The sequence below is a fragment of the Paraburkholderia sp. PAMB 6770 genome, from assembly GCF_057748135.1.
On record NZ_CM173238.1, the window covers coordinates 1,310,585 to 1,541,270 of the forward strand.

Here is a 230,686-nt window from a genome sequence, read left to right on the forward strand (position 1 = left end):
GGAAGTGAAGGACGTCGGTCCGGTGGTGGCGGAGTCGATCCAGCGCTTTTTCGCCGAGGAACACAACCGCACGGTGATCGAGCAGTTGCGTGCGCCCGGCCGGGTCACGTGGCCCGAGGGACCGCCCGCGCCGAGAGCCCCGCAAGGCGTGCTGGCCGGCAAGACGGTGGTGCTGACGGGCACGCTGCCGACGCTCAGCCGCGAGGAAGCGAAGGAAATGCTGGAAGCGGCCGGCGCGAAAGTGGCCGGCTCGGTGTCGAAAAAGACGGATTACGTAGTGGCCGGCGCCGAGGCGGGCAGCAAGCTCGCGAAGGCGGAGGAACTGGGTATCGCCGTGCTCGACGAAGACGGAATGCGCAAGTTGCTGGAGGGTGAAACGTCATGATCCGAGAAATCCTGAAGATGGGCGATCCGCGCCTGCTGCGCATCGCGGCACCGGTCGACCGGTTCGACACGCCCGAGCTTCATGCGCTCGTGCAGGACCTGTTCGACACGATGCATCACGCGAACGGCGCGGGGCTTGCCGCGCCTCAGATCGGCGTCGACCTGCAGGTGGTGATCTTCGGTTTCGGCCATAACGAGCGATACCCGGATGCGCCGCCAGTGCCGGAAACGGTGCTGATCAATCCGACGATCACACCGGTGTCCCAGGACATGGAAGAGGGATGGGAGGGCTGCCTGTCGGTGCCGGGTCTGCGCGGCATCGTGGGCCGCTTCTCGATGATCCGCTACCAGGGCTTCGATCAGCGCGGCACGCCGATCGACCGGGTTGCCGAGGGCTTTCATGCACGCGTCGTGCAGCACGAATGCGATCATCTGATCGGCAAGCTGTACCCGATGCGCATTACCGACTTCTCGAAGTTCGGCTTCACCGAGGTCCTGTTTCCGGGCCTCGATCCGAACGGCGACGACTAGGCGCACCTCACAAACAACACGGCCCGCGCCTCGCGCGCAGGCCCTGTCATGACGGACCGCCGGTGCTTCAGAAGCTCTCGTGTGCGGCGAGATAGCGCCACTGTCCCGGCGGCAGTGCGCCGAGCGGCACGCTGCCCATGCGGACCCGTTTCAGGCCGACCACCTGCAGGCCTACCAGCTCGCACATGCGGCGAATCTGCCGTTTCTTGCCTTCACGCAGCACGAAGCGCAGCTGCTCGCCGTTCTGCCAGCTCACCTTGGCAGGCTTGAGCGGCACGTCGTCGAGGGCGAGGCCGTGGCGCAGCCGCGCGAGCTGCTCGGCCGGGAAATGCTGGTCGATGCCGTTTTCGATATCGCCGTAGGTAACGCGGACCAGGTACTCCTTCTCGACCTCGGAGTGGCCGCCGATCAGCCGCTTGGCGATCCGGCCATCCTGCGTCAGCACCAGCAGGCCGGTGGAATCGATGTCGAGCCGCCCCGCGGGTGCGAGCCGGCGCAGGTGCGAAGCGGAGAAGCGGATACCCGAACGGTCGCCTTCCCACTGGTTCGCGGGCGTGATCAGCGTCGCAGCCGGCTGATAGCCGTCCTCGGCCTGACCCGACACATAACCCACCGGCTTGTGCAGCAGAATCGTCACCTGGCGCAGCTGCATGGCCTGCGCCGCGGGATCGATGTCGATGTGCTGATCCGGACGGACCTTGGTGCCGAGCGTGTCGATGATCTCGCCGTCCACCCGCACCCAGCCGTTCTCTATCCATTCGTCAGCTTCGCGGCGCGAGCACAGGCCCAGCTCCGACATCAGCTTCGACAGACGCAGCGTGCCCGCGACGTCGCCGCGTTCGCGACGCGCGTGATTCGCGTGACTTTCATCGCGCGTGCGGCGCGCGTCGGCGGTATGCGCGGCCGACGTGGCAGCCGCCGGACGCGGACGCTCGGGCAACGCGCGGCGCCCACGCGGCACGGCATCGGCGCGGCCAGCGTTGCCGACGTCGCTGGCGTCGCGGATGGGGCGTGCAGGGCGTGCGCCCGAACCGGACTTTGCCGCGGCGCGCGGCGCGTCCGATGCGCTGTCGACGCCTGGACGGGCCGATGTGCGTGCCGGGGCCCGTCCGGGCGCGGCCTCACGCGGTGCCGAGGTCGCGCGATCGCGATATCCACCCTTCACCGGCGTCGCGAATCCGCGCTCGCCGCGCGGACCGGCTTCGCCCGGTTTGCCTGATGTACCCGGGCGCCGTGCGTTCGGTGTTTCGGCGGCAGAGTGCCGCGTGCGTTCAGCGGCCGCGGGCCGTTCGCCGCGCCCCGGCTCCGCCGGACCGCGCGCCGGGAGTGCGCGTCGCGGCGACGTGGCCGACGTGCCCTCGCGCGGGGGGCGTTGTGTCCAGGGGCCCTGCTGAGGTGAGCGCTGTGGCGGCGCGTCGCCGCGGGGCGCGCGTCGCGCAGGCCTATCCTCGCGGGAGGGCCGTTGCGCCGAGGCTTCCCCGCGAGAGGGCCGTTGCGCTGAGGCTTCCCCGCGAGAGGGCCGTTGCGCCGAGGCTTCCCCGCGAGAGGGCCGTTGCGCTGAGGCTTCCCCGCGAGAGGGCCGCTGCGCCGAGGCTTCCCCGCGAGGCGGCCGCTGCGCGAAGGCTTCGCCGCGAGGCGAACGTGGCGGTGCCGGCGCATCGTCGCGAGAGGGCCGCTGTGCGGGCGCGGGCCGCCTGCCGGCCGGGCCTGAGGCGCCGGCCGGGGTAGCAGGCCGAGCGCGCGCGGGGCCATCGGCGCGAGGCGCGCGTGCCCCCGTGCCCGCGGGGTTCTTGCCGGCGGCCGCCGGCGCAGGCCGGGTCGCCGGCTTCTGCTTCGGACTACTCGCGGCGGCGCCGGGTCGGCCACCCGTGGCGGACGCAGCCGCAGGCGGTCCCACAGGACGTACCGGCTTGCGCGCGGTGGTGCTGCCCCGGCGTACCGGGGCGCGCTCGGGCGATGCCGGGCGCGGCGCTTTGACTGTCAGTTTGGCTCGCATGAACTCTCACACTGCGATCGCGCGCAGCAGCTCGGTTTCGACCTGGATTTGCAGGCGGTTGTCCGAAAGACCGTGCCCGTCGAGCAGGAACAGATCCTCGACGCGCTCGCCGAGCGTGTTGATCCGCGCCGACTGCACGCCGACCCGGTGCTCGGCCAGCACGCGCGCGATCGAATAAAGAAGGCCTGGCCGGTCGTTGGCGGACACGGACAGGATGTAATACTGGCCGCGATCGTCGGCCCGCAGGTCGACGCGCGGCGTGATCGGGAAAGTGCGCGACAGGCGCGACAGGCGTCCCTTCGACGGCTCAGGCAGCAGCGTGCCCTCGGCCGTGAGGCGCGCACCGAGTTCCTGCTCGACGAGATTCGCGATGTCGCGGTAGTGCACGTCGTCTTCGGTGTGCTGCACGATGAAGTTGTCGAGCGCATATCCGTGACGCGTCGTGCTCACGCGCGCGTCGAGCACCGATAGCGCGTTCTTGTCGAAGTACGCACAGATGCCCGCGAACAGGTCGGGCCGGTCTTTCACGTAGACGAGCACCTGCAGCGCATCGCCGACCGGCGCCGGCCGTGCGCGCACGATCGGCAGCGCGGTTTCGACATGGCGGTACAGCACGCGGGTCTGCCACGCGATGTCGGCTGCGTCGTGACGCAGGAAGTAGCCGACGTCGAGCTTGTCCCACAGCACCTTGTGCGCGTACTCCGGGACCGTTTCGAGCCGCAGCAGCGCGAGCGCTTCCTCCTGGCGGGACTTCAGCTCCGAGTGCGTATCGGGACTCGCGCCGCCCAGCACCGCGAGCGTGGTGCGGTAGAGATCCTCGAGCAGCTTGCCTTTCCATGCATTCCAGACTTTCGGGCTGGTGCCGCGAATGTCGGCCACGGTCAGCAGGTAGAGCGCCGTCAGATGCCGCTCGTCGCCCACCAGTTCGGCAAAGCGCCGGATCACCACAGGGTCGCTCGTGTCCTGCTTCTGGGCGACCTGGCTCATCGTCAGATGGTGCTGGACCAGCCAGACGATCAGTTCGCCGTCGCCGTGCTCGATGCCGTGCTCGCGGCAAAAGCGCCGCGCGTCGGCCATGCCGAGCGTCGAATGATCGCCGCCGCGGCCCTTGGCGATGTCATGGAACAGCGCCGCCACATACAGCACCCAGGGACGCTCGAATTCGGTGATCAGCTGGCTGCAGAACGGATATTCGTGCGCGTGTTCGGCGACCGCGAAGCGGCGCAGGTTGCGCAGCACCATCAGGATGTGCTGGTCGACCGTGTAGACGTGATACAGGTCGTGCTGCATCTGGCCGACGATGCGCCGGAAATTCAGCAGGTAGCGCCCGAGCACGCTGGTCTGGTTCATCAGCCGCACCGCGTGCGTGATCCCCGCCGGCTGCTTCAGGATCTCCATGAACAGGCGCCGGTTTTCCGGATCGCGGCGCCAGCGCTGGTCCATCGCGTCGCGCGCGTTGTACAGCGCGCGCAGCGTGCGGGCCGACAGGCCCTTCACGCCGGGCGTCAGCTCGTACAGCAGGAACGCTTCGAGAATCGCATTGGGTTCGCGCTCGAATACGTCGTCGCTCACGATTTCGATCATGCCCTGCTTCTCGACGTAGCGCTCCGACAGCACCCGCGTGATGCCGCTCGTGTTCGGAAAGAGCTGCGCCTCGATGTTCTGGATCAGGATCGTCGCCAGCTGCGTGACGGCCTTCGCCGCCCAGTAATAGCGGCGCATCAGCTGTTCGCTCGCGCGCTTGGTGGCGGTGGGCTTGTAGCCGAAACTCTCCGCGACCGCGGTTTGCAGGTCGAACACGAAGATGTCCTGGCGGCGTCCGGCGACCACATGCAGCCGTGCGCGCAGCGCTTTCAGGAAGCCCTCGTTGCGTTCCAGTTCGCGCGCTTCGCGTTCGGTCACGAGGCCGCGCGTCTGCAGTTCCTGCCAGCTGTTGCCGAAGCCGGCGGCCCGCGTGATCCACAGGATCAGCTGCAGGTCGCGCAGCCCGCCGGGGCTTTCCTTGACGTTCGGTTCGAGCGCGTAAGGCGTGTCCTGGAACTTCGCGTGCCGCTGGCGCATTTCGAGCACCTTGGCCTGGAAGAACGCGCGAGGATCGAGCACCGCGCGATAGCGGCGCGCGAACTCGTCGAACAGCACGTGGCTGCCGGTGATGCAGCGTGCTTCGAGCAGCGAGGTGAGCACCGTCACGTCGTGCGCCGCTTCCTCGAGGCACTGCGACACCGTGCGCACGCTGCTGCCGAGTTCGAGGCCGAGATCCCACGCGAGCCCGATGAAACGTTCGATGCGCGTTTCGAGCGGCGCGATCGGCGCGTCGTCGGGCAGCAGCACGAGGATGTCGATGTCGGAGTGGGGCGCGAGCTCGCCGCGCCCGAAGCCGCCCACCGCGACGAGCGCGAGCGACGGCGGCAGCTCGCACGCGTGCCACGCGCCGCACAGCGCGTCGTCCGTGGTGCGCGCAAGGCTCGCCATGAGCGACTCGACGGTGCTCGCCTGACGGAAGCGCTCGAGGAGCCGCGTCTTCGCCAACTTGTAATCCGCCTTCAGCGCCGTGGCGCAGGAAAGATCGACGTCCGGAACACTGCTCATGGGCTCGCGCGCGGGTAGGAGGGGCGGGGGGCTCAGGCGGCTGCCGCGATGATCGGCGGACGGGCCGGCGTACCCGCCGACACGGTCAGCACGTCGTAACCGGTGTCCGTGACGAGCACCGTGTGCTCCCACTGCGCGGACAGGCTGCGGTCGCGCGTCTTCACGGTCCACTGGTCGGGCATCGTGCGGATGTCGCGGCGCCCGGCGTTGATCATCGGCTCGACCGTGAAGATCATGCCGGTCTGCAGCTCGATGCCGGTACCCGGGCGGCCGTAGTGCAGGATCTGCGGCTCCTCGTGGAACACGGTGCCGATGCCGTGGCCGCAATATTCGCGCACGACGCTGTACCCCTGGCTTTCCGCATGCCGCTGGATCGCGTGGCCGATGTCCCCGAGGTGCGCGCCGGGGCGCACCTGGTCGATGCCGAGCCACATGCACTCGTAGGTGACCTGCACGAGGCGCTTCGCGAGAATCGAGCCTTCGCCGACGATGAACATGCGGCTCGTGTCGCCGAAATAGCCGTCCTTGATCACCGTCACGTCGATATTGAGCGCGTCGCCGTTCTTCAGCGTCTTGTCGCCGGGAATGCCGTGACAGATCACGTCGTTGACCGAAATGCAGGTGGCCTTCGGATAAGGCGGGTAGCCGGGCGGCTGGTAGTTCAGCGGCGCCGGAACCGTGCCCTGGTCTTTCACCATGTATTCGTGACACAGCCGGTCGAGTTCGCCGGTCGTGATGCCGGCGGCGACGAAGGGCGTGATGTAGTCGAGCACCTCGCTCGCGAGGCGGCAAGCCACGCGCATTTGAGCGATATCGTGTTCGTTTTTGATCGTAATAGCCATGAGTCGGGCCTGAAATGCGGATTATCGAAAGATTATCTCACCATATTTCCGCTGCCGCAGCGTTTTGCGGCGAGAGCGGGATGCGGCCGGCGGCCGGAACGGCGGGTGCGGCGGGTGCGGGCGGCGCGGGTGCGGGGGGGCGAGTGGGCGAGTGCGGCCGCTTGCGCCTACGTGCGTGCGCCGGGGCCTGCCGGATCCCGGCGCCGCATAAGCCGCGTGGGCTGCGGCTGCCGCCGCGGCCATCCGCATGGCACATGGGCAGACACGATGCGCCCGCGGTGGCCGTCGGGCGGCGCATCGGCGCACGGGCGCGCCGGCTTACCGGCTTACCGGGTCGCCGAGGCACCGACCCACCGACCCACCGACCCACCGACCCACCGACCCACCGACCCACCGACCCACCGACCCACCGACCCACCGACCCACCGACCCACCGACCCACCGACCCCGCGCCCGATGCGCATACTCGCCGCCGGCATGGTCCCGTGCGATCCGGCGCGCAACGGGTGCAACCCGCCGCAGGCGCGGGACAACCCGCCGGTTGAGCCGGTTTGTTCTCGCGTGCTATAATGCCCGGCTAAGTCGATTCGCATTATTTTCTTTTTGGGCATAATGCTTTCGACTGTCCCGTGGCATTGCCTGCCGGGTCACGGGGCGGGCAGCGGCGTCAGCCGCCGTTCGGGAGGCTGCCCGCGTATGCGCTGCAAGCGAGCGGTCTGCAGCATGTTCGCAAGCTACAGGCTACAGGCCAGCAGGCGGCGGTATGGGCGCGATATCAGCGCGATACCCGGCGGCACAGGCAGGCAGCAGCAGTAACAGAAAGAAGCAGAAGTAACGTAACACAGGCAGCACACTCGCAAGCCGGCGCACCCAGGGTGCCGGCCGCGGCCGGGCTTCGCAGCAGGCGAAGGCGGCGCGGACGGTACGGCAGCCGGCTTAAGTCCCAACCCTCGCGGAGAATTTCATGGCAGTTACCATGCGTCAGATGCTGGAAGCCGGTGTCCACTTTGGTCACCAGACGCGCTTCTGGAACCCGAAGATGGCCCCCTTCATTTTCGGTCATCGCAACAAGATTCACATCATCAACCTCGAAAAGACGCTGCCGATGTACAACGACGCGCTGAAGTACGTGCGTCAGCTGGCAGCCAATCGCGGCACCATCCTGTTCGTCGGCACGAAGCGCCAGTCGCGCGACACGATCGCCCTGGAAGCGCAGCGCGCCGGCATGCCGTACGTCAACGCGCGCTGGCTCGGCGGCATGCTGACCAACTTCAAGACGCTGAAGGTCTCGATCAAGCGCCTGAAGGACATGGAAGCGGCTGTCGAAGCGGGCGAACTCGAACGCATGAGCAAGAAGGAAGCGCTGCTGTTCGAACGCGAGATCGCCAAGCTGCAGAAGTCGATCGGCGGCGTGAAGGACATGGGCGGCATTCCTGACGCAATCTTCGTCGTCGACGTCGGCTATCACAAGATTGCCGTGACCGAAGCGAACAAGCTCGGCGTGCCGGTTATCGCCGTGGTGGACACGAACCACTCGCCGGAAGGCATCGACTACGTGATCCCGGGCAACGACGACGCCAGCAAGGCCGTCGCGCTGTACGCGCAAGGCGTGGCGGACGCGATCCTCGAAGGCCGCGCGAACGCGGTCAACGAAGTCGTTCAGGCCGTGCGCGGCGACGACGGCGACGAGTTCGTCGAGGTCAGCCCGGAAGCGTAACGCTGCCCCGTGGCCAGCAAAAAAGGGGGCTTCGACAGGCCCCCTTTTTTTAAGTCACGACCTCTGAATACGCGCCGGCACGCTGCGCGGCGTTGAACCGAAGGGTTGCCGCGGCTATCGAATGGCGGGCGGCATACGAAAGACAGACTCAAGGAGCGAATGATGGCGGCAATTACCGCAAGCATGGTGGCAGAACTGCGCGCGAAGACCGATGCGCCGATGATGGAATGCAAGAAGGCGCTGACGGAAGCCGACGGCGACATGGCCCGCGCGGAAGAGCTGCTGCGCGTGAAGCTCGGCAACAAGGCGAGCAAGGCGGCCTCGCGCGTGACGGCTGAAGGCGTGATCGCCTCGCACATCGAAGGCGGCGTCGGCGCGATCGTCGAATTGAACTGCGAAACCGATTTCGTCTCGAAGAACGACGACTTCAACGCGTTCGCGAAGCAGGTGGCCGCGCTCGTCGTGAAGCAGAATCCGGCGGATGTCGCCGCGCTGTCGGCGCTGCCGCTCGACGGCTCGACGGTCGACGCGGTGCGCACCGCGCTCGTCGGCAAGATTGGCGAAAACCTGTCGATCCGCCGCTTTGCCCGCTTCGAAACGGCCAACCGGCTCGCTGCGTACCTGCACGGCACCCGCATCGGCGTGCTGGTCGAGTACTCGGGCGCGGAAGAGCAGGTCGGCAAGGATGTCGCGATGCACATCGCGGCGATGAAGCCGGTCTCGCTGTCGTCCGACGACGTGCCCGCCGAGCTGATCGCGAAGGAGCGCAGCATCGCCGAGCAGAAGGCGGCCGAATCGGGCAAGCCGGCCGAGATCGTCGCGAAGATGGTCGAGGGCAGCGTCCAGAAGTACCTGAAGGAAGTGTCGCTGCTGAACCAGCCGTTCGTGAAGAACGACAAGCAGACGATCGAGCAGATGCTGAAGGCGGCCGGCGCGGGCGTGCAGAAGTTCGCGCTGTTCGTGGTCGGCGAAGGCATCGAGAAGAAGCAGGACGACTTCGCCGCCGAAGTGGCCGCGCAAGTGGCTGCTGCAAAGCAGCAATAAGCTTGTCTTCAGCATGGCAAGGCGATACTGGCAGTTTGCGGTAGCGCCGCAGTACCCGCGGCCGGACATGATCCGGCCGCGCGCAGCAGCGTCGCAAGGCGGCGCGCGGGCCGACCCCCGCCGCGCCGCCGCCGGCCGGCGGCGGGCGGATCGCCCGGCACGGCCCGCGGATCCCGCAGGGCGGCGCTTGCTCGAACCCGTAATTCACCCCTACAGTTAGCTTCTTGTCGTTGTCCTGTTCTGCGCGATCTGGATACCCCTATGCCCATTGCCTACAAACGCGTCCTCCTCAAACTTTCCGGCGAAGCTCTGATGGGCGATGATGCCTTCGGCATCAACCGCGCAACGATCGAACGAATGGTGGCGGACGTGGCCGAAGTGGTAAGGCTCGGCACGCAGCTCGCTGTCGTGATCGGCGGCGGCAACATCTTTCGCGGCGTCGCGGGCGGCGCGGCCGGCATGGACCGGGCGACCGCCGACTACATGGGGATGCTCGCGACGATGATGAACGCGCTTGCGCTGCAGGACGCGATGCGCCACGCCGGCATCGAGGCGCGCGTGCAGTCGGCCCTGCGCATGGACCAGGTGGTCGAGCCGTACATCCGGCCCCGCGCGATCCGCCAGCTCGAAGAGGGCAAGGTCGTGATCTTCGCGGCCGGCACCGGCAATCCGTTTTTCACGACCGACACCGCGGCGGCGCTGCGCGGCTCGGAAGTCGGCGCGGAAGTGGTGCTGAAGGCGACCAAGGTCGACGGCGTCTATTCGGCCGACCCGAAGAAGGATCCCGACGCGACGCGCTACACGACGATCAGCTTCGACGAGGCGATCGGCCGCAATCTGCAGGTGATGGACGCCACCGCGTTCGCGCTGTGCCGCGACCAGAAACTGCCGATCCGCGTGTTTTCGATTGTCAAGCCGGGTGCGCTCAAGCGTATCGTGCAGGGCGAGGACGAGGGGACGCTCGTCCACGTGTAAACTCTCGTTCACATCAGGTGGGCTTTGACGCGGGCCCGGGCCGGCGCGGCGCGCCGGCCGGCCCGTACCGTTTTGAAGGTTCGGAGGTTTGAAAATGTCTGTGGCAGATATCAGGAAGGGCACCGAGCAGAAGATGCAGCGCTCGATCGACGCGTTCAGGAACGATCTGTCGAAGATCCGCACCGGGCGCGCACACACGGGTCTGCTCGATCACATCCAGGTCGATTACTACGGCTCTCCGGTACCGATCTCGCAGGTCGCGAATCTGACGCTGGTCGATGCGCGCACGATCGGTGTCCAGCCGTGGGAAAAGAAGATGGTGCCGGTCGTCGAGAAGGCGATCCGCGAGTCGGATCTCGGTCTGAACCCGGCGACGCACGGCGACGTGATCCGCGTGCCGATGCCCGCGCTGACCGAGGAGCGTCGCCGCGAGCTCACGAAAGTGGCGCGCAGCGAAGCCGAAACGGCGCGCGTGTCGGTGCGCAACCTGCGGCGCGACGCGAACGAGCAGTTGAAGAAGCTCGTCAAGGACAAGGAAATTTCGGAAGACGACGAGCGCCGCGCGGCGGACGAGGTCCAGAAGCTCACGGACAAGTTCGTGGCCGAGATCGACAAGCTCGTGTCCACCAAGGAAGCCGAGATCATGACGGTCTGAGGCCCGCGCGGCCTCGGCACGTCACGTTTTCCTTCCTTTTTTGCAGTTAGAGTTCCCACGGCCATGACCTATACCAGCTCAACCGTTCGCGTGCCGGATGTCGCGGCGGTGCCGCGACATATCGCGATCATCATGGACGGCAACGGCCGTTGGGCAACGCAGCGCCGCCTGCCGCGCGTGGCGGGCCATACGCGCGGCGTCGACGCGGTGCGCGCGGTCGTCGAGGCCTGCGCGCGCAGCGGCGTCGAGTATCTGACGCTGTTCGCGTTCAGCTCCGAAAACTGGCGCCGTCCGAACGACGAAGTGTCGTTCCTGATGCGCCTGTTCGTCACCGCGCTCGAACGCGAGGTCGGCAAGCTTCACGCGAACGGGATCCGGCTGCGCGTGGTCGGCGACCTGGCGATGTTCGATCAGCGCATTCAGGACCTGATCCGCCGCGCGGAGACGAAAACCGCCCGCAATACCCGTCTCACGCTGACGATCGCCGCGAATTACGGCGGGCGCTGGGACATCATGCAGGCGACCCGGCGGCTCGTCGAAGCGGCCGCGGCGGCAGGCCAGCCGGTCGAGGTGAGCGAGGAGCGCTTCGCCGAACATCTCGCGATGGCCTACGCGCCGGAACCGGATCTCTTCATCCGCACCGGCGGCGAGCAGCGCATCAGCAACTTCCTGCTGTGGCAGCTCGCGTACACCGAGTTTTACTTCACCGATACCTACTGGCCGGATTTCGACGCGCAGGCGCTGCATCTCGCGCTCGCTTCGTACACCGACCGCGAGCGCCGCTTCGGCCGCACCAGCGCCCAGCTCGAGCCGCAATCGCAAAAGGTCGATCCGCTTCCATGCTAAAAACCCGGGTTGTCACGGCGCTCGCGCTGCTGGCGGTGTTCCTGCCCGTCACGCTGTTCGCGCCGCTCGCCGGGTTCGGCGCGCTGATCGCGCTGGTGCTGGTGCTTGCCGCGTGGGAGTGGGCGCGCCTGCTCAAGCTCGGCGGCGCGGGCCCCGTCATCTACGCGCTCGTGGCGGGCGCGGCGCTCGCGGCCAGCACGCGTATCGGCACCGACCTGCGGCCGCCGCGCTCGCTGTTCCAGGCCGCGGCGATCTTCTGGGTGTTCGCCGGGCCCTACGTGCTGCTGCGCAAGCCGACGCTCGCGAAGGCTGCCTGGCGGCCCTTCCTGTTCCTCGCGGGGCTCGTCGTATTCGTCGCCTGCTGGCATGCGCTCGTCTGGGCGCGCGCGCAGGGCGTCGCGTTCGTGCTCTCGCTGCTGCTGGTGGTCTGGCTCGCGGATATCGGCGCATACTTCGCAGGCAAGGCGTTCGGGCGCCACAAGCTCGCGCCCGCGATCAGCCCGGGCAAGACCTGGGAGGGTGCGCTGGGCGGCTGGCTGGCCGTGCTGCTCGTCGCGGCGGGCGCGCTCGCGTTGCATGCTTTCGAACCGACCCTGTATTCGACGCTGCTCGCGCGGCTCGGCACGGTCCGCACGCTGCTGGCGCTCACCGTGCTCGTCGGGTTCAGCGTGGTCGGCGACCTGTTCGAGTCGATGCTCAAGCGCCAGGCCGGCGTAAAAGACTCCAGTGCGCTGCTGCCGGGCCACGGCGGCGTGCTGGACCGTATCGACGCGCTACTGCCGGTGCTGCCGCTCGCCATGCTGCTGCTGCATTTCGGCCAGAGATAGAGACATGCAAAAACGTTTGACACTGCTCGGTTCCACGGGCTCGATCGGAGACAGCACGCTCGACGTGGTCGCGCGGCATCCCGAGCGCTTCTCGGTGTATGCGCTGAGCGCGCATCGCAACGGCGACAAGCTCGTCGAGCAATGCCTGCGGTTTCGCCCGGAAGTCGCCGTGGTCGGCGACGCCGCCACGGCCGCGAGCGTCGCGGCGCGGCTGCGCGAGGCCGGCTGCCGGACCGAGGTGGCCTGGGGCCCGCAGGCGCTCGTCGACATTTCGGGCAGCAGCGGCTGCGATACGGTGGTCGCCGCGATCGTCGGCGCGGCGGGGCTCGCGCCGAGCCTGGCCGCCGCGCGCGCCGGCAAGCGCATCCTGCTCGCCAACAAGGAAGCGCTCGTGATGTCCGGTGCGCTTTTCATGAATGCGGTGCGCGATCACGAGGCCGTGCTGCTGCCGGTCGACAGCGAGCACAACGCGGTGTTCCAGTGCCTGCCGCGCGAAGCGGCGGCGCACGGCGGCGTCTCGAAGATCATCCTGACCGCGTCGGGCGGGCCGTTTCGCACGCGCGAGCCGGCAACCCTCGCCGACGTGACGCCGGACGAGGCGTGCAAGCACCCGAACTGGGTGATGGGCCGCAAGATTTCGGTCGACTCCGCGACGATGATGAACAAGGGCCTCGAAGTCATCGAGGCGCACTGGCTGTTCGACCTGCCGGGCGAGCGCATCGACGTGCTGATTCATCCGCAGAGCGTGATCCATTCGATGGTGTCGTACGCGGACGGCTCGGTGCTCGCGCAGCTCGGCAATCCGGACATGCGCACGCCGATTGCGCACGCGCTGGCGTTTCCGGAGCGCGTCGAATCCGGCGTGGCGCCGCTCGATCTCGCGCAGGTCGCGTCGCTGTCGTTCGAGAAGCCCGACTACACGCGCTTTCCATGCCTTGCACTCGCGATGAAGGCGCTCGCCGCGGGCGGCATTGCGAGCGCGGCGCTCAATGCGGCGAACGAGGTCGCAGTCGAAGCGTTTCTCGCGCGCCGGATCGGTTTCATGGCGATCGCGCAGGTGGTCGACACGGTGCTCAACGCGCTGCCCAACCGCAGCGCGGCCCGGCTCGACGACGTGATCGCCGCGGATGCCGAGGCGCGCCGTCTCGGCGCGGCCGCCATCGCGCGGCTGCCGGAGCCCGCGCTGCGCGCGGTGCAGTGAGACGTCGATGAACCTGCTGATCGAAGTGCTCGCCTTCGTCGTGGCGATCGGCGTGCTCGTGGTCGTGCACGAGTACGGCCATTACAGCGTCGCACGGCTGTGCGGCGTGAAGGTGCTGCGCTTTTCGATCGGTTTCGGCAGGCCGCTGCTGCGCCGGGTCAGCCGCAAGACCGGCACCGAATGGACGATCGCCACGCTGCCGCTCGGCGGCTACGTGAAAATGCTCGACGAGCGCGAAGCGAGCGAGCCGATCCCCGCCGCACTGTTGCCGCAGGCGTTCAACCGCCAGTCGGTCGCGAGGCGGTTCGCGATCGTTGCCGCGGGGCCGATGGCGAACTTCGTGCTTGCCATCGTGCTGTTTGCGCTCGTGTTCGCGACCGGCGTGCACGAGCCGCCGGCCATCGTGGCCACACCGCTGTCCAATACCGCCGCCGCGCTCGCCGGCTTCGACGGCGGCGAGACGGTGGTGGCGGTGCGCAATGCGGGCGCGGGCGAATCGGAGCCGGTGCGCTCGTGGGCGGATCTGCGCTGGAAGCTGCTCGGTGCGGCGTTCGACCATCGCCGCGTGATTCTGACCGCGAAGAACGCGCACGGCACCTTCGATTTCCCGCTCGATCTGCGCGACGTGCCGCAGTCCGACGTCGACGGCGAATTCATGTCGCGGCTCGGCTTCGAGCCGGGCGGCGGCCAGCTGGTGGTGGCGGGCGTGCAGCCGGGCAGCGCCGCGCAGCGCGCGGGCCTCGAAGCGGGCGACCGCCTGCTGTCGTTCGACGGCACGCGGGCCGACAACGCGAGCGCCTTCATTGCGTACGTGAAGTCGCACGCGGGCAAGCCGGTCGCGCTCGACGTCGAGCGCGGCAGCCAGATCGTCGATCTGCACGTGGTGCCGCTGCTGCAGCGCGACGGCGCATCCGGCCAGCCGGTCGCGCGTATCGGCGCGGAGCTGGCTACCCAGGTGCCGTCGATCGAGGTGCGCTACGGGCCGCTCGAGAGCGTCGAACTCGGTGCGCGCCGGACCTGGGATCTGGCGGCGTACTCGGTGCGGATGTTCGGCCGGATGGTGGTGGGCGAGGCGTCGCTGAAGAACCTGTCCGGTCCGGTGACGATTGCGGACTATGCGGGCAAGAGCGCGCGGCTCGGTCCGTCGGCGTTCATGTCGTTTCTGGCGCTTGTCAGCATCAGCCTCGGCGTGCTGAACCTGCTGCCGATTCCGGTATTGGACGGGGGCCATCTGTTATATTATCTGGTCGAAGCCGCAACCGGCAAAGCCGTCTCGGACCGCTGGCAGCTGGTGCTCCAGCGCGCGGGCCTCGCCTGTATCGTTGCATTGTCCGCGATCGCGCTATTCAACGATCTGGCTCGCCTGATCCATTTTTGACGGCGCGGGTGGCGGTTCTGCTCGACATGGGGGACGCACGTTGCTGAAGCCTCACCGTTCTACGCCTGCGACGGCCGCTGCCGCAGGGCCGGCCGCCGCGGCGCCGGCCGCGCGCGCAACGGGGCCGTTCGCGGGAACAGACGGCGGGGCGAGCCGGCAGCGCGATCTGGCGGCGATCGAAACCGGCGGCCCGTATCGCAGGCCGCCGCGCTCCGGTGCCACGGCCTGTCGCGAGCGTCGGGCCGTGCGTTCGCCGGTGTCGCCCCGGGCGCTGCGCGGCCCGGGCGGCTTGCCGACTCATGGACTCCCGTATCACGAAACCGGCGCGAATGCGCGGTGCCGCACGCGAGCGTGCGCCCCGCGTCGTGGCGGATGGGTATTCAGACGCGGCGGCCCGGCATGCATCCGGGTCTCTTTTACAGTAGCGAGAGGATGACTTTGCGAACCGGTATGTTTTCCAAACGGGTGGCGTGTGTGCTGGCGCTGGCTTTGACTTTGGGCGTGGGCGCCGCGCAGGCGCAGGAAGCACGGATTGCGGCAGTCAATTCGGATCGCATTCTGCGCGAATCGGCGCCGGCGAAGGCTGCACAACTGAAGCTCGAGGCCGAGTTCGCCAAGCGCGACAAGGATCTGCAGAACATGGCGCAGAAGCTGAAGTCGATGTCCGATGCGCTCGACAAGAACGGCGCGTCGATGTCGGCAGCCGACCGCGCGCAGAAGCAGCAGGAACTGTCACAGCTCGACAGCGACTTCCAGCGCAAGCAGCGCGAATTCCGCGAAGACCTGAACCAGCGCCGCAACGAGGAGCTCGCCTCGGTGCTCGACCGCGCGAACAAGGTGATCAAGCAGATTGCGGAGCAGCAGCATTACGACCTGATCGTGCAGGAAGCGGTGTATGTGAGCCCGCGCATCGATATCACGGACCAGGTGCTGAAGGCACTGGCAGCCACGCAGGCAAGCGGCGCGGCCGCCACCGGCAATTGAACAGCAGGAGCAGTACAGGCATGGCATTTACGCTCGAGGAGATCGTCCAGCGCTTCGGCGGCGAAATCGCGGGGGACGGGTCGCAGCGCGTCGCGGGCCTCGCGCCGCTCGACCAGGCCGGTCCGGACCAGCTGGCTTTCCTCGCCAATCCGAAATACCTCGCGCAGGTAGAAACCACCCGGGCGGGCGCGGTGCTGATCAGCGCCGCCGATCTCGCGAAGGTGAACGGGCGCGACGGCCGTCACTTCATCGTCACCCCGAATCCGTATGCTTATTTCGCGCGGCTCGCGCAGGCCTTCATCGACATGGCCGCGCCGCGGGCCGTGCCCGGCGTGCATCCGGGCGCGCATATCGACGCGTCCGCACAGGTCGCGGCGAGCGCGGTGATCGGGCCGAACGTCACGGTCGAGGCCGGCGCGGTGATCGGCGAGCACGTGCGGCTCGATGCGAACGTCGTGGTCGGCCGCGGCACGCGGATCGGCGCGGGCGCGCACCTGTACCCGAACGTCTGCGTCTATCACGGCTGCACGCTCGGCGAGCGCGTGATCGTGCATGCCGGCGCGGTGATCGGCTCCGACGGCTTCGGCTTCGCGCCGGACTTCGTCGGCGAAGGCGACGCGCGCACCGGCAGCTGGGTCAAGATTCCGCAGGTCGGCGGAGTGACGGTCGGCGCGGATGTCGAAATCGGCGCGAACACGACGATCGACCGCGGCGCGATGGCCGACACCGTCATTGAGACCTGCGTGAAGATCGACAATCTCGTGCAGATCGGCCACAACTGCCGGATCGGCGCATACACGGTGATCGCGGGCTGCGCGGGCATCGCCGGCAGCACGACGATCGGCCGCCATTGCATGATCGGCGGCGCGGTGGGCATCGCGGGCCACGTGACGCTCGCCGACCACGTGATCGTGACCGCCAAGTCGGGCGTGTCGAAGTCGCTGCTGAAGCCGGGCATGTACACGAGCGCATTTCCGGCGGTCGAACACGCGGACTGGAATCGCAGCGCGGCGCTGATGCGCAACCTCGACAAGCTGCGCGACCGTATCAAGGCGCTCGAAGCGGCCGTCGCCGCGAGCGCGCCGGACAACGCATGAGCGCCCGCCGCGCCGCGCGCGGGCGGCGCGCGCCGGCTCCGCGCCGCATGCGGGATCAACCGAACGCAATCCGTATCCGCAGTCAACATCGCGCAGTCAATGCGTGAGCAGAAACACCATGAGCACCGAAAAAATCAATCTCGACATCCACAAGATTCTCACGCTGCTGCCGCATCGCTACCCGATCCTGCTCGTTGACCGCGTGCTCGAACTCGAACCGCACAAGAGCATCAAGGCGCTGAAGAACGTGTCGATCAACGAACCGTACTTCATGGGGCATTTCCCGAACCGTCCGGTGATGCCGGGCGTGCTCATTCTGGAGGCGCTCGCCCAGACCGCGGCGCTCCTGACGTTCTCGGAAGAACCCAGCGACCCGTCGAACACGCTGTACCTGTTCGTGGGCATCGACAATGCGCGCTTCAAGCGCGTCGTCGAGCCGGGCGACCAGCTGATCCTGAACGCGGTGTTCGAGCGCCATATGCGCGGCATCTGGAAGTTCAAGGCGCGCGCCGAGGTCGACGGCGTCGTGGCGGCGGAAGCGGACCTGATGTGCGCGGTCCGGCAAATGGACGCGGACGGCAAGTAAGCCGGGACACGGTCCGGGTCCACGCGCGCTTCGCACGGCCCCCGCCCTGGCGGCCCGGGGCGCGGCACCCGGGCAACGCAGGCCGGCCCGCGCGCACGCGCGCCGCGGCGGCCATCAGAACAGGCAATGGAACAGGAAGCGAGGGCGCATGAGCAGAATTCACCCCACCGCGGTCGTCGAGCCGGGTGCACAGCTCGATGAAACGGTCGAAGTCGGCCCGTATGCGATCATCGGGCCGCACGTCACGGTCGGCGCGGGCACGACCATCGGTTCGCACAGCGTGCTCGAAGGTCATACGACGATCGGCGCACAGAATACGATCGGCCACTACGCGTCGATCGGCGGCCGTCCGCAGGACATGAAGTACAAGGGCGAGCCGACCCGGCTCGAAATCGGCGAGCGCAACACGATCCGCGAATTCACGACGATCCACACCGGCACCGTGCAGGATGCGGGCGTCACGTCGCTTGGCGACGACAACTGGATCATGGCCTACGTGCACGTCGGCCACGACTGCCGCATCGGCAACAACGTGATCCTGTCGAGCAATGCGCAGATGGCGGGGCACGTGACGGTCGGCGATTACGCGATCGTCGGCGGCATGTCCGGCGTGCACCAGTTCGTGCGCATCGGCGCGCACGCGATGCTCGGCGGCGCGTCCGCGCTCGTGCAGGACGTCCCGCCGTTCGTGATCGCCGCCGGCAACAAGGCCGAGCCGCACGGGATCAACGTCGAAGGATTGCGCCGGCGCGATTTTTCGCCGGATGCGATCTCGGCGCTGCGTGCCGCATACCGGCTGCTGTACAAGAACGGCCTGTCGCTCGACGAAGCGATCGCGCAACTGCGCGAGCTGGCGAGCGCGGGCGGCGAGGGCGATGCGCCGGTGCAGGCGCTGATCGACTTCGTCGTTGCGTCGCAGCGCGGCATCATCCGCTAGCCGATGGTCCTGCAACCCAGTCCGCTGCGCATCGCCATGGCCGCCGGCGAGCCGTCCGGCGACCTGCTCGCCGCGTCGCTGCTGGCGGGCCTCGCAAGCCGGCTGCCGGCCGGCACGCAGTACTACGGGATCGGCGGTCCGCGGATGAGCGCGGCCGGCTTCGATGCGCACTGGCCGCTGGACAAGCTCACGGTGCGCGGCTATGTCGAAGCGCTGCGCCATATTCCCGAAATTCTCGGCATCCGCAATGAACTGAAGCGCCAGCTGCTCGCGGAGCCGCCGGCCGCCTTCGTCGGCGTCGATGCGCCGGACTTCAACTTCGGCCTGGAGCAGGCGCTGCGCGGCGCGGGCATTCCGACCGTGCATTTCGTCTGTCCGTCGATCTGGGCGTGGCGCGGCGGCCGCATCAGGAAGATCGCGCGGGCGGTCGACCATATGCTGTGCGTGTTCCCGTTCGAAACGGCGTTGCTGGAGAAGGCGGGGGTGGCGGCGTCCTACGTCGGTCATCCGCTGGCCGACGAGATTCCGCTCGAACCCGACACCGCGGGCGCGCGGCGCGCGCTCGGCCTGCCCGAGGGCGTGCCGCTGATCGCGGTGCTGCCGGGCAGCCGGCGCTCGGAAATCGCGCTCATCGGGCCGACGTTTTTCGCGGCGATGGAATTGATGCAGCAGCGCGAGCCGGGTGTGCAATTCGTGATGCCGGCCGCGACGCCGGCGCTGCGCGCGCTGCTGCAGCCGCTCGTGGATGCCCACCCGAACCTTGCGCTGACGGTGGTCGATGGCCAGTCGCAGGAGGCGATGACGGCGGCGGACGCGATCCTCGTGAAGAGCGGCACGGTGACGCTCGAAGCCGCGTTGCTGAAAAAGCCGATGGTGATCTCGTACAAGGTGCCCTGGCTGACCGGCGAGATCATGCGCCGTCAGGGCTATCTGCCCTATGTCGGACTGCCGAATATTCTGGCGGGGCGCTTCGTCGTGCCGGAAATCCTGCAGCAGTTCGCCACGCCCGACGCGCTGGCCGAGGCGACGCTCACGCAATTGCGCGACGACGCGAACCGCCGCACGCTGAGGGAGATCTTCACCGGGATGCATCATGTGCTGCGGCAGAATACCGCGCAGCGTGCGGCCGAAGTGGTCGCGCAGGTCGTCGAGGCGCGCCGGTGACCGGCGCGCGCGGGGCGCGGCGCGGGCTCGTCCTGCCGCAGGGACAGGGCGGCCTCGATTTCGACGCGCCCGACGAAATCGTCTGCGGCGTCGACGAGGCGGGGCGCGGGCCGCTCGCCGGCCCGGTGGTGGCGGCGGCGGTGATTCTCGATCCGTCGCGGCCGATGATCCGCGGCCTCGACGACTCGAAGGCGCTCAGCGCGAAAAAGCGCGAAGCGCTCTACGACAGGATCGTCGAGCGCGCGCTGGCGTATAGCGTCGCGTCCGCGTCGGTCGAGGAGATCGACACGCTGAACATTCTGCACGCGACGATGCTCGCGATGAAGCGCGCGGTCGAGGCGCTCGCGGTCGTGCCCACGCTCGTGAAAATCGACGGCAATCGCTGTCCGCCGCTGACGGTGCGCAGCGAGGCGGTGATCGGCGGCGACGCGCTCGTCAAGTCGATCTCGGCTGCGTCGATTCTCGCGAAGGTCACGCGCGACCGGATGCTGCTCGATCTGCACGCGCGCTTTCCGATGTATGGTTTCGACCAGCACGCCGGCTATGGCACGCCGCGGCATCTGGCCGCGCTGCGGGAGCACGGCCCGTGCGAGCATCACCGGCGCTCGTTCGCGCCGGTGCGCGAAGCGGCGCTGCGCGTCGCGAACGGGCCGGCCGCGACGGTTACGCTGGCCGTGCGCGGCGGCGCACCCGTGCGCGGTTGAGCAGCGTCCGCCCGCGCACCGGAATTCCTGTCACCCTGTCACTGTCTGCGCTGCCTGTGAAAGCCATTACGTCGCGGGACAATCCGCTCTACAAACGCCTGAAGGCGCTCGCCGGCTCGACGCATCAGCAGCGCCGCAGCGGCCACGCGCTGCTCGAAGGCTTTCATCTGGCGGGCGCGTATCTCGACGTCGCCGGTCAGCCCGAAACCTGCGTCGTGACCGAAGACGCGTTGCGCCACGCGGAAGCGCAGGCGCTCGTCGCGCGGATCGACGCGCGGCGCGTCGTTACGCTGCCGGATGCATTGTTCGGACAACTGTCGAATGTCGAGCACGGCGTCGGGATGCTGCTGCTGGTCGAGAAGCTGGCGGCGCCCTGGCCGGCGTCGGTCGAGCAGACCTGCGTGGTGCTCGACGGCGTGCAGGACGCCGGCAATGTTGGCTCGATCCTGCGCAGCGCGGCGGCGGCCGGCGTGCGCCAGGTGTTCTGCGCGCCGGGCACGGCCTATGCGTGGTCGTCCAAGGTGCTGCGCGCGGGGATGGGTGCGCACTTCATGCTGCAGATTCATGAGGACGTCGAACCGCAGGCGCTGCGCGAGCGGCTGCGGGTACCGGTGGCGCTCACCGACTCGCACGGCGCCGAGGCGCTCTACGACTGCGATCTCGCGCGTCCGCTTGCGTGGGTCTTCGGCAACGAGGGCGCGGGCGTCTCGCAGACCTGGCGCGACGCGGTCGCACTGCGCGTGACGATCCCGCAGCCGGGCGGGATGGAGTCGCTGAACGTGGCGGCCGCGGCCGCGGTCTGCCTGTTCGAGCAATGCCGGCAGCAGCGGCCGCGCTAGCCGCGGCGTGAGCGGCGCGCACGGTGGCGCCCGCCGCCGCGCGCGCCGTCAGTAAGCCGGGCGGTCGAGCCTGATTTCCTGCAGGATCGTCGTGGCGATTTCCTCGATCGACTTGTGCGTCGACGACAGCCACTTGATCCCTTCGCGCCGCATCATCGCCTCCGCTTCGTTGATCTCGTAGCGGCAGTTTTCGAGGGCGGCGTACTTGCTGCCCGGGCGCCGCTCGTTGCGGATCTCCGAGAGCCGCTGCGGGTCGATCGACAGCCCGAACAGCTTGCCGCGGTGTCCGAGCAGCGGCGTCGGCAGCTTGCCGCGTTCGAAGTCGTCCGGGATCAGCGGATAGTTCGCGGCCTTCACGCCGTACTGCATCGCGAGGTAGAGGCTCGTCGGCGTCTTGCCGCTGCGCGACACCCCGACGAGGATCACGTCCGCGTCCGCAAGATTGCGGTTCGACTGGCCGTCGTCGTGCGCGAGCGAGAAGTTGATCGCCTCGATCCGGTTCTTGTACTCCTCGGTGTCGGCGTTCTGGTGACCGCGGCCCATCGCATGGCTCGACTTCAGTTCGAGCTCCTGTTCGAGCGGCTCGATGAAGGTCTGGAACATGTCGAGCACCAGCGCATTCGCCCCCTTGACGATCTGGTTCGACGTGCTGTCGACCAGCGTCGTGAAGACGATCGGCCGCCGGCCGTCGTGCACGCTCGCTTCGGCGATCTTCTCGATGGTCGCGTAGGCCTTGTCCGGCGAATCGACGAACGGCACGCGCACGAGGCGGAATTTCTGGTCGAACTGCGACAGGATCGAATGCGCGAAGGTCTCGGCAGTGATCCCGGTACCGTCGGAGACGATGAATACGGTAGGCGGCATCGGAAGAGCAGGGGCTGAAGGGGGCTGATGGGGCTGAACGTGTTCGCCGCGGCTCCGGCAGGCACGTATCCTGCTGGATTCGGGCGGGGCGCGCGCCCCGCCCGCGCGGCGCCGCCTGGGTGTCCCGGACACGCGGGCTGGCCGCTTCCGGGGCGCTATTCGTGTGCGGGCGCCACATTTCGAGAGGCGGCACGGTAGAATAGCGGCAACCTGTCCGATAAGCAATTGCAGCCGATCCGCGCACGATCTGTTTCGAATCTGCGCCGATCGTTCGCCGAATGGGCGGTGTTTCGCTGTGCTCGCGCGACGAGTCACGGCAACTTCGCCAAATTTCCCGCTTCGTCGCGCTTTTGCGTGCTTCGTTGCGGGGGCCGCCCCGTGCCGCGATGGCTTATCCGACAGGTTGTGCAAGACGCGAACCCCAGCTGTCCAGGCGCCCCTGATGGGCGCGCGCGTCCAAGCCCACTTGCACAGCCGAGCATTTTTTTCACACTTAGGGGCTTGTATGACTAACGCAGTTAACGTCGCAAAGGACAAGGCGTATGTAATTCCGTTCGAGCAGTTGCGGATGACCGATGTGGAAATCGTGGGCGGCAAGAACGCGTCCCTCGGCGAGATGATCAGTCAGCTCGCCGAGGCCGGCGTCCGCGTGCCGACCGGTTTCGCCACGACCGCGCTTGCGTTTCGTGACTTCCTGCAGCACAACGGTCTGACCGAACGGATCGCCGGGCGTCTCGCGTCGCTCGACGTGGACGACGTGAAGGCGCTCGCCGACGCGGGCCGCGAAATCCGCCAGTGGATCGTCGACGCGCCGCTGCAGGCGCAACTCGAGTCCGAAATCCGCGCGGCCTTCGCGGTGCTCACCGCGAGCTCGCCGGCGGAGCTGTCGTTCGCGGTGCGCTCGTCGGCGACCGCCGAAGACCTGCCTGACGCGTCGTTCGCGGGCCAGCAGGAAAGCTACCTGAACGTGGTCGGCATCGACGACGTGCTCGACCGCATGAAGCACGTGTTCGCGTCGCTGTACAACGACCGCGCGATCTCCTACCGCGTCCACAAGGGCTTCACGCACGCCGAAGTGGCGCTGTCGGCCGGCGTGCAGCGCATGGTGCGCTCGGACGTCGGCGCGGCCGGCGTGATGTTCACGCTCGATACCGAATCCGGCTTCAAGGACGCGGTGTTCATCACGTCGAGCTACGGCCTCGGCGAAACGGTCGTCCAGGGCGCGGTCAATCCGGACGAGTTCTACGTCTTCAAGACGACGCTCGCCCAGGGCAAATACCCGATCATCCGCCGCTCGATCGGCTCGAAGCTGATCCGGATGGAGTTCACGAAGCCGGGCGAGCCGGGTCGCGTGAAGACCGTCGACGTGTCGCACGAGCAGCGCAACCGCTACTCGATCACGGACGAAGACGTGATCGAGCTCGCGAAGTACGCGGTCATCATCGAGCAGCATTACCAGCGCCCGATGGACATCGAGTGGGGCAAGGACGGCCGCGACGGCAAGCTGTTCATCCTGCAGGCGCGTCCGGAGACCGTGAAGAGCCAGGCATCCGGCAAGTCCGAGCAGCGCTTCAAGCTGAAGGGCCAGTCGCAGGTGATCGTCACCGGCCGCGCGATCGGCCAGAAGATCGGCGCGGGCCCGGTGCGCGTGATTCGCGATCCGTCGGAGATGGACCGCGTGCAGCCGGGCGACGTGCTGGTGGCCGACATGACCGACCCGAACTGGGAACCGGTGATGAAGCGCGCGTCGGCGATCGTCACGAACCGCGGCGGGCGCACCTGCCACGCGGCGATCATCGCGCGCGAGCTCGGCGTACCGGCCGTGGTGGGCTGCGGCGACGCCACCGACCTGCTGAAGGACGGCTCGCTCGTCACGGTGTCGTGCGCCGAGGGCGACGAGGGCAAGATCTACGACGGCCTGCTCGAAACCGAAGTCACCGAAGTGCAGCGCGGCGAACTGCCGGCGATTCCGGTGAAGATCATGATGAACGTCGGCAATCCGCAGCTCGCGTTCGACTTCTCGCAACTGCCCAACAGCGGCGTGGGGCTCGCGCGGCTCGAGTTCATCATCAACAACAACATCGGCGTGCACCCGAAGGCGATCCTCGAGTACCCGAACGTCGACGCCGACCTGAAGAAGGCCGTCGAGAGCGTGGCGCGCGGCCACGCGTCGCCGCGTGCGTTCTACGTCGACAAGCTGACCGAAGGCATCGCGACGATCGCCGCGGCGTTCTATCCGAAGCCCGTGATCGTGCGCCTGTCGGACTTCAAGTCGAACGAGTACAAGAAGCTGATCGGCGGCTCGCGCTACGAGCCGGACGAGGAAAATCCGATGCTCGGCTTCCGCGGCGCGTCGCGCTACATCGCGAGCGACTTCGCTGAGGCGTTCCAGATGGAGTGCGCGGCGCTGAAGAAGGTGCGCGAGGAGATGGGCCTCGACAACGTCGAGATCATGGTGCCGTTCGTGCGCACGCTGAAGCAGGCGGAGCGCGTGGTCGGCCTGCTGGAGAAGTTCGGCCTGAAGCGCGGCCAGAACGGCCTGCGCCTGATCATGATGTGCGAGGTGCCGTCCAACGCGATTCTCGCCGAGGAGTTCCTGCAGTTCTTCGACGGCTTCTCGATCGGTTCGAACGACCTTACGCAGCTCACGCTCGGCCTCGACCGCGACTCCGGCATGGAACTGCTCGCGGTCGATTTCGACGAGCGCGACGAAGCGGTCAAGTTCATGCTTCAGCGCGCGATCGAAACCTGCCTGCGGCTGAACAAGTATGTCGGCATCTGCGGCCAGGGCCCGTCGGATCATCCGGACTTCGCGCAGTGGCTGACCGAGCAGGGCATCGCGTCGATCTCGCTGAACCCGGACACGATCATCGGGACGTGGCAGGCGCTCGCGGGCAACGGATCGAAGTAAGGTCGGCTGCCGCTTCGATGCATCAGGCATCGAAGCGGCGCGCCGCTGTGCCGGGCGCGTGCGTACCCGCGAAACCGACCCCAATTCGTGCTATAAACACCCCGGTGGAGCCGGGGTGTTTTGCTTTGGGAGACCGCTGTGACGCCTGATGGACTGTTCTGGTGGATCGGGGCGGGCGTGCTCGTCGTGCTGGAGTTGATGAGCGGCACCTTTTATCTGTTGATGATCGCGCTGGGCTGCGTCGCGGGCGGCGTGGCGCGCGTGGCCGGCGCCGGGATCGACGCGCAGCTCGGGCTGGCGGCGGCGGTCGCGCTGGCGGCGGTGCTGATCCTGCGTCGCACGCGCTTTGCGCGCAAGCCGCGCGCCGACGCCGCGCGCAACCCCGACGTGAATCTCGATATCGGCCAGACGCTGGTCGTCACCGGCTGGCGCGACGGCCGCGCGCGCGCGAACTACCGCGGCGCCGCGTGGGACGTCGAACTCGCGCCGGGCGAGCCCGAGGACGCGCCGCTCTACGAGATCCGCGCGCTCGACGGCAGCCGGCTGGTCGTCATCGCGAGCCGGCACGCGCGGCACGGCTGACGCGAGCACGCCGCCCGTGGACCCGCTGTCCGGCGTTCTTTCCTTCCTGTCATCGAACGGAGTCACCATGGATTCGACTATCGCCGCACTCGTGCTGCTCATCATCGTGATCGTGCTGGCGGCGCAGACCATCAAGATCGTGCCGCAGCAGCACGCATGGGTGCTCGAGCGGCTCGGCCGCTACCACGCGACGCTCACGCCCGGCTTGAGCTTTGTCGTGCCGTTCGTCGACCGCGTCGCGTACCGGCACGTGCTGAAGGAGATTCCGCTCGACGTGCCGAGCCAGGTCTGCATCACGCGCGACAACACGCAACTGCAGGTCGACGGCGTGCTGTACTTTCAGGTCACCGATCCGATGAAGGCGTCGTATGGATCGAGCAATTTCGTGCTGGCGATCACGCAGTTGTCGCAGACCACGCTGCGCTCGGTGATCGGCAAGCTCGAACTCGACAAGACCTTCGAGGAGCGCGACTTCATCAATCACAGCATTGTGTCCGCGCTTGACGAGGCGGCGTCGAACTGGGGCGTGAAGGTGCTGCGCTACGAGATCAAGGACCTCACGCCGCCGAAGGAGATCCTGCACGCGATGCAGGCGCAGATCACCGCGGAGCGCGAGAAGCGCGCGTTGATCGCGGCCTCCGAAGGGCGTCGCCAGGAGCAGATCAACATCGCGTCCGGCGGGCGCGAGGCGGCGATCCAGAAGTCCGAGGGCGAGCGTCAGGCGGCGATCAACCAGGCCCAGGGCGAGGCCGCCGCGATTCTGGCGGTGGCCGAAGCGAACGCACAGGCGATCCAGAAGATCGCCGCGGCGATCCAGTCGACCGGCGGCATGGAGGCCGTCAACCTGAAGGTCGCCGAGCAGTATGTGAATGCGTTCGGCAATCTGGCCAAGCAGGGCAATACGCTGATCGTGCCGGGCGACCTGTCGAACCTGAGCAGCATGATCGCGTCGGCGCTCACCATCGTCACGCGCGGCAAGAGCGGCGCCGACGCGCGCTGAGCGCGGCGTTCGCATCACGCACGAGCGGAGGGGGCGAGCAGCGGGCGGCGGGTATGCGGGCGCCATGCGGGCACGACGGGGCCCGCCGGCGTCATGTGGGCGCGAGGGTGTACGCATGCGCCATGCACGCGCGAGGGCGGGGCGCATGGGCCGTGCAGGCGCGAGGCGGCGCGCACGCGCCCACGCAGGCACGTGATCGCGCGAAGCCGCGCTAGGCGGACGAGCGCATCAGACGCGCGCGTTCGCGCTCCCAGTCGCGCTTTTTCTCGGTCTCGCGCTTGTCGTGCAGTTTCTTGCCCTTCGCGAGGCCGATCTCGCACTTCACGCGGCCTTCCTTGTAGTGGAAATTCAGCGGCACCAGCGTGTAGCCGCGTTGCTCGACCTTGCCGATCAGCTTGCTGATCTCCGCGCGGTGCAGCAGCAGCTTGCGGGTGCGCACCGGATCCGGCTGGATGTGCGTGGACGCCTCGGGCAGCGGGCTGATGTGCGTGCCGATCAGGAACAGCTCGCCGTGTTTGATCACGACGTAGCCCTCCTTGATCTGGCCGCGCCCGGCGCGCAGTGCCTTGACCTCCCATCCTTCGAGCACGAGGCCGGCTTCGTAGCGTTCCTCGATCGAGTAGTCGAAGAATGCCTTGCGGTTGTCTATGATGCTCATGAATGCAAAAGGCCCAACTCGTTTAAAATCGGGATTTTAGCAAAGCGCGGCCGTGAAGGCCCGCTGCGCTCGTCCACTCTCGCCTGCGCCGGCCAATTTATGGCAGATGTCCAGAAAACCGTGTTGATACGCCATTCGGCGGAACAGATGTTCGACCTCGTCACCGACGTCGCGGACTACCCGAACTTCCTGCCCTGGTGCGGCGGCGTCGAGATCCGCCATCAGGACGACACCAGCATGGAAGCGCGGATCGACATCCACTTCAAGGGCATCCGGCAGCATTTCGCGACCCGCAACACGATGCAGCGGCCCACCCGCATCGACATGGAATTCGCAGACGGACCGTTTCGCCGCTTCACCGGCTACTGGCGCTTCACGTCGCTGCGCGCCGACGCGTGCAAGATCGAGTTTGCGCTGCATTACGAATTTGCGAGCGTGATCCTGGAGAAACTGATCGGCCCGGTGTTCAGCCATATCGCCAACACGTTCGTCGAATCGTTCGTGAAGCGCGCGGACCAGCGCTGGGGCAAGGCATGAGCACGATGCTGTCGGTCGAGCTTGCCTACGCGGAGCCCGGCGCACAGGTGCTGATGCCGCTGTCGCTGCCCGAGGGGGCGACGCTGCGCGACGCACTCGCGGCGAGCGGCATCCTGACCCGCTTTCCCCACCTCGATCCCGCCACGTTGAAGACCGGCGTGTTCGGCAAGCTCAAGCCGCTCGATGCGCCGCTTGCCGACCACGACCGGGTCGAGCTTTACCGGCCGCTTGTCGCCGACCCCAAGGCCGCGCGCCGGCGCCGGGTCGAGAAGGCGCGCCGCGACGGGTCGGTCGAAGGGCGCAAGTGGACGAATCGCGACGCGCGGTAGCGCCCGCGGATAGCGCGGGGCCGGCCGTCCATGCTTCAGTCTACGCTTCGGTCCATGCGTCGGTAAGCCGCGGTGCACGCGCCCTGTGGCGGGCGTCATGCGCCTTGCGTCGGGCGTGATGCGCCCTGTGGCGGGCGTCATGCGCCTTGCGTCGGGCGTGATGCGCCTTGCGCCGGGCGTCATGCACCCTGTGGCGGTCACGGCGCCGAAGCCGGCGTGCGGCCGGCGGGCGAGCGCGCGTCATGGTTCGCCGCATGGAGGCGGACCGACCCGCTGACGCCCGCGACCAGCAGTACGATCGCCGCGCATTCGAGCGGCCGCGGCAGCCGGTGGTCGTAAATGAACGCATACAGCAGCGCGAACAGCGTCTCGAATACGATCATCTGGCCGGACAGCGTGAGCGGCAGGCGTCTCGATGCCGCGTTCCACAGCCCGTTGCCGAGCCACGACGCGCCGATCGCGAGTCCGAGATTCAGCACCCAGAACGTATGCCAGCGCGCCGTGCTCGCCGGCGCGGCGAGACTGCCGGCGGGCAGCAGCGCGAGCGCGAGCCACAGCCCCGCGCCGAGCGCGCCGGTCACCACGCCCCATAGCAGCGACCATTCGTTGTCGCCGAAGCGTGTCTGGCTGCGCAGATAGCGCGCGTTGGCGACCGCGAAGTGGGTCCAGCACACGAGCGCGCCGAGCGCGCAGCCGAGCCCGAGCAGCTTCAGCGGGCCCGATACGGCAGGAACCGCGCCGGAAGCCGCACCATGAGCCGCGCCGTGCCCGCCCAGCACGTCGACGTTGATGCACACGATGCCGGCCGCGACCAGCGCCAGCGGCCAGACGAGGCGCGCAAGCCGCGGCGCGCCGTGGTCGCCGCGTCCGATCAGCGTCACCGTGAGCGGCAGCACGCCGACGATCAGCGAGGTGGGCGCGATGCCGATCAGATGGACTGCGGCGGTCAGCAGCAGGTAGTACAGCAGGTTGCCGACGAGCGCGAGTCTGACGAGGGCCGCCAGATCGGCGCGCGTCAGGCGCGCGAGCAGCGTACGCGCGAGCGGCAGCGCGGCGGCGAGCGAGACGGCGCCGTACATCGTGTAGCGTCCCGCGCTCAGCAGCAGCGGCGAAAAATCGGGCAGCATCCGCGGCACCAGAAACACCATTCCCCACAACGCACCCGCCATCACGCCATACGCTACGCCCTGCCGCATCGACTGCTCCCGCCTGAAAACGATCCGGGGCGAAGCTTAGCGGAGCGCGGCGCCGCGCGTCTTGTCTCATCCTGCACGGTGCGGTGCGGTGCGGTGCGGTGCGGTGCGAGCCGAGCCGAGCCGAGCCGAGCCGAGCCGAGCCGAGCCGAGCCGAGCCGAGCCGGCCGGCAGCCGGGTCCGCCGCGATGGGGGCCCCGGACACCCCCGGACACCCCCGGACACCCCCGGACACCCCCGGACACCCCCGGACACCCCCGGACACCCCCGGACACCCCCGGGCGGTCCCGAAACGCACAAACGAAACCGGTGCGAACCCCACGCGAACGCCGAAGCGAAACACGGGGGTGCGCGGGCGCTCGCGCGGCCGGGCAAAATTCGCTAACTTGCTGTTCGCGCGGTGAAAACCGGGGTGGTATCGCGTATAATTCGCTTTTGCGCCCATAGGATTTGCCATGCGTCTGATCCAAACAGCACTCACGTTCGATGACGTGCTTCTCGTCCCGGCCTACTCCGACGTTTTGCCGCGCGACACCAGCCTCAAGACCCGGCTCACCCGCAATATTTCGCTGAACATGCCGCTCGTGTCCGCCGCCATGGACACGGTCACCGAAGCACGCCTCGCGATCGCGATGGCGCAGCAGGGCGGCGTCGGCATCATTCACAAGAACCTGACCCCGGCTGACCAGGCGCGCGAAGTCGCGAAGGTGAAGCGTTTCGAATCCGGCGTGGTGCGCGATCCGATCACGGTTCCGCCGCAGATGAAAGTGCGCGACGTGATCGCGCTGTCCCGTCAGCATGGCATTTCGGGCTTTCCGGTGGTCGAGGGCGCGCAACTGATCGGCATCGTCACGAACCGCGACCTGCGCTTCGAGGAGCGTCTCGACGAACCCGTGCGCGCGATCATGACGCCGCGCGAGCGCCTCGTCACGGTCCGGGAGGGCACGCCGCTCGCCGCCGCGAAGGCGCTGATGCACAGCCACCGCCTCGAACGCGTGCTGGTGGTGAACGACGCGTTCGAGCTACGCGGCCTGATGACGGTCAAGGACATCACGAAGCAGACCGAGCACCCGGACGCCTGCAAGGACGAGCACGGCAAGCTGCGCGCGGGCGCGGCGGTCGGCGTCGGCGAGGACAACGAGGAGCGCGTCGAGCTGCTGGTGCAGGCGGGGGTCGACGTGATCGTCGTCGACACCGCGCACGGTCACAGCAAGGGCGTGCTCGAGCGCGTGCGCTGGGTCAAGCAGCGTTTCCCGCAGGTCGAGGTGATCGGCGGCAACATCGCGACCGCGGCCGCGGCGAAGGCGCTCGTCGAGTACGGCGCGGACGGCGTGAAGGTCGGCATCGGGCCGGGCTCGATCTGTACCACGCGCGTGGTCGCCGGCGTCGGCGTGCCGCAGGTCACGGCGATCGCCAATGTGTCCGAGGCGCTGCGCGGCACCGGCGTGCCGGTGATCGCGGACGGCGGCGTGCGCTTCTCCGGCGACGTGTCGAAGGCGCTGGCCGCCGGCGCGAACGCGGTGATGATGGGCAGCATGTTCGCCGGCACCGAGGAAGCGCCGGGCGAAGTGTTCCTGTACCAGGGCCGCCAGTACAAGTCGTATCGCGGCATGGGCTCGGTCGGTGCGATGAAGGACGGCGCCGCGGACCGCTACTTCCAGGACAACTCGGCGAATATCGACAAGCTGGTGCCGGAAGGCATCGAGGGACGCGTCGCGTACAAGGGCTCCGTCAACGCGATCCTGTTCCAGCTGATCGGCGGCGTGCGGGCGAGCATGGGGTACTGCGGCTGCCGCACGATCGCGGAGATGAACGAGAAGGCCGAGTTCGTGCAGATCACCGGTGCGGGCCTGCGCGAATCGCACGTGCATGACGTGCAGATCACGAAGGAAGCCCCTAACTATCACGTGGACTGATCGCCCATGAAGCCCCTTCTGCGCGCGGTACTGATTGTCGATGCGTTGCTGCTGCTGGCGTTCGGCCTGCTGTTCCTGCTGACGCCGTGGACGTCGCTGTACAACGCGCTGCAGCTGGTGCAGACCGAGCCCACGCTGGTTGCGCAGGCGTTCGGTCTCGCGCTGGTCGGACTGGCCTGGCTCGCGCTGCATGCGTCGATCGACGGCGCGCTGACCGCCACGGTCGCCAAGGTGGTCGGCCATGTGAACTGGCTGACCGGCGTGCTGATGCTGGTCTGGCTGATCGGCATCCACCGGCCGGCGCTGACCGGCTTCGGCGAACTGGCCGCGGTGCTGGCGGCCGTCGTGCTGCTGGTGGTCGGACTCGGGGGCGTGCGTCTCGCGGGCGTGGTCCGGCGGCGCGACCGCGTGAAGGCGGCCGAAGCCGCTGGCGCGGCGCGTGCGCAGCAAGCCGGTCCGGCGCGCGGTCGCGAACCGGCGGGCTATCCGCTGGAGCCGTCGGTGCGTGCGGTCCCGCCTGCCGCTGCCGGCACGGCCGCGGCGGCACCTGTGCCGCCGGCCGTGAGCGCCACGACCTCGGAGCATCTGTCCGAGGCCGACGTCGAAGCTCGCAGCCAGGCGGCCGCGCCGCCGCGGCCGCCGCATGGCTGAGGCCGCGCGCGCCCTCGCTTCCGGCCGGACTGCCCGGTCGCGCCGCGGCACGCCGCCGCACCCGTTCGACCTTGACGCCGCGCGTTCCGCGCGGCTTGTTTTTTCCGTTTTCTTTTCATTCCGTCCGCTGCCATGCACGACAAAATCCTGATTCTCGACTTCGGTTCGCAAGTCACCCAACTGATTGCACGTCGCGTGCGCGAAGCAAACGTGTATTCGGAAATCCATCCGTACGACGTCGACGAGGCGTTTATTCGCACTTTCGCGCCAAAGGGCGTGATCCTGTCGGGCGGCCCGAGCTCGGTGATCGAGGACGACACCCCGCGCGTGCCGCAGGCGGTGTTCGAACTCGGCGTGCCGGTGCTCGGCATCTGCTACGGGATGCAGGCGATGGCCGAGCAACTGGGCGGCAAGGTCGAGGCGGGCCACCTGCGCGAGTTCGGCTACGCCGAGGTGCGGGCGCGCAATCACACGCGCCTGCTCGACGGCATCAGCGATTTCACGACGGCCGAAGGCCACGGGATGCTGAAGGTCTGGATGAGCCACGGCGACAAGGTGCTCGACATGCCGCCGGGGTTCGTGCTGATGGCGTCGACCGGCGCGTGCCCGATTGCCGCGATGGCCGACGAGACGCGCCATTTCTACGGGCTGCAATGGCACCCGGAAGTCACGCATACGGTGCAGGGGCGCGCGATGCTCGAACGCTTCGTGCTGCAGATCTGCGGCGCGAAGGCTGACTGGGAGATGGGCCACTACATCGACGAAGCGGTGGCGAAGATTCGCGAGCAGGTGGGCGGGGAGCATGTGATTCTCGGCTTGTCGGGCGGCGTGGATTCGTCGGTGGCGGCGGCGCTGCTGCATCGGGCGATCGGCGAGCAGCTGACCTGCGTGTTTGTCGATCACGGCTTGCTGCGCCTGAACGAGGCCGAGCAGGTGATGACGACCTTCGCCGATCACCTCGGCGTGAAGGTGATCCACGTGGACGCGAGCGAGGCATTCATGTCGAAGCTGGCGGGCGTCACGGATCCGGAGGCGAAGCGCAAGATCATCGGCGCGGAATTCGTCGAGGTGTTCCAGGCCGAAGCGGCGAAGCTGACCGACGCGAAGTGGCTGGCGCAAGGCACGATCTATCCTGACGTGATCGAGTCGGCCGGCAAGGGCAAGAAGGCGGCGCAGACGATCAAGAGCCATCACAATGTCGGCGGCTTGCCGGAGACGCTGAACCTGAAGCTGCTGGAGCCGCTGCGCGAACTGTTCAAGGACGAGGTGCGCGCGCTCGGCGTGAAGCTGGGCCTGCCGCCGGAGATGGTGTATCGCCACCCGTTCCCGGGCCCGGGGCTTGGCGTGCGGATTCTCGGCGAGGTGCGCCGCGAGTTTGCGGACCTGCTGCGACGCGCGGATGCGATTTTCATCGAGACGCTGCGCACCTTTATCGACAAGGACAGCGGCAAGTCGTGGTACGACCTCACGAGTCAGGCGTTCGCGGTGTTCCTGCCGGTGAAGAGCGTCGGCGTGATGGGCGATGGCCGGACGTACGAATACGTGGTGGCGCTGCGCGCGGTGCAGACGCAGGACTTCATGACCGCGCATTGGGCGCATCTGCCGCACGACCTGCTTGGCCACGTGTCGAACCGCATCATCAACGAGGTGCGGGGGATTAATCGCGTCGTGTATGACATTTCGGGGAAGCCGCCAGCGACGATTGAGTGGGAGTAATTTAGGATCCTCTGCAGTGGTCTGCAGAGGTCCGGCGATTCCCTGGTTTCCCACACAAAAACAAGGGTTTATCGACTATTTTGGTCCGCTGCCGTCCGTCGGCAGCGCTGCGTCGCCGACGGCACGAGCGACGGTATAGCATCTTTCTCTGCAGACGATCCATTTTGATACCGTCACGGCGCGTGACGGTATCAAACACGGTATCAGTTCACGGAGTACTGCATGCTTACGGACCTCGAATTGCGGGCGCTCAAGCCGACCGGCAGGATATACAAGGTCGCTGACCAGCGTGGCCTGTATGTGGCGGTTACCTCAGCCGGAGCGGTGAGTTTCCGCTTCGACTATCGTCTGAATGGTCGCCGGGAGACCCTGGTCATTGGCCGCTACGATCCCGGGCTGCCAGCACGCGGCGCACGCGCTGCCGACGAACTTTCCTTTGGCATGTCCGTGCGTCTTGCGGAAGCAAGGCTGCTCCTTGAGCGGGCCCGTCGGGAAGTGGAACAGGGCGTCAGTCCGTCGAGAAACAAGGTTGAAAAGCGTGTGGAAGCGGCCGAAGCGATGACGTTCGGGAAGTGGGCCGAAAAATACTTCGCGGAAGCCACGCTCGCGGAATCGACCCGCGCAATGAGGAAATCCGTCTACGACCGGAATCTTGCTGCGGAGTTCGGGCGGCTGAAGCTCGAAGAGATCACACCTTCAAGACTCCTGATGAGGTGTGAGAAGATCAAGGAGCGGGGCGCGGCCGCCCCCGCAGTTCAGGCTCGCGACATCGTTCTGCAGGTCTACCGTTTTGTGCAGGCAAGAGGGTTGAAGGTAGCCAATCCGGCGGAAGACATCCGGCCCTCCGCTATCGCCACCTTCAAGCCGCGGGATCGGGCATTGACGCCCGCGGAAATCCACGTGTTTTTCAAAGCCTTGGAGCGCACGCCCACGCTCCCCACGCTGCGTCTGGCGGTCAAGTTCATGCTCCTGACAATGGTGCGCAAGTCGGAGTTCATTCTGGCAACGTGGGATGAAGTGGATTTCAATGCGGCGATCTGGACAATTCCGAAGGACCGGATGAAGGCTGGTCGCGCACACAATGTCTATCTAAGCCAGCAGGCCCTGGACATTCTGGTTACCTTCAAAACATGTTTTGGCGCGAGCTCGTACCTGCACCCCGGCCGATACGAGTCCGAATTGCCCATCAGTGCGGCCACGCTGAACCGCGTCATTGACAGCGCGGCAAGACTAATTCGTGAGAGTGGGGCACCGGACTTCGAATCCTTCTCGGTTCATGACTTGCGGAGAACGGCGAGCACGCAGTTGCATGAAGCCGGGTTCAACAGCGACTGGATAGAAAAATGTCTGGCACACGAACAACGTGGGGTGCGCGCTGTATATAACAAGGCCGAATATGCCGAGCAGCGAAGGGGGATGCTACAGACATGGGCTGAGATGCTCGACGGGTGGATGGAGAAGAACCCTGAAACAGATAGCGGCGCAAGGGTACGACCGACCAGAAGTCCGTTGACGCCGATAGCGTAGTCGTTTGCTCCCGATAGCTGCCACCTTTCCCCAGCGTCCGGACCAACGAACGGCCGATGAGGGAAAACACGGTGAATGCCGCTCTGCGCCGTCTCGGATATACCCGTGAGGAAATGACTGGCCACGGATTTCGTAGTACGGCTTCCACGCTGCTCAATGAACTCGGTTGGCCGGGCGACGCAATTGAGCGACAGCGATCACACGGTGAGCGTGACAAGGTGCGGGGCGCCTACAACTTTGCTAAATACCTGCCGGTTCGGCGGAAAATGGTGCAGGCGTGGGCTGATCATCTCGATGAATTAGAACGTAGTGCGATAGTCCTTAAAATGCGTTTGCCGGAGGCTCGTTGATGTGAGGGCCACAGCGGAACAGCGAGAACTCCTTGAAATTGATTAATACAGCGCGTAAGTCGTCCAAGCGTACCGTGGAAGGGGAAGCAGCTTCCTCACGTGATGCGACAGGCAGCAAGGGTTGCGGTCGTTTGGGCCGGACGTGAGGAGGCGAAGGTGCGTGACTTTGGCGGGTTTCCAGGGTCCGGCCTGTGTAGTAGCTCATAGATTATGGGTGTTTTGTGCCTGCGCTGACGAGGTCGCGATCATAAGCGCTCGTGGTGGCGGCTTCGACCATCACCCACGCCGCGTCTTCGTACGAAACGAAATCACCACCGTCTCGGTTGATTCGTACAGTTGCCCTCACATCTGCGCTGCGCTGGCCAACACTTGCCATCCGGCCAGGGCAGAAGATCACGAAGTTAATGCCGGTTTGCCGGATTGCATCTATGCAGGCACCGTGAGTGCGGTATGCGCCCTCGACCCAACTGCCGAGATTCAGCAGATGCTGATAGTTTGGCGTAGTGCCGTCATCGGCCATGACGTTCGTAGTTCCCGCCGGCCAGCACAGCTTTTGCACGTTGTTACGCTTGACAGCCGCAGCCAGCGTTGCGGCTAGTTCGGGGTCCGCCCCACGGCCGGATAGGACCGCGTCAATTCCGGACATCGCCTCGTCCAGCACAGTTGGCTGCGTGGCGTCACCGACGGTAACTTTGTCCAATTGAGCGAGCGTCTCACCACTCACTTCGGCCTTGAATTTCTCAAAATTCCTCACGAGGACAGAAACGTGGAGGCCGCGCTCGAGTGCTTCTTGCACCATGCACTTCCCAAGTCCGCCAACTCCAATGATCAAAATTTTTTGCGCGTTCATGTTTGCACAGAGCTCCTTCAAGCTTTATCGGTGATGGGGGGCAACCTGCCGGGCTTTCAATCCGGACAGCGATGCTTGCGGTACTGCTGACGTTACCTGCTGGGCTTGCACAGACCACGTTCGTTGCGTACGCGGAACAGTGCGAGGCGCATCTGGCTGCCCGCAGTTCTAGCCAAACGCGACACAATATGTCTTCTGCACTTTTCGGTCGCTGACTTCTGCAATGACGCCGTCGTTTGTTTTAAGCGATTCTTGAACTCCGTTGAGCCAGAAGTGCTGCAGGGCGATAAAGGGAATTCAGGAAACTGGAAATTTCGTATGGACGCGTGCCAGCTCCAACGACCCTGCTTTGCTCTCGAGCCTCAAAAAATAGCCTACATTTGGTAGGGATTTTCCCGAAGTTTGGGTCCAAAGTGGGCCTTTTTTTCTGGAGGGAGGAAAGCATTTCCAAAAGTCCTTGACGCTGATTGTCGCGCCGAAAGAGAATAATTTCCATGGGGTGGACATAGCGGCCGGTGCCAGTGAGCGCCTTTCTTGGATGCCTCCGGCGCCGAGCGTAGGCGCTCGGAAGCCAAGACACGCTCAATCTGAAGACGGCATGGGTGAGAGACGAATGGTGTCACCACGGGCGAAACTGGGCAGAGTGCGACGACACGTTGCTTCGTGCGAGTGCGCGATACCTCGAATTGCTTTCGGGTACGGCAACTTCAACGCAACCGGCGCGAACACGGGGGCCGGGCGGGCTTTGAACTGCGCGCTTCATTCCTCTCGCAACGTAAACATTTGTAGAGATTTCTAAGAGGCTATTCGACGTCTGGAGTCGCGTGGAGGTTGACGGTTACCGGTTTGGGCCGCAAGGAAGGGCGTAGGTAAGAGTCAACCAGGAGCGACCGCGGGGACTCATCCCGCGTTGCCGTAACATGCGATCCCGTCAAGCCTACGCGTCTATTGCTGTACATCTGAATCCGCCGGAGTTTGTGAGCGATTGCAGGGGTGTCTGGCATAGACGGCGGCACCAGGATCGACCGTGAATCACGAATTGGGAGCTCACTCTCGCTGAGTGTGAGCCTTGTTGTTAGTTACGCAGATAGGGCAAATATGACTGAACAAAACGAAGATCCAACTTCAAAAATACTTGTTCTGTACTACTCAACATACGGTCACGTTGAGGCCATGGCACGTGAGGTGGCGCGCGGCGCGGCTTTGGTGCTAGGTACTTCGGTTGTAGTGAAGCGCGTGCCGGAATTGATGCCTGAGGAAGTCGCCCGAAACGCAGGTGCCAAACTTGATCAAGACGCACCAATCGCAAGCGTATCTGAGCTTGAGGATTACGACGCCATCCTCTTCGGAACACCCACGCGTTTCGGGAATATGGCTTCGCAGATGCGAAATTTTCTCGATCAAGCAGGCGGTCTATGGGTACGTAACGCGCTAGTTGGAAAGGTGGGTAGCGTCTTCGTCGCTACAGGAACTGGTGCGGGGAATGAGACTACGGTGTCGTCATTCCACACGACACTGTTCCACTTCGGAATGCTGGTGGTAGGTGTTCCGTATACGGTTGGTGCTCTTCGAGACACTCAACACGCTCGCGGAGGCTCACCTTTGGGGGCTGGGACCGTTGCGGGAGCTGATGGAAGCCGGCTGCCAAGTCCGGCCGAGATGGAAATCGCAGCGTGTCAAGGCGAACATGTCGCGCAAGTTACGCGTGAACTCGTACTCGGGCGCCAACGGACTTTGGAGGCATGCCCCTGACTCACCCAGATGGAATTCGCGACGTAACCAGAGACACGTGAAGAATAGTAGCTCGCACGAGGTCACTTACGTCAAGACCTTGTCGCGAGCCTACACATACACCAATGGGCTCATCCTGGAGGAGGTAGAACGATGGTCAAGCTTTTGATCGCAGTGAAGCGCAATCCTCGGCTTACTCTTGAGCAGTTCCGCGAGCATCTGAGTACTCAACACGCCAGACTGGTTAAGGCGTGTCCAGCCAGCGGAAAGTACCTGCGCAAGTATGTGCAAAGTTACGCTATTCCAGCTGGATTCGGCGAGCACGAGCCCGCTTTTGATGGGGCCGCTGAGCTTTATTTTGATGATATTGAAAGCATGAACGCGTTCTTCTCGGATCCAGACTATCTCGAAAAGGTCCGCCCGGATGAGGCGCGCTTCGCGGACATCGAGCGATGTGCGTTCTACGTTACGGATGAGCGGCAAATCATCTGAGCAACGAGGGAGGGAAATGGCCAACAAACGAGCGATAAATTGGACTGGCACCGAGATTGAACGGAGGGGTCTCGGTACGCTAAGCCACTGGTTCAGTGTATCCGGGACCGATGGTTTGCGGGGTGGTTCGCACCGAAGTTATCCACATTCCACGCGGTAGAGAGCCAAAAAAATAGTTACTTTGGTAAAAAGTTTTTCTCACTATTTTAATAAGTACTACATATCGAAACTTAAAGGGCGGCCTCGGTTCGCTACAGGTCGAGCTTTTTCGGTCAGAGGAGACGGACAGTGTCACGAAAATGGTGCGCGAACGGTCGGGTGATGATGTCAGCTATTGCGGCTGCTTTCGCCGTAACCGCTCACGCGCAGAGTAGCGTAACGCTATTCGGCGTGCTAGACGGAGGGTTGCTGTATACGAATAAGACGCTCGACTCGAGTACAGGAGGAAACGCAGGCAAGCAAATCGGACTCATTGATGGACAGTCCTACTTTTCGCAGTTTGGCCTTATCGGGACAGAGGATCTCGGTGAGGGATACAAGGCAAAGTTCAAGTTAATGAGCGGGTTCAGCTTTGCCAATGGCGGGCTTGATCATTGCAACGGGGGCTTGTTCGGTTGCGAGGCGTGGGTTGCCCTTGAAGGAGCACCCGGCCAGTTGAAGCTGGGCTTGCAGTACTCGCCTTTCTTTTCTGCTCTATACGATACGGATCCGCGAGATTTTTCACTGTTCGGCAGTGGGGGCGTAAATTATGTGGACAATGTCGGCGGCACGGGCGTATTCAATGCCAATGCCGTGTCCTACACAAGCCCTGACATAGCTGGACTGCAAGCGAGTGTGATGTATGCATTCGGCGGCGTGCCGGGAAATTTCCAGTCTGGTCGCCAATATTCCGCGAGCCTGAAGTATCACATCGGTGGCTTCACCATCGTCTCATCGATTTACGACGGAAATAGTGGGGGAACCGTCCAGACAGCGATCCCAACGATGGTGCAGTACGAAGGTCGGATGGTTGGGGTGGGATACCAGTTCGGCGCGCTAACGGCCAAGGCATCGGTTGTCAACTACAAGGTTGCTGGCTCATTCAACAACTATGTTTATGGTGGCGGTCTCAGCTGGTACGTGATGCCGACTCTGGACGTAAATGGCGGTGTATGGTTCACGAGCGATAGCAATCAGTCGAGCAACCATTCTGTGCTTGCCGCGCTGGGCGCGAACTACCTGCTTTCGAAGGCGACGGCCCTGTACGGGCAGGTAGGGGTGGTGAACAACCATGGCGAGATGAACACAGGTCTGTCGCTGAGTGGCGCGCTCTATGGCGTTCAGGGGACCACATTTGGTGCAGTCGTAGGGATCCGGCACACGTTCTGAAGGCTCCTAACCGAGGCATTACTTTTCTGCCCGAGGTTAGGGGTCTGTGGCAGCGAGCACACGAACAGATAGAGAGGAGCAGAGTGCAATATATCAATGTCTTTAAGGGCGCTTTCGTCGCAGGCGTATTGGCCAGTACGTTTAACGCGTACTCCCAGGTTCCGGAAAACAGCGTGGCATCGATAACGGCGACCGCAAGTGCTCCGAGCGCTAAGGAGATTCGTGCAGCGAACCGCAAGCTTCAGAAGGCCGTCATCCGCAGCCTGTCACATACAAAGGGCGTTAGTGCAGGCAACATCCTTGTTGTGGCGAGGAGCGGGGTTGTAACGCTCGCTGGGTCGGTCCCTGATGTGGCGCAGGTCGCATTGGCTGTGAGTGCGGCGAGCCGTGTTGATGGTGTTAAAGATGTGAGAGAGAGTTTAGCCATCAGGTCCGAGGGGAACTAGCGTTCGCTAGCGTCGAAATCTGCAAAAATCCGGTAACGCGCGCGAGCTCGCAGGAACATGCTCGGCCAGGCGCCACCGATTCACGTTTGAGAGTTGTGTGCCCGCACTGCAAAAAACCGCAATGCGGGCACTCTTTTTCCTGTGCGAAGCCGTCAGCCATCCTTGGATCGCAGAAGGTGACTGACTTTCAACGAGAAGGTGTTGTCGCTAGTTCTCAGACTGGCTTTTGCGTAATTACGCCGTACCAACCCAGGCCACGATAGGTCTCGTAACCGGGTGTCGCGGCAAATGACACTACAGTGCCGTCATGGTTTCGATAAAAGCCGGACTGGCGTCCGTCGGTGTGCAACGGGAAACGCTCTTCGAGAATTCCCTTTTCGTCGGAAGCTGAGATCACGCGAAAGGTCGAGTCGACAATCATGCAACGGGTACGTATCCACTCTTCTTCGCTCAAACGTACACCCTTCACGACCGCGCATGCCTGCGGCTCCCAGTCGAAAAAGATAATAAGTGCACCGAGAGCGCGACCATTTGTAGATCCGCCTTCGCGGATCGCGGTCGAACAGGTAGCGACCTGCGCGTTGTGCAAAAAGGGAAGTCTTTCGACATCTGAGGCGGCATATTGTGCGCCCGATTTTGTCTTCAGCGCTGCCTTGAACCATTCGGTGCTGGCTACGTTATGGCCACTTGCGGGATAGAGGCTACTTCGGCCATTCGCCACGACGGTGCCTTGAGCGTCGACCACCCAAAGGTCGCGGTAGACCGTATAACTATCGAGAATTACAGACAACCTCTCGCTTGCGTGCTGCTTCGCCGCCGCGCTGCCGTTCGTGAGGCATTCCACGACCGCAGAGTCGGTTGCCCACCAACGCACATCGCACGAGCGTTCGTAGAGGTTGCGATCGATTACGTCGATCATGTTGAGTGCGAGATCGGCGCAGCGTTGCCCCTCGTGAGCGCGAAGACGGTCGATCATGCTGTCACCGAGCCGCGTGAGTTGGGAAAGGGAGCCTGCGAGGTCTTTGTTAAGGTCTGCTGTGATATCCGAGATGCGTTTGGAGACGTGTTTGACCTGATTGGCGACCACTGCGAATCCTTTGCCCGCGTTACCCGCGCGTGCGGCTTCGATTAGTGCGTTCAACGCGAGGAAAGTGGTTTCGCGATTGATCTCGTTGATGTCACCAATCTTGCTTATAGCGAGACGCTTTACCTCGTGTGTAAGTTGGACTATTGCTTGCGGATCTGACATTGAGGGAAATTCCGTCTGGTGTTTTTGGTATCACATCGCATGCAAACTTTGGGCCTGTCCATTCACGCTCAGACTGAGCGCATTGCAAACGTTTTCTGTGCTTGGAATAGAGCACAGCAATGAATATTCTGGATAAGTAGCACCGATATGGAGCAGTCGGATGCACGTGTAAGGATCATGCACCTCGTGGTGCACGGGAAGTTCGCCTTGACTAGCGGCAGGTTATCAACGGATTGGGGTTGTCGGCGACGCGGATGCGATCCGCTGAGCCCATGCGCTTCGCTGCTTCGCAGTTTGTGGTGTCGATGCTTGGAGCGTGCTCACAGACAATGCATTGTTTCGAAGCGACAATCACGCCCAGTTACGAATGTCTATGATTGGGCCGAAGCACGCTGACGTCCTATTCAAATGCGACTGAACCATCGAAGCAAAGAAGGCTCGCTTCGCAGAGGGTGTAGGAGCATACGTCGCGCCGACTACGGCATGTTTGCATTTGTCCGGCAGTCTAATGTGTACTGCCAGGCAAATCGGCATGTTGCACTGAAGCACTGCTACAAACTCGTTACTGACTCACTGGACAGCCATGCTTTATGCGAGCTGACGGCCTGGTCGCACCGAAGTAACGATCGGCGGCGATGGCTCTTCGCCCCGATCTCGCTGGAATTTTTCGAGACCATTTATTGCATGGCGTCGAGTGGGACAGTCATCGGACAGCGGCGGTGGGTGACTATCATGAAGTTTGGGCTACCCTCGGCTTATTGCACAACGCTTTTCGTCAGCCGATCTGCGGCTTTGACAACCAACTCACCGAGCCTGCGCTCCAGCTTTTGCGTCATCCGCGTCACCGGCGCTGCAATTCCGAGGCCGGCGATCGGCCCGCGTGTCGGATGGCATATCGCGGCAGCAACAGAACATACGCCGGACTGGCTCTCTTCAAAGTTCGTTGCGTATCCACGCTTGCGGACTTCGGTAAGCTCATCTTCGAGCGCAAGGCGCTGCGTGATCGTCTTACCGGTAAATGAGGCGAGCGGGTCCCGAGGGTACAGCGAGCGCACGGCGTCTGTTGGCAGCTTCGCCAACATCGCCTTTCCCGAGCTCGAAGCGTAGGCCGCAAAGACATTTCCGACGGGAACTGAAACACGCAGCGCCTGATTGCTCTCGATTGCATCGACATACCGGACGTTGCTGTGCTCGAGGATAGCCAATTGAATCGTCTCCCCTGTCTCACGGGCTAGTTCTTCCATGACCGGGCGAGCAATCGTTCTCACGTCCATGCGCTGGACTGCGGCGAGCCCGACTTCCATGAGCGCGTTGCCTGGTTTGTAGATCCGGGAGACAGGATCCTGGACGACGAACCCATGGTAGACGAGCATCGCGAGCAGACGGTGCACGGTGGAGTGACCTAGCCCCAGTTCTTCTTTCGCGTCAGACAAACGAACCTGGTTCGAATTTCGGAACAATAAGAGCAGCCGCAGCACATTGTTCACTGATTCCAGCATGTAGCGGGGCGGAGTTGCCTGTGTTGATGAATCCGTGCCGTCCAAGGATTCGACTTCGGTCGTGTCCTCAGCTGAATCTCCTTTCTGCAAGCCAGAAATGGTGCCCTTCGCTTTCGGCGTAGTTGATGCGTCGCGAGTAGTCATTTCATTAAATCCATTCGAGTGCCGGCAGTCCTGCTTAGGACTGGAGATATAACCGTCCCTGCCGGCGCAGTCAACGCCGGAGGCGCTCTGTTTGCAGCCGCGCTCTTGAGGTGCGCTGCTGGCGGTAGGGATTTTCCCTAAGTTTGTGCCTTATTATCCCATTTTTTCTGCAGAGAGGAAAACATTTCCAAATGGAGCTTGACTCTTAATGTCTCGCTGGCGAAAATTGTTTCTGTCAGGTGGACATTGAGGCTCGCCGGTCCATCAGCCACTTGGAAGCTGGAGCAGATCAACACTAGGGCGTTGTGCTTGGATGGTGTGTCTGGGGCCCTCTCGCTAGCTCGCGACGTACGCCAAGTCATCACGCGATGTGTGTCCGCGCACTCGGGAGAGTCAGATACCCGGCTTGCCTGTGCGTAGGACATGCCAAAACGGAAGGAGACTAGAAAATGAAAGACGAAGGTCATGGCGGCAAACCAGCCGCACATCTGTGGACGCGGGAAGGCTTTGCTGGCCCGATGTCCGTCGTAGCGAGTGAAGGCTATGGCCCCGACTATCTGTCGGTCGAAGGGCCTCACGCTCCGCGCCGCGCAGTTCTGAGCCGTTTCGTCCCGCGCGATCGCGATGACGCTAGCGCGCTTCCGAGCGTAGTTGCAACGTCGAAACTGGGCGTCCGCCTCCTCGTATCCGCGCGTAGCCAGTCGATGGCCTTTGTCGCGCGCAATGTCGATGCAGATGAAATTCACTTCATCCAGTCGGGAACGGTCCGCTTCGATACGGAAGTTGGTTGTCTGACAGCGGAGGAAGGAGACTTTGTCTGCATCCCGCGGTCCATTGCGTACCGCTATGGTCCGGTCGGCGCAGAAATGCGGTCTGTCATTGTCGAAAGCCCGACGGCAGTGAAGCTCGCGCCCCCGGCACCTTTCGGTATGGTCAATTTCGCGCGCGACGTGAAGTATGCGGAGGTCGACCCCGAGCTTCGTGCTGGCGGTCCGACCCGTCTGATTCTCAAGGCAGCGGACGGCGAGAACACGGTATTCCAGATGGCGAATGACCCGCTTGCCGTCAAGGCTCGTATGTCGACGAGTGTGCCTGTTTGGAAGCTGAATCTCGCCAAGATTCAGGTCCACACGTACTTGCCCGATGGCGGCCCCCCCAGCTCGTTCCTTGCTTCAGGCGGCGGCGAGCTTCTGATGTTCAACCTCAGCGCCCGCATCACCAACCGGCCTCCGATCCACGTGAACGCTGACTTCGATGAAGTGGTTTGCTACGTGCGAGGACCCGGAGCGTGGGGTGCATGCACGGAACCTGGCACGCTGACGTGGGTTCCGAAAGGCGTCACACACCATGGCCCCTCCGAAAATGTCCCGGAAGGGTATGTCGCCTGGCTGCTGGAGACACGTGCGACTTTGCGGTGGACGCCCGAGGCAATTGCCGCCTCCGATCTGATGGAGACGGGTAACTACGGAATCCATCCGAGCGTGCGCAAGTAAATACGCGCCGGTATGGTGCGCAATAGGTGCGACCACGCCGGCTCTTTCCCGATGCCGGTCTACGGCATGACGATGATGGCTTGGGGTGAAACCCTGCGCCTGGGCCAACTCGACCTTTAAAAAGGAGCTTTATCATGATTGAAAAACTGCCGCTGTGGGAAGCCGCAAAGCAGGAGATGGAGAACTATCACTTCGTCGCCGGCGCTGAAACGCAACCGAAGTGGAACGTTTCGCCGAAGATCGCAATTAACGTTGCAGTTGCGGGCCGTTTTGATGATGGCAAGCCGACGTCAATCCAGACGTACGTCGACGAAGCTTCGCGAGTCATCGAAGCAGGTGCGTGCGGTATCCACATCGACTTCACGTGGGTCACCGACGAGAAGGGCCGGCGTCTCGACCGCGATGTGCCGCCTGTTGAGGCATATTCGTCGGTCCTCGAACCGCTGCGTGCGCGCTTCGGTAACGACTTCGTGTCGAACCTGAATGTTCTGAACGGGACGAGCTTCGATGTGTGCGTTAGCCCTGCCCGTGAAGGACTCGCCGAAGTTGCGCCGTGCGCACCGGGCCACCCGGAAGCGTTTGCAGTTCCGGCAGTGCAGGCGCTGGAGGCGGCTGGCGTCAAGCCGGAACTCGCTGTCCACAGCTCCGGGGAAATCGAGCTGGCCAAGCGCCGCTTCATTGACACGGGCATTCTGCAAAAGCCCTACAACTGGCTGATCCTCTACGGTCTGCCGTTCAACGTGGGCCGTACGCTCGTCTCTGGGACTTGGGTGAGCGATGCGCAGGACATGACGCAACACATGTTCCTGATGGTCGACCAGATCCGCAAGATCGACCCCGAGTCGGTTATCACGGTATGCGCGGCCGGTCGTGCGAGCCTCTACATGACGACCCTCGCTACGATGATGGGGCTTCACATTCGTGTTGGCACCGAAGATACGCCGTGGAAGTACCCCAACAGCGACGCACGCCTCAAGGACAATCTCGAAATGTTCAATATGGCAAAGGACATCGCGGGTCTTCTGGGTCGTACGCCTGCTACCGCAAACGAGTATCGTGCACTGATCGGCAAGCCGGCGCGCTGATATCGAGAAGATGTGTGACGTCACAGCGTGGCGTCACATTTCGTAGTGCGACATAAAAGAAGTAAATCTCTATTAGGAGGAGACTCAAATGACCGTTGAAACTGCGATTTCCCCCTTCGAATATGTCACATCCGTGTACGTCGCTTGCGATTCGATGGACGAGAATCGCTTTGCAGAATTCCTCACGGAGGACTGTACGTTCGTGTATGCCAACGCGGCGCCTGTCAACGGCCGTGCGGCAACGGCCGCATACGTCAAGGCGTTTATGGCCATGATTGCTGGCATTCGCCACGAGGCGCTCGAAGTGTGGCAGTGCGGTGACACCATCATTTCCAAGCTGAAGGTTACGTATACGCGGAAAGACGGGTCGACTCTGGTCGTCCCAGCTATGACAGCGTGGCGTATGCGTGGCCGTGAAATCTCCGAATACCTCATTTACGTAGACGTTTCGCCGCTGTTTTCCAACTAATCCATAGGAGACGCACGTCGTGGCAAGAGATCTCGAGGGAAAGTCGATTGTCGTAACGGGTGGTGGGACTGGGATAGGGCGCGCCGCTGCTCTCGCATGTGCAGCGGCAGGAGCGCGCGTAGTTGTCGCCGATATCGGCGCTGCCGCTGGGCTCCAGACTGTCTCGGCCATACGCGAGCTTGGTGGCGAGGCGATCTTTGTAGAAACCGATGTCTCCAGTGAGACTCAGGTGAAGGCGATGGTCGAGGCTGCGGTAACGTCTTTCGGCAAGCTCGACGGCGCGCTGAACAATGCCGGTCTCGCACAGACCAATCTGCCGCTCCACGAGCTGACGGAGCAGCAGTGGCGCCGTATTCAGAGTGTGAACTACGACGGCGTGTTCTTTTGCATGAAGCATGAGATCGGCGCAATGCTGCAATTCGGCGTCGGTTCGATTGTCAACGTCTCCTCTTCGTTGGGCCGTGTCGCCGTGCCCCGTGCGTCCGAGTACTGTGGCTCAAAAGGGGGCGTACTCGCGCTGACAAAGGGTGCCGCAGTCGACTATGGCGAAAAGGGGATTCGGGTGAATGCGATTCTCCCTGGAGTCACGCGTACGCCAATGATCGAGTCGCTGGCTTCCCATCAGGAGTTCGCTGGTCTGCTGCCTAGGCTTCAGGCGCGCCACGCGCTCGGACGACTTGGTCTCCCGGAGGAAATTGCCGCAGCGGCCGTGTGGTTGCTATCGGACAAAGCGTCCTTTGTCACGGGAGCAGAAGTGCCTGTCGATGGCGGATACCTCGCAATGTAATACGTGGCAGCGCGTATGTAGAACGTCATAAATATTAGGAGGCAAGGGTATGGATCAGGACACGAAAGGGCGTGGCAGGCTTGCAGGCAAAGTCTGTATCATCACTGGCTCCGGTGGGAGCATGGGAAGGGCTGCCGCACTGAGCTTCGCGCGAGAAGGGGCTTTGGTGGTTGGCTGCGACGTATCTGTGGCCGCCGCGAAACAGACCGTCGACCTTGTACGTGCAGAAGGCGGAGAGATGACTTCTCTCGAGCCTTGTGACCTCACGAAACGTGAGGATTGCAAGAAGGTTGTGGATCTTGCGGTGGAGACCTACGGCCGAATCGACGTCTTGTTCAACAATGCAGCGATGGCATGGTTTGCACCGATCAGTGAAATCAGCGACGACGACTGGTACAAGACCATCGATAATGAGCTGAACATCGTGTTCCAGCTGACGCGAGCGGCGTGGAGCCATCTTCTGAAGAGCTCGGGCTCCATCATCAACACCGCATCGTGTTCCGCATGGCAGACATACGCCGCGTTGCCGGGTCTAGCACACTCAGCCGCGAAGGGTGCAATTGTCTCGATGACCCGCCAGTTGGCGCTGGAGGGGCGTAAGCACGGCTTGCGCGCGAACTCAATTTCGCCCGGGTTGATTGAGACTAATCAGACTCGCGAATTCCTGTCCAACAAGGAATGGTCGGAGTCAATGATTGGAAAAATTATGCTGGGCCGGATGGGGCAGCCGGAGGAGGTTGCAGCTACCGCCTTGTTCCTTGCTTCTGACGAAAGCTCATTCATCACCGGGACCGACATCCGCGTCGACGGGGGGACAACGGCGTGGTAGTCGCTGGCTATCGTTGGAACGATATTGAGGTCCGGAAAATCGACGCAGTGAAAGAAAGCCACAGACGAGAGCAGTGTTAAGTGGCCCGTGAGAAAGTCAGGAGCATTTGGGTAGAGGGCAAGCGTTCAATCTGACGGAGATTAGACTGCGCTTGCTCTCCAGACAGAGGATTGGAGACGTGATGGATAAGCGGTTCGGGACAGGTGCTGCAGCTTTGGCATTGTTTAGTATTGCTAATGTTAGTCTGGCAAGCACGGGTATTTATGCCACTGGGTACGGCACACAGGAACAAGGGATGGGGGGCGCGGGTATTGCGGTAGGCGAGTCTGCCCTCGCACCGGCCGAAAACCCTGCGGGCATTGCTTTCTCTGGCGACCGTCTGGATGTCGGGGGTGGGTTATTCGTCATCCACGGTGGTGCACAGCAGGACGGGATCTCCTACGACGCGAAAACTGGCCTGACTCCGATGCCGGAGTTCGGCTACGTCAAGACGCTGTCCCCGCAATTCGTTATGGGTGTTGCCTCGTGGGCGTCTGGAGCCTCCATGAGCTACGGCTTCCCGTACGGCGGCATCCCAGGAAATACGAATACGTATTCGCAGGGTGTCTTTGTTCACGTGGCGCCTACCATTGCATATCGATTCGGAGCGCAGGGAGACAATGCGATCGCAATCTCTGCGGTCGGTGCGCTCTCCACGATCAAAGTGAACGGCGTCGAGGCGCAGACAGGGTTACCCAACCAAGGCAGGCAGTGGACGCCGGGCTATGGTGTCAAGGTCGGTTGGTTGAGCAGACTGACTTCACAGTTTTCGATAGGTGCGTTCTACGCCTCGAAGGTCTACTACCAACCGTGGTCAGCCTACAGCCATATCTTTCCCGACGGCGGTCGTATGGAAGAGCCGGAGCAGTACGGTGCGGGCATAGCGTTTAGGCCGACGCCCAAGTGGCTTCTTGCGTTCGACTGGGTCCGCTTCAACTACGGCAATACGCATCTGTTGGGCAATCCGGTCAACTTCTCGGTGCCCCTCGGAGATCTCAACGGTTCTGGGTTTGGTTTCGAGAATATCAATGCCTATCGGTTCGGTGTGCAGTATGCAGCGACTGATCGCCTTACGCTTCGCGCGGGCTTTGAAATAACCAATCAGGTGTTGACATCGAACAACACGCTCTTCACAAGTCTCGTTCCCGCGACCATGAACAGGACATACACGGTCGGCGCGACGTATCACCTTGGAAAGCAGTCTGAATTGTCAGTCGCCTATGCCATTTCGCCGCGTGTACAGGTCAATGGTACGGGTCCGAGTACGGGGACAAATACCTACGCGCAAAACAACTTTGTTGCGGTCACGTACACGAAGAAGTTCTGAACCACGGATACGGCGGGGGGGCCCCGGTAGTGCTTCCGCTAGTTCAATAGTAGAGACGCAGGTGGCAAACCTGCAGCATCGTTCAGAGAAGCTGTTCAAATAATTACAACAAAAAAGAAAGAGGGCGCTTACGGGCGACAAAGGTTGTCGCCTCTTGCCAGACAAAGGAGCGGAGATGAAGCTTTACAGCAGATTGACGGCGGCGTTACTTGTCGCTGGCTTTAGTGGAATTGCGCATGCGCAGAGCTCGGTGACCCTGTACGGCGTATTTGATCAGGGTCTGTTGGCCGTGACAAATGTGCATGGCGGACACTTATACGAATCATCAGGCGGCTGGCTGTCCGGTTCGCGATGGGGGCTGCGTGGGGCAGAGGATCTGGGCGGAGGCACGCAGGCGATCTTTGTCCTCGAGAATGGCTTCGATGGATCGACTGGATCGTCGTTGCAGGGCGGACGACTGTTTGGGCGACAGGCTTATGTTGGACTAAAGGATCAGTACGGTAGTTTGACCTTCGGTCGACAATACGACATGGTCGTCGATCATCTCGCGATTCAGGGCATGACTGCGGAGATATGGGGCGGAGCCTTCGCATGTAGCCCTGGTGACGTCGACAACCTGTGCAACAGTCGTCGTATGGATAACTCGGTCAAGTATTCCAGCCCGTCGCTCAGTGGCCTGTCATTCGGCGGCGCGTACAGCTTCGGGGGCGTCCCAGGGCAGTTTTCCAAGTCGAGCATTTGGACTCTCGGTACAGATTACTCGTACGGCCCGGTGACCGCTGGCCTTGGCTATTTCAATGTCAACAGCCCGAACACGGCCCAATATGGCGGTGCGGCAGTAGCGGGTACCGCAAACACCTTTACGAATGGCATGAGTTCGTCGCCTGTTATCAGCGGCTTCGCGACGGCGAATCGACAGGAGACGTTTGCGGCGGGCGTGAATTATAACTTCGGGTCCAGCGTGCTCGGTGCTTCCTATACTTACACTCGCTTCGATGACCTTGGGACCTTTAGTGTGGTCGGCGCGCCTGCTCTTAACGGCAATGCGAAGGTGCAGAATGCCGAAGTTCGGTACTCCATCTACATCACGCCGTTCCTGGTGACAGGAATCGCATTTCACTATACGGACGTGGGCTCAGTCGGTACGATCTCCGGCGCGCGCTACCGGCAACTGGATCTCGGGGTCAATTATTACCTGTCGAAACGCACGACCCTCTACGCGGTATTTGCCGGACAATCGGCAAATGGCACGGACTCCACAGGCAAACCGGCTGTCGCCGCACTGGCCTTTGTTTCGCCATCTTCGTCGGGCCGACAGGCCGCTGCCCAGATCGGGATCAGGCATCGGTTCTAGACGGGGTGTGGCGTGGGCGGCCGGCAATTCGCTGCGTGTCGAGCGTTGCTGGCATCCCGTTCTATACAGGCAACGCGTATAGGTTTGGGCTGCACGCGGGGGCTTACAGTCAACAGCATAAGCAGCGGTGAATTGGAGGAGCAATGGATCAGGAACAGATTGACGTTCGGGATTTCCTGGACGCCCAGAGAGGATGTCGCCTTCAGTGGACGGTCGTGGGGATCATCTTTCTCTTTTGCCTTGTTGATGGATTTGATGCGACCGTTATAGGCTTTCTGGCGCCAGCTATCAAGGCTGAGTGGGGGCTGTCAGCCGCCGATCTTGCGCCGATTTTTGGGCTCGGCATGGCAGGGTTGCTCGTCGGTGGTCTGATCTGTGGACCACTTGCGGACCGATTCGGTCGAAAGCCGGTTATTGTTGCTGCTGTCGCCTTCTTCGGTGCAACGACCCTTGGGGCTGCATTCGTCGATAATGTGCGGGCGATGATTGTCCTGCGCTTTCTAACTGGAATCGGTCTCGGCGGTGCGATGCCGATTGCGCTTACCCATCTTGCGGAATTCGCACCAGACAACATGCGTGCTCGCATGACGGCGTGGGCCGGCATAGGCTTCACACTTGGCGGCGCTGCATCGGGGCAAGTTGCTGCGCATTTGGTGGCGCACTTTGGCTGGCGAGGCGTGCTGCTTCTTGGTGTTGCGCTACCTGCGCTTCTTTGCATACTGTTGATCGTGTATTTGCCGGAATCGCTGTGCTATCTCGTTTTGCGAGACGGAAACGAAGCGAAAATCAGGCGCATCGTGAAGCGTATCGACCCGGATTTCACCGGCAGACTTGTTCGGCTCCACGGGGACAATTCTGGCAAGGGGCGAGTGTCTGTCAGAGTGCTCTTCAATAAAGACCTGCGGGTCGTCACGGCGCTGATTTGGGCCACGTATTGTTGCAGCCTCTTCTTGTTCTATCTAATGAGCAGTTGGTTGCCTCTCATCTTGAGTGGGGCAGGTATGGCGCCGTCAATGGCGGCGACCGTATCGTCGGCATTCTTGCTGGCAGGTGCAATAGGCATGCTGTTGTTAGGCGTCGGGATGGACAAGTTTCGCGGAGAACCTGTCTTGGCTGGAGCTTACGCGCTCGGTGCAGTCTTTGTCTGGATGGTGGGCATGGCCACGGGTCCCACGGCGATCACCGCTTTGATTGTCTGTTTTGGGTTGTCAGTAGGCGGAGCGCAAAGCATCATCCCCTCCCTGGTCGCGAGCTGTTATCCGACGGTCGCGCGCGCTACTGGCGTGAGTTGGGCATCGGCGATCGGCCGGGTAGGCGCCTTCTTTGGATCCATCGCGGGAGCGATCGTGTTGAGCCTCCATTTGACGACAGGGCAGATTTTTTCGATGTTAGCCGTGCCCGCTTTGGCCGCGTCGATAGCTCTCTTCACGATGGGACGTGTAAAGAGTAGGTCGGAATCCATTGTGGCCTGCGAATCCGCGCCTTGAACAAGCCGGCCGCGGAAGCTGGCTCCCCTGTCCACTTCGTTGTCGCTCATCAGCAGGGCGTGGAATCTACGCTCGATTGGATTAGCTGACGCGACAAGTGGGCAGTGGAGCCACGCGGTGTGGTTAGTCGTTGCATCGACCTGCATATGCGTAGAGGGGCAGGCAAATCGCGCGTGCCGCAACCGCAGAACGGTTCAATGCTTTCGTCGCTGCCGCCGAGCGATGGCTGGCAGCAGTGACCAAGGCTACCGCGGGAGGTCCCCGCGATGGACATGCACGAACGAATTCGGTCGGCGTGCCCTATGCGCAATTGTGCGACGTAGCGGGCATAACGGTGCGAGTCGCTTGACGGCATCAATTTTTTCTTATATACAATCGACCGTCGAAAAAGAATTGGTCGGCTCGGTAATCCCGACCCCTGCACATCGTGCAGGTCTGCATCGCGCAAGCGGTACCCACGACATCATCCCGGCTGGAGTCGGGCATGGTGTTCCTGTGGGTGACGTTTCGACGGATCTCCCGATCTCCATGTCCGGTTTCAGCAGCTACATGGAGGTCTCATGCCCCGCGAAGTTAAGACTCAGACTGCTGTTCCTGTTATGACGCCATGTGTGATGGCGTCGCTCCGTTACGCCTCCCACGCCTCGTCGAATCCCGGATTCGCTCCTCCATTGGTTACACCGTCGGGTCATAGGATCCTTGGGACGTGGCCGATTGGCTTCGTCGCCGCCTTGCCTCCTGGGCATTCCATACGAACTCCTGCCGTCAAATTGACCGCTGGTGAGGGGCATTGAGCCTTCAGCAGCTACTCCGAACCATTACTTTTATATCGCCCAGGAGTTCACATGACCCTAAAGGTTCTCATCGCCGGCGCAGGTCTCGGCGGTCTCGCCCTTGCGCAGATGCTCAAAGGCGCCGGTGTGGCCGTGGAAGTTTTCGAGCGCGACGCCAGCCCGTTCCAGCGCGCCCAAGGCTACCGTCTCCACATCGACGCTGACGGCGTGGAAGGCGTGAGCGCGGTCTTGCCGCCACATCTACTTGCGCTGTTCGAAGCAACGGCAATGCGCGCGTTGCCTTATACAACCATGGTCAATGCCGACATGTCGCTGAAGAAGCGCATTCCGATTGATACCTACAGCCACACCGAACACCATGTCGCGGCCGGGCTGGCGACACACGTCAACGTCGACCGTGCAGTACTGCGCCAGATCCTGCTAACCGGGCTCGATGATGTCTGTCACTACGGCAAGGCGGTGACAGGCTATGAAAGCGATGGCAATGGGGTCTCGGCCATTCTCGCTGACGGAACAAGGGTGACTGGGGATTTGTTGGTCGGTGCGGATGGCATCAACTCCGCAATCCGTCAGCAGCGCGCTCCTCATGCGCAGACAATGGATACGGGTGTGCGTTGCATCTATGGTCGTCTGTCGGCCTCTGAGGCTCGCCGACTTGCCCCGGCTCACGTCACAGCAGATGTCTTTACCCTTAGTTCGGACGAGCGAAAGGTTCTTCTCGGCATGGGCGGTGTGCTTTTCCCGATGGAGCCCTCGGCCGCTTCGAGATGCCTTGCTCCGGAAGCCAATCTTCCCGCTCGCGAAGACTACGTCGCCTGCATCGTCGCCGCCCGTTCTAAATTCATCGGCGCGGACGATGCCGAATTGCGTAGGGCTGACAGCGACGAACTCCAGCAACTCGCCATCTCACTGATCACGGACTGGCCGGATGATAGCAAGAGGTTGGTCGCAGCCGGCGAACGCGGCTCGTTTTTCTACGTGGAGATGTACAGCTCCATCCCTTGCAATCTCGGGTCCTCTCCCAATGTCACTCTGCTTGGCGACGCGGCACATGCTATGTCGCCGAGCCTCGGGCGCGGGGCCAATGTTGCGCTACGCGACGCGGCTAACCTTGGGCGTCAGCTGCTCGCGGTAGAAAGTGGAGGACTCGCGCTGGGAGATGCCATGCGCATCTATGAGGAGGGCATGACCGCATATGGATTCGAAGTCGTTCGCAATGCGGCGAATAAGGGCGCAATGGTAATCGGCCAAAACCCGCTGCCGGAATAAACACAGATGTCGACGAAGGCGGCCTTACGAGCTGCCTCGTTGTCTCGATTTAGATTCCGCGGATGTAAACTGGTGAACAATAAAATTCACCAGTTTCGTTCGCAGATTCGCCCGTGGAGATTGGCGTTGCACTTTGTTCCAGGGGGTAGCGTGTAGTGCGAAGCGAGCACGGCTCTAGGTAGTGTCCAAGCGTCAGATGGGAGGACTGGCATCATGGGCAGTGGACTCGTACGGGCTTATCTCAGCTTGGGACCAATCTGTGAGCGTGCGCGTGCCGATGGCACCGCTCCAGGCGTTTGCCCAGCGCGTCGCCATCGTGCGCTCACCTGCACTATTCGCATCCAGCAATCGCTGGATGGCAACACGTAGACGGCACATTGCGTACCTCTTCCGCTGCGTCGCGATGCTTGCCGATCCCACCGCATGTGGGTACGCAGCGGAACGCTGCTCCTGCTGTAGTGGGGGGCAGTCGCTCGGTGGACGAATGGAAGGTAGCCCTGATGGGCGCTCCTGGATAGTCACATAATCGTCGGGCGGTGTAGGCACAAAAGCCGCGTCAACCGCCTCAGCGAGCCTATCAAGCGCCCGATCTCCGTCATGTTGTGCTGCAGCCTCGCAGTCGAATCCCGCTTCGCTGTAGGCAATCACTTTGAAGCCGCTGCACGGACCTCTGGGGACCGTAATACCCCAGTGCCAACTGCCGTCTTGTTCGAAGATGTGCAGCCTCGGAGGTGGGTGTGCAGTAAGCGGTCGAGACGTCATCATGGCGTGGGCTCCTTGCTAAAATACAGCTATACACTACAAAACATTTGGATCTATTTAATTCTTGTGGCCCGGTAAATGCGTAAGGCGGAGCGGAGGAGATTTCTCTTGTCGAAATACTTGTACGACGGTGCCATTATCAAGAAGCGCCACATCGAACGTCTCGTCACCGCTTTCAGCCGTTCAGTTTGAATACCGACACAGAGCGAGCTAGATGATTCGCTTCCTCGCGTAACGCGTTCGCCGTCGCCGACGCATTCTCTACCATCGCCGCGTTTTGCTGAACGCCTTTGTCCATCTGTGTGACAGCGCGATTGATTTGGTCGATACCCGCGGACTGTTCTTGGCTCGCGGCGGAAATCTCGCTCATGATCGATGCAACGCGTCGAATACTGTCCACGACTTCAGTCATAGTCGCTCCAGCCTCGTCGACCTGTCGGCTACCCGCGCTAACGTTAGCGACGGAACCGTCGATAAGTGTCTTGATTTCTTTCGCTGCCTGCGCCGAACGCTGCGCGAGAGTACGCACTTCGGAAGCGACAACGGAGAACCCTCGTCCATGGTCGCCAGCTCGCGCGGCCTCGACAGCTGCATTGAGCGCGAGAATATTGGTCTGAAAGGCAATGCCTTCAATTACGCCAATGATTTCGCCGATTCGCTGCGACGACTCGTTGATCCGTGTCATCGTCTCGACCACGCGCTGTACAGCGGCTCCTCCTTGCGAGGCGACCACTGATGCGGATCGGGCCAGCTCATCCGCCTGGAGCGCGTTGTCGGCGTTTTGCTTCACAGTCGAGCTCAATTGTTCCATTGACGAAGCAGTTTCCTCCAGGGAGGCTGCTTGCGACTCGGTGCGCGCTGACAAGTCTAAATTGCTTGCAGCTATCATTTCCGTGGTGGAACCGATGTTGTCGGAGCTATCGCGGACTTCGGTGACCATTCGGATCAAGCTCTCATTCATATGCTGTAGCGCGGCCAGTAAGCGTCCCGTCTCATCCTGTGACCTGATATCAATTTTCAGGGACAAGTCGCCGCGTGCAACGCGTTGTGCAATTTCAACTGCGTTGGAAAGTGGGTCAGAAATTGCACGAATCAGCCACCAGCCGAGGATGGTGGCTGCCAACATACCGCCGCCGACGGCTACAAGTGAGAGGGTGCGTACAAGCTCATAGTTCGTTTGCGATTGTTCATATTCTTGGTGACCGGCCTCCATCTGAATCGCAATTAGCCCATCGAGGCCGTTCTGCACGGGCGCGTATAGCGATTCCATGGGGCCATGCACAATAGCGGCAATGCGTGCGGAATCGTGGACTTGCATCGCCTCCATAGCCGGCTTGACGCCCTGCCCGAAGAACTGGCCAAACGCTGCGACGAGTGCGTCTCCCTTCGCCTTCTCGTTTGCCGAAAGTCCGCCGGCACTGTACTCAGCCCATGCCTTGTTGCCTTCCGCAAGATCGCCCTTGAGTCGCGCTAGTCTAGTCTCCGTCGCCTCTTGGCTTGCGTCGTCGGCGGAGGACGCGACGGAGTAACGTATGCGGTTGAGCGATCGCACCATCGAATCCAGGCGCTCCATAGAGAGCAAACGATTCTCATAGACTGTCTTCAACGATGCGTTCACACGGCTCAGGCTGTGCAAGCCGAGCAAGCCAGTGGCGGTCAGGAGCAGACAAAGGAAACCAGTTACTAAGACCAGTCGTAACTTGATGGTGAGCCAGCTAAACATGTACATCGTCTCCTATTTATTCGGCAGCGAATCCCAAGCGGTATGCATCCACAAAGGTGACGCTGCTCGTGACTACAGTTCAAGTAACTCTCTCCTAGACCCTACGCATCGCATCGTAAGGTCGCTGCACGGACTTCCTGGTCAGTGCAGCCTAAAGAGTCGTTTTCGGGGGCATGCTCTGGATCGGACACCCGCGCTAAATGCGCGTGGGGGCACGGTGGAAGCACATCGCAGGGTGGGGCCGAGCCGGTGGGTAGATGCGCCACGTTCCGTCATGGTGACGGAAGAAAAACATCGCGACTTGTATCCCAGCCCTGAATGCCTCGATATACACATAGCGTTCCTTGGGGTATCGCCTGTTTCTATACCGTGTAACTCGAACCGGCTTCGTCGAATCAGGGACGAGCCAGTGCGCAACCGTCGAGTGAAGGGAACTTTCTCGTCTAGCCATCTTGCGCTCCATCAGACTACTTCGGGTCGCAGTCCCATCGCTACGTCCGTGGGAAACACCCCTGCTTTCAGACAAAACCCTCAACTGCGCCTGGCGATGTTGTTGTTAAGTGCTGAATTGCGAGCGCGAGCAGCTCGAGGTACTAGTGCGGATAACCTTTGGCGGCGTCCGCTTTGCTTCCAATTTCGTCGATTGCGTCCTTGTTGCTCTTCCCAGTGCTGTTGGCCCTTGGGGCGCCATAGACCAGGAGAGCGGTCAATAGGACAGCGACTGCCACAATGCTGAAGACTAAGTCGTAGGAGCCGGAGAGTTGCCTCGTGATGCCGGCAATCACCGGACCAAGCATTGCTCCAATTCGCGCTATTCCCAGAAACATCCCGACGCCGGTTCCGCGAATTTCGGTGGGGTAAGAAGATGCCACCAAATTGTTCAGAACGACCTGGGATCCGACGACAAAGATTCCGGCAGCTGCGACGGCCGCCATCGTCGAAAGAGGCGTCTGGGAACGCGCGAGTGCGCTGATGGCGACGGCGCCGAGTACATAGCTCAGTGCGATGACACGACGACGGTCGCCAACTCGATCAGCTATCGCAGCAGTTAACAGGCCACCACCGACGGCACAGGCCGCGAGAAGCGAGCCGTAAGCGAAGCTTGCCGAGAGCTTGCCGCCACGCGCGAGCATGATGGTAGGCAGCCACGTCGACAGACTGTAGGCGGAGAACAGGCTGAGCATGCCCGCTGCCCAAAAGCAAATCGACCGTGCGAGGTATGTGCGCGATAGCAACTGCCCGAATGAGGCCTTCTTCTCCTCATGCTTAGAGGAAAATTGAGCTAATGCATACGTCGTTGCGCGATCGGGATGAATTTTCGCCAGCAGTGCCGTGAGCGCTGCCCAACGAGAGCGGCTTGCCAGGAAATGCGGCGATTCGGGTAGCCGATGAAGCAGCACACTGACGGGTAACATCACCGCCCCCGCAAAGTAGAGACTTTGCCAGCCGTAGCGGGGCGCAAGCCATGCTGCAATGAGTCCCGCCGACGATGCTCCGCCTAGCCAGCCCAAGGAAAAGAACCAAGCCGTGAAGAGATTCGATGCGCGGGAAGGGGCAATCTCGTTTATGTAGGTAATTGCAACGGGCATGAGCAGCCCAAGCGAGAGTCCCATGACGAAGCGGAGCGCAATATACGAATGCAGATCGCGCGCGAGGCACGCAATCGCGAGACTCATGGCGCTGGAGGTCCAGCATCCGACAAGGAGAACAGTTCTGCGGCCGAACCGGTCGGCGAAGAATCCTGACATTGTCGAACCGGCAGCGAATCCGGCTAGTCCGCTCGAGAGCAATGCGCCGATTTGTTGTGCTGTGAGCTGCCACGCCACAGCAACGTAGTGGACGATGTACGCCGCGTTATACAGGTCATACCCGTCAAACAACAGAATCAGTGAAATCAGGAGACCGAGCTTGATGTGGAACGGCCTTAATGGAGCGGATTCTATTTCGTTGGATATATCGATTATGCCGGGGGAGGCGACCGCTTGCCGAAGCCCAGCCCCGTCCGGGGGATTTTTGCCTTGTTTGGTAGAGTGTGCCACGCTTGGGCTGATGCTCACGTTTCGTCTCCGTAATGTAATTCTATGAGGGGCGCAGCTTGCGGAGTAGTCAGTAACGGGCAGGCTTGAGCTGCGCCCCTGTTTGGCTCGTCGCGGCGGTCAGGAAAGTCGCGGAGGGATGCGAACTGGCGTTGGTAGCTCGATTCCTACCCCGGCACGAGTGGCACGCGCGAGGATCTCGACGCCAAGTGCGAGGTCGGAAACACCCATGCCCATCGCCTTGAATACAGTGATGTCGTCGCTGGCGCTTCGAGCCCGCTCGCCTGCGACGACGTCACACAAAGACGATACCGCGTCCCATCGCTGCGATTTGCCGTACGTACGGATCAGCTCGGTTGACAGCTTTTGAGCTGCCGGTAGGTCGTCGACGACGGCGCGGGTGCATCGCGAAAACACTTCGTCATCCAGTTCGAGGCGCTCCTCAGTGATTGCGCCGACTGCATTGATATGGGTGCCCGGTGCGACCATCGAAGCTGCGAGGAACGGTTGCTTTGCACGCGTCACGGTTGTGATGATCGGAGCATCCTTTACCGCTTCCTCAACAGATTTCGACTCTTCAATTTCGATGCCGGGGAATGATTTGCGGGCACGCTCGACGAATGCGAGACGCTTCTCCGGTGTCGGACTGAAGACCCTTACCTGACGCAGCGGGCGAACGGCCGCGACAGCAGCGAGTTGCGCGAGCGCCTGCTTGCCGGTGCCGATTAGCGCCAGCACGTCTGCGTCGCGTCGCGCCAGCCAACGTGTTGCCACCCCTGAAATGCTACCGGTGCGCATTTGCCCGAGGGCGAACGCTTCGATAATCGCCTTCAGTTGTCCAGTGCCGGAATCGAAGAGGATGAGCAATGGACAAGTACCGCCGGTGGTATGCGCCCACGTTTTCGTTCCCACGAGCCCACTTCCCGGAACGCTCGCGCCAATTGCGTGGAGATTGTTCTCCCCCCATGCGACGTGAGTCTTGACCATGTTTCGGGCGTCACCACTTGCCTGAAGCGCGAGCCCCTGTTCGAGAGCTCCAATAGCGTCGGGCAAGCTCATCAGGTCCACGACGTTCTGCTCGGAAATCCAGATCGGTGAAGTCATAGGACTATCATTCCTCAAAAATCGAAGGCACCGGCGGCGCCAGTTGCAACGTGTTGACCACGATAGCGTGGGTGATATAGCGGCCGATCAGCAGTGCGAAAGCCATCGCTTCCGAGGCGGGGACGAGGCTCGCGAAAGCCTCGAACTCCTGCTCGACGCCGATGCCTCGCTTGTTGAGCGCAGCGAGTGCATAGACTTGTGCGGTGGTCTCGACCTCTGTGAATGTATCGGCAGCGGCCGGGTCGAGTTTGGTAACCTGGGCAATCCACTCGCGGGGAAAGCCCAGTTTCACGCTTAAGCGCTCGTGCTGATGACGCTCGTACCGATTTTCCATGTAGCTGGCGACTGTCAATGCACCGAGCTCGGTGAGGCGGTCGGGAAGGGCGTTCTTTAGTGCATCGGTGAAGTGCATGAACTGAAGAATCACGTCGGGAGCATTCCCTGCGCATTTGAAGAGTTCACCGAGATACCCCAGCCGCTTGACCCGAGGTTCAAGGTAGGCTGCGAGGTCGGGGCGTAGCGATTGCATTTCGAGGCGCGGAATCTGTGTGCTCATGTTTGTCTCCAGTAACTAATCTGTCTGTCAGAATGCACCAGCCAGCACGCCAGCCTTGATTTCCAGGTAGTCGTCGATGCCATAGCGAGAACCTTCGCGCCCGACGCCGGAGGCCTTTATGCCGCCAAATGGAACCACTTCCGACGAGATTGCACCTGTGTTGATGCCGACCATGCCCGTTTCGAGTGCCTCGAAAACGCGAACGATGCGTTCCATGCCGGTAGCGAAGAAATAGCTCGCAAGACCGAACTCGGTATCGTTGGCAAGTGCGATTCCCTCGGCTTCCGTGGCGAATCGGGTGATCGGTGCGACGGGGCCGAATGCTTCCTCGAGGAATATGCGCATGTCCGGCTCAACATTCCGGACGACGGTCGGCTCGAAGAAGTTGCCGCCCAGAGCGTGACGGCTGCCGCCGACCGTTACGGTGGCGCCTCGCATGTCGGCCTCCTCGATTAGCTCAGTCACACGGGCAATGGCGTCGGCATTGATGAGTGGGCCTTGATCAACGCCTTCTACAGTTCCCGGCCCGACGCGCAACTGGGAGACGGCCTCTTCGAATGCGTTACAGAAAGCGTCGTATACGCCGTCCTGTACGAGAAATCGGTTCGTACAAACACAGGTTTGTCCTGAATTCCTGAACTTGGAGAACATCGCCGCTGCAACGGCCTTCGACACGTCTGCATCGTCAAAGACGATAAACGGAGCGTTGCCGCCAAGTTCCATGGAGACTTTCTTGACTGTCGCTGACGACTTGGCCATCAACTCCTGTCCGACTTCAGTCGAGCCAGTAAAAGTCAACTTGCGTACCAGCGGATTGCTGCATAGTTCGTCGCCAATCCGGCGAGCGCTACCAGTGACGACATTGATCACACCAGGAGGCACGCCTGCCTCCTCAGCAAGTACAGCAAGCGCCAGTGCGGTGAACGGAGTCGCACTGGCTGGCTTCAGCACCACTGTGCAACCTGCTGCTAGTGCTGGCCCGATCTTGCGCGTCACCATCGCCGCTGGGAAATTCCATGGTGTGACGGCCGCGCACACGCCAATTGGCTGTTTCAGAACGAGGATGCGATTACCCTCGACTGGAGCAGGGAGGATGTCTCCGTTCACGCGTTTCGCCTCTTCGGCGAACCATTCGATGAACGAGGCAGCGTAGCGAATTTCCCCGCGAGCCTCGGCTAGCGGCTTGCCTTGTTCCGTCGTGAGAATGAGCGCGAGGTCTTCAATGTTTTCGAGGACCTTGTCGTACCACTTCTGCAATACCTGCGCGCGATGCTTTGCGGTGGTGTGCTTCCAGCTGTCAAAGGCCGTGGCCGCCCGCGCGATGGCGGTCTTTACGGCGCCCACGTCGAGGTCGGGCACATATCCAACCGTCTTTCCCGAGGCTGGATCACGCACGATGACCTTCGGGCCGGTCCCAGCTTCAATCCACTCTCCGCCGATGTACGCGGCCTCGCGTAACAAATCGGGACGACCAAGCGCGAGCGTCGCCATTTCGTCTGACCTCTTGTCCATGGGCGCCCGGTCCTTAGATCAAACCTGCACGCTCGAGGACGCCGTCAAGGCGCTTTTCGAGTTCGGGTGTTGCAGGCACCATCGGGAGACGGTGTTCGTTGCTCGGCAGCAGGCCCATCCGCTTCATCATGTACTTGATGGGAATCGGATTCGTATCGAAGAAAACGGAAAGATTCAGATCGAACAGGTCGAAATGCAGCTTTCGGCCAGCTTCGAGGTCACCGCGTGCGACGACTTCACAAAGATCCGCGACCTTGCGCGGTGCGAGATTCCCGACCGCGTTCATCAGGCCGCATGCGCCAACTGCGAGCATCGGGAAGCTCAGTTCCTCAAGCCCAACGAACACGCGCCAGTCAGGACCGAATGCATCGAGCATGTGGGTAACGAAGCCCATGTCATTCACTGCGTGCTTCATGCCGACGAGGTTCGGCGCGCGTTCCTTGATGGCCTTGACGGTGGCCAGGTCCATGCTGACTGCTGCACGGCCAGGGATGTGGTAAATCAGAATCGGGCGGTCGGTCCGACCGGCAACGTCAACGTAGTATTCGACGAGACCACGTTGAGGCGGTCGGATGTAATAGGGCGTCACGACCAGCAGGCCGTCGACACCAGCCTTGTCCGCGTGTACGGTCAGTTCGAGCGTCTCGGCAAGTGACTGCGAGCCGGTGGCCGCGAGAACCGGAACACGCCCAGCGGCCGCTTCAATTGCGACGTCCACGAGACGGTTGCGCTCGCTCACGGTGAGCGTGCTAGGTTCCGCGGTGGTGCCGTTCACGAGCACGCCGTGGCCGCCGTTGGCAATTTGCCAGTCGACGAGACGCGCGTACGTTTCATAGTCGACGACGCCGTTGCGGAACGGTGTGACGATTGGGGTAATCGACCCTTGCAGGGCAGAAAGTTGGTTCATGAAGATTCCCCTTAGGCAGCCGTTGCGCTGCGGTTGGTCTCGAATCCCGTCTGGGTGCCGAGCAGCGCCGGAGCTTCTTTCATGCTTTCCTGCCAGAGCAGCGACTCCATGTGGATGTTGAGCGGCTGATCCTGAATCGTCAGTTCATAAACCGACTCGTCGTGCGACGCGTGGTTATGTACGGCCCAGCCCGGCGCCGACAGCATCAGGTCGCCCGCTTTCCAGTCATAGCGATTGCCGGCCACCATGCTGTGACCCGAACCCGAGAAGTAGTAGTTGATTGCGGCGGATACGTGGCGGTGCGGGCGGTCAACAATCTTCGGCGGGCGAATCGTCATCGTCGCGAAGAAGTTCGGCGTAATGCCGTTCGTTCGACCAGTCGTCGGGTTGTACATCATGTAAAGACGTCGGCCGATGTAGTCGCTGCCAAGCGCTGCGAGTTTGTCGAGTTCCGCCTTTACGTTTTCCCACGGAAAGTGAAGCGGCTTCGATTCCACAACCTTCGGGTTGATCAGCGTTTCGTACGGCATCAGCAGACCGCCTTCGGTGCCGATCGGGAACGTACCGAACGGGTTCTTGCGGCGGGGGTCGTCATCGGCATGCATAATCGCAGGCCCGCTTTCGACATCAAGAGCAACGTCGAAATCGGGAACGTAGATTTCCATATGCTGCAGCAGCGGAATGTTCGAATAGGTCAGTCGAACTTGGATTTCGTCCGTGTCGTTGATGTGTTGATATGCAACGTACGAAGGGTGATTCCAGACGTCGTACTGGCGGAACGAAATGGAGCGGCCCGCAACGATAGTGCGACCGCCGCCACGGATGCAGAAGTTCACTTCGGTCGCGTTATGGCGCATCGGTCGCGTCGATTCGCCGGGCAGCAGCACTTGCAGTACCACTTGGATACCGGGCGCGAGACCAGGGCTGGTGCGGTCTGCGGCCGGGTGAACGATCAGCGACTGGCGACGACCATCTTCAGGAGCCGGCAGTGCCGCAAGCCGTTCAACTTCCGCCTCGATTTCTTCGCGAGTGATGACAACCGGGTCCCAATAGTGGTTGTCGCGGGGACGTGAACCGGTTTGGTCGATGAACAAGGCTTCTTGTGTTGCGAAGTCGTGTTTGAGGTCGTGCATTGTTTCCTCCTGCTCCTGGACTGTTAGTGGTTATCCGATGGCAATCGCTGGACTGCCTCTGCGATGCCAAACGATAGGCTTCGCACCTTTAATAATCAAGATTGAGAATTCAAATCAATATAAAGGCATGGTCAGCCATTTTGGGGGCAGAGAATGCCGACTTGCATGGGCGTAGCGGTACAATTGGTTGATTACGTCCAGCGATGTAAACGCAAGTAAATGCACAAAGATCTATTGACTCGCGCTGAAGTGCTCGATCTGCTCAGCATCAAGGCCGGTACGCTCTATGCGTACGTGAGCCGGGGCCTGATCAAGACTGCGCCTCACCCGGACGGGCGCAAAAGCTTGTACTACCGCACGGACGTCGAGCGCGTACGCAGTCGCAAACGCGGGCGACCGCCCCAGGTGGCCGCAGCTGAATCCACAATGCATTGGGGGGCGCCTGTGGTTGCGTCCGCGATCACTCAGGTGACGTCTGCTGGGCCGCTTTACCGAAACCGCTCCGCGGTAGAAATGGCGCGCGCCGGCGTCGCCTTTGAATCGGTTGTGCAACTGTTGATCACGGGAATGTGGCAGGACAACTTTGCCCCGTGGCCGGCGATCGCGACTCCAGACGATGTGAGGCAGTTGCTTGATCACTTCCGGAATTCGCCGGTGTCAGGCGATATCGGCAACCTGTTCGGCATGGTTACCTTCGGGCTCGGCATGCAAGGGCGGGGCGCTCAGGAGATAGCGGACGGTGCCTCTGTCCCTGCCGCGCGGCTGATTATGCAAACGATGGCAGGGTGTCTTGGGTTTCTGCAGCCGGTAAGTCGATTTGCCGAACGTGAACCGTATGAGTCGCTGGCTACATTCCTTCTGCGCATCAATGGCATCATTCCGACACCGGAAGCGGTAAACGCCGTGAATGGCGCGCTCATCGTTCTTGCCGACAACGAACTAGCCCCGGCCACGTTCGCGGCGCGTATCGCAGCGTCAACGAATGCTGACCTCTACAACTGCTTGGCTGCGGCAATAGGGGCGCATGTGGGATTCTCCACGGGAACCGCGACGCAAAAGGTGGAGACTGCGTTGCTTCAGACGACCGCCGCGAAGGATCTGTCCCAGAGGGCAGGCTTGGTCAAGGAATATGGCGCGAGCTTGTTCGGATTCAATCATCCGATGTATCCGGGCGGTGATCCGCGTGCCGACCTCATTCTCGAGATGACGAGGTCGCTGCCAGGGCTCGATGCCGGTACGCGGAACACGTTGGCGTTTCTGGACGATGTTCGAAACAGGCTGGAAGCCAGCCCCGGTGTCGCTGTTTCACTCGTCACGTTAGCGCGGGCACTGGGAATGCCGGATGGGTCGGCGACTGCAATCTGGATTCTCGGCCGTACCAGCGGTTGGGTTGCCCATGTGCTTGAGCAGCGAACCATGGGATTTCTTTTGCGCCCTCGCGCGAAGTTTGTGGGGAATCCAGTCGCGCTCTGAATTCACTCGTATCGTGCTAAATAGGGATGCATCCCGCATGCAACGGATTGTTCCAGATTTGTTATGGACCGATCGGTCCTAAACGGCTATGCTGTTGACATTGATAAGGAAGTCCAGATGGGTAGGCCACGCGAATTTGATGAGACAGTAGTGCTGATGCAGGCGATGCGCGCGTTTTGGAGCAAAGGTTACGAAGCGACGTCGCTCAACGATCTGCTTCAGGCGACGGGTTTGAGCAAGAGCAGCCTGTACGACACTTTCGGTAGCAAGCGCGAACTCTTCATCGCGGCATTCAATGTCTACCAGCAGGAGCGCATGCGGATGCTGGATGGATACCTGAGAAGCCGGCCTACGTCATTCGAATCGATTCAAGCATTCTTCGAGATGGTTGTGGAGCATGCCCGTGCAGACGAACAGCCGTTTGGGTGCATGAGCTGCAATGAAGCGGTCGAGCTTGGCCCGCACGACGCCGAGGTCCAGAGCTTGGTTGAACGTGACTTCCTGGGAATTGAGGATGCGTTCGCTGACGCGATTGAACGTGGAAAGGCTGACGGTTCGATTCCCGGCAGCAAAGATTCGCGCAAGCTAGCGCGCTTCCTGATGGTGACGCATCAGGGGTTGCAACTGATGGCTCGGTCCCAGGCCGACGCGGACAGGCTGGATGACGCACTTGCCGTAATGCTCGACGCGCTTCAGTAAATCGTGCCCCACGCAGCGTGGGGATTTTTTGGGCCAATTTTGGACCGAACGGTCCTGATTGGAGTCGCCCCTCTAGGGTATGACGGCCGCAATGGCCTTTTGAAGGAAATTGGACGTGACTAACACCGCATTTGACCGTTTGCTTGCGCCCGCTCGCTTGGGCGCGCTTGAACTGAAGAACCGTATGGTGATGGCACCCCTGACGCGTAGCCGCGCGGGTGATGGCGATGCCCCGACATCCTTGAATGCTATGTACTACCAACAGCGCGCCACGGCCGGCCTGATCATCACCGAAGCTTCGCAGATCTCGCCGCAGGGCAAGGGCTATCCGCGCACACCAGGGATTCATTCGGCGGCGCAGATCTCCGGCTGGCGTCAGGTGACGGAAGCAGTGCATGCTGCCGGAAGCCGCATATTTCTGCAGATTTGGCACGTGGGCCGTCTGTCTCATCCGTCGGTACAGCCGGGTAATGCGTTACCCGTTGCGCCTTCGGCCATCAAGGCAGACGGTGACATTTTCACAGAGGCGGGCCTTAAGACTCTTGAGACGCCGCGTGCGCTCGAACTGAACGAAATTCAGGGAGTCGTTGACCAGTTTCGGCAAGCTGCGATTAACGCGAAGCTTGCTGGCTTCGATGGCGTAGAAGTCCATGCCGCAAATGGTTATCTGATTGATCAGTTCCTCCGTGACGGAACCAATCATCGCACTGATGAGTACGGTGGCTCAGTGGAGAACCGGGCGCGTTTTCTCAAGGAAGTCGTCGAAGCGGTAATTTCGGTGTTCGGTGCTGGTCGAGTGGGTGTTCGGATTTCGCCCATTTTCAACGGTTTCTCGATGAGCGACAGCGACCCGACTGCGACGTTTGGCTACACGGCTGAGATGCTGGGTCAATATGGGTTGGCTTACCTGCACGTGATGCAATTGGGTGAAGGCGAATTCGACTTTGCGGCGCTCAAGTCTCGCTTCGGTGGAGCGTACATCGCAAACGGTGGGTACGACGCAGCGCGCGCTGAAGCAGCGATTCAAGGCGGGACGGCCGACCTTGTTTCCTTCGGCGGCCTGTTCCTTGCGAACCCCGACCTGGTGCGCCGCTTTGCACTGGGCGCGTCGCTCAATGAAGCAGACAAGAGCACGTTCTACCAAGGCGAAGAGCGGGGCTACACCGACTACCCGACGCTTGACGCAGCCTGATTCTAACCAGTAGCGGGTTCGAACTATACGTACGGACGAGTCTTGCCTCGTCCGTCTCAGTGCCTGCTTACGGCAAAACCAGTTGCAATGAGAAAGAGATCATGTCAAATACAATTCTTGTCACAGGTGCGACGAGCGCCATTTCTACGGCTGTCGTCGGATTGCTCAGAAGCGCGGACCAAAAGGTCCGAGCGTTGGTGCGGGACCCGAAGAAGGCTGCGGCGCTTGAAGCAAGTGGTGCCGACGTCGTAATCGCAGATCTTGAACGGCCTCGTACCCTGTCTGCCGCGTTCTCGGGGGTTGATACTGTCTTTATGTTGACGCCGCCCGGTCCTCGAGCACCCGAGCAAGGCTCGAACGCAGTGTGGGCGGCTCGCGAGGCAGGCGTGCGGCGGATTGTGCGGGTTTCAGCATTCGGAGCGGCACATGACGCCCCGACAATCAATGGACGTCTGCATGCACTTTCGGATGCGGAGCTTATCGCTTCCGGAATCAGCTATACGATCCTCAAACCGCACTTCTTCATGCAGAACTTGCTTATGGCTGCGCAAAGCGTAGCCGAGCAAGGAGTGCTCCCGCTTCCGTTGCAGGACGGAAAGATGGGCATGATTGACACCGGCGACATTGCGCGTGTGGCAGCTCGCGTACTGACGTCGAGCGGTCATGAAAACAAAATCTACACGCTGACCGGACCCACTTCTATCTCGATGGATCGGGTCGCTGAGGTGTTGAGTGCTGTGCTGTCGAAGACCGTGCGCTATGTAAGCGTTCCGCTCCAGGACGCGCTGGATAATATGGCGAAGGCTGGGTTCGACGAGTTCACCTTGAACGTACTGCATGACTATTTTGCCGCTTACAGCAAGGACTGGGGTGATGTTGTCACGGATGCCGTACCGGATATTCTCGGCACGCGTGCTCGGAGCATCGATGACTTTGCTCGGGAATATGCAGCCGTGTTTGGCGCCAAATCTATCGCATAACCAGGTGTTAAGTGAATCGATCAGCGCCATATGCCGGTGATCGATTTGCGAAAGCTATCCTATTTCGTCGATTCGTTTAGCCGATTTAATAGTGCCATGGAGCAATCGAACGTTGGCGAAAAAGTGCCCCTCAACGCCAACTACCTAATGTATTTCGTATGCGTCGTCTCGCATGGGGGCTTCAGTCAGGCGGCACGAAAATTGGGATTAAGTAAATCTACTTTAAGTCGAGCAGTTGTCGAGCTCGAGCAGTGGATTGGCGCGCCACTTCTACAGCGGACGACCAGGAGGATCGTTATCACCAGCGAAGGCGAGAGGCTATACACAAGATGCAAGTGTATATACGACGCTGCAATCGCGGCTCGCAGCGCTGCGGTGGGATCGGAATAGCGCTATATTGGTCGTAGATCCGCTAATCGCTTTATCCGGTGTGAATGGAGCAGCCGCTTGAAATGCCGCATTTAGAATATGGGAAGGCATACGGTTGTGCTGACAGTATGGTCAGCGACATCACGCTCATCACGACCGGCGAAGGCTGGTCATGCCTGGCGGCGGTCCTGGATCCGGCGGGTCGGCCTATAGTGGGCTGGCTCATGCCAGAGCGAATCAACGCGGATCTGGCTCGCCACGCACTGTTCAACGCGTGCTGGTAACGTAAGCCGGCAGCGGGCCAGCTCTTGCATTCATCCCGACGGCGTTCTCCAATATGCGAGGCTAGCGCATCAGAAACTGGCCGCAGCCTTCAAGGCAAAACTCTCGATGAGCCGGCGCGCCAGTGCGTGGGATAACATCCCGATCGAGATCTACTTCAATGCGCCGAAAGAGTCTACCCGGTTCACTACGAAGCGCACTCTGGCTCCTCTATGCCCGGTAGACCAAGCGACGTATTTGTTTCTCCTGCATCAGTCGCTGAGGCAGTGTACCCGCTTCCGTCTCAAAATCGTCAAGGCTCGAGTTTCGAGGTGAGGCCGTAAGTCGAGGCGTGGTACGCGGGGCTATAGTTTCCGCTACGACCGGTTGACGGCGTACCGTCGGAGAAGCGCATCAACGTGGGGCGCCGGGAAGCTTCGTGACGATCCGTAGCTGACCGTATTGCCACTCGCGGCTGTGCTTCTGTCTTCGCGAGCGTAGTTACACTGGACTACATGTGGGTCGGGCGATGCCAAAGGCGCACAGGAACGTCGTGACCGCGAGTCGTACCCAGTGGTCAATCTGCGCGGCTGATGGTTGTGCTGTAGGGTGCATCAAGCACTCCATTAGTCCCTCGCCTCGAAGCATGCTAACGAAATGGGACGCGGCTGCGTCGATGCCGACATACTGGACATCAATTTCACCGGCTCGTGCGGACTCTGCCAGTCGTTCCGCTACCATAGATGTAATGACGTTGGGGCCCGCAAGATAGAACTGGCGGGCCAAATCCGGAAAGCGAGGTGCTTCTGCAGCTACAACGCGGAACAACGACAATGCGGGTGGTGAGAGAATTATTTTAAGATAGGACGTGCCGATGTTGGTCAGCGTTTTCGCGATATTGCCGCTCTCTGGCTGGATTGCACGCACGGTCCCAGATACCACGGCGCATTCTCGCTCGATGACGGCGGCAAACATAGCTTCCTTGGTTGGGAAGCAAGCGTACATAGTCGCCTTTGAGACATCGGCTTCGCGCTGAATCATGTCAGTGGTGGCAGCGCTAAAACCGTTTGCAAGAAAGACGGTCGTGGCTGCTTTCAGCACGGAAAGCGTCTTGTTACTTCGTTCCGGAGCGGGTATTTTGCGCATTGTGAATACGGATGAGCGGCAGGCGAGTTACAACTATACCGAAGAGTTCTCCAAGTCTCCACGCGAGCACAGACGAGTAAGAGCTTGGCGTATGGCGAGCTGTGTCGATTGGCGGCGCGCTTTTGAGCCACGTTCGCAGTCGAGAGAGTCAGCGGTCGCAGCGTCCGCTCAAGGGTGCAGACAACGTCATCCGCGCAGATACTGAACGGATGACGAGCTCGGTGACCTTAGAGATTCATAGCGTCACTGCTTTGCGATGCGCTAGACGAAAGCGCCCAGTGCGTGCTCGCGAAGGGTGCCTATTCTACCCCTATGGAAGACCAGGGGCGATAGGTCGCTCGTGCTAAATCTTTCGACCTTGCCAATGATGACACTGTGGTCTCCCTCTTCGTGAGTTGAATGTCGAGAACACTCGAAGGTTGTTGCACTCGTTTTGAGGCGAGGGCACCCTCCCACGCCAGTTTCGAATTTCGACTCGAAAGCCAGAAACTTGTCGAGCTCCGGTCGAGCAAAGTGCACTGCGAGGTCCTTTTGATCTGCGGACAAAACGCTGACAATGAAGTGGCTGGCGGAGAGGAAATTTGGCGCACTGTTGGCTGCAGAGCGCACGCTCCAGAGTATCAGCGGGGGATCGAGTGACAGTGATGCAAAGGAATTAATGGTCATCCCCTCCCGCTTTCCTTGCAGTCCGACGGTAGTCACTAGGCAGATGCCGGTAGGAAACGCCCCAAGGGAACGGCGCAGGCCGCGCTCGTCATTACACGTAGGTTCCGACGATGGGGTTTGTGAAGGTGAGTGCACGATGTTGCTCCACGTCGAATGCATTAGTACTGGCCTTTCGGCTCGAGTCCCAACAGGTACTGACCGGTCATTGACGAAATTGCATCCCAGTTGAGGCTGAAGTGTTTCGAGATCATGTTCGAGTCGCGCCAAATTCTTTGAATAGGCTGCTCCAACGAGAGTCCGGCTGCGCCGACGGCCGAAAAAAGTGCGTCTACTGCCTGCTGGCATAGGCGTGCTGCAAACGCCATATCTCGCCGATTACGGATGCGCCGTGCGATGTCGACCGTCTCGCCGTTCACCGCAATTTGCTCCACCTCTGCAGCGCAGCGGTATATCAGAAGCCGTGCGGCATCGACGGCCGCAGTTGCCTCCGCGATGCGAGATTGGACGGGGAAAAACTGACTTAAACGGTTTCCGGCGCCAGCAACGCCACCTCGAGTAACCCGAGTCCCACACTGAAGGATGAAGTTGTCGATTGCCGCTTGAGCGTTGCCGACCATTGGCGAAACCAGGCAAATTGGGATCATCGACATCAAGGGGACGCGATAAATCGCGGCGTCGTTCACTTCTGCGCCTGGGGGGGTGTTCGACGCAGCTTCGGCGAATGTGAGTGAGCGGTGTCCGGGAACGAAGGTTTCATTCTCCAGCACAATCGTTTTCGATCCAGTCCCTGCTTGGCCTGCAACATGCCAATCATCTTCGACCGTCCAATCTGTGGAGGGAACCAGAAGGAACGCGCCACCGGGAGCGTCGCCTTCGCGCTTTGGAGGCAGTTGAACTCCGAGTAGTGCCCAACGCGAGTTGTCAACGTTGGATGCCCAGCGCCATTGACCCTTAATCAGTAAGCCACCATTGTGTCGGCGGGCAATTGTGGCTGGCGCATAGGAGCCGCAAACAATGTTACCAGGGTCGTCATCCCAAACATCGCCTTGAGCCTGCTCGGGGAATAGTCCGACAACCCACTGATGAATCGTTCCGAGGGAGCATCCCCATGCAGATGATGCGCAGCCTCGAGCCAGCTCGCTCACGATGTCAACGAACGGGCTGAATCCGTACTCGTAGCCGGCAAAGCGTCTCGGTTGCATCAGACGGAAGAACCCGGCGTCGCGAAATCGAGATATTGTTTCCTCCGGAATGCGACGGGATTTCTCCGTTTCACGTGCATTTTCTGCAAGGTATGGAACCATCGTTCGGGCGCGTTCGACTAACGTCGATGCCGACAGCGCTTCGGAAATTTCAGGGCTTCGAGCGACCCTGTTGAATGGATTGGGCGAGAAAGAGAAGAAGTGGTCATCGACGGTTTCTTGAAGCATCGCATTTCCCTTTAGGCATTGTGTTGCGGGGGAGGGGCTAGGAGGCAGAACTCAACTTGTCTAGTGAGTTGACAGATTGGCGATCTGCGAGTTAGTGAGGTAATGCAGAAAAAATTAGTATGTATTCCTACAAATAAATGTTACTTAAGTTGCGTAGATTGGAGATGTGTCTTCTTGGATGTCGACGAATGGGTCCACGACTGTACAGGTAACTGCTCGACGCCAAACGTCAAAAAATCGTATTGCAATACTGAACGTGAATTTAGTTCGCCCTCGGCACTTTGCCCACGCGCGCTGTCGTGTACAGCTGGGGCGCCAGCGGCGGACCACAAAGGTCAGTACGCTCCCACATTGCTAAACCGATCGGTACAATTCTAGGATCGTCTCAGCTGACCCGTCAATGTGAATGCGCATGTTATCGGGGAAAATCCTAGGTATGTGCGTATCTGTGGACTTCTGCGAGGATGAACCGAACGGTATAGATTTCCAATGGATTCACGCCGCAGCAAGCGCTTCCGGGGGGCAAGGAGGGCGTGCCGTATTCGCGTGGCTCCAGTAGGGACATCGCGGAAATGGAGGGTGGTCGCGATGGTGGCATGGAATTCTCCTGGAACAAGGCGATCACTCGGAGAGCCGCAATGTGTGACCTCAGAGAATGCTCAATGAATTGGGGGGTGAGTGGCGGAGTTTGGGTAGAAGGAGAGAGGGCCGTCCGGCGGACTCTTCTATCCGTGCTGTCGCGGAACCAGCGGGCTTGCGTGCCCAGATAGGCCCCGACTTCGTGCTTCATTGACGGGGCTGTCTGTTTCGAAACAATTGGGGCCACATAATGCGGGCAGACTATTAATTGGGTCGCCCGGTAACCTAACAACGCCAGCGATACCTTTTGGTTGGGTGCACGCGCGCCTCGAATTCTATTCACTACTTTGACGGATCTCGCTAGAAAGATCGCTCGGCCTTCCTGATGCCGCGATACCGCACTAGCGACGGGTCGGGCTCCCACGATACCAATCCTGGCAGTCTCATCAATTCGCAATTCATGGCGTGCACTTGCGAACTGCAAGATTTTCAGTGTTAGAGCGCTGCCACGTCAGGTAGATTTTCTCTACAGGTGCGAAACATGGGACGAACTGACGGCTGAACAGTATGGCTGCTACAGCCCGAGCCGACGTCCCTCGTCGTATCCAAGGAATTAGGAAGAGCACTTCTTATCTCATCGAGGGGACACATGAAGATTGCCAGACTTGCATTTGCCGGTCGCCCGACTTGGGGCGTGGTCAAAGACGGCTTTGTTTCTACGCTTCCCATGGCCAGCACCATTGTGGATGCAATTCAACACGGCAGGGCACTTCGGGACTCAGAGGAAATTGCCATTTCTAAAGTCCAATGGATTGCCCCAATCCTGCCCGACGCAAAAGTCATTTGTGCAGGGCTGAACTACCGAAAACATTTGGAGGAAATGGGGCGGAATCTTCCGCAGCATCCCTCTGTCTTCATACGTTTCCCAGACTCGCTAGTCGGACACGAGCAGGAAGTGATCCACCCGCGCGTAACCGACAGCTTCGATTATGAGGCTGAGTTAGCCATCGTTATCGGGAAGACTGCTCGGTACGTTGACGAGTCCAACGCCTTGTCTTTCGTCGCTGGTTATACCTGCATGGCTGAAAATTCAGCGCGGGATTTTCAAAGGCACAATACTCAAGCCACACCGGGGAAGAATTTCGACAAGTCAGGTGCGTTGGGGCCGTGGATCACCACCGTTGACGAAATTGAAAATCCAGACGCCCTTGATCTGTTGGGACGATTGAACGGCGTCGAAGTACAGCGCTCCAATACGGACGACATGATCTTCTCCGTTTCGGGCCTGATTGCATATATTAGTTCGTTTACCACTTTGCGTCCTGGCGACGTCATCGCGACTGGTACCCCTGAGGGAGTTGGAATGACGCGTACGCCACCCTTGTATATGAAACCAGGAGACGTGTTCGAGGTTGAAATCCCTGCTATTGGGAAACTCACGAATCGCGTCGCCGACGAGCGAGGGATGTGAATTATGTCACCCAAAGTCAATCCCGCCACGGGTGCGGCATGTGTATCGATCGTGTATGAGTTTTTTCATTCCCTCGATAACCGATGCCATGAGAAGGCAGCGCTCCTATTTTCAACCGATGGCGTCTGGGTTAGAAATGGAGAAGTGCTCAACGGCCGTGACGAGATTTCTGCCGCGCTTAGCGGCCGCTCCGCAGAGAGAAGGACCTTCCACGCGGTATCCAATCCAATCGTGGACCCTGTTGATGTCAATCGGGTACAAGTGCGATTTTTTCTAACAGTGTACGAGGCTGAGAAGGGGGTGGCGAACGCAACCGCAGCTATACAACCCACTGCCGTTCGCTTTTGCATGGACACGCTGACATTCGACGGCGAGCAATGGCTAATTTTGCGTAAATCCAGTCAACGTCATCTCCCGTTTGTAGACGACTAACCAGACATAGTTGGTATTTGATGACGGAAATTACCGACACTATCATTAGGAATAGAAAATGAATGCCAGCGCCATATGGTTGACAGAAACCGACGTTGCCAGGTTGGTTCCGCTTGACGATGCAGTCGATGCCCTGGAAAGCAGTCTTTTGGAAATCGGCAACGGCGTGGCATCCAACGTCCCGAAGGCACTTGGTGACATCGGAAATGGGGGGGCTATGCATTCTCTGGGCTCCGCGTCGCTTCGTGTCGGGGTATGTGGATTCAAGACTTGGGCGCATACAGCCCAAGGCGGTAAGGCGGTTTTCTCGCTGTTTAGCACCGAGAACGGTCGATTGCTCGCGATCATGGAAGCCAATACGCTGGGGCAGCTACGCACAGCGGCCATGACAGCGGTTGGAACGCGCTGGGTCGCCCCAAAATATGCGAGCGACCTCGCCGTCATCGGATCAGGAAGACAGGCACTGGCACAGGTCTTCGCCATCAACACCGTACGGCCGCTCACTCGCATTCGCATATGGAGTCCTAACCCGGAACGGCGAAGAGCCTTTACTGAGAAGGTGAGTGCATGTATCAGCGGCGCGGAAGTGATTGAGGCTGCAACGCTTGAGGATGCGGCGTCTGGCGCAGAAATCGTTACGTTGGTGACACGTGCAACGCAGCCATTCTTCTCGGCAAGTCTCTTGGCACCAGGGGCTCACCTTAACGCTGTCGGTGCAATTCTCCCCGACAACGCAGAATTCTTTCCGGATGTTTTCGAGCGAGCGAAGGCCATCGTTGTTGACGATATTACGAATACGCGAAAAGCCTCTCGCGAATTCATGGATCACTTCGGTGCTGAGGAAAACGGATGGGAGGCGGTTCAAACGCTCCCGGACGTCATCAAGCGAGGATCTGTGCGAGCCGAACGCGGTGACATCACGCTGTTCAAGGCAATGGGAATGGGGATTTCTGACCTCGCAATTGCGAATCTTGCTTACGAACGCGCATCGACTGGCCATGGCTCCGAGGTTCGGCTTCCTCTCACTGCGCCGGCGCCTATTCGGTGGTCGAAAACGTGATCCGATATTGGTGCAAGGAGACCTAGGGATCCGATGAGAGAGCTGCATTCAAAGACTAGGCATGTGAATACAAAATTGGAGATTGAAATGGCTGATCATACATACACCTTCCTGGATGGCGACGCGGCCGCACCCACACCAATCAGTCCGTGGACTCCGGTGCTTGTGCCACGTGAGGAGATTGAACGGGAAATCGAGCGTCTTCTCGAAATGCCGCTTCCGGAGGACGGCCGACGTGCGGCCTTAATTGTTCACCCATCTTGCACGGACGGTTCTATGGGCTTTGCACCCGGGATCGACGTCACGATCAGCGTGTTGAAGCCCGGCGAATCGACGCGTCCGTTGATGCGCAACTCGAACCAGGTCGAATTTTGCATTCGTGGCTCAGGGGTGGTGGGCGTGGGTCGGGAGGAAAAGAAACTGAGCAAGTGGGGCGTGCTCTCGATCCCGTCGATGCAGGCTTACCACCACCGCAATACCGGAAATGAACCGTGGGTTCGGATCACCTATTCGAACGCTCCACTCCTTCGGAAACTCGCGGTTCACTGGATCAACTATGCGCAGGATGTCGTTGAGCGTGATATCCAGTCCTCAGCGCGTGGTCTGGATGATGGGTATAACCGGAGGAATGCGCCGGATGTCCTTATTTCGGAAGACGGCGCACGCCTTCGTGGTTATGAATATTTGACGGATATCGAAGTTGTTGAGAATCATCCGCTAGTTTGGCCGTGGGAAAGCGTGGTCAGCATGCTAACGCGACAGGAGGGTGATGGAAAGCGGAACATCATTTTATTGTATAACCCGGCTACGGAGCGGCGCAACGGCACGACACACTCGTTTTTTGCGACCATTTTTTCGCATCCCACCGGCAAACCTGCGCGAGAGATAGGGCGCGGGCACAAGCACAGCTCGGTTGCGATCAATTACCACTTCACTGGGCACGGGAAGAGTGTCGTCGACGGCGTCGAAATTCCGTGGAAGGCCGGGGATCTGCTGCTCTCTGGGCCTTCGTGGTCAGAGCATGCACACTATTACGACGAAGAGCCGACTTTCATCTTGACCATTCAGGATCATCCTTTGCACATCGGGATGGAATCCCTAATCTGGCAAGAGCGTATGGATGGCCCGATCCTCAACCTTGGCTCGGAGGCCGGCCAGAAGGGTTACGTTGGGCCTCGAATTGCTGGTTAAACCACGGCACGGGGTCGTCACACGAGCCCTGCGGCAGTGACACCCCAACAAGGATCAGTTCATGCTTCCGCAAGACACTATCAAGATGCTAGCCCGTCAGCTATATGATGCAAGAAAGCGGCGGGAGCAGGTACGACAGTTTTCGAAGCAGTACCCAGAGATGACGATCGACGATGGCTACGCAATCCAGCGCGAATGGGTCGCTCTCGAGACCGCCGAAGGACGCGTCATAAAGGGGCGAAAGATCGGGCTCACCTCGCGTGCGATGCAGCAAGCAAGCCAGATTACTGAGCCAGATTTTGCTCCTTTGATGGACGATATGTTCTTTGACACGGGCGGAGACATTCCATTTGCTCGTTTCATCGCGCCGCGCGTTGAAGTCGAGTTGGCATTTGTTCTTGACCGTCCTTTGAAAGGGCCAGGTATCAGCATTTTTGACGTGCTCTCAGCAACGCGCTACGTGGTACCTGCGGTCGAAATCATCGACGCACGCATCGAACAGTACGACCGAGACACACGCGAAATGCGGAAGGTTTGCGACACGATAAGCGACTTCGCCGCGAACGCTGGTGTCGTCCTCGGCGGGCGTCCATTCAAGCCCTTGGATGTGGACCTGCGCTGGATCGGGGCAATCCTGCATAGAAATGGCGTGATAGAGGAGACAGGTCTCGCAGCAGGGGTCCTGAATCATCCCGCCAATGGTGTGGCGTGGCTCGCTAACAGGATTGCTCAGTACGATGAGCAACTTAGCGCGGGCGACATTGTGCTCGCTGGCTCTTTCACAAGGCCGGCACTCGCGAGCGCAGGTGACGCCTTCCATGTCGACTATGGTCCACTCGGTACCATTTCGTTCCGCTTCGCGTGAGAGACTTCGAATGTTGAATCCAGGCAATACCTTTCGTGACGCGCTCCATGCTGGCCAAAAGCAAATCGGACTTTGGGTAGGGCTTGCGGATGCGAACGTCGCTGAATTGCTCGCGGGATGCGGGTTCGACTGGCTACTGCTGGATTGTGAGCACGCACCGAACGATGTTCGCACGACTTTGGAGCAGCTGCGCGCGATGGCGCCTTACCCTCCTCAGGCGGTAGTGCGACTGGTGCAGGCGAATGTCGCCTTGGTGAAGCAGTATCTTGACGTAGGCACTCAGACGCTGTTGATACCAATGATCGATACTGCTGAGCAAGCGCTACTGATGGCGCGGGCAATGCGCTATCCGCCCGAGGGCATTCGTGGAGTGGGAGCAGCCTTGGCACGTGCATCTCGCTGGAATCAGGTCGAGGACTACGTCAATTGCGCCAACGATGAGATGTGCCTTCTGGTACAGGCGGAGACTGTCGAAGCAATGCGCAATCTTAAGGAAATCGCGGCGGTCGACGGAGTTGACGGGGTGTTTTTTGGTCCGGCGGACCTCTCCGCGTCAATGGGCTATCGCGGACAGGCGAACCACGAGGCGGTGCGCCGTCACATCGTCGCTGGAATCCAGACCGTCCGTAGCGCCGGTAAAGCCGCTGGCGTGCTGGCGTCTGATCGCGAGGTTGCCCAGACGTATATCGACGCCGGTGCACAATTCGTTGCAGTTGGAGTCGACACAACGCTTCTCAAACGAGCTGCCACGTCGCTCGCTGACAGCTTCAAGGTGAGAGGCGCGACCGCTTCCACCCCACTGGCCGGTAGAGATATCACGTACTGATGCCGCGGACTGCAGCTGAAAAGATGGGGCCCACGCTAGACACTAACTATTTCAAATGGAGCAATGGATGAGACACGAAAATCTCTTTGTAGTTACAGGGGGTAGTCGCGGAATCGGAGCGGCTATCTCACGGCTTGCGGCGCAGACGTATCCGGTGGTCGTCCTGTACAAGAACAACGCCGAAGCTGCTCATCAGCTGGTGCAGGAGATTCATTCAAGCGGTGGCCAAGCGTGGGCCGTCCGGGCTGACGTCGGGGACGAGTCATCGCTGATGCGCGCCTTCGAGCAGATCGATCAGCTTGGCAGGATCGCTGTACTTGTCAACAACGCTGGTGTCACCGGTGGTGTTTCGCGGCTCGCCGACCTGAGCACCGAAAATCTGGCGGAAGTGATTCGCGTAAATGTCGTTGGTGCATTTGTGGCAGCGCGCGAGGCGGTGAAGCGCATGTCTACCGGGTGCGGCGGTTCGGGAGGAACCATCATTAATATCTCCTCAGGCGCTTCAGTCCTTGGCGCGCCGAATACTTGGATTCATTACGCATCCTCGAAGGGTGCACTGGATACGATGACGATCGGGCTATCCAAGGAAGTCGCTCGTGAAGGGATACGCGTCAACGCGGTCCGACCTGGCGTAATCGACACCGAACTGCACCAACAGCGCACGCCGGAAGCTCTGGAGCGTTTCGTCGGCATGATTCCAGTTGGTCGCATGGGTACAGCGGATGAAGTGGCTCAGGCCGTGGTCTGGCTGGCTTCACCCGCGGCATCGTATGTCACGGGATGCTTGATGGATGTCCGCGGCGGGCTGTAAGGCACAACGAATCGCGACTTGATGAGGGAATCGTAGCGATGGAAATTACGTCGAAAAGCCTGCTTGCTGAAGCGCTGAAGCGGCCGGCTTTGCTGCGCGAAAGCAACTACGTCAACGGTGGGTGGATCCGCCCAGCTGGGGAGGCCGGAATTGTAGTGCGCAATCCAGCTACTGGCCATGCTATCGGGCAGGTACCACAACTAGATGTCGAGGCCATACGGCTTACGGTGGACAATGCGGCCACTGCGTTCGCGAGCTGGAGGAAGGTGTCAGCCAAAGAACGCGCACAACTCCTGCGTGCGTGGCATGGGTTGATACTTGCCAACCTGGAAGATCTCGCGCTGATACTGACGACCGAGCAAGGAAAGACGCTCGCCGAAGCGCGCGGTGAAATTCAGTATGCTGCTTCATTTATTGAGTGGTTTGCTGAGGAAGCAAAGCGGATCAGCGGAGATATCCTGCCAGCTCCCTCGACCGGCAACCGGATTCTTGTTGTAAAGCAGCCGGTCGGCGTATGCGCAGCGATTACACCGTGGAATTTCCCGGCTGCGATGATTACCCGGAAGGTAGGCCCCGCACTTGCTGCAGGTTGCACGGTGGTATTGAAGCCGGCCAGTGCAACACCGTTCACGGCACTGGCCCTTGCAGTGCTCGCCGAAGAGGCCGGGATTCCGCCAGGGGTACTCAATGTCGTAACTGGCAGCGCCCGTGTTATCGGTGATGAGCTATGTCGTAATCCACTGGTACGCAAGGTAACCTTCACTGGCTCGACCGAAGTGGGGCGGGAGTTGATCGCCAAATCGGCCGCGACAGTTAAGAAGCTTTCGATGGAGTTGGGCGGGAACGCTCCGTTCATCGTATTCGATGACGCAGATGTACAGAAAGCGGTTTCCGCCGCGATTTTCTCGAAATTTCGCAACTCCGGGCAGACATGCGTCTGCACCAATCGCATCCTCGTACAGGAAGGTGTCTACGAAGCCTTCTGCAGCGAGTTCGAACGGGCTGTCTCGAAACTGCGTGTCGGGCTAGGCACCGAACCTGGCGTCGATCTTGGTCCGCTTATCAACGGTGCGGCGATCGAGCACCTCGAACAGGTGCTAGACGACGCTGTGAAGCTTGGGGCGAAGGTGACAGTCGGAGGCGGGCGTAATCCACGAGGAGGAAACTTCTTTACGCCCACCGTCGTCCGCAATGTCACGTCTGGAATGCGGATCTTTCGGGAAGAGGCCTTCGGCCCGGTTGCACCGATCATCCGATTCGACACTGAAGAGGAGGGCATCGCACTGGCCAACGACACCGAGTTCGGCCTCGCCGGCTACTTTTTCGCAAATGGAGTTGACCGCATCATGCGCGTGTTTGAGGCGCTCGAGACGGGTATGGTCGGTATCAACACCGGTGCGATTTCGTCGGAGGTTGTGCCTTTCGGGGGAGTGAAAGAATCGGGCCTCGGCCGAGAGGGCTCGAAGTACGGGATTGAGGACTATCTTGAAACAAAGGCTGGCGTGCTCTGCGGAGCGTTCTAAACCAATGGCCGGCCGTCGAGAAATCCCGGCTGGCCAGAAGCCTATCGCGCCTCATCGCGGAATAGCGTAAGAAATGTCTCGCGCAGCCAGAGGTGCGCGGGATCTGAGTCATGCCTCGTGTGCCAGTACATCCTGACGTCGAAAAACGGAGACGGAAAGGGAACGTCAAATACCTCGATTGGCGTGTCAGCCTGGAAAATGCGAGCGATCCTTGATGGAACTGTGACAAGGACGTCCGACAGGCGAAGAACTTTTGGGAGTGCAAAATAATTTGGCATGCGCAGTACGATGTTTCGCCTGATATTCAGATCCTCGAATGCATTTTCCACCGGATCGTCGAGTGGGTTAATCGCGACGTGCGCGCTCAGTGAGAACTCTTCTAAGGTGAGAGGCGCAGCTGGTTCTGCTTCGGCGACCTTTCTCCGCATTACCACACAATGGTCCCGAAAAACCGACTCTTCCCGAATCGATTGTCTGGTCATGTTCAGATGTCCGACCACGAGATCGACCTCGCGGTCGAGCAACATGCGATCGTAACTCGCTCGCGGTGCCTGAAAGATTGCGAGCTTGATGTTCGGAGCAGTACTGTGCAGGTGGCTTAGCAAGGTCGGGACGAACAAAATCTCACCGACATCAGAAAGAAGCAGACGAAATTCCCTTGTGCAATCTTCGGGCCTGAAATCGCTCGAGTCGATGAGGGAGTCCCTGATCGTCTCGAGCGCAGCGCGGACCGGTTGAGCCAGACGGTCGCACCTAGCTGTAGGTTCAAGTCCATTCGACGTACGAATGAAAAGGCGGTCACCGAGAGACTCTCTCAGGCGTGCCAATGCGTGGCTGACCGCTGGCTGGCTTAGATGGACTTCCTTTGCCACTTCGGCAAGATTCCGTAGCCGATATACGGCATCAAAAATCTTCAGGAGATTTAGGTCCAGGCGGTTCAGGTCCATGGCGCGTCCGGAGGGCGGGAGTTTCGGTGGCAGCTATCACGCGGGCACCCACAGGACGCGACGATAGCAGATCTGTCGGCAGGCTTAGGCATTCGGCAAAGCGGCCACAGCACTCTGGCCAATGATCGACAGAAATTCTCGTCGTGTCGTTGGATCATCCCGGAACACGCCACGCATGCGACTGGTGACCAGCGCGGCTCCAGGCTTATGTACGCCTCGTGTGCTCATGCACTGATGGGCAGCTTCAAGTACGACGGCGACCCCGAGCGGTTGCAGCACGCTTTCGAGCGCATCTGCGATCTGGACGGTGAGCTTTTCCTGAATCTGGAGTCGCTTTGCATAGGCGTCCACCAGACGGGCAAGTTTGGATATGCCGACGACCCGTCTGGAGGGAAGGTAGGCAACGTGTGCGCGTCCGATGATTGGCACCATGTGATGTTCGCAATAGCTTTCGAACCGTATGTCCTTCAACACTACCATCTCGTCGTAGCCATCTACCTCTGAAAACGTCGTTGCAAGAATCTGCACAGGGTCGCATTCGTACCCCAAAAAAAACTCCCGGTATGCACGAATCACTCTCCCGGGAGTATCCAGCAAGCCCTCGCGAGACGGATCATCTCCCGCCCAGCGGATAAGCGTTCGTACAGCTTCCTCAGCGTCTGCTTGCGATGGTTTCGGAAGATCTGCTACGGTGGGGTCGAGACACCGGATATTCATGATGTTCTCCAGTCGACTAGTGGCCGAGGAACCCCTTTCGGGGTACCGTCGGACCGTTTCAGATGAATACGTCAGAACTTGTTGCGAAGGCCGATGCGAACGAGGAGCTGGTTCTTGCTGCTCGATGCGTCGGGCGGCGCGGAACCAAAGGTGTCAGGGGCAATTGCTGCGACCGGTGCATCTCCGACGGCTCGTTGATAGACCGTGGTGAAATACACGTCAGTACGTTTGGACAGCAAATAGTCGACGTTCAGTTGCACCTGGTGATACTTTGGGGTCGCCCCAGTAGACGAGAGCTTGCCATCTGTATAGCTGTATTCTCCGACGAACCACAGTGCTGCCGTTGCCCGGTACACCACGTTGGCCTCGTAGTTGTCGAAGGAGAGTCGATCGGTCGCGGACTGGAATTTCGAATGGCTATAGACCAGCGCCGCACGGACTGCGTCAAACTGATAAGCGCCAGCGGCCGCTACGACATCTTCACGCACGACAGCCGTTTTCAGTCCCGCATCGCCCAGAGCTCCCGTCGTCGTGACATTGATATAGTCGCCGGAAACGGCGCCGCTCGTGTTGGAGTTTGGATTGTTCAAATGGAGATATCCGGCGCCGAGAGATATCGCTCCATTGTTATAGGATCCGCCTGCGCTCCATGCCCGGTTATCGGCGAATCCGCCAGCCGTATTGCTGAAACCGTATAATCCGCCGAATTTTAATCCAGCGAAGCTGGGGCTGGTGTACTTGACCGAATTGTTGATCCGGAAATCGTTTTGGAGATTGTCGTTGTCGAATGGGTGCGTGTACCCGGTGTAGATCAATCCAGTTAGCGGCTGCACGAAATCGACGACGCTATCATATTGCCTCCCGAGCGAAAGGGCGCCTAGGTGATCGCTGCTCAAACCTACCCACGCCTGACGTCCGAATAGGCGCCCCCCTTGAGACAGCGAGCCGTTGGTCAGGGAAAATCCATTTTCCAAAACAAAGATTGTTTTCAGACCTGCACCGAGGTCTTCGACGCCTCGTAGACCCCATCGGTTTCCTTGCGACACACCACTGGTCATTGTCCAGGTTGAATGGCCCTTGATGTTGCTGATGTAGTTGATACCTGCATCGACGCTACCGTATAGCGTCACGCTACTTTGTGCAATCGCCTCGCCAGAAAAAAGACAAAGCGCCGCAATATAAATAAATTTCTTCTTCACTGACGTCTCCTCGCTTTTAAACGGATCTCCGAACTTGATGTTCTTTTTACGATATTTAATTAGTAGTATTTAATTACAAAAAATGTAACTGGCTTGTATTTTTTTATTTTTAGTGAGGAACTTTCCTCGATGGTGAACTACGCGGACGCCCCTTCCGGTTTCAGCTACCGGATAATCTACACAGTTGACTCAATATGAGTATCGATATGGACCTATCAGCGTGATTGCCAGCCCGCTTATCACACACAAGGTTGCTGCAAATAGCATGACTAGGTTGTAGCTGTGGAGCCTGTCATACCCAACACCGAAGAGAATTGGACCGACGAGAGTTCCGATGCAGAAGAGCGAAATCATAAAGCCGTAAACAACGCCGAATGACCTCAACCCAAAGTATCGCTTGACGAGATAGGGCATCAGGTCGCCCTCCGCGCCGACGAGCATACCGGTCAATCCTGCCGCGATCGCTAGCATTGGATACGGTGTAGAGTTGGTCGCAGTTGCCAAAATCGCGGCACCGACCGCACCGAGGAGAAAAACGCATGCGGATAGTAGCCGAGCTGGTGCTAGGTCAAGAAGCAGGCCCGCTGTAAATCGACCGACCGTGAGACCTGTTGCTACGAAGGCGCTACCCGCAGCGGCCATGGTCACGGTGGCGCCCTTATCCATCAGTAGCGCGGGGATATGCACCATGCCACCAAGGCCGACCGCTGCGACTATTGCAATGCTGATGCTTATAAGCCAGAACTCCCGGGTCCGAAATGCTTCCGTAGCCGTAGTGCCTTTATCGTTTTGGGACTTGATGGCAGCTGCGAAAGGGGACTCGCTGGGTGCAAGGGCTTCAGTGACGTCGACGCGCGATAGGAGCAGGAGTGCAATGCTGCCGAGGACCGCCGCGACAACCGCCAGCACGAGATATGCGTGTTGCCAGCCATACTGCACGATTGCCCAGCGGGCGACCATTGGAGCGCTGGCAGCCCCGATTCCCGCTCCCACAGACGCGACGCCGAAGGCCAGGCCAAGCCTGCGTTCAAAGGAACGTGCAAGGATCGGCAAATACCCGACTGGTGTCGTTGCGACACCAAGCAGACCGAGAGCGAACGTCTTCAAACCCAATGCCGGGGCGGTAAGCGGTCCGACGACAAGAAACAGCAGGCAAACTACGAATAGAACAACCGAACTACCGATGACCCTATGGAAGCCGTAGCGATGCATCAAGTGCCCAGCGAATGGCGAGCTTACCGCTATGCCAAGCGACGCGAGCGCGACACAGATCGAGGCGACTGCCCGGCCGACGCCGAGCGATGATGCTATTGGCAAAAGAAAGACACCGGAGGTTCCTGCGAAAAGTGCTGTATAGCCGCCTGCCAAGCCCAGGGTGGCAGCAGCAAGCAGGACAAAGCTTCGCCCATAGGTACTGAATGCCGGACTCTCAGGCGAAGCTGATGCGTCTAGGTCAGGGCAATACCGTCTTTCCATCAAATGTCTCCTTGACTCTAATTGTCTATTTTCTATTTCAATCTATCCAACATTGATATGGATTCACACTGAAAAATTTGCAGAGTCGAACTGCATGAAACGAATCAAGGAGACTAATGGACGTTCAGGACATCGCGCGCGCAACGCGTATCGCCGCCTCCTCCGAGATTTTGCTTCCCTCGATTTTTACCTCTGTTACGCCCTCAAGGCGCATGAGGGCAGGTTTGACTGTTGCGGCAGATGTCATTGGGCGAAGATGGCAGCCAGTACACATGCCGGTGAATTTGACTACGACAGTCCCACTGTCGTCCGAGCCGACGAGTTCAAGACCACCAGCGTGGCCGTGGAGTAACATATCGAGACGGTCAATCTCTGACCGAACTGCGTCAAGGTTCATGCTGCTTCTCCTCGAAGAGCGGTTTCACCAAGGCCGAGAGCACGCCGCTTCTCCTGGAGGTCGATGCGCATCAGCTTCGCGAAGTTGAGTCCCAAAATCTTTTCCTTATCCTGCATCGTGATCTGAGGATATCCATAGCCGCTACGGAGATCCTCAGGAATTTCCAGATCCATAAAGGCTTTCAAGTACGGAGCCGGGGTCCCAATCAGAGCAGCTTCCGATCCCCAGAGGAGCTTGTCGGAGCCGACAAGTTGCAACAGCTCACCGATTTGCTTCTGGACCAGTCGTGGTGCAAACAGCGCCATGGCCAGGGTCCCTGAAAGGGCAAGATGGACATTCGGAAATCGGCTCGCAATCGAAACAGCTTCGTCGAAGTAGGGGACGGCAAGGTGGTGAATGATGAACTTCATGTCGGGAAAATCCCTCGCCGGAGCCTGCAGGTCGGTCGGAGACAACTGCTCCACGTTTTGTAAGCCGAACGGTACGCCTTTGTGAAATTGAATCACGTCGACACCAAGTTGCTGACACCGCTCGAAAAGTGGATAGGCGACGTCCTCGTCATCGCATCGCCATGCGCCTTTGACGTGGCCGTTATAGAACTTGATAGAGCGTGCCCCCAGTTCCTTGACTTGGTATTCGAGTTGCTCAAGCGCGTAGTTCAAGCCCTTATACTTCGGATCTACGCCCCCACAGAACAGAACGCGATCCGGATACGCCTTTGCCATGGCGTATTGGGCCTCAACCGGTGCAAAGCCATCCTTGTACCAATCGAAAATTGGTACTGCCTGAGCCATTGCCATATCAGTAGGGGACTGCACAAAGACCAGGTCATGCATGTCTTCGACGGACCAGCGCCTTTCGAACTCAAATCCGGTGCGTTGCGGTGGTGTAATCGCCATCCCACTCGAAAGCATTTGCGCACGTGAGACTTTCGCATCCGCGCGATCGGTACGAGTGTTCTGATTGGTCAGGTCGTAAAGGTGGATGACGCAGTCGAAGACGAACATGTCGTTAATCATGGTGGTCGACCTCTTTGATTGATGTGTGGAAGGTAAATCTGGATTGCCAGTTAAGACAGGGCCGTTACCGGTAGGCTCACTCCGTGGATTGCCCTTGCATGATCGGACGCAAGGAAGCACACGGCGCGTGCCAGATCTACCGGATCGACCCATCTACTGTGATTGGCATCGGGCATTGCGTGCCGATTTGCCGGCGTGTCGATGATGCTGGGAAGCACGCAATTGACGTTGATCCCCTTGTCGCGCAATTCGAGCGCCATGCTTTCAGTAATCCGCATGATGGTCGATTTTGCGGCTGAGTAGGGCGCCATCAGGGCTTGTCCGCGTTGGGCAGTCATCGCCGCGACGTTGACGATTCGGCCTTTGCCTCTTTCAATCATTCCCGGAACCGCTTGTCGTACACAGTAAAGAACCGTCTTTACGTTGAGATTGAACATGTGCTCCCAGTCTTCGTCGCTCGTCTCATGTACGGGGCGACCCATTGCGAAACCGCCGGCAATGTTCAACAAGGCGTCAATTTCACCGATTTCCTGGAAGCATCGCCGCACTTCGCGTTCGTCAGTAAGGTCCGCGGCGTGGTACGTCGCACCAGAGGTGGTTTGCATTTCTTCGTGTGCCTGCAAGTCGACTAGGGCGACGGAGGCCCCCATCCGCAGTGCTTCGCGTGCCACTGTTTGGCCGAGAGCGCCGCTGGCACCTGTTACCGCAACGCGCAAACCTTTCAGTAGGGTTGGATTTGACATGGCTGAAGATATTGAGTGCGTTTAATTCACAAAAACGACAGAGCGAATGCTGGGTCGACTGTGGCCTGCGGAGAAGTCAAAACGCTCGGCATGAAAGTCCGCCGTCGACGGCTAGCTCGGTTCCGGTGATATAAGCTGCTGCATCGGACGCAAGGAATACGGCAGCACTAGCCACATCCCATGCTTGACCGAAACGGCGCAGTGGCACTGCTTGTCTTCGTGCTTCTTCGGCACGCGCGCGATCTCCTGAGCCGAGCGAGCCAGCAAAGGCCTTATCACCGCTACGCATGACGGGCGTGTCGATGATCCCCGGTACAATGATGTTCGCCCGGATATTTCGATCGCCATACTGTGCAGCAACGGCTTTGGTAAATGAGACGATTGCGCCTTTGCTGGTGGTGTACGCAATTGTCGGGATGCCCATGTAGCGTTGAGCGGTTACTGAGCCGACGTTGATGATGCTTCCGCCGCCACGAGACTCAAGTACCGGCAGGACGTGTTTGCATGTCAGGAACATGCTCTTCACGTTGACCGCCATAATTCGGTCCCAGTCTTCTTCGCTGGTTTCGACGGGTCCCCCCACAGCGTGGATACCGACATTGTTGTGAAGGATGTCAATTCCGCCAAAGCGGGAAACGCATAGTTCTGTCATTGCCTGCATGTCGGCATTGTTCGCGACGTCCCCGACATATACCTCTGCAGTACCGCTCTCGGAACGGATGAAGTTCACGGTCTCGACGACTGCATCGTGGTTTCGATCGCAAGCCAGGATGCGGGCACCTGCGCGCGCCATGGCGACGGCCACGGCGCGCCCATTTCCCCAGCCTGGACCAATCGATCCAGCGCCGGTAACGATTGCTACCTTGTCTTTCAGGGGTGTATCCATAGCTACGCCTCACTAGCTGTTTTTAGTTGGTCGCGACGTTCATCTGTGCGTCGGAGTTCTTTCGATGCAGCGGGTCGCGAACGCAGGCAAGAACGATTAGTGCTCCAACAAGCATGCTGCCCGACAGAAACAAAAGAGGTACCTGGAAGCCGCCGGTGGCCTGCTTTAGCCAGCCTACGGCGTAGGGGCCCAAGAATCCGCCGAGGTTGCCAATGGAGTTAATCAGCGCTATGCCGGCAGCCGCTCCGGTGCCCGTCAGAATGGAAAGCGGAAAAGACCAAAAGACGGGGAGGACGGCATAGATGCCGGCGGCTGCGACGCAGAGTGCCGCAATAGCTAGCAGCGGCTGGCCGACTGTGCCACTCGCGGCCAAACCAGCGGCGGCGAGGGTTGCTGCGGCTATTAGGTGCCAACGGCGTTCGCCCTTCAGATCCGAATGGCGACCCCACAGGATGCAACCGAGTGAAGCAAAAACGTAGGGAATGGCCGCGACGTAACCCGTTTGCATCGTCGAGAGGCCGGTTTGCCGGACGATTTGTGGAATCCAGAATCCAACTCCATACAAGCCGATCACGACGCAAAGGTACACAGCACAGAGCTGCAGGACGCGCGGGTTGCAGAGTGCCTGTCCGATTGTGTGTCGGTTTGTGTGACGCTCGATTGAGGCGCGCTCCGCTTCGAGAACGTTTATAAGTGCGTTTCGTTGCACGACAGAGAGCCACGTTGCCTGCTTCGGCTGGTCCGTGAGATAGAACAGCGCAACGATGGCGAGTATGATCGCAGGGGCCCCCTCTATCAAAAACAGCCATTGCCAGCCATGCAGTCCGCCAGCACTACCGAGCTGGAGAATGGAGCTCGACAGTGGTGCGCCGACGACAGTGGTGAGAGGGACGGCAATAAAGAATAGGCCGCATGTTCGCGCAACGTAACGCTTGGGGAGCCAGAGACTCAGATAGAACGTCATCCCAGGTGTGAAACCCGCTTCGGCGACGCCAAGCAAGAAGCGAAGGACGTAGAAGCTATTCGCGCCTTTTACAAACGCCGTCGCGCAAGAGATGATCCCCCAGGTAATCATGATTCTCGCAATCCAGAGGCGCGGCCCGACCTTGGTCATGATGATGTTGCTCGGAACTTCGAATAGAAAGTATCCGAGAAAGAAGATACCTGCGCCCCAGCCGTAGACGACTGGACTAAAGCCGAGGTCTTTGTTCATTTGCAGCGCCGCGAACGCAACATTGACGCGATCGAGCGTGTTGACAAAGAACATCAGCATCATGAGCGGCAGAAGTCGTCGCAATATTTTTTTGTAGATGGCGGGATCGAGCGAGTCCGATACAGACTCGCTGGGCGTGCTGGGGGCTTGCATCACGTCTCCTTTAGTTTTTTGCGGTCGCGTCGCAATGCTGCGACGCGAATTCCAGCTTTTACGTTACTGGGCAGATGCTCAGTTCGTGCGAGGATCCACTCGTTCGCCGCGGATGAGCCCACCGGGCAGTGAACCTGTCGAGACGCCATCCACTTGGGTCATGACGCCGCTGAGGATCGTAGCTGAGTATCCGTCAGCGTTCTGTGTCAGACGTTTTCCGCCTGCCGGCAGGTCAGCGACAACCTGAGGTGGGTGAAGATGCAAAGCGTCATAGTCGATGACGTTGAGGTCCGCTTTCATACCAGTGGCGACGAGGCCACGATCCAGAAGACCGATAAATTCCGCGTTTCGGCGCGTGAGTGCAGAGATTGCCCACGGTAGCTCAATACGTTGGTCGGGAGGCAAATCGCGTGTCCAGTATTCGAGCAGATGAGTCGGAATGCTTGCATCACAAATCATACCGAGGTGCGCGCCACCGTCGCCTAAGCCGATCAGGGTATCGGGGTGCGCCATCATTGCTCGGGCGACAGTGTTGTCATTGGTCGCATAATTCACGACAGCATGATGCAGCATGCCCTGACCGTCGTTCTTAAGCAGGATGTCGTAGGCAAGCTCCAGTGAGCTAATTCCCATCGCAGCTGCACGAACCTTCAGCTTTTCCGGGGCGGCCGGGAAGTAATCCAACGGAGCAGCAAATTCCACCATTTCGTCTGCGTTGCAGAACAAGCCTTGCCACTCGGCACTCAGTCCCTGCGGCTTTTCCGAGAGCAGTCGCGCCCGCACTTCGGGGCGGCGCATTTCGGCGACGCGCGCAGCCAATGGCAGGTGCGAGATAGCCTGATAAGTCGGCGAGTTCATGAACGGATGCGAGGACATATCGAGCCCGAGGAAAATGCCGATGGGACGGCACGATACCTGAGCCTTGATGGAGAGGCCGTCCTCGTTCGCTTGGCGAACTTTTGACAGAATGTGCTTCCAGCGATCTGGCGCCGAGTGGGATTGAACGAGATTGAAGGAGAGCGGTCGTCCCGATGCGGTCACAATGCGACGCCACATTTCGAACTCCGTTGAGGCATCGGCGGTGGTATCAGCAAAATCATCGACCATCTGCAGCCGACCCTTGCCAATTTCCTTCAGGCCCATTGCGATAGCGCGTAATTCTTCTTCACCTGCTGTGATAGTCGGTGCGAGACGCCCATCGCGCAGGCGGTGAATCATCGTTCGCGCCGTTGAGAAGCCGAGCGCTCCTGCTGTGACGGCTTCCTTGACGATGTCGGTCATCGCCTGCATGTCCTTCAACGTAGCGGGCTCACGTTCAGCTCCACGGTTACCCATCACATAGACTCGAACAGGCCCGTGTGGGACTTGCGTCGCGAAATCGACATCCGACTTCTTGCCCGCGAGGAAGTTGAGGTAATCAGGAAATCGCTCCCAGTTCCAGGGGACACCCTCGGCCATTACGATGCCGGGAATGTCTTCCACTCCTTCCATGACCTCGATGAGAAGGTCGTGATGGTCGGGACGGCAGGGTGCAAAGCCCACGCCACAGTTCCCCATGACGACGGTCGTAGTGCCATGCAACGACGATGGCGTCAATGAGTCGGCCCAGGTGATCTGGCCGTCGTAGTGGGTGTGGATGTCGACAAATCCCGGGGTTACAAGCTTATGCCGGGCATCGACTTCTTCGACTCCACGGCCCGTGACTTTTCCGACTTCGACGATGCGACCTTCGGATATCGCAATGTCTGCCTCAAAGAATTCGCCACCGCTACCGTCGGCGACGGTGCCGCCGCGAATTACCAGATCGAAAGTGCTCTTCATGTTGTCTCCAATGAACCGCTCACCAGCTAATGGAGTTCAGATTACGACCTAGATCAACAAGAGTCGGTAAAACACTTGACAGTGGCGGTCAAAGTCTCATCGGTGTAAACATTGGTTTCGGATCGAAGCGCTTGCAGCTAAGCTTGAGTGAGACATAGAAAAAAGCGACAGACCGGACGGCTGGACGTTGCCTTCCGGAAAAGCTAGGAGACGTGACATGAAGCCGTTCCTTCGCGTTGACAGCAAGGAACTCGTCGAGCATTTTTGCGATTGCCCCAGTCATACGTATGAGGAGGGGGAGTTGCTGTGCGATCCGCCCGTGACGCGTGATCACGTGCTGATCGTGCGCTCGGGAACGGTTCGAGTATCACTGCTGAGCGCTAAAGGCAGTGAAAGGCTTCTGTATTACGCGTCGTCCGGTTGCGTGTTCGGTGATTCGATGGTGTTCGGCAATCGGGATGAGGTCTGTGCTGGCTTGGGGGTGTTCGCGACCGGCAAATGCGAAGTTATCAAGGTACCGCATCGCAGGTTCCGGGAGACGCTTCTCCAGAACCCAACACTTATGATGACCGCGTTGGCGATTGCGCACAGAAAATTCACAATCGCGATCGAACAGCTTGAATATGCGACTTTCAAGGACACGACCAGCCAGGTAACGGACTTGCTCGAAGCCTTATCAAAGGTCAGCGAGGAAACGGGAACGCACATTGTCAAGATGACGCACCAAGACCTTGCTGATGCGACGGGCCGAACGAGGGTTTCCGTTACCAATGCGCTTAGCCGGCTTCAGGAGGCGGGAGTCGTGCGTCTCAATCGGGGCAGGATTGAATTTGTAGCGAAAGAGCCTTGATGCGCTTCAGAGATCCGGATCTTCCGGGCCCTCGTCGATGTCCCGCATCGTGGTACTTGGATACGGGCGAGTAGCACTACGGCCCACTCTAATTTCTTCGATCATCGAAGTGGCCACATCAATCGCGAAGCGAGCACGGATTTCAGTGGAGTTCGTCGGTACGTGCATCTACGCCTCGCGCGAATCAGCGGGGACTTTTTCCTACCAGGGGCATGAGCGTTGGTGTAAATGCCCGGTGTGGTGAGGTAGCCTTTCCCATCGTCCTACGGTCGCGAAAACGCGATTACGATTTAGCCCAGTCTGGTACATTTAAGAATGGTGCTAATCAGAATATTATATTAAATTATTTATTATATTTTATGGTGATGCGCTTGAAAGGCGCGTTAACCAAATATTTGGTTATTCTCCGCCGACAGCGGCATATCAATATCACACAAAGTCTTTGGCTCGTTCAACCTCCCGCCTTGAGAATCAGATTGGGCTGCGCCCGATTTTCCGCGTTGCGCGGGAAAGTGACCGCTTGAAGCGCCTCTTCGACAGACCGATGCCGCTCTAACACGCTGAATGAACGGCGTTCCGATTCATCATCCTCTCCAGTTGGCTCAGCGCGAGACTGGCTCGTCTCAGTTCAAGAGATTCGCACAAGCATAGTTGTAGCCCGCTAGCGAACATGACTACCGGCGATTGATTGATTGTTTAATCAAGATTGAATCGCGGCGACCCGCGGTTTATCTTCGCTTCATCCTGCACTCTGTCGAAGACAGGGGGTAGCAGTCAGTCAATATCCGGAAAACCATGTCGTCAAAGGAATTCAATATGGCTAGTGCACCGATCGACCACGATCTGTCTGCCTTGGTGGCTACAAATCTTCCCAAGCAACGAGGGCTCTACTACGACGGGGCGTGGCACTCGGGCTCCGGTGCTACAACGCGCAGCTACAGCCCTGGAAACGGCGATGACCTGGGAGCGTGGTCCGTCGCAAACGAGCGGGACGTTGATCGCGCGGTTGCTTCAGCGGTTCGTGCGTTTCCCGCTTGGCGAGCAACGCCGCCGCTGGAGCGCGCGGCGAGACTCCGCCGTGTCGCCGAGATAATTCGCGCCAATGCACAGGAGCTGGCGCTCATTGATGCAGCAGACTGCGGTAATCCTGTACGCCAAATGATGGAGGACGCCCAGGTTGCTGCAACGCAACTAGAGTATTTTGCTGGGCTAGTGCTCGAATTGAAAGGTGAAACTATTCCCACCCAGAACGGTTCACTGGACTATACCCTGCGTGAGCCGCTAGGCGTAGTGGCACGCATTACCCCGTTCAATCACCCGTTCATGTTCGCGGCTGGCAAGATTGCGGCGCCGCTCGCTGCAGGCAACACGGTCGTCGTGAAGCCACCGGAGCAGGCACCGTTGTCTACGCTGCGACTCTTCGAATTGCTCGAGGGTGTATTCCCGCCCGGCGTGCTCAACTGTGTCACGGGTGATCGTCAGACTGGCGCGTATCTGGCGGCTCATCCGGACGTTTCTGCGATAGCGCTCATAGGGAGCGTCTCGGCCGGCAAGTCGGTCATGCGCAGTGCCGCTGATGACTTGAAACCCGTGCTGCTCGAGTTGGGTGGCAAGAATGCCATGATCGTTTACCCCGATGCCGAATTCCAAGCCGCCGCGGCTGGTGCAGTGAGAGGCATGAACTTCACATGGTGTGGGCAGTCGTGCGGGTCGACCAGCCGGCTATTTCTGCACGAGTCAATCCACGATAGCGTGCTCGATCGTGTAGTCGAGCTTACGCGGCAGGCCCACTATCCAGGTCTACCGACCGACCTTCGCACAACCATGGGTGCGGTCGTGTCCGGCCAGCAACTGGACAAGGCAATTATGTATATCGAGGGTGCCGTCCAGGAAGGTGCCAAGGTGGTCTGTGGTGGTGGGCGTCCGACCGATCCGCTGCTGTCCAAAGGGTTGTACCTCGAGCCAACAATTCTCGCGGGCGTCACGTCTGCTATGAGAATCGCGCGGGAGGAGGTATTCGGACCTGTGCTCTCAGTCTTTCGCTGGTCGGATGAGGATGAATTGTTCGCTGCGGTCAACAGCGTGGAATACGGACTGACCGCATCGATCTGGACCAACCACCTTCAATTGGCGCTCGCGGCGGCCGCTCGTGTTGAAGCAGGGTACGTTTGGGTTAACAACTCCTCGACGCATTTCATCGGTGCGCCGTTTGGCGGCTACAAACATTCCGGTATGGGGCGTGAAGAGTGTAAGGACGAACTCCTCGCATTTACGCAGGTGAAGAACATCAACGTGACGTACAAGTGTTAGTAGACGGCCATGCTAATGAACAGTCAAACGACTCGTATCTGGGGAAGCGACTACATCGCGAGCTTGATGAAGCATATCGGTATCGAGTTCATCGCGCTCAATCCCGGTTCAAGCTACCGTGGTATTCACGATAGCCTCGTCAACTTTCCTGGTGATGACGGTCCGAAAATTCTGACGGTCTTACACGAAGAGCATGCGATAGCGGTCGCACACGGGTACGCGAAGGTCACGGGGAGACCGATGGGTGCCTTCGTGCATGCCAACGTCGGTTTGATGCACGCGTCGATGGGAATATTCGATGCATATTGCGACCGGGTCCCGGTCATGGTTTTCGGCGCAACAGGGCCTGTCGATGCGGCGAAGCGTCGGCCCTGGATCGACTGGCTGCATACGACCAAAGACCAGGCGGCAATGGTGCGCGCTTTCGTCAAGTGGGACGGAGAACCGACATCGCTCGAAGCGGCGAGGGATGCGATGATGCGCGCATACCGAATCGCGTGCACTGGACCCAAGGGGCCGACTTACGTGTGCTTTGACAGCGAGCTTCAAGAGGCGGAGATAGCGTCCGTGCCCGCGTTGCCACGTCTTGCTCGCTATGGTGCTCCGCAGAGACCAACAGCACCGCAGCATGACGTATTGGCGCTCGCCGAAAGGATGCGAGGTGCAGCGAATCCTCTGATTCTCATCGGCCGTGTCTCTCGCGACGAGGCGGATTGGGCGCGGCGGGTATCACTGGCGGAGCACGCGGGCGCAAAGGTTCTGACCGACTTCAAGCTTGCGGCAGCGTTTCCTACCTGGCACCCGCTGCATGCGGCTCAACCGGGCTATTTCCTGGACAGCAATGGTATAGCCGCACTGCGTGCTGCAGATCTGATACTCAGTCTCGATTGGATAGATCTCGCAGGAACGCTTCGCGAGGCCTTCGGCGATAGCGAATGCGATGCTCACCTTGCACATGTGTCGCTCGATGAAACGCTGCACAACGGAGTGGGTGGCGAGCAACAAGCAGTGGCGCCGGCCGATACATATCTCCTCTGCGATCCAGACGCACTTACCGGTCAATTGCTTGAGGAACTGCGGTCGACAGGCCGTCCTGCTCTGGACCGCCAAGTGCGTCGTGACAGTTCGAGCGACGGAGGACGCCCCGGTCCGGCTTTGGGCGAGGGAATGTCGCTGGACGACTTCTCTACCACTATCAGTGCCTACTTACAGGGCGAGACTCCGACCTGCCTTATACGCACGAACCTCGGTTGGCCCGGTGGAGCACATCCAATCGACCATCCCCTTGACTATCTCGGCTACGACGGAGGTGGTGGTGTCGGATCCGGGCCAGGTATGGCCGTTGGTGCCGCACTGGCGCTGAAGGGGGGCGACAGACTGCCTGTGGCGGTTCTGGGCGATGGCGATTATCTGATGGGAGCGACTGCATTGTGGACGGCGGTGAACTACGAGGTGCCTTTGCTGGTAATAGTGGCAAACAACCGTTCGTTCTTCAATGACGAGGTGCACCAGGAGCGCGTTGCACTACAGCGCGGTCGCCCGGTAGAAAACAAAGGTATTGGACAGCGTATCGAGGGCACTGACGTTGCGATGCTCGCCCGCTCGCTTGGCGCACAGGGTATTGGTCCAATAAAGACGGTTGAAGAGTTGCGTTACGCACTCGAAGCCGGAGTGACTGCGGTGCGAACTGGAAGCGTCGTTGTCGTTGATGTTCTGGTGGCGCGCGAATACGCAAAAACTATGGCCAACGGGCTCACCCGTGGGAAAAAGGAGACGAGACATGAATTTGGAGAACTTGATTTCAACAGGTAAGGACACGCTCGGCGGGCGCTACATGCGCATGTTCTGGCAGCCCGTCTACCTGGTCGACAACCTCAGAGCCGGACAGGCGAAACCGCTGCGTATCATGGGCGAGGACTTTACGATCTACCGGGGTGAGAGCGGAAATTTTTACTTGAGCGCGCAGCGATGTGCACATCGCGGAACTCAACTATCAGCAGGTTGGGTAGAGGGCGAAACGATTCGTTGTCGATATCATGGCTGGCGCTATGACGAGACCGGGCAATGTGTTGAACAACCGGGCGAGGGAAATCAACCTTTCTGCAGCAAGATAAAGGTGCGAAGCTGGCCGGTGCGAGTCGTTCACGGTTTGGTGTTCGCCTACCTGGGGGAGGGTGAGCCGCCAGAATTTCCGACGTTTGCCGAGTTGGACGCTGACGCACTCATTGAAACCTATGCTTACACGCGTCGCTGCAACTTCTTTTCTGGGGTTGACAACGCACTCGACGCCATCCACGTGTCGTATACGCACAAACAGGTATTTCGAAAGATTCTCGATATTCCAGATCTAACTGTCGAGCAGATATCGGAAGGAGTTGTGTTGTTCGAAGACCGCCATAACGGCGAAATTCGTATATCTGAATGGCTTTCTCCGAATATTTTGCGAGTCAAGACGCCTTTCGGCGAAGAGGAAGTCGAAGGGGAATGGATTGACTACTGGGTGTGGCGCGTGCCGATTGACGACGAAAGTCACTATTCCTTTGCGCTGACCCATGTTCACGTTGAAGGCGAAGCAAGACAAAAATACCTTGAGCGGCGTCGGTATGTGCGCTCGCTTCCTGTGCCTCCTGTCAATGAGCTCGCGAAGGAGGTGTTGAGTGGTGCCATCACGCTCGAGGAAGCAAAGTTTCGGATGGGAGAGCATGACCCTTACTACGACATCATCCTGGAGGATCACGTCGCTCTTGAGGGACAAGGGGCGGTTCCGGATCGCTCAAAGGAACATCTAGGGCGTGCGGATGTTGGAGTGATTGAGGTGCGTAGGCGGTGGTTGGCGGATCTCGAGTTAATTCGGGAAGGAAAGAAACCGCATGTCTGGAGCCGTGCGCCTATAAGCCGGATTACTGCAGGCGTATAAGGGAATTGGATTCACCGTGAACTACAAAATGACCAGTTGAATTGGAGCATAGAAATGACGATGGAACAATCTTCGAACCCGATCGACTTCCACCGGCTTGCACCACCGGCCGGCACGCGCATGCTGGTAGTGGGCGGTTGCGGCGGCATCGGGCAGGCCTTGGTGAATGCCGCGTTGATGAATGATCTCGAGGTGGCGGTCTTTGACCTTCCATCCTCTCTCAAACGACACCATCTGCCCGCAGGGGTACTGAAGATTGAGGTCGACGTCACGGACGAAGACCAGGTGAAAGCAGCTTATGCTCATATCGGCGAGCGATGGGAAGGCATCGATGCCCTCGTCAATACGGTTGGCGTTGGTGTCTCGCCGCCTCGACGCTTCGAGACCTTCACTGGCGCGGATTGGATGCGCTTCCTGTCTCTGAATCTGTTCCAGATGGCTCTTGTTTGCACGAATGCATTGCCACTTCTCAAGAAAGGCCGCGATGCGAGCATCACTGCAATTGGATCTCTGCACGGTACGCTACCTCCGGAGGGATTTGGTCCGTACGGTGCGGCGAAGGCCGGTGTTGGCAACATGATCAAGGGTCTTGCGCTTGAAAATGCGCCCATTATTCGCGCCAACTGTGTTGCTCCGAGCGGCATGCTGACGCCGTTTCTCGCAGGAGGAACCGGGCACGGAGGGGAGGACGGCGATAAAAGCTGGCTCGATACCGATGCCCTGACTGCAATCACCCCCCTCAAACGTCTTTGTACACCGGAAGACGTCGCGGCAGTGTGCCTGTTCATGGCGAGTCCTGGTGCCCGCTACATTACCGGTCAGACCATCCAGGTCAGCGGCGGCCGCGTGATGCCTTAGGCGGTTCGCTAGGCGTAGCAGATTTCGAACTCGGCATCGCTGCGCTCGTTGGTGCGCGATGCCGCAGCGTTGCCATTACGAGTGTGGAAGGTATGCAACTCTTAAAAGAGAAATTGTTCACGGGATCTATGATTCGCGCCATCCGGCGTGTTGGCGCCGAAGTAAATCCCCGGGTTATGGCCGAGACGTTGAGTCTCTACGAGTCGTTGCACGGAGCGGGACGAGGGCGCGTCACCCGTGATGTGGCTTATGGTGTTCACGAACGGCAAGTCTGCAATATATTTGCGCCAACGGAACCGGAGCACTTGTCTCTACCAGTCATTGTCTTCGTCCATGGTGGCGGCTTCGTTCGAGGCGACAAGGAGATTGCGCCTGACAAAATCTACGACAACGTTGGATGGTGGGGAGTAGCGAGCGGTTTTGTTTGCGTGACGATGAATTACAGGCTCGCTCCTGAACACAAATGGCCGGCCGGTGGTGACGACGTCGGGAATCTTCTGGATTGGCTCGCTGGAAACGTGTCGAAGTATGGAGGGAATCCAGAGCAGCTGATAGTAGTCGGGCATTCGGCGGGGGCGTCGCACGTAGCAACGTTCCTTGCTCGCTGCGATCGGCTGCGGTCATCGAAAGCGATGATAAAGGGGGCTGTGTTGTGCTCCGGCCTGTACGATATCGAGGCGATGTTTAGGGCGGGTGGCGTACCGACTGCGTACTTTGGCGATGATGAATCTATGTACGCTGCAATGTCATCGTCGAACTCATTTGCCCGATTGCACATTCCGGTTTTGGTCACAGTTAACGAGTTCGAGCCGAGGCTATTTCAGGAGCAGGGTGTAAACCTCGCGGTCCAATCCCGCGCGGCATCGTCGAACGAGACCATGCGTTTTGTGTTGTTGTCAGGGCATAATCACTTCTCGTGTGTGTTCAACGTCAATCTACCTGCTCACGACATGCTTGGTTCGCATATTGCTGCGTTTGCGAACTCCGTCCTGTAGGGATGACTGAACGGCTGGGCAGGGTGCAACGACCAATCTTGACGTGCCTATAGCCCGACGTACTTCGCGTGTGGTCGGACCAAGAAGCCTGCCATTCTTTGCTCATAAGCGTGAGCAATCCAGCCGGCGCTCCGAGCCAAAGCCATTATTGCACCGGGCGAGCGCGGTGGGTGACCGAGCGCAATCGACAGGACGGACAGGCCGATTCCGAGGCTCGGTGCCGCACCGAACTCATCTTGTGCCGCCCGGACGCAGTCTAGCGCTCGAACGCCATCCGGATTGACCTTATGCAATTCGCCACAGAGTTGAAGCAGGAACTCACCTCTCGGGTCTCCAGAAGGGTAGACAGCGTGGTTAAACCCGGCCATAGGTTCCTTGTTCTTCGCGGCGCTCCGTAAATGTGCCAAATAGTCCTTCGGCGAGGTTGCTCGCCGAAGGAGATCCTCAGCGATGTCACAGCCCACGCCTGTCTGGATTCCCTCGAATGCACCGAGTGCCGCACTAACGCACGAGTGGATATCGGCGCCGGCTGACGCTGCTATGCGCGCAACAAATGTCGAGGGGGCCAGTTCGTGGTCAGCGCATAGCACAAGCGCGGCATCGACTGCTTTGGTTGCTTCGTCGCAGTGAGGGCCGCCCAATGCCCTAATGACCCACTGGGCGATAGATTCACCGACTTCCATCGCGCAGTAGGCGGGCTCATCTTTCAGCAGACCCGTCGCGCCGGCCATCGCTTGGACGATACCGCGTGCGGCAAGAACCGGTGCGCCAGCGGCCATTTCTGGGTCTGGGCCGAGGGAGGCTGCCCAGGCTTCGACCAAGAGTGAAAACAGTCTACGGGGATTGTTCCTTTCGGCGATCGGACACAGAAGTTGGGCGAATTCAAGGAAGTGAGGTTCGATTCGAGGAGGTGACCACTGCGGTGAAGTCTGCGGAAGCAGACCGCTCCACAAAAGTTCCACACACTGTTCAAAGGACCGTCCTGAGCGAGCAAGCTGGGCTGCAGATTGGCCGCGATACCTTGGGCCCTCCGGAGTGAGCTCCGTGATTGCGGACTGCATTACAGCGCCTCCACCGGCGCGAAGCGCACGCTGGGACACGTAGTCAAGGGCACGCTTCGAGCGACCGCGCATCTGAAGCGCTTCGATATCTTCGCGATAGTAAAGGCTCGCCTTTCGTTTATCGGGAGTGACCGTACGAATCAACCCACGACTTACATAGGCGTAAAGCGTTTGAGCCTTCACGCCAAGGGTTGCCATTGCCGTCTTCGCGTCGATGAGATCCGGAAATTGCTCTGTCATGGGGGGGAGCTATGAGGTTGATTCGAAAATCAAGATTGAAGGTACCTGTAGGGAAGTGTACACCGTCAATGTTGGAGTTCGTGTGCTATCCGGGCTGTGAGAGACGGGCGCATTGACAGGTTATACGGGCCTTATCCGATACCAATGAGGAGAGAAAACAAGACGACGATTCGATGAGTAGTATTCGTATGCAAAATAGGATAACTAAATATGGAGACAAAATGAAGGGACTTTATAGAATCGTAGCGGCCGGGCTGTCTTGCTCGCTGGCACAGTTCGCACACGCTCAAAGTTCGGTAACACTGTACGGAGTCTTCGATCAAGGCGTACTTGCCGTGAATAATGCGAACGGCGGACACCTCTACGAATCGTCAAGTGGCTGGTTGTCCGGCTCCCGTTGGGGGATGCGGGGCTCGGAGGACCTAGGGGGTGGACTGAAGTCTATCTTCGTTCTTGAGGGAGGATTTGATGGTTCCACGGGGCTCGCCTTACAAGGGGCAAGTGAGTTCGGTCGGCAGGCGTACGTGGGTCTATCAACCAGATACGGGTCACTGACTTTCGGGCGGCAGTACGACATGGTGGTCGACCACCTGGGGTATCAAAGCATGATCTCCGAGGTGTGGAGTGGGGCGTTTGGATGTCACCCCGGCGACGTCGACAATCTGTGCAATAGTCGGCGGATGAACAACTCCGTAAAGTACACAACCGTACGAGTGGCTGGTCTTTCACTCGGCGCGGCGTACAGCTTCGGTGGCGTACCCGGAGAGTTTTCGCGAGGCAGTATCTTGTCAGCCGGCGGGGACTATTCTGCTGGGCCTATCAGTATCGGCGTCGGGTACTTCAACGTCAACAGTCCGAACACGGCGTACTACGGCGCCGCGGCTATCGCCGGGACATCAGGCTCCTTTTCCAACGGACTTGCTTCGTCACCGGTTTATAGTGGGTTCGCTTCGGCGAGCCGCCAGGAGACACTCGCAGCAGGTACCAACTATACAATTGGGAGCAGCACGCTTGGCGCAACGTACTCCTATACTAGGTTCGACAATCTTGGGACATACGACGTCATAAACACTCCAACTCTCGATGGAGCCGCAAATCTCCAAAATATCGAAGTTCGCTATTCGATCTACATTACGCCGTTCTTGCTGGCAGGAATTGCATTCCATTACACGTCGGTTGGAGCAGTCGGCGATATATCTGGGGCTCGATACCGGCAGCTCAATCTCGGATTGAACTACTACCTGTCGAAGCGTACGACTCTATACGCGGTTTTTGCGGGGCAGTCGGCGAATGGTGAGAACTCCAATGGTAAGCCCGCAGTGGCGGCGCTGGCGTTTGTCTCACCCTCGGAGACAAATCGGCAGGCCGGAGCTCAAATCGGTATCCGGCACTTGTTCTAGGGAGCATGCCAGTGTTGTCGCTCTGCAGGCTAAATGCCTAGGCAGGTGTAAATGCGTGGGCGAATGAATGAAGGCGGACTACAGATAGTTGTTGATTTTAACGCGATGTAGTTCAGGTCATACATATCGACTTTCGTCATCGATGAAATGGAGAAGTAGATGACTGACAAGAAAATGGACGTTCAAGACTTTCTTGATTCTCAAAATGGATGTCGGCTCCAATGGCTCGTTGTGGTACTGATGTTCTTGTTCTGTCTCGTTGATGGATTTGACGCGACGGTCATTGGATTCGTGGCACCGTCATTAAAGAGCGAATGGAGACTGATGGCGTCGGATCTCGCTCTGATATTCGGTGCTGGCATGGCCGGACTATTGGCTGGCGGATTCATTGGAGGTCCGCTGGCCGACAGACACGGCCGGAAACCCGTGATCGTATGCTCGGTAGTTTTCTTTGGTGTTACTACACTTGGAACTGTCTTTGCCGGTGGAGCCCGGGAGTTGGTGATCCTGAGGTTCCTCACTGGTATTGGTTTGGGGGCAGCGATGCCCACCGCGCTGACACTGCTTGCTGAATTTGCGCCGAGCAGAATGCGTGCAAGGATGACCGCGTGGGCAGGTATTGGATTCACGTTGGGAGGTGCCGCTTCAGGGCAAGTCGCGGCGTTTCTCATTCCGGTGTATGGCTGGAGGTCGGTGATGGTAACCGGCGTGGCATTCCCATTGATACTCGGCGGTCTTCTGATTACCTTGCTACCGGAGTCGCTAAGATACCTTGTCGTGACCGGAGCGTCGCGCGATAAGGTTCAGAAGGTAGTTCGCAGAATAACGATTGAACTATCGCTGAATTTCAGCTATCGAAGTGAAGAGCAGGCCAATAGAGGTATGGCACCAATTGGTTTGCTGTTCAGACGTGATCTGCTGGCCGTGACGGCGTTAATCTGGGTGACCTACTGCTGTTCGCTATTTCTCTTCTATCTGATGAGTAGCTGGCTGCCACTGATCCTCAATAGTACCGGGATTGATATGAGGCACGCAGCGAAGATTTCGTCAGCTTTCCTGCTAGCCGGGGCGGTCGGTATGATCTTACTAGGCTTTGCCATGGACAAATTCCGGGGCGAGACGGTGCTAAGCGTAGCGTACTTCGTAGGGGCCGTTTCCGTTCCGGTCGTCGGCATTGCGACCGATCCGGTGCTTGCGACGACGATGATTGTGTGCTTCGGTCTTGCAATTGGCGGCGCCCAGAGCATCATCGCTTCGATGGTGGCTAATTGCTACCCTACGTCGGCGAGGGCGACCGGGGTTAGCTGGGCTTCAGCTGTGGGCAGGGTAGGGGCTTTCCTCGGCTCCATATCCGGGGCCGCGATGCTGGAGATGCATCTGTCCAACGCTCAAATTTTCTCGCTGTTGGCGATACCTGCGCTAATCGCTGCAATCGCACTTATTGTCCTTGGACGCATTCGGACGATGGGGCGCGTCTCATCGGGTAGCCAGCACGACCTCAATGAAGGCAAGCAACCTGGCTAGTGTTCCGTTCCGCTGATTCGGTTACATAGTCTTTGTAGCTTGGCGAGGATGGAATCAGCGGTAGCGGTCCACATGAATGGCTCGCAGTTCTGGTTATAGTGAGAGACAAATTGATCGATACGTTTAACCAGTTGCCTGACCGAGCCAAACGAGCCACGACGTATGGCCTTGCCGGTGATCAGAGCGAAGAAGCGTTCGACCTGGTTAAGCCACGAACTATAAGTCGGGATGAAATGCATATGCCACCGGGGACGTGCTGCCAGCCACGCCTTGACCTTCGGATGCTTGTGGGCACTGTAGTTGTCCACGATGCAGTGCACGTCAAGGTCGGCCGGCACCGCCTTGTCGATTTCACGCAGAAACGACAGGAATTCCTGGTGTCGGTGACGCGGTTTGCAGGTAGCGAGCACCGCGCCGTTGAGCTGCAATGGACTAGACTAAATCTGACAGTGGTCGGTTTCTCGTGCTGATGCGCGTGGGCGCTGAGGGCGTAGCCCGAAGCGGTAACGCGCGCGGCGAACCGCAAGGAGTCCACCATGACTCAGGAACAGAAAGTCATCCGCGCCAAGGTCGGCATGCTCGAACTGGCGCGGCAACTGGGCAATGTCAGTCAGGCCTGCCGGGTAATGGGCTATTCCCGCGACAGCTTCTACCGCTTCAAGGAACTGTACGACAAGGGCGGTGAAGCGGCCCTGCAGGAAATCTCCCACCACCGCCCGCTGCTGAAGAACCGCGTGGATCCGCAGGTCGAGGCCGCGGTGATTGAACTGGCCCTGGAACTGCCCGCTTACGGCCAGATCCGTATCGCCAACGAGGTGCTCAAGCGCCACGCCCTCAGCGTTTCGCCGCAGGGGGTGCGTAGCATCTGGCTGCGCCATGATCTCGAGACCATGAACAAGCGCCTGAAGGCGCTGGAGGCGAAGTCCGCCCAGGAAGGGCTGGTGCTGACCGAATCGCAGCTCACCGCGCTGGAGCGGGCCAAGCTGGAAAAGGAAACGCATGGCGAATTCGAATCTGAATGCCCCGGTTACTGCGGCGCCCAGGATACCTTTTATGTCGGCACGCTCGAGGGCGTGGGCTGCGTCTATCAGCAAACCTTCGTCGACACGTACTCGAAGGTGGCGTTTGCCAAACTCTACGACCGCAAGACACCACTGCCGGCGGCCGACCTGCTGAACGATCGCGTCGTACCGTTCTTCGACAGCTACGGCATTCCGCTCGCTCGCGTTCTGACTGACCGGGGTACCGAGTACTGCGGAAACCCTGAGCATCACGAATATGAAATCTATCTGGCTGTGGAGAACATTGATCACACCCGCACCAAAGCTCGTTCTCCACAGACCAAGGGCTATGCTGCATAGTGCACCTCATCGGTCGGTTGAGTGAGTGTTTATGTGGCGGAGCTTCGGCCACGGGCCTTTCCCTGGTGCAGGAACTTCACCGGTGCGTCGGCACCGGGTGGCTCGAACAGATATCCGCCCTTGTCGTCATAGCGGTGTGCTACAAGCAGCCCCGCACGACGCCAGATCTTCACGGTCGTCGGCATGACATCCAGCCGCTCTGCGATCTCGTCCTGGGTGAGCATTCCACGTGCGCGCAGCCTGTCATGATGACTCGGCAGCTTGTGGGACAGTCGAATCCGCGTGACCATTCTGGAATTAAACGGTTTGCCCCAGCCGGAGACGTGTCCCTGACGATTCAGTTGCTCCGCCGTTTCACCCTCGGTGTACTCGTTGAGAAGCCGATCCATTTCGGCAACGACTTCGCGTGGGGTCTGCCGTAATATCCACGCCGGCCTGGATAACGGCACATGTAGCGTATGTGTAGCGCCACCATTAAAGCGTACCTGAACGCATACATCTGCACTTTTGAGCAAAGTCACGTCGGCGATGAGCAGTCGTGCCATGCGCTTTCGTTCGCGATCAGGTGTGCGGGGATCATTCCACAGACGAGGGAAGTCTCTGGCGAGTGCCATGATGCTCGCACGCCGTTTATCGTCAAGTCTGGTGTGATCTGCTTCGCGCTGCTTTTCGTAGTGATCCTCAGCTTCGGCGAGGGCGCGTAGCGCGTGATTCCATTCAGCTTCAAGCGAGTCCGCGACCAATCGGTTCGCTGGATCGACCTGCATATAGCGGCGACGCGCCAGATCTGCTTCGTAGCGTGCTCGTTCCAACTTCTGGCGATGCAGTCGGTCGCACTCGTCAGAGCGGCTCTCAAGTTCCTTCTGTATCGCCAGCGCAACCTCAAGCGTGACCGGTGTGACCGTTTCCACGAGCAACCTGCCAACGGCATTGTCAAGCTCACCACCGCGAACATGCTGGCACACGGGCGCCCCATGTTTGATGCCGTGACGCTGGCACATGTAGTCCGGCACCCTGCGTGTGCCCTGGACGTGATAGCGCACTGTCATTCGCTCACCGTATCTGGCGCCTATCGCGAGGCCCTGCAACAGCGCCGGACCTTCACGTGGCGCCCCCCTTTCACGATCGAGGCCCAGTGCGTGGGCATTCTCACGCAACACCTGAACATTCTGTTCGAACTCTTCCCAGCTCACATAAGCCTCGTGGGCGTCGTGGATCAGCGACACCCATTCCGCAGTGGGCATCCGGGCTGAGACCTTCTGCCCACCGGGATGCTTTCGGTTGCGCGTGCGCCCGAAGCAGTACGCACCAGCATAGCGCGGGTGATGCAGGACCCACAGTACGCGTGAGTGCTCGAGTTCGCTCCACAGCACATCATCTTTCCGGGCTCCGTGCTGGACCCGATGCGGGAACAGAAGACCCTGTTCACGAAAGGCCTTGACCGTTGCCCACGCCGAACCGGTGCGTCGAAATGTACGGAAGAGCTGCCGGATACTTTCCTGGATACGAGCGTCGGGATCCAGGCGCACGCGCGACCCGGTGTCATAGACAAAGCCGATGGGCAGCCGCATCTCCAGTTCTCCGCGACGCGCCTTATTGAGGATTCCGCCGCGTAGCCGTGCCCGCATGACGTGCAACTCAGCCTCGCTCATCGTGCCCTTCAGGCCGAGCAGCAATCGATCATTGAAATGCGCGGGATCGTAGACGCCATCCTCGTCAAGAATCAGGCAGTCGGCCAGTGCGCAAATCTCCAGTAGTCGATGCCAGTCGGTGGAATTGCGTGCCAGGCGTGACACCTCCAGCCCCATCACAATCCCCGCGTGTCCCAGGCTTACCTCGGCGACCAGACGCTGGAACCCCTGGCGATCAACCGCGGACGCGCCGGACAGGCCGAGGTCCGAGTCGATTACGACCACCTGATCATCGCGCCATCCGAGGGCGATCGCACGCTGTCGGAGGTTGTACTGGCGCTCAGTGCTCTCGGTATTCTCAAACAGTTGTCGCAACGTGGACTGGCGGACATACAGGTAGGCACTTCTTTTCAGATGCCGGGTCTGAACTTTCGCGTTCGTCTGATCGGTCATGCCATCACCTCCACCGTCGCAATTGCCATCGTCGCCACAATAGCGACCAGATTCTGTTCGAGACCGACAGGCAGATTCGGCTCCCTCGGGCGCGCAACCGGTACTGGACTAGATGGAAGCAATTCGGTCACGGACTTCATCCAGACCGCCATACCCTTGAACATGAACAGGGCGCGGCCTCGCATCTGCGTGGGACCACCTCCGCCCGGTTCGAGAACCTCCCGACGCAAGTCTTCGTAGCATCGGCTTAGGGACGGCGCATCGCGCGCCGTTACGGGAGGATTGACCGTCGTTTTTTTTTCAATCGCGCCAGGGCGCGCTCAACGGTGCGTCGATGCACCACCAGACCAAACCGCCCCGCAATCCGATCAATCAGCTCCTGCACTTCCATTCCAGCGTGAATCGCACATGCTTCTTCGATGAAGCGCATCACCTCATCGGTGATCTTGTGAGGTCCATGAGGACCGCGCTTGACCGGCAGCAGCCCAGCCAAACCGTCTCGCTCGAAGTCGGCCTGCGCCTTGTAGAAGGTCGGCCGACTGACTCCAAAGTGTGCGGCCGCATCCGCAATGGTTTGCCCATCCACGCGTACGCGTCGCAACATTTCGTAGCGGACCTGAACCAGATCCCGGGGATCGAAGAAGTCGCTGTCGATGAAGGCAGGATCAGCGACGTCCTGCGGGCGCGGATTCACAGTGCCACTCTCTTCGAGAGCAGCGAGTTTCGGGTCGGGTTTTCGGGAGCGGGACATATGTAATGTAAATTATGACCATATTTGCGTGATGTCAAGGTCTATTTCTAATTTTTGTCCGGTGTGTCTAATCTTTTACAGCATTTTCACCCAGATTTAACCCGATAAGAAATACCGTGGTCTCGTAGGTTGGCATAATTGACCTTACATTTGCGGCATTATTTACTTAACATATTTCGCCTGCCAGTGCGCCCTTTTGGATGTCCGTCGGCTTCTCTGTACCGGTCAATTAGCATGGTCAATTGCAACAGATCTTCAGTGCGGAAATGCGATCGTCCCGCCGACACTGTTTCGAATGCGTTTGGAGCCGCGTCGCTTGTCCAGGCTGCCGGCATTCGCTTCAGGTCGCCCGCGTCGTCGTGGAAGTAGACGCGGTCTTCTCCCCACGTGTTGCGCCGTTCCACCAGCACAAATTCTCGTCCGTGCAATGGGTGGAAGGGATGGGTAACCCGAAATAACTGTTTCGCATCGGTCAGATCGCGTGCAGTTGACTGCTTTTGCCAACGGCATCGTCGAGCGACTTCACAAGACCATGCTCAACGAGTTCTATCGCATCGCGTTCCGCAGGAAGATCTACGACTCGATCGCCGCCCTGCAGACCGATCTCGACGCATGGCTTGACCAGTACAACAATGAGCGCGAACATCAGGGAAGATGGTGCTACGGCAAGACACCCATGAGGTTGACCCAGTTCGACGGACGGATTTGCAGTCAGCGATTCGATGCGATCTAACCTCCGTTGAGTGTTGTGTCGCGGGTTGTCCACGGGCGGGCGGCGGGTCGCCTCTCACGACCATGACGCTGCCCGCCGGTGGGCAACCCGCAAGGCGATACGGTTTGCCTTTTAACGTTGAGGTTTTCGAATTCAAGCGGCGAACGATAGCCGATGCTGCTGTGCAGGCGGCGTACGTTGTACCAGCCTTCCAGGAACCAGAAGATGCGCTGCCTGGCCAGTTCATGGGTCGCAAAGTGTTCTCTCGAGAGTAGCTCCGCTTCAAGCGTGCCGAAGAACGATTCGCACATCGCGTTGTCGTACGCGTCGCCGGCCGTGCCCATCGACGGCTGCACGCCGGCTTCGCGGCAGCGCCGTCCGAATGCAATGGACGTGTATTGGGCGGATTCAACCGGTCGTCGCAACACCTTAACCTGAGGAGGTGTTGCCATGGTTCAGAGTGCGAAGCGGGTGTATCAGTTGACAGGGCGAGCAGCGATGTACTCACCGGGTGCGCCGTCGCTTAGAAATGAAGTCGAGCGTCGCTTTTGGCAACAGATCGCAACCGGCATTACAAGCGAGAAAGCAGCGGAGGCGGTTGGCGTATCTCAAGCGGTAGGCTCGCGCTGGTTCCGCTATCGTGGCGGCATGCCACTATTCATGTCGAAACCTATCGCTGGTCGATACTTGTCGTTCGCTGAGCGAGAAGAGATAGCATTGCTTTCTATTCAAGACATCGGTGTACGCGAGATAGCCCGCCGCATCGGACGCAGTCCATCGACCGTTTCAAGAGAGCTTACCCGCAATGCGGCGACCCGTGCCGGGTACCTCGAGTATCGTGCTTCGGTCGCGCAGTGGAAGGCGGAACGTTTCGCCAAACGACCAAAGCCGGCGAAGCTAATGAGTAATGCGCGGCTGTTCAAATATGTACAGGAGCGTCTGGAGGGCAAGGTGCGTGACGCAGATGGCCGTGATATTGCAGGTCCCAGGCAGGCGCCTTTCAAGGGGCGCAATAAACCACATCGTGGTGACCGAAAGTGGGTCAACGGATGGTCACCTGAGCAAATTGCTAATCGATTGAAGACCGATTTCCCGGATGATGAATCTATGCGCATCTCTCACGAAGCCATTTATCAAGCCCTCTATATTCAAGGGCGCGGTGCGCTCAAGCGAGAGCTGGTGGGTTGCCTTCGCACCGGGCGTGCCTTGCGCGTTCCCCGAGCGAGAGCGCGTGCCAAGGCATGGGCGCACGTCAGCGAGGAGGTGATGATTTCCAGCCGGCCTGCAGAGGCACAAGATCGTGCTGTGCCGGGCCATTGGGAGGGTGACCTGATCATTGGCTTAAATCGATCAGCTATCGGGACGTTAGTGGAAAGATCCAGCCGTTTTACGATGCTCGTGCACTTACCTCGAGAGAAAGGCTATGGGGTGATCCCACGCACAAAGAACGGGCCTGCGCTAGCCGGCTATGGAGCTGTCACGATGGCCAACGCACTCAAGAAGACTGTGGCGGACTTACCTGCTCAGTTGTGGCGATCACTGACATGGGATCGTGGCAAAGAGCTGTCCGATCACGCACGCTTTACTATTGAGTCGGGCGTGAAGGTATTCTTCGCCGACCCGCACAGTCCATGGCAGCGTGGTACGAACGAAAACACTAATGGCCTTCTACGACAGTACTTTCCAAAGGGCACAGACCTGTCCAGATGGAGTGTTCAAGAGCTCCAGGCAGTTGCTAACACGTTAAACGCCAGGCCTCGAAAAACCCTCGGCTGGAAGACTCCTGCCGAAGCGCTGGACGAATATCTAAAATCCGTTCAACATTCTAGTGTTGCGACGACCGGTTGAATCCGCCTTGACATCCCTGATCTGAATGTAGAATTACGCCCTCGTGGCGTCGCTGCAGCAACGCCATATCGAGTGCGCGCAGCATCAGTTCGGTGTACAGATGGCTTGACATCGCCCAGCCCACAATTCGGCGGCTGAACACGTCGAGGACTACGGCCAGATACAGAAACCCCTCACCAGTCGGGATGTAGGTGGCATCCGCTACCCACAGCACGTTTGTCGCCTCCGCACAGAAGTGCCGACGTACCAGATCCGGAGCGCGCCGTGCCCCCGCGCGTTGCCGCGTGGTGTGTGGCCAGCGCCGCCGGCTCGCACCATGCAGGCCGGCCATGCGCATCAGGCGTGCGACTCTCTTGCGTCCGACGTGCACGCCTTCACGTGCAAGCTGCGCATGGATGCGTGGCGCCCCATACGTGCCGCGCGAGCTCGCATGCAGCGAGCGGATACGCTCAAGCAGTTGAGCATCGCTGCATGAGCGTTTCGATGGCTCACGCGCCAGCCATGCGTAGTAGCCACTCGTGGAGACTCTGAGCAGCCGTGCCGTCGTGGTAATGGGCCACCTGGCCCGGTTCGCTCTCATGAATCCGTACCGCTCTTCGGCGGAACGGCTCCGGTCTCCCTCGCGAACCAGGCCGCGGCCTGCGAGAGAATGTCCCGCTCCATCTTTAGTTGCCGGTTCTCACGACGCAACCGTGTGAGTTCCTGCCGCTCGGACGTGGTCAGCCCGTCGTGACGCACACCCGCATCGCGATCAGCCTGCGCGACCCAGTTATTGATGGTCTGTTCGGTCGGCTCGAACTCGCGCGCAAGCTCCTCGGGCGTTCGTCCGGCCTTCACCAGCTCGACCATGTGGGCCCGGAATTCCACAGGGTATGGGGTACGATGCCTGCCCATTTCGACACCTCCTGATCAAAAGGATAGGTGTCCGTTTTCGCGGGTCAACTTCAGTCATAGCCATGCTATCTCCTCATTTGGGTAGGTTAATAGTGAACCACTGTGCGAATCGATTTGCCCTCGTGCATCAGGTCGAAGGCTTCATTGATGTCGGTTAGGGACTTCGTGTGAGTGACGAAGGGTGCAAGCTCGATTTTTCCAGACATCGCATCCTGGACCATGTCCGGAAGCTCGGAGCGGCCCTTGACACCGCCGAAAGCTGTTCCAAGCCAACGACGGCCAGTCACAAGCTGGAACGGTCGGGTGGAGATTTCCTGGCCGGCGCCGGCCACTCCGATGACGACTGACTGGCCCCAACCGCGATGGGCGCACTCGAGTGCGGCTCGCATAACATTGACATTGCCGATGCACTCGAAGCTATGGTCCACACCCCAGCCGGTCATCTCGACAATTATCTGTTGAATGGGCCTTTCATGGTCCTTCGGGTTCACGCAGTCGGTGGCACCAAAAGCCCTCGCAAGCTCAAACTTGCCCGGATTCATGTCCACGGCGATGATGCGGCTCGCGTTCGCCAATTTGGCGCCCTGGATGACTGCAAGACCAATACCGCCTAGGCCGAACACGGCCACCGTATCGCCCTCCTGGACCTTCGCCGTATTCTTAACTGCGCCGAGTCCGGTGGTCACGCCGCAACCCATCAGACAAACTTGCTCGGGATTTGCGTTCGAGTCTATTTTCGCAAGCGATACTTCAGCCACAACCGTGTATTCGCTGAAGGTCGAGCACCCCATGTAGTGGTAGATGGGCTGGCCGTTATAACTGAAGCGCGTCGTACCGTCCGGCATGACGCCTTTGCCTTGCGTCGCACGTACGGACACGCATAGGTTGGTCTTGCCACTTTTGCAGAACAGGCACTCACCACATTCGGCGGTGTAGAGCGGAATGACGTGATCGCCCGGTTTAACGCTGGTCGCCCCTTCGCCAAGCGCGACGACAATACCAGCACCTTCGTGTCCTAGTACGACGGGGAACAAGCCTTCCGGGTCGTCCCCGGAAAGTGTGAATGCATCAGTGTGGCACACACCCGTATGGGTGATTTTCACCAGGACTTCGCCCTTGCGGGGCGATTCGACGTCAATCTCTACAATTTTCAGTGGCTTCCCGGGAGCGAATGCGACGGCAGCACGTGATTTCATGACATTCCTTTCGATGGGGTGGATTCCGGCGGCCGTCCAGGCGGTCGCTAACGGGTCTCAGCGAAGGAGAGAGCGCACCAAGGACCATCTCTTACTGAACGGCATCAACCTAAACGTACAACGCGGCGAACGTATCGTTATCTGCGGGCGGTCCGGTCCGGGGAAGTCCGCACTCATCGGTGTGGTACACGCCCGTAAGGGCAATCCGAAGCAAAACTTCGCCCGTTCTTGGTGAGGTGACCGCGACTTCGACAACCTCCTATGGCTCTCCCGACGCAAACGCAACGGCTGCACGTGGCTTCATGACTGTCTCCGCTAGATCGCTGTACGGCAAGAGGTCCCCTTGGCAGGCAACCTCTGGCAACCTCTTGCCAAGCGTGGCTTCATCTAACTCATAGGGTAGGACTACTTAGTTCAGGATCGACTCAAAGTGGACATGGTATTTTCCGGAGAGGTTGCAACGCCCCCGCTGGCCATCAGCGCACCAGCGATAGCCGAAAGTAGCGACGCGACTGCCATAAAGGCTGCGATTCCATGCCAGCCGTCAGTTGCATGCAACAGAAAAGTTCCTACTAGTGGAGCAGTTGCGCTACCCAGGATTGTGCCAAGTGTGTAACCGATGGCCATCCCCGAGAATCGGACTGATGCGGGGAAATTGTCGGCATAGAAAGTTGGCATGACACCGTAGTTCGCGGAAAACGGTAAAATCATCAGTACGAAGCCTGCGAGCATTGTGGCGAATTCTCGTGAATCGAGAAGTGAAAACCACACGAATGGCATCAAAACCATCCAAAGCGCCGATATAACAAAAATTCGTTTCTTCCCGACTCGGTCAGATAACCATCCAAAGAACACCATTCCGATAGCGAGTATCGCATATGAAATCATAATTAAAAGGAGCATCGTCCCACGAGTCACATTTAAATGTGAAGCATACGACAACGAAAATACCGAGCCGGTATAGAAGTAGGTCCCTGAGCCAATGTATCCCAGCGCTAAGAGAACGATTGAGCGTTTGTGGTTATGCCAGATCTCAATAAGTGGCGCAGTCTGGTGAGACTCGAGTGCGAATTTCGTCTTTTCGAAGTCCGGGCTCTCGCTCACTCTCGACCGGATTATCATGCCAACGAGCACGAGAACTGCACTGAGAATGAACGGGATGCGCCAACCCCATGAGAGGAAGGAGCTTTCATCAAGGCCCGACAGTGCCAGGAAAACTAGGTTTGCGAGGATCAACCCCAGGGCTGAGCCAGTGTTCACAATTGAACCAAACAGACCACGTTTGTTGAGGCTCGCGTGCTCCACGCTCATTAGAACCGCTCCACTGTATTCCCCTCCAAGGGAGATCCCTTGCAGCAACCGAAGGACAATGAGAAGCACCGGTGCTGCGATACCGACAGACTCGTAGGTCGGGAGTAGCCCGATAAGGAACGTCGACCCACCCATCAGTGTCAGGGTGATAATCAGCGATGGCCGGCGACCTAACTTGTCACCTAAGTGTCCGAAGATCGCTGCGCCGAGTGGGCGAGCGATAAAAGCGACGGCGAATGTCGACATGGAGAGAAGGGAGCTTACTAACGGGTCGAACTTGGGAAAGAAGACCTTTCCAAGTGCAAGGGCGGCGGCTATCCCGTAAACAAAGAATTCGTACCATTCGATAGTGGTTCCTGCGAGACTGGAGAATAGTGCATTAGCCCGCTGGTTCGTGTCTTCTGTAAGCATGGGAATCCTAGGGAAACGCTGGTTCATCAGGCGCGGCGGTCATTGATGATATAACCGAGGAGGTTGTGATGGCCAAACGCGGAGAAATTATGGTGATACAGGACGGCCCGCGGAAGTAGCTGGTGGTCGAGTGAGCCAAGCCGCAGCTCCACGCGCGGGTCGCGCATTAGTTTCATGGTTCAAAGAAATATTTTTTATCGAAAAATAAGAAATAGAGGTTTAAACATGAAGTTGGTGAAACTGTTCAGTCATGTTCGCGCTGGTGAACATGACTGAACATGGCGATTGCGAAAGTCAACTGTTGTCGACCCATTGAGGCAGTCCGTTATATGCCTTAAAGACGCGGGGAGTGAGATCCAAATGCGCCTTAAACCCATCTAAAGTGCTGACAAATTTCTTCGCCACTCAAAATGTGGCAACCTGCTTCGTGTGCCCTGTGGGCGACAGGCTTATTGATCACGGCGTCTCTAGATGAGTCTGTCTCGCAGGATCGGTCGATGAAAAACTGAAGCTCGCCCGTCCGGCGAGCGAAGTTCATCTTGACGTGCCTTAGTGACGGTCCCTCACCTTCAACAGCGTATTTTCGAGTCGGTCAAGGCTCGCGGGCGGCAAAAGATCTAGCGGCGCTCTTCCTCGACCGACATCCACGCCTAGCATTTTCAATCCAGCCTTGACGGCTTTCGTCAAGCCGAGTTCTACTAGGAGAGTTGCAAGAGGGTGAATTTCCGCATGCAACTGCCGCCCTTTTTCCAGGTCGCGGTTGACTGCTACTGCCTCGAACAAGGAGGCGCACTTTTCGGGTATAAGATTGGCCATCCCGGTAGTCCAGCCTGTTACACCCAGACACAGCGCAGAGAACGCATACGGGTCGAATCCCCCTCCCAAAATCTCCATCCGATTACCCAGGCGCTGTTGAAGCAGGGTGATGCGGTTGGTGTCCGTGGTTGCCTCTTTGACTGCTACAACATTTGGGATCTCCGCGCATCGCTCAAGCAATTGCGGCGTGAGGTCTACCAGGGAGGTGAAGGGGTTGTTGTAGAGCATAATCGGAAGCGATGTGGCGCGAGCTACAGACGCAATATGAGCCACTACTTCGTCGTCGGTGAGGCTATAGTAGGTGGGCAGGCTCAGCATTATGCCGTCCGCCTGTCGCTCTTCTGCGTGCTTGACTAGCTGTACTGCGTCGCGTGTAGCTATTGCTGAGGCCCCGATAATGACAGGAACTCGACCGTCTGCGATGTCAATCGCGGACTCTGCGACGCGCTTGCGCTCCTCGAGGCTCAAATATGCAAACTCTCCCGTGCTTCCGAGGGGGATGATCGCATTGACGCCACCGTCGATGATTCTATCCAATAGGTTTTCCAGCGGCTTTAGGGCAATTTCTTCACCTAGGTCATCCATAGGCGTTACTGGGAATGCCAAAACTCCACGAAAAATAGTGGATGCTGCAAAATGCGACATAATTGTCTCCAAATTTAAATGGCGGTTCTAATGAATCAACTCCATATCCTGTGGGTCGCCTTGTTTAACGGCGAAGTGCCGCTTTCCAAGGCGTTCCGGCACTAAGTGTCAGGCAAACACGTCCTTGTAAAGCGCGGTGCTGTTGGTGTTTTCACCTGTCACCGGAAAATTGAATCCGCAGTTTCCACACGGCTGAGCGAGGGTCTCCCGTTCTTGTTCGAGCGGGTACGGGTTGTCCGCTGCACTCCCACAGCAAGGGCACACACGAATCAGACGAGTATTCTTCAACTCGAAATTCGTAACGATATCTTCCATAATCGCGCCCGTTCGGACCGCCCATTCCTTGGCGTGCTTGTGATAAACATTTGCGTGCCAATCGCGCAATGATTCAAAGCTGGTCCAGAAGCTAACCTCGTTGAACCAGGTTGGGTCGTCCGCATGGACCCACCACGTGAGGTGCATGAAACCTGGTACGTCCTTGAGGTGATTTCGGACATCTGCAAACACCATTTTGAACTTTTCGTAGCCGTCCGGACTCGAAAAGCGAACACGCTGCATGCTGAGATAAACGGCCATATCGCGAGGCTCCAAGCTTGGCACTTCAACAGGATTGGCCGTGCAGTCCTTCAGGACGTTCGCCTGTCACTGCACGGTGAACCAGACTATAGAGACGCCAAAAAGCTCTGTAAGATCCAAACTCTCGTGTATATAGGGAGCCAAGTTTCTCCGGTGGAGCGCTGTTCGCGACACAGCGCGAGCGACTTACTTCAGAAGTATTTTTGCGAGTCGCTCGATCCCTTCGGAAATGAGATTTTCCTCCATGGAAGCGTATCCAAGAAGAAGCCCTGCCTTGCGAGGAGCATTTAGGAAATAGGGCCTCACTGGGTAGATGCCAACGCTAACGTCGGCCGCGTCGGCAATCAACTTCGGTACCTCACTAGCGGTGCGGCCGTTAAGCCAAAGTAGAGCATGGATCCCTGCGCTAATTCCCTGAACCGAAACTTGATTGCCAAGGGAACTCTTAATTGCTCGCATGAAAACAGCTCTTTTCCTTCCGCAGAGCTTCTTCTGCTGGACAAGGTATCGGTCGAAGTGACCTTGAGCTATAAAGTCGCTCAAAGACGATTGCAGGAGAAGTGGCGTCTGCCGGTCGCAAACGTGCTTCGCGGTGAGGAAGCTTTTTGTAAGTTGAGGTGGGCTGACTATGTACCCCAAGCGTAAGGATGGGAACAAAACCTTGGACATCGTCCCAATGTATATAACATTCTCGTGAGAATCAGTTCCCTTTATGGCTGGTTGTGAGCGAACGTCGTAACGAAGCTCAGCATCGTAGTCATCCTCAACGACAAAGCAATTGTTTTCGTACGCCCAAGAAAGCAATTCGCGCCGGCGTGACGGAGACATTATTGCGCCGGTTGGAAATTGATGTGATGGGGTGACATAGACCACTCTGCAATGAGCAGTCGGGCCAGGTAACTTTGAGGTTTGTAACCCGTCGCGGTCGACCGGAACAGTGATAATTTTGCCGCCGGCCGCGGAGAATACCTCTCGAGCTCCCTCGAAGTGAGGCTCTTCTAGAATGACCCCATCTTCGGGATCAATTAGAAGACGGGCGACAAGATCCAGTGCCTGTTGTGACCCATTGGTGATGATCACGTCCTCTGGTTTGCAGTAGATCCCGCGAGATCTTCCTAGATACTGGGCGATTTCATCGCGCAATGCGGGATACCCCCCGGAATGTCCGTAACCGAGGATGGACGTGGCGCTTACGGTGGCGCGGTGAGCCACTATCCTTGACCAGCGAGAGAAAGGGAAGTCATTGATGACAGGCAAGCCATAACGAAAGTCATACTTCAACTCGGGCCGTTCCAATATGGGCGAGGGCTCCAAGCTCGTCAGGCGTCTTCCGAACTTCGATAAGATGAGCGGCACTGGGGAGGTGTTAGACGAGGCATCGCTGGCCTTCCTATGTGCTGTACCGTGCAACGATTCGCCCACTACCGAGCCCGCGCCAAAGCGGCTCAATATCAGGCCTTCGTTAGAAAGTTCGCCATATGCGGTCGTGACCGTGTTTCTGGATATCCTCAATTCCTTTGCGAGTTCACGAGTGGGAGGCAGGCGAGTCCCAGGCTGGACCTTTGCGATTTCCGCGCGCAATGCTCGAAGGAGCTGATTGACGAGCAGGCCGTCGCCGTCCAACGTGAACATAATGTTCAACTTCTTGCTGCTTGGGTTCGTCTTCTTCGCCACGGTGACGCCTCACGATCGGACATGTCGCTAGATTGTTCGCTCGCACCGCATGGACGAAAACGTGGGTCCATCTGCCAGGCCGAGCGGTGCGCCGAGCACTATACGCACTTTTTCGTGTGGTCTACGAGTCGACACCACTGCACCCTACAAGAGTTTTGGTTCTCAGCGTGCACGTCCACCACGTCCCCAAGCATCCTAAGTAAGTGCCCCTTGCATGCGGGATGATCGAAGACAGTGTCTAGTTCGACACAGGTGCCGGCGTCAGTGTGTGAGTACTTGGCTCTCTCAGGTTGCACCATCTTGGACCTACTGTCACGGAAATTGGGTGGATAAAGTAAGCGCTAGGTCACACCACGACCATTGTGAATCGCTCAGTGTCGTTGCCACGGTCGAGTGCTTTCTTTTGGTATCTCAGGGGGAGATTGTGTAGCTATGTCGATAAGGACATGATAATGCGGCTTCGATACATGCTTGACGGCTTAATTTCCTCCCTTCGTACTGTATTCGTCGCCTACGGGGAGGCTTTGGTTTGGAAGACCACAGAACTGGTTCTCGAGGGAAGTCCGTTCGCGTCTGATGGTCTGCCGGCTAGCATTCCATCCCGGGCGGCCGAGGATCGTTCCCGGAATTGGTCCTGCGCTAGTATGAATGCCAGCTTCGGGCAAGGACTAAATGGCGAGAGCGCTTCGCGCAGCGTAGCCATATCGAGTTGACGTGGGCCAAAGTGTCCTGCGTCACGATTGCGTGTGTAGAGAGCTTCAAGCAGCACGGCCGGTCGGCTAACATAATTGTCGCCCCCAGTGTGAAACGTTAGAGCTTTGACTGTTGGCGTCTGCATTATCAATTTCACCTACTCCCGCTGGAGGACTGCGACTGCCTGCGCTTCCTCACCGAGCATGGCGTGCTTTGCGTTAGAATGCATCTGTCGAAAGAGAGCCCGCCGGTTGGTAGCCCGGCGGCCGCCAGTGAGGCGGCATCTCACACCCGGAAGGGCACCCGCGACGCCGGGCCTGGCGCAAGCCAGCCGTCTCGGTGTGCCGGCGGGTTGCCTCTATTGTCGGCGCACCTTCTCCATTGAAACAGAAGGAAGACCGACTTATGACACAGAATAGTCAAACGTGGCTGATCACCGGTGGCTCGTCGGGGATAGGCTTTGCACTTGCGAAAGCCGTCTCCGCGCAAGGCCATAAAGTAATCGTCTGTGGACGCGACGAGGCCCGTCTCGAGCTTGCAAGCCGCGAAATTCCCAACCTGATTACACGACGATGCGACATCGCCGAACAAACGAGCCGCCTAGCGTTAGTTGATTGGATAGAGGTGGCTCACCCGGAACTCAATGTGTTGGTCAATAATGCCGGCTTGCAGAATCGGCGCGACCTGCTTGGCGAGAGCTCGGCACACGGGTTGGATGCGGAAATTGCAACAAACCTGACCGCACCGATCGACCTGACGTTGCGGTTGCTGCGGCTACTTCGCCTGCAGCCGGGCGCGACCATCATCAACGTCACTTCTGGTTTGGCGTTTGTGCCGCGCGTTGACTTGCCTGTGTATTGCGCAACAAAGGCGGGGCTGCATTCATTTACGCTGTCACTTCGTCATCAACTTGGACAGAGTGATATGAGGGTGGTCGAAATGGCGCCGCCGATCGTCGCAACCGGACTTGGCCGCCAGACGAGAAGCGAAAGGGGAACCGGTGTGGCGGTCCTCACGCCGGACGAATACGTCGCGCAGGCGTTGGATCAATTCGAGCAGGGGCACGACGAAATCCTTGTCGGCGTTGCGATCGCGTTGCGTCGCGAGGGGGAGGCATTGCTGGGCCGCCTCAATCGCTGACGATTGTAGTTCCATTCCGCACTGGTGCTTAATGCGCGAGCTTCGTTGCTCGGCTATTGGTCGAAGGTGTCCGAGGCAAAGCGGCCGCGTAGTGACATTCTCGACCGCCTGGGTCACTATGTCGTGATGCGTGCTACGGACGTTCCTTTATGTTAATACTGCGTTACCGGATTTATCGCGCAGGTCATTGACTCGGAGCGGCCGTAGCCGCGTTCGAAGCGAAAAGGGTCGCGACGGCGGATGGGAGCAACGCTCAGTGAGTGCAACTCTCGTCCGCGTTTGACGAGAAGCACGCTGCGCCGAGCACCGGGCACGAAGGTCGCGGTTGCAGCGGATGTGTGGCGTTTATACTCATTTCCAGAGTCGGACTAATTGCCTGCCGTCCCAGTGCCTCGCTGCCTCTTCTACCTTGCCGAAGAACTCGTCAAGGAATTCACACTCGCGGTGGATTTCGACTGCGTGGCCGAGAGCCTCGTGCGTGTCATGAAACCGCACTTCGACAGGTCCGAACCGGGCGTGCAGAAAGAGCTCGAAGCCCGCCTCGCTCAGTGCGGCGCTATCCTCTTCCGGCGCCGGGCTGATATAGGCAACGTGGTTGATTACGGGGGCGGCGCCGGGGATGAGGCGGGCGGTCAGCGATTCCGGACCGCTCGCATAAATCTGCTGAAGCTCGATCGCAATCGGCCCCCACTGCCCAAAGGCCGCGGAATGGTCGAAAGTGCATGGCTGGCCGAAATGAGTCACCTCGTCGAAGACCATTCGCTCAATAAGGAAGAACGGGCCTGCGCCCAGTACCCGTGACCAGTGATGAGCCGCCTTTTCGATGTCTGTCACGACGTATGAGAGATGACTTACCGCTCTGTGGGGTAGCAGCATGATGGTCTCCTGATGGGCGATGGTGTCAGGTTGCTCTCTGCGAATCGAATCGGCGCGTGGGAAAGCCGGCGGCGTAGGCCAGTGCCTCTGTCGTCTCCCCAGCCTCGACTCCGACCGACAATGGGTCGAGCCGATCCAGCCGTGGAGTGATAGCTTCGGGGCCGATGCTTTCGATATCTTGCGTCTGCCTCAGAAGCCGTAGCAGGTAGGCCAACGGCAGCGCACCGCGGCCGGGTAATTCGCGGTGGTTGAACGCGTCTTCCCGTAGCCCGTCCGGACTTGCCATCGCACTGCCGTCGACGAGTTGTACGTGTTTGATGGACCCACGCGGAATCTGCCGCAAGAGGTCGAAATCCGCACCACTTCGCATAAAGTGCCACGTATCGAGCATCAGCATGCCGTTCGGCTGGGCGGCATGGTGGACGATGTCCCACGCGTCTTTGAGTGTGGGAAGGCCGCCCGCCAGGATCGGCATCGCCTCGAGATGTACGGAAAGGCCGCGCTCGTGCGCCGCCTCGCAAAAGCGCGCGAAGCAGTCAATTTGCTGGGACCGAGGAAGGGCGTGCTGTTCGAAGCCGGCAATCGCGACGATATTCCTGACCCCTGTGCGTTCGCAAAGGTCGAACGCGTCATCGATGCCGAAGTCGAACGCTGCGGCCATAAAGCCGTTGGGGTCGTGAGCAAAGCGGATGGGTGCCCAGCTTGTCATACCATCCAGAAAGTCCAGATCGAGACCCTGGTCGCGGACGGTCCGCAATAGCGACGCTATACCATCGACGGACATCCCGGCCTTTCTGAATTCGCGCCAAGACAGAGTCAGAGTGTCGAAGCCCCCGGCGGCCGCGGCCGACGCCCGGCTCATGAGCGGGTGGGCCTTGAGATTCAGCTCCCACATGACATAGCGCACCTTTTCCTCCTCCGACGGTCGGTGTAAGGCTCGAGAAGCCAGCCCAACCGTTTGTTGTCTCTCGTGTGTCAGCTCTATATCTGGCCTTGTCGACGAGCTGCAACGAGCAGCGACGAGCGCTACGTCTCGTCGACCGAATGACGGTTGCCTGCGCGTGATGAGAGCGACCTACCGACGGTTGGTGCGCGGAGTCAGCATCGACAGGCAAAAGGATAGGGGGCGTTTGTGTGGCAGTCGAATTGGAAAACGAAATTCGCGCCATTCACGATATCAATATGCCCGGCTCGGTGAGCGGCTGGCCAGGCACTTTGTTGTCCTCGGTGGAGAGCCGCAGGGCCGCAGGGGACTGTAAAATGGGGAGCTCCTCCACGCAGCGTGATGAAGATGTCAGGCGGACACTTCTGGCGCGAACTTTGGAGTGCTCCTGTTAGGACGCCGCGGGTGGCGATTATGCCGGCTTTGCGTGAGAGACCGGAGCTTTTCGTGGGCTCACGCCCGCCGGGGGAGCTGTACGTCCGAGTCTTGTGCGCCGAATAGTGCCGCGATCCGGTTGCGTAACCATCGGTTGGCGGGGTGGTGATGAAAGCGCTCGTGCCAGTGCTGCGTGATCTCGAATGAAGGCAGCGAAATAGGCAACTCGAGGATCTGAAGTGGGGCGATTACGGCAAACGCTGTCGCGAGACGCTGCGGGAGTACGGCCAAGTTGTCACTTTCGGCGATCAGCGTCCACAATCCCAGGCAATGCGCAATGCGAGCGGTAGTCGCCCGCTGCACCCCGTGTTCCTGGAACACGGTATCTATCGACGCCTCGATCGAGGCATGTCCGCTTCCCGCGGGCAGGTAGAAGATATGACGCTCTTCGAGAAACTGCTCAAGCGTCAGCCGCCCTGATACTCGAGGATGGCCTGCTCGCGCGAGGCATACGAACGTTTCCGTAAACAAACGCTGGCGGTGGAACGGACCTTCAAATTCCTGGAAATAGCCCAACGCAAGATCCACGTCGCCCGTTTCCATTGCCGCCTCGCGCAACCGAAGCGGCGGCACTTGGTCCGTGTGGATCTGGACAAGTGGCGCTTCCTCTGCGATGTGGCGCAGCAGGCGGGGAAGAAGCAGGAACTGGCCTACGTCGGTCATGAAGAGCGTGAACGTGCGCTCGGCATGTGCAGGATCGAAACCGAGCTTGTGCTCGAGCGTTCCGCGAATCCGCGCGAGGCTCTCTCCGATTGGCCCGGCGACCTCTTCCGCCCACGCCGTCGGCATCATGCCTTCGGAGGTCCGCACGAAGAGCGGATCGCCCATCGCATCGCGCAGGCGATTGAGTGCATTGCTTACCGTGGATTGAGTCAATCCCAAATTCAACGCTGCGATAGTTACGCTGCGTGTCTTCAAGATCGCGTCAAAAACCTTTAGCAGGTTCAGGTCGATACGGTTTGGGTTCATCTGCGTGGCACTGAAGCGCTTTGGATTTGCATCGTAACCCTCGATGTTATGTAACCACGCTGGTCCGGTCGATTGGTAAAAGCCCATCCCTCGTTGCGTCCGTATTGTTTGCTGCAGCGCATCGAATTTCCGTCTGATGGGCCGTCATCCGAAGCGCCATCAGACTTCACCATCGTCAGAGGTTGCACGACTGGCGCGTGCCTTGATGGACGGATTCGGTTCGCCGTGGAGAGGCTAGGGTGCCGATACGAACGTTTGTGGAGACGCGGCGAGGACGCTCAGGCGACTCGGGCCGGCCTGTCAGGGCACGCTGACATTGCGTAGAAGCAGTCGACGTTGGGCCTGTCGAAGACTCGACAGCAGAATGGTCACCTGCACGGTCGATTGGCAATGATACCGCCTCTCGGGATGCCATTGACGACGGAAATACTCCGAATTTCGATTTCCAATTCGACTGCGGGGGCCGGTGTTCGTACCCTGTTGCATGTCGTAGCTGCCGTCCGATATTCCCATGATCAGACAAGGCGGGAATCAGTTAAAAAGTGGGGGAGACGTTTATGACCTTTAAGGTGACATTGAGTCCAAGTGGCCACGCATTCGACGTGGAAGACGGCCGCAGTATTCTAACGGCAGGCCTCACCGCGGGCTATTCGCTGGCGTATAGCTGCAGGGCGGGTATGTGCCGGACCTGCAAGTGTAAAGTGGTCCAGGGCGAAGTCGACAATGGCGAAGTGCTGCGGACCTACCTTTCCGATAGCGAAAGACGCGAAGGCTACACTTTGATTTGCCAGGCGCGCGCGCGTTCGGACCTCGTAATCGAGGCGCAGGAACTGAGTGGGCTCGCCGGGATCCGCGCACGAGTTACGCCGAGCCGAGTCGCCAAGCTCGAGCGTTTGGCCTCAGACGTGATGCTGTTGCGTGTGCGCCTGCCCATGAACGAGAACTTGCGCTTCGTCGCGGGCCAGTATGTGGACTTTCTGCTGGCAGATGGCGCACGCCGGACCTATTCCATCGCGAACGTACCACTCGCCGAAGGTATCACGGAACTTGAGTTCCACTTGCGCCACATGCCGGGTGGCCATTTCACTGATCGCGTTTTCTCGACGATGAAGGTGCGAGACCTGCTTACACTTGAAGGTCCGCTGGGTACGTTTTTTGTGCGAGAGGATAGTGAAAAGCCGCTGATTTTCATCGCCGGTGGGACGGGCTTTGCTCCCATCAAGTCGATGCTTCTTGACATATTTTCACGACGTATTCACGAGACACGGCCCATTCACTTCTATTGGGGAGCCCGGACAAGGGAGGGGCTGTACCTGCTCGACCTTGTCAATCAGTGGGCCGGACAGTACCCGAACTTTACATTTGTGCCGGTCGTTTCGGATCCGACGTCAGAGTGCAACTGGAGCGGTCGAACGGGCAACGTTCATCAGGCCGTGCTGGAGGATCACGCTGACCTTGCAGGGCGGGAAGTGTATGTGTGTGGCGCACCGGGGCTCGTCGAAGCCGCGAAGCGCGACTTCATCTCCTCGCGCCACCTTGCACCTCAAGACTTTTTCGCAGACGAATTTCTGCCAGCTTCGGCTCTGCGCGCTAAAACCACAACTTGGGAGGAGTCACCCCTATGAGCCATATTCTTGAACTGACTGACGTTGCGATTGCGGAGCCAGCAAACGGGGCATCGATCGTCAAACCGTACGTCATGTCGCATGGCACCCTTCCGTGCCGAGACCTCGCGGAGACGCGCAAATTCTATGAGGAATTTCTCGGCTTGGAGTGCGTGCAGCATGGCATTACGTCGATGGTGTTTCGTTGTGGATTGAAGTTTCATGTCGTCTGCGTGCTGGTCGGCGAACACTGCCCGCCGTGCAATGTACATAACCATTGGGGACTAGATGTTACGTCTGAAGCGGAAGTCGACGCGGCGTATGACGCAGCGATTCGTTTGAAGGATGTCTACGGACTTCAACAGATCCAGCAACCAGAGCATCGCCACGGCGTCTACTCCTTCTATATGGAGGATATCAACGGCAGTTGGTGGGAAGTCCAGTATTACCCGGGATTTCAGAATGACGACATGTTCGATTTCGGCGACCGCTTCATGCCGGACGGCAGTCCAATAACCGGTTCGCTCGAGGCATCGGGGAGGGGCGCAGCATGACATTCGCTCTCGCATCGATTGCACACGAGGGCCGCGTCAGCGCGGCGATCAGGGTGGGCGACAAGTTCTGGAGCCTGCCGCAAGCCGTGAGGCGCCTTGGTATAGCGGAGCTTCCGCATCGGTTGGTCGACATATTCGTACAGTGGCACGAGTATCGCGACACCATCATGTACGTTGCGGAGGCGATCACTGCAGGCAGATTGCAGGACCTGGCGCTAGGCGAGCACGACGTGGAGCTTGCGCTGCCGCTCGAGTACCCACGCAAGGTGTTCTGCGTCGGCGCGAACTATGCCGATCATCTCGCGGAAATGAAAGCCAATGTGGAGAAGGTCGAGGGCCGAGCGCCGTTCTTCTTTATTAAGCCGGCCTCAAGTGCCCTTTCGGGCCCGGGTCGTTCGGTTCATATTCCCTCCGGCTGCATGGACTTCGACTGGGAAGCGGAGATGGTGGTTGTGTTTGGGCGCGGCGGACGCAACATTCGCCCGGAGGATGCGCTCGACTACGTCGCCGGATACACGCTTGGAGTCGACTTCACGGCGCGCGACCAGTTCCTCGCTCCTCACCTCCCGTTCAACTTCGACTTTTCGCTTGGTAAGTGTCAGGACAGGGGGACACCGATCGGACCGACTATCGTGCCAAAGGAGTTCATCGACGGAGAGAACCTCGATTTTCGCCTGTCGGTCAACGGTGTGCAAAAGCAGCACGGCAACACATCAAAGATGATTTATTCGTTGGCTGAACAGATTGCGGGCGTCAGCAGAGCTGTTTGCATCGAACCGGGAGACATCATGTTTACTGGGTCCCCCGCGGGCGTTGGTGCTGCTCGTGGAGAGTCGCTCAAGGTAGGCGACGAGGTAGTGGTCGAAGCCGAAACGATTGGCAGACTCGAAGTGGTTATCCAGGCGCCGCTCCCCGGCGCGTGACGCGGGTCTCCGGCGACTCATCCGAACGTGGATCGGTAGGACGGGGGCGGGCATTCGAGGAGTTACAGCTGGATCAGTTATATAGGATTACTTATGTCAGAAGAGATGTACGATACCGACCCGCAGGAAACGCGTGAATGGCTCGATGCCCTGCAGGCAGTAGTTGACTGCTGTGGCGGAGAGCGCGGCTCCTTTCTGCTGCAAAGGCTCCAAAGCCTGGCAAGGCGGCTCGGCGTTGCGCCACATTCGCTGCCCGTCACCGAATATCGCAACACGATTGGGCTCGACCAGCAGGGACCATATCCCGGCGATCTGGCGCTGGAAGAACGCATCACGGCAATAATGCGCTGGAATGCGCTCGCGATGGTGGTGCGGGCAAACCACGCCTACGGCGACCTCGGTGGGCATATTGCCAGTTACGCGTCAGCTGCCGAGATCTTCGAAACTGGCTTCAATCACTTCTTCCGTGCTGCCGACGGGCAGCACGGTGGTGATCTTGTCTACTTCCAGCCGCACTCGGCGCCGGGCATTTATGCGCGTGCGTTCCTGGAGGGGCGACTGAGCGAGGCGCAGCTTGCCAACTTTCGCCAGGAGATTGCCGGTAACGGGCTGTGCTCGTATCCGCACCCATGGCTTATGCCGGACTTCTGGCAGTTCCCCACTGGTTCAATGGGGATTGGTCCTATCAGCGCGATTTATCAGGCGCGTTTCATGCGTTACCTCGAAGACCGTGGTCTTGCTGACACGGCGGGGCGCCACGTATGGGGGGTATTTGGCGATGGCGAGATGGACGAGCCGGAGTCAATCACGGCACTTACGCTCGCCTCGCGTGAAAAGCTCGACAACGTTACCTTCGTCGTCAACTGCAATCTCCAGCGTCTCGACGGTCCCGTACGCGGCAATGGGCAGATCGTGCAGGAGCTGGAAGCGCTCTTTGCCGGCGCGGGGTGGAACGTCATCAAAGTGCTTTGGGGATCTGAATGGGACGGCCTGTTCGCACGGGATGCCACGCACGCGCTGCTGCGCCGTCTGGGCGTGACAGTCGATGGCGAGTTTCAGACGCTGGGCGCGAAGGATGGGGCGTACAACCTCCTCCATTTCTTCCAGGAGGATCCAGAACTGGCGGCGCTGGTATCGCATATGTCCGATGGTCAAATCGACGCGCTCAGGCGCGGCGGCCACGACATGCACAAGCTCTGCGCCGCTTTCTCAGCGGCAAAGGCACATAAGGGGCGGCCGACAGTCATCCTCGCCAAGACGAAGAAGGGGTTCGGCATGGGCGGCGCGGGCGAGTCGCGCATGACGGCGCATCAGGCGAAGAAGCTCGATGTGGATGCGCTCAAGGCGTTTCGCGAGCGCTTCGACCTGCCGCTGAGTGACGAGGATCTCGAAGCGCTCAGGTTCTATCATCCGGGTAACGACAGCGCGGAGGTCCGCTATCTGCGCGCGCGCCGGGAAGCGCTGGGCGGATATCTGCCTGCGCGGCGCCGGTCGGCGGAGCCCCTCGCCGTACCGGCGGCGCCGGACTATGCGCAGTTCGCACTGCAGGCAGACAATAAGGAGATGTCCACGACCACGGCAGCGGTGCGCCTGTTCAGCCAGCTCATCAAAGACCCGACCCTCGGCCCGCGCATTGTTCCCATCGTTGCTGACGAAGCACGGACCTTCGGCATGGCGAACCTGTTCAGGCAGGTAGGGATCTATGCGCCGTCGGGTCAGCTTTATGAGCCGGAGGATGCGGGTTCTATGCTCTGGTACCGCGAGGCGAAGAACGGTCAACTGCTCGAAGAGGGAATCACGGAGGCCGGCGCCATGTCCTCCTGGACGGCCGCAGCTACGGCTTATAGCGTGCACGGCGTACCGATGTTGCCCTTCTACATCTACTACTCGATGTTCGGTTTCCAGCGGGTCGGTGACCTGATCTGGGCCGCCGCAGACCAGCGGGCACGTGGCTTCCTCATTGGAGCTACAGCCGGGCGTACGACGCTTGGTGGCGAGGGGCTCCAGCATCAGGACGGCACGAGTCATGTGATTGCCGCCACCGTACCGAACTGCCGGGCGTACGATCCCGCCTTTGCCGGTGAGCTCGCTGTAATCGTCGACTATGGCGCGCGCCAGATGCTCGAGCGGCAAGAGGACGTCTTTTACTACCTGACGGTGACCAATGAGAACTACGCACAGCCGTCGCTGCCCGCCGGCGTTGAGGACGACGTGGTCAGGGGCATGTATCGCTTTGACACCTACGAAGTGGAAGGCGCTGGGAGCAGGGTCCGTCTGCTGGGCTCGGGCGCAATTCTGCGCGAGGTAATCGCGGCGGCCGACCTGCTGAAGAACGACTGGGGTGTTTCCAGCGAGATCTGGAGCGTCACGAGCTTTAGCGAACTCGCGCGTGAGGCAAGGGATGTGGAGCGCTGGAACCGTCTTCATCCACTTGCAGAAAGCCGCAGCAGCCACGTGGAGCGTTGTCTGGCACGCGCGGAGCCAGTGGTGGCCGCGAGCGACTACGTACGTTCCTATGCGCAGCTGATTGCGCCCTACGTAGCAGGTCGATTCACAGCACTTGGGACGGACGGGTTCGGGCGTAGCGACACGCGTAGCGAGTTGCGACGCTTTTTCGAAGTTGACCGGCATCACGTCGTACTCGCGGCGCTGTCTGCACTCGTGCGTGACGGAGAAATGTCGCGCGACGTTGTAATGGCGGCAATTGAGCGTTACGGAATCCCGGTTGATACTCCGGCCTCCTGGGCTGCTTAAAGCGTCGACGGAACGGACGTGCCGTAGGCCGGGCGTCCGGACCCGTCGTCCGTGCTGAAGGCCGGATTAAGAGTATCCAAAATCGCAAACCAGAAAGGAAATTCGCGTCGATGGAGGAACGACCGCGTGATGATCGACCAGCGATTCGTCGGTCGGTTCAGATGGCTGCTGGCGTAAGGGAGTGTGAAAGCCAGCGGTTATCGACGAAGAGTGACAGGTAGTCCAATAGAAAAATTACAAATGCTCTGTTAGATGGGGTGAGCCAAACCTGAGAGGAATCAGAGCGGGTCAACCCTACGGAAAAATATTGGAGACAAAATGGAAAGGTCGTTCGGTAAAGGTGCGGTAGCTTCCGTATTGTTTAGTATTGCTAATGTTAGTTTTGCAAGCACAGGTATCTATGCAACTGGATACGGTACGCAGGAACAAGGGATGGGGGGCGCTGGTATCGCGGTAGGCGAGTCTGCCCTCGCGCCTGCCGAGAACCCAGCGGGGATTGCATTCTCCGGCGACCGTCTAGACGTCGGAGGCGGTCTATTCGTCATTCGCGCTGGCGCACAGCAGGATGGCACCTCCTACGACGCCAAGACAGGTCTAACTCCCATGCCGGAGTTCGGCTACGTCAAGACGCTATCTCCTCAGTTCGTTTTTGGGGTCGCCTCGTGGTCGTCAGGGGCATCCATGAGCTACGGCTTCCCTTATGGTGGTATCCCCGGAAATACGAATACGTATTCACAAGGTGTCTTTATGCACCTGGCACCGACGATTGCGTATCGCTTCGGGCCGCAGGAAAACAACGCGATTGCGATATCCGCCGTCGGTGCGCTTTCCACAATCAAGGTGAACGGCGTCGAGGCGCAGACCGGATTGCCGAACGAAGGCAGACAGTGGAAACCGGGTTATGGCTTCAAGGTTGGCTGGATGAGCAAGCTGACCTCACAGTTCTCCATTGGCGCATTTTACGCCTCGAAGATTTACTACCAACCGTGGTCCGCCTACAGCCACATTTTCCCGGACGGCGGCCGTATGGAGGAACCGGAGCAATATGGCGTGGGGATCGCATTTAGGCCGACCGCAAGTTGGCTTCTTGCATTCGATTGGGTTCGGTTCAACTATGGAAACACACACCTGCTGGGGAACCCGCTGAACTTCTCGGTGCCGCTAGGAGATATCAACGGTTCGGGATTTGGATTCGGAAATATCAATGCCTATCGGTTTGGCGTGCAATACGCCGTGAACGATCGACTTACGCTTCGTGCGGGCTTTGAATTGACCAACCAGTTGCTTACGTCACCCAATACCGCTTTCACGTTTCTCGTCCCCGCGACTTTGAACCGAACGTACACCGTCGGCGCGACGTATCGCGTAGGAAAGCAGTCAGAGCTGTCATTCGCCTACGCGCTTTCCCCGCGTGTTCAGGTTAACGGAACTGGGGCGAGTGCTGGGACTAATCCCTACGCGCAAAATAATTTCGTCGCGGTTACTTATACAAAAAAATTCTGAATCTCATTGGTGTATCGGACATCAACGTGAGTCATGGTCGAAACCCAAAAGCCATGCGGCCGGCGGCGACCTTACGGTCGCCGCCGGAGAGTCATTAGGGCGATCGCAATCTAAACTCGTGCCCAGATCTGGGCCTTGGTTCACCAGGCTACGGTCACGAGATGCTTTAGCCGGACATCCTGCATCGCCTTTACATTTCCGAGCTTGGCCCCGCTGCGCGCCACATCACCCCTCAGGCGCATCGATATACCCACCCCATTCGAAACGAGATTGCAAACTCTGCGCTTAGCGCCAAGAGGCACGCTGCGCTTCCGCTCCATGATATCTAGGACCTGAAGTCGCGCGTGCTGGCGGGACAAAGTTCTCGGCCCGCGGTTCCGCACTTGCGTACGCAGCGTGAGGGAAACACCACATACAAAGACGGAGCGTTTTCGCGCGCTTATCGATATGTCATCGAGCAGCGCGCACGATGTGGTTCTATTCTCCGAAAAGCTGCAAAAAAACCTCTCGCAGCCAGATTCCCGCGGGGTCGCTATGAAAGCGCCGGTGCCACACCATGGAGACGCCGAAACTCGGAAAGCGCACGGGTGGGACGATAAGCTGAAGGCCGACGCGCTCCGATATGAGTGTGGCAAGGTTGCTTGGAACGACTGCCACGAGGTCGCTGTCCGCGACGATCGGCCCGACACTCAAGAAACTACCGACTCGCATTGTGACGGCAGCTCGGACCCTCGTTCCCGTCAGAACTTTCTCCACCGCTGTCGCATGACGGGTGCCCGGCGGACAGCCGACGACATGCGGTAGCACCCGTAGTTGGCTAACGCGTAGGTGACCATCGACACTAGGATGGCCGACACGCGCGATATAGACATACTTCTCCACAAACAGCTGCTTCTCATGCACCTGTTTGCCCAGGCCAGGCATAAAGCCGACCGCGAGGTCGATTTCGCCTGAGTCCAACCCAGCGAGTAATTCCTCGCGCGATACCGACACTGTGTTGATACTTACGTATGGCGCATGGTCCGCAGTCCATGCAGCAAGTCGAGGCAGGAAATAGCGTTCGCCGATGTCGCTTAAGGCGACGCGAAAGCTGCGGGTGTCCGTGGCCGGTGAGAACTTGGGCTTCTCGATTGTTCTACGAATGATTTCCAGTGCGGTAGATACGGGCCCAGCCAGGGTCTTGGCGAACGCTGTAGGCTCCACCCCTCTTCGCTGCCGCACGAACAGTTCGTCTCCGTAGGTTTCCCGCAGACGGCCGAGGCCGCGGCTAACGGCCGGCTGCGAAAGACCCAGCCGCTCGCCGGTGGCTGTCAGGTTGCGGGTCTGCCAGATGCACTCGAAGAGTTCGAGTAGGTTGAGGTCCAGGTGGGACAAAGGTTTTCCCGTGGCATTACCCAGTCGCATATCATAATTCCAGTATTTTCATTTCACAGATGTCACGCACGAACCTACAGTTTGCACATTCCCGAACGAAATTGTTCTCTGAAGGCTAACACGTGATCGATCTCCACGATATTCGCTACGTCCGGCTCGGCACGCGAGACCTCGCTGCCGCCGACCAGTACGCACTCGAAATCCTTGGCCTTGAGCTTGCGCGAACCGAGGCAGGCGCTCACTACTTTCGGAGCGATGACCGCGATCACACGCTTGTGTATTTCGAGGGCGATCCGCAGGACCATGTGGTGGGCTTCGAACTGCGCACGGCGGACGAGCTCGACGAGGCAGCGTCCCATCTGAGTAACACAGGCATCGACGTGCGCGCGGGAACCGCAGAGGAATGTGAGCAGCGCCATGTGGAAGCTTTCGTCAACTTCCTCGACCCGAGCGGCAACAGTATCGACCTGACGGTGCGACCCCACCACAGCGGGCGCCGCCACTTTCCTTCGCGCGATGCGGGCATCACCGGATTCAGTCACGTCGGACTGTGCACCACCAATGCCTCACGGGATGAAAAGTTCTGGACTGAAATTCTCGGTGCACGCGTGAGTGACCGGATCGGTGACGCGCCGCTGCTACGAATCGACGAAATTCACCACAAGGTGGCGCTGTTTCCGGCTATGCGACACGGCGTTCAGCACATCAACCACCAAGTTGCGACCATCGATGACGTGATGCGAGCCTGGTACCTGCTGCAGAGCCGCGGCGTACGCATTGTCTTCGGTCCTGGCAGGCATCCGACATCTGGCGCGGTCTTCCTGTACTTCGAAGGGCCGGACGGCATGGTGTACGAGTACTCTACCGGCGTTCGCCATATCACGGCCGCCGATGAGCCGATTTATCAGCCGCGCCAATTTCCGAGGGTCAAGAGCTCCTACTGCATGTGGGGCTCAGTACCGGACATCGCCGAGTTCAGGACGTCGTGATGGACATTCAACGCGAGCTGCGAGTGGCAGCACGTGCGCTCGCCCGCCATGGGCTTGTGCATGCCTATGGGCACGTCAGCTTACGCCTGGATGCCGAGAACTTCATCGTTTGCGCCGCCAGGCCGATGGCGCTGATCGGCGCCGGCGAAGCGGGGACGGTGGTTCCGGTGACGGGCGCGCTCCCGGAGGGCGTCCTCGGTGAGGTGAGGATCCACCAGCAGATCTACGCACGCCGCCCCGATGTGCAGGCGGTGGCCCGCAGCATGCCGCCTGCGCTGATGGCGCTTGGCACGGCACGTCGAACCCCGCGGCCCCGTCACGGTTTTGGTTCCTACTTCGGCCGCGGCGCGGCGTTGTGGGACGACCCACAGTTACTGCGTGACGATGCAGCCGCGCGCGCGCTGGCCGAGACACTTGGTGACGGCGCGGCTATTGTCATGCGCGGCAACGGGGCGGTGATTGCGGCCGATTCGCTGATAAAGGCCGTCGTGCTCACCTGGTACCTCGAGGATGCTGCGCGGCTAGAGCTCGCGGTCCTCGGCGCCGGCCTCGAGCACGAGTCTGTCGTTCTCGACGAAGCCGAATGCGGCCGCCGAGCGACTTCCGCTGGCCTGATCTTTGAACGCATGTGGGACCACCTGACTGTGGGAGACCCGGAGCGTTAGTGTCTCGGGTTCGCGACTAGATTCTGTTCACTGCTGCAACGTGCACGACGCACTCTCGAGAATTTCGGTGCTGGGGGGAAACCAAGTGCTCAGTAGCCCGCCACAGGATTGTGGCATCAGGTGATTGATGGAGAGGTCGGTCGATGGCGATTGGAGAAAAGTCCCTGCGCTCGATGGTCGAACACTGGCTCGCGCCGGATGCTAGGCAGCCCGTTCGAGTGACACGGTTCAGAAAGCCACGATCGACTCCGGAATGCTATGTCTGCGTCGAGATATTCAGAGACGGCGGGCCAATCGCAATGTTTTTCTTTCGCCACCAAGACGGCACTTGGCGCATATACCCACCTAGTCGAGAACATCCCTCGATGCGCATCTCCCGTGCTTGGGCGAACTGTTGACTCACGATACAAGAGGAAAGACGACGCAATGATCCTGAATTTCATCAACGGTGCCTATCGGGAAGGTAAGGGGGGCAAGCGCTTTCCCGACTTCGACCCGTGCACAGGCCGCCTCATCGCGGAGGTGAGCGAGGCCACCAGGGACGATATCGACGATGCGGTGCAGGCTGCCCGCGCGGCGCTGGACGGCCCATGGGGCAAGCTCACGCTGGCGCAGCGCTGCGATCTGCTCTACGCCGTTGCCAACGACATCGACCGTCGCAAGGAAGATTTCCTTGCGGCGGAAGTGGCTGACACCGGTAAGCCCCGTGCACTGGCATCGCACCTGGACATTCCGCGCGGGGCGGCGAATTTCCGTGTCTTCGCGGATGCCGTCCGGAATGTACCGACGGAGTGCTTCATCGGTACTGCCCCTGACGGCAAGCCGGCGCTGAACTATGCGTTGCGCCGGCCAAAGGGCGTCATCGCCGTGGTTTGTCCGTGGAACCTGCCTCTGTTGCTGATGACGTGGAAGGTCGGGCCCGCGCTCGCGTGCGGTAACACTGTGGTGGTGAAGCCTTCCGAAGAGACGCCCGCGACGGCCGCACTGCTCGGAGAGGTGATGAACGCGGTGGGTGTTCCGGCCGGCGTCTACAACGTTGTGCACGGGTTCGGTCAGGGCTCGGCGGGCGAGCTCCTTACGTGCCATCCCGATGTTGACGCGATTACCTTCACGGGCGAGACCCGCACCGGTGCGGCCATCATCAAGGCCAGTGCCGACGGCATCAAGCCGGTGTCGATGGAGCTGGGAGGAAAGAACCCTGCGCTGGTTTTCGCCGACGCGGACATCGATGCCGTGATCGCTGGCCTGAAGCGGTCGGTGTTTGAGAACACCGGTCAGGTTTGTCTCGGCACCGAACGGGTGTATGTCGAGCGGCCTCTCTTCGACAAGGTGGTAAGGGCGCTGACCGAGATAGCGAACGCCCTACGGCCCGGACTTCCCGACGATCCAAATGCCAACTTCGGCCCGCTCATCTCGAGCGAGCACCAGCGCAAGGTGCTGAGCTATTACGAGCTCGCACGCGCCGACGGTGCGACGGTTCACTATGGGGGAGGCGTCCCGGACATGCCGGTCAATCTGCGCGAGGGCGCGTGGATCGAACCGACGATCTGGAGCGGTTTGCCGCACGATTCGCGCGTGCTGAGCGAAGAGATCTTCGGGCCTTGCTGCCATGTTGAGCCGTTCGATGGCGAAGATGAGGCTGTTCGCCTGGCCAACGCCACCCCGTATGGGCTCGCGGCATCGGTCTACACGCGCGACGTCAACCGGGCCCATCGTGTGAGCGCAAAGCTGAAGGTCGGCGTCGTGTGGGTCAACACCTGGTTCTTGCGGGATCTGCGTACCGCGTTTGGTGGCTCCGGTAAATCGGGCATCGGACGCGAAGGCGGCGTGCACTCACTCGAGTTCTACACGGAACTGTCCAATGTCTGCCTGAAGCTGGAGCCGCAAGCATGAATACGCAAGAACATTTGGCCGCGGCAGACGCGCTACTGCAAGCGGAACAGACGGGGCAGGCGATCCCGCCGCTTCGCGAGACCTACCCGCACTTCGATGGCGAAGATGCCTACGCGGTGCAGGAACTCAATACGGCCCGCCAACTTGAGAACGGGGCGCGGCTCGTCGGCAGGAAGGTCGGCCTTACCGCCCGCAGCGTACAACAGCAGCTTGGCGTGACTCAGCCGGACTTCGGGATGCTCTTTGCGCACATGGCTTTCCAGGACGGTGAGCCGATCCGCTGGTCTCATCTGATGCAGCCGAAAGTCGAGGCCGAGGTTGCACTGGTGCTCGAGCGCGACCTGTCAGAGCCCGGCATCACGATGGCGCAGATGCTGCGCGCTACTGCTTTCGCACTACCAGCAATCGAAGTAGTCGGCAGTCGTATCGCCAATTGGAACATCCGGTTCGTCGACACGGTCGCCGACAACGCATCCAGCTCGGCATTTGTGCTCGGCAATACGCCGGTGTCCTTGACGGGGCTGGATCTGCGACTGGCTGGCATGGTCATGGAGTGCCGCGGAGATCAGGTCTCCCTCGGCGCGGGCGCCGCTTGTCTCGGTCATCCGCTGAACGCGGCTGTGTGGCTCGCCAACACGATGGCGTCGCGCGGGCGTGGGCTGAAAGCTGGGGATGTTGTGCTGACGGGCGCTCTGGGTCCGATGGCGGCGGTGCACCCGGGCGACGTATTTGAAGCGCGCATCGAGGGTCTGGGCTCCGTACGCGCCGTGTTCGGAGACAAGGAATGAACGATCTTTTGGAAATGCTCGCGGAACGCGTCGACGACGCGGCGCGCAACGCGCGAGCCATCGCGCAGTTCGGGGAGGCCGCTCAGCTCACCACGTCTGACGCGTACGGCATCCAGGCCGCGTCTATCGCCCGCAGGCTTGAGCGCGGTGAACGCCGCACCGGTGTGAAGATGGGATTCACGAGCCGGGCCAAGATGGTCCAGATGGGACTGCACGATCTAATCTGGGGAAGGCTGACGGACGCAATGGCAGTGGAGGACGGCGCCGCTGTACCACTCGCGCGCTATGTCCATCCGCGCGTCGAGCCGGAGCTGGCGTTCCTTCTGGCCAAGCCACTTGCGCCAGGCGCTAGCTTGGCTGAAGCGCTGGACGCAGTTGCCGCCATAGCGCCGGCGCTCGAGCTGATCGACTCGCGCTACGAGAACTTCAAGTTCTCGCTGACCGACGTAATCGCCGACAACGCGTCTTCGTCGGGATATGTGATTGGGCCTTGGGCAGACCCGCGGCGCGACTTTTCGAACCTCGGGCTCATTCTTAGCATCGACGGCCGGCCGCAGCAGATAGGGAGCACGGCTGGGATCCTGGGGCATCCGCTGCGATCGCTGGTTGCAGCCGCGCGGCTGGCCGCCGAGGCGGGCGAGCCGCTGCAAGCCGGCTGGATAGTGATGGCCGGCGGCGCGACTGCGGCCGAGGCGCTCGCGCCTCGCGTGCACGTGCGTTGTGAGATGCAGGGCCTTGGCTCGGTCGAGTTCACCACAGTCGAATAAGGAGACGACGCATGCCATTGATACAAGTTACCTTGATTGAAGGTCGAACACTGGACACAAAGACGGCGCTGATCGGCACCCTGACGGACGCAGTGGTTGCCGCGTTGGACGCACCGCGTGAGTCGGTGCGCGTGATTATTCAGGAAGTGCCTGCCGCACATTGGGGCATAGGCGGTGTACCCAAATCAGCTTCGAAGGAGCAGTCGCGTGACTCGAAAGCTTAAGGTTGCAATTATTGGGTCGGGCAACATCGGCACGGACCTCATGATCAAGGTATTGCGGCACGGCAAGTACCTCGAAATGGGTGTGATGGTGGGCATTGACCCAAACTCAGATGGACTTGCGAGGGCGGCCCGCCTCGGAGTGCAGACCACCGCAGACGGTCTGGATGGACTATTGCGCATGCCCAGTTTCAAGGATATCGAACTGGTTTTCGATGCGACATCAGCTTCCGCGCATCAGAAGCATGCAGCCCGATTGGGCGAGCTTGGCGTGCCGATGATAGATCTGACGCCCGCGGCAATCGGACCGTATGTCGTGCCAGTGGTGAATGGTGAAGCCCACCGTGGCGCGAAAAACATCAACATGGTCACCTGCGGTGGTCAGGCGACGGTCCCGATTGTGGCGGCTGTGTCGCAGGTGACTCGCGTGCACTATGCCGAGATCGTTGCGTCCATAGCTAGCCTGTCTGCTGGACCGGGGACACGTGCCAACATCGACGAGTTTACCGAGACGACAGCGAGGGCAATTGAGGTCGTCGGCGGCGCAGAACGAGGCAAAGCCATCATCATTCTCAATCCTGCGGAGCCTCCGCTGATAATGCGTGACACCGTGTTCACGTTGAGCGAGCTGGCGGACGAAGAGCAGCTTGCGTCCAGCATCGAGGCAATGGTGGCCAAAGTGCAGGCCTACGTGCCTGGTTACTGTCTTAAGCAGCGCGTGCAGTTCGAGCAGGTCGAGGTCGCGCTACCGGGAGCAGGCCGCATCCATGGCCTGAAGACCACGGTCATGCTTGAGGTGCGGGGGGCAGCGCACTACCTGCCCGAATACGCGGGTAATTTGGACATCATGACGTCCGCGGCATTGGCATGCGCGGAATCGCAGGCTGCAGCTCTCGTCGCTGCGTGAAGGAGTTAATGTGGACAAGAAACTGTATATCTCCGACGTCACGCTACGCGACGGCAGCCATGCCGTACGACATCAGTACACGGTTGCGCAAGCAGTGCAGATTGCGAAGGCGCTCGATGTGGCTCGCGTCGACTCGATCGAGGTTGCTCACGGTGACGGATTAGCTGGGTCGAGTTTCAACTACGGCTTCGGCGCGCATACGGATCTCGAGTGGATCGAGGCAGTCGCCGAGGTCGTGACACATGCGCAGGTCGCGACGCTGTTGCTGCCGGGTATCGGAACTGTACATGATCTGCGAAATGCCTATGCGGCGGGCGCCCGAATCGTGCGGGTCGCCACGCACTGCACCGAGGCTGACGTATCGCGTCAGCACATTGAGACGGCGCGCTCGCTCGGCATGGACACGGTCGGCTTCCTGATGATGAGTCATATGACGACCCCCGATCGCTTGGCACAGGAAGCACTGAAGATGGAATCGTACGGTGCGACGTGCATCTATGTCGTTGACTCGGGCGGCGCACTTAATATGAACGACGTGCGCGAGCGCTTTCGCGCGCTCAAAGACGTGCTGAAGCCGGACACGAAAACGGGGATGCATGCTCACCATAACTTGAGCCTCGGCGTTGCAAACTCAATCGTTGCAGTGGAAGAAGGGTGCGATCGAATCGATGCATCCCTCGCTGGAATGGGTGCAGGCGCCGGCAACGCGCCTCTAGAGGTTTTTGTCGCCGCCGCGGAGCGTCTTGGTTGGAACCATGGCTGCGATCTGAGGGTGCTGATGGATGCAGCGGACGACATTGTGCGTCCATTGCAAGACCGTCCCGTGCGTGTCGATCGCGAGACGCTCGCACTCGGCTACGCGGGCGTCTATTCGAGCTTCCTTCGGCACGCTGAAGCTGCGGCGAAACGTTATGGTTTGAAGTCCGTCGACATTCTCGTCGAGCTTGGCCGGCGCAGAATGGTGGGTGGGCAGGAGGACATGATAGTCGACGTCGCGCTAGATCTGTCGAGGACTCAATGTCCCTAGAAGGCAGTACAGCCAAATCGATCAGCATATAAGATCCATTATTTGGTATTTCTAATAAATTGAGGTGGATCAAGTTAAGTATCTAGCGGCGACGGCGGAAGCTAGGAAACTGATCCATCAAAGGGAAGGAAACGACGAATGAACGACAAGATTGCCCTAGAAGAGCATTTCGCTATCGACGAGACATTGGCTGATTCGCAGGTATATGCGGGGCCGGAAATGTGGGAAACCTTGCGCAGCAATCTGAGCGATTTCGAGCAGCAACGTATCGAGCAGATGGATCGCTGGGGCACCGCCTATTCGATCCTCTCACTTAACTCTCCGGCAGTGCAGGGGATTGTCGATCCGGAACGCGCCGTCGAGGTCGCGAAGCGGGCGAACGATGTGCTCGCCGAGCAGGTCCATCGGCATCCGAGGCGCTTCGGCGGGTTCGCCGCGTTGCCGATGCAGGATCCCGACGCCGCGGCGCGTGAACTCGAGCGGTGCGTCGTCGAGTTGGGTTTCCTGGGTTTTCTCGTGAATGGTTTCTCACAGGTCGGCGATGCGGACACCGTCGCGTACTACGACGCACCGCAGTTCGATGACTTCTGGACCGTTGCTGCGAGCCTGCAAAAACCTTTCTACATGCACCCGCGCGATCCGCTACCGAGTCGGGAGCCGATTTATCAGGGCAATCCGTGGTTGACCGGCCCGACTTGGGCCTTTGCGGCCGAAACGAGCATGCATGCGTTGCGGCTGATGTCGAACGGCTTGTTCGATCGTCATCCGAAGCTGCAAATGATTCTCGGGCACTTCGGCGAGGGCATCCCGTTCAACATCTGGCGTATCGATCACATCTTGCGCAAGGGGCGCCGCGGTATGCGATGCGAAAAAGAAGTCGGCGACTACTTGCGCAACAACGTCTACATCACGACGAGCGGAAATTTTCGCACGCCGACGTTGTTGTCGACGATGCTCGAAGTGGGCAGCGATCGCATCATGTATTCGGTCGACTATCCGTTCGAGAAGCACGAGGATGCTGCGGGTTGGTTCGACCGCTGCGAGATCAGCGATAGCGACCGCCGCAAGATCGGACGCGAGAACGCTCGACGTTTGTTCTCGCTCGAATGAGTCGACGGAGAGCGGCACAATGAACGGCAGAAGCTTTCGCTGCGACATGCATTCGGTGCATGTGTGCTTTGGAGCGGGCGCACTCACGGACGTCGCCAGCGAACTCGATGCGATGGGCGGCGCGCGAGCGCTTGTTTTATGCACACCGACGCAGCGAGCGCTGGCGGAGCGTGTCTCCGATTTGCTCGGTGAGCGCAGCGTCGGCGTGTTCGACAAAGCCATGATGCACGTACCGACCGCTGTCGTTCGCGACGCGTGCGAGGCGGTCTCCTTGCTCAACGCGGACTGCACGGTGGCGATCGGCGGCGGATCGACGATTGGTCTAGCCAAGGGGGTCGCGCTGCACGTCGATCTTCCGATCCTCGCGGTGCCCACGACGTATGCGGGATCGGAGATGACGCCAATCTATGGGCTGACCGAAGGGCAGTTGAAAAAGACGGGGCGCGATGCGCGCGTATTGCCGCGCTCGGTTATCTATGACCCGGAAATTACATTGGCATTGCCGCGCACCGTGAGCGTTGCGAGCGGCATGAACGCCATAGCGCATGCGGCCGAAGGTATATATGCGCCGGACGGAAATCCGCTTATGACGCTTCTCGCTGAAGCGGGCATGGTTGCCATGGCACGCGCCTTGCCGATTATCGCGGGCGCGGCAAATGCGCATGCTGTGCCGCGCGAAGTACGCGAAGAAGCGCTTTACGGTGCGTGGCTATGCGGCGTGGTGCTCGGCAACGTGCGCATGGGCCTGCATCACAAGCTCTGTCATACGTTGGGCGGCGCGTTTAGTTTGCCGCACGCGGAAAGCCACTCTGCGATATTGCCGCATGTTCTCGCCTACAACGCAGCTCACGCGCCGCAGGCCATGGTAGCGATTGGTACCGCGCTCGGTGTGGGGGCGGGCGGTAGTGCGGCGCGTGCCTGTTTCGATCTTGCGCAAGCGAGCGGAGCGCCCACGTCGCTTAGAGCACTCGGTCTGCAAGAGGAGGATCTCGAGCAAGCCTTATCGCTCGTGTTGCAGGATGGGTACTCGAACCCCCGCCCGCTCGATGCCGAGCCGTTGAGCGTTCTGTTGCGCGATGCGTTCGATGGCGTGCGGCCACATTGAGGAAAGTTCATGCACAATCTCGATCAGCACACGATCACGAATGAAGTGATTGAGCGTTTTGCCGACACGCCTGATCCTCGGCACAAGGAAATCATCAATTGCCTCGTACGTCATCTGCATGACTTCGCTCGGGAGATATGCCTGACCGAGGACGAGTGGGCGAGTGGCATTGCGTTTCTGACCGCCACGGGGCAGATGTGCGACGATAAACGACAGGAGTTCATCCTGCTCAGTGACGTGCTTGGCTTGTCGATGCTGACAGTGACGATGAACAATGCGAAGCCGGCCCAGTGTACCGAGGCTACCGTGTTCGGACCGTTTTACGTCGAAGGCGCGCCGCATTACGACAATGGCGGTGACGTGGCGAACGGCGCAGCGGGCGAGCCATGCGAAGTCAGCGGCACCGTGCGGGATGTCGAGGGCCGAGCGATCGCAGGGGCGAGAATTGACGTGTGGCAGGCAGATTCTGAGGGTATGTACGACGTGCAGCGCAGCGAGCTCGATCGACCGCAAGGGCGCGGTGTGCTTCATGCCAACAAAAGAGGTGCCTTTCGCTTCCGCACGGTATTACCGGAGGCCTATCCGATCCCGACCGATGGCCCTGTGGGCACACTTCTGCAGTCCACCAGACGACACCCCTGGCGCCCTGCGCACCTCCACTTCCGTATCGAGGCGCCGGGATACGAGACGCTGGTCACGCATGTGTTTCGGGAGGACGATCCATGGCTCGATTCGGATGCCGTATTCGGCGTGCGGCAATCGCTGATCGCACCGTGGGTTCGTCGCGACGACGGCGCCTATGCACTGCATTACGACTTCGTTCTTAACACCATCGGCGTGTTAAGAAAATGAACACTTCGCTTTGGGCTGAGGGGTGCCGTGGCCCGTGTTATCGGCAAGTCTGCTATTCATACTACTCGTTTGCTCGGATTGAGCGTGGTCGCGGATCTCATCGGCCCGCCCAGTACTGATCGGCTCGGTGGCCTTTCTCGGCATATGCATGCTCGCGACCGTATTGGAGACGAGCCTGCCGCAACTGCTGGCCACGTGCCCCGCGACGGGCAACGGCACCATCACGGATAACGCGATAGCGCGTGGAACGAATACACCCCGGCGCACAAATGGGTGTCGATGATGATCGTGTCGTGTGGGTAGCGCTTGGCGAAACTGTCGCGGCATTTTTGATTCCCATCGGCGGTTGGCGTGCCGTATTCGTTTTCGGTGGGGGCTGTGTTGTTCCTCAGCGCAGTGCTAATAGTCTTATAGGTTTCGGCGTTGCTAAAGTTTCTGCCCCGGCTTCTCATCGACGGGGCGGACATGCCGCAGGCGGGGCGCCCGACCTTCTATGGTCTGGGCGACCCCGATTTGTCGTATGCTCCTTTCGGGTGGTGGATATTCCTATGAGTTTTGACCGCCAGCAACTTGAGACTTTTTCTGCGGTTGTCGAAGCTCGGCATTTTGGCCGGGCCGCACGAACGCTGAATGTGACCCGTGGCGCTGTATCGCAGCGGATAAGTGCACTGGAGGAGGCTTTCGGTACCCCGCTGTTGATACGCGATGGGGTTACGCCAACACCAGCGGGCAAAACATTACTTGTACATATTCAGATGCTCAAGCTATTGGAAGCGGACACGATTCATCGAATCAAGCCAGACACCAACGGTCGAGCGACGATATCGATCGCGGTAAACGCCGATTCACTGGCAACCTGGTTTGGATTGGTCGCCTGCGCTATCGCGAAAGAAAATTTTTCACTTGAGCTGATCGTGGACGATCAGGACTTTACTCTGCCAGTCTTGATGCGGGGGGAGGCGATTGGGTGCGTCTCCACAGCAAGTCGTGCGCCGACTGGATTCTTGGCAGAGGCAATCGGCGCGATGGAGTATCAGTGTGTCGCCGCACGCACTTTTTGCAGCACCTACTTTCCGCACGGGCTCAATCTGCACGGCATACTTGCTGCACCAGCAGTCTTGTTCAATCGGAAGGATGGAATACATGCGGCATTCGTCGAAGATGTACTCGGTTTCCCTGTAAGCGGCTATGCTGTCCATTATTTTCCATCGCCGGTCTCTCTGCTGATGGCTATTCGCGAAGGAGTCGGATATGGCTTGGTGCCCGCGTTGCAGGCGAGGCCGCTCGTCAATGGTGGTGAATTGGTGGCTCTTGCGCCGAACAATAATATTTTTGTGGACCTTTACTGGCATCATTGGGAAGTTGCGCCGCAGAATGCCAAGTTGATCAACGACCTTGTGATGTGTCACGCGCGCGAAGCGCTGATTCAAACTCGCCTTCAGTCGTTTGGCGAACGGCACAACGCGCCTGCGTCTAAGTGATGACCCGAACGCGTACCTAAGCAGGGCGATGTATACGGCCGTTGTGGCGGCAGGCGGTCGTGTGGAAGACGCAACTGTACTAGGAGCGAATCTTTGCCATTTGATAAGGTGCGTAACGTTGGGTCAAGGCCGCGGCGGCAGAACCTTCTTCAGTTTCGGATCCTCGGTGGCTGCCATCTCTTGACAGGCGGTTGAGCGGTTCCATAGCAGTACCGTAATCAGGAGCAGAGGGAGAAAGGAAACGGCCAACGGATTGGTCTCCGGGATCCTCGTCAAGCCTGTCCACCGCGCGAGGTATATTGCGATCGCCATACCGCTACCGATCGCCAGTGTCGCGTTGGCCCACCGGTCGGAAATGCGGCGGTTGAGCAATGCGAATCCCGCGAGTGGCCCGACGGCGGTAAGGTAGACCATGTTGAGATCGACCATCATGTCGACCAGGCTCTGACCGTGAAGGGCGACGATCGTGCCGAGGGCGATCGGCACGACGCGCGACCAGATGGGCCGCGCTGGGGAACGCGGGCCGAGAGAGGCGGTAGCATCGGTCATCGCCCGAAGCATTGAACAGCCGGCACCCAGTGCGGTGGTGAGCAAAATGACGATGACAAGCGCCCTCGCCGTATTCGCTGAATGTCCGGAGAGCGTGTGTATCAGCACAACCGGAATGACCTGAACGGGGTCGGCGAGACGCTGCATATGCCAGACCGGGGAGGCTGCGACGACCGCGGACGCTGGCAGGAAGCCGATCAGGAACACGAACCCTGCCGCGAGGAGACAGCCGTTTCGCGCCGTCGCTGGCGTGCGCGCCGCGAGCACGAACTGCTGATAGTCTGCGCCGCAGATGACCATGAGCACGACCGACGCGACCGTGAACCCTGTATGGTCCAGCGTCGCGCCCCGAAGTCCGTCCAGAAACTGGACGGGGGCATGCAGCCACACGTCGAGTCCACCGGTCAGGAACAGCGTGCGTACAAGCACGACGTTGCATGCGAGCATGCAGATCGCGAACCCTGCGGCAAGCCACGACAGTCGCAATGTCGAAAGACAGATCAATAAGCCATCGACGAGCAGGAGCGCGGAAGTCGGACCGACGCCGGCCAGCGTGAGTATCGCTGTTCCACCCCGAATCTGTGCAGCGAGCACACCGGTCATCCAGACAAGAGACAGCAAGGCTACTGCGCGGCCGACTGAGGTGCCGTAGATCCAGTCGAGCCTCGTCCAGATGGATTGCCTCGTTATCGAAAGGCCACGCGCGCATGCGGCAAGCGCAACCAGGCCCAAGGCGCTGGCGATTGCATAGAGACAGCCGAGCATTCCTTCTCGAAGCGCGAGTTCGCCGGTGCCAAGGAGAAAGCCGGTACCGCAACTTGTGGATACCAGCAGGCTTGCAATCTGGGCCGATTTCAAGGTGCGGTCAGACATGAGCCGCCCCCCACTTCGTTACGCTGGCACGACCGCCTTTGATGTAGGAATCGCAGATGATCGCGCGTCGATTGAACGCGGGGATCTGTTTCAGATGGGCGTGCAATTCGGGCAGGTCGAGGTAGGGAATATGCGGAAACAGGTGGTGTGTCAGGTGATAGCCGTTGTGATGCGGGTGCAGGAGGATGGAGCTGAGTCCGTGATCCGGAATGTCCCGCGTATACGAAAAAATGCCACCCGGTTCGAGCCCGTAGTGATCGGTCATTTCGCGAAACGTTGTGATGGCATGGAACACCGTCGCGCGCGCGACGATCCATAGCGCAAAAAAAAGTAGCGCGAAATGCGTTCCGATGGTGACGTCAAGCAGCGCTTCGCACGCGGCCCACCAAAGAACGATGGCGAGCTTCTGACGCAGGGCGAGGCGCCTGTTGATGAAATGCCCCAAGACGGAGCCAGCCCAGATGGACGGTGTGGTCAGCACGCGCAGATAGACGCTGAGCCAGTGGTCACCCGCATGCGTGACGCTGGAGAGATAGTCTGGGTCGTGAGCCGGGTCGCCGAGCGAACCGTGATGCCAGGCATGCTGGAGACGGTAGAGCGTCAGCTCGTTGAAGAGTGGCGGAGCAAGAAGGACACAGGCGATGCGGTCGTTCACGTCGCGGCTGTTGCTCAGGTTCTGGTGTCCGCCCTCGTGCAGGAGGTTACCCAGCGCCCGCTGGCGGTTGCCGATCACGAAGATCGCAGCGATACTTGCCCAGACCCCGATCCGGTAGGCAATCCAGACGGTAAGGCATATGATTGCCCAGTCCGTGGCGATGTCCGAGAGCGATCGCCACGTTCTGGCGCGCGGGGTTTTCCAGTCCATGCCTGTTGAGTCCAGGGCGGTGTGCATGGCTGCCTGATCGGCAATAACGGATGATGATGCGGGTGATCTCATCGCAGGCTCCTTGTGATGACGTGAAGTCCCCGGCGGTCCCCGATCCTTGAATGCGTATCTGTTCAGTAAAAGCTTTGATCTGATCTTAGGCGGTCGATCCTGTCCGGGCGGCGGCAGTTAAAAATGCTGCCCGGCGTGCAGCATTTTTAAACCCATGACGCGTGTGCCACGCAAGACGTGGCACAACGTCACCATCAGGGGAGGGTGGAAAGTTGAGTGAAAAGGACCTTGCAAAGCTGTGTGCGACGCTCAGTCCTGTCGTGGCGGAGGCCACCTATGTCTATTGTTCGTTTCCGGACTTCACCCTGCCGGCCGGGCTATTGGCCTTCTGCCTCGTGCGCGAGAGCGAGGGTCTGACGGCGATCATCGAGCGTGATGAAGCGCTGCGGCGCGGACTTGCCTATACCTACGACGCCCGTCTCATCACCCTGTCGGTCCATTCGAGTCTCGAGGCGGTCGGGTTTATCGCGGTGATCAGCCGCAGGCTCGCCGGGGCTGGCATCTCGTGCAATGTGGTCGCGGGCTACTACCACGACCACATCCTCGTGCCGGTCAATCGGGTCGAAGAAGCGATGACGCTCCTGCTCGACATCGCCGCGTCGCCCGGCTGACGCATATCTGCCCCGATGTGAGGGCGCGAAGGTCAGGCCTGCCAATTTTTCTGCATGACGGGCAATTTTTGTTTCCCGGGCGGGCTCTGGCTTGCTGTGCGGCGACGCAATCAATAGATTAATGAGACGACAGGGGACCTGGAGTGGCCCCTGCGAAGGAGGAATATCTGCCTGGTCATGCCGTGATTGGAATATCGACGTCGATGTCGAACGGTCCCGTGCTGCACTGGAAAGGAGGGAGCATGTCCGAATCGACTGACGGCCGACCGGTGCAAGGCGCACAGGATCAGACCTCAACCCCCGAGCCTGAATACTGGCAGCGGCGCAGTGAAGAACTGCAGGCCCTGATTGCGCGCCTGACCGTGCGCCTCAGGGGCCGCGAGCGCCGTATTGCCCGTCTGGAGCTTGCCATCTCCCGGACCGTGGTGATGCATCACGTCTGGGCGTCCCATCTTGAACGCAGGCTAGAGCGCCTGCCTTTCACTGTGACCACTGTCGCCGACGAGACACCAGCAGTAGCAGCTGTCCATGGGCGTGGCGTGACGGTGCGTCTTCCTCACCTGACACGAACCCTCGAGGCGCTCTTTGAGGTCATGCAGGAGTACTGGTCGGAGTGGGAGCCCGATCGCCCGCCCAAATCCTCCACCGTTGCGCGCGCACTCGATGAAAAACTCGGGCTAAAGGGGCAGGCCAATGGCGAGGCGTCGCGCAGCGCGCAGACGTTTGCTGCCGCATTGAGGCCCGACTCGGTCAACGAGTCAGACGGTCGCCATCACTGACAATCACTTCCGACGGGGTCTTCCGACGATATGACGGAATTGCCCGTCAGGCTCCTCGACTGCTTGAATGAGACCCATGCAGAACTCTTTCGAACAGGACAACGGGAGGTTGGCCATGTCGGTCCAGTTGAGGGGAACAGGCGCAATACTACGGCGCGGGCAGGTCGAACGGGAAGTGGGCCTGAAGCGGTCGACGATCTACCAGCGGATGCAGGAAGGCACGTTCCCGCGCCCGATCCGTCTGGGCGAGCGTGCGGTGGGCTGGCGTGCATCGGATATCGAGCGGTTCCTCGAGGACCCGGCCGGGTATCGCGTCTCACCGCCTGCCGGGGACGATCGCGATGTGTGAGCGCACCTCGCAACGGTCTCTCGATGCGCGGCTCGATAACTGGGCGAGTGCCGGCCGTGGTCCGTACGATCCGGTTGACGCCGACCATATCGAACGTGCATGGCGGCGGCTGGCCGTGCGTCACCGCGATCTGTTGCGCATGGTGTATCTGTGGCGTGCCGGTCGCGAGGTGATATGCCGCCGGCTCGGGATTCCAAGGTATCCCTGGCGCGGCTATGAGCTTGAACTGTCATCCGCGAAGCAGGCGCTGGCGGGACTGCTGGTGGAAAAGCCATGAATTGAAGGGTCCGGGATGCCGGAACGACGCGCGGCCGATCAGTGCGGCACGATCTCGCGCTTAGGCGGCATAGCCCCGGAAGCAGTTCGACAACCTGTTCCGGCCGACGTGCGACATGCACGGCCGAGTACGCATAAGCGGCCCCGACGTATCGACGGATGCGTGTGAGCATGGCGGTGGTTTTCCGATCTGGGACCTGCGTTCGCAGGTCTTTCTGTTTCTGTGCCTGATCCTGACGACTGATCCCCCTTGAGCCCGCGGTTTGCCTCCCAGGCGCCGCGGGTTCCTTTTTTCACCATCCGGTTCGACACCTCGGCGCTGCCTCGACGTGAGGAAGCAGATCATGAATTTGTTTCGATTGAAAGCGGATGGGGCGCGGTTACGTGCGATGCGCAGCATCGTCCGTCGGTGGGCGCTTGCCCTGACATTTTTCGCCGGCACCTCCGTTCTCGCTCCAGGCGTGGCGCATGCAGACGACTGGGGCTGTCAGGTCCTGCTTTGCCTTTCCAATCCGGGCGGCCCGGAACAATACGGCGCGTGCGTGCCACCGATCGAGCGGCTCTGGAGCGCACTGCGTCATGGCGATCCGTTTCCGACCTGTGGCTTCGGCGCAGGCGGCTCGCAGGGAACGTCCGCGACCAATACCTTTGCGAGTGGTGGCTATTGCCGGGAAGACCTCCTCTACTGGGGCGGCACGGAGCAGAGCGAACTGCTGTGCCGCGCCAGGGGCGCGATCAATGTCGACATCGACAACCAGCTCTATACCCGCGTCTGGTGGGACGTAGCAGGTGCGGGATCGACGATCATCGAGTTCTACGGCGCGGGCAGTACGCAGGAGCCATATGACCCGACGCAGTCTGCTGCGCTCTTCCTGCAGCAGAGCGAACAGCAAGGCGGTCAAAGTGGCCAAAGCGGCGGGGGACACTGATGTTGCCGTCCGATTTCGCCACGCTCGTGCAACAGTGCGCGCCCCAAGTCTCGCCGGTCACGATGGCCTCGATCGTGCGTACCGAGTCCGGATTCAATCCCTATGCGATTGGCGTGGTGCACGGTCGACTGGTGCGTCAGCCGGCGAACCAGGATGAGGCCTTGGCCACCGTCCGCGCGCTTGCGGCCGGCGGCTGGAACTTCAGCGTCGGTCTCGCTCAGATCAATCGCGCGAACTGGGCGGCGTTCGGCCTGAACGAGCAGAGCGCCTTTGATCCGTGCCGCAACCTGGCGGCGGGAGCCGCGGTCCTTGAGGGCTGTTTTACCGCGGCGCGCCTTGCGCAAACGGATGGCCGGCGCGATCCACAGGCTGCGCTGCGCGCAGGCCTGTCGTGCTACGCGAGCGGCAATTTTTCGACGGGGTATCGCACCGGGTATGTGCAGCGTGTGGTCGATAACGCCCACCTGCCCGCGTCGATTACCTCACAGACCGTCGTGCCGGCGATTGAGCCGATTCCGGTTATTCCGGCTGCCCCTGCTGATCGGGCCGTGCCCGCAGCCCGGACGTCGTCACAACCGGTGAGGCATCGGCTGCCGGATCCGCCGGATACCGCATCCGGCACGAATGCCGGTGACTCGCCCGGTAGTGCAGTGGTGTTCTAGCCCGGTGTCGCTTCGATAGCAGATCCAGTTCACGTGGAAAGGAGTTTGTCATGAATTTAGGAATACTTATCAGAAAGAAAAAAGCTGGACGCGTGCCTGTCACGCTGTCTGACCGCCGGATGGCGCGTTGGGCGGCTGTCGTCGCGACTGCGTTGCTGGTGGCGTCGCCCGCCTGGGCGCAGCTGTCGCAGGTCAATACGCTGCTGAGCACGATCCAGACGACCCTGCTAGGTGTCGGCGGTGTGATCTGCTCGATTTCGATCATCTGGGCGGGCTTCCGGATGATGTTCCAGCATGCCCGGTTCGGCGACATCGCGAACGTGTTCATCGGCGGTCTTTTCGTCGGATGCGCGACCGTGATCGCCGGCATGCTCATCCCGACGAGCTGATCCGGAGCCAGCAACCATGAACCCGATCATGAATACGCTCAGGGATCCTGTCTTCAAGGGATGCACGCGGCCCGCGATGCTCTGGGGTGTGCCGCTCATGCCATTCCTCATGGTCGGCGGCGGCATGCTGATCCCCGCCATCTGGGCCTTGCTTGCCAGCCCACCGCTCGGTGTCGGGCTCCTGTTCCTGATGATCCCGGTGTTCGTCGCCATGCGTGTTGTCACGCGCCGCGACGACCAGCGCCTCGCGCAGTACGCCCTGCGCCTGCGCGTGGTTCTGCGGCAGGGCAATCGGCGTTTCTGGGGCGCACGCGCCTACGCGCCGGTTCGCCTGAAGGGGAGGGGCCGACATGCTGGCTGATCCGACACACGGCGCTATTGCCAGCCGCGAGGTGGCACTTGCCGACTACATCCCATACTCGACACACGTCACGGATCAGGTGATCAGGACGCGCGAGGGCGACTACCTGCGGATCTGGAAGCTTGCCGGCATCGCATTCGAGGCCGCCGATCCGGTGGACATCCTCGTTCGTCACGATGGGTTCAACCAGTTCGTGCGCGCGTTGCCGGGTGGTCACGTCGCACTCTGGTCACACCGTCTGCGCCGGCGTGTCTCAGACCACTTTGCCACGCCTTATGACAACCGCTTCTGCCAGGAACTGGCGACACGCTACTACGCGAGCTTCGCGGGTTACCGGATGATGGCCAACGAGCTGTATCTGACGCTCGTCTATCGCCCTAACCGCACGAGGCTTGGGCGTGTCTTCAGCCGTGCGGCGCGCCGCACGCGCGAGGACATCCGGCGCGACCAGCAGGAAGCGCTGAAAGTGATGGACGAACTCGGTGCCCAGGTGGAGTCGGGGCTGAAGCCCTACGATCCGGTGGCGCTCGGGGTTTATCGCAGATCGGGTCCCTTCACGAAGCGGCCGCGCCGGTATTCGTCGGCGCTGGAACTGCTTGGCTATCTCGTCAACGCCGTCTGGGAGCCTGAGCCAGTGCCTTCTGGAACGATCCGTGAGGCACTGCCGACCTCGCGCCTGTTCGTGGGTGTAGAGAAGGTAGAGATCCGCATGCCGGCCATGACGCGTTACGCCGCGCTGCTCGACCTGAAGGACTATCCCGAAGAGACCGAGCCGGGCACGCTTAATGGACTGCTTTACGGCGATTTCGAGTATATCGAGACGCAGAGCTTCACGATCCTCGACAAACCCGGTGCGAAAGAAGCGCTGGAGCGCCAGCGCAACCAGTTGATTACCGGCGAGGATGTGGCCGTCTCCCAGGTCGAGGCGATGGACCAGGCGCTCAACGATCTGATCAACGGCGATTTCGTGCTGGGCGAATATCACTATTCGCTCGCGTTGCTGGCCGATACGCCCGCGGCAGTCTCAAAGCATGTCGCGAAGGCCCGCACGCAGCTTGCTGATGCCGGTTTTCAGACCGCACTGATTGATCTCGTGGCGGACGCCGCGTGGTTCGCACAGTTGCCGGGCAACTGGCGTTACCGGCCGCGCGAAGCGAAGCTGACGTCCCGCAATTTCTGCGGTCTCGCCAGTCTGCACAACTTCGCAACCGGCAAACGCGACGGCAATCCGTGGGGCGAGGCGATCACGATCGTCAAGACGCCGAGCGGCCAGCCACTGTACCTGAACTTCCACGTCACGCCCGAGAAGCAGGATTCGGCCGACGAGAAGGCGCTTGCCAATACCCAGATCATCGGTCAGGCCGGTGCAGGCAAGACGGTGCTCGAACTGTTCCTGCTCGCGATGGCGACGAAGTTCGGGCTGACAGCGGTGCTGTACGACAAGGATCGCGGCACGGAGATCGCAATCCGGGCAATGGGCGGCATCTATACCGTGTTCCGCCGCGGCGAACCGACCGGGCTCAATCCGTTCCAGATGTCGCCGGACGAGTCCGTGCTCGACTTCTGGGAGAGGCTGGTGCGTAAGCTCGTCGATACGGGTGTGCCACTGTCCGCCAAAGACGAACTCGACATCTCGCGCGCCGTGCGAGAAGTTGCCCGCATGGAGCGACCGCTGCGGCGCCTGTCGATGGTGCGGCAACTGTTGCCGAATGTGGGCGAGAACAGCCTGCACGCGCGTCTCGCGAAATGGTGCGCTGGCGGGCGCCTGGGCTGGGTGCTCGACAACCCGACCGACACCGTGAACCTGGCGCGCGCGAATCTCTTCGGTTTCGACGATACCGAACTGCTGGACGTTGCGGAAATCTCGACGCCCGTCACGATGTATCTGCTGCACCTGACGGAAAGCCTGATCGACGGCCGGCGCTTCATCTATGTGATGACCGAATTCTGGAAGCGGCTGGGTGACCCGGTATTCACGGACTTTGCGAAGAACAAGCAGAAGACGATCCGCAAGCAGAACGGACTCGGCATTTTCGATACCCAGTCGCCAGCGGATGTGCTGCGCAGCGATATCGCACGCGCACTGATTGAACAGAGTGCGACCCTCTTCTTCCTGCCGAATCCGCGCGCCGATTACGACGACTACGTGCATGGCTTCAAGCTGACCGAGGCCGAATTCAACATTGTGCGCAATCTCGGTGAGAACAGCCGCATGTTTCTGGTCAAGCAGGGGCACCGGTCGGCGATTGGGAAACTCGATCTTGCGGGGCTCGGAGATGTCCTCGATGTCCTGTCAGGTACGACCGACAACGTCGAACTCCTCGACACGATCCGCGCCCAGGTGGGTGACGATCCGGACGTATGGCTGCCGGCCTTCCACGCGCAACTGGCGAAGCGCCGCGCGGTTCAGGCAACCCAGGCAGGAGGTGCGCGATGAGCGGCCTCTTTACCGCAATCGGCGGCACGCTCGAAAACGGTATGTCGACCTACGTCACAAACGTCTCGTCGGCGCTGTCTGGCGCGCTCGTTCCCGTCGTGACGACGGCGGTGACGATCTGGGTCATCGCCTATGGTCTTGCAATCGTGCGCGGTGAGGCGCACGAAGCCGTCCCCGCGTTCGCCTGGCGGGGATTGAAGATGGCCGCCATCCTCGCGTTTGCGCTCGGAAGCGGCCTCTACCAGCAACAGGTCGTGACGGCGGTCAGCGGTGCCACGTCGGGTCTGGCCCAGACAATCCAGAACGCCGCTAACACCACAGGCGGCGGCAACCCCGGTTGTGGATCGGTGAGTGGCAGCAGCGTGACATCGACGAGCGCAACCAGCATCTACCAGACGCTCGACTGCTACGACCAGCAGATCGATCTGGTGCTAGACGCCTATTCAGAAAAGGCGACCCATGAGGGACTTAGCCCGAGTGGTCTTGCTGCCGCCATCGGCGACATCGTGTGCGGGTTTATCGCGGCGGTCGGCGGTTCGATCTTCCTGATCGTGCTCGCGTTCGAGGTCGTGATGGGCCGCATGCTGCTCGACCTGGTGCTCGGGATCGGTCCGATTTTCATTGCGTGCGCCGCGTTTGCACCGACGGCCCGTTTTTTCGAAGCGTGGACCGCAAAGGTCGCGAACTATGCGTTGCTGCAGGTACTGGTGGCGGCTTTCCTGGGGATGGCGCTGACGGCGTTCTCGACCGAGCTCGCGCCGTTCCAGGTGACAACGTCTGCGCCCGGTACCAACGCGGCAGCGCTTGTAGCGGCCAGTCAGGCGGCGCTCGAAACCGCATCGGCGTGGGGTGCGGCGCTGGGCATGTTTGCGACCGCGATTTTTCTCGCGATGGTCGGTTGGCAATTGCCGTCGGTGGCCTCTGGCCTGTCCGGTGGCGCAACCGTGTCGGGCTTCGGCGCGTTCGTGGCCGGTGTGGCGTCGCGGCGTCTCGCGACCGTGATCGGTCAGGTACTCACCCGCGGCGGGAATGGTCCGCGTCCTGGCGGCACGATCCGTGACCGGACGGGCTCCGGCGGGGGATCGGGAAATTCATTGGGTGGTGTGGCGCCAGCTTACCAGCGCGCCGCGCGCGCCAATCTCGGACAGCAGGGCAGTTGAGAGAGGTTGACATCATGAAAGCAAGATTGAAGGTAGCCGCTGCTGCGCTCGTCTGGGCGGCAGTTTCTCCGGTGGGCTACGCCCAGGGCATTCCGGTATTCGATGCGCAGAACGTGGCCCAGGCCATTGCGACCGTGCTGCAGCTTGAGCAGGAAGTCCAGCAGGAAATCCAGATTTATCGGTCGACGGTCGGCACACGGGGTTTCGGTGCGTTGCTGACCAATCCCGTGGTGGCAAATTCGCTGCCGTCGAACTGGCAGAGCGTCTATACGGCAGTCCAGAACGGCGGCTACGCGGGTCTGACCGGAAGCGCGCAGGCGCTACGTTCGGCCAGCGAGATCTATAACTGCGAGGACCAGGCCGGTATCGACCAGCAGGTGTGTCAGCGGGCACTGAACAAGCCCTTCCAGGACAAGGCATTTGGCCAGCAGGCGTACCAGACGGAACTGCAGGAACTGAACCAGATCCAGAGCCTGATGCAGCAGATCGACGTCACGCAGGATCCGAAAGGGATTGCCGAACTGCAGGCGCGCGTCCAGACCGAGACCACGGCAGTCGGTGACGAGATGACCAAGCTGCAGCTCTTCCGGATGCTGGCCGATACGGAAGACCGGCTTGTCGCCGAGCAGCAGAGCGAACTGGTATTGAGTCGTGCGGGCAATACCGTCCGGCTGCAGGACCAGATGACTCCAGCTTCGTTCGGAAACTGAGGGGACGATCATGAAAAGACTGCTGATCGGATTGTTCCTGGTAAATTTCGTCATCCTTATCAGTGGGTGCTCGTCGGGTCCACCCAAACCCGTCCTGCCGGATGGCTCGCATCGCGTGCCGGTCAACCGCGAGCTTCCCGTTCGGCCGGTGCCGTCCGCAGCGTCGGGAGTGGGAGCTGGATCATGAGCGCGGACAACGAATATGGACGCGTGCTCGACATCGAGGCGTCGCTGGCGCACCTGCAGGAGCGCTCCGAGCGACGGGCGTGGCACGTGGCGTACGGGGCGGTTGGTGTGGCCGTACTCAGTGTGATGGCGCTCGCCGTCATGGTGCCGTTCTACCGGGTGGTGCCGTTGCCGATCGAGGTCGACCGTCTGACGGGCGAATCGCAGGTGATTGACGTACTCGATGCGCGTCACGTGCACACGAAGGAAATCCAGGACAAGCACTGGGTTGAGGCGTACGTGCGCGAGCGTGAACGTTACGACTGGGGGCTGCTGCAGATGGACTACGACAGCGTGCTCGCCATGAGCGACGACTTGGTCGCGCGAGACTACCGCGGCATCTACATCGGTCCGGATGCACTGGACCGGCAGCTCGGACCGAACACCGAGCGACGCGTGCGGATTCTCTCGACCACGCTGCCTCCCGATGAGCCGGGGCACGCTGTCGTGCACGTTGAACGTACGACATTGAAGAACGGTCAGCCGAACGCCGAGCCCACGCAGCGGTTCGTTATTACGCTTGCCTACACCTACCGGCCGCCGGTCTTTACGCGCGAGAGCGTGGCGGTTGCGAATCCGTTCGGCTTCAAGGTGATCGCCTACAGCCGCGATCCCGAATATACGCCGCCGGCTTCATCCTCAAACACGGGAGGTGCGCCATGAGAACGCTCCCTGTTTCGCTGCTCTGCCTTGTGTTTGTATTGATAGCAAGTCCGGTCGCCCGTGCCTGGACCGTGCCGGGCTGGTCCGATGACTCGCGGGTGCGGCAGATCGTGTATGCGTCCGACGCTGTCGTGCGCATCGAGGCGCAGCGTGGCTTCGCGACCCACATTGCGCTTGATCCGCGTGAGCGGATCGAGGTGGTGGCACCCGGTGACCGCGATGGCTGGCAGGTGGTAGCCAACAAGGGCGATCACGATGTGTATCTCAAACCGCAACTAGCCGCGCACAACTCGAATCTCGAGATCCGTACGGACAAACGCAGCTACAGCTTCGATCTGGTGGTGCTGCCCCTGAAGGCGAAATTCGGCAACGACGAGGAGATGTATCGGGTGACGTTCGTCTACCCGGATGAGGTCAGCGCACAGACGCACGCTGAAGCCGATGCGGCGCTGGTGGCGCAACGCCTTGGCCAGCCGCCAGTGGTTCGCAATACCTGGTATTCGATGCAGGTCATGCCGCATTCGGACGACATCGCACCGGTCGCGGCGTGGGATGACGGGCGGTTCACCTCGATCCGCATTCCGGCCAACCGGCGCATCCCGGCGATCTTCCGGGTGGCGGATGACGGCACTGAAAGCGTGGTCGTCAAACACATGGAGAACGACACGATCGTCGTTCACGAGGTGGCGAAGCGCTTTGTGTTGCGGCTCGGCGACGAGGTTGTCGGTATCTGGAACGACGCATACGACATGGACGGCGTGCCGCCCCGTGACGGCACGACGGTCAACGGTGTGAAGCGTGTTTTGCGGAGTCAGGATCATGAGTGACGATATCCGCAACACGATTGAACCGGATGATCCGTCCGACCGGCGTCCGGCGGATGCTGACCGGCGTGCCATGAACGGGGCCGCGGAGCCAGTCGATCGTGGCATGCCCGCGCTTGGTCAGTACCGGGGCACACGCCCGCGCGCCTGGTGGCTGACGCCACTTGTCGTGGTTCTCGTGGCCGGTGCCGGTGCGGTCTGGACGGTTCACACCTTCCTCGCACGTCACGACGCGGAAGCGAAGGCGCACCGCGATGCGGTGCAGGACTCGGCGACGCAGGGACGTGTTTTCAGGGACGCGCCAGTGACCGCAAGCGCGGCGTCGGCAGTACCCGTGGCGAGTGCTCCCGCCGCGGTATCCGGCCCGGTTGTCGCGCGTCCTTCCGTTGCGGTTCAGCGGCCGGCACCGGTTCGCAGCTATTACGATGCGCCGCTACTCGCGGCCGGTAGTACGCCGGGGACGGTTGGCCAGGCTGGAGGCCTGACGGGCGCGCTTGCTGCAGAGCGTGTTGCCGGCGGCGCTGCGGAAGCGGCCTCGTCGGTGGCAGCATCCGTATCGGGCCAGCTGGCGGCTACACCCGGTCAGGGTGAGACTGGGTCGCTTGCCCAGGCGTTGACCCCGACCGCCACGCCGCGGGTGCGTGCGGGTACGCTCGGTGACCGTAGTCTGATTCTCGCGCAGGGAGCGAAGATCGATTGCGCAGGCGACACCGCGTTCGATTCAACAGAGGCCGGTCTGTCGACCTGCACGGTAACGAAGAACGTCTATTCCGACGATGGGCGCGTTGTGCTGATCGAGCGCGGTTCACAGATCAACAGCCAGTATCGCTCGAACCTGTCACCCGGACAGAAGCGGACCTTCATTCTTGCGGCCCGCATCGAGACGCCCCACGGCGTGACCGTCGAGATCGACTCGCCGGCGGCCGACGCGCTCGGTCGTATGGGGATTGACGGCTATGTCGACAACCACTGGGGGCCGCGCATCGGTGCTGCGATGATGATGGGCATCACCCAGGACGCGATTGGGTATCTGGCGACGCGAGGCGGTAACAGCAACGGGTCTGTCGTCTACGAGAACACGCAGCAGCAGGGCAACGACATGGCGACGCGGGTGCTCAACAGCACGATCAATATTCCGCCGACGCTAACGCAGAACCAGGGCGCCGAATTTACCATCGTCGTCGCGCGCGATCTGGATTTCGGGACGGTCTATGCGCTGCAGCCGGAGCGTACGCCATGATCGCCGGTACTTGCATACAGGATCGATCCGCTGATGCCATGCTCGCGCGGCTTCCCGACGACGCGTCGGTCCGCGAGTTGATGCGGCCGTTCGCGCCGCTGCTCGACGATGCCGACGTGACTGAACTGGTCATCAACCGGCCACAGCGCGTGCTGACGGAAACCCATCTCGGCTGGTACGGCCACGACTACGCTGATCTGGACTATGAGCGCCTGATGTCGTTCGCGGTGGCAGTTGCGACGCTGACGAACCAGGAGGTCTCGGCGCAGCATCCGGTGCTCTCCGCGTTGCTGCCCGGTGACGCACGCATCCAGATCGTGGTACCGCCCGTCGTGCCACTGCGCACCGTCTCGGTGACGATCCGCCGGCCCTCCGCTCGCGAAAAAAAACTCGACGCATATCGCGACGAAGGGCTGTTCGACGACACCATATGGCATCACCCGGATGGGCTCGATGCCGTGCTGCCGGCGCTGCGCCCGACAGACCGGAAGCTCGTCCAGTCCCTCGAAGAGCGGGACTGGTGTGCCTTCTTCGAGCGGGCCGTGACCGGGCGCCTGAACATTGTGATCGTCGGCAATACGGGGTCGGGCAAGACCAGTTTCATGAAAACCCTCTGCCGGTCGATCCCTTCGACCGAGCGGATTGTGACGATCGAGGATGTCCGGGAACTCTTCATCCGTCATATAGAGAACTGTGTGCACCTGCTGTACAGCAAGGGCGGTCACGGTCAGGCACGCGTGACGCCGGCCGACCTGATCGCGAGCACGATGCGCATGCGCCCGGATCGCGTGCTGCTTGCCGAACTGCGCGGCGCCGAAGCCTATGACTTTTTGAAACTGTTGACGACGGGGCACGCGGGCTCGATCACGAGTTATCACGCTTCAAGCGCCACGGTCGCGATCGAGCGCTTTGCGCTGATGGCGAAGGAGCACCCCGAAGCTGCCGCCTACGACGATGCGGCGCTCAAGCGTCTGCTTACCCTGACGATCGACGTCGTTGCGCACATGGAGGCGTATCCGCTCTACGACGACGTGGGCAAACAGGTCGGCAAGCGCTGGGGCATGACGGAAGTCTGGTTCGATCCGGTGCGCCGCGCGCGTACGACGTTTTCGTGAGACCGGCATGGATACGATCCGTCGATCCTCAATTCCTTCCGACACCGCTGGTCCGGCAGCACATCATGTGCGTACCGCCCTGATCACGGTCGCAATTCTGGCGATTGTCGCGGGGGCTCTGCTGGCCTCGCTGTGGGTTGCATCCTTTTTCCTGTACGCGAGCCTGCGGCTGAACCCGTTCCACGCGGGACTATGGGGCTGGCCCGATGCACTGCTGGCTTGGCATGACGGTCGGATGCCGAACGGCGGTCGGCGTCTCGCGGGCGCGGCCTTGCTCGGCGTGCTGGTCGCTGTGGGTAGCCCGGCGATGGCGTTGAATTCGATCTGGGAGCGGACTGGACGGCGGCGTCTTTACGGCAGTGCCCGGTTCGCCAGCGAAGCGGAAATCCGCGTCGCAGGGTTGCTATGAATGCGCGGACAGTGATCGATTCGCCGCCCATCGTCGTCGGGATATGGCGAGGGCGCTATCTGCGCTTTGCCGGGCAGCAGTTCGTGCTGCTCGCCGCGCCCGCGCGCTCGGGCAAGGGCGTCAGCATCGTGATCCCAAACCTGTTGAGTTATACCGGTTCGGTCGTTGTCCTCGACATCAAGCGCGAGAACTACGCGATCACGGCAGGCTTCCGGCGCGCGCACGGACAGGAGGTCTATCTATTCGATCCGTTTGCGGAAGACGGCCGCACGCACCGGTTCAACCCGCTGTCGGCCATTTCCGATGGCCTGTTCCGCGTCGGCGACATTCTGGCGATCGGCTACGCCCTGTATCCGCCAGGTGGCCACGACGACTTCTGGAAGGACCAGGCACGCAACCTGTTTCTCGGCATCGTCCTGCTGCTCAGTGAGTGGCGTGACGCGCGGCGCATGGGCAGGGGCGAATCCATTCCTGACTATCCCGTCACGATGGGCGAGGTGCTGCGGCAGTCGTCGGGCCACGGCATGCCGGTCAAGGCATACCTGCAGCGCGCACTTGTCCAGCATCGCGCTCTGCTGAGCGGTGCGTGCGTCGATGCCCTGAACCGCTTCCTGTCCAACGACGACAAGGTGCTGGCGAGCATTCTCGCGACTTTCCACGCGCCGCTCACGATCTGGGCGAATCCCATCGTCGATGCAGCGACGAGCGCCAACGACTTTGATCTGCGCGACGTGCGTCGGCGTCGCATGTCGGTCTATATCGGAATCACGCCCGATCACCTGTCCGAAGCGGCGCTGCTCGTGAACCTCGTGTTCTCGCAGCTCGTCAACCTGAACACGAAACAGTTGCCGGAGGCGGATCCAACCCTGCGGTTCCAGTGCCTGTTGCTGCTCGACGAGATGACTGCAATCGGCAAGATCCATATCATCGCGCGCGCCGTGGCCTACATGGCGGGCTACAACCTGCGCCTGCTCTCCGTCGTGCAGTCGATTGCGCAGCTCGAATCGGTCTATGGCCGGGCCGACGCACGTACCTTCCTCACGAACCACGCGATGCAGATCCTCTATGCGCCGCGTGAGCAGAAGGATGCGAACGACTACTCCGAGATGCTCGGCACCTTCACGGACCAGTCGCGCAGCATTAGCCGACCGAGCGCGATGTTCGGCGGCCGGGGCGGAGCGAGCGAGAGCGTGTCCGAGCAGCGTCGCCCACTGCTGTTGCCGCAGGAGCTCAAGGAGCTGGGGCGCGACAAGGAGATCATCGTGCTGGAGAACACGAAGCCGATCCTGGCCGACCGGATCTGCTACTGGCGTGATCCGGTTTTCGCTTCGCGGGTCTCGAGTGCACCATCGGTGCCGGCCATCGACCTGGCCCGCTTCACCGCCCAGATTGAACGACGCGTGCGCGAAGTCGGGTCTGACGAGATCGATCCGGAAGGTACGGGCCTGCGTGATCTGTCGGCTGAGTATCTGGAGGTGCTGCAGGCATGGGATCCGCGCGATCTGCCGCCGCGGCTCGCCGACCTCAGCGAGGACGAGGTCACGACCTACGTTGAACGGCACTTCATGCTGCTGGGCGTTCCGGCGAAGCGTATCGGGCAGGCGACGCGCCGGTTGTCGGTTGCGGACCTCGACGTCGCGGAGCTGGTGCCGCCAAAGTCCGCGCTAACGAGACGTGACCCGGTGACACGTGCCGGGACGAACACGGCATCGATTGAGGGAGCCCGGCGATGAGTACGCCCCATGTGGACGAAACCGCCCGTGTACGGGCCGCCCTTGCCGTGATTCCGGCGGAGGACTACGGCACGTGGGTCGATATGGCGTTTGCACTGAAGCACGGTCTGGGTGACGCGGGCTTCGGGATCTGGGACGAATGGAGTCGCACAGCCGGCAACTATGACGAGCGGGCGGCCCGCACGACCTGGCGCTCGGTGAAGGAGTCAGGCGGCAAGACGCTCGCGTCGCTCTTCTGGCTCGCGCGAGAGCATGGGTTTGACCTGAGACGTGGGCACTACCCGGACCAGATGGCAACGACGCTCGTGCCGGGTCCCGATGTGCTGGAACGCCGCGCGCGGGAAGCGGCACGCCAGCAGGCACGGCATGCTGCCGCGGCTCGTGAGGCACAGGAAATCTGGCAATGGGCACGACCTGTTGGCCCGGAACATCCCTATCTCGTGCGCAAGGGTCTCGATCCCGGGCAGACACTGCGCGAACTGGAAGCGCCTGAACTGCGTGCGTTGCTGGGCTATGCCCCGGCGAGCGAGGAGCGACCGCTTGCCGGACGCGTACTGGTTGTGCCGGTCTGGATTGATCGCGCCGTCTCAACGTTGGAGCTGATCGATGAGGCGGGCAACAAGTCGTCGCTGGCCGGTGGCGTCAAGAAAGGTGGTTACTGGATCGCCGGGCCAGCGCCTGTCGCAGTCGGACAGGCAGTGCCGATCCTGATCGGCGAGGGCATGGCCACCATGCTCTCTGCGCATCGAGCAACGGGATGGGTGGCGCTCGCGGCACTCTCCAGCGGCAATCTGCCTCCCGTCGCGGAATCCGTGCGCGAGCAGTTTCCGGACGCGGACATCGTCGTCCTGGGCGAACTGGGGCCGGGCGAGGCCAAGGCACGACAGGCTGCGGACGCATCCCGCGCGAGCATGGTCTTGCCCGTATTCGCCGCCGACGCGCGACTTGACGACAAGGCTCCAACAGATTTCAACGACATGTCGGTGCTGTCCGGATCAGCAAGTGTGGGCGACCGTCTGCGCGAAGTCGTGGGCCGCGATGTTGCGCGGGTGGTCGATGGCATTGGGTCGCTGGCGGGCACAGCAAACGGCAGGGAGCCGGACGAACCGATGGAGGACAGGATGGGCAACGTGAAGGAAAAACTCGTCAATGCTGGGGACGACACACCGCGTCGTCGCACGTCGAAGCGCGGCGCACCGAAGCCGACCACGCCGTCGGAAGCACCTGAGCCAGTGACGGCATCGGCGGAGGCACAACCAACGGGTGAGCGGTCTACGGCTGTCCCTGCGGGTGATATGCCAGTCGCTGAGCCGAGGCACTTCGCACCAACGCGTCCGCCAGTTGGCGAGCCATTGTTCGCCGTAGCGGATGTGCCTAACGAGGTCAGGGCACTGGCCCTACATCGGTTCGGCTCCCCGCTCCGGATGGGCACGCCTCGCGAGAACGGTGGACCGTATCGTGGCGAAGTGTTCAACACCGAGCACTACCTGATCCAGGAGGTGGCGACGCGCAGCGTTGTCTTCCATCCGAAGACGCGGATGGAATTCGTCTCGGAGCGGCTGCGATGGATGGACGAGAACGCCCGGCTCAATGGATCGGAACTGCAGGTCGGCTACGAGGGTGATCGGCCTAGGGTTTATCCGTGGGATCGCGCGCGTGACCTGCTCGACCGCACCGTCGGCTCGCTCAAGAAGTCGGCCCGTGAACTGAATTTCAGTCCGAATCTCGAGGGGATGCTCGATCAGTTACAGGCGCGCTCGTGGGCCCGGATACGCGAAGCGCGCACAGCGGCGCTTGAGCAGTCGAAGGAGCGGTCGGCATCGCAGGATCCGCCTGGGCCGGATCGCTAGACCAAAGCATGTATCGCTGGAAGCATGACCGATCAGAGAGGAGCTCCACCATGTCTGAAACCCTGTCGCCTGACGAGCCAGTCATCAATGTGATCGAGCAGGATATTCCCGGGCCTACGCCATCCGTTGAACACACGAACGGTGATGGCGATACCAGTCGCCTCGATACCGCCGCTCTGGATGCCGTGTCAGCCCGGCGCCGGCACGAGTTCGACGCAGCACGGGCGCGTCTGCGTGATCAGGCCACACGGGACGATGCCGGTGCGACACGTCAGTCTGCCTCCCGCCCAGTCGGCGACGCTCCAACGGAGAGGGAAGGTGCCGATGCCGTTCGCGTGCCGCTTGACCAGGTGCCGGAGCGCGTACGCAAACGCTACCTGCGGGCCGGCAACCAGTATTTCCTGAAGGACGCGCCGTATCAGCTCGCGTTCGAGGATATCGGACCGTACCTTGTCACCGAACACAATCGGCCAGACGTGGTGGAATCGATGGTCGACATGGTGGCGGCGAAATCGTGGCGTCGTATTCGCGTGTCCGGTCATGAGGCGTTCCGCGGCGAGGTTTGGCTGCAGGGATCGTTGCTGGGCATCGAGGTCAGCGGGTATGAGCCGCGGGCCGCCGATCTGGCGCGTCTGGCCGATGCGCGGCAGGGCCATCTGAACAACCGGATCGAAGCGGATGCGTCGTTGCATGCAGCCGGTTCGCCGACAGACGTAGCAGAGCGCAGCCGTGCAACGTATGCCCCCGCGCCAGCCGCCGGGCCGCCGGATGTGGCGGATAGCGCTGCATCTGCAGCCCTGCGACGTGATGCCCAGCGGGGTGATCCTCTTGACGCGAAGCGACAGCCGGCAGCGGGCGACGAAGCCGACACCCCGAGGCGATATACCGGCGAGCTGCGCGAGCACGGCGGTGCGCCGTACCAGAATAATCCGGCGCGCAGTGAGTCGTACTACGTCGTGTTTCGCGATGCGACTGGCGCAGATCACGTGGTCTGGGGCGTGGATCTCGAGCGCGCAGTGCGGGAATCGGGCGCGCAGCCCGGGCAGCAGGTCGCACTCGAAAACCTGGGGCGACGTCTCGTCACCGTCAAGGTACCGATCCTGGACGAGCACGGTACGTTGATCGGTGAAGACGAGCGCGATGTGCACCGGAACACCTGGCAGGTAGATGTGACGCGACGGGAGCGTACGGCGGAACAATCTGTAGCAGAACCCGAACGTCTAGCGGGAGCAGACGCGACACCTGCGGGCACGAACGCGCGCGAAAATGGCCAGAGGCTGCAACGTCCGAGTGTTTCCGAGGAAGACAAGGTGCTGCACCTGGCTGTGCTCGTCGGTGCGATGCGGGAGCAGGGGTTCAGCGCGCGATCGATCGAGCGTGTGCAACGGCGTGCGGAAGCGCTGCTCGATGCGTTTGGTCGCGAGGGGATTCCCGTGCCGCGGCCGAAGGTCTTCGATCCGAAAGCGCCGTCGGAACGGGATCGCCGGACACGCACAGCGGTCGGACGTACGCCTGCACGGGATATCGAGCTAGAGCTGGTGCACACGCCCGTCGAACCTTCGCCTGCGCGCTAGGAGTTGTCATGCGTGTGCGTGTGCGTGAACGTGAGCGCCTGTGTGTCGAGCTTGGTGGCATGCGACAGGATTGGGATCGCTGGTGTGTGCGCCGGGGAATGACGGTTGGGGAGGGCGCGCGGCAACTGATTGCGACCGCGTTGCACGCAGACATCGACAATGGTGATCCGGGGATCGACGCGGATGTCCGCTGGAGCGCTGTCGGCTATCCTCGTATCCGGATCGAACTCAGACTGACGGCTGCCGAACTTGAGGCGGTTGAGTTGCGCGCAGAGGCGTCAGGCCTGACCGCTAACCGCTGGATTGTTGCGTTGATCCGCGCACAGATGACGCACGAACCCCAACTCGGCGCGCGGGAGATGCGGCTGCTGTCGGATTCGAACCTGCAGCTCGCTTCGATTGGCCGGTGGCTCGGGCAACTTGTCCGTGGCGGTCACATATCACGTACCACACAGGACGGGATCAGGGATATCGAGGCTATCCGTGGAGCGATCGATACGCACCTGCGTGCCGTGGCGGCCGTGATACGTGCGAACCTGGATCGATGGAGCCGGTGACATGCCTTATCCGAAAGTCTACATCGATGCGATGCTTCTGAACTGGGGTGACCGGCTGTTTCAGGAGCCGTTCAGGCACGCACGGGCACAGCGGCTTTCGCAGGCGAGCCTGCGCGACGAAGCCGCGCGTATGCGCGAGCAGCTCGCGCGCACGCTCAGGCGCACGCCGGAGGTGATGATCAAGATCACGAACAAGGCATCGGGCGCGCAGGGTATCGGCGCGGTGCGCCGGCACCTTCGATATATTTCCCGGAACGGTCAGGTGGAATTGGAAGACCAGAACGGCGACCGGATCGCAGGCGCAGATGCGGTACGTGATCTCGTGCGAGCCTGGCAATTCGGCGGATGGGGGATACCTGAAACCAGTGCCCGTCGCGAGGTATTCAACATCCTGCTGTCGATGCCGGCCGCTACGAACCGTCAGGCCGTGCGGGACGCGGCGCGGGATTTTGCGGCCGTCGAATTTGGAGATGGGCGTGCCTATGTGTTTGCTGCGCATGACGACGAGGCACACCCGCATGTTCACCTGAGCGTGCAGGTGCGCGGACCGGATGGCCGGCGTCTGAATCCGCGAAAGCAGGATCTGAGGCGCTGGCGCGAGCGGTTCGCCGAGCAGCTACGCGCGAACGGGGTGGATGCCAATGCGACGTCCCGACGTGTACGTGGCGAGACACGAAGGTATCCCGTTCAGGGTGTCAGGCACATGGTGGAGCGCGGTGAAGCCCCGAAATACTGGCGGGCCGCGGCGAACGAAACGCAGCGCCAGGCTGGGTGGCAGGCTCACGACACGGTATTTGCCGCGTGGCGGGAGGTGGCGCGGACAGTGGCCGCGTCCCCAGCCGGTGCGGACCGCGCGATGGCCGTCGGCATCGTCGAGTTTGTGCGTGCGATGCCGGTCCAGCAGGACGCCGTTGTCCCCGACATACAGCGGGATTCTGTACCAAAGCGTGAGAATCGGACAGCGCCAGAGCGAGATACTTGGCCTGACGGTCCCGGTCCAGACATCGAACGCTAGTGCGGTCAGGACGATCGTGTTGTTCCAGTGGGCGAAGTGAGCGACGCGCGGTCCGGTATCCGCATCCACGCACTGCGGCGGGCTCTATGGGGCAGTCTTGAGAGACGCGTCTCGCATGGCTTCACATCTGTCACCGGGCTCTTGCGAAGATGGCGTTGAAGTGGCGGTCGGTATGAACGGCGTGCTGGCGTGAGACGAAGCGTGACCACGCGGAGCATGCAGCCACGGTTGTGATCAACCGCAAGCTGTTCACAGTTCGATGAGCCACACGGGTGCGCCCTTGTAGGTCGCGAAGAGCAGGAAAATCAGGGCGATCGCGAGGAGCGGCAGGCCGTAGAGTGCTACCGGCAAAAACAGCACGAGCTGGAGCGACGAGCCGACCACGCCATAGAGGGCGTTGGTTGCGTGAACGTTTTCGTAGAGCAGCCAGCCCGCTGCAGCGATACCGAGAGCCATCAGGGCAAGTTCTCCTGACGGCGGCGCGTGATGGAGTGCGGCCGTCGCCCACGCATAGTATCCCCACCAGAGGAAATTGATTGCGATGGCGGCGAGCCAGAATCCGCGTGCGGTGCAAAAACTGTGACCGAAACGATCCCGGCAGCGGCGACCAGATAGCTGGATCGCCCTGGCAGTAACAAGAAGAATGCCGACAACGACGGCAAGTTTCAGCAAAGCCATAGGATGTTCTCCTGTGAAACGTGACTGGGCAGAATTTGAGGAAAACGCACAGCCTCAATATCCCACAAATGCAATATAGACGTTGTCCTGTCGAATGCCATGAGGGGTTAGAAAAGATGACTCATGGATAGTGTGTCGCTCGTCTACCACGAGCGCAGTTGCTGTTGGATCAGTGCGATGTCGATGCATAGGGTGCCGATGCTCAGCACTTTCGCTATGTCCTTTTGCAGGGCGCGTTCGTAAAGATCCACAAACAATGGACACCAGTTTTCACTTCGATCCCGGAACGGCCAGGCTCTTCGCGCGCCGTTGCAATGGACATCACCCTCACGAGTGGTTGCGGGCAGGATCGGGATATCGATTCGTGTCACAACGCTATGGCGCTCGGCGTCGAAATCAGAATGATCCTTCCGTAGCAGGAACAGTACGGTAGCGATCAGTTCCACGTCTTCGTCCAGCCGATCCGTGTGACGGGTCTGGGCGGTAGCAAGGCCGTACGCCGCTACCATATCGCTGGCGCGGCGGGTGATCCACTGTTCTGCCTGCGCCAACTCGTGGTTGAGCAGGCGCAGGCGACTGCAATCCTGTTCGTTGAAGTGGGTACCGAGGCCGCGTGGCGGGTGCTTGTCCGGCATATTTCACTTCCTGCGTTCCCTGCGTTGGGCGTGTAGAAGCCACGGACCGTGGTCGTGTGGCAACCGCCGTGAAGTGGCACGTTTCTGAAGCGGTCCCGGCGAGGCGCTTCAAGAACCTAGAAATCGCGTTTAAGTGCTACGATAATCGTAGTATCTAAGACGACGCTTTGCAACGATATTCGTAGTTCCGTATATAACGAGCTACCAGTGAATGTCTGCGGCGTCATCTTCGATTTTTGGAACGCGACTGAAAGAGGCTCGCCTGGAAGCCGGACTGTCGCAGAAGCAACTCGGAATCGAGGCGGGCCTGGATCCTTTTGTCGCAAGCACCCGTATTAACCGCTATGAACTGGGTGTTCACAAGGCGGATTACACGTTCGCGGTCCGTCTCGCGACAGTGCTCCAAATACCAGTCGCGTTTCTATATTCGGAAGATTCCGACCTTGCCAACCTGATTCTCATCTTCGGCAAGCTCCCCAAGCGGAAGCGTGCCGATCTTCTATCACACGCGCGAACCCTGGAGGTTGCATCGTAGCCAGCGATGCGAACAATGACAGCTGGGATCAAGACCGAACTTCTACCGCAGATTGATCTCCCGTTTCCCGGAGAAGCCATGCTGTGAAAACCAGAGCCAACAGGGCCAACCAGCTCGCGATGTGATACTCGGAGAGTTTCTATCCAGCCAGGATCGCTCCTTGGCTAAAATCGCTTGATGTATCGCTGGCTCGGTGCATGAGGACCGAAGCGATGATCAGGAGTGTTTCGCGTGCAATTTCCAACTGAAATCCGGATGCCCCGATCAGTTTGCGCAGGCAACGCGCCTGCGCGGCGATGCCAGGCCTCGCGGGCCGCGCGCATCGGCGGCTCATTGCACCGCTCCGGTTTGCACCGCGTCCATTATTCGCGCCATGCGCGTGAGATTGCTTGCGACCATTGTCAGCTTGAATTGCTGGTCGACCCGCTTGATGCCGCGACACACCGTCTGCCGGATCCGACCGACCGTCTTGCCCCATCCGAAATGCTCTTCGATACGCTTGCGGATGACCTGACTCATCCGGTATCCCGCATGCCGCGATGTACGGTCATCTATCGCGCTGCCGCCCGGTCGGGCTTCATTGCGTGCGACATGCGGGGTTATGTTGCGCGCCCGGCAATCGTTTACGAAATCATGCGTGTCATACGCCTTGTCGGCACCGACTGTCTTCGCGTGGGTGCCCGGCACGCAGTCGAGCAGTCGCAGCGCACTGACCCGCTCGCCAAAGCCATCTGCATGACTTGCCACGGCGCCGACCACCAGCCCGGAGCGGTTCTCCATCAGGATATGCCCCTGGTAACAGAGGATGGCCGGGCTTTGCCTGCTCTTCTTGAACAGGCGCGCATCTGCATCAGTGCTCGACTCATGCGTCTCATTGCTACGCCGCTCGCCTTTCCAGTCAGCCTCTGCGTTGCGTCCACCGCCGGCCGGCGGATCGTCCGATCCGTCCTTGCGACGAAAACTCTTGTGACTCGCCCACGCCTGGATGAGCGTGCCGTCCACCGAGAAATGCTCGTGGGACAGCAATCCCTGCCTGTCGGCCAATATCATCACTTCCGTGAAGAACGACTTGACGACCTCATGCTCGAGCAGCCGGTCACGGTTCTTCGAGAAGACGGAGTGGTTCCATACAGTGTCCTCGATGGCCAGTCCGACAAACCAGCGGAACAGCAGGTTGTACTGCATCTGCTCCATCAGCATGCGCTCGCTGCGCACCGAGTAGAACACCTGCAACAGAAGCGCACGCATCAGCTTCTCCGGTGCAATCGAGGCCCGGCCGCTGTCCGCATAGATGATGCCGAACAGTCCGTTGAGCCGCTTCAACGCCTGATTGACCCGCAGCCGTACGGGGCGCAACGGATGATCGGCCGGAACGAAGTCCTCAAGCTTGACCGTCGTGAAAAGGGCTTCCTGCATTTCATCCATTCCGCGCATCGAATTCACTGCCAAAGATCACGAACACGATATACATAACGTTCGGTCCCAGGATCCCGTTTACACGGGATCGAATTTCAACAGCCTGCTAGTGTCCCGTTCCGCTGATTCGCGAACAAAGTCTGTGCAGCTTTTCGAGAATGGAGTCGGCTGACGCGGTCCAGACGAACGGTTTGCAGTTTTCGTTGTAGTGGGAGACGAATTGATCGATACGCTTGATCAATTGTTTGACCGAGCTGAATGAGCCCCTGCGAATCGCCTTGTCGGTAATCAGCGCAAAGAATCGTTCGACCTGGTTGAGCCACGAACTATAGGTGGGGATGAAATGCATGTGCCAGCGGGGGCGGGCTGCGAGCCACGCTTTGACCTTCGGATGCTTGTGACTGCCGTAGTTGTCGACAATGCAGTGCACATCGAGGTCGGCCGGGACGGCCTTGTCGATTTCGCGCAGAAACGACAGGAATTCCTGATGCCGATGACGCGGTTTGCAGGTGGCGAGTACGGCGCCGTTGAGCACGTTCAGGGCGGCGAACAGCGTGGTGGTGCCGTGCCGAACGTAATCGTGCGTGACACCTTCGACGTAGCCGAAACCCATCGGCAGCATGGGTTGCGTACGCTCGAGTGCCTGACACTGGCTCTTCTCGTCCACGCACAATACCAATGCGTTCTCCGGTGGACTCAGGTAGAGGCCGACCACGTCGCGCAATTTTTCGATGAAGAATTGATCGGTCGAGAGCTTGAAGCTTTCGCTGCGATGCGGCTGCAGACCCAGCAGCTTGAAATAACGGTGCACACTCGTCGGCGAAATGGCAGTTTCGGCGGCAATTGTGCGCACGCTCCAGTGCGTGGAGCCATCCGCGGGCCTGGTGTGCAGGGTCTTGTGAATCAGCTGAGCCAGTCGCTCATCGTCGATCGTGCGCGGTTTGCCCGGGCGTACTTCGTCATAAAGTCCGTTGATGCGCTGTTCCAGAAACCGCAGGCGCCATTTGCCTACCGTGGCACGCGTAAGTTGCAGGCGCTGCGCGATCGCGCTGTTGGGCTCGCCGTCAGCGGCCGCCAACACGATTCGCGCCCGTATGACCAACGCAGCCGAAATCGAGCGAGAACGTGCTATCGACATCAGTTGCGAGCGCTCGTCTTCGCTCAGCATCAGTTCTGCCTTGGGTCGTCCCATCGCCATGCTGACGTCTCCCGTTCCGTTGACGTCAACATGCTACGCGAACATAGACTAGTTAACAACGGAACGGAACACTAGTACTACTGTGTCACAAAGTCATGCGGAGTAACGCAGCAATACGGGCATATCTGTAGTCGCCTGGAGATGTGCGCAGCAATTCGCCAGCGCAGCGTTGCGGTCGAGTCAGGTACGTGTCGCTGCATGCGCTGGGGAGCCGCGTGGGATGTAGTTCTCGGGTAACGCAGGTGCGCCGCGGATTTCGGAGTTTTTTTTACCGCCTTCGGAGAGGCGTTGTGCGACGAGAAACCCATAGGCTGCAATGCATAGTGTCGCGTGATGATGGAAGCCACGCCACCCCACGCCCTTCGAAGTGTCCAAGGCCGAACTCCTGCTTGAGATCCTGGTAGTCACGCTCAATGCGCCAGCGCATTTTGGCAACGTGAACGAGACGTTCCACGGGCGTGTCCCCCGGCAACGTACAAAGCCAGTATTTGCTCGGCTCGGGTTCGCCGACGGGCCACTCGATCAGCAGCCACTCTTCATCGCGCGGCGTAGCCCGCCAGTAATCGCGATGGGAGGCCCGCACTCGCAACGCCGCAAACCGGGAGGTCAGTGCGGTACGCGTGCCTTCGCGCCACGAAATCGTGCGATAGCAGGATGATTCGAGCGCCATTGCCAGGTCCTTGACTGGGACGGAGTCATGTCCCGGTACCCGGCGCTGCAGGCTGCGTGGCCGGCCAGCCTTGCCTGTTGAGGGTTCGGCAGGCAGTGGGGCAAGGCCCGGCGGCCACACGCGGGTACTTGACTGGATACCCACGGCGTATTGCAGACCGAGTTCACCAACGGCTTCACGGAACGCCGTGTCGTTTCCATAGCCCGCGTCAGCCAGCACCACCCCATTTGGGGCGCCACTTTGCCTTGCCTCACGTAATTGCGTGATCGAAATCTGCGGCTTGGTCGCAAACCTGATTTCCTCGGGCACCCCGGCCTGCTGTCGTCGTGTCGGATCCTCTGCCCATTCCTGCGGCAGATAAAGCCGCCAGGCGACCGGCAGGCTCGCCTCCTCGGTGGCAACCGACAGACTCACGGCCACCTGGCAGTTATCCTGCTTGCCCAACTGCCCGCAGTATTGCCGCGCCACGCCCACTGAATGCTTTCCCTTCTTCGGGAAACCCGTGTCGTCAATGATCCAGTACAGACCATTTGTCGGATCCATGTGCGGCAATACCCAGCGCCGGATCTGTTCGGCTAATGCGGCGTCGGACCATTCTGACTTTGAAACGAAGTGATGCAGTGACTGGTGCCGCGCACTCACGCGATGCGGCTCGATATGAGCTGCCAACGGCTCGACACTTTTGCGCGCAATCGGCAGCATCAGGCCTCGGCAATAGCCCACAAGACCAGTACGGCGATCACTGTGTCCGATCGCATTGCATAGGTGTTCCAGGTAATCGTCGAACGATGTGTCCCAGTCCATCACTTCCTCATGCAAAGGATGAAGAAGTTCCTATAATGCCATGGATTTTATGACACAGTAGTACTAGTCTAGGGCTTCGAGCTGGCTGCGTATGCGCCGTTTCTCTGTCCCGATGATGATGATGCGCTTTGCGCCACTACTGGCAATATAGGTGTCGGGCACGGAAGCGGCTGTTTGCTTGGCGCCATGGACGCCGAACAGAAAAAAAGCGCCATCTTGCCGAATGATCCGGGGGATTCTCCATCTTTGGTTTGACGCAGATGACCGACTCGAGATGCTCACGCTCGACCAGCGGCTCGAAATACGGTTTCTCCTGCTTGATCTCATGCAGCAGGTATCGGATAGCCGGCGTCTAATTGAGTGCTGTCTTGTCAAGATCTTGCGGCGGGATTTCGAAGCTGGACGGACGGCGTGCGAGGTTTGCGACGACACTGACCATGTCGCTGTCGTAGTACTTGATATCCTTGGTTGGGATGCCGAACGCAATCACTTCGCCGCTTTCGCTTGGTGGATCGGCGGGATCGCTAGCGAAGTATAGCGCAATCAGTGGATTAGCGGTCAGGTCCAGCAGACGCGTAGGAAGGCCGTAGTGCTGCATTTTCACGAGAGTCTGAAACGTAGATGCGAGCGACGAGAAGTCGTTCGGGCATCGAAGGACGAGCTCCCTGAACATGACGTGTTCGTTTTGTATCCAGCGGGCATTCCGATAGATGCTTGGTGTTAGCGCGTAGGTAAAACTCGGGTGGCCCCGATACAGAAACGAAGTTTCACTTGTGCGATCGTTCGGGTTGGTATCGGAGTTACAACCTCAAGGTTTTTAACGCCCTCGTTCGTCGATTTTCGTCCGATCCGCAATTCGCATCGTAGCCTCCCGCCCGGGTCGGCGCCTCGGCGGCCAGCTTGCCGCGCAAGCCCCGACAGCCGCTCATTCGCTGCGCGTCGGTCGAACGCCGATCCAGCCCTATCAGCCATTCATCGGCATCAACGCGCAGACTGTTCACGTCAATCGGGTGTTTTCGCAGCGTCTCGAGCCACCCGAAAAACTCGAGCTCGCCGTGCTCTTCCAGGACCATCATGTATGTCTCTGGGCCTCCGATGTCTTTGAGTGGGCAACGCCCGGCGGCCGCGACGCAGCGTGGTAATGGCCCTGACCGCTGGTTGCACGTTCGCCGATCGACGTGCACGTCATGTAACCACCGCGCGGAGACGTTGTGCAGGCCAAACATCGACAGGGACAGAGCGTCGGGGCCATCGAAGAATTGCAACGCGCCGTCGCGATGTTCGCCGTGACGCCATTCCCGGACGACAAGCCGGTGCTGGTGTTCGTCGTTCCAGTCCATGGCGGCCTGCATCACCTTATGCAGTTGCACAATCGTGATCTGCTCGGGAATCAGGAGTCGCCGTCAGACCGGCGGGCTTAGGCCGCGAAGACTGATTCGCAACTGAAGAACGGAAGTCGATTTGGAAGAGTCGGAGTCCAGTGAAGTACTAGTGGCACATCCTTCAGCCTTATTCGCAGACCAGACTTCAGCCTCCGCCGTGGTGCGGTCTCCAACATCGGGTGCGGCCGTGCCCGGGTGGTCGAGCAGTCTGGGCATCACGATGCGTTGGACGACGTCCTGCATACAAAGGCGAAACATGCGGATGGCCGCGGGCGGATCGAAATTGACGCGATGTTCCGGCGTGATCTGCAACGCGTTTATAGCCTGACGCATCGGGCCCACGATTTCTTGCGCAAGGCGGGTGGGTTGCATGCCGTTGAAAGTCCGTACGAAGAGCGGATCGTCGTAATGTTTGCGGAATTTCGCGAGGATCATGCTGACCGCAGTCAGGCTCATGTCGGGTCTTTCTGCCGCGCGAGAGATACTCGTCGTCCGGTATTCCTCCTCAAAGGCAATCAGGCTCTTTGGATCAACGTTAACCCTACTCGTCCGCAAATCAAATACGTTGATTCAGCGTATCAAGGGTTACGTATAGCTTGATCGGAAAGAGATTTCTAGAATGACTCCACTCATCGGGGCGTTTCCCTCGGCTTAACGCCGACCCGCACCCGGGCAAAGAAAGTGGAGGAGATATGGGCCCAGAAGAGCAGCAATCGTTGCCAATTCTCATTGCAGGCGGCGGTATCGGAGGCCTTGCTGCGGCGCTCGCACTTAGCCGGTCAGGTTTCCACGTTCGGTTGTTCGAGCGCGCGCACGAGATCAAGGAGATCGGCGCGGGCATCCAGATTGGTCCAAACGCGTTCCACGTATTCGAGCGACTGGGCATTACCGAAGCAGTGAACGCCAAAGTGTCCAGGCCGAGCAAGCTGGTAATGATGGACGGCATTTCGGGCGAGCACGTCATCTCCATACCACTGGACAATCCTTTTATCGAGAGGTTTCACTATCCGTATGCGCTGATTCATCGCGCTGACTTGCATCGGATCTTCCCGGACGCTTGCCTCCGATCGCCACGCATTGGGATTTCTACAAACAGCCGCGGCCTCGAGCAAACGCTGGACGGGACGGCGTGGCTCTACGACGGCGGGCCGGTCTTCCGCAAGCCCGGGGTTACTGAGTTTCCTTCCATCGGTCAGTGAGCTTGTAACGACCCATCGTCGAACAATTGGCTCTATCACTATCGCAGAGACCAACGTGAAGGTTTGCCGGTTCAATGATATCCGATGCCGACGATGGCAGGCTACATGCAACTTTTACCGGCCGGGTTCCTTGGGCAGCCAAACCGGTCGACAGATCCGACCGCCTACTGCGTGCACGAGGGGGGGCGTAACCCTTGTCGAAGACGCTTGCATCGAGTGGTCGGTGGACGAAGTGTTTGTTGGGCCGTCATGTAACGAGGTGATACATCAGGCACGCCAGCGTTCGGTACTGTTCAGCTTTTCGGACAGGGCGGCGCAAAAGGCGCTTGGCCTATGGCGGGAGGAGCGTCTGGGCGACTAGCCCGCTCAGTTGAAAGCTGTCACATCGTGGTATCGAAGACTAGAAATCGTAAAGATGAATAAAAATATCCTAATTATTACATCGATTCCGTTGTGTTCGACATCGGAGAGTTAGCGTAACCGAAACTGGCTTCTTGTCGTTGTCAGACCGACAGAAATTCTGCCACCTGCCGTCTTCGAGCGTCCTTGGGCTCAATGAAAGGCATGGGTTATGAAAAAGCGAAGTTCGGTTACTTCTAAAAAGTGTTGAGAGTCGTTGGACCTATGGGCAAGAAAACAAGCCATTACAGGAGACATCATGCAAACGGATCGGCTACGCGTAGGTTTAGTGGTGCCGGCTTTTTTCTTTGTTCCCTATTGGGGCGCACGCGACCTGGGATTCTATGAAAAATTGGATCTCCATGTAGATTTCACTATATTCGGCGGTATCGATCCTCTCACGAAAGCCCTTCGTCTGGGTGAAATGGATATCGGTATTGGGTCTCCGGAGCATGTGATACATGATGTTGAGGCGGGCGGCGACTTGCGGATGATAGGGGGCAATGTCAACCGCTTGACCCATTCGCTGATTGCACAACCTGAGGTCAAGCGACTTGAAGATTTGCGCGGACGTACGATCGGCGTGTCGGCGTTGAGCGCCGGAACCTCGTCTCTTTTCGTAGACATCCTCGAGCGAGTCGGTGTCTACCCGAACGAGTACAGCATTGTAGAGGCGGGGGTGGTACCGCCGCGCCACGAGCGCTTGCTCGATCGATCCATCGACGCCGCAATGCAGACCGATCCCCACAACTATATCGCCGAAGATCGAGGCTTTTCGAATCTTGGCGCCGTATCCGACTGGATTCCTTACTTTCAGTTCTCTTCGATTAATGTCCGGGATGCCTGGGCACAAGAACATGAAGATATCCTGATTCGATTCCTTGCAGGTTCCATTCGCGGATCGCAATGGATGTTCGAGAACCGGGAAGCTGCTATTGAAGTGGCTGGGCGCCATATGGACGTCGAGCACCGGTATCTGAAGCGGGCTTGGAAAGATCACGTCAACGGGTTCGCGGTGCCGGTTGACCTCCGTCTTGACTCGAGGTCGATTCAAACATGCATCGACATGATGCGACGAGATCGCTCGTCTAGCATCCGGGTAGAGCAGAACGCTGACTTCAGAAAATACATCGATATGCGATACCTGAGCGAAGCGCAAAGATTAGTCGGAGTCGAAGAGATCACGGTGGGCTAGTCGGGCGCATCCGTGGGCCTATGTGGCCCGAACGAGTTCCGTGTACGAGGAAGGACTCGGTATGTAGTTTTCGGAGGAGACGTGAATACAAAACTTCAAACCATTCGTCCATGCACATCAGCGTCGGATAACAGTTGCGATATTTCAGGCGCTCAAGGAATGGACACAAATCGCCGACGCCGCATCTCCCTTGCTTTCACAGCGGCGCTAGTAGCGTGTTATTGGGCTTTCGTACTCGTTATAACTGGAAAGTTCAATGCGATTCAGGGCCAGGTTTCAGATGGACTATCGATCGCACTATTGTTGGCAATGCTGGTTATATTCGCCTGCATCATGCTGACGCTCGGCTATATTTTTGTCGTCGTGCGGATGGATAAAAGCGTCGCAACCTTCCCGAACAGGAGCTAACGAGATGAATAACGCTTCTGTGGCATTGGGGCGTGCGACGGCTTCATCTGTTGCATTCTTCTTGCTCTTTACCGTGGCGACCCTTGCCATCACGTATTTTGCAGCACGCCGCGCGAAAGGTACTGATGATTTCCTTGCAGCAGGTCATCGAATTACGCCAGCTCAAAACAGTCTGGCGCTCGCCGGTGACTTCGTGGCGGCAGCGGGATTTCTTGGCCTGACGGGCCTGACAGCTATCGCAGGGTTTGATGGGTTCTTCTATGCGATCGGTGGTGTGATCGGCTGGCCGGTCATGTTGTTTCTGTTCGGAGAGCCGCTGCGAAATCTGGGCAAATACACAATCGGCGACGTGTTGGAAACTCGATTTGGCAGACCCAATATCAGGCTTCCTACGTCTATCAACGCTCTGGTGATCGTCCTTTCTTATCTCGTGATGCAGCTTGTCGGAGCAGGAAATCTGGTCCATCTCTTGTTCGCCATACCCTACGGATTGGCGGTGATGCTCACCGGAGCATTCATGCTGGTCTACGTGCTGTTTGGCGGAATGGTTGCCACCACCTGGGTACAGATCGTGAAGGCGGCTATTATGATGTGCGCCGCATTGGCCATGGCTGTCATGGCACTAGCGGCGTACGGCTTCGACCCATTGCGACTATTCGCAGCCGCTGCAGAGATAAATGGCGCGAAAATCCTGAGCCCTGGCGAGTTGGTCGGCAGCCCACTAGAAGCCTTTTCTCTAAGCCTCGCGCTGGTAATGGGTGTCGCCAGCCTGCCACATGTGTTGATGCGTTTTTTTACTGTAAGAGACGCGCGAGCGGCAAGAATGTCGGTTTTCTACGCGACATGCATCATTGTACTTTTCATGGTGCTGACGGCAATTCTAGGGTTCGCAGCAATGGTGCTCGTCGGTAAAGGATCGATTCTCGCGGTCGACAAGGGAGGGAACATGGCTGTCCCTCTCCTTGCGGAACGCCTTGGCGGGACCATGTTGTTAGGATTTATCGCCGCCGTATCCTTTGCGACGATTATTGCCGCGGTATCCGGACTCGTAATGACCGGTGTGGGAACGCTTGCGCATGACATCTGGACCATGGTGGTCCGCAGGAATCGAGAGTCTTCCGAAGATCAAATGACCGTTGCGCGCATCTCGACAGTGATCCTTTCAGCGGTCGCGGTCGCGTGTGCGCTGGGGCTGAGAGGTCAGAATGTCGCTTTCATGGTGGGTCTCGCGACGGCAATAGCGGCGGCTACCAATTTCCCCGTACTTTTTCTCGCTATTTATTGGCGGCGATTCACGCACGCCGGTGCGATGGCGGGGATGGTGTCAGGACTGATTCTGAGCCTTGTTTTGCTGGTGCTGTCGCCTACCGTGCAGATAGACATACTGCATCATGCGAAGGCGTTGTTTCCTCTTCGTAACCCCGGGATAGTTTCCATTCCTACCGCGTTCTTAATAAGCGTACTGGTTTCTTTGATGACGAATGCGAACGAGAGCGTGCAATACGACGCTTTGGAACCGCAGATTTTCAATGGGAATCGGAGCGCTAGCGCATGAACATAAACTACGAGATTGCTGGCAGGATAGGATTGATCTTGCCATCAGTAAACACGGCGGCTGAGATCGAGATCGGTGCGATGCTACCGAGTTCTGTCTCATTGCATGTAACTCGAATCAAGCTCACCGGTTCAACTGCGGCCGATTTCGATGCAATGGTGTCGGGAGCTTCGGAGGCTGCCCAGTTGCTTGCAGACGCGCGAGTAGATTGCATCGTTTTTCATTGCACGGCCGCATCAACATGGGCGCCGAATATTGACGAGAAAATTCGCGACGACATCAAAGATAGTTGCGGCATCACGGCCATCACGACGGGTGGTTCTCTGCTGTCGGCACTGACGGCGTTGAAGGCAAAGACCGTAAGCATCGTGTCGCCGTATACCTCTGAATTGAATGATCGTGAAGGTCGGTTTCTCAGCGCACGTGGCTTCGACGTGGTAAGAAAATTTGGCCTCCAGCTAACGGATCCGCACAAGATGAGCGCAGTCGATCCGAAAACGTGGATTGAGCTTGCAGCGGCAAACGTTGATCGAAACGCTGACGTGTGCTTGATCAGCTGTGCTGCGATCAGGGCCTGTAATGTGATTTCCGAAATCGAAGCAATTATTGATATACCGGTCGTTACTAGCAACCAGGTCGTAGCGTGGGATGCCCTGCGGCATGTTTTGCCAAACCAGAAAATTTCGGAATACGGGAGATTGCTAGCAAAGTAGTTTCACACAGAATGAAAAAGATGAGGTGGCTGTGCCAACGTCCTCATTTACTTGTTCGGCCAACGCGGCAAATATAACAACCATGGAGACGTCGGTGAAGATCAAAGCAACCGTGTGTATGAGCGCGCTTTTCCTGCTCTTTCCAGGATTAGTGAGAGCGCAAAGCTCTGTAACGCTATACGGAATAATTAGTGTCGGGGTAGCCTATGTCAATAACCAGTCCGGCGCGAGTAGCGTCAGCATGATCTCTTCGACGATGCAGGCCAATCGCATGGGCTTTCGCATCGTAGAGGATCTTGGAGGTGGACTACGCGCGGTTGCGACGCTTGAGAATGGATTCAGCGTAACCAATGGCACTCTGGGACAAGGTGGACGGTTGTTTGGCCGACAAGCGTTTGTAGGTCTGTCCAGCGATCGTTTTGGCACTCTGACGCTCGGGCGCCAGCCCGACATGCTATGGGACTATTTGAATCGCTATGTGGCGGCAGCAGCGGCTAATTCGCTGGCGGCTCACGTTGGCGACAACGACAATACCTTCGGCACCTACCATTACAACAACGCGATCAAGTATGCGACGGCAAATTGGAATGGGTTGACCGCCGAAGTACTCTACGCGTTCAGCAACAGTCCCGGAGCAGCAGCCGACAACAATGCGATCAGCCTCGGTGCTGGGTACTCGCATGGGCCGTTGACGTTCGGTGCGGCATACCTTGAGTTACATAACCCGGGGACCGCGAATCCGAACGGTGCTGTCACCAATGACTACGGCGGCGCTCCGTTTACGCCATTCGAAGTGAGTCCGTTGCATCGAACGGGTGTCGATACGCAACGTGTAGCGGGTGGGCAGGCAAGCTACAACTTTGGTGCGACCCAGCTCAACGCGATGATCACAGATTCGCACTATTCGTACCTTGACAGCTCGTCGATGCATTTCGACAACTACGACGTCAATGCGACATATTTCGTAAATCCAGCGCTCGTACTTGGAGTTGCATACGTGTTCACAAAGGCGAGCTATGGCGGAGTCACCAGTCCAGCATCGTCCCCTAAGTGGCATACGGTTGCATTGAGTATTGACTATTTCCTTTCCAAGAGAACTGACGTTTATGTATACGGCGTCGCGCAACGCGCGCTGGGTGGCGTCAAAGCAGAAATTTTTGGAGTTTCGCCTTCGACTACGGATAGTCAGGTGCTGGCGCTCGCCGGAATTCGGCATAAATTCTGAACGGCCATTTCGGTTGTCCTCGTCGTTTCAAAAATGAATCGGCGAGGTTTTCCAACTATCGCAAGGTAAGACGATGAACTCGGCGGACAACGTTGTTAATGTATCTCGCCTGATTGACGAAAGCCGTTTTACAGGTTTGCAACTGACCGTAGTAGGGCTCTGCGCATGTATCGGTCTGCTTGACGGAGCAGACACGCAGTCAATCGGCGTCGCCGCACCGTATATTGCCGGTGCGGTGGGTTTGAAGATCAGTAGTTTTGGGCCGATCTTTGCGGCTTCACAATTAGGCGCTGCGGTGGGTGCGCTGACATTTGGTCCACTAGCTGACCGGTTGGGCCGCAAGAAAATGCTGATTGTTGCGGTCCTACTGTTCGGACTTTTGACGCTGGCTACGCTCAAGGCATCGTCGTTCTCGGCTCTTCTGTTCACGCGGTTTTTTGCGGGTCTCGGGCTTGGCGGTGCAACTCCTTGCTTTCTTAGCCTGACGTCGGATTACTCGCCTCGCAGGCAACGCGGAACGATCGCGACGATCATCTGGTCAGCTTACCCACTGGGCGCGGCGTTCGGCAGTTTTGCTAATGCTTATATGCTGTTCCACATCGGCTGGCATGCAATTTTTCTGGCAGGTGGATTAATTCCTTTGGCGGTCGCCGTTGCCCTGATGGTTGCGCTGCCTGAATCGGTACAATTTCTCGTGACCCGCGGGGCTTCTGAGCGCCGCATTTCGCGGCTTCTGCGGGGTATGGGGTATGAAATACCGGCGCAAAGTGTCCGGTTTATCGTGGAAGATAAAACGATGCCCGGGAGTCCAATCCGCGGACTGTTCACCGATCATCGAAGTGCAATAACGGTGCTTCTTTGGGTCATCTTTTTCTTCGCTTTCGCAACCACGAACGTGATGGTGATGTGGACTCCGACCTTGCTGAATGCGAACGGCATCGGGCATGCCGATACGGCAATCGTCGTGGCGTTTTTCAATCTCGCCGGTTTTTTTGGAATGGCTGTTGCCGGCAGGCTAGTGGATAAGTGCGGTGCCACAAGAGTTCTTTTCCCAGCTTTTTTGGGAGCGGCAATTTCAATTGCCGCGCTCGGTACCGCGAACACGCTGGTAGCGGCCAGTGCAATCAGCGCTTGCCTTGGAGTAACTATCGGTTTGGGCGGTGCGGGCGTAATCGCTCTGGCGTCGATTTTCTATCCGCCTGCAATTCGCTCGACAGGCATCGGCTGGAGCATGGCGAGCGCAAGGTTCGGACAGTTCGCTTCGCCGTTGATGATCGGGTCGCTGGTTGCCGGCGGTCGGACAAGCCATCAAATCCTGTGCGTAGCCGCCGCGTTTCCCAGCATTGCAGCAGTTGTTGTGTGCGTGCTATGGCTAAATAGCCTAAAACGGGAGGCACGCGATATTGGCAACAATATGTCCATTCGGGGAGATCGATAAATGACGGATCGTCGCAAATTTCTTAAAGGAGCAATCGTGACCGGCGCAGCGACTGCTCTCGTGGATTCCACGCGCGCAGTGGCCGGCAACACGTCTGCCAATACGCCAGCTGCGGTGGGCTTACCCTCGTCGGCACTCGCTGCGGCGGAAACCACTCTTCCCTCGTTGAATGAACTGGCAGCAACCGACGCGTTGCACATTGATAATCCCGGTTCCGATTTCATGGTCGATCTGTTGAGGCGGGTGGGCATCGACTATGTAGCGGCAATGCCGGGGTCAACGTTTCGCGGCATTCACGAGTCGATCGTCAACTACGCCGGCAACAAACGTCCCGAACTGATTGTGTGTACGCATGAGGAGGCGTCGGCCGCAATCGCGCACGGCTACGCGAAAGTGGCAGGAAAGCCGATGGCGTGCCTCGTGCATAGCAATGTTGGGTTACAGCATGCGTCTATGGCACTCTACAACGCCTGGTGCGACAAAGTTCCGGTGATGGTCATCGCGGGCAACATCATTGATTCGGTAAAGCGTCGAGCAGGCGTAGAGTGGTTTCATACCGCACAGGACCTGGGCGCGCTCGTACGCGACTATACGAAGTGGGACGATACGCCGGTATCGCTGCAGGGCTATGCCGAATCTTTCATGCGGGCCTACACGATGTCTGTCACATCGCCCACGGAACCCGTGCTGATTGTTGCGGACGCCGACCTGCAGGAGCAACCGATAGCGAACGCGGGAGAGATCTCCGTACCTCAGTTAAGCCTCGTTTCTCCGCCAGTGGCAGGCCCTCAGGCTCTCGAAACTGCTGCAAGTTTGCTGTGCAACGCGAAAAATCCTGTGATCGTTGTCGATCGTGCGGTACGTACCCCGGACGGCATGAAGCAACTCGTTGCACTCGCCGAGTCGCTGAATGCGCCGGTCGTCGACCTGCTGAGCCGGTTGAATTTTCCCACCGATCATTATCTGAATCAGACCTGGCTACAATCGAAACTCGTTGCCAATGCAGACGTGATTCTGGCCCTGGAGGTGACGGATGTATGGGGGGTGACTGGAACCGTGATCGACGTAATTGGCCGGCCATCAAAACGTTTGACGCGGCCCGATGCCAAGGTAATCAGCGTGTCGACTTCCTACCTGTCCGGGAAATCGAATATGCAAGACGCCGAACGATACTTCGCTGCGTCGCTGGCTATTGCAGGCGATTCCGAAGCCTCGCTTCCGGCATTGGTCAGTGCAGTGCAGGCCGCGCTGACAAGCTCGCAGAAAGACGCTATTGCTGCCCGAAAACCCTTGGCGCAACAGGCGTATGGGCAAATGCGTGAAGCCGCGCGACGTGACGCCGCGCGAGGGTGGGACGGTAGCCCGATCAGTACGGCGCGCCTGTCTCAAGAAGTGTGGGCCGCAATACGCAATGAGGACTGGGGTCTCGTCTCGTCTTCCCTTTTTATCAGTCGCTGGCCGCAGCGGCTATGGGAGTTCACAAAGCCTTACCAGTACATTGGCAGTGAAGGGGGGTATGGCGTAGGGTACGGTGCGCCTGCGGCGGTTGGCGCTGCGCTGGCTCATCGGGACGCGGGAAGAATCGCCGTCAACATTCAGACCGATGGTGACCTGATGGTGCTGCCGGGTGTTCTTTGGACCGCGGCTCACCATCAGTTGCCTTTGTTGAGCGTCATGCATAACAATCGAGCCTGGCATCAGGAATCTATGCACGTTCAACGCATGAGCAGTTGGCGCGACCGGCATCCAGAGAATGGCAGAGTCGGAACCGTGCTCAATGACCCGCCGATTGACTACGCGAATATGGCGAGAAGCATGGGAATGTGGGCGGAAGGACCTATTTCACACCCAGATCAACTTGCGCCGGCGCTGGTCCGTGCCATGAAGGTAGTCAAGTCCGGAAAGCCGGCACTGCTCGACGTCCTGACTCAACCTCGGTAGGAGGGTTTATGAATCAATGTTTCATCGCGTGGGGGCGAGTTGCGATTTTTGCAGCTTTCGCTACTTTGCTAACGATCACAGCTGAAGTCGCTTCGCCCTCGGAAGTTGACGTGGGTCGGGCGCTATACATGAAAAAGGGATGTTTCGAATGCCATGGACAGCTGGCGCAAGGTAGCATCATGTCGGGGCCAGCGCTCGCTCCGGGACCCTTGGGACTCGACGCGATTCAGGCATATGTGCGCGCGCCGAAGGGTCAAATGCCGGTTTATGGCGCTAACATATTGTCACACGAGGAGTTAGCTAGTATTCACACGTACCTCGCTTCGATTCCTGATAACAGACCTCCCGGGAGCATTCCATTGCTTGGCTCGAACGCCGACTCGAAGGTGCAGATCTCCCCACCGGATCCGAATACCGCTTCAAAGGCGGTACACGGCGCAGAGGTGTTTTCTGCAAACTGTGCGGCGTGTCATGGCGCTAGTGGTGAGGGGGGCATTGGACCGTCGTTACTTGGCTTGGGCGAGACGCGCGGTGTCACTGGTATAGCGGCATTCATTCGCGCGCCCTCGGGTGCGATGCCGGCCCTCTTTCCGAATACGATAAGTGCGGATGAGGTGGATGATGTCGCGCGATATGTGTCTACCCTTCGTTGACGAGGTTCAGTACTCGAAAAACCAGTCCGCACGCGAAGTCACTTGGGGTTTGGACTGCAAGGGCGGTTGAGCCTTGCGCTCTTCCTCGCCGGGTGAGGGAATCAGAGCACGCCGCGCGTGCGCGATTGCTCCAACCCTCAGACTTATGTTCCTGATGCTGACGATTTCGCGGCGAGCGGGGTGCTGATGTCGGTGCGGTATATGGTAGAACGCAAATGTTCCGCGGCCTTGTTCGGTCGAAGACTATATTATTTCTGGAGGCGCTTGTTCAGCTTATAAATGAAACTTGCACGTACACATGTGTGTACGTGCAAAATAGCTGTGGCGCATTGTTCGCCTACGGCTACAGGGGAAACTACTTGCTACACGGACAGCTCTTCAAGAGTCTTGCCCGCCGTCTCCGTTGTGAATATCGACACAATCGCACCGATCACGGCCATTGCACAATAAAGCCAAAACATGGTCGACACGGCGCTGTTAGCTAGCAAGTTTCCGACAATCAAGGGGCCGAGGATTGACACTATGCGTTGCCACCCTGTGCCAATGCTAGTACCTAGGGCGCGGATTCTTGTTGGGTAACATTCGGGCGTATAAACATAGAGAGCACGGGCTGTGCTGTTGATGAAGAAATAGCAAATTGACGCGATAGCAACGATGGCCGACACGTGAACTCACGTGCGTTGCCAACACCGCAAGGGAGCAGCCCGCGCAAACGAAGGCTGCGATAAACCAAGGCCTACGTCCGTTTCGATCTATTAGCAGCACACATGCAAGTGTTCCAAATAGTCCTACAAGATTCGCCGTAAGACTAAAGAGTAGCGCTTCTCGCAGAGGGGCGCGGAACACGGTTGAGTAAATTGTGGGAAGCCAACTGACGAGACCGTAAATAACAAAAGCCGAGCAGAACCAGAGCATCCAGATCACCAGAGTTCACCACGTGTATTGGCGGGAAAATAGCTCTGTGCCAAAATATTTCTTCCCGTGGGTAGGTGATTGGGCGACGACAGATTTAAGCGGGCCAACCGGAGGTAGAGGGCGCGTGCCGTTCTTTGAGGCGGCTATTCAATTTCGTCGACGACTTTTTGGGCCTCGAGTAGCCTGTCTTCTTCAAGTAGCCATCGTGGTGATTCCGGCAAGAGGCGAGTCATAAAAACGGCTGGGATCGCGGGCAGCGCTCCAATCAGGAACATGTAGCCGAAATCGGCAGCCTAAACCCTACGAGATATTCCGTCTGATGAAGGCGTGGTCCCTCATGAGCGTGGTCGTCGACGAGCCTGGCAACGACACAGGCAGCGCCTCTTACGACATGGGGCAGGTGCAGGTTAGGAAAAGGCGCTTGTCGTTCATTCCTGAAACAGGGTGCTGATGGTGTTGCGCAGCCATGTTACGGCGGGGTCTTTCGCATAGCGCTCATGCCAATGTTGCATGACGCGGTACTGCGGGACATCGAGGGGTAGTCCCATCGCCTTGATCTGATTGCCATTCGCAATGATGCGCGCGAATCTTTCCGGAACGATGGCCAGATACTCGGTGCTCGCAATGGTCGAGACGACACCCAGAAAATTCGGAATGCGAAGTCCCATTTTTCGCCTGATTCCGATGTGTTCTAGCGTCTCCTCTACAACGAAATTCCCTGTTCCCTGCGTCGCAACGATCAGATGCGATTCCGCCTGAAATTGTTCCAGTGTAAGTCTGCCACACCGAAGTCGCGGATGCTGCCGGTTGACGATACATACGAAGCGGTCGTCGAAAAGCTTCTGCTGAAAATAGCGCGCTTCCAGTTGCGCGAGAAACCCGATCGCCAAGTCGACTTCGCCTGATTCGAGCAGGCGTCCAGTCATTTCGGACGGGTAGCTGAGGTCGATGCGGACGCCGGGCGCGGCCATGCGAAGATGGTCGAGCAGGTTGGGCATCACGATGCGCTGGCCGATATCCGGCATGCCAAGGCGAAACATGCGGGTAGAAGTGGACGGATCGAAACTGGCCCGATGTTCCAATGTAGCCTGTAGCGCGTTCAACGCCTGGCGGATCGGCCCTACGATGTCCTGCGCGAGGGGAGTGGGCTGCATGCCTTCGGAAGTTCTTACGAACAGCAGATCGCCATAATGTTTCCGGAATTTCGCGAGAATCATGCTGACCGCGGACTGGCCCATGTCCAGGTTCTCTGCGGCGCGGGAGATGCTGGAAGTCCGATAGACCTCGTCGAAAGCCATCAGGCTTTTTAGATCCAGGTTAATCATTTATCAAATCCATGCCATCAATTTTCTTGATTAAGTATATCAAGGGTTGCATATGGATTGATTAGCGGCTGTTTTCTACAATGAGACCACTCATCCGGGGGCCCTCTTCAGGGCTAACGCGAATCCGGCACTCGTTGAAATAGTAGGAGGAGGCATGAACTCAACACAGCAACAACCGCTGCCAATTCTCATCGCAGGTGGCGGCATCGGCGGTCTCTCGGCAGCGCTCGCGCTTAGCCAGGCCGGTTTCTCCGTTCGGTTGTTCGAGCGTGCGCAGGAGATCAAGGAGATCGGTGCGGGCATCCAGATTGGACCGAACGCATTCCACGTGTTCAAGCGGCTCGGCATCACCGACGCAGTAAACGCTAAAGTTTCCCGGCCGAGCAAGCTGGTGATGCTGGACGGGATTTCGGGCGAACAGGTCGTGTCGATTCCGCTCGATGGCCCCTTCCTCGATCGGTTCCACTACCCGTATGCGCTGATCCATCGCGCCGACTTGCACCGCATCCTGCTGGACGTATGCGCTCAATCCCCGCGCATCGAAGTATCGACGAACGTCAAGGTGGAGGGCTTCGCCGACGAAGGTAGCAGCGTCGTGCTGCGCACCTCCGAAGGCGATGTGCGCGGTTGCGCGCTCATCGGCGCGGATGGACTGTGGTCCACCGTCCGCTCGCAGCTGGTCGGTGACGGCGCCCCGCGCGTGTCGGGTCACATCGCGTATCGCGCGGTGCTGCCGATCAATGAGGTGCCGGAGCACCTGCGCCCGAATACGATGACGCTCTGGGCCGGCGCGAAGACTCACCTCGTTCATTACCCGCTGCGCGGTGGCGAACTGTTCAACCTCGTCGCGGTCTTCCATAGCGATCGCTACGTCGAGGGTTGGGATGCAGAGGGTGATGCGGAAGAGCTGCACGCGCGGTTCCGTGATGCGGTGCCTGAGGTCAAGACGCTTCTCGGGAAGATCGACACGTGGCGCATGTGGGTGCTCTGCGATCGCGATCCGATCAAGGAATGGTCAAAGGGCAACGTCACGTTGCTTGGCGATGCGGCGCACCCGATGCTGCAATACATGGCACAGGGTGCGTGTATGGCGATGGAAGATGCGGTCGTGCTCGCGGACGAAATGACTGCCGCAAACGGTGACTTGTCCACTGCGTTCCTCCGCTACCAGGACCGTCGCTACCTGCGCACCGGCAAGGTGCAGATGAGTGCGCGGCTATATGGCGAGTTCTACCATGCCAACGGGGTGAAGCGGGAGCTGAGAAACCAGTTCCTGCAGAGCCGCAGCGTCGATCAGACGCTGGACGGCATGGCGTGGCTGTACGACGCCGAACCGGTCTTGCGCACGCCGGATAGGACCAAAACGTCCGCCATCGCTTAATGAACCTACTGCGACGTGTTATCGAACACGTCGCAGCCACTACGTTTTGCAGGGACCAACATGAAGATTTGCCGCTTTAATGACAACCGCCTCGGCGTAGTCGAAGGCGATACCGTTCGCGACGTGACCGAAGCACTGGACGTGCTGCACGCTTCCCGATATCCGTTCCCGACTCATGACATCCTGATCGAAAACCTGACGCAGATTCGCCACGCGGCCGCCGAACTGGCGCCGCGCGCGCCCACGATTGCGTTGGCAGAAGTGAAGCTGCTGAGCCCGGTTGCGAATCCCGGGAAGATCGTCGCCGCGCCGGTCAATTACAAAAAACACTTGGCCGAAGTACTCGGCGATCCGGAGATTCACAACGACAACCAGATCAGCCACATCCAGCGTGCTGGTCTGTTTCTAAAGGCAACGAGCTCGGTGGTCGGCGCGTCGGAAGGCGTCGCGCTGCGCAAGCTCGATCGCCGCAACGACCACGAAGTCGAACTGGCCGTGATCATCGGCAAAGTCGCCAACAACGTGTCGCGCGAAGAGGCGCTGAACTACGTGGCCGGTTACACAATCGGCCTCGATATCACGATTCGCGGTCCGGAAGAACGCAGCTTCCGCAAATCGCCGGATACCTACACCGTGTTGGGCCCGTGGCTCGTAACGAGCGACGAACTCGCCAATCCGGGTGAGCTCGATTTCTCGATTCTGGTCAATGGCGAAGTACGCCAGAAATCGAACACGCGCGAGCTGATTATCGGCGTTCCCGAGTTGATCGAATTTGCTTCGTCGTTCTACACGTTGCAACCGGGAGACGTGATTATCACAGGCACTCCGGAAGGCGTCGGTTCGATCAAGCCCGGCGATACCATGTTCGCCGAGATCGCGAGCATCGGCTCGATGCAGGTCGCCGTGCGCAGCGCACACGAGGGCTAGTCATGCAACTCGAGCATGAAGAGACAGCCGAGCGGCTGGAGTTTTACAAGCGGCTTGACGGTGTTCACGCGGCACCGCTTTGGGCCGTGCTGTCACAACTGGTCACACCTGAGCCGCGTTCCCGATGCGTTCCGCACAAATGGACCTACGCCGCCATGCGCGCTTTCCTGATGGAATCGGGCGGGCTGATCACAGCCAAGGAAGCCGAGCGGCGTGTCCTCGTGCTCGAGAATCCCGGAATTCGCGGGCTCTCGCAGATCACGCAAAGCCTCTATGCGGGTCTGCAACTGATCCTGCCCGGCGAAATTGCACCGAGTCACCGTCACGCAGCGGCAGCGCTGCGTCTGATCATCGAAGGCGATGGCGGCTATACGGCGGTGAATGGCGAACGTATTCCGATGGCGCCGGGCGACTTCATCCTGACGCCTTCTTGGACGTTTCACGATCACGGCAACCTCGGCGATGAGCCGGTCATCTGGCTCGACGGGCTCGACTTACCTATCGTCAATCTGTTCGATACGAGTTTCGCGGAAAGCTATCCGTCGGGCGAGGTGCAACACGTTGACCGACTCGCTGGGGACGCCTATGCGCGCTACGGCAGCAACATGCTGCCACTCGAGTACGTATCGGACAGCAAATCGTCGCCGCTGTTCCACTACCCGTATGCGCGGGTAAAGGAGGCGTTGCTTCAGATCGTGAGCGCTGGCGAGCTCGACATGTGCCATGGCTTCAGGCTGCAATACGTGAATCCGGTGAATGGTGGCTATCCGATGCCGACGATGGCCGCCTACATGCAGTTGTTGCCGGCGGGCTTCCACGGCCAGCCGAGCCGTTCGACCGACGCGACTATTTACTGCGTGCGTGAAGGTGAGGGCGTGACCGTCGTCGGCAATCAACGCATTGCATGGGCAGCCGGCGACGTGTTCGTGGCGCCGTCCTGGAATGCCGTGGTGCATCAGGCCAGCGAGCGTTCGGTGCTGTTCAGCTTTTCGGACCGGGCAGCGCAGAAGGCGCTGGGTCTGTGGCGCGAGGAGCGTCTGAACGGCTGACCGCGGCAGGGCAATGCCGGTGAGAAAACGGGAACAACGAATAGCGGCCACGCAAGCTGCATTGGAGACTTTGATGAGTACCCCCTCCTCCTACCTGCAGGTGCAGGACGTTATCGATGCGCGACCGTTGAGCCGACTGCAGTTTCACGCCATTTCGTTGTGCATGATGATTGCCGTGCTCGATGGTTTCGACACGCAGGTCATCGGCATGCTGGCGCCGGTGATGTCGCGCAGCCTCGGCGTGCGGCCCGCTTTGTTCGGTCCAGCGCTCAGCGCGGGTCTCGTCGGCATGTTGGTCGGCGCGCTCACGCTCGGCCCGCTCGCGGACCGCTACGGACGCAAGCGGCTGATCGTGACTTCGGCGACGATCTTCGGCCTGTTATCGCTGGCGACTGCCTTTGCGCAGAGCGTCGAACAGCTTCTCCTGCTGCGGCTCCTCACAGGCATTGGTCTCGGCGGCGCGCTGCCGAATGCGATTGCACTCGCGTCCGAATATTCGCCAAGGCGGCTCGCGCGGACCATCGTCTCTACCTTGGTCTGCGGCATGCCGCTCGGCGCGACGATCGCCGGGGTTGTCAGCGGGTTACTGCTGCCGGTGTATGGCTGGCAGTCGGTCTTCGCGGTCGGGGGCACGCTGCCGCTTATCGCCGCGCTGCTGTCGATCCGCTACATGCCGGAATCGCCGGGTATTCTTGCGTTGCGCGCCAGCAATCGAGTTCAGCTCAATTCGATCGTGCGCCGCATCGCACCCGACGTGGACCCCGCATCCGTTCGCGCGCAGACCACCGACCGGCCGCAGCGCGTGCCGCTGCGCGAACTGTTCGCACCGGGCATGGCGATGCAGACCGTACTGCTGTGGGTCCCCTACTTCATGAATCTGGTGGTGCTGTATTTCATCGTCAGCTGGATGCCGTCGGTGCTGGTTGGTGCGCACCAGACCGTCGCGACGGGTATCAAGGCAGTGACGCTGTTCAGCATCGGCGGCGTGCTCGGATGCGTGGCGCAAGGCCCGCTGATGAACCGCTTTGGCGTTCGCTGCACGATGCTCTGTCAGCTGTTCGTCTATATGCTGCTTGCGGTGGTGCTCGCGAAGAGCGCGAACGACGCCGTGGTGGTGATCAGCCTCAGCTTTGTGATGGGCCTCGTCGTGCAGGGCGTGCAGGGTGGCTTGAACGCGCTGTCGGCTGAGATTTACCCGACCCGCATGCGGGCAACTGGCGTCGGCTGCGCAGTAGGCATCGGCCGGATTGGCTCGTTTGCCGGACCGCTGGCCGGCGGCCTGCTGCTGCAATGGCAATGGACGGCGAGTCAGGTGTTTCTTGCCGGCATCGTCCCGGCGCTGGCGGCTGCTATCGCAATTGCGGTCAATCGTGGCCACGCCCGTGCCCCGCACCGGACGTGACCAGCGTGCGGACGAACATACTCCATGCTCGCCGCGAGCGTGCAGGCCAAACCGAGCATCGTCGTCGATGCCGAAGGTTACCGAATCATGGTGTCGCAGGCCGCCACGCGAGTCACGTTGGGCGTGCTGCTCGGGAGCTTTCTGCTGTTGAAATCGACGGGCGGCCATGCACAGGCCTCGTGGCTGGCAAACAGCGCAAAGGTGAACTGCAGCTTGGGTGGCGGCGCCACTACGCCAGCACCGGGCGCGGGCCAGCTCGGTGCGATCGAGCGGCGCACCTTCTGAGGTGGGCCGCTCGGCCTCCGCTCGAACACAGGACCGCGCGCGAATAGCCTTCGTCTTCCCTGAAGGCTTGGCTTCTTTCCCGGTCATCCCAAGCATTCCGTAGCCTGTCGATAATCGCATCAACGAAACATGGAGTAAATGTCATGAGCATCTGGCAAGGCGAGGGCCGCCACATTAGCGTGAACGAAGTCGGCACGCGCGACGGCATTCAGTCGGAATGTCGCTTCATTCCTACGGAGGACAAGATCGCGCTGGTCAACGCGCTGTCGCAAACCGGCGTGTCGAAGATCGAGGTCACGGCGTTTGTTTCGCCGACCGCGATCCCCACGCTGGCTGATGCGCAGGAAGTGATGCACGGCATCGCCCGCCGCGAGGGTGTAGTTTATACCGCGCTCGTCCCGAACGTACGGGGCGCGGAACGGGCGATCGAGTCGCGGGTTGACGAGATGAATCTCGTGATGTCCGCGAGCGAAACCCACAACCTGGCTAATCTGCAGATGACGCGCGAGCAGTCTTTCAGGGCGCTCAAGCGTGTGTCGGACCTTGCTCGCGACGCGCATACACCCGTCAACGTTTCGCTGTCGTGCTCCTTCGGATGTCCGATGGAGGGCGATGTTCCGGATGCGGTCGTCCTCGACTGGGCGCGCCGACATATCGAGGAGTTGGGCGCGCGCGGTATCACGCTGTGCGATACCACCGGAATGGCGTATCCCGGGCAGGTGTCGGACCTCGTCCGGAAATTCAACGCCCGATGGCCCGACGTCGAGCTCACGCTACATTTTCACAATACACGCGGCTTGGGGCTGGCGAACATGCTGGCAGGAATCGAAGGTGGAGCGAGTCACTTTGACGCTTCGCTCGGCGGCATCGGAGGTTGCCCTTATGCGGCCGGCGCCACGGGAAATCTCTGTACGGAAGAAGCCGTTCATGCGCTGCATCTCATGGATTACGGAACCGGTGTGGACCTGGTTTCGTTGCTGGCTGCGTCGGAGCGACTGACCGCACTGCTTGGTCATGAAACACCAGGGCAGATTACCAAAGCAGGTCGGCGACTCGACCTCCATCAGCCACCGGCCAATTTTGACGCCATTCGCCAACGCGCGTTCGAGCGGGACGTTCCCTAAATGCTCGCGTGAGCATCTGCGGCCGAGTTGCCCGACTCTCGCAAGTGGCGCAGGCTGCCGAATCCCCTTGCGGAGGGCTTCCTGCCAGAGTCGCGCGAATACCTCGGGATTAAACACTGTCGACCCGGCAACAGGGCGGCATCGAAAGGAGACTGTGATGGGCGGCACCCCCCGCACCTTGCTTGATAAATTGTGGCAGAGACACGTCGTCTCGGAAACGCCCGGCGGACAGACACTGCTTTACGTCGATCGCCATCTGGTTTACGAAGCGACGAGTCCGCAGGCGTTCGAGGCGTTGCGCGAGGAGGGGCGTGCGGCATGGCGTCCGGACACGACGCTAGCCGTCGCCGACCATACCATTCCAACCCGCAGCGCCGAGCGTACGGACCTCGATGCCATTGAGGATTCGATGGCACGCGTCTCGATCCGTCAGCTCGGTAAGAACTGCGAAGAGTTCGGCATCACCTTCTTCGGTTTGAGCAACCGTAACCAGGGTGTCATCCATGTGGTCGCGCCCGAGCAGGGCGCCACGCTGCCCGGCATGACGGTGGTGGCGGGCGATTCGCACACGAGTACGCATGGGGCCTTTGCCGCGCTGGCTTTCGGTGTCGGTACGTCGGAAGTGGAGCACGTGCTGGCCACGCAATGCATGCTGGTGCGCCGTATGAAGACGATGATGGTGCGCATTGACGGTCCACTGGGCAACGGTGTTTCCGCGAAGGATCTCGCGTTGGCGATCATCGGCAAGATCGGCACAAGCGGCGGCACCGGCTACGCCATCGAGTTTGCTGGCACGACCGTGGCGGCACTGTCGATGGAAGCGCGCATGACCCTGTGCAACATGGCGATCGAGCTCGGCGCGCGCGTGGGCCTGGTTGCAGTTGACCGGGTCACACTGGACTACGTCAAGGGACGTCCTTACGCGCCGGGCGCGCAAGACTGGCCGGCGGCAGAAGCGTATTGGCGGACGCTTGTCAGCGATGAAGGCGCGCAATTCGACCGTACGGTCGAGATCGACGCCACCACCGTGCGGCCGATGGTGACGTGGGGCACGTCGCCAGAGATGGTAGTTCCGGTCGATGGCCGCATTCCCGATCCGGCACAGGAATCGGACCCGGTTCGTCGCTCCGGCATGACTCGCGCGCTGGAGTACATGGGCCTGACGGCGGGCGCAAACATCTGTGATATCACCCTCGATCGCATCTTCATCGGATCCTGTACCAACGGCCGCATCGAGGATTTGCGCATCGCCGCGAAGTTCCTCAAAGGGCGGCGCGTCGCATCGAACATCCGACAAGCGATCGTCGTGCCCGGCTCCGGTCTCGTAAAGGCGCAGGCCGAAGCAGAAGGACTCGATGCCGTGTTCCGCAGCGCCGGCTTCGAATGGCGCGAGCCCGGTTGCTCGATGTGCGTCGCGATGAACAACGACCGTCTCGCGGCGGGGGAACGATGTGCGTCGACGTCGAATCGCAATTTCGAAGGGCGGCAGGGCTCCGGCGGGCGCAGCCATCTGGTTAGTCCCGCGATGGCAGCCGCCGCTGCAGTCGCCGGTCATTTTGTCGATGTTTCCGGGGAGATGTGATGCAGCCGTTCAACACGCTGGATGGTCTCGTCGTGCCGATTGACCGGGCCAACATCGATACTGACGCTATCATTCCGAAGCAGTTCATGAAGTCGATTAGCCGCACAGGGTACGGTGCAAACCTGTTCGACGAATGGCGGTATTTCGATCACGGTGAGCCCGGACAAGACATTGCAGCGCGGCAGCCGAGGCCTGATTTCCCATTGAACCAGCCGCGCTACGCAGGGGCAAAGATTTTGCTTGCGCGCGACAACTTCGGCTGCGGATCGAGTCGAGAGCACGCGGTGTGGGCGCTGTCCGACTTCGGCGTACGCTCGGTGGTTGCCCCGAGCTTTGCCGACATCTTTTATGGTAACTGCCTCAAGAACGGCATTTTGCCCGTCGTGCTCGACGCGCAGGTCGTGCAGACGATGTTCGATCAAGTTGAGGCCGTGCCAGGCTTCCAGTTGCGGATCGATCTGGAAGCACAGACCGTGCAGGCGCAAGGACACCAGCCCATCCATTTCGATATCGATGTGGAGCGCAAACGGCGCCTGCTGGCTGGCCTCGACGATGTGGCGCTCACGCTGGAGCACTCCGCGCAGATCCGTGCTTACGAAACTGGACGCCGTACGATGGAGCCCTGGCTTTTTCATACTCAACAGGATCAAAAGTGATCAAGACCTCTCCACAGGCGCTGAAGGGCGTGCGCGTTGTTGAAATGGGTCAGCTTATTGCCGGTCCGTTCGCGGGCAAGACCTTGGCTGAATTCGGGGCGGACGTTATCAAGATCGAGGCGCCCGAAACTGGTGACCCCTTGCGTAATTGGCGTCTCATTAAGGACGGCACTTCGGTCTGGTGGCAAGTCCAGTCACGCAACAAGCGCTCAGTTGAACTTGACTTACGCCATCCAGATGGTCAGGAGGTTGCGCGCCGATTAATCGCGGAATGCGACGTGCTGATCGAGAACTTCCGACCCGGCACGCTCGAAGCATGGGGCATGAGTTACGACGAACTGAGTCGAACCAATCCCCGACTCATCATGCTGCGCATTTCCGGCTACGGGCAGACAGGCCCATACCGCGACCGGCCCGGCTTCGGAGTCATCGGTGAGGCGATGGGGGGACTGCGTCACTTGACGGGCGAACCCGGGAGAGTCCCGGTGCGGTGCGGCATTTCCATTGGCGACACATTGGCTGCTTTGCATGGTGTCATCGGGATCATGATGGCCCTATATCACCGCGACGCTGACAGCGGCGCAGGCCAGGTCATCGACGTGGCATTGCATGAGGCGGTCTTTAATGTGATGGAAAGTCTCATTCCAGAATACAGCGCCTTTGGCGCGGTACGTGAAGCCGCAGGTAGCGCGTTGCCTGGCATTGCTCCATCGAACGCCTATCGCTGCGTCGACGGCTATGTATTGATCGCGGGCAACGGCGACAGCATATTCCGGCGTCTGATGCAGACAGTCGGTCGCGATGACCTCGCGGCCGAAGCGTCCCTTGGCAGCAACTCGGGCCGTGTCGCCCGTGTAGCCGAACTGGACGAAATCATCGGCACATGGACAGCCGGACGCACCACGCAACAGGTACTCGACTCACTGTCGCACGCGGGTGTTCCGGCCGGTAAAATCTATACCGCGAAGGACATCGTCGAGGACCCGCACTACCAGGCACGGGAGATGATCGTGAAACAGCAAACAAGGGCCGGCTATGAGATCGATGTGCCGGGTGTCGTGCCCAAGCTCAGCCGTACACCCGGCACGCTCCGCTCGCCCGCGCCGGACCTTGGCGACGACACGGACGTCGTACTTGGCGAATTCGGACTGGACGAAGAACAGATTGCCATACTAAGAAAGAAAGGTATTATCGGCCGAAGAAGAAGTGAATGATGAGTTGATGGGGCACGCATTGACTTCGTTGGGGGCGGGCGAAAAACAGGCCCGCATCCCACCAATCGTGCGTGACCAACGACGTCATGAAGTTATTGCCGCTGGGGGGATTCCGCGGCTTCGCCGTGCGCGGCCGACCGCTTCGCAACCCCGGGCGCGACTTTGCCGACCGCCTTACTGACTGGGAGGCTTGAAGTGGATTTAAAAAAACAACAGAATGAGGAACGCTCTGCACCTGGACAGCGAGATCGATCATTTTGAGCGACTCCTCGCCGTCGAATGTGCAGATAGGGTATTCGTACGATTCCGTTGTCATGCGCACGTTGCCGATGTGCCAGCTGTCTCCCCGGGCTGCTCAGCAATTGCTGGAGTAGCTCGGGGAGGAGACAAAGACCGTGCATCTCATCCGTTGAGCGCAAGGTTCGCGAAAGCGAGAAACGTCCCTCAAAGCGTTTTTCCGTCGTCAAGCAAAGACGCCAATAAACTCACGTCAACCTTTGTGCTGGAGCGCGCCGCGTAGCAATCGATGACCTACGATCTAACGACGAGGCACCGCCTCTGTTCTGAAACCAGCAATTCCGCTATTTCCTAGGGACGGTCTGCAAAAGTCCTGGCGTTGAAGTCTGGTTGGCCTATCCTGGAAGAACGCGAATTGAAGGAGTTCCTCGATGACACAGCTCGGTCTTGGCCTGGATCTTTCAACGAAACGCACGCGCAAGCGAGAATTTCTCGATGAGATGAGGCGCGTTGTGCCATGGTCGAGGTTGATTGCGTTGATCGAACCGCACTATCCGAAGGGTAAGACTGGAAGGCCGCCGTTTCCGATCGCGACAATGCTGCAGATTCACTTCATGCAACAGTGGTTTGGGCTTTCGGATCCGGCGACGGAAGAGGTGCTTTATGACGTGCCGCTGTACCGTGAGTTTGCGGGGCTGGACGACGGTATGACGCGTTTGCCGGACGAGAGCACGATTCTACGGTTCCGTCACCCTCTCGAAACGCACGGCCTGGCCGCGCAGATGCTCGCCCTGGTCAATGAGATCCTGAGTGAAAAAGGCTTGATGTTGAAGGTAGGGTCAGCGGTCGACGCGACCTTGATTAGCGCACCCAGTTCGACAAAGAATGGCTCCGGCAAACGGGACCCGGAGATGCATCAGAGGAAGAAAGGGAATCAATGGTACTTCGGGATGAAAGCGCACATCGGCGTGGACGCAGAGTCGGGTCTGGTCCACACCGTCATTGGTACGGCGGCCAACGTGCACGACATCAATGCGGCCGAAGCGTTGTTGCACGGCCAGGAAAAGGATGTGTACGCTGACGCTGGATATCAGGGTATCGAAAAGCGCTGTCAGGCGAACCCGGTACGCTGGCATGTCGCGATGCGACCGGGTAAGCGTCGACAACTGGACCTGACCAATCGTCTGGACGCGATATACAACCAGATTGAGCGCCTGAAGGCTGGCGTGCGCGCCAAGGTTGAACATCCGTTTCGCGTGCTCAAGCAGCAGTTTGGTTATACGAAGACCCGCTACCGAGGATTGGTGAAGAACACCGCGCAGATCACGACACTGTTTGCGCTGGGCAACCTCTGGATGGCGCGCAAGGCTTTAAGCAAAGCGTGAAAAGCCCGGGGCATCAGCCCGTGAGTCTCGGCAAACGAAGGCGATCATGCTTCAAAAGTCGGACGAGCAACCTGATAGCAGGCTCTGCAGCCAATACGCCCGACGTGAAAAAAGATCGGCGCTCCGAGAGCGTGTTGTGCAGACCTTCCTTAGCAGTGAAACAACAACGTGTCAAGCCGCACGGCAACAGAGTTTCTTCGGGGCGCTGTGGCGACCGAAAACGGCTCGAGAATTTCGTCGTGTAAGAACTCTTCCTCAAGCCACTCGGACGGCGCTGAAGACACGTCGCCAGTGTCGTGATCCTGACGTCAATCCGAGGCACCTCCCACACTGTAGACGTTCGGAAACTTTTTCGCGTCCTCGCGCATCTCCGAGATAAGCCAGTCTCGAAACGCGATAACCTTTGGATCATCAGAAGATTCGTGTAACAGATAATAAGACCCCGGTGCCTAGGTTACAATAGGCAATGCTTGGACGAGGGATCCCGTTTGTAGTTCGTCCGAAATCATGATTGGGTCTACAACGGCGAGGCCGAGGCCGTTGATTGCAGCCTGAATAATAAGCTTGCGAGATTCGAGGAGCAGTTGACGTTCGTGCGGCGGCTCCCGCCGACCGGCGGCTCGGAACCACAGTTTCCAATCTTGCGCGCGTAGTCTGCTGCTAAGAAGCGGGTACTTTTCGATATCGTCGACTGTATCCAACGACCCCGTCGGAGGAAGTGCGGCCGGCGAACCGACGAGAATCATGTACTCGTCTCTCAGGAAATTTTCCTCAAAGCCTTGCCACGAACCGTCGCCAAGGCTTGCTTCCGGCGATTTGGTGACCCGACCCGCGGGATGTCCACACGGAGATAGAGGCGATCCCGCACGTTAACGTGAAGCGTCCTTAGTCATGTTGCAGCTCATGCAAGAGTACAACATACCCGGTTTGACCTTTAGGAGCGCCAACGCGCGTCTTCCGCGACATGATTGTCCTTTCGCATATTCACAACATTGACCTCCACACAGCGCTGCGCAATGGCCAACGCACGTTTTAGCTCGCGACATGGACGTGGAGAGAGAAAAGCACGGCGTCTCGTCGGATGCTACAGGCGATCAGAATCGAAGTCGTCAGAGCCATGAGCGCCAGGGTTAGCCAGCACCAGTCTCGTCCAGCACTATCAATAAATTTGAATTGTCCTATCGGCTTTGGATGGTTCAGCGAACTTAACGACGCGATTACAATAAGCGCCGAACGTCAGTAATCAACCGCCTGCACGAATAAGTGCTTTTTGTATCAAAAAAATAGAAGAAGAAAATACGCCAACTAGAGGAGACAACTGAGCGATGAGCGACGGTCCACGAGTTATTAATGTAGCGACCCTGATTGATAATGGAAAGCTCACCAAGGTACATGTGCTTGTCGTTGCGCTCTGCGCACTTGTCGGTCTTCTAGACGGGGCGGACACACAATCGATAGGCGTTGCGGCACCGTTTATTTCGAAAGGACTCGGCCTTCCTATCAGTAGCTTCGGCCCCGTATTCGCATCTTCCCAACTAGGTGCGGCTATTGGTGCGTTGACGTTCGGATCACTCGCCGATCGAGTTGGGCGCAAGACCATGCTTATTGTCTCCGCCCTAATAATCGGAGCGTTCACAGCCGCAACGATATCCGTTGATACGCTGCAAACCCTTGTGATTGTGAGATTCTTCGCGGGACTCGGTTTGGGTGGCGCAACGCCGTGCTTCCTGAGTCTGACCTCGGATTACTCTCCCACCAAATATCGCGGGACAATTGCTACCATCGTATGGTCTTCCTATCCGCTTGGCGCCGCACTCGGGAGCTTCACAAACGCATATCTTCTGTCTAACGTCGGCTGGCGAGCAATTTTCGTCCTCGGTAGCGCTTTGCCGCTTTTCGTTGCACTCAGCATTTCACTTTTCCTCCCCGAATCCATTCAATACTTAGCTACGCGCACCCGGAATCACGCACGCATAGAAAGGCTGCTAATGAAGCTCGGTCATGACTTCTCCGGCGCTGTCGTGCGATTTTCCATTGAAAGCAAAAAGTTCGCCGGGGCGTCGATCCGTCAAGTGTTCGGGGACGGTCGTGCCTTGCCAACGGTGTTGCTATGCATGGTTTTCTTTTTCGCCTTCGCAACGACCAACGTTACAGTGATGTGGACCCCTACGCTCCTTCACACAAACGGCTTCACACCAGCTGAGACGGCGATCGTTCTTGCATTCTTCAATGTCGGCGCTTTCTTCAGTATGGCCGCTGCCGGCCGGCTCGTTGATCGATTCGGTTCATTCCTGGTTCTCTTCCCGGCGCTGATTGTCGCATCCGTGTCGCTTGCTGCACTCGGTCTTTCGTCAACGATGGCTTCGGGATGCCTGCTTGGCACGCTGTTGGGAGTTGCAATAGGAATCGGAGGAGCAGGTGCGATTGCGGTGGCGTCATTGATTTTTCCCGCTGCAGTTCGCTCGACCGGGATCGGTTGTGGAATGAGTAGCGCGCGCTTAGGGCAGTTTGTGGCGCCTATGATAATCGGGTTTTTACTTTCTTCGGCTCTTTCAACTTCCCGTATTTTTACCGAAGCCGCGTTGTTTCCGACATTGGGATCCGTTTTTGTCGTTTTGTTGGCGCTTCGTCAGAGAAACCAGGATAGAACAACAATTCCCCAAGACGACGCACAGGATGAGCTCAACAATCGAACCGCATAGTGTCGCGTAGCGGCGTAAACAGAAAACCGTTGAATTCCCGTATTAATGCTTTTCTCCTAACGAGATGATTAGACATGATTGACCTGGACGCTGTTGGAGAGCTTGTTGACGAGTTGGTGATCGCTAACCACATTCTTTACAAGAAGGGTGTTGTGGACGGCCTCGGCCATGTGAGTGTGCGCAACCCGACAGATCCCACAACCTTCTTGTTATCCTGCAACCGTGCTCCTGCGCTCGTGCGGCGTCGTGATATTACGTGCTATGACCTAAACGGCGAAGCGGTATCCGAGCAAAATGAAAGGCCCTATCTTGAGCGCTTCATACATGCCGAGATTTATCGGGCACGCCCCGACGTATCTGCCATAGTTCACAGCCATTCAGAGAATGTTATTCCATTCACGGTAACGAAGCGTCAATTGAAGCCGGTCTATCACATGGCCGGATTTCTTGGTGCAGGATCAGCGCACTTCGAAATTCGGGAGGCGGGGGGTAACACGAATATGCTGGTCAGCACACCCTATCTGGGATCAGTGCTCGCAACCTCTCTTGGCTCTCACAGTTGCGTTCTGATGCGCGGCCACGGCTCAACTGTCGTTGGGGTATCTCTGCAGCAAGCAGTATTCCGAGCTGTCTATGCTGAAATTAACGCCAAGCTGCAAATGGCAGCCCAATCTTTGGGCGACGTGGAATTCCTAAACGCGGAGGAAGCGGCGCTTGCATCAGAGGCCAATGATAGCCAACTTAGGCGTTCTTGGAATCTCTGGGTGCAGAGCTTGGGTGATTTTGACCCTGCTCATTGAGCGGGATGCACAAGCTACCATCATCGGCAGCATCGGCCGGGATTAAACCGGCCGAAATCGTAGCCGCGTTTGGTAGATGGCGTCCATTCGGATACCGGATGGGGACGACATGCTACTGAAAACAGCGGATGACTAAGAAACGGTTTCAAAAAGGCTTCGTAGGGGCTGTTAACCCGCAGCGCAACCTGTAATGGGATGGTCACCCCCTCCTCGCAGCAGGTGTACGCTGCCCGGATTCCTCGGGAGATCTGCCATGCAAAACGTCACACTGGTCGGAATTGATCTCGGCAAGCACGCTTTTCACCTTCACGGTCAAGACAAGGCTGGCGCTGCTGTATTTCGCAGAAAGGTGTCGCGCAAGCAACTGATCGAATTCTTTGCAGCGTTCCATCCATGCACGGTAGTCATGGAGGCGTGCGCAGGCGCACACTGTATGGCACGCAAGCTTGCCGAACTTGGCCACGACGTAAAGCTGATCTCACCTCAGTTCGTACGGCCATTCGTGAAGAGTAACAAGAACGACTTCGTCGACGCGGAGGCAATTTGCGAAGCAGCTTCGCGACCGTCGATGCGCTTCGTTACGCCGAAGACGGTATCACAGCAGACATTGTCGGCTCTGCACCGGGTACGCGATTCGCTCGTGCGGGACAAGGTGCGCACCACCAATCAGATGCATGGATTCCTGCTTGAATTCGGCGTCACGCTACCTGTCGGCAATGCCGTGGTCAGGCGCCTGCCTACCTTGCTGGCCGAACATTCACTGCCGCCACGTCTTGTCGCGATTCTTGAGCGGCTGCATGCACATTTCAAATATCTTTCGGAGCAAATTGGCGAGATCGAGAAGGAGCTCAATCGGCAGCTTGCAGATGACACTAGAGCTCAGCGATTACTTACCATTCCCGGTGTTGGAGCGATTACCGCAAGTTTACTTACCTCCGAACTCGGCGATGGAAAGCAGTACCGATGCGGCCGCGACTTTGCCGCCGCTGTTGGATTGGTACCACGTCAGTACAGCACGGGAGGCCGGTCGAACCTGTTGGGAATTTCCAAGCGGGGAGACAAGAACATCCGCCGGTTGCTCGTCCAATGTGCACGTTCCTTCATGCTGCATCTGAACAGGCACCCGGGCAAGATGGCCGACTGGGTGCGTTCAATGCTCGCAAGACGACACTCAAATGTGGTGGCATGCGCCCTCGCTAACAAGTTCGCGCGAATAGCCTGGGCCATTGCGAGTCGCGACGCAGTATTCGACCCATGCAAGCGGAGTGCCACTTGACGAGCAAGGCCATGCGTTATCGCTTTACCGAAGTCAAACCATCTGGTTTTGCGAATGCTGAATACTGATGACGTGAACGGCAAACCGGCCTGACGGAAACCCTGAGAGGTTAACCAGCTTGTGAAGCTGCCCCTGTTATCAGGACCACCAGGCGCGATTCTCATCGAGGCGCAACGGCTCATCAAGCCCTGACGCCGGATAGATTTACGCAAGCCCAACACGCCATAAGATTCAACATTGCAAAAACGGGGGTGACCATAGATTAACCTCGATCGTCGTGACAACAGGATCGAGGAGATGGGCAAACCAATCATCGACGACGAACTGTGGACACTGATCGAGCCACTGCTACCACCAGCGAAGCCACGCCGCTTCAAGTATCCGGGTCGCATGCCGGTTCCGGATCGGGCTGCGCTAACCGGCATCCTGTTTGTGCTGAAGACCGGTATCCGGTGGCGAGATTTGCTTGCGGAGATGGGATGTGGCTCAGGTGTCAGTTGCTGGCGAAGGCTACGCGATTGGCAACAAGCCGGCGTATGGGATCGCTTGCACACAGTGCTTCTGGCGAGGTTGCGAGCGGCAGACAAGATCGACTTCTCGCGCGTGGTCGTGGATTCGTCCTCGATTCGCGCGGTTGGGGCGGGCGAAAAACTGGTCCGAACCCCACCGATCGAGCGCGACCCGGATCCAAGCACCACCTCGCCACCGACGCAAACGGAACGCCCATCGCGGCAATCCTGACTGGCGCCAATCGTAACGACGTCACCCAACTCGTTCCACTGATTGAGGCCATCGTGCCGATTGGAGGCGTGCGCGGGCGGCCTTTGAGCCGCCCTGGCCGTGTCTACGCCGACCGTGGTTACGACACGACAAGTACCGGCGCATCCTTCACGCGCGCAGCATCCCCACCAGCATCGCCCGGCGTGCCCATCCGCACGGCAGCGGCCTCGGGAAAGTCCGTTGGGTTGTCGAGCGTACACATGCCTGGTTGCATCATTTCCGTCGTCTACGTATTCGCTTCGAGCGTCGCGCTGACATTCACGAAGCGTTCCTCAAACTAGGCTGTTGCCTGATCTGCTGGAACACTCTTCAGCGCGTGCAGCAGTCTTTATGAAACCGTTTCTAATCTAAGCATGCTCTGCAAAAAGATCAACCAAAACGGAACGTAGCCACTGGTTGGCGGGGTCTTGATGATACCGCTCATGCCAATATAGCGTTACGTCGTATGACGGCAGAGAGACTGGCGTGTCAAGGAGTCTCACGTTGCCACTTTGCGAAAGGATCGCTCCTAAGTGGGCTTGCACCAAAGCAATCAATGGTGTACTTGCGACAATTTGGCCAAGTCCCAAGAACGAAGGAATACTCACCGCGATCGGGCGACTTATGGACTGCTCCTCAAGAGCCTTTTCGATGCGCCAGTGGGCAGTACCGTGCATAACAACTGCCACGTGTCTTTCTTGAAGGAACTGCTCTCGAGAGATCGTTTTTCCGATTCGAGGATGTGCCTCACCCACCATGCATACCATTTGCTCTTTGAACAATCTGCGCTGATGGAAGCCAGCACGAATGCCTTGTGTGTACCCCATCGCCAGGTCGGCGTGCCCCATTTCAAGGAGTCTCGGTGTATCTTCATCCAGGTTCTTGACTTCCACCCGCACCTTAGGTGCAAGCTCATTCAGTCGATCAAGAAGACGGGGCATTACAACTATCTGTCCTGCGTCGGTCATGCATATCCGAAAGCTACGCTCAGATTCAGTGGGAATAAAGCTGGGCCGGCCGATGAGTCCATTCTCAAGTATCCCAAGAGCTAGTCGAACATGTTCGATGATTTCGTCTGCCCTTGGCGTCGGATGCATTCCAGTAGATGTCCGAATGAAAAGTTGATCGTTAAAATAAGTCCGAAGATTGCTCATCCGCATGCTTATTGAAGGCTGGCTGAGGCCAATCGCATCGGCCGCCTCGGAGATGCTGTGCGTTCTATAAACGGCGTCGATGATTTTGAGATCTTTGAGGCTCAGATCCATGCGTCGTCCTCTATAAGGAAAGACAATTAACAATATCATACCAGCTTGATTGCCTTGATACTTAGGCAACCCTAGAATTTTTATCGTGATCTGATTCTCTCAAGAGCATCGCGGCCAGCTGTACGTCTCGTCGGCGGGCGGTCCACGCAGAAGATTTTTCAACACAACACAAGAAGATTTCGGAGACAAAGAATGCGAATGAGATCATGTATCTCTGCAGCGAGCCTCGCTCTTTTCGTCTCGTCCGCGAGCGCGCAAAGCAGTGTTACGTTGTATGGTGCTTTCGACGATGGTATTGCGTGGACGAACAATCAAGGCGGGCATAGCAACGTGCAACTGTTGAGCGGATATATGCTCGGCAACCGTTTTGGTCTCTTGGGCAAAGAGGATCTCGGCGGGGGATCGTCTGCTATATTCCGCCTCGAAAATGGCTTCGATAGCAACGCCGGAACCCTATCCCAAGGCGGAAGACTGTTCGGTCGGTCGGCGTACCTCGGACTGGACAACAAAATGGGCACGGTGACTCTGGGCCGTCAACAAGATACCAATTATGATTTGCTGGCTGCGTACGAGTTTGCAAAATACTGGGGAGGCAACGGGGGACCCGTCGGAGACAATGACAATCTCTTTGGAACCGTGCGCTTCAACAACTCCGTCAAGTACATCAGCCCGAATCTCAGCGGTTTAAAGATAGGTGGAATGTACGCATTGAGTAACTCCACATCATTCGGAGACAATCGGGCATACAGCATTACGGCTCGATACGAAAGGGCTGGTTTCTCGATTGGTGCCGGATATTTGCAGTTGAACGGCCCAAACTCGCTTACAAATCCAAGCGGGGCCGCAGGCAACGATTATCCAGCTGGCTATAGCCCTTTCAAGACGAGTCTTCTAAATTCGACAGCGACAGCTAGCCGCCAACGTATTTTCGTGTCAGGCGCAGCTTACAGGCTAAACAATTCGCAAGCTTCTGTCGTGTATTCGCACGTCGACTACAACTACCTCGACGGTACAACGCTACAACTAAACAACTATGAGGCCAGCCTCGTCTACTACGTGACTCCGGCGGTTGCGGCAGGGGTTGGCTATCTGTACGCCAACGCGAAGTACAATGAACCACAGTCCAGCCCGCACTGGAATCAAATTGACGCTGGCATTGATTATTTTCTGTCGAAAAGGACAGACCTCTATCTGTACGGCATCTACCAGCGCGCGAGCGGCACTCACGCGTCGATTTTCCTGATCCCTGCGTCGTCTTCGCGCTCACAGGCGCTCTTGACGGCGGGCATTCGACACGCCTTCTGAGCGTCTTTGGCAGAAGAATGTGTATCCGGCGAGCGGGCAACGAAGCTTTTACAGATACTTAGGGACGGTCTGCAAAAGTCCTGGCGTTGAAGTCTGGTTGGCCTATCCTGGAAGAACGCGAATTGAAGGAGTTCCTCGATGACACAGCTCGGTCTTGGCCTGGATCTTTCAACGAAACGCACGCGCAAGCGAGAATTTCTCGATGAGATGAGGCGCGTTGTGCCATGGTCGAGGTTGATTGCGTTGATCGAACCGCACTATCCGAAGGGTAAGACTGGAAGGCCGCCGTTTCCGATCGCGACGATGCTGCAGATTCACTTCATGCAACAGTGGTTTGGGCTTTCGGATCCGGCGACGGAAGAGGTGCTTTATGACGTGCCGCTGTACCGTGAGTTTGCGGGGCTGGACGACGGTATGACGCGTTTGCCGGACGAGAGCACGATTCTACGGTTCCGTCACCCTCTCGAAACGCACGGCCTGGCCGCGCAGATGCTCGCCCTGGTCAATGAGATCCTGAGTGAAAAAGGCTTGATGTTGAAGGTAGGGTCAGCGGTCGACGCGACCTTGATTAGCGCACCCAGTTCGACAAAGAATGGCTCCGGCAAACGGGACCCGGAGATGCATCAGAGGAAGAAAGGGAATCAATGGTACTTCGGGATGAAAGCGCACATCGGCGTGGACGCAGAGTCGGGTCTGGTCCACACCGTCATTGGTACGGCGGCCAACGTGCACGACATCAATGCGGCCGAAGCGTTGTTGCACGGCCAGGAAAAGGATGTGTACGCTGACGCTGGATATCAGGGTATCGAAAAGCGCTGTCAGGCGAACCCGGTACGCTGGCATGTCGCGATGCGACCGGGTAAGCGTCGACAACTGGACCTGACCAATCGTCTGGACGCGATATACAACCAGATTGAGCGCCTGAAGGCTGGCGTGCGCGCCAAGGTTGAACATCCGTTTCGCGTGCTCAAGCAGCAGTTTGGTTATACGAAGACCCGCTACCGAGGATTGGTGAAGAACACCGCGCAGATCACGACACTGTTTGCGCTGGGCAACCTCTGGATGGCGCGCAAGGCTTTAAGCAAAGCGTGAAAAGCCCGGGGCATCAGCCCGTGAGTCTCGGCAAACGAAGGCGATCATGCTTCAAAAGTCGGACGAGCAACCTGATAGCAGGCTCTGCAGCCAATACGCCCGACGTGAAAAAAGATCGGCGCTCCGAGAGCGTGTTGTGCAGACCTTCCTTAGTTGCTGCGCGAGCCGGTCCCAGTTCGCGTGCCGCTCTTACTATTGTTAGGGTTGTTGGTTATTTGCGCATGTGGAGGGGGATCCAAATCGGGCAGGACGTTTTTATCATGTTCGACAAGTTTGACGTGACTAAGCGAGTCAAGCCGCTTGCGTTTTACCCCAGCAGACTCGTGATGAGGGAGAGCGTAACCTGAGGATGGCGTTGCGCGGCTTCCACTCATCCGCAGGCTTCTGAAGCCATTTAAGTCTCAATGCGCGGAGCCACGATGGACGATCACCGCGTATCGGCATACGAGCGTAAACAGTCAGTGCTCGCCAAATTGAAGAGGGGAAAATAGTTGGCCTTTTCCGAAGACAATGACTCGGCTGTGGACAACCACATCTAGAGCGGTGTCCCAGGGTGGGTTGCCAGGATACTCAATCAGGGAGCTGAACTGAATGCTTCGTTTTCAAAGATGATTGAGTGATCAGGTCTACCCGAAAAGTATTTAAGTCGCCTTTGTCGGGGCGCTGGAGCGCATTCGTTCCTCCACGAGACAACGCGCAAGAGTCGGGTATCGTATGCAGTCCGGGCAGAGGGCGAAGACAGCGGAGTTGACGACCTGTGACACCATGACTTGCCACCGCTCGGGGCCGGTGGATGGGCTATGTCTCTAAATTAACTCGCGGCCAGATACTGGCAATTTTCTGTCGCGAACTGATCTCTGGTGGAGCGGGCGAAATGCTCCCCCCGACGCTGGGGAGCGACACTCAGGAAGATCGTCCAACCAAGGCGGACGATTGTTCCACGGAAGTAATTGACGGGCTACGTCTAATCGAAAGGTGCGTTCCGTTCATCAATGTCAAAGGGGCAGGTTCGAAATGAACGATGAGGAAAATCGGAGAAAGCTGGTGTATGCGGGTGATGACGTGGAGCGGGATAAGCGGGATCACCGCGAAGTCCCCAGCAAGATGGCAACTCGACCCGCATCGAACTGGGCCTGGGCAAATGCAACTGGGCACTATGACTGGATGGATTCGCACGGTCCGTTTTCGGGACTCGACTAGACTCAAACGTGGTCATAGTTGGGATACGTCTACCCAACGCCCAATGACCGCATAATTGCGTGCTTGTGTCGCCACTCAATCGCTCCCGCATTTCCGCTCGGAGATAGCGCGCCGCCCGGTTGCCTCGCTTTTGGCGAGTTGCAGTCCGCCTGCGCGTTGGATCCAGCCTATTTTGGGTTGGTATCGGACGCTGTAGCGATTGCAAATAGAGCAATTTCTTCGTTTAAATGGATTTGTACGCGCTACCCGTGAGAGGATGAACAGGTTGTTAGTTTTTCGAAGCAGCCAATACTGAGATGAGTTGCGTCTAATTGAACGTCTGAATCATTGACTGGAAAAGGAGGGATCATGCAGGAAAAAAACGAGAATCGCGACTTCGCCCCTATCGCTAACAGCTCCGAGGAGTGGCGTGATGCAATGGAAAAGTTTGCGGAACGTACAACCCCGAGCTTTTTCCATATGCGTGCACGCCTGCCCAAGCAGGGTCGGACTAATCAAGTCTTAGGCGCATCTCACCGAATGAACGTTGTCCTAAAAACATATGCCACGGGTGGGGAGAACGAACTCCATGCGCATTCGAACGAAGATCATCTCTTCGTCATCCTTCAAGGACAGGCGAGGTTTTTCGGCCCGCGAGGCGAAGAGCGCGTCGTGTCGAAGAATGATTGCGTCCTCATTCCCACAGGCGCCATATATTCATTCCACGCCGAATCGACAGAGCAACTTGTCATGCTTCGCGTTGGCGCGGTAATCGATCCATCGTCTGATGTCTTAGCGCGGGTTGATGAGTCAGGTGCGCCTTTCGACGGCTATTCCGAAAAGAACAAGGAGGTCGATCTGATTCTCGAGGACAACCTTTGGTTCGAGTGATTGGCGTGCGCAAGCGAGAAGAAGCAAGCTTGCAAGCTCGAACGGCAGCCGATTTGCTCGGGGCCCGATCGTCGTAAGTTTCCGCACATAGGAGATCCCACCATGATCCAAGCATGTCAGCCGCCCAGGCCTGACCATCGTGAACCGTTGCTCATCTGCCCGCCCGGCGCAACTGATTGCCACGTACACGTGTACGGGCCAAGCCACCGGTACCCTCTGTCTCCGACGCGTGTGTGTGATGTTCCCGAAGCATTGCCAGAGACGCTATCGGCATTGCTCGACAAGCTCGGCATTGAACGAGTGGTGCTAGTCCAGCCCACTTCAAGTGGTTACGCGTTGGACAATCGTCGACACTTGGATGCACTGGCTGAGGTAGGTCGACCTGCCAGAATGGTTGCGGCGTTGCAAGCATAGGTGGATCACGACGAGCTTCGGAGGCTTCATGATGCCGGCGTCAGAGGTGTGCGCTACACGATTGGACATTCTGGTTCCGCGCCTCTTTCTGAAATGCCATCCCTTGCGAAAAAGTTCGCCGATTACGGCTGGCATATCCAGCTTCACGTCCTTGACGATGGAGGTGGGAGCGCTCTGGCAGAAGTTGAAGAGCAGCTTTTGGCGCTTCCGACTGATGTCGTGATTGATCATATGGCGACAGTGCGACCAACTGCATGTCTCAATCAATCGGGCTTTCGGTCGCTTTTGAGACTTCTCGAAGCTGGCCGATGCTGGGTAAAGTTATCCGGATCTTATCGAGTATCGGCGGCACCGCCGTATCCTGACCTTGTACCGTTTGTTCGTAAGCTTGTCGATGTCAATCCCGAACGTCTGGTCTGGGGAAGCGATTGGCCTCATGTCGCATTCGAAGGGGAGATGCCCAATACGACAGATTTGCTCGATCAACTGCTTACGTGGATCCCGGACGAGCGTGAGCGGAATCGCATATTGGCAGAAAATCCCGCTCGGCTGTACGGGTTCTGACCGCTAGGCCGATCGTGCCCGGGGCCGGACGCTGAATTGTACGGCACCGGGCTGGTTCGGAGTTAGTACAAGTGCCGACACTGCTCTCCAGGTCAGTGAGCCGAGTGCCTATAGGTAGGGGGAGTTGTGATGCAGTACTCGTGGCATCCCCCGGTAGGGATTGCACGGCTCCCAACCTTCGCTTTCGGTCATGAACCGAGCGGCGGTTAAAGCACAACGCAAGTGTTACCGAGCATACGAGCGCGCCGACGCAGTGCGCCACGTTGTTCAGGAGACTTCATGGAACCGATTGCATCTGTTAGTCTAGAGCATTTCTTAGAAACACGCCGTGTGTCGCCGTATCAGTGGTTCGTCATGGCGATCTGCTTATTGATAGTGACTGTCGATGGCTTTGATACAGCGATCGTAGGATTCATAGCACCGTCTATAAGGAATGCGTGGTATTTGTCACCGACGCAGATTGGTCCTATCTTCGGAGCTTGTCTGGCGGGCCTAATGGTTGGATCATTAATATTTGGTCCGCTGGCCGATCGATTTGGACGGAAGTTGATCGTCCTCGCGTCAATGATCACTTTCAGCGTCTTTAGTCTGCTAAGTGCATTATCCAGTTCAGTAGATTCATTGACCCTCATCCGCTTCGCCGCCGGACTAGGCCTCGGTGGCGCCACGCCAAACTGTTACACGCTGGTCGCAGAGATTTTTCCACAGCGGCATCGCGGACTTGTGGTCTCAATTCTAACCTGCGGCACACCGCTCGGCGCCGCGCTCGCGGGAGGTGCGGCCGCCAACCTGATTCCCGTGTATGGCTGGCCATCGCTGTTTATCGTTGGCGGTATCTTACCGCTGGTTCTTGCGTTGATTGTAGGTTGGCTCCTGCCTGACTCAGTACGGTTTTTGGCGTTGCAGCGCGATCAGAGTAAACTGACACGCACATTTCAACACATTGATCGAGGCGCTGACTTACGAGCAGTTCGCTTCAGTATCTCCGAAAAGCGACTCTCGGGCTCTCCGGTAATGCATCTGTTCAAGGATGGCATGCTTGCTGGTACCACTATACTATGGACTACGTATTTTATTGCTCTTGCTGCGATTTGGTTCGTAGGTTACTGGTTGCCGACTCTAGTTCGTGGCCTTGGCGGTAGTCTGGTGGCTGCTTCGTGGATTACGTCCGCGTTGATGGTCGGCACGGCCGTCGGCTCGATGGCGAGCGGATTTCTGATCACTCGATTCCGTGGCCCGCGATGTGCAGCGGGTCCTTGCGTTCGGACGTTCGCGTGGATATTCTGGTTCGGTCAACTGCGGGCCGTCAGCAATCTCATGGTCATCGTTGTGTTTGGCGTCGGCTTCGGACTGGGGGGTAATCGCAGGCTTGAACTCGCTGTCTGCGATTTTTTACCCGACCGCGAGTCGTGCGAGCGGGGTCAGCTGGGCAATGGCCGCTGGCAAGCTTGGCTCCGTTTTCGGAAGCGTAATGGGTGGCTACATGTTATCGGCCCAATGGGAGTGGTCGACGCAATTCTCCATGATCTCCATCCCGGTACTTGCAGCTGGCCTTTGCATTGGCATGTTGCGTTTAAAGAACGAAGAAGAGACAACCCGACCGCAACTGACGACGAACGCATAACTTACTTGGCGAGAGTGGCGCGACTTGCCAGACGCTGTGTTGAGGAATTTTCGAGAAGCAATCTTTTGGTTCATCGTTTTTTTCGCATCTATATCGCACGCCGTTCTGCCATGGTCGCGTACCCGCCGCAACCGGAAGCATTCGATGAAACGGTGGTTCTCTTCTTGGGTTTGTGTTCATTCTGATCGATGGAGGTCGAGGCATGCGCGCTCATCGACTGGTGGCGGACTCGCACTGGTATTGGGATCGTCTTGCCGCGGTAAGACAAAGGATTACCCGCACTGGCTCATCCTCGCAGTTTCGTTTGCCTTTTTGGGGTGCTCAATCTTGGCAGATGATTTGACTCCACCTGGAGATGGGCTCACTGGGAGCATCGTTGTTTTCGAGAGTGATCAGGTTCCTTTCCGGGTCGGTTGTTTCGACTCGCTTGCTTGCGAATCATCTGAATATATTGAGAATGGATATGCATCAGGAAGAAAATACTGGTAAGCGACGTGGTGTAGTGTTGGTAGGCAGGGATCATGCACTCAATGAACAACTCGACGAGGTTGCCGCGCAACTGGTCGGGCGCGGCTACGAAGTTATCCGCGGCCCGGAACACCGCCCGCCGTCGGCCATGGTGTTGCCCAAAGAAGACTGGGTGCATTACCTCGCGCGTACAGACGTCATCGTTGTTAGCTCACGCGCACGACTGCCGCGAGATCTTCTGCTTGCGGCGCCGCGGTTGCGCGGTGTGGTCTTTCCGACAATTGGCACTGAAGCGATTGATATCGATCACGCCACAGAGCTAGGGATTTTAGTTGCCAATGGCGCGATTCCGGAGAACTTCAATGGTATGGCCGAGGCAACTGTGTTGCTAATGCTCGCACTCTCCTATGACTTGCATTACAAAGAGATGTTGTTGCGTACGGGGTCGCCCCGGCCGACGAATCTTCGATCGAGGTTGCTAATGGGAAGAACCGTTGGACTTATCGGACTGGGACGAATTGCGCGTGGTGTAGCGGAAAGGCTGCGCACCTGGCAGGTGCGAATTCTAGCGCATTCGCCGTCCCAAGATGCAGGCAGCGTGCCGGAGGGCGTGACGATGGTACCACTTGATGCGCTTTTGGCGGAGAGCGATATTGTAAGTCTGCATGCATCGCTGACGGAGCGCAGCCGTCATCTCCTAGGTAGACGTGAATTCGCGATGATGAAGCCATCCGCGCTTGTTGTAAACACAGCGCGTGGCGGCCTGATCGATGAGTCAGCGCTGTATGACGCATTGGCTCAAAGATGTATCGCAGGCGCCGCCGTAGACTGCTTCGAGTCCGAGCCATTATCGAGCGGAAGTCCATTGCGAGATCTGCAAAACGTCATTCTTACGCCTCATATAATCGGGCATACGCAGGACGTTTTGGAGGCGATTTCGACCGCAACGATCGCGCATGTCGAGTGCTTGATGCAGGGACACGAACCAGTTTATCTGCGTAATCCCGCGGCACTGGAATCTTGGCGTACGCGACTTTTGAAGCTCTCCACGCACACACTGGTTGGTCGATGACGAGCCGGTCTTTCTCAACTCGATCGCCCGGACAGCTCAAGCTGAGCTCAATTCCTGCTTCACGTTAGACCGAAATCTGAGGAAGGTTCGTTTTCCGCGCTGTACCGGAGAATCGAAACTGGAGTTCGCAAGGGCGTCGGGCTGACATGAGATTTCACGATAACATCGATTGAACTAACCCGCTGACGCGGGAGCAGGTGGTTGGTCAACGGAGTCGGCCTCGCCACAGTTCGCGGCATGCATTCCTCCGAATGCGACGATGACAGTGCAGTTTCTGCCTCGTCCTTTCGAAGGAGTCAGCCATGACGGCATTACGTCGACGCATGATCGAGGATATGCGCATCAGGAACCTCGCGGTCAACACCCAGCGCACCTATCTGCAACAGGTGAGTAATTTTGCCCAGTACTTCGGCCGCTCACCTGCGGTGCTGGGACCAGAGGAAATCCGCGCGTACCAGTTGCATCTCGTTGAGGTCCAGCGGCGTTCACGAAGCACGCTGGTGGTAGCCACCGCGGCGCTGCGCTTTCTTTACTCAGTGACGCTCAAACGTGACTGGCCGATCGACGAGATCCCCACGTCGAGAGTGCCTCGCAGGCTGCCAGTCATCCTCAGCCCCGACGAGGTGATGCGGTTTCTCGAATCGATCAGAAGTGTCAAGCATCGCTGCGTGCTGATGGTGGCGTACGCAGCCGGTCTGCGCGTCTCGGAGGCGACCCGCCTGAAGGTCACCGACATTGACAGCCAGCGCATGGTGCTGCGTGTCGAACAGGGCAAGGGCGACGCCGACCGCTACGTCATGCTTTCGCCTCGACTGCTGGAGATTCTGCGCGGCTACTGGCGCGTCGTCCGGCCAGAGTACTGGCTGTTCCCGGGGCGATTTCCCGACCAGCCCATCGATCCGGCAACGATACGCATGGCGTGCCAGCAGGCGCGACGTCGCGCCGGGATCAGCAAGTCCATCACCCCGCATTCGTTGCGGCATGCATTTGCCACGCATCTGCTCGAATCCGGTACTGACGTGCGCACCATCCAGTTGCTGCTGGGTCATCGCAGCCTCGCCACGACGTCGCGCTATCTGAAGGTCGCAACCAGCACCGTCTGCGCGACGACCAGCCCGTTCGACCGGCTGCCTCAGCAACACGCCCCCTCCTTCTGCCCCGAGCCACCACCCACAAACGCCTGAGTGCGATCATGCGCGCCGTGCTGGAACTGGCGGACGTTCTGCGTCGCCACGGCCCAACCTATCGGGAGCTGCATGCCGGCTCGCTCGGCCGCGAGCAGCGTCGCGTGATGAGCGCGATCGAGCAGTGCCGTACCGCAGCGCTGGGCGGTCACGTCGAGCAGTGCGACACCTGCGGACATCAGCGCATTGCCTATAACTCGTGTGGTAACCGGCACTGCCCGAAGTGCCAGTCGCTTGCCCGCGCGCAATGGCTCGACGACCGCCAGGCTGACCTGCTGCCCGTGCCGTACTTCCACGTTGTCTTCACGCTTCCCGAAGGGATCGCGTCGATCGCCTTCCAGAACAAGCGGGTGGTCTACGACATCCTGTTTCAGGCGACCGCCGAAACGTTGCACACAATCGCTGCCGATCCGCGCCATCTCGGCGCAACCATCGGTTTCATCGCGATCCTGCACACGTGGGGCCAGAATCTGGTGCACCATCCCCATCTGCACTGCGTCGTGCCGGGTGGCGGCCTGACGCCCGACGGCCGCCGGTGGGTAGCCTGCAAACCCGGTTTCTTCCTGCCCGTACGAGTGCTTTCGCGTCTGTTCCGGCGACTGTTCCTCGAGCGGTTGCAGCATGCCTTCGACACAGGCGAACTGAGGTTCTTCTCCGCGTTGACCCATCTGTCCGAGCCTGCTCAATTCGCCCGCTACCTTATGGGTCCGCGGCACGCCGAGTGGGTCGTCTATGCCAAGCAGCCATTCGGCGGTCCGCAACAGGTTCTCGACTATCTCGGCCGCTACACACACCGAGTCGCGATCTCCAACAACCGCCTCGTCGGCCTGACCGACGCTCACGTTACGTTTCGCTGGAAGGACTATCGCAGACCAGACAAGCGGCGCGTAATGCAGTTGCCCCCGCTCGAGTTCATCCGGCGCTTCCTGCTACACATTCTTCCGCGCGGACTGCAACGCATCCGCCACTATGGGCTGCTGAGCAATCGCCTGCGCGAATCCCGGCTGACCGCATGCCGTCATCTGCTCAACGTTGAGCCGGACCGCGAAGCCCGCACCGCGCCCGAACCGGACTATCGTGACCGCTACGCGAAACTCACTGGCCGGTCGCTCTACGACTGCCCGGTCTGTTCGCGCGGTCGCATGCTCTGCATCGAACGTCTGCTACCTGGTGCGTCACCGCGAGCACCACCGGTGAGTCCCCGATGAATTCCGATCCGCCCGACTACAACATCGGTTCCAGCACGTCCCGCCGGCACCGGTGGACACGCTCGGCCAGACGTCGCCCACCGCCGCCTGCCACACTCTGCGTCGTCTGTTCATCCCATGCGTTGTGCGGATCTCCCATCCTTGAACCCGTCCGCAGGCCGTTCATCCTGGGCATCACGAACCCTGTCGTCGAGAACATCGCATGCAGGCCTTTCGATTCAATGCCCATAGCCGCAAACGCCAGCGGAGCGGCTTAGCTCAAAGAATTTTTAGCGAAACACAGCCGGCCCGTACGCCGTGCCAATGCGGACGTGGTCCGCCGTCTGCGCTTCGCTAAAAATCCTCTGCCTTATCGAATATTTATCAGATCACGTTTGGGTATGAAGACTATTGCGATCGCTCTGAAAATTTTACGAGCTTTTACGGACGGAAGTGAGCAGCAGTCAGTGTGCGAACTCGCTGATCGATTCGGTCTCCAGAGAAGTCAAGTTTCGCGAATCATAAGCACGTTTCGTGAGGCCGGCTGGCTCGTGCAAGATGAAAGTCGCGTACGTACTCGGTAGGGCTCAGTGCATATGTTTTTGGGTCGCGCTTTGTGCAATTTCACCCTCTGACTAGACACGCCATCCCAGCCTTGAGAGCTATTGCCGACAGAACTGGTTTCAATGCCACACTGTCAATTCTCGATCATTTAAAGCCACTAAATCTGTTTGGGATCGCCGGTCCGGTACAGCTAGACCTAGCAAGCAGCTTCGGCAGTTATTACCCGTTTTACGCGACAGCACCAGGAAAAGTTCTCGCCGCGTTTTCCAGTGATGATGTTCGAAATCAGATGATCGCGACGACTCGATTTGAGCCATTGACCAGTAGGACGGTGGTCGATTTGAACGACTTGAATACGATGTTGGACACCGTGTTCTGCAGAGGTTATGGTTCGACTGACGGAGAACGGATTGTGCGAATAGGAGCTCTTTCCGTCCCGATAATTGGAAGTTCTGGCGAGCTGTTGGGCGCGCTCGGCATCGTTTTCCCCGCGAAAATCGTTCATCCTGACGACTACGACTACCAACTCGAGATACTTCGATCTGGGGCGCGATCGATTGCAGAGCGGGTCGCAGGTGCCTCACATTCCTTACGGATCAGGGCTGGGTCACGATCCTTCCTAGATCGATAAAGGTGTTCTAGAAATAGGCATCTAGCAGGTTGCTGAAGTACCGCTGAAACACGTCATCGCACCGAGTTCGTGAAGCGTTGATAGATGGACCACCACTTGCCACATCGAGATTATGCGCGGCGCCGACACGTTCACCGAGAGTCTGTTTTCCATGCGCAAGCTACTTTGTCCCGAAGTCGCATCCATTGCGTTCGATCCGCGTGATGGCAAACGAAGCGCTGGCGAAGATGGATCGGCTGTTCGCCGAAATGTATGAAGCGGACATAAAAGGTGGACGGCCGAGTATCGCGCCAGAGAAGCTGCTGCGAGCCATGCTAATTCAGGTGCTCTACAGCATCCGCTCGGAGCGCCAACTAATGGAGCAGGTTCAATATAACCTGCTATTTCGCTGGTTCATTGGCCTGGCAATGGACGATGAGGTGTGGGTGCCCACGGTCTTCACGAAGAACCGCGAGCGCCTGATCAAGCACGATGCCGTTATCGAATTTTTCAACGAAGTGGTGGCCATCGCCGGGAAGAAGTGCCTGCTCTCGGGTGAGCATTTCAGCGTGGACGGCACGCTGATCCAGGCGTGGGCCGGGCACAAGAGTTTTGTACGCAAGAACGCTGACGATCAGGACAACGACGACGGCGGCGCGGGCGGCTTCAAGGGCGAGAAACGGAGCAACGAGACACATCAGTCGAGGACCGATCCCGATGCGAGGCTCTATCGCAAAGGGAAAACGGCTAGCGAATTGCGGTACATGGGCCATACGCTGACCGATAACCGGCACGGCCTGGTGGTCAATGCGCGCGTGACACACGCTGACGGGCATGCCGAGCGTGAAGCGGCCAAGATCATGATCCACGACGCGCGGCAAGCGACAGTGGATCCGAACGTAGAAATCACGTTGGGTGCAGACAAGGGTTACGACGCGCAGGAATTCATCGAGGCGTGCCAGCAGATGAAGGTCACACCGCACGTTGCGCAAAACACCTCTGGGCGGCGTTCGGCAGTGCCCGAAACGATTGCCTCGAGCGTGGGCTACGCGATTTCGCAGCAAAAGCGCAAGTTGATCGAACAAGGTTTCGGCTGGGCCAAGACCGTGGGGCGCATTCGCCAGATGATGGTGGCGGTTTGAAGAAGGTGGACCAGATGTTCGTGTTGAACATGGCGGCCTACAACCTCGTGCGCATGCGGTCCTTGGCACAGGTGCGCCCATAGTGGCGGGAAAGGGGCGGCAACGAGGCCAGACGTCGGCCTCACACCGCTTTAAAAAAGGTCAATTCGCGTTGAAATTGCACAATGCGAAAGATTTAGCGACGGCGGGCGCGTAAATCGAAGAAGGCCGCTTCCGTCAGGGTGTATTTCCGCAACCTGTTAGGGCCCCCGTCGCGCGATCACACGGGCGCGAACTGGCGCGACGATTGAGTGCAAGCCATTGCGGCGACTCCCGCGCGTTGAAGCACAACCGAGACGGCGATCGGCAGCGATCCGATGACGAACATGACCACCCATCCATACTCGGAAATCAGACGCATCGCTGCGATGGCTGCGATGAGGTAGCCGGCGGCAAAGGTCGATTGCTGAACGAAAATCAGGCGCCCTCGAATTGTTTGGCAAAGTTCGTTCAGATGGGTAGCCGATATGCGCCTTGCCACAAACCGGCTTACCTCGCCGAGCGCCAGTGAGCGGCGAGACGTCTCGCGGTCTGGTCTTCCGGCATATTGGCGAGAGCAAGGTACGAGAATCGTTGCGCGTGCTATGTAGCAACCGCCGTTGACCGCGCGGTGTTATCACCGCGCCACAACTCTACAAGACGGTCGCAGCGGATAGAGCGCCGTATTCGCGCAATCTCTCCGCCTGCACCCGATGTTCTCCCTTCGTCCCCGCCCTCCTTACGGGGGAGCAGGCGGCCGTTGCCTCCGGGCTCAGTAACCATGGGTGGATTGATGCAAAAAATCGATTTCAGATACCGCGAAATAGCTTCAATCGTCGTTGATAAGTATCAATAGAATCACGATCAAGCACCCAAACCGAAGGTGCGCCAATCCAAAAATTACTGGAGACAATCGTGAATCATCCTTTTCAAACGGTGGACGTCAAAGCGTTCATCGACGCGCGGCGCCTTAGCGCCGTGCAGGCCCTCATTGTTGTCCTGTGTTTCTTCGTTGTTGCTGCAGATGGCATCGACGTCGCAATGATCGGCTTTATTGCGCCGTCCGTTGTCCACGATTGGCACCTTACGAAAGCAACGTTCGGCGTGGTTATGAGCGCCGCGCCTCTTGGTCTTGTATTCGGTGCGTTGATTGCCGGTCCATCTGCTGACCGCCTTGGGCGCAAGACCGTGCTCGTGGCTTCCGTGATCCTTTTCGGAATTGGTAGCCTCGTTACTGCACTCTCGCAGGACGTGACGCAGATGATGCTGTTGCGGTTTCTCACCGGCATCGGCCTAGGCGCCGCCATGCCAAACACGACGACACTCGTCGCCGAATATGTTCCGCAGCGCCGCCGTTCGTTGCTCACTACAACGATGTTCATCGGCTTCGGGGTCGGTTCGGCGCTGGTCGGTTTTGCTGCCGGATGGCTTATACCCCGGTTTGGATGGCGCGCCGTCGTTATCTTCGGTGGTGTCGTGCCGTTGGCGATTGTGCCGTTCCTACTCCTGGCACTCCCGGAATCTGTGCGGTTCATGCTCGTGCGTGGTCGCCCGATGGAACAGGTTGTCGCAACGCTTGAGCGTGTCTGCCGTTATAAATTCCCGGTAGGGATCCGTCTTGTCGCAGCCGAGCCGGTGGTATCGCACGCTCGTCCGGCCGAGGTGCTTTTTGAGCCTGGTTATCGCGTTACAACGGTCTCCCTTTGGGTGACCTATTTCATGGGCCTGTTGGTCATTTACCTGATTACCGGGTGGTTGCCGATGCTCATCAAGGACGCGGGCATGTCCATCGAGCGGGCCGCCAATATTACGGCAATGTTCCAGACCGGCGGCATTGCAGGCGCTATCCTCGCCGGCTGGGCTATGGACCGCTTTCGACCCGTCCCGGTTGTGGCGGCAGCATACATCGCTGGGGCGCTGTGCGTGTTCGCAGTCGGTACTGCGGGCCCTCAATCCAGTTCGCTTTCGCTGTGGATGCTTGCTGCTGGCTTCTTCATGAACGGCGCACAGACTGGCCTCAACGCATTCGCACCGACCTGCTATCCAACGCTGGCACGGGCGACCGGAGTGAGCTGGATGTTGGCATTCGGCCGTTTTGGCAGCATCGTGGGTTCGGCAAGCGGTGGGTTGCTCATTGGCCTTGGCTACAGCTTCGGGGCACTTGTTGGCATGCTTGCCGTACCGGCTGCATTCGCGGGCCTCGCCATCCTGGCGAGCCTGAAGTCGCGAGGCTCTGAAGCCGACCAGGTCAGCGCGAGTCCGACTGTCAAAGGGGCTTAGGGAAGCCGGACCAGCTTAGCGGTCTGAGGCTGATGCAAGCCAGGAATGTCGGCCAACGGCCTGTAATGCGTCACGTCCCTCCACTAACGGCGGACGGATTGCGCCCGGGCCGATCATAAGCATTACGCCACATCAGTGAGAGACGCCAGGCGGCACGGAGTTTGAACCGTTCAAGGAGGGCGGCTGGCAGCGCGGCAGGGGCCTTTCATTAGTAGTACATTCCGCCTGACAGTACGGCAAAAAATTCGGAATACCGATTGAATCAAAAGATTTGTAGCACCAAAGATCCCTTCTTCCGAATCTCGGTGGGACCATATTCATAATTACAAACGGAGATACAGTTGAAGACCAGGAAAATTGCCGCTTGCATCTCGGGCCTGTTCTGCGTTGCATACGCGGGAGCAGCGAACGCCCAGAGTAGTGTCACGCTCTTTGGCATGATTGACAGTGGGATTTCCTACGTCAGCAATCGCGCCGGACATAGCGCATGGCAAACCGACGACGGCATTAACGGGCCGAACTTGTGGGGTTTCATTGGCAAGGAGGACATCGGAGGAGGTACGAAGGTCATCTTCAACCTGGTTAGCCAGTTCTCCCTGAACTCCGGCGCCTTTCTTCCTGGCCAAAGTCTGTTCACCCGCAACGCGTTTGTGGGGGTGACCAACGACAGGTACGGCACTTTGACGCTAGGGAACCAGTATGACTTCATGGTTGATGCGTTGTACAACAGCAAAGACGACCCCGCGATTTATACGAGCCATCTTTACGGACAGGGCGCCGGTCCTTTCCAGAAACTCGCTTTGCCAGATAACCCCACCGGAAACTTCGACTGGTATCGGGCGGCCGGACGTATCGCGAACTCGGTGAAGTACACGACGCCGAACGTCGCTGGGCTCAGTGCCGGAGCGATGTACGGATTTGGTGGTGTGCCGGGGTCTGTTGGAACCGGCAACGCAATGAGCTTTGCTGCCGACTATGCGAAGGGAAATTTTGGGGCGGACGCAGCCTATACGCTCGTAAAGTACCCGGTGACGGCAGGCGTTATCGGCCCCCAGGTCAGTGTCCGGAACTGGGGCGTCGGTGCTCGGTATCAAGCTGGTCCGGTGCTGGTTAGCGCCCTCTTTGTCACAGTGAAGAACAATGGAAACGGCGCCAGCGTCTATCAAGGGTCCACCGGAGCGAGCTGGCTAGTGCGGCCAGACATCAGTCTTAGCGCGAGCTACGCGTACATGAAAGGCAACGAAGTGGTGACCAACAATCATGCTCATCAAATCGGATTGACGGCCGACTATTTCCTGTCGAAGCGCACAACCGTCTATGCTATGGCCGTCTATCAACGTGCAAATGATGGCGCGAATGCCTTGATTATGGGCCTGACAGGTCCGACTGCCCCTTCAAGCGGACCGAATCAGGCTATTGCACGCGTCGGCTTGAGAACGCGCTTCTGAGGCTGGGACTGCTCCCCATGAGCGCTGTCGAAGTTGTCGTTTACTTCGCGCGCTCATGGCAAATCCCGTCGTCCGGCAGGTTCCCGATCCGCAGGGACTTTCGCCGCCTCATCTTTCCAGCTCGGACCGCTCTTTCGTTTCACATCCGCAGAGCCCGTCCTGTCCATACAGAGGCACGAGCGCTACAGGCCTGAGCCGGTCGGGTGACGACTACGGAAGGCCTGTCATCTGTTTCGAGGCCTACGACCTTAGGGCCGTTTCCATTCTTTCGCGAGCCAGTCCAACAGGGCGCTCACTCTGGCTACGTTCATACGTCGGCGCGGTACGTATGCCTTGAACCAGCTTTCCTGCGGCTCGAAGTCTGGTAGCACGCGAACAAGCGAACCTGACTGGAACGCCGGCGCTGAAATGTATCTCGGCAACAAGGCAATTCCTAGGCCGGCCTTCGCGGCCTGCAGCAGCGTGAGATTATCATCAGCTTGCAGTCGCGGCGAAACGTCGACCGACACCACCCCGCGGCTCGACTGGAAGTGCCAGGTGACTCCAATTGGAGCGAAGACGAGGCACGAATGAGTGACAAGGTCACGAGGGTGAGAGGGAAGCTTACTGGTATTGATGTACTCGGGGGAGGCGCACAGTACGGAATTAACCGGTTGCAGCGGGATGTCGACAACGCCGTCGTAGCTTGCCAGACGTCCGCTAATTGCAATGTCGAAACCGGATTCAGCCGGGTTCGCAGAACGGTCGACGAGCGCGAGCTGCATCGTTATTCGGGGATGTCGAGCTAGAAACGCGCACAGCACCGGTGCAAGTTCCTGAGTAGCGAGGGTCGTCGGCGCCATGACGCGCAAGTGCCCTTCGAGCTTGCCGACATCCCGCTCGACTGAGGTCAGCAACTCGTCGAATTCAGAAACAAGGTCTCCGGCTCGGGCGTAAAACTTCTCGCCGGCTTCAGTCAAGGAAACGCTGCGTGTGCTTCGTTCAAACAACCGGGTGTTAAGCGCCTGCTCGAGTGCTGCGATGCGCCGCGCCACAACTGAGGGTACGACTTCCAGTGTGCGGGCGGCGTCTGCAAAAGTGCCAAATCTGACGACCGCGACAAATGTCCGTACGTGGGTGATGACATCCATATGGGGTAGTTACCTACTCGTCTGATTGATGCAAAAAAGCGGTCTCAGAAACGTTGAATTAACTTTAATCGACCTGCTTTGGCATCAATAGAATACACACATGCGAGAACGAAAACCATCGTTGAGCGCCCCCACGATGCAAAAAACTATTCTGGAGACAGCCATGAAATCAAGACTTCGGCGTGCGCCGCCGGCGGATTGCCCGCAGCCTATTCCAGATACCCCGTGCACCTTGGATGCAGCCCGCTATCCGTCAAAAGGTCCGGACAGCAAATTAGTGCTAGCCGGATTCTGGCGGACGCTTCACTTCCCCAGCCACGCCATCGGCGAATCCTTGCGATTCGCTGCAGTCACGGCGCGGTCGCATCAATTGTCGAAGTAGCAATAGAGGTTGGAAATGGCTCAGAGCAATTTCAAGATTGAAGTCACTCGAGTTCGACAACTTACGGACCGAGTACGGGAATATCTTCTGACCTCGGTCGACGGTCGTCCGCTTCCCGAGTACGCGCCTGGCGCGCACGTGGCAATCCACACGGTGTCGCCTGAGCGCGGCCTCATTGTTCGACACTATTCGCTTATTGGCGGAGACGCCGCCGAGTCCGACCCCCGGACGACTTATCGCATTGCTGTGCAGCGGGAAAGCGATGCCCGGGGGGCGGCGCACATTCATGCGACTTTCCGACCGGGCACACGCGTGGAAATCGCTCCGCCCATGAACAATTTCCCGCTCGACCGCCGGCACGGTCCGGTTTTGCTTATCGCCGGCGGGATCGGGATCACACCGATTTTTTCAATGGCGCGCAGCCTTGCGCGTCGGCGCCGCCCCTTCAAGGTGGTCTACGCGGGTCGAAATCGCGAATCGATGGCATACCACGAGGAACTCAGCCGTGTCGCGGCGGAATCTGTTGCCTTTCACTACAGCGATGAGGCGGGCACACTCGATATGGTGGGTCTTTTGCGCGATCAGCAGGAAGGCACAACTGTATATGTATGTGGCCCGGAAGGGATGATCGCCGCGACCCACGCGACAGGTAGGGAACTGGGCTGGGGCGCCGACCGCGTCCGCAGTGAAGCGTTCGGTGCGGGCCGCATCGCCGATGCGCATGCATTCGACGTTCGACTCATACGCAGCGGCCGGACAGTGCGCGTCAGTGAAGACGCAAGCATCCTGGACGCTCTGAATGCGGCAGGTGTTCCCGTGCTCTGGGACTGCCGCCGTGGCGAATGCGGTTTGTGCCCTCTCACCGTCGTATCGAGTGACGGCCCACTCCAACATAACGACCACTATCTGACCGAAGAGGAAAAGGCGTCCGGCGACACGATGTGTATTTGCGTTTCGCGGACAAAGGGCCGCGAAATCGTGCTGGATGCCTAAGTCGACAAATTCTGGAGAGAGTTATGAACATCAATCCCGCTGTAGCGCATCAAGAGCCGGAACACGATTTCGATGCGCCTGGTTTTACGCCCGGAGGCTTCGCTGACCACGCGACACCACTCGTTCGAAATTGCTGGTACGTCGCAGCCCGAAGCGCTGATGTCTCTCGCGACATTATCAGCCGGCGACTGCTCGGCGTGGACGTTGCGCTCTACCGCACAATGGCACGGGAGGTCGTCGCCGTCCGCAACCGTTGTCCGCACCGCTCCTTCCCGCTGGCAAAGGGCAAGCTGATCGGGGACGTTCTGGTATGTGGCTACCACGGGATGCAATTCGATCCGTCGGGCCGCTGTGTGAACATGCCCGCGATGCCGATCACTCCGACGAATGCGAACGTGCGCAGCTTCCCTGTCGTCGAACACGACCCTCTCATCTGGATCTGGATGGGCGACCCGGATGCAGCCGACGAGAGTCTTGTTCCGAACACCAGTTGGTTGTCGGACCCGGGATGGAAGAGCGTGGGCGACACATTCCATATGAAGTCGGACTACGTGTCGATGCACGAGAACCTTCTCGATCAGACGCATTTCCCATTCCTTCATCCAGGCGCAATCGGAACCCCAGAATACGCGCGCTCCCGCCTGAAGGTACGTGTGGAGGGCGATGTGGTGGTGATTGATCGTGAACTGCGCAACTCGCCTCCGCCGGGCGTCTATGCTGTTCCCACCGGCCTGACGGGGCAACCGGTTGACCGCTTCTCCGAAGCTCGGTTTGTTTCGCCGGCGCTTCACACAGCATACGCCCGCATTATCGACAACAACGACCCGAGCGGTCAGCCTCGAACCTACCGATTCAATATTTCGCACGTCTTCACCCCCGAGACTAACGGCTCTATCCACTACTGGTGGTTCTGCAGCCGCAACTTTGCCCTCGAAGACAAGGCAATCGATGAATACCTCTACGCCGCCTCCATGAAGGCTTATAAAGAAGACGTCGACGCACTGGAGTGGATTCTGGAGACGGTGTCGAACGACACGGAGCCGCAGTTTGACCTGAATTTCGCGCCCGACAAACCGGGTCTTCTTATGCGTCAGATTATTTATCAGCTTGCCGGGCGGGAAGCTGGGAAGCTTGGCAAAAGCCAGTGCGCGACGTCTTCGCAGTGCGCTGGCACGAATGCCGAAATAATAGCGTACTAGGGCACTGCAGGTGGGGCGTTGCGTGAGTTCAGAAGAGCACTCGCCCAGTGGCGCCCTGATCAGCAACATCGCTCGAACTGCGAGCCATCAAGGCGCGAACCGACAAACAGGATGTCCTGCCGGAGCAATGCAGTGGGAGGCATGTGCATGACTATACAAAGCCGACACCTCGCGCCGAAAGGAAAAAGAACAATCGAATACCGGTCGTTCGTCGCTGGACGCAGGATTTCGCGCCATCAAATGAATGGCGGCACCGACCTGCCATTCGAGATTGAGCTGGCTAGTACGGGCGAGGTCACCGAAGTTCCGTACGGCCAGACGGCCATTGAAGCGCTGACGAAGATTGGCGTCCTCATTCCTACGGCGTGCACCGACGGTAGTTGCGGAGCCTGTGTTACGCGTGTTCTGGATGGAACGCCCATCCATCAGGGCGCATTTTTGAGCGAGGCGGAGCGTGCTGAAAACGCACAGTTCACGCCATGCTGCTCCCGGGGTGTTGATCGTATCGTGATAGATATCTAGCGTGGCCGTTTATGAACCTCGGGCATCTTCGTACTTTCCTCGCAGTTGCTGACACTGGAAGCATCTCCGGTGCATCGCGCATCCTGTTTAGAGCACAGTCCGCAGTCACTCGCTCAATCCAGGAATTCGAGCAGACGTTGAATACGCAATTGTTCGAGCGACGTCCTGCCGGGGTCGTACCAACCTCGGCAGCTGATGCGATTTGGCCCAGAGCACGGGCGATCATGCAAGAACTCTCCGCCTGGAACAAGGAGAGGGTGTCAAACGCACAACCTGAGACGATATACAGGTACGTGCCGGCGGCCGTCCTATGCGGAAGACGGCTTGAAATGTTTTCACGACTTCTCCGATGTCGTCAAATGCCGACGGTTGCCAGACAGGTGGGCGTTAGTCAACCGGTAGTCAGCGCGGCAATTTCATGCCTGGAGTCGTGTATCTCGGAAAGGCTCTTTATCCGGTCGGCCAGAGGGTTGTCGCCAACTGAAGACGCTGCGCCGTTGGGCCAGTCCACACGCCGCGCGCTCAACCAGGTAGCCAGGTTGCGCAGCGATGTGACGTCACGAGCCGGCGTAATAACGGGCGAAGTTGTTGTAGGCGCTTTGCCGCTGGCTCGCGCTTCAATCTTGCCCGAGGCCATCGCCGAGCTTGTGACGGCACACCCCGGCGTGCTGGTCAGCACGGTGGAGAGTCCGTTCGAGGACCTCTGCGCAGCACTGCGCGCAGGCGACCTTGACTTCATAGTCGGGGCTCTACGGGATGCGGAGTATCTCGCGGATTTTGAAACCAGCGAACTCCTTCGGGAGCCTTTGGCAATCGTCGTGCGGCGCAGTCATCCACTCACGCGACATCGTACGTTGATCCTGACTGATCTCGCCGGATACCAATGGATTTCTCCGCGACGCGACACGCCCGCGAGAGAGCTTCTTTCCAGTGCGTTCGCGTTTGTCAACCATGCGGAGCCGAAAGTGGTCGTTGAGACAGGCGACGCGGCGATCGTTCGTCGTTTACTGGCGCGAACTGACCTGCTCGCGGCCGTATCGGTGAGTCAGATGGCGGCCGAAATCTGCTCAGGTGAAGTCGTATCCCTCCCAGTCAGCCTCGCAGGTACAGCTCGGTCGATCGGTATCACGCGTCGCGCAGGGGTATTGGAGTCTCCTGCCGCCAGGCGCTTGGTGGAAATCATCACAGCAAACGCATCTGTGGAGAAAACGGCGCCGAAAACCAGCAATACAGATATAGCGAACATCGAGACGTCCGGCGTCATCTTCCGCTGACTGGAAGAGCACCGGACAGTTTTCATCATCGAACGATTCAGCGTGTTCTCAACAGGAGGAGTGACATGAGTCAAAACCGAGGCGTTGTGTACATTGGACCTGGAAAGGTCGAAGTCGGCGAGATTCCGTTTCCAGAGATGGTCGATCCTGCAGGGCGCCGTGCAAATCACGGTGTAATTCTGAAGGTCGTTTCAACAAACATCTGTGGTTCAGACCAGCACATGGTCCGTGGCCGCACGACCGCGCCGCAAGGACTTGTACTGGGGCACGAAATCACGGGCGAAGTCATTGAGGTTGGCTCTGATGTGCTGACCCTGCAAAAAGGCGACTTGGTCTCCGTTCCATTCAACGTTGCCTGCGGCCGATGCCCGATGTGCAAGACCCAAAACACGGGCGTCTGCCTGAACGTCAATCCGGCTCGTCCTGGTGGCGCGTATGGCTATGTGGACATGGGCGGCTGGATTGGTGGACAAGCCGAGTACGTTTTCGTGCCCTTCGCGGATTTCAATCTGCTCAAGTTTCCGGACAGGGATCGTGCAATGGAGAAGATTCGCGACCTCACTTGTCTCTCGGATATCCTGCCTACCGGGTACCACGGAGCAGTCACTGCCGGCGTGCGACCGGGCTCGACCGTCTACGTGGCAGGTGCGGGTCCAGTCGGGATGGCTGCCGCGGCTTCCGCGCGGCTGCTCGGCGCGGCCGTCACTATTGTGGGCGATGTGAATCTCGCACGGCTACAGCATGCGCGGGAGGTGGGTTTCGAAACCGTAGACCTCTCAACGGACGTCCCGCTAACGGAACAGGTTGCAGCGATTCTCGGAGACCCGGAGGTTGACTGTGCGATTGACTGCGTTGGCTTTGAGGCGCGAGGTCATGGACATGACGGATCGCAGCACGAGGCGCCGGCTACCGTCCTTAATTCATTGATGGAAGTGACGCGCGTTGCCGGCGGAATCGGCATTCCGGGCCTCTATGTTACGGACGACCCGGGTGCGGTCGATGCAGCAGCAAAGAAAGGCAGCCTGTCGGTACGGCTTGGGCTTGGCTGGGCGAAGTCGCACAGCTTCTTCACGGGACAAACCCCGGTCATGAAGTACAACCGAGACCTCATGCGGGCAATCCTCTGGGATCGGATCGATATTGCCCGCGCCGTCAACGTTCAGGTCATCACACTCGATGAAGCGCCGGGCGGATATGCGCAATTCGACTCAGGGGTTCCCAAGAAGTTCGTCATTGACCCTCACGGGACTTTGCGGGACGCGGCGTAGCTCTCGAGTGGGTGTGATAAGACTATGTCTATGTATGGGCGCGGGCACTACCGCGCCCATACTGCTTAAGCGGTCACGCCATTGGATACTCGACCGCATCGGCCTATCTGGTCGGCCCTGAACAATTCGGTTCTCGTGCGACCAGCGCTACGCCGGCACGTCGGCGGCAGTGCGGCAGTTGAACAGGGCCGCGAGAACGAAGACACAAAGAAGCTGCAGCGTCCTCAGGATCATGCGGAGGTTGTGACCGGCGCCGCACAGCACCGCGTGCATCGCATCGCCGAGCGCGCCTTTGAGCCAGTTGCGATCAAGTTTTCCGTCTGTTTTCATGTGACCGATGGCTGGCTCGATTGCGCTGCGCCGTCTGATCATCGCTCGTAGTCCGCGTGTGATGCCACGCCGCAACCCCGGGTGATAGATCTTCACGCCATCGACGGCGACACCCTTGTAGCCGCGATCAACGATGGCGACTTCTGGCGTGTCGTCGCACAGGATTGCTGCCTGCTCCAGCGCTTCAGCCAGCGTGTGCCCGTCATACGGATTCCCTGGCATCGAGCGCATGCCAACGACCAGGCCTTCCTTGTGGGTCGTCGTGATCGACACTTTTACGCCGAATTCGTAGGGGGTGCGGGCCTTTCCCTTGGCCAGACACTCAACTTCCGATGCATGCAGCGCATAGAGCTTATTTTTGTCCTTCGGCTTCTGCGCCAGAACGCGCTTCGTGCGACCAATTAACTCCTGCAACGCCACACGGCCCGAGTCTGGTACGTGGAAGAGTTGCCGCTCCACATCACGCATCACCCGTCCAACGCGCGAACGCAGCGTGCGCAATGCCTTTACTGCTTCGCGTGAGCGTAGCGGCCAATCGGCAGCCCCAGCCGAGGCGCCTCGCGGTTGTAGTTTTGCCTCAGTTTCAGACCGTGCCGCGCCGCAGCCTTCACCAGATGTTCGCGGCACCGTTCGAGCAATCGCGAATCGGTTGGGTGTGCAATCGCCTTCTCCATAACGGTCGTATCGACAATCACGCGCTTGACGCTCGAGGCCTTGATGACGCCAGCGCGCTTTGCTGCTTCGATCGTCTCGGCGAGCAATTATTCAACACCAGCTTCGCCCATTCGTTTGCGCCAGCGCGTCAGGCTCGACGGATCGATTGGCGGCTCGGTCTGCAGATACGTCTCGCCCGTAAAGACCTGCCAGTAGGGGTTCTCAACCCATTGCCAGACGACCTCTTCGTCGGAGAGATCAAAAGCGTGGTGCAGGTAGAGCAGTCCCGCGATCAGGCGGCGAACTCGCCGGTCGGCCTTTGCCCGACACGAAGCTCCCGGTCATTGATGCGCCCAATCGTTCCCAGTTGATCAGGTCGGGCAAACGTATCAAAGGATGCTTCAGGTTGATCTGTTCGCGCAACGGTTGGCGGAAGAAATCTCCCTCCGTCACAGGCGTCTTCGGACCCATCCGCACCTCGTCGAAAAATGCAGGATTCTCGCGTTAATGTGCCAGGTTCCTGCAAATCTCACAAGACCATTTCGGCCTCAATGCTCTGCCGCACAAGGAGTTCCGAGTTGTTCAGGGTCGACTATGTACTACGAAAGCATACCAAAGTCGCGTCAAAGACTTGCCCATCCATCTCGCAAAAACGAGTATCACCGCATGTGCTGCGCCATTATCTACCCTTAAGGATTATTTCTTGAAATTCGACAAATAGCCTAGTTTTTAGATGGAATGCGTGAGAATGCATAGACATAATCTTGACTCATTGCACCAGCCGCCTGAGTCAGCGAAGGAGTCAATATGTCAGTATGACATCCTAACTATATCTCGCTATCACGGCCGTCTGAAAGACCGCAAGCGCCCTTGAAGCGACACTTGAGATGAATGTTCAGGCTCTTGCGAAGGCATCCCCCACACAGCTAACCAGGACGCTACCAGCCGGCAAACCAGCTCTTGGGCCTTGTCGGACAGAGGAAACTATGTCGTGTGATTGACTGTGCACATCGGCGCCGCAACCCGCAATCTTCGGAAGGTCGCGGAAGCTCAACGGTGTCACCAGATATAATCCAGAAGGGCATATAGTGCCTCTTGTACTAAACCGCTGACGCGGTAGTGTGAGGGAAGCGGAGGTCAGCGCCTGGCGTTCGGTCAGGACGGTTATCGGATGCCGGGCCACGAGGAATGGACAAGCAGGCGGCCAGGAGCAGCATGGGGGTGCCCGACCGGGCATGCCATCCCCTGTCTCCTGGAGGTTCGCCATGACACTGCTCCGCCAACGCATGCTGCACGACATGCAGATCCGCAACCTTGCTGTCAACACGCAGAAGACATATCTGCTGCAGGTTTCCAGTTTCGCCCGACACTTCCGGCGCTCACCCGAGGTGCTCGGTCCCGAAGAGATCCGTGCCTGGATTATCCACCTGACCAACGAACGCAAGCTCGCGCCAGCCAGTGTCCAACTGGCCGTAGGCTCGCTGCGCTTCCTGTACCGCATCACGCTCAGGCGTGACTGGAGTGACGAGGATTTCCCGTTGCCCAAACGGCCCGTGAAGCTGCCCGTCATCCTGAGCTTCGAGGAAATCACGCGTTTCTTCGAGTCGATTCCCAGCCTGAAACAGCGCGCCATCCTGATGACGGCCTATGCGGCCGGCCTGCGTGTCTCCGAAGTCGTGCATCTGAAGGTCACCGATATCGACAGCCAGCGGATGATGATCCGTGTCTGCCAGGGGAAAGGCCGAAAGGATCGCTACGTAATGCTCTCGCCGCGTCTGCTCGAGGTCCTGCGACTGTACTGGCAGGACGC

Annotated in this window: 203 protein-coding genes and 8 pseudogenes (2 of these 211 cut by a window edge); 147 read left to right on the top strand and 64 right to left on the bottom strand. The window is 59.5% G+C overall.

Annotation, left to right across the window (positions count from 1 at the left end):
- On the top strand, positions 1-385 hold the final stretch of the coding sequence (ligA, locus tag AC3AP7_RS06025; protein ID WP_475764571.1) for an NAD-dependent DNA ligase LigA. It extends 1,667 nt beyond the left edge of the window; only the last 385 of its 2,052 coding nucleotides appear in the window; its start codon lies off the left edge, out of view; it ends in the stop codon at positions 383-385.
- Positions 382-915, top strand: a complete 534-nt coding sequence (def, locus tag AC3AP7_RS06030) for a peptide deformylase (protein ID WP_475764570.1) — start codon at positions 382-384, stop codon at positions 913-915. The genes ligA and def overlap by 4 nt, the downstream gene beginning before the upstream one ends.
- A gap of 67 nt (positions 916-982) precedes the next feature.
- Here the strand turns inward: def and AC3AP7_RS06035 are convergent, their stop codons facing one another.
- From AC3AP7_RS06035 to map, 3 genes are all read right to left on the bottom strand, one after another.
- Positions 983-1,855: a pseudouridine synthase gene (locus AC3AP7_RS06035; protein WP_475764569.1), complete on the bottom strand. Its 873-nt coding sequence runs from the start codon at positions 1,853-1,855 to the stop codon at positions 983-985.
- Positions 1,856-2,917: 1,062 nt separating this feature from the next.
- The gene (locus AC3AP7_RS06040; RefSeq protein ID WP_475764568.1) at positions 2,918-5,500 is read right to left on the bottom strand and encodes a [protein-PII] uridylyltransferase; all 2,583 of its coding nucleotides are present in this window, start codon (positions 5,498-5,500) and stop codon (positions 2,918-2,920) included.
- Positions 5,501-5,532: 32 nt separating this feature from the next.
- Positions 5,533-6,342 (bottom strand): type I methionyl aminopeptidase, encoded by an 810-nt coding sequence (gene map, locus AC3AP7_RS06045; protein ID WP_475764567.1) that lies wholly within the window; start codon positions 6,340-6,342, stop codon positions 5,533-5,535.
- A gap of 964 nt (positions 6,343-7,306) precedes the next feature.
- On the opposite strand from map, the gene rpsB reads away from it, so the two are divergent.
- The 15 genes from rpsB (at position 7,307) to AC3AP7_RS06120 (ending at position 21,296) form a co-directional block, all read left to right on the top strand.
- On the top strand, positions 7,307-8,059 hold the full coding sequence (rpsB, locus tag AC3AP7_RS06050; protein WP_475764566.1) for a 30S ribosomal protein S2: 753 nt from the start codon (positions 7,307-7,309) through the stop codon (positions 8,057-8,059).
- A 162-nt stretch (positions 8,060-8,221) separates the two neighbouring features.
- Positions 8,222-9,103 (top strand): translation elongation factor Ts, encoded by an 882-nt coding sequence (gene tsf, locus AC3AP7_RS06055; RefSeq protein WP_475768059.1) that lies wholly within the window; start codon positions 8,222-8,224, stop codon positions 9,101-9,103.
- Between the two features lie 261 nt (positions 9,104-9,364).
- Positions 9,365-10,078, top strand: a complete 714-nt coding sequence (pyrH, locus tag AC3AP7_RS06060; RefSeq protein WP_475764565.1) for a UMP kinase — start codon at positions 9,365-9,367, stop codon at positions 10,076-10,078.
- A gap of 94 nt (positions 10,079-10,172) precedes the next feature.
- Positions 10,173-10,733 carry a ribosome recycling factor gene (frr, locus tag AC3AP7_RS06065; protein ID WP_475764564.1) on the top strand — a complete coding sequence of 187 codons (561 nt, stop codon included), beginning with the start codon at positions 10,173-10,175 and terminating at the stop codon, positions 10,731-10,733.
- A 63-nt stretch (positions 10,734-10,796) separates the two neighbouring features.
- Complete coding sequence (gene uppS, locus AC3AP7_RS06070) at positions 10,797-11,579, top strand: polyprenyl diphosphate synthase (protein WP_475764563.1); 783 nt, start codon at positions 10,797-10,799, stop codon at positions 11,577-11,579.
- Entirely contained in the window at positions 11,573-12,406 is an 834-nt protein-coding gene (locus AC3AP7_RS06075; protein WP_475764562.1) for a phosphatidate cytidylyltransferase, read from the top strand. Before uppS ends, AC3AP7_RS06075 begins: the two co-directional genes overlap by 7 nt.
- Positions 12,407-12,410: 4 nt before the next feature.
- Positions 12,411-13,607 (top strand): 1-deoxy-D-xylulose-5-phosphate reductoisomerase, encoded by a 1,197-nt coding sequence (locus AC3AP7_RS06080; protein WP_475764561.1) that lies wholly within the window; start codon positions 12,411-12,413, stop codon positions 13,605-13,607.
- Between the two features lie 7 nt (positions 13,608-13,614).
- Positions 13,615-14,985 (top strand): RIP metalloprotease RseP, encoded by a 1,371-nt coding sequence (gene rseP, locus AC3AP7_RS06085; RefSeq protein WP_475764560.1) that lies wholly within the window; start codon positions 13,615-13,617, stop codon positions 14,983-14,985.
- Positions 14,986-15,417: 432 nt separating this feature from the next.
- Positions 15,418-15,969, top strand: coding sequence for an OmpH/Skp family outer membrane protein (locus AC3AP7_RS06090; protein WP_475764559.1), 552 nt, complete (start codon positions 15,418-15,420; stop codon positions 15,967-15,969).
- A 20-nt stretch (positions 15,970-15,989) separates the two neighbouring features.
- Positions 15,990-17,066, top strand: coding sequence for a UDP-3-O-(3-hydroxymyristoyl)glucosamine N-acyltransferase (gene lpxD / locus AC3AP7_RS06095; RefSeq protein ID WP_475764558.1), 1,077 nt, complete (start codon positions 15,990-15,992; stop codon positions 17,064-17,066).
- Positions 17,067-17,184: 118 nt separating this feature from the next.
- Positions 17,185-17,652, top strand: coding sequence for a 3-hydroxyacyl-ACP dehydratase FabZ (gene fabZ / locus AC3AP7_RS06100; RefSeq protein ID WP_475764557.1), 468 nt, complete (start codon positions 17,185-17,187; stop codon positions 17,650-17,652).
- A gap of 148 nt (positions 17,653-17,800) precedes the next feature.
- Positions 17,801-18,589 carry an acyl-ACP--UDP-N-acetylglucosamine O-acyltransferase gene (gene lpxA, locus AC3AP7_RS06105; RefSeq protein ID WP_475764556.1) on the top strand — a complete coding sequence of 263 codons (789 nt, stop codon included), beginning with the start codon at positions 17,801-17,803 and terminating at the stop codon, positions 18,587-18,589.
- A gap of 3 nt (positions 18,590-18,592) precedes the next feature.
- Positions 18,593-19,753, top strand: coding sequence for a lipid-A-disaccharide synthase (lpxB, locus tag AC3AP7_RS06110; RefSeq protein WP_475764555.1), 1,161 nt, complete (start codon positions 18,593-18,595; stop codon positions 19,751-19,753).
- Positions 19,750-20,457, top strand: a complete 708-nt coding sequence (gene rnhB / locus AC3AP7_RS06115; protein ID WP_475764554.1) for a ribonuclease HII — start codon at positions 19,750-19,752, stop codon at positions 20,455-20,457. The genes lpxB and rnhB overlap by 4 nt, the downstream gene beginning before the upstream one ends.
- A 56-nt stretch (positions 20,458-20,513) precedes the next feature.
- Complete coding sequence (locus tag AC3AP7_RS06120) at positions 20,514-21,296, top strand: TrmH family RNA methyltransferase (protein ID WP_475764553.1); 783 nt, start codon at positions 20,514-20,516, stop codon at positions 21,294-21,296.
- A gap of 48 nt (positions 21,297-21,344) precedes the next feature.
- Here the strand turns inward: AC3AP7_RS06120 and ppsR are convergent, their stop codons facing one another.
- Positions 21,345-22,160, bottom strand: coding sequence for a posphoenolpyruvate synthetase regulatory kinase/phosphorylase PpsR (ppsR, locus tag AC3AP7_RS06125; protein ID WP_475764552.1), 816 nt, complete (start codon positions 22,158-22,160; stop codon positions 21,345-21,347).
- 505 nt (positions 22,161-22,665) lie between these two features.
- Here ppsR and ppsA point away from each other — a divergent pair.
- From ppsA to AC3AP7_RS06140, 3 genes are all read left to right on the top strand, one after another.
- On the top strand, positions 22,666-25,071 hold the full coding sequence (gene ppsA / locus AC3AP7_RS06130) for a phosphoenolpyruvate synthase (protein ID WP_475764551.1): 2,406 nt from the start codon (positions 22,666-22,668) through the stop codon (positions 25,069-25,071).
- A gap of 138 nt (positions 25,072-25,209) precedes the next feature.
- Complete coding sequence (locus AC3AP7_RS06135) at positions 25,210-25,653, top strand: NfeD family protein (protein WP_475764550.1); 444 nt, start codon at positions 25,210-25,212, stop codon at positions 25,651-25,653.
- Positions 25,654-25,720: 67 nt separating this feature from the next.
- The gene (locus tag AC3AP7_RS06140; RefSeq protein ID WP_475764549.1) at positions 25,721-26,653 is read left to right on the top strand and encodes an SPFH domain-containing protein; all 933 of its coding nucleotides are present in this window, start codon (positions 25,721-25,723) and stop codon (positions 26,651-26,653) included.
- 211 nt (positions 26,654-26,864) lie between these two features.
- On the opposite strand, the gene smpB is transcribed toward AC3AP7_RS06140, so the two are convergent.
- A complete protein-coding gene (smpB, locus tag AC3AP7_RS06145) occupies positions 26,865-27,311 on the bottom strand; it encodes an SsrA-binding protein SmpB (protein ID WP_475764548.1) in 447 nt (148 codons plus the stop codon).
- Between the two features lie 99 nt (positions 27,312-27,410).
- Between smpB and AC3AP7_RS06150 the strand changes: the two genes are divergently transcribed.
- Both AC3AP7_RS06150 and AC3AP7_RS06155 read left to right on the top strand, forming a co-directional pair.
- Entirely contained in the window at positions 27,411-27,848 is a 438-nt protein-coding gene (locus AC3AP7_RS06150; protein ID WP_475764547.1) for a type II toxin-antitoxin system RatA family toxin, read from the top strand.
- Positions 27,849-27,853: 5 nt separating this feature from the next.
- Positions 27,854-28,177: an RnfH family protein gene (locus AC3AP7_RS06155; RefSeq protein WP_475768057.1), complete on the top strand. Its 324-nt coding sequence runs from the start codon at positions 27,854-27,856 to the stop codon at positions 28,175-28,177.
- Positions 28,178-28,374: 197 nt separating this feature from the next.
- On the opposite strand, the gene AC3AP7_RS06160 is transcribed toward AC3AP7_RS06155, so the two are convergent.
- Entirely contained in the window at positions 28,375-29,373 is a 999-nt protein-coding gene (locus tag AC3AP7_RS06160) for a DMT family transporter (protein ID WP_475764546.1), read from the bottom strand.
- 452 nt (positions 29,374-29,825) lie between these two features.
- On the opposite strand from AC3AP7_RS06160, the gene guaB reads away from it, so the two are divergent.
- The 5 genes from guaB to AC3AP7_RS06185 all read left to right on the top strand — a co-directional run bounded on the left by guaB (position 29,826) and on the right by AC3AP7_RS06185 (position 35,530).
- Entirely contained in the window at positions 29,826-31,286 is a 1,461-nt protein-coding gene (gene guaB / locus AC3AP7_RS06165) for an IMP dehydrogenase (protein WP_475764545.1), read from the top strand.
- 6 nt (positions 31,287-31,292) lie between these two features.
- On the top strand, positions 31,293-31,937 hold the full coding sequence (locus tag AC3AP7_RS06170) for a hypothetical protein (RefSeq protein WP_475764544.1): 645 nt from the start codon (positions 31,293-31,295) through the stop codon (positions 31,935-31,937).
- 132 nt (positions 31,938-32,069) lie between these two features.
- The gene (gene guaA / locus AC3AP7_RS06175; protein ID WP_475764543.1) at positions 32,070-33,653 is read left to right on the top strand and encodes a glutamine-hydrolyzing GMP synthase; all 1,584 of its coding nucleotides are present in this window, start codon (positions 32,070-32,072) and stop codon (positions 33,651-33,653) included.
- Between the two features lie 222 nt (positions 33,654-33,875).
- Positions 33,876-35,180 (top strand): tyrosine-type recombinase/integrase, encoded by a 1,305-nt coding sequence (locus AC3AP7_RS06180; RefSeq protein WP_475764542.1) that lies wholly within the window; start codon positions 33,876-33,878, stop codon positions 35,178-35,180.
- A 17-nt stretch (positions 35,181-35,197) separates the two neighbouring features.
- Positions 35,198-35,530 carry a tyrosine-type recombinase/integrase gene (locus tag AC3AP7_RS06185; protein ID WP_475768055.1) on the top strand — a complete coding sequence of 111 codons (333 nt, stop codon included), beginning with the start codon at positions 35,198-35,200 and terminating at the stop codon, positions 35,528-35,530.
- Between the two features lie 208 nt (positions 35,531-35,738).
- On the opposite strand, the gene AC3AP7_RS06190 is transcribed toward AC3AP7_RS06185, so the two are convergent.
- Positions 35,739-36,380 carry an NAD(P)-dependent oxidoreductase gene (locus AC3AP7_RS06190; protein WP_475764541.1) on the bottom strand — a complete coding sequence of 214 codons (642 nt, stop codon included), beginning with the start codon at positions 36,378-36,380 and terminating at the stop codon, positions 35,739-35,741.
- A gap of 1,098 nt (positions 36,381-37,478) precedes the next feature.
- On the opposite strand from AC3AP7_RS06190, the gene wrbA reads away from it, so the two are divergent.
- The 4 genes from wrbA (at position 37,479) to AC3AP7_RS06210 (ending at position 40,417) form a co-directional block, all read left to right on the top strand.
- The gene (gene wrbA / locus AC3AP7_RS06195) at positions 37,479-38,132 is read left to right on the top strand and encodes an NAD(P)H:quinone oxidoreductase (RefSeq protein WP_475764540.1); all 654 of its coding nucleotides are present in this window, start codon (positions 37,479-37,481) and stop codon (positions 38,130-38,132) included.
- Positions 38,133-38,264: 132 nt separating this feature from the next.
- A complete protein-coding gene (locus AC3AP7_RS06200; RefSeq protein ID WP_475764539.1) occupies positions 38,265-38,603 on the top strand; it encodes an EthD domain-containing protein in 339 nt (112 codons plus the stop codon).
- Between the two features lie 321 nt (positions 38,604-38,924).
- Positions 38,925-39,971: a porin gene (locus AC3AP7_RS06205; RefSeq protein WP_475768053.1), complete on the top strand. Its 1,047-nt coding sequence runs from the start codon at positions 38,925-38,927 to the stop codon at positions 39,969-39,971.
- Positions 39,972-40,054: 83 nt separating this feature from the next.
- Positions 40,055-40,417: a BON domain-containing protein gene (locus AC3AP7_RS06210; protein WP_475764538.1), complete on the top strand. Its 363-nt coding sequence runs from the start codon at positions 40,055-40,057 to the stop codon at positions 40,415-40,417.
- 214 nt (positions 40,418-40,631) lie between these two features.
- On the opposite strand, the gene AC3AP7_RS06215 is transcribed toward AC3AP7_RS06210, so the two are convergent.
- Both AC3AP7_RS06215 and AC3AP7_RS06220 read right to left on the bottom strand, forming a co-directional pair.
- Positions 40,632-41,666 carry a methyl-accepting chemotaxis protein gene (locus AC3AP7_RS06215; RefSeq protein WP_475764537.1) on the bottom strand — a complete coding sequence of 345 codons (1,035 nt, stop codon included), beginning with the start codon at positions 41,664-41,666 and terminating at the stop codon, positions 40,632-40,634.
- Positions 41,667-42,421: 755 nt separating this feature from the next.
- The gene (locus AC3AP7_RS06220) at positions 42,422-43,309 is read right to left on the bottom strand and encodes an IclR family transcriptional regulator (protein ID WP_475764536.1); all 888 of its coding nucleotides are present in this window, start codon (positions 43,307-43,309) and stop codon (positions 42,422-42,424) included.
- A 449-nt stretch (positions 43,310-43,758) separates the two neighbouring features.
- On the opposite strand from AC3AP7_RS06220, the gene AC3AP7_RS06225 reads away from it, so the two are divergent.
- From AC3AP7_RS06225 to AC3AP7_RS06265, 9 genes are all read left to right on the top strand, one after another.
- Complete coding sequence (locus tag AC3AP7_RS06225) at positions 43,759-44,802, top strand: homogentisate 1,2-dioxygenase (RefSeq protein ID WP_475764535.1); 1,044 nt, start codon at positions 43,759-43,761, stop codon at positions 44,800-44,802.
- 134 nt (positions 44,803-44,936) lie between these two features.
- A complete protein-coding gene (locus AC3AP7_RS06230; RefSeq protein WP_475764534.1) occupies positions 44,937-45,887 on the top strand; it encodes a 3-keto-5-aminohexanoate cleavage protein in 951 nt (316 codons plus the stop codon).
- A gap of 88 nt (positions 45,888-45,975) precedes the next feature.
- Positions 45,976-46,356: a nuclear transport factor 2 family protein gene (locus AC3AP7_RS06235; protein ID WP_475764533.1), complete on the top strand. Its 381-nt coding sequence runs from the start codon at positions 45,976-45,978 to the stop codon at positions 46,354-46,356.
- A gap of 19 nt (positions 46,357-46,375) precedes the next feature.
- Positions 46,376-47,143 (top strand): SDR family NAD(P)-dependent oxidoreductase, encoded by a 768-nt coding sequence (locus tag AC3AP7_RS06240; protein WP_475764532.1) that lies wholly within the window; start codon positions 46,376-46,378, stop codon positions 47,141-47,143.
- 49 nt (positions 47,144-47,192) lie between these two features.
- Positions 47,193-47,972 carry an SDR family NAD(P)-dependent oxidoreductase gene (locus AC3AP7_RS06245; RefSeq protein ID WP_475764531.1) on the top strand — a complete coding sequence of 260 codons (780 nt, stop codon included), beginning with the start codon at positions 47,193-47,195 and terminating at the stop codon, positions 47,970-47,972.
- A 181-nt stretch (positions 47,973-48,153) separates the two neighbouring features.
- Positions 48,154-49,338 carry an OmpP1/FadL family transporter gene (locus AC3AP7_RS06250; protein WP_475764530.1) on the top strand — a complete coding sequence of 395 codons (1,185 nt, stop codon included), beginning with the start codon at positions 48,154-48,156 and terminating at the stop codon, positions 49,336-49,338.
- Positions 49,339-49,513: 175 nt separating this feature from the next.
- Positions 49,514-50,692, top strand: coding sequence for a porin (locus AC3AP7_RS06255; RefSeq protein ID WP_475764529.1), 1,179 nt, complete (start codon positions 49,514-49,516; stop codon positions 50,690-50,692).
- A gap of 143 nt (positions 50,693-50,835) precedes the next feature.
- On the top strand, positions 50,836-52,179 hold the full coding sequence (locus AC3AP7_RS06260; RefSeq protein WP_475764528.1) for an MFS transporter: 1,344 nt from the start codon (positions 50,836-50,838) through the stop codon (positions 52,177-52,179).
- An 845-nt stretch (positions 52,180-53,024) separates the two neighbouring features.
- Positions 53,025-54,242 carry an FAD-dependent oxidoreductase gene (locus AC3AP7_RS06265; protein ID WP_475764527.1) on the top strand — a complete coding sequence of 406 codons (1,218 nt, stop codon included), beginning with the start codon at positions 53,025-53,027 and terminating at the stop codon, positions 54,240-54,242.
- A 937-nt stretch (positions 54,243-55,179) separates the two neighbouring features.
- On the opposite strand, the gene AC3AP7_RS06270 is transcribed toward AC3AP7_RS06265, so the two are convergent.
- The 7 genes from AC3AP7_RS06270 to AC3AP7_RS06300 all read right to left on the bottom strand — a co-directional run bounded on the left by AC3AP7_RS06270 (position 55,180) and on the right by AC3AP7_RS06300 (position 63,975).
- A complete protein-coding gene (locus AC3AP7_RS06270; RefSeq protein WP_475764526.1) occupies positions 55,180-56,727 on the bottom strand; it encodes a methyl-accepting chemotaxis protein in 1,548 nt (515 codons plus the stop codon).
- 593 nt (positions 56,728-57,320) lie between these two features.
- Positions 57,321-58,784 carry an MFS transporter gene (locus AC3AP7_RS06275; RefSeq protein WP_475764525.1) on the bottom strand — a complete coding sequence of 488 codons (1,464 nt, stop codon included), beginning with the start codon at positions 58,782-58,784 and terminating at the stop codon, positions 57,321-57,323.
- A gap of 99 nt (positions 58,785-58,883) precedes the next feature.
- Positions 58,884-59,867: an ornithine cyclodeaminase family protein gene (locus tag AC3AP7_RS06280; protein WP_475764524.1), complete on the bottom strand. Its 984-nt coding sequence runs from the start codon at positions 59,865-59,867 to the stop codon at positions 58,884-58,886.
- Positions 59,868-59,874: 7 nt separating this feature from the next.
- Positions 59,875-60,423 (bottom strand): hypothetical protein, encoded by a 549-nt coding sequence (locus AC3AP7_RS06285; protein ID WP_475764523.1) that lies wholly within the window; start codon positions 60,421-60,423, stop codon positions 59,875-59,877.
- Positions 60,424-60,450: 27 nt separating this feature from the next.
- Positions 60,451-61,914 carry an NAD-dependent succinate-semialdehyde dehydrogenase gene (locus AC3AP7_RS06290; protein ID WP_475768051.1) on the bottom strand — a complete coding sequence of 488 codons (1,464 nt, stop codon included), beginning with the start codon at positions 61,912-61,914 and terminating at the stop codon, positions 60,451-60,453.
- Positions 61,915-61,948: 34 nt separating this feature from the next.
- Complete coding sequence (dapA, locus tag AC3AP7_RS06295; protein WP_475764522.1) at positions 61,949-62,842, bottom strand: 4-hydroxy-tetrahydrodipicolinate synthase; 894 nt, start codon at positions 62,840-62,842, stop codon at positions 61,949-61,951.
- Positions 62,843-62,853: 11 nt separating this feature from the next.
- Entirely contained in the window at positions 62,854-63,975 is a 1,122-nt protein-coding gene (locus AC3AP7_RS06300) for a cupin domain-containing protein (RefSeq protein ID WP_475764521.1), read from the bottom strand.
- 219 nt (positions 63,976-64,194) lie between these two features.
- Between AC3AP7_RS06300 and AC3AP7_RS06305 the strand changes: the two genes are divergently transcribed.
- The 5 genes from AC3AP7_RS06305 (at position 64,195) to AC3AP7_RS06325 (ending at position 68,709) form a co-directional block, all read left to right on the top strand.
- Positions 64,195-65,448, top strand: coding sequence for a citrate/2-methylcitrate synthase (locus tag AC3AP7_RS06305; protein WP_475764520.1), 1,254 nt, complete (start codon positions 64,195-64,197; stop codon positions 65,446-65,448).
- A gap of 63 nt (positions 65,449-65,511) precedes the next feature.
- Positions 65,512-66,147, top strand: a complete 636-nt coding sequence (locus AC3AP7_RS06310; protein ID WP_475764519.1) for a TetR/AcrR family transcriptional regulator — start codon at positions 65,512-65,514, stop codon at positions 66,145-66,147.
- A gap of 115 nt (positions 66,148-66,262) precedes the next feature.
- The gene (locus tag AC3AP7_RS06315) at positions 66,263-67,339 is read left to right on the top strand and encodes an alkene reductase (protein WP_475764518.1); all 1,077 of its coding nucleotides are present in this window, start codon (positions 66,263-66,265) and stop codon (positions 67,337-67,339) included.
- 101 nt (positions 67,340-67,440) lie between these two features.
- Positions 67,441-68,319 (top strand): SDR family oxidoreductase, encoded by an 879-nt coding sequence (locus tag AC3AP7_RS06320; RefSeq protein WP_475764517.1) that lies wholly within the window; start codon positions 67,441-67,443, stop codon positions 68,317-68,319.
- 147 nt (positions 68,320-68,466) lie between these two features.
- Positions 68,467-68,709: a LysR family transcriptional regulator gene (locus AC3AP7_RS06325; RefSeq protein ID WP_487362696.1), complete on the top strand. Its 243-nt coding sequence runs from the start codon at positions 68,467-68,469 to the stop codon at positions 68,707-68,709.
- 741 nt (positions 68,710-69,450) lie between these two features.
- Here the strand turns inward: AC3AP7_RS06325 and AC3AP7_RS06330 are convergent.
- The 3 genes from AC3AP7_RS06330 to AC3AP7_RS06340 all read right to left on the bottom strand — a co-directional run bounded on the left by AC3AP7_RS06330 (position 69,451) and on the right by AC3AP7_RS06340 (position 72,191).
- Positions 69,451-70,095 carry a TetR/AcrR family transcriptional regulator gene (locus AC3AP7_RS06330; RefSeq protein ID WP_475764515.1) on the bottom strand — a complete coding sequence of 215 codons (645 nt, stop codon included), beginning with the start codon at positions 70,093-70,095 and terminating at the stop codon, positions 69,451-69,453.
- A gap of 261 nt (positions 70,096-70,356) precedes the next feature.
- A complete protein-coding gene (locus tag AC3AP7_RS06335) occupies positions 70,357-70,920 on the bottom strand; it encodes a flavin reductase family protein (protein WP_475764514.1) in 564 nt (187 codons plus the stop codon).
- On the bottom strand, positions 70,920-72,191 hold the full coding sequence (locus tag AC3AP7_RS06340) for an acyl-CoA dehydrogenase family protein (protein ID WP_475764513.1): 1,272 nt from the start codon (positions 72,189-72,191) through the stop codon (positions 70,920-70,922). Before AC3AP7_RS06340 ends, AC3AP7_RS06335 begins: the two co-directional genes overlap by 1 nt.
- A 1,228-nt stretch (positions 72,192-73,419) precedes the next feature.
- Between AC3AP7_RS06340 and AC3AP7_RS06345 the strand changes: the two genes are divergently transcribed.
- From AC3AP7_RS06345 to AC3AP7_RS06380, 8 genes are all read left to right on the top strand, one after another.
- On the top strand, positions 73,420-74,241 hold the full coding sequence (locus tag AC3AP7_RS06345; RefSeq protein WP_475764512.1) for a fumarylacetoacetate hydrolase family protein: 822 nt from the start codon (positions 73,420-73,422) through the stop codon (positions 74,239-74,241).
- Positions 74,242-74,244: 3 nt separating this feature from the next.
- A complete protein-coding gene (locus tag AC3AP7_RS06350; RefSeq protein WP_475764511.1) occupies positions 74,245-74,673 on the top strand; it encodes a nuclear transport factor 2 family protein in 429 nt (142 codons plus the stop codon).
- A 58-nt stretch (positions 74,674-74,731) separates the two neighbouring features.
- Positions 74,732-75,733, top strand: coding sequence for an ornithine cyclodeaminase family protein (locus tag AC3AP7_RS06355; protein ID WP_475764510.1), 1,002 nt, complete (start codon positions 74,732-74,734; stop codon positions 75,731-75,733).
- 87 nt (positions 75,734-75,820) lie between these two features.
- Positions 75,821-76,924: a cupin domain-containing protein gene (locus AC3AP7_RS06360; protein ID WP_475764509.1), complete on the top strand. Its 1,104-nt coding sequence runs from the start codon at positions 75,821-75,823 to the stop codon at positions 76,922-76,924.
- A 61-nt stretch (positions 76,925-76,985) separates the two neighbouring features.
- Positions 76,986-77,789: a 2-oxo-hept-4-ene-1,7-dioate hydratase gene (gene hpaH, locus AC3AP7_RS06365; protein ID WP_475764508.1), complete on the top strand. Its 804-nt coding sequence runs from the start codon at positions 76,986-76,988 to the stop codon at positions 77,787-77,789.
- Positions 77,790-77,799: 10 nt separating this feature from the next.
- The gene (locus AC3AP7_RS06370) at positions 77,800-78,615 is read left to right on the top strand and encodes an aldolase/citrate lyase family protein (protein WP_475764507.1); all 816 of its coding nucleotides are present in this window, start codon (positions 77,800-77,802) and stop codon (positions 78,613-78,615) included.
- A gap of 67 nt (positions 78,616-78,682) precedes the next feature.
- Complete coding sequence (locus AC3AP7_RS06375; protein ID WP_475764506.1) at positions 78,683-79,426, top strand: SDR family oxidoreductase; 744 nt, start codon at positions 78,683-78,685, stop codon at positions 79,424-79,426.
- 38 nt (positions 79,427-79,464) lie between these two features.
- Positions 79,465-80,949: an NAD-dependent succinate-semialdehyde dehydrogenase gene (locus AC3AP7_RS06380; protein ID WP_475764505.1), complete on the top strand. Its 1,485-nt coding sequence runs from the start codon at positions 79,465-79,467 to the stop codon at positions 80,947-80,949.
- Between the two features lie 41 nt (positions 80,950-80,990).
- Here the strand turns inward: AC3AP7_RS06380 and AC3AP7_RS06385 are convergent, their stop codons facing one another.
- The 10 genes from AC3AP7_RS06385 to AC3AP7_RS06430 form a co-directional block, all read right to left on the bottom strand.
- Positions 80,991-81,896: a LysR family transcriptional regulator gene (locus AC3AP7_RS06385; RefSeq protein WP_475764504.1), complete on the bottom strand. Its 906-nt coding sequence runs from the start codon at positions 81,894-81,896 to the stop codon at positions 80,991-80,993.
- Between the two features lie 84 nt (positions 81,897-81,980).
- Entirely contained in the window at positions 81,981-82,613 is a 633-nt protein-coding gene (gene folE, locus AC3AP7_RS06390) for a GTP cyclohydrolase I FolE (protein WP_475764503.1), read from the bottom strand.
- Between the two features lie 71 nt (positions 82,614-82,684).
- Complete coding sequence (locus AC3AP7_RS06395; protein WP_475764502.1) at positions 82,685-83,812, bottom strand: porin; 1,128 nt, start codon at positions 83,810-83,812, stop codon at positions 82,685-82,687.
- A gap of 189 nt (positions 83,813-84,001) precedes the next feature.
- Positions 84,002-85,288 carry an MFS transporter gene (locus AC3AP7_RS06400; protein WP_475764501.1) on the bottom strand — a complete coding sequence of 429 codons (1,287 nt, stop codon included), beginning with the start codon at positions 85,286-85,288 and terminating at the stop codon, positions 84,002-84,004.
- Positions 85,289-85,412: 124 nt separating this feature from the next.
- The gene (locus tag AC3AP7_RS06405) at positions 85,413-85,685 is read right to left on the bottom strand and encodes a NifU family protein (RefSeq protein ID WP_475764500.1); all 273 of its coding nucleotides are present in this window, start codon (positions 85,683-85,685) and stop codon (positions 85,413-85,415) included.
- Positions 85,682-86,692 carry an amidohydrolase family protein gene (locus AC3AP7_RS06410; protein ID WP_475764499.1) on the bottom strand — a complete coding sequence of 337 codons (1,011 nt, stop codon included), beginning with the start codon at positions 86,690-86,692 and terminating at the stop codon, positions 85,682-85,684. Before AC3AP7_RS06410 ends, AC3AP7_RS06405 begins: the two co-directional genes overlap by 4 nt.
- Before the next feature lie 62 nt (positions 86,693-86,754).
- Complete coding sequence (locus AC3AP7_RS06415) at positions 86,755-87,447, bottom strand: SDR family oxidoreductase (RefSeq protein WP_475764498.1); 693 nt, start codon at positions 87,445-87,447, stop codon at positions 86,755-86,757.
- 76 nt (positions 87,448-87,523) lie between these two features.
- Positions 87,524-88,333, bottom strand: coding sequence for an SDR family NAD(P)-dependent oxidoreductase (locus AC3AP7_RS06420; RefSeq protein WP_475764497.1), 810 nt, complete (start codon positions 88,331-88,333; stop codon positions 87,524-87,526).
- A 22-nt stretch (positions 88,334-88,355) separates the two neighbouring features.
- Complete coding sequence (locus AC3AP7_RS06425; RefSeq protein WP_475764496.1) at positions 88,356-89,699, bottom strand: MFS transporter; 1,344 nt, start codon at positions 89,697-89,699, stop codon at positions 88,356-88,358.
- 78 nt (positions 89,700-89,777) lie between these two features.
- The gene (locus tag AC3AP7_RS06430; protein ID WP_475764495.1) at positions 89,778-91,520 is read right to left on the bottom strand and encodes an N-acyl-D-amino-acid deacylase family protein; all 1,743 of its coding nucleotides are present in this window, start codon (positions 91,518-91,520) and stop codon (positions 89,778-89,780) included.
- Positions 91,521-91,737: 217 nt separating this feature from the next.
- Between AC3AP7_RS06430 and AC3AP7_RS06435 the strand changes: the two genes are divergently transcribed.
- From AC3AP7_RS06435 to AC3AP7_RS06460, 6 genes are all read left to right on the top strand, one after another.
- Positions 91,738-92,370 (top strand): Crp/Fnr family transcriptional regulator, encoded by a 633-nt coding sequence (locus AC3AP7_RS06435; protein WP_475764494.1) that lies wholly within the window; start codon positions 91,738-91,740, stop codon positions 92,368-92,370.
- Between the two features lie 795 nt (positions 92,371-93,165).
- The gene (locus AC3AP7_RS06440) at positions 93,166-94,680 is read left to right on the top strand and encodes an aldehyde dehydrogenase family protein (RefSeq protein WP_475764493.1); all 1,515 of its coding nucleotides are present in this window, start codon (positions 93,166-93,168) and stop codon (positions 94,678-94,680) included.
- Positions 94,681-94,689: 9 nt separating this feature from the next.
- The gene (locus AC3AP7_RS06445; protein ID WP_488324818.1) at positions 94,690-96,492 is read left to right on the top strand and encodes a thiamine pyrophosphate-binding protein; all 1,803 of its coding nucleotides are present in this window, start codon (positions 94,690-94,692) and stop codon (positions 96,490-96,492) included.
- Positions 96,461-97,597 (top strand): Rieske 2Fe-2S domain-containing protein, encoded by a 1,137-nt coding sequence (locus AC3AP7_RS06450; protein WP_475764491.1) that lies wholly within the window; start codon positions 96,461-96,463, stop codon positions 97,595-97,597. The genes AC3AP7_RS06445 and AC3AP7_RS06450 overlap by 32 nt, the downstream gene beginning before the upstream one ends.
- 54 nt (positions 97,598-97,651) lie before the next feature.
- Positions 97,652-98,455 (top strand): SDR family NAD(P)-dependent oxidoreductase, encoded by an 804-nt coding sequence (locus AC3AP7_RS06455; protein ID WP_475764490.1) that lies wholly within the window; start codon positions 97,652-97,654, stop codon positions 98,453-98,455.
- 92 nt (positions 98,456-98,547) lie between these two features.
- Positions 98,548-99,450 (top strand): alpha/beta hydrolase, encoded by a 903-nt coding sequence (locus AC3AP7_RS06460; RefSeq protein ID WP_475764489.1) that lies wholly within the window; start codon positions 98,548-98,550, stop codon positions 99,448-99,450.
- Positions 99,451-99,497: 47 nt separating this feature from the next.
- On the opposite strand, the gene AC3AP7_RS06465 is transcribed toward AC3AP7_RS06460, so the two are convergent.
- Positions 99,498-100,751 (bottom strand): citrate/2-methylcitrate synthase, encoded by a 1,254-nt coding sequence (locus AC3AP7_RS06465; protein ID WP_475764488.1) that lies wholly within the window; start codon positions 100,749-100,751, stop codon positions 99,498-99,500.
- 221 nt (positions 100,752-100,972) lie between these two features.
- On the opposite strand from AC3AP7_RS06465, the gene AC3AP7_RS06470 reads away from it, so the two are divergent.
- Together AC3AP7_RS06470 and AC3AP7_RS06475 are read left to right on the top strand one after the other, a co-directional pair.
- Entirely contained in the window at positions 100,973-102,151 is a 1,179-nt protein-coding gene (locus AC3AP7_RS06470) for a porin (RefSeq protein WP_475764487.1), read from the top strand.
- 159 nt (positions 102,152-102,310) lie between these two features.
- On the top strand, positions 102,311-103,675 hold the full coding sequence (locus AC3AP7_RS06475; protein WP_475764486.1) for an MFS transporter: 1,365 nt from the start codon (positions 102,311-102,313) through the stop codon (positions 103,673-103,675).
- On the opposite strand, the pseudogene AC3AP7_RS06480 reads toward AC3AP7_RS06475, so the two are convergent.
- Positions 103,672-104,097, bottom strand: a pseudogene (locus tag AC3AP7_RS06480) (IS630 family transposase); the annotation flags it as partial. The gene AC3AP7_RS06475 and the pseudogene AC3AP7_RS06480 sit on opposite strands and share 4 nt — an antisense overlap.
- A gap of 114 nt (positions 104,098-104,211) precedes the next feature.
- Here AC3AP7_RS06480 and AC3AP7_RS06485 point away from each other — a divergent pair.
- Positions 104,212-105,024: pseudogene (locus AC3AP7_RS06485) on the top strand (helix-turn-helix domain-containing protein); the annotation flags it as partial.
- A 41-nt stretch (positions 105,025-105,065) separates the two neighbouring features.
- Here AC3AP7_RS06485 and AC3AP7_RS06490 read toward each other — a convergent pair.
- The 3 genes from AC3AP7_RS06490 to AC3AP7_RS06500 form a co-directional block, all read right to left on the bottom strand.
- Positions 105,066-107,120, bottom strand: coding sequence for a recombinase family protein (locus AC3AP7_RS06490; protein ID WP_475764485.1), 2,055 nt, complete (start codon positions 107,118-107,120; stop codon positions 105,066-105,068).
- A 271-nt stretch (positions 107,121-107,391) separates the two neighbouring features.
- A complete protein-coding gene (locus tag AC3AP7_RS06495; RefSeq protein ID WP_475764484.1) occupies positions 107,392-107,814 on the bottom strand; it encodes a helix-turn-helix domain-containing protein in 423 nt (140 codons plus the stop codon).
- 215 nt (positions 107,815-108,029) lie between these two features.
- On the bottom strand, positions 108,030-108,347 hold the full coding sequence (locus tag AC3AP7_RS06500) for a DUF5372 family protein (protein WP_475768049.1): 318 nt from the start codon (positions 108,345-108,347) through the stop codon (positions 108,030-108,032).
- A 26-nt stretch (positions 108,348-108,373) separates the two neighbouring features.
- Here AC3AP7_RS06500 and AC3AP7_RS06505 point away from each other — a divergent pair.
- Positions 108,374-108,604, top strand: a pseudogene (locus AC3AP7_RS06505) (integrase core domain-containing protein); the annotation flags it as partial.
- Here AC3AP7_RS06505 and AC3AP7_RS06510 read toward each other — a convergent pair.
- A complete protein-coding gene (locus tag AC3AP7_RS06510; RefSeq protein WP_475764483.1) occupies positions 108,601-109,035 on the bottom strand; it encodes an integrase core domain-containing protein in 435 nt (144 codons plus the stop codon). The pseudogene AC3AP7_RS06505 and the gene AC3AP7_RS06510 overlap by 4 nt on opposite strands.
- Here AC3AP7_RS06510 and AC3AP7_RS06515 point away from each other — a divergent pair.
- Positions 109,034-110,431 (top strand): IS30 family transposase, encoded by a 1,398-nt coding sequence (locus tag AC3AP7_RS06515; protein ID WP_475764482.1) that lies wholly within the window; start codon positions 109,034-109,036, stop codon positions 110,429-110,431. The two genes, AC3AP7_RS06510 and AC3AP7_RS06515, sit on opposite strands and share 2 nt — an antisense overlap.
- Here AC3AP7_RS06515 and AC3AP7_RS06520 read toward each other — a convergent pair.
- From AC3AP7_RS06520 to pdxR, 7 genes are all read right to left on the bottom strand, one after another.
- Positions 110,409-111,011 carry an IS3 family transposase gene (locus AC3AP7_RS06520; protein ID WP_488324819.1) on the bottom strand — a complete coding sequence of 201 codons (603 nt, stop codon included), beginning with the start codon at positions 111,009-111,011 and terminating at the stop codon, positions 110,409-110,411. The two genes, AC3AP7_RS06515 and AC3AP7_RS06520, sit on opposite strands and share 23 nt — an antisense overlap.
- On the bottom strand, positions 111,008-111,325 hold the full coding sequence (locus tag AC3AP7_RS06525) for a transposase (protein WP_475764481.1): 318 nt from the start codon (positions 111,323-111,325) through the stop codon (positions 111,008-111,010). Before AC3AP7_RS06525 ends, AC3AP7_RS06520 begins: the two co-directional genes overlap by 4 nt.
- Positions 111,326-111,411: 86 nt before the next feature.
- The gene (locus AC3AP7_RS06530) at positions 111,412-112,521 is read right to left on the bottom strand and encodes an S-(hydroxymethyl)glutathione dehydrogenase/class III alcohol dehydrogenase (RefSeq protein WP_475764480.1); all 1,110 of its coding nucleotides are present in this window, start codon (positions 112,519-112,521) and stop codon (positions 111,412-111,414) included.
- Between the two features lie 414 nt (positions 112,522-112,935).
- Positions 112,936-114,243, bottom strand: a complete 1,308-nt coding sequence (locus AC3AP7_RS06535; RefSeq protein ID WP_475764479.1) for an MFS transporter — start codon at positions 114,241-114,243, stop codon at positions 112,936-112,938.
- A gap of 549 nt (positions 114,244-114,792) precedes the next feature.
- Positions 114,793-115,704: a dihydrodipicolinate synthase family protein gene (locus AC3AP7_RS06540; protein ID WP_475764478.1), complete on the bottom strand. Its 912-nt coding sequence runs from the start codon at positions 115,702-115,704 to the stop codon at positions 114,793-114,795.
- A gap of 108 nt (positions 115,705-115,812) precedes the next feature.
- Positions 115,813-116,280 carry an antibiotic biosynthesis monooxygenase family protein gene (locus tag AC3AP7_RS06545; protein WP_475764477.1) on the bottom strand — a complete coding sequence of 156 codons (468 nt, stop codon included), beginning with the start codon at positions 116,278-116,280 and terminating at the stop codon, positions 115,813-115,815.
- 186 nt (positions 116,281-116,466) lie between these two features.
- A complete protein-coding gene (pdxR, locus tag AC3AP7_RS06550; protein WP_475764476.1) occupies positions 116,467-117,954 on the bottom strand; it encodes a MocR-like pyridoxine biosynthesis transcription factor PdxR in 1,488 nt (495 codons plus the stop codon).
- A 1,098-nt stretch (positions 117,955-119,052) separates the two neighbouring features.
- On the opposite strand from pdxR, the gene AC3AP7_RS06555 reads away from it, so the two are divergent.
- On the top strand, positions 119,053-119,787 hold the full coding sequence (locus AC3AP7_RS06555; RefSeq protein WP_475764475.1) for an SDR family oxidoreductase: 735 nt from the start codon (positions 119,053-119,055) through the stop codon (positions 119,785-119,787).
- Between the two features lie 351 nt (positions 119,788-120,138).
- Here AC3AP7_RS06555 and AC3AP7_RS06560 read toward each other — a convergent pair whose 3' ends face one another.
- The 3 genes from AC3AP7_RS06560 to AC3AP7_RS06570 all read right to left on the bottom strand — a co-directional run bounded on the left by AC3AP7_RS06560 (position 120,139) and on the right by AC3AP7_RS06570 (position 123,097).
- Entirely contained in the window at positions 120,139-120,663 is a 525-nt protein-coding gene (locus AC3AP7_RS06560) for a VOC family protein (protein WP_475764474.1), read from the bottom strand.
- A gap of 25 nt (positions 120,664-120,688) precedes the next feature.
- On the bottom strand, positions 120,689-121,558 hold the full coding sequence (locus tag AC3AP7_RS06565; RefSeq protein ID WP_475764473.1) for a sugar phosphate isomerase/epimerase family protein: 870 nt from the start codon (positions 121,556-121,558) through the stop codon (positions 120,689-120,691).
- Positions 121,559-122,059: 501 nt separating this feature from the next.
- Entirely contained in the window at positions 122,060-123,097 is a 1,038-nt protein-coding gene (locus tag AC3AP7_RS06570; RefSeq protein WP_475764472.1) for a LysR family transcriptional regulator, read from the bottom strand.
- A gap of 470 nt (positions 123,098-123,567) precedes the next feature.
- On the opposite strand from AC3AP7_RS06570, the gene AC3AP7_RS06575 reads away from it, so the two are divergent.
- The 5 genes from AC3AP7_RS06575 to AC3AP7_RS06595 all read left to right on the top strand — a co-directional run bounded on the left by AC3AP7_RS06575 (position 123,568) and on the right by AC3AP7_RS06595 (position 130,348).
- Entirely contained in the window at positions 123,568-124,635 is a 1,068-nt protein-coding gene (locus tag AC3AP7_RS06575; protein ID WP_475764471.1) for a CDP-6-deoxy-delta-3,4-glucoseen reductase, read from the top strand.
- Positions 124,632-125,168 (top strand): VOC family protein, encoded by a 537-nt coding sequence (locus tag AC3AP7_RS06580; RefSeq protein WP_475764470.1) that lies wholly within the window; start codon positions 124,632-124,634, stop codon positions 125,166-125,168. The genes AC3AP7_RS06575 and AC3AP7_RS06580 overlap by 4 nt, the downstream gene beginning before the upstream one ends.
- Positions 125,165-126,091 (top strand): fumarylacetoacetate hydrolase family protein, encoded by a 927-nt coding sequence (locus AC3AP7_RS06585; RefSeq protein ID WP_475764469.1) that lies wholly within the window; start codon positions 125,165-125,167, stop codon positions 126,089-126,091. Before AC3AP7_RS06580 ends, AC3AP7_RS06585 begins: the two co-directional genes overlap by 4 nt.
- Positions 126,092-126,184: 93 nt before the next feature.
- Entirely contained in the window at positions 126,185-128,845 is a 2,661-nt protein-coding gene (mdeB, locus tag AC3AP7_RS06590; protein ID WP_475764468.1) for an alpha-ketoglutarate dehydrogenase, read from the top strand.
- 318 nt (positions 128,846-129,163) lie between these two features.
- On the top strand, positions 129,164-130,348 hold the full coding sequence (locus AC3AP7_RS06595) for an OmpP1/FadL family transporter (RefSeq protein WP_475764467.1): 1,185 nt from the start codon (positions 129,164-129,166) through the stop codon (positions 130,346-130,348).
- Between the two features lie 477 nt (positions 130,349-130,825).
- Here the strand turns inward: AC3AP7_RS06595 and AC3AP7_RS06600 are convergent, their stop codons facing one another.
- A complete protein-coding gene (locus AC3AP7_RS06600; protein WP_475764466.1) occupies positions 130,826-131,752 on the bottom strand; it encodes a LysR family transcriptional regulator in 927 nt (308 codons plus the stop codon).
- Positions 131,753-131,844: 92 nt separating this feature from the next.
- On the opposite strand from AC3AP7_RS06600, the gene AC3AP7_RS06605 reads away from it, so the two are divergent.
- The 12 genes from AC3AP7_RS06605 (at position 131,845) to AC3AP7_RS06660 (ending at position 143,527) form a co-directional block, all read left to right on the top strand.
- The gene (locus tag AC3AP7_RS06605) at positions 131,845-132,711 is read left to right on the top strand and encodes a VOC family protein (protein WP_475764465.1); all 867 of its coding nucleotides are present in this window, start codon (positions 131,845-131,847) and stop codon (positions 132,709-132,711) included.
- The gene (locus tag AC3AP7_RS06610; protein WP_475764464.1) at positions 132,711-133,376 is read left to right on the top strand and encodes a class II aldolase/adducin family protein; all 666 of its coding nucleotides are present in this window, start codon (positions 132,711-132,713) and stop codon (positions 133,374-133,376) included. The genes AC3AP7_RS06605 and AC3AP7_RS06610 overlap by 1 nt, the downstream gene beginning before the upstream one ends.
- A 426-nt stretch (positions 133,377-133,802) precedes the next feature.
- A complete protein-coding gene (locus AC3AP7_RS06615) occupies positions 133,803-135,269 on the top strand; it encodes a 2-hydroxymuconic semialdehyde dehydrogenase (RefSeq protein WP_475764463.1) in 1,467 nt (488 codons plus the stop codon).
- A complete protein-coding gene (locus tag AC3AP7_RS06620; RefSeq protein WP_475764462.1) occupies positions 135,266-136,057 on the top strand; it encodes a 2-keto-4-pentenoate hydratase in 792 nt (263 codons plus the stop codon). Before AC3AP7_RS06615 ends, AC3AP7_RS06620 begins: the two co-directional genes overlap by 4 nt.
- Positions 136,054-136,824 carry a 2-keto-4-pentenoate hydratase gene (locus AC3AP7_RS06625; protein ID WP_475764461.1) on the top strand — a complete coding sequence of 257 codons (771 nt, stop codon included), beginning with the start codon at positions 136,054-136,056 and terminating at the stop codon, positions 136,822-136,824. Before AC3AP7_RS06620 ends, AC3AP7_RS06625 begins: the two co-directional genes overlap by 4 nt.
- A gap of 11 nt (positions 136,825-136,835) precedes the next feature.
- Positions 136,836-137,048, top strand: coding sequence for a 4-oxalocrotonate tautomerase (locus AC3AP7_RS06630; protein ID WP_475764460.1), 213 nt, complete (start codon positions 136,836-136,838; stop codon positions 137,046-137,048).
- Positions 137,032-137,952 (top strand): acetaldehyde dehydrogenase (acetylating), encoded by a 921-nt coding sequence (locus tag AC3AP7_RS06635; RefSeq protein WP_475764459.1) that lies wholly within the window; start codon positions 137,032-137,034, stop codon positions 137,950-137,952. Before AC3AP7_RS06630 ends, AC3AP7_RS06635 begins: the two co-directional genes overlap by 17 nt.
- A 10-nt stretch (positions 137,953-137,962) precedes the next feature.
- Positions 137,963-138,979, top strand: coding sequence for a 4-hydroxy-2-oxovalerate aldolase (gene dmpG, locus AC3AP7_RS06640; RefSeq protein WP_475764458.1), 1,017 nt, complete (start codon positions 137,963-137,965; stop codon positions 138,977-138,979).
- Between the two features lie 138 nt (positions 138,980-139,117).
- Positions 139,118-140,089, top strand: a complete 972-nt coding sequence (locus AC3AP7_RS06645; protein ID WP_475764457.1) for an amidohydrolase family protein — start codon at positions 139,118-139,120, stop codon at positions 140,087-140,089.
- Positions 140,090-140,108: 19 nt separating this feature from the next.
- Positions 140,109-141,194 (top strand): maleylacetate reductase, encoded by a 1,086-nt coding sequence (locus AC3AP7_RS06650; protein WP_475764456.1) that lies wholly within the window; start codon positions 140,109-140,111, stop codon positions 141,192-141,194.
- A gap of 9 nt (positions 141,195-141,203) precedes the next feature.
- The gene (locus AC3AP7_RS06655; RefSeq protein ID WP_475764455.1) at positions 141,204-142,046 is read left to right on the top strand and encodes an intradiol ring-cleavage dioxygenase; all 843 of its coding nucleotides are present in this window, start codon (positions 141,204-141,206) and stop codon (positions 142,044-142,046) included.
- Between the two features lie 548 nt (positions 142,047-142,594).
- On the top strand, positions 142,595-143,527 hold the full coding sequence (locus AC3AP7_RS06660) for an HTH-type transcriptional regulator ArgP (RefSeq protein WP_475764454.1): 933 nt from the start codon (positions 142,595-142,597) through the stop codon (positions 143,525-143,527).
- Between the two features lie 123 nt (positions 143,528-143,650).
- Here AC3AP7_RS06660 and AC3AP7_RS06665 read toward each other — a convergent pair whose 3' ends face one another.
- Positions 143,651-144,949, bottom strand: coding sequence for an SLC5/6 family protein (locus AC3AP7_RS06665; RefSeq protein WP_475764453.1), 1,299 nt, complete (start codon positions 144,947-144,949; stop codon positions 143,651-143,653).
- The gene (locus tag AC3AP7_RS06670; protein WP_475764452.1) at positions 144,942-145,886 is read right to left on the bottom strand and encodes a fatty acid desaturase family protein; all 945 of its coding nucleotides are present in this window, start codon (positions 145,884-145,886) and stop codon (positions 144,942-144,944) included. The genes AC3AP7_RS06665 and AC3AP7_RS06670 overlap by 8 nt, the downstream gene beginning before the upstream one ends.
- A 212-nt stretch (positions 145,887-146,098) precedes the next feature.
- On the opposite strand from AC3AP7_RS06670, the gene AC3AP7_RS06675 reads away from it, so the two are divergent.
- The 22 genes from AC3AP7_RS06675 to AC3AP7_RS06780 all read left to right on the top strand — a co-directional run bounded on the left by AC3AP7_RS06675 (position 146,099) and on the right by AC3AP7_RS06780 (position 165,754).
- Positions 146,099-146,497, top strand: coding sequence for an ACT domain-containing protein (locus AC3AP7_RS06675; RefSeq protein WP_475764451.1), 399 nt, complete (start codon positions 146,099-146,101; stop codon positions 146,495-146,497).
- A 242-nt stretch (positions 146,498-146,739) separates the two neighbouring features.
- Positions 146,740-147,276: a hypothetical protein gene (locus tag AC3AP7_RS06680; protein WP_475764450.1), complete on the top strand. Its 537-nt coding sequence runs from the start codon at positions 146,740-146,742 to the stop codon at positions 147,274-147,276.
- A 76-nt stretch (positions 147,277-147,352) separates the two neighbouring features.
- Entirely contained in the window at positions 147,353-147,625 is a 273-nt protein-coding gene (locus tag AC3AP7_RS06685) for a helix-turn-helix transcriptional regulator (RefSeq protein WP_475764449.1), read from the top strand.
- A complete protein-coding gene (locus tag AC3AP7_RS06690) occupies positions 147,618-147,902 on the top strand; it encodes a hypothetical protein (protein ID WP_118182868.1) in 285 nt (94 codons plus the stop codon). The genes AC3AP7_RS06685 and AC3AP7_RS06690 overlap by 8 nt, the downstream gene beginning before the upstream one ends.
- Before the next feature lie 343 nt (positions 147,903-148,245).
- Positions 148,246-148,830, top strand: coding sequence for a hypothetical protein (locus AC3AP7_RS06695; protein WP_475764448.1), 585 nt, complete (start codon positions 148,246-148,248; stop codon positions 148,828-148,830).
- The gene (locus AC3AP7_RS06700; RefSeq protein ID WP_475764447.1) at positions 148,830-149,492 is read left to right on the top strand and encodes a lytic transglycosylase domain-containing protein; all 663 of its coding nucleotides are present in this window, start codon (positions 148,830-148,832) and stop codon (positions 149,490-149,492) included. Before AC3AP7_RS06695 ends, AC3AP7_RS06700 begins: the two co-directional genes overlap by 1 nt.
- A gap of 119 nt (positions 149,493-149,611) precedes the next feature.
- Positions 149,612-149,881 (top strand): TrbC/VirB2 family protein, encoded by a 270-nt coding sequence (locus AC3AP7_RS06705; protein WP_475768047.1) that lies wholly within the window; start codon positions 149,612-149,614, stop codon positions 149,879-149,881.
- Positions 149,882-149,897: 16 nt separating this feature from the next.
- Entirely contained in the window at positions 149,898-150,242 is a 345-nt protein-coding gene (locus AC3AP7_RS06710) for a VirB3 family type IV secretion system protein (RefSeq protein ID WP_475764446.1), read from the top strand.
- Positions 150,232-152,679, top strand: a complete 2,448-nt coding sequence (locus AC3AP7_RS06715; protein ID WP_475764445.1) for a VirB4 family type IV secretion/conjugal transfer ATPase — start codon at positions 150,232-150,234, stop codon at positions 152,677-152,679. The genes AC3AP7_RS06710 and AC3AP7_RS06715 overlap by 11 nt, the downstream gene beginning before the upstream one ends.
- Complete coding sequence (locus tag AC3AP7_RS06720) at positions 152,676-153,839, top strand: TrbL/VirB6 family protein (RefSeq protein ID WP_475764444.1); 1,164 nt, start codon at positions 152,676-152,678, stop codon at positions 153,837-153,839. The genes AC3AP7_RS06715 and AC3AP7_RS06720 overlap by 4 nt, the downstream gene beginning before the upstream one ends.
- Before the next feature lie 14 nt (positions 153,840-153,853).
- Positions 153,854-154,549 carry a P-type DNA transfer protein VirB5 gene (gene virB5 / locus AC3AP7_RS06725; protein WP_475764443.1) on the top strand — a complete coding sequence of 232 codons (696 nt, stop codon included), beginning with the start codon at positions 153,854-153,856 and terminating at the stop codon, positions 154,547-154,549.
- 10 nt (positions 154,550-154,559) lie between these two features.
- Positions 154,560-154,736 carry a hypothetical protein gene (locus tag AC3AP7_RS06730; RefSeq protein ID WP_488324820.1) on the top strand — a complete coding sequence of 59 codons (177 nt, stop codon included), beginning with the start codon at positions 154,560-154,562 and terminating at the stop codon, positions 154,734-154,736.
- On the top strand, positions 154,733-155,437 hold the full coding sequence (locus AC3AP7_RS06735; protein WP_475764442.1) for a VirB8 family type IV secretion system protein: 705 nt from the start codon (positions 154,733-154,735) through the stop codon (positions 155,435-155,437). The genes AC3AP7_RS06730 and AC3AP7_RS06735 overlap by 4 nt, the downstream gene beginning before the upstream one ends.
- Entirely contained in the window at positions 155,434-156,264 is an 831-nt protein-coding gene (locus AC3AP7_RS06740; protein ID WP_475764441.1) for a TrbG/VirB9 family P-type conjugative transfer protein, read from the top strand. The genes AC3AP7_RS06735 and AC3AP7_RS06740 overlap by 4 nt, the downstream gene beginning before the upstream one ends.
- The gene (gene virB10 / locus AC3AP7_RS06745) at positions 156,257-157,501 is read left to right on the top strand and encodes a type IV secretion system protein VirB10 (protein WP_475764440.1); all 1,245 of its coding nucleotides are present in this window, start codon (positions 156,257-156,259) and stop codon (positions 157,499-157,501) included. Before AC3AP7_RS06740 ends, virB10 begins: the two co-directional genes overlap by 8 nt.
- Entirely contained in the window at positions 157,498-158,616 is a 1,119-nt protein-coding gene (virB11, locus tag AC3AP7_RS06750) for a P-type DNA transfer ATPase VirB11 (protein WP_475764439.1), read from the top strand. The genes virB10 and virB11 overlap by 4 nt, the downstream gene beginning before the upstream one ends.
- Before the next feature lie 7 nt (positions 158,617-158,623).
- Positions 158,624-159,025: a hypothetical protein gene (locus tag AC3AP7_RS06755; RefSeq protein ID WP_475764438.1), complete on the top strand. Its 402-nt coding sequence runs from the start codon at positions 158,624-158,626 to the stop codon at positions 159,023-159,025.
- Positions 159,022-160,758, top strand: a complete 1,737-nt coding sequence (locus tag AC3AP7_RS06760; RefSeq protein ID WP_475764437.1) for a type IV secretory system conjugative DNA transfer family protein — start codon at positions 159,022-159,024, stop codon at positions 160,756-160,758. The genes AC3AP7_RS06755 and AC3AP7_RS06760 overlap by 4 nt, the downstream gene beginning before the upstream one ends.
- Positions 160,755-162,608, top strand: coding sequence for a PriCT-2 domain-containing protein (locus AC3AP7_RS06765; protein ID WP_475764436.1), 1,854 nt, complete (start codon positions 160,755-160,757; stop codon positions 162,606-162,608). The genes AC3AP7_RS06760 and AC3AP7_RS06765 overlap by 4 nt, the downstream gene beginning before the upstream one ends.
- A 50-nt stretch (positions 162,609-162,658) precedes the next feature.
- Positions 162,659-164,182 (top strand): LPD7 domain-containing protein, encoded by a 1,524-nt coding sequence (locus AC3AP7_RS06770; protein ID WP_475764435.1) that lies wholly within the window; start codon positions 162,659-162,661, stop codon positions 164,180-164,182.
- Positions 164,183-164,190: 8 nt separating this feature from the next.
- Positions 164,191-164,739, top strand: coding sequence for a plasmid stabilization protein (locus AC3AP7_RS06775; RefSeq protein WP_475764434.1), 549 nt, complete (start codon positions 164,191-164,193; stop codon positions 164,737-164,739).
- 1 nt (position 164,740) lies between these two features.
- Positions 164,741-165,754, top strand: coding sequence for a relaxase/mobilization nuclease domain-containing protein (locus AC3AP7_RS06780; RefSeq protein ID WP_475764433.1), 1,014 nt, complete (start codon positions 164,741-164,743; stop codon positions 165,752-165,754).
- 249 nt (positions 165,755-166,003) lie between these two features.
- Here the strand turns inward: AC3AP7_RS06780 and AC3AP7_RS06785 are convergent, their stop codons facing one another.
- Together AC3AP7_RS06785 and AC3AP7_RS06790 are read right to left on the bottom strand one after the other, a co-directional pair.
- Entirely contained in the window at positions 166,004-166,432 is a 429-nt protein-coding gene (locus AC3AP7_RS06785; RefSeq protein ID WP_475764432.1) for a hypothetical protein, read from the bottom strand.
- A 143-nt stretch (positions 166,433-166,575) separates the two neighbouring features.
- A complete protein-coding gene (locus tag AC3AP7_RS06790; RefSeq protein ID WP_475764431.1) occupies positions 166,576-167,067 on the bottom strand; it encodes a hypothetical protein in 492 nt (163 codons plus the stop codon).
- Between the two features lie 211 nt (positions 167,068-167,278).
- Here AC3AP7_RS06790 and AC3AP7_RS06795 point away from each other — a divergent pair, with 211 nt between their 5' ends.
- Positions 167,279-167,602 (top strand): helix-turn-helix domain-containing protein, encoded by a 324-nt coding sequence (locus AC3AP7_RS06795; RefSeq protein WP_475764430.1) that lies wholly within the window; start codon positions 167,279-167,281, stop codon positions 167,600-167,602.
- Positions 167,603-167,932: 330 nt separating this feature from the next.
- On the opposite strand, the gene AC3AP7_RS06800 is transcribed toward AC3AP7_RS06795, so the two are convergent.
- The 6 genes and pseudogenes from AC3AP7_RS06800 to AC3AP7_RS06825 all read right to left on the bottom strand — a co-directional run bounded on the left by AC3AP7_RS06800 (position 167,933) and on the right by AC3AP7_RS06825 (position 173,627).
- Positions 167,933-169,036 carry an IS5 family transposase gene (locus AC3AP7_RS06800; protein ID WP_475768045.1) on the bottom strand — a complete coding sequence of 368 codons (1,104 nt, stop codon included), beginning with the start codon at positions 169,034-169,036 and terminating at the stop codon, positions 167,933-167,935.
- An 88-nt stretch (positions 169,037-169,124) separates the two neighbouring features.
- Positions 169,125-170,216 carry an IS630 family transposase gene (locus tag AC3AP7_RS06805; RefSeq protein WP_475764429.1) on the bottom strand — a complete coding sequence of 364 codons (1,092 nt, stop codon included), beginning with the start codon at positions 170,214-170,216 and terminating at the stop codon, positions 169,125-169,127.
- A gap of 180 nt (positions 170,217-170,396) precedes the next feature.
- Positions 170,397-171,690 (bottom strand): annotated as a pseudogene (locus AC3AP7_RS06810) (IS701 family transposase).
- A 352-nt stretch (positions 171,691-172,042) separates the two neighbouring features.
- Positions 172,043-172,447 (bottom strand): FRG domain-containing protein, encoded by a 405-nt coding sequence (locus AC3AP7_RS06815; protein WP_475768043.1) that lies wholly within the window; start codon positions 172,445-172,447, stop codon positions 172,043-172,045.
- A 43-nt stretch (positions 172,448-172,490) separates the two neighbouring features.
- Positions 172,491-173,042: an IS1096 element passenger TnpR family protein gene (locus tag AC3AP7_RS06820; RefSeq protein WP_487362697.1), complete on the bottom strand. Its 552-nt coding sequence runs from the start codon at positions 173,040-173,042 to the stop codon at positions 172,491-172,493.
- 51 nt (positions 173,043-173,093) lie between these two features.
- Positions 173,094-173,627, bottom strand: a complete 534-nt coding sequence (locus tag AC3AP7_RS06825) for a LysR family transcriptional regulator (protein ID WP_475764427.1) — start codon at positions 173,625-173,627, stop codon at positions 173,094-173,096.
- Positions 173,628-173,764: 137 nt separating this feature from the next.
- Here AC3AP7_RS06825 and AC3AP7_RS06830 point away from each other — a divergent pair, with 137 nt between their 5' ends.
- The 9 genes from AC3AP7_RS06830 to AC3AP7_RS06870 all read left to right on the top strand — a co-directional run bounded on the left by AC3AP7_RS06830 (position 173,765) and on the right by AC3AP7_RS06870 (position 183,798).
- Positions 173,765-174,271: an NAD(P)-binding protein gene (locus AC3AP7_RS06830; RefSeq protein ID WP_475764426.1), complete on the top strand. Its 507-nt coding sequence runs from the start codon at positions 173,765-173,767 to the stop codon at positions 174,269-174,271.
- Positions 174,272-174,929: 658 nt separating this feature from the next.
- Positions 174,930-175,865: an ABC transporter substrate-binding protein gene (locus AC3AP7_RS06835; RefSeq protein ID WP_475764425.1), complete on the top strand. Its 936-nt coding sequence runs from the start codon at positions 174,930-174,932 to the stop codon at positions 175,863-175,865.
- An 81-nt stretch (positions 175,866-175,946) separates the two neighbouring features.
- Positions 175,947-176,273 carry a DUF485 domain-containing protein gene (locus AC3AP7_RS06840; RefSeq protein WP_475764424.1) on the top strand — a complete coding sequence of 109 codons (327 nt, stop codon included), beginning with the start codon at positions 175,947-175,949 and terminating at the stop codon, positions 176,271-176,273.
- A 4-nt stretch (positions 176,274-176,277) separates the two neighbouring features.
- Positions 176,278-177,828 (top strand): solute symporter family protein, encoded by a 1,551-nt coding sequence (locus tag AC3AP7_RS06845; protein ID WP_475764423.1) that lies wholly within the window; start codon positions 176,278-176,280, stop codon positions 177,826-177,828.
- Positions 177,825-178,541: a maleate cis-trans isomerase family protein gene (locus AC3AP7_RS06850; RefSeq protein ID WP_475764422.1), complete on the top strand. Its 717-nt coding sequence runs from the start codon at positions 177,825-177,827 to the stop codon at positions 178,539-178,541. Before AC3AP7_RS06845 ends, AC3AP7_RS06850 begins: the two co-directional genes overlap by 4 nt.
- A 94-nt stretch (positions 178,542-178,635) precedes the next feature.
- Entirely contained in the window at positions 178,636-179,766 is a 1,131-nt protein-coding gene (locus AC3AP7_RS06855) for a porin (RefSeq protein ID WP_475764421.1), read from the top strand.
- Between the two features lie 73 nt (positions 179,767-179,839).
- Complete coding sequence (locus AC3AP7_RS06860; RefSeq protein ID WP_475764420.1) at positions 179,840-181,204, top strand: MFS transporter; 1,365 nt, start codon at positions 179,840-179,842, stop codon at positions 181,202-181,204.
- On the top strand, positions 181,205-183,145 hold the full coding sequence (locus tag AC3AP7_RS06865; protein ID WP_475764419.1) for a thiamine pyrophosphate-binding protein: 1,941 nt from the start codon (positions 181,205-181,207) through the stop codon (positions 183,143-183,145).
- 8 nt (positions 183,146-183,153) lie between these two features.
- A complete protein-coding gene (locus tag AC3AP7_RS06870; protein ID WP_475764418.1) occupies positions 183,154-183,798 on the top strand; it encodes a c-type cytochrome in 645 nt (214 codons plus the stop codon).
- Between the two features lie 362 nt (positions 183,799-184,160).
- Here AC3AP7_RS06870 and AC3AP7_RS06875 read toward each other — a convergent pair whose 3' ends face one another.
- The 3 genes from AC3AP7_RS06875 to AC3AP7_RS06885 form a co-directional block, all read right to left on the bottom strand.
- On the bottom strand, positions 184,161-184,463 hold the full coding sequence (locus AC3AP7_RS06875; RefSeq protein ID WP_475764417.1) for an MFS transporter: 303 nt from the start codon (positions 184,461-184,463) through the stop codon (positions 184,161-184,163).
- 393 nt (positions 184,464-184,856) lie between these two features.
- On the bottom strand, positions 184,857-184,988 hold the full coding sequence (locus AC3AP7_RS06880) for an MFS transporter (protein WP_475764416.1): 132 nt from the start codon (positions 184,986-184,988) through the stop codon (positions 184,857-184,859).
- A 153-nt stretch (positions 184,989-185,141) separates the two neighbouring features.
- Positions 185,142-186,038 carry a LysR family transcriptional regulator gene (locus AC3AP7_RS06885; protein ID WP_475764415.1) on the bottom strand — a complete coding sequence of 299 codons (897 nt, stop codon included), beginning with the start codon at positions 186,036-186,038 and terminating at the stop codon, positions 185,142-185,144.
- Between the two features lie 154 nt (positions 186,039-186,192).
- On the opposite strand from AC3AP7_RS06885, the gene AC3AP7_RS06890 reads away from it, so the two are divergent.
- The 10 genes from AC3AP7_RS06890 to AC3AP7_RS06935 all read left to right on the top strand — a co-directional run bounded on the left by AC3AP7_RS06890 (position 186,193) and on the right by AC3AP7_RS06935 (position 197,280).
- A complete protein-coding gene (locus AC3AP7_RS06890; RefSeq protein ID WP_475764414.1) occupies positions 186,193-187,419 on the top strand; it encodes a 3-hydroxybenzoate 6-monooxygenase in 1,227 nt (408 codons plus the stop codon).
- A 60-nt stretch (positions 187,420-187,479) separates the two neighbouring features.
- Positions 187,480-188,346 (top strand): fumarylacetoacetate hydrolase family protein, encoded by an 867-nt coding sequence (locus AC3AP7_RS06895; protein ID WP_475764413.1) that lies wholly within the window; start codon positions 187,480-187,482, stop codon positions 188,344-188,346.
- A gap of 2 nt (positions 188,347-188,348) precedes the next feature.
- Positions 188,349-189,395 carry a gentisate 1,2-dioxygenase gene (gene gtdA, locus AC3AP7_RS06900; RefSeq protein WP_475764412.1) on the top strand — a complete coding sequence of 349 codons (1,047 nt, stop codon included), beginning with the start codon at positions 188,349-188,351 and terminating at the stop codon, positions 189,393-189,395.
- A gap of 73 nt (positions 189,396-189,468) precedes the next feature.
- On the top strand, positions 189,469-190,797 hold the full coding sequence (locus AC3AP7_RS06905) for an MFS transporter (protein ID WP_475764411.1): 1,329 nt from the start codon (positions 189,469-189,471) through the stop codon (positions 190,795-190,797).
- 24 nt (positions 190,798-190,821) lie between these two features.
- Positions 190,822-191,082: a hypothetical protein gene (locus AC3AP7_RS06910; RefSeq protein WP_475764410.1), complete on the top strand. Its 261-nt coding sequence runs from the start codon at positions 190,822-190,824 to the stop codon at positions 191,080-191,082.
- 143 nt (positions 191,083-191,225) lie between these two features.
- The gene (locus AC3AP7_RS06915) at positions 191,226-192,206 is read left to right on the top strand and encodes a hydroxymethylglutaryl-CoA lyase (RefSeq protein ID WP_475764409.1); all 981 of its coding nucleotides are present in this window, start codon (positions 191,226-191,228) and stop codon (positions 192,204-192,206) included.
- 157 nt (positions 192,207-192,363) lie between these two features.
- Positions 192,364-193,788: a 3-isopropylmalate dehydratase large subunit gene (leuC, locus tag AC3AP7_RS06920; protein WP_475764408.1), complete on the top strand. Its 1,425-nt coding sequence runs from the start codon at positions 192,364-192,366 to the stop codon at positions 193,786-193,788.
- On the top strand, positions 193,788-194,444 hold the full coding sequence (gene leuD, locus AC3AP7_RS06925) for a 3-isopropylmalate dehydratase small subunit (RefSeq protein WP_475764407.1): 657 nt from the start codon (positions 193,788-193,790) through the stop codon (positions 194,442-194,444). Before leuC ends, leuD begins: the two co-directional genes overlap by 1 nt.
- Positions 194,441-195,658: a CaiB/BaiF CoA transferase family protein gene (locus AC3AP7_RS06930; RefSeq protein ID WP_475764406.1), complete on the top strand. Its 1,218-nt coding sequence runs from the start codon at positions 194,441-194,443 to the stop codon at positions 195,656-195,658. Before leuD ends, AC3AP7_RS06930 begins: the two co-directional genes overlap by 4 nt.
- 668 nt (positions 195,659-196,326) lie before the next feature.
- The gene (locus AC3AP7_RS06935; RefSeq protein WP_475764400.1) at positions 196,327-197,280 is read left to right on the top strand and encodes an IS5 family transposase; all 954 of its coding nucleotides are present in this window, start codon (positions 196,327-196,329) and stop codon (positions 197,278-197,280) included.
- A gap of 449 nt (positions 197,281-197,729) precedes the next feature.
- On the opposite strand, the pseudogene AC3AP7_RS06940 reads toward AC3AP7_RS06935, so the two are convergent.
- Positions 197,730-198,065, bottom strand: a pseudogene (locus AC3AP7_RS06940) (LysR substrate-binding domain-containing protein); the annotation flags it as partial.
- Positions 198,066-198,605: 540 nt separating this feature from the next.
- Here AC3AP7_RS06940 and AC3AP7_RS06945 point away from each other — a divergent pair.
- The 4 genes and pseudogenes from AC3AP7_RS06945 (at position 198,606) to AC3AP7_RS06960 (ending at position 203,172) form a co-directional block, all read left to right on the top strand.
- Positions 198,606-199,982 (top strand): MFS transporter, encoded by a 1,377-nt coding sequence (locus tag AC3AP7_RS06945; protein ID WP_475764405.1) that lies wholly within the window; start codon positions 198,606-198,608, stop codon positions 199,980-199,982.
- Between the two features lie 74 nt (positions 199,983-200,056).
- Positions 200,057-200,782 (top strand): class II aldolase/adducin family protein, encoded by a 726-nt coding sequence (locus tag AC3AP7_RS06950; RefSeq protein WP_475764404.1) that lies wholly within the window; start codon positions 200,057-200,059, stop codon positions 200,780-200,782.
- Between the two features lie 253 nt (positions 200,783-201,035).
- Positions 201,036-202,058: an IS110 family RNA-guided transposase gene (locus AC3AP7_RS06955; protein ID WP_475764403.1), complete on the top strand. Its 1,023-nt coding sequence runs from the start codon at positions 201,036-201,038 to the stop codon at positions 202,056-202,058.
- Between the two features lie 297 nt (positions 202,059-202,355).
- Positions 202,356-203,172: pseudogene (locus tag AC3AP7_RS06960) on the top strand (IS5 family transposase).
- 13 nt (positions 203,173-203,185) lie between these two features.
- On the opposite strand, the gene AC3AP7_RS06965 reads toward AC3AP7_RS06960, so the two are convergent.
- On the bottom strand, positions 203,186-204,082 hold the full coding sequence (locus tag AC3AP7_RS06965; RefSeq protein ID WP_475764402.1) for a LysR family transcriptional regulator: 897 nt from the start codon (positions 204,080-204,082) through the stop codon (positions 203,186-203,188).
- A 192-nt stretch (positions 204,083-204,274) separates the two neighbouring features.
- On the opposite strand from AC3AP7_RS06965, the gene AC3AP7_RS06970 reads away from it, so the two are divergent.
- From AC3AP7_RS06970 to AC3AP7_RS07020, 11 genes and pseudogenes are all read left to right on the top strand, one after another.
- Positions 204,275-205,387 (top strand): porin, encoded by a 1,113-nt coding sequence (locus tag AC3AP7_RS06970; protein WP_475764401.1) that lies wholly within the window; start codon positions 204,275-204,277, stop codon positions 205,385-205,387.
- 138 nt (positions 205,388-205,525) lie between these two features.
- On the top strand, positions 205,526-206,479 hold the full coding sequence (locus tag AC3AP7_RS06975; protein ID WP_475764400.1) for an IS5 family transposase: 954 nt from the start codon (positions 205,526-205,528) through the stop codon (positions 206,477-206,479).
- Positions 206,480-208,027: 1,548 nt separating this feature from the next.
- Positions 208,028-208,549, top strand: a complete 522-nt coding sequence (locus AC3AP7_RS06980; RefSeq protein ID WP_475764399.1) for a cupin domain-containing protein — start codon at positions 208,028-208,030, stop codon at positions 208,547-208,549.
- Between the two features lie 414 nt (positions 208,550-208,963).
- Positions 208,964-209,527, top strand: a complete 564-nt coding sequence (locus tag AC3AP7_RS06985) for an amidohydrolase family protein (RefSeq protein WP_475764398.1) — start codon at positions 208,964-208,966, stop codon at positions 209,525-209,527.
- Between the two features lie 279 nt (positions 209,528-209,806).
- The gene (locus tag AC3AP7_RS06990; protein ID WP_475764397.1) at positions 209,807-211,336 is read left to right on the top strand and encodes an MFS transporter; all 1,530 of its coding nucleotides are present in this window, start codon (positions 209,807-209,809) and stop codon (positions 211,334-211,336) included.
- A 278-nt stretch (positions 211,337-211,614) separates the two neighbouring features.
- Positions 211,615-212,691, top strand: a complete 1,077-nt coding sequence (locus tag AC3AP7_RS06995; RefSeq protein WP_475764396.1) for a 2-hydroxyacid dehydrogenase — start codon at positions 211,615-211,617, stop codon at positions 212,689-212,691.
- 302 nt (positions 212,692-212,993) lie between these two features.
- Complete coding sequence (locus AC3AP7_RS07000) at positions 212,994-213,875, top strand: tyrosine-type recombinase/integrase (protein WP_475764395.1); 882 nt, start codon at positions 212,994-212,996, stop codon at positions 213,873-213,875.
- 8 nt (positions 213,876-213,883) lie between these two features.
- A complete protein-coding gene (locus AC3AP7_RS07005) occupies positions 213,884-215,083 on the top strand; it encodes an IS91 family transposase (protein ID WP_475764394.1) in 1,200 nt (399 codons plus the stop codon).
- Between the two features lie 380 nt (positions 215,084-215,463).
- Positions 215,464-215,646, top strand: a complete 183-nt coding sequence (locus tag AC3AP7_RS07010) for a helix-turn-helix domain-containing protein (RefSeq protein ID WP_475764393.1) — start codon at positions 215,464-215,466, stop codon at positions 215,644-215,646.
- 32 nt (positions 215,647-215,678) lie between these two features.
- On the top strand, positions 215,679-216,257 hold the full coding sequence (locus tag AC3AP7_RS07015; RefSeq protein WP_475764392.1) for an IclR family transcriptional regulator: 579 nt from the start codon (positions 215,679-215,681) through the stop codon (positions 216,255-216,257).
- 112 nt (positions 216,258-216,369) lie between these two features.
- Positions 216,370-217,461, top strand: a pseudogene (locus tag AC3AP7_RS07020) (IS5 family transposase).
- 176 nt (positions 217,462-217,637) lie between these two features.
- Here the strand turns inward: AC3AP7_RS07020 and AC3AP7_RS07025 are convergent.
- Complete coding sequence (locus AC3AP7_RS07025; protein ID WP_475764391.1) at positions 217,638-217,898, bottom strand: hypothetical protein; 261 nt, start codon at positions 217,896-217,898, stop codon at positions 217,638-217,640.
- A 413-nt stretch (positions 217,899-218,311) separates the two neighbouring features.
- Between AC3AP7_RS07025 and AC3AP7_RS07030 the strand changes: the two genes are divergently transcribed.
- Together AC3AP7_RS07030 and AC3AP7_RS07035 are read left to right on the top strand one after the other, a co-directional pair.
- Positions 218,312-219,676 (top strand): MFS transporter, encoded by a 1,365-nt coding sequence (locus tag AC3AP7_RS07030; protein WP_475764390.1) that lies wholly within the window; start codon positions 218,312-218,314, stop codon positions 219,674-219,676.
- Between the two features lie 341 nt (positions 219,677-220,017).
- Positions 220,018-221,124, top strand: a complete 1,107-nt coding sequence (locus AC3AP7_RS07035) for a porin (protein ID WP_475764389.1) — start codon at positions 220,018-220,020, stop codon at positions 221,122-221,124.
- Positions 221,125-221,372: 248 nt separating this feature from the next.
- Here the strand turns inward: AC3AP7_RS07035 and AC3AP7_RS07040 are convergent, their stop codons facing one another.
- Positions 221,373-222,254: a LysR family transcriptional regulator gene (locus AC3AP7_RS07040; protein ID WP_475764388.1), complete on the bottom strand. Its 882-nt coding sequence runs from the start codon at positions 222,252-222,254 to the stop codon at positions 221,373-221,375.
- Positions 222,255-222,651: 397 nt separating this feature from the next.
- Here AC3AP7_RS07040 and AC3AP7_RS07045 point away from each other — a divergent pair, with 397 nt between their 5' ends.
- The 5 genes from AC3AP7_RS07045 (at position 222,652) to fdhA (ending at position 227,892) form a co-directional block, all read left to right on the top strand.
- The gene (locus AC3AP7_RS07045) at positions 222,652-223,629 is read left to right on the top strand and encodes a PDR/VanB family oxidoreductase (protein ID WP_475764387.1); all 978 of its coding nucleotides are present in this window, start codon (positions 222,652-222,654) and stop codon (positions 223,627-223,629) included.
- A 23-nt stretch (positions 223,630-223,652) separates the two neighbouring features.
- On the top strand, positions 223,653-224,828 hold the full coding sequence (locus tag AC3AP7_RS07050) for a Rieske 2Fe-2S domain-containing protein (protein WP_475764386.1): 1,176 nt from the start codon (positions 223,653-223,655) through the stop codon (positions 224,826-224,828).
- Positions 224,829-224,975: 147 nt separating this feature from the next.
- The gene (locus tag AC3AP7_RS07055) at positions 224,976-225,350 is read left to right on the top strand and encodes a 2Fe-2S iron-sulfur cluster-binding protein (protein WP_475764385.1); all 375 of its coding nucleotides are present in this window, start codon (positions 224,976-224,978) and stop codon (positions 225,348-225,350) included.
- Between the two features lie 11 nt (positions 225,351-225,361).
- On the top strand, positions 225,362-226,624 hold the full coding sequence (locus AC3AP7_RS07060) for a LysR family transcriptional regulator (protein WP_475764384.1): 1,263 nt from the start codon (positions 225,362-225,364) through the stop codon (positions 226,622-226,624).
- Between the two features lie 65 nt (positions 226,625-226,689).
- A complete protein-coding gene (gene fdhA, locus AC3AP7_RS07065) occupies positions 226,690-227,892 on the top strand; it encodes a formaldehyde dehydrogenase, glutathione-independent (RefSeq protein WP_475764383.1) in 1,203 nt (400 codons plus the stop codon).
- A gap of 147 nt (positions 227,893-228,039) precedes the next feature.
- Here the strand turns inward: fdhA and AC3AP7_RS07070 are convergent.
- A pseudogene (locus AC3AP7_RS07070) lies at positions 228,040-229,347 on the bottom strand (IS5 family transposase).
- Between the two features lie 794 nt (positions 229,348-230,141).
- On the opposite strand from AC3AP7_RS07070, the gene AC3AP7_RS07075 reads away from it, so the two are divergent.
- Positions 230,142-230,686: the 5' portion of a tyrosine-type recombinase/integrase gene (locus AC3AP7_RS07075; protein ID WP_475764382.1), read on the top strand. 334 nt of this gene lie beyond the right edge of the window; 545 of the gene's 879 nt are visible here — the first part of the coding sequence; the start codon lies at positions 230,142-230,144; the stop codon falls past the right edge of the window.

What these genes read in the sequence shown, in the direction of transcription:
- def (WP_475764570.1), top strand. Translation starts at nt 382, where the DNA reads ATGATCCGAGAAATCCTGAAGATGGGCGATCCGCGCCTGCTGCGCATC.
- AC3AP7_RS06040 (WP_475764568.1), bottom strand. Translation starts at nt 5,500, where the DNA reads ATGAGCAGTGTTCCGGACGTCGATCTTTCCTGCGCCACGGCGCTGAAG.
- map (WP_475764567.1), bottom strand. Translation starts at nt 6,342, where the DNA reads ATGGCTATTACGATCAAAAACGAACACGATATCGCTCAAATGCGCGTG.
- rpsB (WP_475764566.1), top strand. Translation starts at nt 7,307, where the DNA reads ATGGCAGTTACCATGCGTCAGATGCTGGAAGCCGGTGTCCACTTTGGT.
- tsf (WP_475768059.1), top strand. Translation starts at nt 8,222, where the DNA reads ATGGCGGCAATTACCGCAAGCATGGTGGCAGAACTGCGCGCGAAGACC.
- pyrH (WP_475764565.1), top strand. Translation starts at nt 9,365, where the DNA reads ATGCCCATTGCCTACAAACGCGTCCTCCTCAAACTTTCCGGCGAAGCT.
- frr (WP_475764564.1), top strand. Translation starts at nt 10,173, where the DNA reads ATGTCTGTGGCAGATATCAGGAAGGGCACCGAGCAGAAGATGCAGCGC.
- uppS (WP_475764563.1), top strand. Translation starts at nt 10,797, where the DNA reads ATGACCTATACCAGCTCAACCGTTCGCGTGCCGGATGTCGCGGCGGTG.
- AC3AP7_RS06075 (WP_475764562.1), top strand. Translation starts at nt 11,573, where the DNA reads ATGCTAAAAACCCGGGTTGTCACGGCGCTCGCGCTGCTGGCGGTGTTC.
- AC3AP7_RS06080 (WP_475764561.1), top strand. Translation starts at nt 12,411, where the DNA reads ATGCAAAAACGTTTGACACTGCTCGGTTCCACGGGCTCGATCGGAGAC.
- rseP (WP_475764560.1), top strand. Translation starts at nt 13,615, where the DNA reads ATGAACCTGCTGATCGAAGTGCTCGCCTTCGTCGTGGCGATCGGCGTG.
- AC3AP7_RS06090 (WP_475764559.1), top strand. Translation starts at nt 15,418, where the DNA reads ATGACTTTGCGAACCGGTATGTTTTCCAAACGGGTGGCGTGTGTGCTG.
- lpxD (WP_475764558.1), top strand. Translation starts at nt 15,990, where the DNA reads ATGGCATTTACGCTCGAGGAGATCGTCCAGCGCTTCGGCGGCGAAATC.
- fabZ (WP_475764557.1), top strand. Translation starts at nt 17,185, where the DNA reads ATGAGCACCGAAAAAATCAATCTCGACATCCACAAGATTCTCACGCTG.
- lpxA (WP_475764556.1), top strand. Translation starts at nt 17,801, where the DNA reads ATGAGCAGAATTCACCCCACCGCGGTCGTCGAGCCGGGTGCACAGCTC.
- lpxB (WP_475764555.1), top strand. Translation starts at nt 18,593, where the DNA reads ATGGTCCTGCAACCCAGTCCGCTGCGCATCGCCATGGCCGCCGGCGAG.
- ppsR (WP_475764552.1), bottom strand. Translation starts at nt 22,160, where the DNA reads ATGCCGCCTACCGTATTCATCGTCTCCGACGGTACCGGGATCACTGCC.
- ppsA (WP_475764551.1), top strand. Translation starts at nt 22,666, where the DNA reads ATGACTAACGCAGTTAACGTCGCAAAGGACAAGGCGTATGTAATTCCG.
- AC3AP7_RS06140 (WP_475764549.1), top strand. Translation starts at nt 25,721, where the DNA reads ATGGATTCGACTATCGCCGCACTCGTGCTGCTCATCATCGTGATCGTG.
- smpB (WP_475764548.1), bottom strand. Translation starts at nt 27,311, where the DNA reads ATGAGCATCATAGACAACCGCAAGGCATTCTTCGACTACTCGATCGAG.
- AC3AP7_RS06150 (WP_475764547.1), top strand. Translation starts at nt 27,411, where the DNA reads ATGGCAGATGTCCAGAAAACCGTGTTGATACGCCATTCGGCGGAACAG.
- AC3AP7_RS06155 (WP_475768057.1), top strand. Translation starts at nt 27,854, where the DNA reads ATGCTGTCGGTCGAGCTTGCCTACGCGGAGCCCGGCGCACAGGTGCTG.
- AC3AP7_RS06160 (WP_475764546.1), bottom strand. Translation starts at nt 29,373, where the DNA reads ATGCGGCAGGGCGTAGCGTATGGCGTGATGGCGGGTGCGTTGTGGGGA.
- guaB (WP_475764545.1), top strand. Translation starts at nt 29,826, where the DNA reads ATGCGTCTGATCCAAACAGCACTCACGTTCGATGACGTGCTTCTCGTC.
- AC3AP7_RS06170 (WP_475764544.1), top strand. Translation starts at nt 31,293, where the DNA reads ATGAAGCCCCTTCTGCGCGCGGTACTGATTGTCGATGCGTTGCTGCTG.
- guaA (WP_475764543.1), top strand. Translation starts at nt 32,070, where the DNA reads ATGCACGACAAAATCCTGATTCTCGACTTCGGTTCGCAAGTCACCCAA.
- AC3AP7_RS06180 (WP_475764542.1), top strand. Translation starts at nt 33,876, where the DNA reads ATGCTTACGGACCTCGAATTGCGGGCGCTCAAGCCGACCGGCAGGATA.
- AC3AP7_RS06190 (WP_475764541.1), bottom strand. Translation starts at nt 36,380, where the DNA reads ATGAACGCGCAAAAAATTTTGATCATTGGAGTTGGCGGACTTGGGAAG.
- wrbA (WP_475764540.1), top strand. Translation starts at nt 37,479, where the DNA reads ATGACTGAACAAAACGAAGATCCAACTTCAAAAATACTTGTTCTGTAC.
- AC3AP7_RS06200 (WP_475764539.1), top strand. Translation starts at nt 38,265, where the DNA reads ATGGTCAAGCTTTTGATCGCAGTGAAGCGCAATCCTCGGCTTACTCTT.
- AC3AP7_RS06205 (WP_475768053.1), top strand. Translation starts at nt 38,925, where the DNA reads ATGATGTCAGCTATTGCGGCTGCTTTCGCCGTAACCGCTCACGCGCAG.
- AC3AP7_RS06215 (WP_475764537.1), bottom strand. Translation starts at nt 41,666, where the DNA reads ATGTCAGATCCGCAAGCAATAGTCCAACTTACACACGAGGTAAAGCGT.
- AC3AP7_RS06220 (WP_475764536.1), bottom strand. Translation starts at nt 43,309, where the DNA reads ATGACTACTCGCGACGCATCAACTACGCCGAAAGCGAAGGGCACCATT.
- AC3AP7_RS06225 (WP_475764535.1), top strand. Translation starts at nt 43,759, where the DNA reads ATGAAAGACGAAGGTCATGGCGGCAAACCAGCCGCACATCTGTGGACG.
- AC3AP7_RS06230 (WP_475764534.1), top strand. Translation starts at nt 44,937, where the DNA reads ATGATTGAAAAACTGCCGCTGTGGGAAGCCGCAAAGCAGGAGATGGAG.
- AC3AP7_RS06235 (WP_475764533.1), top strand. Translation starts at nt 45,976, where the DNA reads ATGACCGTTGAAACTGCGATTTCCCCCTTCGAATATGTCACATCCGTG.
- AC3AP7_RS06245 (WP_475764531.1), top strand. Translation starts at nt 47,193, where the DNA reads ATGGATCAGGACACGAAAGGGCGTGGCAGGCTTGCAGGCAAAGTCTGT.
- AC3AP7_RS06250 (WP_475764530.1), top strand. Translation starts at nt 48,154, where the DNA reads ATGGATAAGCGGTTCGGGACAGGTGCTGCAGCTTTGGCATTGTTTAGT.
- AC3AP7_RS06255 (WP_475764529.1), top strand. Translation starts at nt 49,514, where the DNA reads ATGAAGCTTTACAGCAGATTGACGGCGGCGTTACTTGTCGCTGGCTTT.
- AC3AP7_RS06260 (WP_475764528.1), top strand. Translation starts at nt 50,836, where the DNA reads ATGGATCAGGAACAGATTGACGTTCGGGATTTCCTGGACGCCCAGAGA.
- AC3AP7_RS06265 (WP_475764527.1), top strand. Translation starts at nt 53,025, where the DNA reads ATGACCCTAAAGGTTCTCATCGCCGGCGCAGGTCTCGGCGGTCTCGCC.
- AC3AP7_RS06270 (WP_475764526.1), bottom strand. Translation starts at nt 56,727, where the DNA reads ATGTTTAGCTGGCTCACCATCAAGTTACGACTGGTCTTAGTAACTGGT.
- AC3AP7_RS06280 (WP_475764524.1), bottom strand. Translation starts at nt 59,867, where the DNA reads ATGACTTCACCGATCTGGATTTCCGAGCAGAACGTCGTGGACCTGATG.
- AC3AP7_RS06285 (WP_475764523.1), bottom strand. Translation starts at nt 60,423, where the DNA reads ATGAGCACACAGATTCCGCGCCTCGAAATGCAATCGCTACGCCCCGAC.
- AC3AP7_RS06290 (WP_475768051.1), bottom strand. Translation starts at nt 61,914, where the DNA reads ATGGCGACGCTCGCGCTTGGTCGTCCCGATTTGTTACGCGAGGCCGCG.
- dapA (WP_475764522.1), bottom strand. Translation starts at nt 62,842, where the DNA reads ATGAACCAACTTTCTGCCCTGCAAGGGTCGATTACCCCAATCGTCACA.
- AC3AP7_RS06300 (WP_475764521.1), bottom strand. Translation starts at nt 63,975, where the DNA reads ATGCACGACCTCAAACACGACTTCGCAACACAAGAAGCCTTGTTCATC.
- AC3AP7_RS06305 (WP_475764520.1), top strand. Translation starts at nt 64,195, where the DNA reads ATGCACAAAGATCTATTGACTCGCGCTGAAGTGCTCGATCTGCTCAGC.
- AC3AP7_RS06310 (WP_475764519.1), top strand. Translation starts at nt 65,512, where the DNA reads ATGGACCGATCGGTCCTAAACGGCTATGCTGTTGACATTGATAAGGAA.
- AC3AP7_RS06320 (WP_475764517.1), top strand. Translation starts at nt 67,441, where the DNA reads ATGTCAAATACAATTCTTGTCACAGGTGCGACGAGCGCCATTTCTACG.
- AC3AP7_RS06325 (WP_487362696.1), top strand. Translation starts at nt 68,467, where the DNA reads ATGTATTTCGTATGCGTCGTCTCGCATGGGGGCTTCAGTCAGGCGGCA.
- AC3AP7_RS06330 (WP_475764515.1), bottom strand. Translation starts at nt 70,095, where the DNA reads ATGCGCAAAATACCCGCTCCGGAACGAAGTAACAAGACGCTTTCCGTG.
- AC3AP7_RS06335 (WP_475764514.1), bottom strand. Translation starts at nt 70,920, where the DNA reads ATGCATTCGACGTGGAGCAACATCGTGCACTCACCTTCACAAACCCCA.
- AC3AP7_RS06340 (WP_475764513.1), bottom strand. Translation starts at nt 72,191, where the DNA reads ATGCTTCAAGAAACCGTCGATGACCACTTCTTCTCTTTCTCGCCCAAT.
- AC3AP7_RS06345 (WP_475764512.1), top strand. Translation starts at nt 73,420, where the DNA reads ATGAAGATTGCCAGACTTGCATTTGCCGGTCGCCCGACTTGGGGCGTG.
- AC3AP7_RS06350 (WP_475764511.1), top strand. Translation starts at nt 74,245, where the DNA reads ATGTCACCCAAAGTCAATCCCGCCACGGGTGCGGCATGTGTATCGATC.
- AC3AP7_RS06355 (WP_475764510.1), top strand. Translation starts at nt 74,732, where the DNA reads ATGAATGCCAGCGCCATATGGTTGACAGAAACCGACGTTGCCAGGTTG.
- AC3AP7_RS06360 (WP_475764509.1), top strand. Translation starts at nt 75,821, where the DNA reads ATGGCTGATCATACATACACCTTCCTGGATGGCGACGCGGCCGCACCC.
- hpaH (WP_475764508.1), top strand. Translation starts at nt 76,986, where the DNA reads ATGCTTCCGCAAGACACTATCAAGATGCTAGCCCGTCAGCTATATGAT.
- AC3AP7_RS06370 (WP_475764507.1), top strand. Translation starts at nt 77,800, where the DNA reads ATGTTGAATCCAGGCAATACCTTTCGTGACGCGCTCCATGCTGGCCAA.
- AC3AP7_RS06375 (WP_475764506.1), top strand. Translation starts at nt 78,683, where the DNA reads ATGAGACACGAAAATCTCTTTGTAGTTACAGGGGGTAGTCGCGGAATC.
- AC3AP7_RS06380 (WP_475764505.1), top strand. Translation starts at nt 79,465, where the DNA reads ATGGAAATTACGTCGAAAAGCCTGCTTGCTGAAGCGCTGAAGCGGCCG.
- AC3AP7_RS06385 (WP_475764504.1), bottom strand. Translation starts at nt 81,896, where the DNA reads ATGGACCTGAACCGCCTGGACCTAAATCTCCTGAAGATTTTTGATGCC.
- folE (WP_475764503.1), bottom strand. Translation starts at nt 82,613, where the DNA reads ATGAATATCCGGTGTCTCGACCCCACCGTAGCAGATCTTCCGAAACCA.
- AC3AP7_RS06400 (WP_475764501.1), bottom strand. Translation starts at nt 85,288, where the DNA reads ATGGAAAGACGGTATTGCCCTGACCTAGACGCATCAGCTTCGCCTGAG.
- AC3AP7_RS06405 (WP_475764500.1), bottom strand. Translation starts at nt 85,685, where the DNA reads ATGAACCTTGACGCAGTTCGGTCAGAGATTGACCGTCTCGATATGTTA.
- AC3AP7_RS06410 (WP_475764499.1), bottom strand. Translation starts at nt 86,692, where the DNA reads ATGTTCGTCTTCGACTGCGTCATCCACCTTTACGACCTGACCAATCAG.
- AC3AP7_RS06415 (WP_475764498.1), bottom strand. Translation starts at nt 87,447, where the DNA reads ATGTCAAATCCAACCCTACTGAAAGGTTTGCGCGTTGCGGTAACAGGT.
- AC3AP7_RS06420 (WP_475764497.1), bottom strand. Translation starts at nt 88,333, where the DNA reads ATGGATACACCCCTGAAAGACAAGGTAGCAATCGTTACCGGCGCTGGA.
- AC3AP7_RS06425 (WP_475764496.1), bottom strand. Translation starts at nt 89,699, where the DNA reads ATGCAAGCCCCCAGCACGCCCAGCGAGTCTGTATCGGACTCGCTCGAT.
- AC3AP7_RS06430 (WP_475764495.1), bottom strand. Translation starts at nt 91,520, where the DNA reads ATGAAGAGCACTTTCGATCTGGTAATTCGCGGCGGCACCGTCGCCGAC.
- AC3AP7_RS06435 (WP_475764494.1), top strand. Translation starts at nt 91,738, where the DNA reads ATGAAGCCGTTCCTTCGCGTTGACAGCAAGGAACTCGTCGAGCATTTT.
- AC3AP7_RS06440 (WP_475764493.1), top strand. Translation starts at nt 93,166, where the DNA reads ATGTCGTCAAAGGAATTCAATATGGCTAGTGCACCGATCGACCACGAT.
- AC3AP7_RS06445 (WP_488324818.1), top strand. Translation starts at nt 94,690, where the DNA reads ATGCTAATGAACAGTCAAACGACTCGTATCTGGGGAAGCGACTACATC.
- AC3AP7_RS06450 (WP_475764491.1), top strand. Translation starts at nt 96,461, where the DNA reads ATGAATTTGGAGAACTTGATTTCAACAGGTAAGGACACGCTCGGCGGG.
- AC3AP7_RS06455 (WP_475764490.1), top strand. Translation starts at nt 97,652, where the DNA reads ATGACGATGGAACAATCTTCGAACCCGATCGACTTCCACCGGCTTGCA.
- AC3AP7_RS06460 (WP_475764489.1), top strand. Translation starts at nt 98,548, where the DNA reads ATGCAACTCTTAAAAGAGAAATTGTTCACGGGATCTATGATTCGCGCC.
- AC3AP7_RS06465 (WP_475764488.1), bottom strand. Translation starts at nt 100,751, where the DNA reads ATGACAGAGCAATTTCCGGATCTCATCGACGCGAAGACGGCAATGGCA.
- AC3AP7_RS06470 (WP_475764487.1), top strand. Translation starts at nt 100,973, where the DNA reads ATGAAGGGACTTTATAGAATCGTAGCGGCCGGGCTGTCTTGCTCGCTG.
- AC3AP7_RS06475 (WP_475764486.1), top strand. Translation starts at nt 102,311, where the DNA reads ATGACTGACAAGAAAATGGACGTTCAAGACTTTCTTGATTCTCAAAAT.
- AC3AP7_RS06490 (WP_475764485.1), bottom strand. Translation starts at nt 107,120, where the DNA reads ATGACCGATCAGACGAACGCGAAAGTTCAGACCCGGCATCTGAAAAGA.
- AC3AP7_RS06515 (WP_475764482.1), top strand. Translation starts at nt 109,034, where the DNA reads ATGGTTCAGAGTGCGAAGCGGGTGTATCAGTTGACAGGGCGAGCAGCG.
- AC3AP7_RS06510 (WP_475764483.1), bottom strand. Translation starts at nt 109,035, where the DNA reads ATGGCAACACCTCCTCAGGTTAAGGTGTTGCGACGACCGGTTGAATCC.
- AC3AP7_RS06520 (WP_488324819.1), bottom strand. Translation starts at nt 111,011, where the DNA reads ATGAGAGCGAACCGGGCCAGGTGGCCCATTACCACGACGGCACGGCTG.
- AC3AP7_RS06525 (WP_475764481.1), bottom strand. Translation starts at nt 111,325, where the DNA reads ATGGGCAGGCATCGTACCCCATACCCTGTGGAATTCCGGGCCCACATG.
- AC3AP7_RS06530 (WP_475764480.1), bottom strand. Translation starts at nt 112,521, where the DNA reads ATGAAATCACGTGCTGCCGTCGCATTCGCTCCCGGGAAGCCACTGAAA.
- AC3AP7_RS06535 (WP_475764479.1), bottom strand. Translation starts at nt 114,243, where the DNA reads ATGCTTACAGAAGACACGAACCAGCGGGCTAATGCACTATTCTCCAGT.
- AC3AP7_RS06540 (WP_475764478.1), bottom strand. Translation starts at nt 115,704, where the DNA reads ATGTCGCATTTTGCAGCATCCACTATTTTTCGTGGAGTTTTGGCATTC.
- AC3AP7_RS06545 (WP_475764477.1), bottom strand. Translation starts at nt 116,280, where the DNA reads ATGGCCGTTTATCTCAGCATGCAGCGTGTTCGCTTTTCGAGTCCGGAC.
- AC3AP7_RS06555 (WP_475764475.1), top strand. Translation starts at nt 119,053, where the DNA reads ATGACACAGAATAGTCAAACGTGGCTGATCACCGGTGGCTCGTCGGGG.
- AC3AP7_RS06560 (WP_475764474.1), bottom strand. Translation starts at nt 120,663, where the DNA reads ATGCTGCTACCCCACAGAGCGGTAAGTCATCTCTCATACGTCGTGACA.
- AC3AP7_RS06565 (WP_475764473.1), bottom strand. Translation starts at nt 121,558, where the DNA reads ATGTGGGAGCTGAATCTCAAGGCCCACCCGCTCATGAGCCGGGCGTCG.
- AC3AP7_RS06570 (WP_475764472.1), bottom strand. Translation starts at nt 123,097, where the DNA reads ATGGGCTTTTACCAATCGACCGGACCAGCGTGGTTACATAACATCGAG.
- AC3AP7_RS06575 (WP_475764471.1), top strand. Translation starts at nt 123,568, where the DNA reads ATGACCTTTAAGGTGACATTGAGTCCAAGTGGCCACGCATTCGACGTG.
- AC3AP7_RS06580 (WP_475764470.1), top strand. Translation starts at nt 124,632, where the DNA reads ATGAGCCATATTCTTGAACTGACTGACGTTGCGATTGCGGAGCCAGCA.
- AC3AP7_RS06585 (WP_475764469.1), top strand. Translation starts at nt 125,165, where the DNA reads ATGACATTCGCTCTCGCATCGATTGCACACGAGGGCCGCGTCAGCGCG.
- mdeB (WP_475764468.1), top strand. Translation starts at nt 126,185, where the DNA reads ATGTCAGAAGAGATGTACGATACCGACCCGCAGGAAACGCGTGAATGG.
- AC3AP7_RS06595 (WP_475764467.1), top strand. Translation starts at nt 129,164, where the DNA reads ATGGAAAGGTCGTTCGGTAAAGGTGCGGTAGCTTCCGTATTGTTTAGT.
- AC3AP7_RS06600 (WP_475764466.1), bottom strand. Translation starts at nt 131,752, where the DNA reads ATGCGACTGGGTAATGCCACGGGAAAACCTTTGTCCCACCTGGACCTC.
- AC3AP7_RS06610 (WP_475764464.1), top strand. Translation starts at nt 132,711, where the DNA reads ATGGACATTCAACGCGAGCTGCGAGTGGCAGCACGTGCGCTCGCCCGC.
- AC3AP7_RS06615 (WP_475764463.1), top strand. Translation starts at nt 133,803, where the DNA reads ATGATCCTGAATTTCATCAACGGTGCCTATCGGGAAGGTAAGGGGGGC.
- AC3AP7_RS06620 (WP_475764462.1), top strand. Translation starts at nt 135,266, where the DNA reads ATGAATACGCAAGAACATTTGGCCGCGGCAGACGCGCTACTGCAAGCG.
- AC3AP7_RS06625 (WP_475764461.1), top strand. Translation starts at nt 136,054, where the DNA reads ATGAACGATCTTTTGGAAATGCTCGCGGAACGCGTCGACGACGCGGCG.
- AC3AP7_RS06630 (WP_475764460.1), top strand. Translation starts at nt 136,836, where the DNA reads ATGCCATTGATACAAGTTACCTTGATTGAAGGTCGAACACTGGACACA.
- AC3AP7_RS06645 (WP_475764457.1), top strand. Translation starts at nt 139,118, where the DNA reads ATGAACGACAAGATTGCCCTAGAAGAGCATTTCGCTATCGACGAGACA.
- AC3AP7_RS06650 (WP_475764456.1), top strand. Translation starts at nt 140,109, where the DNA reads ATGAACGGCAGAAGCTTTCGCTGCGACATGCATTCGGTGCATGTGTGC.
- AC3AP7_RS06655 (WP_475764455.1), top strand. Translation starts at nt 141,204, where the DNA reads ATGCACAATCTCGATCAGCACACGATCACGAATGAAGTGATTGAGCGT.
- AC3AP7_RS06660 (WP_475764454.1), top strand. Translation starts at nt 142,595, where the DNA reads ATGAGTTTTGACCGCCAGCAACTTGAGACTTTTTCTGCGGTTGTCGAA.
- AC3AP7_RS06665 (WP_475764453.1), bottom strand. Translation starts at nt 144,949, where the DNA reads ATGTCTGACCGCACCTTGAAATCGGCCCAGATTGCAAGCCTGCTGGTA.
- AC3AP7_RS06670 (WP_475764452.1), bottom strand. Translation starts at nt 145,886, where the DNA reads ATGAGATCACCCGCATCATCATCCGTTATTGCCGATCAGGCAGCCATG.
- AC3AP7_RS06680 (WP_475764450.1), top strand. Translation starts at nt 146,740, where the DNA reads ATGTCCGAATCGACTGACGGCCGACCGGTGCAAGGCGCACAGGATCAG.
- AC3AP7_RS06685 (WP_475764449.1), top strand. Translation starts at nt 147,353, where the DNA reads ATGCAGAACTCTTTCGAACAGGACAACGGGAGGTTGGCCATGTCGGTC.
- AC3AP7_RS06690 (WP_118182868.1), top strand. Translation starts at nt 147,618, where the DNA reads ATGTGTGAGCGCACCTCGCAACGGTCTCTCGATGCGCGGCTCGATAAC.
- AC3AP7_RS06695 (WP_475764448.1), top strand. Translation starts at nt 148,246, where the DNA reads ATGAATTTGTTTCGATTGAAAGCGGATGGGGCGCGGTTACGTGCGATG.
- AC3AP7_RS06700 (WP_475764447.1), top strand. Translation starts at nt 148,830, where the DNA reads ATGTTGCCGTCCGATTTCGCCACGCTCGTGCAACAGTGCGCGCCCCAA.
- AC3AP7_RS06705 (WP_475768047.1), top strand. Translation starts at nt 149,612, where the DNA reads ATGGCGCGTTGGGCGGCTGTCGTCGCGACTGCGTTGCTGGTGGCGTCG.
- AC3AP7_RS06710 (WP_475764446.1), top strand. Translation starts at nt 149,898, where the DNA reads ATGAACCCGATCATGAATACGCTCAGGGATCCTGTCTTCAAGGGATGC.
- AC3AP7_RS06715 (WP_475764445.1), top strand. Translation starts at nt 150,232, where the DNA reads ATGCTGGCTGATCCGACACACGGCGCTATTGCCAGCCGCGAGGTGGCA.
- AC3AP7_RS06720 (WP_475764444.1), top strand. Translation starts at nt 152,676, where the DNA reads ATGAGCGGCCTCTTTACCGCAATCGGCGGCACGCTCGAAAACGGTATG.
- virB5 (WP_475764443.1), top strand. Translation starts at nt 153,854, where the DNA reads ATGAAAGCAAGATTGAAGGTAGCCGCTGCTGCGCTCGTCTGGGCGGCA.
- AC3AP7_RS06730 (WP_488324820.1), top strand. Translation starts at nt 154,560, where the DNA reads ATGAAAAGACTGCTGATCGGATTGTTCCTGGTAAATTTCGTCATCCTT.
- AC3AP7_RS06735 (WP_475764442.1), top strand. Translation starts at nt 154,733, where the DNA reads ATGAGCGCGGACAACGAATATGGACGCGTGCTCGACATCGAGGCGTCG.
- AC3AP7_RS06740 (WP_475764441.1), top strand. Translation starts at nt 155,434, where the DNA reads ATGAGAACGCTCCCTGTTTCGCTGCTCTGCCTTGTGTTTGTATTGATA.
- virB10 (WP_475764440.1), top strand. Translation starts at nt 156,257, where the DNA reads ATGAGTGACGATATCCGCAACACGATTGAACCGGATGATCCGTCCGAC.
- virB11 (WP_475764439.1), top strand. Translation starts at nt 157,498, where the DNA reads ATGATCGCCGGTACTTGCATACAGGATCGATCCGCTGATGCCATGCTC.
- AC3AP7_RS06755 (WP_475764438.1), top strand. Translation starts at nt 158,624, where the DNA reads ATGGATACGATCCGTCGATCCTCAATTCCTTCCGACACCGCTGGTCCG.
- AC3AP7_RS06760 (WP_475764437.1), top strand. Translation starts at nt 159,022, where the DNA reads ATGAATGCGCGGACAGTGATCGATTCGCCGCCCATCGTCGTCGGGATA.
- AC3AP7_RS06765 (WP_475764436.1), top strand. Translation starts at nt 160,755, where the DNA reads ATGAGTACGCCCCATGTGGACGAAACCGCCCGTGTACGGGCCGCCCTT.
- AC3AP7_RS06770 (WP_475764435.1), top strand. Translation starts at nt 162,659, where the DNA reads ATGTCTGAAACCCTGTCGCCTGACGAGCCAGTCATCAATGTGATCGAG.
- AC3AP7_RS06775 (WP_475764434.1), top strand. Translation starts at nt 164,191, where the DNA reads ATGCGTGTGCGTGTGCGTGAACGTGAGCGCCTGTGTGTCGAGCTTGGT.
- AC3AP7_RS06780 (WP_475764433.1), top strand. Translation starts at nt 164,741, where the DNA reads ATGCCTTATCCGAAAGTCTACATCGATGCGATGCTTCTGAACTGGGGT.
- AC3AP7_RS06785 (WP_475764432.1), bottom strand. Translation starts at nt 166,432, where the DNA reads ATGGCTTTGCTGAAACTTGCCGTCGTTGTCGGCATTCTTCTTGTTACT.
- AC3AP7_RS06790 (WP_475764431.1), bottom strand. Translation starts at nt 167,067, where the DNA reads ATGCCGGACAAGCACCCGCCACGCGGCCTCGGTACCCACTTCAACGAA.
- AC3AP7_RS06795 (WP_475764430.1), top strand. Translation starts at nt 167,279, where the DNA reads ATGTCTGCGGCGTCATCTTCGATTTTTGGAACGCGACTGAAAGAGGCT.
- AC3AP7_RS06800 (WP_475768045.1), bottom strand. Translation starts at nt 169,036, where the DNA reads ATGCGCGGAATGGATGAAATGCAGGAAGCCCTTTTCACGACGGTCAAG.
- AC3AP7_RS06805 (WP_475764429.1), bottom strand. Translation starts at nt 170,216, where the DNA reads ATGGCGATGGGACGACCCAAGGCAGAACTGATGCTGAGCGAAGACGAG.
- AC3AP7_RS06820 (WP_487362697.1), bottom strand. Translation starts at nt 173,042, where the DNA reads ATGCAGGCCGCCATGGACTGGAACGACGAACACCAGCACCGGCTTGTC.
- AC3AP7_RS06830 (WP_475764426.1), top strand. Translation starts at nt 173,765, where the DNA reads ATGGGCCCAGAAGAGCAGCAATCGTTGCCAATTCTCATTGCAGGCGGC.
- AC3AP7_RS06835 (WP_475764425.1), top strand. Translation starts at nt 174,930, where the DNA reads ATGCAAACGGATCGGCTACGCGTAGGTTTAGTGGTGCCGGCTTTTTTC.
- AC3AP7_RS06845 (WP_475764423.1), top strand. Translation starts at nt 176,278, where the DNA reads ATGAATAACGCTTCTGTGGCATTGGGGCGTGCGACGGCTTCATCTGTT.
- AC3AP7_RS06850 (WP_475764422.1), top strand. Translation starts at nt 177,825, where the DNA reads ATGAACATAAACTACGAGATTGCTGGCAGGATAGGATTGATCTTGCCA.
- AC3AP7_RS06860 (WP_475764420.1), top strand. Translation starts at nt 179,840, where the DNA reads ATGAACTCGGCGGACAACGTTGTTAATGTATCTCGCCTGATTGACGAA.
- AC3AP7_RS06865 (WP_475764419.1), top strand. Translation starts at nt 181,205, where the DNA reads ATGACGGATCGTCGCAAATTTCTTAAAGGAGCAATCGTGACCGGCGCA.
- AC3AP7_RS06870 (WP_475764418.1), top strand. Translation starts at nt 183,154, where the DNA reads ATGAATCAATGTTTCATCGCGTGGGGGCGAGTTGCGATTTTTGCAGCT.
- AC3AP7_RS06880 (WP_475764416.1), bottom strand. Translation starts at nt 184,988, where the DNA reads ATGTTCCTGATTGGAGCGCTGCCCGCGATCCCAGCCGTTTTTATGACT.
- AC3AP7_RS06885 (WP_475764415.1), bottom strand. Translation starts at nt 186,038, where the DNA reads ATGATTAACCTGGATCTAAAAAGCCTGATGGCTTTCGACGAGGTCTAT.
- AC3AP7_RS06890 (WP_475764414.1), top strand. Translation starts at nt 186,193, where the DNA reads ATGAACTCAACACAGCAACAACCGCTGCCAATTCTCATCGCAGGTGGC.
- AC3AP7_RS06895 (WP_475764413.1), top strand. Translation starts at nt 187,480, where the DNA reads ATGAAGATTTGCCGCTTTAATGACAACCGCCTCGGCGTAGTCGAAGGC.
- gtdA (WP_475764412.1), top strand. Translation starts at nt 188,349, where the DNA reads ATGCAACTCGAGCATGAAGAGACAGCCGAGCGGCTGGAGTTTTACAAG.
- AC3AP7_RS06905 (WP_475764411.1), top strand. Translation starts at nt 189,469, where the DNA reads ATGAGTACCCCCTCCTCCTACCTGCAGGTGCAGGACGTTATCGATGCG.
- AC3AP7_RS06910 (WP_475764410.1), top strand. Translation starts at nt 190,822, where the DNA reads ATGCTCGCCGCGAGCGTGCAGGCCAAACCGAGCATCGTCGTCGATGCC.
- AC3AP7_RS06915 (WP_475764409.1), top strand. Translation starts at nt 191,226, where the DNA reads ATGAGCATCTGGCAAGGCGAGGGCCGCCACATTAGCGTGAACGAAGTC.
- leuC (WP_475764408.1), top strand. Translation starts at nt 192,364, where the DNA reads ATGGGCGGCACCCCCCGCACCTTGCTTGATAAATTGTGGCAGAGACAC.
- leuD (WP_475764407.1), top strand. Translation starts at nt 193,788, where the DNA reads ATGCAGCCGTTCAACACGCTGGATGGTCTCGTCGTGCCGATTGACCGG.
- AC3AP7_RS06935 (WP_475764400.1), top strand. Translation starts at nt 196,327, where the DNA reads ATGACACAGCTCGGTCTTGGCCTGGATCTTTCAACGAAACGCACGCGC.
- AC3AP7_RS06945 (WP_475764405.1), top strand. Translation starts at nt 198,606, where the DNA reads ATGAGCGACGGTCCACGAGTTATTAATGTAGCGACCCTGATTGATAAT.
- AC3AP7_RS06950 (WP_475764404.1), top strand. Translation starts at nt 200,057, where the DNA reads ATGATTGACCTGGACGCTGTTGGAGAGCTTGTTGACGAGTTGGTGATC.
- AC3AP7_RS06955 (WP_475764403.1), top strand. Translation starts at nt 201,036, where the DNA reads ATGCAAAACGTCACACTGGTCGGAATTGATCTCGGCAAGCACGCTTTT.
- AC3AP7_RS06965 (WP_475764402.1), bottom strand. Translation starts at nt 204,082, where the DNA reads ATGGATCTGAGCCTCAAAGATCTCAAAATCATCGACGCCGTTTATAGA.
- AC3AP7_RS06970 (WP_475764401.1), top strand. Translation starts at nt 204,275, where the DNA reads ATGCGAATGAGATCATGTATCTCTGCAGCGAGCCTCGCTCTTTTCGTC.
- AC3AP7_RS06975 (WP_475764400.1), top strand. Translation starts at nt 205,526, where the DNA reads ATGACACAGCTCGGTCTTGGCCTGGATCTTTCAACGAAACGCACGCGC.
- AC3AP7_RS06980 (WP_475764399.1), top strand. Translation starts at nt 208,028, where the DNA reads ATGCAGGAAAAAAACGAGAATCGCGACTTCGCCCCTATCGCTAACAGC.
- AC3AP7_RS06990 (WP_475764397.1), top strand. Translation starts at nt 209,807, where the DNA reads ATGGAACCGATTGCATCTGTTAGTCTAGAGCATTTCTTAGAAACACGC.
- AC3AP7_RS06995 (WP_475764396.1), top strand. Translation starts at nt 211,615, where the DNA reads ATGCATCAGGAAGAAAATACTGGTAAGCGACGTGGTGTAGTGTTGGTA.
- AC3AP7_RS07000 (WP_475764395.1), top strand. Translation starts at nt 212,994, where the DNA reads ATGACGGCATTACGTCGACGCATGATCGAGGATATGCGCATCAGGAAC.
- AC3AP7_RS07005 (WP_475764394.1), top strand. Translation starts at nt 213,884, where the DNA reads ATGCGCGCCGTGCTGGAACTGGCGGACGTTCTGCGTCGCCACGGCCCA.
- AC3AP7_RS07010 (WP_475764393.1), top strand. Translation starts at nt 215,464, where the DNA reads ATGAAGACTATTGCGATCGCTCTGAAAATTTTACGAGCTTTTACGGAC.
- AC3AP7_RS07040 (WP_475764388.1), bottom strand. Translation starts at nt 222,254, where the DNA reads ATGGATGTCATCACCCACGTACGGACATTTGTCGCGGTCGTCAGATTT.
- AC3AP7_RS07045 (WP_475764387.1), top strand. Translation starts at nt 222,652, where the DNA reads ATGGCTCAGAGCAATTTCAAGATTGAAGTCACTCGAGTTCGACAACTT.
- AC3AP7_RS07050 (WP_475764386.1), top strand. Translation starts at nt 223,653, where the DNA reads ATGAACATCAATCCCGCTGTAGCGCATCAAGAGCCGGAACACGATTTC.
- AC3AP7_RS07055 (WP_475764385.1), top strand. Translation starts at nt 224,976, where the DNA reads ATGACTATACAAAGCCGACACCTCGCGCCGAAAGGAAAAAGAACAATC.
- AC3AP7_RS07060 (WP_475764384.1), top strand. Translation starts at nt 225,362, where the DNA reads ATGAACCTCGGGCATCTTCGTACTTTCCTCGCAGTTGCTGACACTGGA.
- fdhA (WP_475764383.1), top strand. Translation starts at nt 226,690, where the DNA reads ATGAGTCAAAACCGAGGCGTTGTGTACATTGGACCTGGAAAGGTCGAA.